The organism is Acetobacter sp. JWB (assembly GCF_003323795.1).
Classification (GTDB): Bacteria; Pseudomonadota; Alphaproteobacteria; order Acetobacterales; family Acetobacteraceae; genus Acetobacter; species Acetobacter oryzifermentans.
The window spans coordinates 2,302,515-2,475,000 of sequence record NZ_CP030871.1 but is presented as its reverse complement, the minus strand read 5'-3'; the positions used below and the strand labels follow the sequence as shown (position 1 = coordinate 2,475,000).

At 49.8% G+C, this 172,486-nt stretch carries 157 protein-coding genes, 3 tRNA genes, 2 rRNA genes, 2 pseudogenes, 2 riboswitches and 1 other annotated feature (2 of these 167 only partly in view); of the genes and pseudogenes, 87 read left to right on the top strand and 77 right to left on the bottom strand.

Translation table 11 applies throughout. From position 1 onward, the window contains the following. The 7 genes from DS739_RS11720 to DS739_RS14665 form a co-directional block, all read left to right on the top strand. Positions 1 to 2,692: ribosomal RNA gene (locus DS739_RS11720) — 23S ribosomal RNA — on the top strand (it extends 51 nt beyond the left edge of the window). 106 nt (positions 2,693 to 2,798) lie between these two features. Then, positions 2,799 to 2,914, top strand: a 5S ribosomal RNA gene (gene rrf, locus DS739_RS11715). Positions 2,915 to 2,971: 57 nt separating this feature from the next. Beyond that, a tRNA-Met gene (locus DS739_RS11710) sits at positions 2,972 to 3,048 on the top strand. 290 nt (positions 3,049 to 3,338) lie between these two features. Then, positions 3,339 to 3,875, top strand: a complete 537-nt coding sequence (locus tag DS739_RS11705) for a sigma-70 family RNA polymerase sigma factor (RefSeq protein ID WP_006117370.1) — start codon at positions 3,339 to 3,341, stop codon at positions 3,873 to 3,875. A 107-nt stretch (positions 3,876 to 3,982) separates the two neighbouring features. Continuing rightward, on the top strand, positions 3,983 to 4,987 hold the full coding sequence (locus DS739_RS11700; RefSeq protein ID WP_035352378.1) for a FecR family protein: 1,005 nt from the start codon (positions 3,983 to 3,985) through the stop codon (positions 4,985 to 4,987). A 150-nt stretch (positions 4,988 to 5,137) separates the two neighbouring features. Then, the gene (locus DS739_RS11695; protein WP_231621212.1) at positions 5,138 to 7,669 is read left to right on the top strand and encodes a TonB-dependent siderophore receptor; all 2,532 of its coding nucleotides are present in this window, start codon (positions 5,138 to 5,140) and stop codon (positions 7,667 to 7,669) included. A 192-nt stretch (positions 7,670 to 7,861) separates the two neighbouring features. Continuing rightward, complete coding sequence (locus DS739_RS14665; protein WP_369870714.1) at positions 7,862 to 8,119, top strand: transcriptional regulator domain-containing protein; 258 nt, start codon at positions 7,862 to 7,864, stop codon at positions 8,117 to 8,119. Between the two features lie 108 nt (positions 8,120 to 8,227). On the opposite strand, the gene DS739_RS11690 is transcribed toward DS739_RS14665, so the two are convergent. The 3 genes from DS739_RS11690 to DS739_RS11675 form a co-directional block, all read right to left on the bottom strand. Then, a protein-coding gene (locus tag DS739_RS11690) for an IS3 family transposase (protein ID WP_096884279.1) occupies positions 8,228 to 9,438 on the bottom strand; the annotation gives its coding sequence in 2 pieces (ribosomal slippage) (positions 8,228 to 9,153 and positions 9,153 to 9,438; 1,212 coding nt in all). Then, positions 9,044 to 9,160, bottom strand: a sequence feature (AL1L pseudoknot). Its footprint overlaps the gene before it by 117 nt. 137 nt (positions 9,439 to 9,575) lie before the next feature. Beyond that, positions 9,576 to 10,061, bottom strand: coding sequence for a DUF2840 domain-containing protein (locus DS739_RS11680; RefSeq protein ID WP_035350903.1), 486 nt, complete (start codon positions 10,059 to 10,061; stop codon positions 9,576 to 9,578). 5 nt (positions 10,062 to 10,066) lie between these two features. Beyond that, positions 10,067 to 10,393, bottom strand: coding sequence for a helix-turn-helix domain-containing protein (locus tag DS739_RS11675; RefSeq protein ID WP_081461420.1), 327 nt, complete (start codon positions 10,391 to 10,393; stop codon positions 10,067 to 10,069). An 888-nt stretch (positions 10,394 to 11,281) separates the two neighbouring features. Here DS739_RS11675 and DS739_RS11670 point away from each other — a divergent pair. Continuing rightward, entirely contained in the window at positions 11,282 to 12,481 is a 1,200-nt protein-coding gene (locus tag DS739_RS11670; RefSeq protein WP_006115753.1) for a reverse transcriptase domain-containing protein, read from the top strand. 37 nt (positions 12,482 to 12,518) lie between these two features. Here the strand turns inward: DS739_RS11670 and DS739_RS11665 are convergent, their stop codons facing one another. Next, the gene (locus DS739_RS11665; RefSeq protein ID WP_035350896.1) at positions 12,519 to 13,661 is read right to left on the bottom strand and encodes a site-specific integrase; all 1,143 of its coding nucleotides are present in this window, start codon (positions 13,659 to 13,661) and stop codon (positions 12,519 to 12,521) included. Positions 13,662 to 14,334: 673 nt separating this feature from the next. Here DS739_RS11665 and DS739_RS11655 point away from each other — a divergent pair. The 10 genes from DS739_RS11655 (at position 14,335) to DS739_RS11610 (ending at position 27,110) form a co-directional block, all read left to right on the top strand. Next, positions 14,335 to 14,787: a MarR family winged helix-turn-helix transcriptional regulator gene (locus DS739_RS11655; protein ID WP_006115756.1), complete on the top strand. Its 453-nt coding sequence runs from the start codon at positions 14,335 to 14,337 to the stop codon at positions 14,785 to 14,787. 306 nt (positions 14,788 to 15,093) lie between these two features. Next, positions 15,094 to 16,218: an FAD-dependent monooxygenase gene (locus DS739_RS11650; RefSeq protein WP_006115757.1), complete on the top strand. Its 1,125-nt coding sequence runs from the start codon at positions 15,094 to 15,096 to the stop codon at positions 16,216 to 16,218. 23 nt (positions 16,219 to 16,241) lie between these two features. Next, positions 16,242 to 16,724 (top strand): (2Fe-2S)-binding protein, encoded by a 483-nt coding sequence (locus DS739_RS11645; RefSeq protein WP_035352933.1) that lies wholly within the window; start codon positions 16,242 to 16,244, stop codon positions 16,722 to 16,724. Further along, positions 16,721 to 20,293 (top strand): molybdopterin cofactor-binding domain-containing protein, encoded by a 3,573-nt coding sequence (locus DS739_RS11640; protein WP_006115759.1) that lies wholly within the window; start codon positions 16,721 to 16,723, stop codon positions 20,291 to 20,293. The genes DS739_RS11645 and DS739_RS11640 overlap by 4 nt, the downstream gene beginning before the upstream one ends. A gap of 66 nt (positions 20,294 to 20,359) precedes the next feature. Next, the gene (locus DS739_RS11635) at positions 20,360 to 21,400 is read left to right on the top strand and encodes a hypothetical protein (RefSeq protein ID WP_035352884.1); all 1,041 of its coding nucleotides are present in this window, start codon (positions 20,360 to 20,362) and stop codon (positions 21,398 to 21,400) included. Beyond that, positions 21,397 to 22,029, top strand: a complete 633-nt coding sequence (locus DS739_RS11630; protein ID WP_006115760.1) for an isochorismatase family protein — start codon at positions 21,397 to 21,399, stop codon at positions 22,027 to 22,029. The genes DS739_RS11635 and DS739_RS11630 overlap by 4 nt, the downstream gene beginning before the upstream one ends. Positions 22,030 to 22,050: 21 nt before the next feature. Next, the gene (locus tag DS739_RS11625; protein ID WP_006115761.1) at positions 22,051 to 22,845 is read left to right on the top strand and encodes an alpha/beta fold hydrolase; all 795 of its coding nucleotides are present in this window, start codon (positions 22,051 to 22,053) and stop codon (positions 22,843 to 22,845) included. 93 nt (positions 22,846 to 22,938) lie between these two features. Then, positions 22,939 to 23,691, top strand: coding sequence for an Asp/Glu racemase (locus DS739_RS11620; protein WP_035352889.1), 753 nt, complete (start codon positions 22,939 to 22,941; stop codon positions 23,689 to 23,691). A gap of 402 nt (positions 23,692 to 24,093) precedes the next feature. Next, positions 24,094 to 25,407 (top strand): MFS transporter, encoded by a 1,314-nt coding sequence (locus tag DS739_RS11615; protein ID WP_050793108.1) that lies wholly within the window; start codon positions 24,094 to 24,096, stop codon positions 25,405 to 25,407. Between the two features lie 335 nt (positions 25,408 to 25,742). Beyond that, a complete protein-coding gene (locus tag DS739_RS11610) occupies positions 25,743 to 27,110 on the top strand; it encodes a carbohydrate porin (RefSeq protein ID WP_231621230.1) in 1,368 nt (455 codons plus the stop codon). A gap of 89 nt (positions 27,111 to 27,199) precedes the next feature. Here DS739_RS11610 and DS739_RS11605 read toward each other — a convergent pair. Then, positions 27,200 to 28,124: pseudogene (locus DS739_RS11605) on the bottom strand (LysR family transcriptional regulator). A gap of 120 nt (positions 28,125 to 28,244) precedes the next feature. Here DS739_RS11605 and DS739_RS11600 point away from each other — a divergent pair. The 4 genes from DS739_RS11600 to DS739_RS11585 are packed head-to-tail and all read left to right on the top strand — an operon-like array spanning position 28,245 to position 33,246. Further along, a complete protein-coding gene (locus DS739_RS11600; RefSeq protein ID WP_006115768.1) occupies positions 28,245 to 29,882 on the top strand; it encodes an MFS transporter in 1,638 nt (545 codons plus the stop codon). A 15-nt stretch (positions 29,883 to 29,897) separates the two neighbouring features. Continuing rightward, positions 29,898 to 30,974 carry an HlyD family secretion protein gene (locus tag DS739_RS11595; protein WP_006115769.1) on the top strand — a complete coding sequence of 359 codons (1,077 nt, stop codon included), beginning with the start codon at positions 29,898 to 29,900 and terminating at the stop codon, positions 30,972 to 30,974. Between the two features lie 4 nt (positions 30,975 to 30,978). After that, positions 30,979 to 32,502, top strand: a complete 1,524-nt coding sequence (locus tag DS739_RS11590) for an efflux transporter outer membrane subunit (RefSeq protein WP_035352894.1) — start codon at positions 30,979 to 30,981, stop codon at positions 32,500 to 32,502. 9 nt (positions 32,503 to 32,511) lie between these two features. Further along, positions 32,512 to 33,246, top strand: a complete 735-nt coding sequence (locus tag DS739_RS11585) for a hypothetical protein (protein ID WP_006115772.1) — start codon at positions 32,512 to 32,514, stop codon at positions 33,244 to 33,246. Between the two features lie 102 nt (positions 33,247 to 33,348). Here the strand turns inward: DS739_RS11585 and arsC are convergent, their stop codons facing one another. After that, entirely contained in the window at positions 33,349 to 33,696 is a 348-nt protein-coding gene (arsC, locus tag DS739_RS11580) for an arsenate reductase (glutaredoxin) (protein ID WP_006115773.1), read from the bottom strand. 80 nt (positions 33,697 to 33,776) lie between these two features. Between arsC and DS739_RS11575 the strand changes: the two genes are divergently transcribed. Then, complete coding sequence (locus DS739_RS11575; protein WP_006115775.1) at positions 33,777 to 35,459, top strand: SulP family inorganic anion transporter; 1,683 nt, start codon at positions 33,777 to 33,779, stop codon at positions 35,457 to 35,459. Positions 35,460 to 35,462: 3 nt separating this feature from the next. On the opposite strand, the gene DS739_RS11570 is transcribed toward DS739_RS11575, so the two are convergent. After that, positions 35,463 to 36,248, bottom strand: coding sequence for a sulfite exporter TauE/SafE family protein (locus DS739_RS11570; protein ID WP_006115776.1), 786 nt, complete (start codon positions 36,246 to 36,248; stop codon positions 35,463 to 35,465). Positions 36,249 to 36,276: 28 nt separating this feature from the next. Continuing rightward, complete coding sequence (locus DS739_RS11565; protein WP_035352896.1) at positions 36,277 to 37,203, bottom strand: MBL fold metallo-hydrolase; 927 nt, start codon at positions 37,201 to 37,203, stop codon at positions 36,277 to 36,279. Between the two features lie 88 nt (positions 37,204 to 37,291). Here DS739_RS11565 and DS739_RS11560 point away from each other — a divergent pair, with 88 nt between their 5' ends. The 5 genes from DS739_RS11560 (at position 37,292) to DS739_RS11540 (ending at position 39,892) form a co-directional block, all read left to right on the top strand. Next, positions 37,292 to 37,972 (top strand): peroxiredoxin, encoded by a 681-nt coding sequence (locus DS739_RS11560; protein WP_006115778.1) that lies wholly within the window; start codon positions 37,292 to 37,294, stop codon positions 37,970 to 37,972. A gap of 4 nt (positions 37,973 to 37,976) precedes the next feature. Next, entirely contained in the window at positions 37,977 to 38,408 is a 432-nt protein-coding gene (locus DS739_RS11555; protein WP_006115779.1) for a helix-turn-helix transcriptional regulator, read from the top strand. 14 nt (positions 38,409 to 38,422) lie between these two features. After that, entirely contained in the window at positions 38,423 to 38,986 is a 564-nt protein-coding gene (locus DS739_RS11550) for a DNA-3-methyladenine glycosylase I (protein ID WP_006115780.1), read from the top strand. Between the two features lie 70 nt (positions 38,987 to 39,056). Next, on the top strand, positions 39,057 to 39,503 hold the full coding sequence (locus DS739_RS11545) for an HIT family protein (protein ID WP_006115781.1): 447 nt from the start codon (positions 39,057 to 39,059) through the stop codon (positions 39,501 to 39,503). 29 nt (positions 39,504 to 39,532) lie between these two features. Next, positions 39,533 to 39,892 (top strand): ArsC family reductase, encoded by a 360-nt coding sequence (locus DS739_RS11540; protein ID WP_035352898.1) that lies wholly within the window; start codon positions 39,533 to 39,535, stop codon positions 39,890 to 39,892. 52 nt (positions 39,893 to 39,944) lie between these two features. Here the strand turns inward: DS739_RS11540 and bfr are convergent, their stop codons facing one another. From bfr to DS739_RS11525, 3 genes are all read right to left on the bottom strand, one after another. After that, entirely contained in the window at positions 39,945 to 40,430 is a 486-nt protein-coding gene (gene bfr, locus DS739_RS11535) for a bacterioferritin (RefSeq protein WP_035352900.1), read from the bottom strand. A 186-nt stretch (positions 40,431 to 40,616) separates the two neighbouring features. Further along, entirely contained in the window at positions 40,617 to 41,642 is a 1,026-nt protein-coding gene (locus tag DS739_RS11530; protein ID WP_006115785.1) for a DUF4105 domain-containing protein, read from the bottom strand. After that, positions 41,639 to 43,603, bottom strand: coding sequence for a triacylglycerol lipase (locus DS739_RS11525; RefSeq protein ID WP_035352902.1), 1,965 nt, complete (start codon positions 43,601 to 43,603; stop codon positions 41,639 to 41,641). Before DS739_RS11525 ends, DS739_RS11530 begins: the two co-directional genes overlap by 4 nt. Before the next feature lie 116 nt (positions 43,604 to 43,719). Between DS739_RS11525 and DS739_RS11520 the strand changes: the two genes are divergently transcribed. Then, positions 43,720 to 44,313 carry a histidine phosphatase family protein gene (locus DS739_RS11520; RefSeq protein WP_170315293.1) on the top strand — a complete coding sequence of 198 codons (594 nt, stop codon included), beginning with the start codon at positions 43,720 to 43,722 and terminating at the stop codon, positions 44,311 to 44,313. A 324-nt stretch (positions 44,314 to 44,637) separates the two neighbouring features. Continuing rightward, complete coding sequence (locus tag DS739_RS11515; RefSeq protein ID WP_006115789.1) at positions 44,638 to 46,314, top strand: alpha-keto acid decarboxylase family protein; 1,677 nt, start codon at positions 44,638 to 44,640, stop codon at positions 46,312 to 46,314. 66 nt (positions 46,315 to 46,380) lie between these two features. On the opposite strand, the gene DS739_RS11510 is transcribed toward DS739_RS11515, so the two are convergent. Next, complete coding sequence (locus DS739_RS11510; protein WP_006115790.1) at positions 46,381 to 47,415, bottom strand: HoxN/HupN/NixA family nickel/cobalt transporter; 1,035 nt, start codon at positions 47,413 to 47,415, stop codon at positions 46,381 to 46,383. 187 nt (positions 47,416 to 47,602) lie between these two features. On the opposite strand from DS739_RS11510, the gene DS739_RS11505 reads away from it, so the two are divergent. The 9 genes from DS739_RS11505 (at position 47,603) to DS739_RS11465 (ending at position 54,535) form a co-directional block, all read left to right on the top strand. Next, complete coding sequence (locus DS739_RS11505) at positions 47,603 to 48,424, top strand: urease accessory protein UreD (protein WP_006115791.1); 822 nt, start codon at positions 47,603 to 47,605, stop codon at positions 48,422 to 48,424. A 27-nt stretch (positions 48,425 to 48,451) separates the two neighbouring features. Beyond that, positions 48,452 to 48,754: an urease subunit gamma gene (locus tag DS739_RS11500; RefSeq protein WP_006115792.1), complete on the top strand. Its 303-nt coding sequence runs from the start codon at positions 48,452 to 48,454 to the stop codon at positions 48,752 to 48,754. Continuing rightward, complete coding sequence (locus DS739_RS11495; protein ID WP_006115793.1) at positions 48,738 to 49,082, top strand: urease subunit beta; 345 nt, start codon at positions 48,738 to 48,740, stop codon at positions 49,080 to 49,082. Before DS739_RS11500 ends, DS739_RS11495 begins: the two co-directional genes overlap by 17 nt. Continuing rightward, a complete protein-coding gene (gene ureC / locus DS739_RS11490) occupies positions 49,079 to 50,785 on the top strand; it encodes an urease subunit alpha (RefSeq protein WP_006115794.1) in 1,707 nt (568 codons plus the stop codon). Before DS739_RS11495 ends, ureC begins: the two co-directional genes overlap by 4 nt. After that, the gene (locus DS739_RS11485; RefSeq protein ID WP_035352905.1) at positions 50,785 to 51,270 is read left to right on the top strand and encodes an urease accessory protein UreE; all 486 of its coding nucleotides are present in this window, start codon (positions 50,785 to 50,787) and stop codon (positions 51,268 to 51,270) included. Before ureC ends, DS739_RS11485 begins: the two co-directional genes overlap by 1 nt. Before the next feature lie 10 nt (positions 51,271 to 51,280). Then, a complete protein-coding gene (locus tag DS739_RS11480) occupies positions 51,281 to 51,946 on the top strand; it encodes an urease accessory protein UreF (RefSeq protein WP_035352936.1) in 666 nt (221 codons plus the stop codon). After that, on the top strand, positions 51,943 to 52,557 hold the full coding sequence (gene ureG, locus DS739_RS11475; RefSeq protein ID WP_006115797.1) for an urease accessory protein UreG: 615 nt from the start codon (positions 51,943 to 51,945) through the stop codon (positions 52,555 to 52,557). The genes DS739_RS11480 and ureG overlap by 4 nt, the downstream gene beginning before the upstream one ends. A 527-nt stretch (positions 52,558 to 53,084) precedes the next feature. Then, a complete protein-coding gene (locus DS739_RS11470) occupies positions 53,085 to 54,035 on the top strand; it encodes a porin (protein ID WP_170315294.1) in 951 nt (316 codons plus the stop codon). 50 nt (positions 54,036 to 54,085) lie between these two features. Beyond that, a complete protein-coding gene (locus DS739_RS11465) occupies positions 54,086 to 54,535 on the top strand; it encodes a hypothetical protein (RefSeq protein WP_006115799.1) in 450 nt (149 codons plus the stop codon). A 31-nt stretch (positions 54,536 to 54,566) separates the two neighbouring features. On the opposite strand, the gene DS739_RS11460 is transcribed toward DS739_RS11465, so the two are convergent. Both DS739_RS11460 and DS739_RS11455 read right to left on the bottom strand, forming a co-directional pair. Beyond that, positions 54,567 to 55,454 carry a DNA-binding response regulator gene (locus DS739_RS11460; protein ID WP_006115800.1) on the bottom strand — a complete coding sequence of 296 codons (888 nt, stop codon included), beginning with the start codon at positions 55,452 to 55,454 and terminating at the stop codon, positions 54,567 to 54,569. Continuing rightward, positions 55,451 to 58,768 carry an ATP-binding protein gene (locus DS739_RS11455; protein ID WP_006115801.1) on the bottom strand — a complete coding sequence of 1,106 codons (3,318 nt, stop codon included), beginning with the start codon at positions 58,766 to 58,768 and terminating at the stop codon, positions 55,451 to 55,453. Before DS739_RS11455 ends, DS739_RS11460 begins: the two co-directional genes overlap by 4 nt. A gap of 139 nt (positions 58,769 to 58,907) precedes the next feature. Between DS739_RS11455 and urtA the strand changes: the two genes are divergently transcribed. Genes urtA through urtE form a run of 5 tightly spaced genes read left to right on the top strand, consistent with a single transcriptional unit; the run spans position 58,908 to position 64,452 of the window. Beyond that, positions 58,908 to 60,248, top strand: coding sequence for an urea ABC transporter substrate-binding protein (gene urtA / locus DS739_RS11450; protein WP_006115803.1), 1,341 nt, complete (start codon positions 58,908 to 58,910; stop codon positions 60,246 to 60,248). Continuing rightward, the gene (gene urtB, locus DS739_RS11445; protein WP_035352911.1) at positions 60,241 to 61,845 is read left to right on the top strand and encodes an urea ABC transporter permease subunit UrtB; all 1,605 of its coding nucleotides are present in this window, start codon (positions 60,241 to 60,243) and stop codon (positions 61,843 to 61,845) included. Before urtA ends, urtB begins: the two co-directional genes overlap by 8 nt. Then, a complete protein-coding gene (urtC, locus tag DS739_RS11440) occupies positions 61,842 to 62,981 on the top strand; it encodes an urea ABC transporter permease subunit UrtC (protein ID WP_006115806.1) in 1,140 nt (379 codons plus the stop codon). The genes urtB and urtC overlap by 4 nt, the downstream gene beginning before the upstream one ends. Then, positions 62,978 to 63,718 (top strand): urea ABC transporter ATP-binding protein UrtD, encoded by a 741-nt coding sequence (gene urtD / locus DS739_RS11435; RefSeq protein ID WP_006115807.1) that lies wholly within the window; start codon positions 62,978 to 62,980, stop codon positions 63,716 to 63,718. Before urtC ends, urtD begins: the two co-directional genes overlap by 4 nt. A gap of 38 nt (positions 63,719 to 63,756) precedes the next feature. Next, positions 63,757 to 64,452 carry an urea ABC transporter ATP-binding subunit UrtE gene (urtE, locus tag DS739_RS11430; RefSeq protein WP_006115808.1) on the top strand — a complete coding sequence of 232 codons (696 nt, stop codon included), beginning with the start codon at positions 63,757 to 63,759 and terminating at the stop codon, positions 64,450 to 64,452. A 223-nt stretch (positions 64,453 to 64,675) separates the two neighbouring features. On the opposite strand, the gene DS739_RS11425 is transcribed toward urtE, so the two are convergent. The 3 genes from DS739_RS11425 to DS739_RS11415 form a co-directional block, all read right to left on the bottom strand. After that, on the bottom strand, positions 64,676 to 65,701 hold the full coding sequence (locus tag DS739_RS11425; protein WP_006115809.1) for a PD-(D/E)XK nuclease family protein: 1,026 nt from the start codon (positions 65,699 to 65,701) through the stop codon (positions 64,676 to 64,678). A 408-nt stretch (positions 65,702 to 66,109) separates the two neighbouring features. Then, positions 66,110 to 66,331, bottom strand: coding sequence for a hypothetical protein (locus tag DS739_RS14550; protein WP_050793109.1), 222 nt, complete (start codon positions 66,329 to 66,331; stop codon positions 66,110 to 66,112). A 21-nt stretch (positions 66,332 to 66,352) separates the two neighbouring features. After that, a complete protein-coding gene (locus DS739_RS11415; protein ID WP_006115811.1) occupies positions 66,353 to 66,772 on the bottom strand; it encodes an MFS transporter in 420 nt (139 codons plus the stop codon). Between the two features lie 392 nt (positions 66,773 to 67,164). On the opposite strand from DS739_RS11415, the gene DS739_RS11410 reads away from it, so the two are divergent. Beyond that, on the top strand, positions 67,165 to 68,097 hold the full coding sequence (locus DS739_RS11410) for an arginase family protein (protein WP_006115812.1): 933 nt from the start codon (positions 67,165 to 67,167) through the stop codon (positions 68,095 to 68,097). Between the two features lie 42 nt (positions 68,098 to 68,139). Here the strand turns inward: DS739_RS11410 and DS739_RS11405 are convergent, their stop codons facing one another. The 3 genes from DS739_RS11405 to DS739_RS11395 form a co-directional block, all read right to left on the bottom strand. Next, entirely contained in the window at positions 68,140 to 69,057 is a 918-nt protein-coding gene (locus tag DS739_RS11405; protein WP_006115813.1) for a LysR family transcriptional regulator, read from the bottom strand. Positions 69,058 to 69,157: 100 nt separating this feature from the next. Next, complete coding sequence (locus DS739_RS14545) at positions 69,158 to 69,463, bottom strand: tyrosine-type recombinase/integrase (protein WP_231621237.1); 306 nt, start codon at positions 69,461 to 69,463, stop codon at positions 69,158 to 69,160. 352 nt (positions 69,464 to 69,815) lie between these two features. Then, a tRNA-Glu gene (locus DS739_RS11395) sits at positions 69,816 to 69,891 on the bottom strand. Positions 69,892 to 70,065: 174 nt separating this feature from the next. On the opposite strand from DS739_RS11395, the gene DS739_RS14335 reads away from it, so the two are divergent. Continuing rightward, positions 70,066 to 70,422: a hypothetical protein gene (locus tag DS739_RS14335; RefSeq protein ID WP_081461422.1), complete on the top strand. Its 357-nt coding sequence runs from the start codon at positions 70,066 to 70,068 to the stop codon at positions 70,420 to 70,422. 8 nt (positions 70,423 to 70,430) lie between these two features. Here DS739_RS14335 and DS739_RS11385 read toward each other — a convergent pair whose 3' ends face one another. The 7 genes from DS739_RS11385 to DS739_RS11355 all read right to left on the bottom strand — a co-directional run bounded on the left by DS739_RS11385 (position 70,431) and on the right by DS739_RS11355 (position 79,036). Then, positions 70,431 to 70,865: a DUF1489 family protein gene (locus tag DS739_RS11385; protein WP_035353660.1), complete on the bottom strand. Its 435-nt coding sequence runs from the start codon at positions 70,863 to 70,865 to the stop codon at positions 70,431 to 70,433. Between the two features lie 44 nt (positions 70,866 to 70,909). After that, positions 70,910 to 72,064: a radical SAM family heme chaperone HemW gene (gene hemW / locus DS739_RS11380; protein WP_006115819.1), complete on the bottom strand. Its 1,155-nt coding sequence runs from the start codon at positions 72,062 to 72,064 to the stop codon at positions 70,910 to 70,912. 4 nt (positions 72,065 to 72,068) lie between these two features. Further along, positions 72,069 to 74,051, bottom strand: coding sequence for a potassium transporter Kup (locus DS739_RS11375; protein WP_006115820.1), 1,983 nt, complete (start codon positions 74,049 to 74,051; stop codon positions 72,069 to 72,071). Between the two features lie 113 nt (positions 74,052 to 74,164). Then, positions 74,165 to 74,863, bottom strand: a complete 699-nt coding sequence (locus tag DS739_RS11370; protein WP_006115821.1) for a YggS family pyridoxal phosphate-dependent enzyme — start codon at positions 74,861 to 74,863, stop codon at positions 74,165 to 74,167. Between the two features lie 145 nt (positions 74,864 to 75,008). Further along, positions 75,009 to 76,040, bottom strand: a complete 1,032-nt coding sequence (locus DS739_RS11365) for an NAD(P)H-quinone oxidoreductase (protein ID WP_006115823.1) — start codon at positions 76,038 to 76,040, stop codon at positions 75,009 to 75,011. Positions 76,041 to 76,162: 122 nt separating this feature from the next. After that, a complete protein-coding gene (locus DS739_RS11360; protein ID WP_035353661.1) occupies positions 76,163 to 77,929 on the bottom strand; it encodes a chloride channel protein in 1,767 nt (588 codons plus the stop codon). A gap of 84 nt (positions 77,930 to 78,013) precedes the next feature. Further along, positions 78,014 to 79,036 carry an ABC transporter substrate-binding protein gene (locus DS739_RS11355; protein WP_050793111.1) on the bottom strand — a complete coding sequence of 341 codons (1,023 nt, stop codon included), beginning with the start codon at positions 79,034 to 79,036 and terminating at the stop codon, positions 78,014 to 78,016. 97 nt (positions 79,037 to 79,133) lie between these two features. On the opposite strand from DS739_RS11355, the gene DS739_RS11350 reads away from it, so the two are divergent. Further along, positions 79,134 to 79,346 carry a hypothetical protein gene (locus DS739_RS11350; protein ID WP_170315295.1) on the top strand — a complete coding sequence of 71 codons (213 nt, stop codon included), beginning with the start codon at positions 79,134 to 79,136 and terminating at the stop codon, positions 79,344 to 79,346. 21 nt (positions 79,347 to 79,367) lie between these two features. Here DS739_RS11350 and DS739_RS11345 read toward each other — a convergent pair whose 3' ends face one another. From DS739_RS11345 to tkt, 8 genes are all read right to left on the bottom strand, one after another. Beyond that, the gene (locus DS739_RS11345; RefSeq protein WP_006115827.1) at positions 79,368 to 79,595 is read right to left on the bottom strand and encodes a hypothetical protein; all 228 of its coding nucleotides are present in this window, start codon (positions 79,593 to 79,595) and stop codon (positions 79,368 to 79,370) included. Positions 79,596 to 79,613: 18 nt separating this feature from the next. Then, positions 79,614 to 80,198, bottom strand: a complete 585-nt coding sequence (locus tag DS739_RS11340; protein WP_006115828.1) for a gluconokinase — start codon at positions 80,196 to 80,198, stop codon at positions 79,614 to 79,616. A gap of 10 nt (positions 80,199 to 80,208) precedes the next feature. Further along, the gene (gene rpiA / locus DS739_RS11335; RefSeq protein WP_006115829.1) at positions 80,209 to 80,922 is read right to left on the bottom strand and encodes a ribose-5-phosphate isomerase RpiA; all 714 of its coding nucleotides are present in this window, start codon (positions 80,920 to 80,922) and stop codon (positions 80,209 to 80,211) included. A 16-nt stretch (positions 80,923 to 80,938) separates the two neighbouring features. Further along, complete coding sequence (gene pgl / locus DS739_RS11330) at positions 80,939 to 81,685, bottom strand: 6-phosphogluconolactonase (RefSeq protein ID WP_006115830.1); 747 nt, start codon at positions 81,683 to 81,685, stop codon at positions 80,939 to 80,941. After that, positions 81,682 to 82,569 (bottom strand): HAD family hydrolase, encoded by an 888-nt coding sequence (locus DS739_RS11325; protein WP_035353666.1) that lies wholly within the window; start codon positions 82,567 to 82,569, stop codon positions 81,682 to 81,684. Before DS739_RS11325 ends, pgl begins: the two co-directional genes overlap by 4 nt. A 36-nt stretch (positions 82,570 to 82,605) precedes the next feature. Next, entirely contained in the window at positions 82,606 to 83,604 is a 999-nt protein-coding gene (gnd, locus tag DS739_RS11320) for a phosphogluconate dehydrogenase (NAD(+)-dependent, decarboxylating) (RefSeq protein WP_006115832.1), read from the bottom strand. Between the two features lie 21 nt (positions 83,605 to 83,625). Further along, the gene (locus DS739_RS11315; protein ID WP_006115833.1) at positions 83,626 to 86,481 is read right to left on the bottom strand and encodes a bifunctional transaldolase/phosoglucose isomerase; all 2,856 of its coding nucleotides are present in this window, start codon (positions 86,479 to 86,481) and stop codon (positions 83,626 to 83,628) included. An 84-nt stretch (positions 86,482 to 86,565) separates the two neighbouring features. Continuing rightward, a complete protein-coding gene (gene tkt, locus DS739_RS11310; RefSeq protein ID WP_006115834.1) occupies positions 86,566 to 88,668 on the bottom strand; it encodes a transketolase in 2,103 nt (700 codons plus the stop codon). A gap of 338 nt (positions 88,669 to 89,006) precedes the next feature. Between tkt and DS739_RS11305 the strand changes: the two genes are divergently transcribed. From DS739_RS11305 to DS739_RS11290, 4 genes are all read left to right on the top strand, one after another. Beyond that, positions 89,007 to 89,579 (top strand): ankyrin repeat domain-containing protein, encoded by a 573-nt coding sequence (locus DS739_RS11305; protein ID WP_006115835.1) that lies wholly within the window; start codon positions 89,007 to 89,009, stop codon positions 89,577 to 89,579. A 101-nt stretch (positions 89,580 to 89,680) separates the two neighbouring features. Further along, positions 89,681 to 90,751, top strand: a complete 1,071-nt coding sequence (gene hisC / locus DS739_RS11300; protein ID WP_035353672.1) for a histidinol-phosphate transaminase — start codon at positions 89,681 to 89,683, stop codon at positions 90,749 to 90,751. Positions 90,752 to 90,928: 177 nt separating this feature from the next. Then, a complete protein-coding gene (locus DS739_RS11295; RefSeq protein WP_006115837.1) occupies positions 90,929 to 91,216 on the top strand; it encodes a hypothetical protein in 288 nt (95 codons plus the stop codon). A 146-nt stretch (positions 91,217 to 91,362) separates the two neighbouring features. Next, a complete protein-coding gene (locus DS739_RS11290; RefSeq protein WP_035353675.1) occupies positions 91,363 to 92,424 on the top strand; it encodes a transporter in 1,062 nt (353 codons plus the stop codon). 4 nt (positions 92,425 to 92,428) lie between these two features. Here the strand turns inward: DS739_RS11290 and DS739_RS11285 are convergent, their stop codons facing one another. From DS739_RS11285 to DS739_RS11275, 3 genes are read right to left on the bottom strand one after another with little or no spacing between them, the layout of a single operon-like run. Next, the gene (locus DS739_RS11285; protein WP_081461423.1) at positions 92,429 to 92,779 is read right to left on the bottom strand and encodes a YnfA family protein; all 351 of its coding nucleotides are present in this window, start codon (positions 92,777 to 92,779) and stop codon (positions 92,429 to 92,431) included. Next, on the bottom strand, positions 92,780 to 93,637 hold the full coding sequence (locus DS739_RS11280; RefSeq protein WP_006115841.1) for an ABC transporter ATP-binding protein: 858 nt from the start codon (positions 93,635 to 93,637) through the stop codon (positions 92,780 to 92,782). It abuts the gene before it with no gap. Then, positions 93,634 to 94,497 carry an ABC transporter permease gene (locus DS739_RS11275; RefSeq protein ID WP_006115842.1) on the bottom strand — a complete coding sequence of 288 codons (864 nt, stop codon included), beginning with the start codon at positions 94,495 to 94,497 and terminating at the stop codon, positions 93,634 to 93,636. The genes DS739_RS11280 and DS739_RS11275 overlap by 4 nt, the downstream gene beginning before the upstream one ends. Positions 94,498 to 94,686: 189 nt before the next feature. On the opposite strand from DS739_RS11275, the gene DS739_RS11270 reads away from it, so the two are divergent. Then, a complete protein-coding gene (locus DS739_RS11270) occupies positions 94,687 to 96,048 on the top strand; it encodes a transglycosylase SLT domain-containing protein (RefSeq protein ID WP_006115843.1) in 1,362 nt (453 codons plus the stop codon). Positions 96,049 to 96,096: 48 nt separating this feature from the next. Here DS739_RS11270 and DS739_RS11265 read toward each other — a convergent pair whose 3' ends face one another. The 5 genes from DS739_RS11265 to rfaD are packed head-to-tail and all read right to left on the bottom strand — an operon-like array spanning position 96,097 to position 100,794. Beyond that, complete coding sequence (locus DS739_RS11265; protein ID WP_039891670.1) at positions 96,097 to 97,134, bottom strand: hypothetical protein; 1,038 nt, start codon at positions 97,132 to 97,134, stop codon at positions 96,097 to 96,099. After that, positions 97,131 to 97,916 carry a peptidoglycan editing factor PgeF gene (gene pgeF / locus DS739_RS11260; RefSeq protein ID WP_006115844.1) on the bottom strand — a complete coding sequence of 262 codons (786 nt, stop codon included), beginning with the start codon at positions 97,914 to 97,916 and terminating at the stop codon, positions 97,131 to 97,133. The genes DS739_RS11265 and pgeF overlap by 4 nt, the downstream gene beginning before the upstream one ends. Further along, a complete protein-coding gene (locus tag DS739_RS11255) occupies positions 97,913 to 98,941 on the bottom strand; it encodes a class I SAM-dependent methyltransferase (RefSeq protein ID WP_035353681.1) in 1,029 nt (342 codons plus the stop codon). The genes pgeF and DS739_RS11255 overlap by 4 nt, the downstream gene beginning before the upstream one ends. 8 nt (positions 98,942 to 98,949) lie before the next feature. Beyond that, positions 98,950 to 99,789, bottom strand: coding sequence for a prolipoprotein diacylglyceryl transferase (lgt, locus tag DS739_RS11250; protein WP_006115845.1), 840 nt, complete (start codon positions 99,787 to 99,789; stop codon positions 98,950 to 98,952). Between the two features lie 24 nt (positions 99,790 to 99,813). Continuing rightward, positions 99,814 to 100,794 carry an ADP-glyceromanno-heptose 6-epimerase gene (rfaD, locus tag DS739_RS11245; RefSeq protein ID WP_035353684.1) on the bottom strand — a complete coding sequence of 327 codons (981 nt, stop codon included), beginning with the start codon at positions 100,792 to 100,794 and terminating at the stop codon, positions 99,814 to 99,816. A 149-nt stretch (positions 100,795 to 100,943) separates the two neighbouring features. Between rfaD and DS739_RS11240 the strand changes: the two genes are divergently transcribed. Further along, positions 100,944 to 101,246 carry a putative quinol monooxygenase gene (locus DS739_RS11240; protein ID WP_035353687.1) on the top strand — a complete coding sequence of 101 codons (303 nt, stop codon included), beginning with the start codon at positions 100,944 to 100,946 and terminating at the stop codon, positions 101,244 to 101,246. 86 nt (positions 101,247 to 101,332) lie between these two features. On the opposite strand, the gene DS739_RS11235 is transcribed toward DS739_RS11240, so the two are convergent. Next, complete coding sequence (locus DS739_RS11235; RefSeq protein WP_035353690.1) at positions 101,333 to 102,928, bottom strand: L-lactate permease; 1,596 nt, start codon at positions 102,926 to 102,928, stop codon at positions 101,333 to 101,335. A gap of 276 nt (positions 102,929 to 103,204) precedes the next feature. Between DS739_RS11235 and DS739_RS11230 the strand changes: the two genes are divergently transcribed. The 3 genes from DS739_RS11230 to DS739_RS11220 all read left to right on the top strand — a co-directional run bounded on the left by DS739_RS11230 (position 103,205) and on the right by DS739_RS11220 (position 107,837). Beyond that, complete coding sequence (locus tag DS739_RS11230) at positions 103,205 to 104,452, top strand: lytic transglycosylase domain-containing protein (RefSeq protein WP_035353693.1); 1,248 nt, start codon at positions 103,205 to 103,207, stop codon at positions 104,450 to 104,452. A gap of 79 nt (positions 104,453 to 104,531) precedes the next feature. Continuing rightward, complete coding sequence (locus tag DS739_RS11225; RefSeq protein ID WP_006115850.1) at positions 104,532 to 105,932, top strand: sugar porter family MFS transporter; 1,401 nt, start codon at positions 104,532 to 104,534, stop codon at positions 105,930 to 105,932. A 555-nt stretch (positions 105,933 to 106,487) separates the two neighbouring features. After that, entirely contained in the window at positions 106,488 to 107,837 is a 1,350-nt protein-coding gene (locus DS739_RS11220; protein ID WP_006115851.1) for a site-specific integrase, read from the top strand. A 75-nt stretch (positions 107,838 to 107,912) separates the two neighbouring features. Here the strand turns inward: DS739_RS11220 and DS739_RS11215 are convergent, their stop codons facing one another. Then, positions 107,913 to 108,377: a hypothetical protein gene (locus DS739_RS11215; protein ID WP_006115852.1), complete on the bottom strand. Its 465-nt coding sequence runs from the start codon at positions 108,375 to 108,377 to the stop codon at positions 107,913 to 107,915. Between the two features lie 16 nt (positions 108,378 to 108,393). On the opposite strand from DS739_RS11215, the gene DS739_RS11210 reads away from it, so the two are divergent. After that, entirely contained in the window at positions 108,394 to 109,485 is a 1,092-nt protein-coding gene (locus tag DS739_RS11210) for an IS5 family transposase (RefSeq protein WP_035352416.1), read from the top strand. A 223-nt stretch (positions 109,486 to 109,708) separates the two neighbouring features. On the opposite strand, the gene DS739_RS11205 is transcribed toward DS739_RS11210, so the two are convergent. Beyond that, positions 109,709 to 110,125, bottom strand: a complete 417-nt coding sequence (locus tag DS739_RS11205; RefSeq protein WP_035352364.1) for a hypothetical protein — start codon at positions 110,123 to 110,125, stop codon at positions 109,709 to 109,711. Position 110,126: 1 nt separating this feature from the next. Next, entirely contained in the window at positions 110,127 to 110,333 is a 207-nt protein-coding gene (locus DS739_RS11200; protein WP_035352374.1) for a helix-turn-helix transcriptional regulator, read from the bottom strand. Positions 110,334 to 110,494: 161 nt separating this feature from the next. Here DS739_RS11200 and DS739_RS11195 point away from each other — a divergent pair, with 161 nt between their 5' ends. The 9 genes from DS739_RS11195 (at position 110,495) to DS739_RS11155 (ending at position 117,218) form a co-directional block, all read left to right on the top strand. Further along, complete coding sequence (locus DS739_RS11195) at positions 110,495 to 110,758, top strand: hypothetical protein (protein ID WP_006115856.1); 264 nt, start codon at positions 110,495 to 110,497, stop codon at positions 110,756 to 110,758. Then, positions 110,755 to 111,201, top strand: a complete 447-nt coding sequence (locus tag DS739_RS11190) for a hypothetical protein (protein ID WP_006115857.1) — start codon at positions 110,755 to 110,757, stop codon at positions 111,199 to 111,201. Before DS739_RS11195 ends, DS739_RS11190 begins: the two co-directional genes overlap by 4 nt. 57 nt (positions 111,202 to 111,258) lie before the next feature. Next, positions 111,259 to 111,933 (top strand): hypothetical protein, encoded by a 675-nt coding sequence (locus tag DS739_RS11185; RefSeq protein ID WP_156100434.1) that lies wholly within the window; start codon positions 111,259 to 111,261, stop codon positions 111,931 to 111,933. 150 nt (positions 111,934 to 112,083) lie between these two features. Continuing rightward, positions 112,084 to 112,230, top strand: a complete 147-nt coding sequence (locus tag DS739_RS14540) for an AlpA family transcriptional regulator (protein ID WP_231621211.1) — start codon at positions 112,084 to 112,086, stop codon at positions 112,228 to 112,230. Next, positions 112,227 to 112,976 (top strand): phage antirepressor Ant, encoded by a 750-nt coding sequence (locus DS739_RS11175; RefSeq protein ID WP_006115860.1) that lies wholly within the window; start codon positions 112,227 to 112,229, stop codon positions 112,974 to 112,976. The genes DS739_RS14540 and DS739_RS11175 overlap by 4 nt, the downstream gene beginning before the upstream one ends. Then, on the top strand, positions 112,973 to 113,551 hold the full coding sequence (locus DS739_RS11170; RefSeq protein ID WP_035352362.1) for a hypothetical protein: 579 nt from the start codon (positions 112,973 to 112,975) through the stop codon (positions 113,549 to 113,551). The genes DS739_RS11175 and DS739_RS11170 overlap by 4 nt, the downstream gene beginning before the upstream one ends. Further along, positions 113,538 to 114,599, top strand: coding sequence for a toprim domain-containing protein (locus DS739_RS11165; RefSeq protein ID WP_035352360.1), 1,062 nt, complete (start codon positions 113,538 to 113,540; stop codon positions 114,597 to 114,599). Before DS739_RS11170 ends, DS739_RS11165 begins: the two co-directional genes overlap by 14 nt. Before the next feature lie 4 nt (positions 114,600 to 114,603). Then, the gene (locus DS739_RS11160) at positions 114,604 to 116,499 is read left to right on the top strand and encodes a DUF927 domain-containing protein (protein ID WP_081461424.1); all 1,896 of its coding nucleotides are present in this window, start codon (positions 114,604 to 114,606) and stop codon (positions 116,497 to 116,499) included. A gap of 149 nt (positions 116,500 to 116,648) precedes the next feature. After that, on the top strand, positions 116,649 to 117,218 hold the full coding sequence (locus DS739_RS11155) for a recombinase family protein (protein WP_006115864.1): 570 nt from the start codon (positions 116,649 to 116,651) through the stop codon (positions 117,216 to 117,218). 837 nt (positions 117,219 to 118,055) lie between these two features. Here the strand turns inward: DS739_RS11155 and DS739_RS11150 are convergent. Next, positions 118,056 to 118,132: transfer RNA gene (locus DS739_RS11150), tRNA-Arg, on the bottom strand. A gap of 73 nt (positions 118,133 to 118,205) precedes the next feature. Continuing rightward, entirely contained in the window at positions 118,206 to 118,658 is a 453-nt protein-coding gene (locus tag DS739_RS11145; protein ID WP_006115865.1) for a hypothetical protein, read from the bottom strand. Between the two features lie 219 nt (positions 118,659 to 118,877). On the opposite strand from DS739_RS11145, the gene guaA reads away from it, so the two are divergent. Further along, positions 118,878 to 120,479 (top strand): glutamine-hydrolyzing GMP synthase, encoded by a 1,602-nt coding sequence (gene guaA / locus DS739_RS11140; protein WP_006115866.1) that lies wholly within the window; start codon positions 118,878 to 118,880, stop codon positions 120,477 to 120,479. A gap of 72 nt (positions 120,480 to 120,551) precedes the next feature. Here the strand turns inward: guaA and DS739_RS11135 are convergent, their stop codons facing one another. The 4 genes from DS739_RS11135 to mtnA form a co-directional block, all read right to left on the bottom strand. Further along, complete coding sequence (locus tag DS739_RS11135; protein ID WP_006117299.1) at positions 120,552 to 121,592, bottom strand: cysteine synthase A; 1,041 nt, start codon at positions 121,590 to 121,592, stop codon at positions 120,552 to 120,554. 114 nt (positions 121,593 to 121,706) lie between these two features. After that, entirely contained in the window at positions 121,707 to 122,633 is a 927-nt protein-coding gene (locus tag DS739_RS11130; RefSeq protein ID WP_035352356.1) for a DUF2272 domain-containing protein, read from the bottom strand. Between the two features lie 145 nt (positions 122,634 to 122,778). Further along, positions 122,779 to 123,294, bottom strand: coding sequence for a Cys-tRNA(Pro) deacylase (gene ybaK, locus DS739_RS11125; RefSeq protein WP_035352354.1), 516 nt, complete (start codon positions 123,292 to 123,294; stop codon positions 122,779 to 122,781). A gap of 118 nt (positions 123,295 to 123,412) precedes the next feature. Then, positions 123,413 to 124,510: an S-methyl-5-thioribose-1-phosphate isomerase gene (gene mtnA / locus DS739_RS11120; protein ID WP_006117302.1), complete on the bottom strand. Its 1,098-nt coding sequence runs from the start codon at positions 124,508 to 124,510 to the stop codon at positions 123,413 to 123,415. A gap of 318 nt (positions 124,511 to 124,828) precedes the next feature. On the opposite strand from mtnA, the gene DS739_RS11115 reads away from it, so the two are divergent. Further along, a complete protein-coding gene (locus DS739_RS11115; protein ID WP_006117303.1) occupies positions 124,829 to 125,527 on the top strand; it encodes a hypothetical protein in 699 nt (232 codons plus the stop codon). 159 nt (positions 125,528 to 125,686) lie between these two features. Here the strand turns inward: DS739_RS11115 and DS739_RS14535 are convergent, their stop codons facing one another. Further along, complete coding sequence (locus DS739_RS14535) at positions 125,687 to 126,040, bottom strand: hypothetical protein (protein ID WP_035352372.1); 354 nt, start codon at positions 126,038 to 126,040, stop codon at positions 125,687 to 125,689. Positions 126,041 to 126,228: 188 nt separating this feature from the next. Further along, the gene (locus DS739_RS11105; RefSeq protein ID WP_035352352.1) at positions 126,229 to 126,792 is read right to left on the bottom strand and encodes a Fur family transcriptional regulator; all 564 of its coding nucleotides are present in this window, start codon (positions 126,790 to 126,792) and stop codon (positions 126,229 to 126,231) included. A 130-nt stretch (positions 126,793 to 126,922) separates the two neighbouring features. Here DS739_RS11105 and DS739_RS11100 point away from each other — a divergent pair, with 130 nt between their 5' ends. The 3 genes from DS739_RS11100 to DS739_RS11090 are packed head-to-tail and all read left to right on the top strand — an operon-like array spanning position 126,923 to position 129,428. After that, positions 126,923 to 127,828 (top strand): metal ABC transporter solute-binding protein, Zn/Mn family, encoded by a 906-nt coding sequence (locus tag DS739_RS11100; RefSeq protein WP_035352351.1) that lies wholly within the window; start codon positions 126,923 to 126,925, stop codon positions 127,826 to 127,828. Further along, positions 127,828 to 128,634 (top strand): metal ABC transporter ATP-binding protein, encoded by an 807-nt coding sequence (locus DS739_RS11095; RefSeq protein ID WP_035352350.1) that lies wholly within the window; start codon positions 127,828 to 127,830, stop codon positions 128,632 to 128,634. The genes DS739_RS11100 and DS739_RS11095 overlap by 1 nt, the downstream gene beginning before the upstream one ends. After that, positions 128,634 to 129,428: a metal ABC transporter permease gene (locus DS739_RS11090; RefSeq protein ID WP_035352349.1), complete on the top strand. Its 795-nt coding sequence runs from the start codon at positions 128,634 to 128,636 to the stop codon at positions 129,426 to 129,428. Before DS739_RS11095 ends, DS739_RS11090 begins: the two co-directional genes overlap by 1 nt. Before the next feature lie 19 nt (positions 129,429 to 129,447). Here DS739_RS11090 and DS739_RS14325 read toward each other — a convergent pair whose 3' ends face one another. Next, on the bottom strand, positions 129,448 to 129,597 hold the full coding sequence (locus DS739_RS14325; RefSeq protein ID WP_162853393.1) for a hypothetical protein: 150 nt from the start codon (positions 129,595 to 129,597) through the stop codon (positions 129,448 to 129,450). 32 nt (positions 129,598 to 129,629) lie between these two features. Continuing rightward, positions 129,630 to 130,133 (bottom strand): flavin reductase, encoded by a 504-nt coding sequence (locus DS739_RS11085; RefSeq protein ID WP_006117307.1) that lies wholly within the window; start codon positions 130,131 to 130,133, stop codon positions 129,630 to 129,632. Between the two features lie 65 nt (positions 130,134 to 130,198). Between DS739_RS11085 and DS739_RS11080 the strand changes: the two genes are divergently transcribed. Beyond that, positions 130,199 to 131,218 carry an enoyl-CoA hydratase/isomerase family protein gene (locus tag DS739_RS11080; protein WP_035352348.1) on the top strand — a complete coding sequence of 340 codons (1,020 nt, stop codon included), beginning with the start codon at positions 130,199 to 130,201 and terminating at the stop codon, positions 131,216 to 131,218. Positions 131,219 to 131,275: 57 nt separating this feature from the next. Here DS739_RS11080 and DS739_RS11075 read toward each other — a convergent pair whose 3' ends face one another. The 3 genes from DS739_RS11075 to DS739_RS11065 all read right to left on the bottom strand — a co-directional run bounded on the left by DS739_RS11075 (position 131,276) and on the right by DS739_RS11065 (position 134,799). Further along, positions 131,276 to 131,899: an acetate uptake transporter gene (locus DS739_RS11075; RefSeq protein ID WP_006117309.1), complete on the bottom strand. Its 624-nt coding sequence runs from the start codon at positions 131,897 to 131,899 to the stop codon at positions 131,276 to 131,278. Between the two features lie 136 nt (positions 131,900 to 132,035). After that, positions 132,036 to 134,291 (bottom strand): FUSC family protein, encoded by a 2,256-nt coding sequence (locus DS739_RS11070; protein WP_050793171.1) that lies wholly within the window; start codon positions 134,289 to 134,291, stop codon positions 132,036 to 132,038. Further along, positions 134,281 to 134,799, bottom strand: coding sequence for a MarR family winged helix-turn-helix transcriptional regulator (locus DS739_RS11065; RefSeq protein ID WP_006117311.1), 519 nt, complete (start codon positions 134,797 to 134,799; stop codon positions 134,281 to 134,283). Before DS739_RS11065 ends, DS739_RS11070 begins: the two co-directional genes overlap by 11 nt. Before the next feature lie 154 nt (positions 134,800 to 134,953). Beyond that, positions 134,954 to 135,188: riboswitch (cobalamin riboswitch) on the top strand. 182 nt (positions 135,189 to 135,370) lie between these two features. On the opposite strand from DS739_RS11065, the gene DS739_RS11060 reads away from it, so the two are divergent. The 7 genes from DS739_RS11060 to DS739_RS11030 all read left to right on the top strand — a co-directional run bounded on the left by DS739_RS11060 (position 135,371) and on the right by DS739_RS11030 (position 144,573). After that, positions 135,371 to 135,799, top strand: coding sequence for a DUF1636 domain-containing protein (locus DS739_RS11060; protein WP_035352343.1), 429 nt, complete (start codon positions 135,371 to 135,373; stop codon positions 135,797 to 135,799). Further along, complete coding sequence (gene cobW / locus DS739_RS11055) at positions 135,796 to 136,848, top strand: cobalamin biosynthesis protein CobW (protein WP_006117312.1); 1,053 nt, start codon at positions 135,796 to 135,798, stop codon at positions 136,846 to 136,848. The genes DS739_RS11060 and cobW overlap by 4 nt, the downstream gene beginning before the upstream one ends. Before the next feature lie 19 nt (positions 136,849 to 136,867). Then, positions 136,868 to 140,332: a cobaltochelatase subunit CobN gene (gene cobN, locus DS739_RS11050; RefSeq protein ID WP_006117313.1), complete on the top strand. Its 3,465-nt coding sequence runs from the start codon at positions 136,868 to 136,870 to the stop codon at positions 140,330 to 140,332. After that, complete coding sequence (locus DS739_RS11045; protein WP_006117314.1) at positions 140,329 to 141,690, top strand: cobyrinate a,c-diamide synthase; 1,362 nt, start codon at positions 140,329 to 140,331, stop codon at positions 141,688 to 141,690. Before cobN ends, DS739_RS11045 begins: the two co-directional genes overlap by 4 nt. Before the next feature lie 110 nt (positions 141,691 to 141,800). Continuing rightward, on the top strand, positions 141,801 to 142,415 hold the full coding sequence (locus DS739_RS11040; RefSeq protein WP_006117315.1) for a histidine phosphatase family protein: 615 nt from the start codon (positions 141,801 to 141,803) through the stop codon (positions 142,413 to 142,415). Continuing rightward, entirely contained in the window at positions 142,412 to 143,038 is a 627-nt protein-coding gene (gene cobO / locus DS739_RS11035) for a cob(I)yrinic acid a,c-diamide adenosyltransferase (RefSeq protein WP_035352341.1), read from the top strand. The genes DS739_RS11040 and cobO overlap by 4 nt, the downstream gene beginning before the upstream one ends. A 14-nt stretch (positions 143,039 to 143,052) precedes the next feature. Next, positions 143,053 to 144,573 carry a cobyric acid synthase gene (locus DS739_RS11030; RefSeq protein WP_035352368.1) on the top strand — a complete coding sequence of 507 codons (1,521 nt, stop codon included), beginning with the start codon at positions 143,053 to 143,055 and terminating at the stop codon, positions 144,571 to 144,573. A 15-nt stretch (positions 144,574 to 144,588) separates the two neighbouring features. Here the strand turns inward: DS739_RS11030 and bluB are convergent, their stop codons facing one another. Further along, the gene (gene bluB / locus DS739_RS11025) at positions 144,589 to 145,227 is read right to left on the bottom strand and encodes a 5,6-dimethylbenzimidazole synthase (protein WP_035352339.1); all 639 of its coding nucleotides are present in this window, start codon (positions 145,225 to 145,227) and stop codon (positions 144,589 to 144,591) included. Continuing rightward, positions 145,224 to 146,213 (bottom strand): adenosylcobinamide-phosphate synthase CbiB, encoded by a 990-nt coding sequence (gene cbiB / locus DS739_RS11020; protein WP_035352337.1) that lies wholly within the window; start codon positions 146,211 to 146,213, stop codon positions 145,224 to 145,226. The genes bluB and cbiB overlap by 4 nt, the downstream gene beginning before the upstream one ends. On the opposite strand from cbiB, the gene cobD reads away from it, so the two are divergent. Then, positions 146,212 to 147,330 (top strand): threonine-phosphate decarboxylase CobD, encoded by a 1,119-nt coding sequence (cobD, locus tag DS739_RS11015; RefSeq protein ID WP_006117320.1) that lies wholly within the window; start codon positions 146,212 to 146,214, stop codon positions 147,328 to 147,330. The two genes, cbiB and cobD, sit on opposite strands and share 2 nt — an antisense overlap. Here cobD and cobS read toward each other — a convergent pair. Both cobS and cobT read right to left on the bottom strand, forming a co-directional pair. Then, positions 147,327 to 148,160, bottom strand: coding sequence for an adenosylcobinamide-GDP ribazoletransferase (gene cobS / locus DS739_RS11010; RefSeq protein WP_006117321.1), 834 nt, complete (start codon positions 148,158 to 148,160; stop codon positions 147,327 to 147,329). The genes cobD and cobS overlap by 4 nt on opposite strands. Beyond that, entirely contained in the window at positions 148,157 to 149,206 is a 1,050-nt protein-coding gene (gene cobT / locus DS739_RS11005; RefSeq protein ID WP_006117322.1) for a nicotinate-nucleotide--dimethylbenzimidazole phosphoribosyltransferase, read from the bottom strand. Before cobT ends, cobS begins: the two co-directional genes overlap by 4 nt. Positions 149,207 to 149,267: 61 nt before the next feature. Between cobT and cobU the strand changes: the two genes are divergently transcribed. Beyond that, entirely contained in the window at positions 149,268 to 149,822 is a 555-nt protein-coding gene (cobU, locus tag DS739_RS11000) for a bifunctional adenosylcobinamide kinase/adenosylcobinamide-phosphate guanylyltransferase (RefSeq protein ID WP_006117323.1), read from the top strand. Positions 149,823 to 149,836: 14 nt separating this feature from the next. Here cobU and DS739_RS10995 read toward each other — a convergent pair whose 3' ends face one another. Further along, the gene (locus tag DS739_RS10995; RefSeq protein WP_035352335.1) at positions 149,837 to 151,033 is read right to left on the bottom strand and encodes an MFS transporter; all 1,197 of its coding nucleotides are present in this window, start codon (positions 151,031 to 151,033) and stop codon (positions 149,837 to 149,839) included. Between the two features lie 199 nt (positions 151,034 to 151,232). On the opposite strand from DS739_RS10995, the gene DS739_RS10990 reads away from it, so the two are divergent. Next, the gene (locus tag DS739_RS10990; protein WP_006117325.1) at positions 151,233 to 152,687 is read left to right on the top strand and encodes an NAD-dependent succinate-semialdehyde dehydrogenase; all 1,455 of its coding nucleotides are present in this window, start codon (positions 151,233 to 151,235) and stop codon (positions 152,685 to 152,687) included. A gap of 103 nt (positions 152,688 to 152,790) precedes the next feature. On the opposite strand, the gene DS739_RS10985 is transcribed toward DS739_RS10990, so the two are convergent. From DS739_RS10985 to DS739_RS10955, 8 genes are all read right to left on the bottom strand, one after another. Continuing rightward, positions 152,791 to 154,110 (bottom strand): cytochrome c, encoded by a 1,320-nt coding sequence (locus DS739_RS10985; protein ID WP_035352333.1) that lies wholly within the window; start codon positions 154,108 to 154,110, stop codon positions 152,791 to 152,793. Continuing rightward, positions 154,103 to 155,740: a GMC family oxidoreductase gene (locus tag DS739_RS10980; protein ID WP_006117327.1), complete on the bottom strand. Its 1,638-nt coding sequence runs from the start codon at positions 155,738 to 155,740 to the stop codon at positions 154,103 to 154,105. The genes DS739_RS10985 and DS739_RS10980 overlap by 8 nt, the downstream gene beginning before the upstream one ends. 21 nt (positions 155,741 to 155,761) lie before the next feature. Next, positions 155,762 to 156,433, bottom strand: a complete 672-nt coding sequence (locus DS739_RS10975) for a sorbitol dehydrogenase family protein (protein ID WP_006117328.1) — start codon at positions 156,431 to 156,433, stop codon at positions 155,762 to 155,764. A gap of 113 nt (positions 156,434 to 156,546) precedes the next feature. Continuing rightward, positions 156,547 to 157,011 carry a DUF2147 domain-containing protein gene (locus tag DS739_RS10970; RefSeq protein WP_006117329.1) on the bottom strand — a complete coding sequence of 155 codons (465 nt, stop codon included), beginning with the start codon at positions 157,009 to 157,011 and terminating at the stop codon, positions 156,547 to 156,549. A gap of 40 nt (positions 157,012 to 157,051) precedes the next feature. Next, positions 157,052 to 157,290, bottom strand: a riboswitch (cobalamin riboswitch). Positions 157,291 to 157,368: 78 nt separating this feature from the next. Next, positions 157,369 to 158,961 carry a carbohydrate porin gene (locus DS739_RS10965; protein ID WP_035352331.1) on the bottom strand — a complete coding sequence of 531 codons (1,593 nt, stop codon included), beginning with the start codon at positions 158,959 to 158,961 and terminating at the stop codon, positions 157,369 to 157,371. A gap of 364 nt (positions 158,962 to 159,325) precedes the next feature. Beyond that, the gene (gene dctA / locus DS739_RS10960; RefSeq protein WP_006117331.1) at positions 159,326 to 160,630 is read right to left on the bottom strand and encodes a C4-dicarboxylate transporter DctA; all 1,305 of its coding nucleotides are present in this window, start codon (positions 160,628 to 160,630) and stop codon (positions 159,326 to 159,328) included. Between the two features lie 273 nt (positions 160,631 to 160,903). After that, positions 160,904 to 161,026, bottom strand: coding sequence for a hypothetical protein (locus DS739_RS14585; RefSeq protein ID WP_255411708.1), 123 nt, complete (start codon positions 161,024 to 161,026; stop codon positions 160,904 to 160,906). 12 nt (positions 161,027 to 161,038) lie between these two features. Beyond that, a complete protein-coding gene (locus DS739_RS10955; RefSeq protein ID WP_006117332.1) occupies positions 161,039 to 162,094 on the bottom strand; it encodes an aromatic ring-hydroxylating dioxygenase subunit alpha in 1,056 nt (351 codons plus the stop codon). 120 nt (positions 162,095 to 162,214) lie between these two features. On the opposite strand from DS739_RS10955, the gene DS739_RS10950 reads away from it, so the two are divergent. Then, positions 162,215 to 163,129, top strand: a complete 915-nt coding sequence (locus DS739_RS10950) for a LysR family transcriptional regulator (RefSeq protein WP_006117333.1) — start codon at positions 162,215 to 162,217, stop codon at positions 163,127 to 163,129. Between the two features lie 61 nt (positions 163,130 to 163,190). Here DS739_RS10950 and DS739_RS10945 read toward each other — a convergent pair whose 3' ends face one another. Genes DS739_RS10945 through exbB form a run of 3 tightly spaced genes read right to left on the bottom strand, consistent with a single transcriptional unit; the run spans position 163,191 to position 165,219 of the window. Beyond that, positions 163,191 to 164,018: an energy transducer TonB gene (locus tag DS739_RS10945; protein WP_006117334.1), complete on the bottom strand. Its 828-nt coding sequence runs from the start codon at positions 164,016 to 164,018 to the stop codon at positions 163,191 to 163,193. Further along, positions 164,015 to 164,464, bottom strand: coding sequence for a TonB system transport protein ExbD (gene exbD, locus DS739_RS10940; protein WP_006117335.1), 450 nt, complete (start codon positions 164,462 to 164,464; stop codon positions 164,015 to 164,017). The genes DS739_RS10945 and exbD overlap by 4 nt, the downstream gene beginning before the upstream one ends. A 5-nt stretch (positions 164,465 to 164,469) precedes the next feature. Next, entirely contained in the window at positions 164,470 to 165,219 is a 750-nt protein-coding gene (gene exbB, locus DS739_RS10935) for a tonB-system energizer ExbB (protein ID WP_035352329.1), read from the bottom strand. Positions 165,220 to 165,683: 464 nt separating this feature from the next. Between exbB and DS739_RS14210 the strand changes: the two genes are divergently transcribed. Beyond that, complete coding sequence (locus DS739_RS14210) at positions 165,684 to 165,842, top strand: hypothetical protein (protein ID WP_156100433.1); 159 nt, start codon at positions 165,684 to 165,686, stop codon at positions 165,840 to 165,842. Beyond that, entirely contained in the window at positions 165,799 to 166,188 is a 390-nt protein-coding gene (locus tag DS739_RS10930) for a low temperature requirement protein A (protein WP_096884282.1), read from the top strand. Before DS739_RS14210 ends, DS739_RS10930 begins: the two co-directional genes overlap by 44 nt. 401 nt (positions 166,189 to 166,589) lie before the next feature. Here DS739_RS10930 and DS739_RS10925 read toward each other — a convergent pair whose 3' ends face one another. After that, entirely contained in the window at positions 166,590 to 167,222 is a 633-nt protein-coding gene (locus tag DS739_RS10925; RefSeq protein ID WP_035352327.1) for a recombinase family protein, read from the bottom strand. 204 nt (positions 167,223 to 167,426) lie between these two features. Between DS739_RS10925 and DS739_RS10920 the strand changes: the two genes are divergently transcribed. After that, a complete protein-coding gene (locus DS739_RS10920; RefSeq protein ID WP_006117338.1) occupies positions 167,427 to 170,513 on the top strand; it encodes a Hint domain-containing protein in 3,087 nt (1,028 codons plus the stop codon). A gap of 491 nt (positions 170,514 to 171,004) precedes the next feature. Then, positions 171,005 to 172,486, top strand: a pseudogene (locus DS739_RS14685) (Hint domain-containing protein) (it continues 1,771 nt past the right edge of the window).

The following is a 172,486-nucleotide window of genomic DNA, read 5'->3' as shown; positions in this document are numbered from 1 at the left end:
GAAGGACGTAGCACGCTGCGATAAGCTGTGGGGAGCCGCGAGCAGGCATTGATCCGCAGATTTCCGAATGGGGCAACCCACCCAGCGATGGGTATCGTGATCTGAATACATAGGGTTACGAGGCGAACCCGGGGAACTGAAACATCTCAGTACCTGGAGGAAAAGACATCAATTGAGATTCTGCTAGTAGTGGCGAGCGAACGCGGAACAGGCCAGTCATTTTTGAAGAAGAAGCAGAACAGTCTGGAAAGGCTGACCATAGTGGGTGACAGTCCCGTATGTGTAGTGTCTTTGAGAATGCTTGAGTAGGGCGGGGCACGTGAAACCCTGTCTGAACATGGGGGGACCACCCTCCAAGCCTAAATACTCCCTAGTGACCGATAGCGAACAAGTACCGTGAGGGAAAGGTGAAAAGCACCCCGACGAGGGGAGTGAAAGAGACCTGAAACCGGATGCCTACAAGCAGTCGGAGCCTCTTATGGGGTGACGGCGTACCTTTTGTATAATGGGTCAGCGAGTTTCTGTTTGCAGCGAGCTTAAGCCGATAGGTGTAGGCGTAGCGAAAGCGAGTCTGAATAGGGCGCATAGTTGCTGGCAGAAGACCCGAAACCGAGTGATCTAGCCATGGCCAGGCTGAAGGTGCGGTAACACGCACTGGAGGGCCGAACCCACGCCTGTTGAAAAAGTCGGGGATGAGCTGTGGCTAGGGGTGAAAGGCCAATCAAACTCGGAGATAGCTGGTTCTCCGCGAAATCTATTGAGGTAGACCGTCAGGTGGTTACCCCGGGGGGTAGAGCACTGGATGGGCTAGGGGGGCCCAAAGCCTTACCAAACCCAACCAAACTCCGAATACCCGGAAGTATAGCCTGGCAGACAGACAGTGGGTGCTAAGGTCCATTGTCGAGAGGGAAACAGCCCAGACCACCAGCTAAGGCCCCCAAATCGTGGCTAAGTGGGAAAGGATGTGGGGATTCCATAACAACCAGGAGGTTGGCTTAGAAGCAGCCATCCTTTAAAGAAAGCGTAATAGCTCACTGGTCTAATAGAAACCCTGCGCCGAAAATGTAACGGGGCTCAAGCCACGTGCCGAAGCTGTGGGTGCATATCTATGATATGCGCGGTAGCGGAGCGTTCCGTAAGTCAGTGAAGGAGACGGGGTGACCCTCTCTGGAGATATCGGAAGTGCGAATGCTGACATGAGTAGCGACAAACAGTGCGAGAAACACTGTCGCCGAAAGTCCAAGGGTTCCTGCGCAAGGTTAATCCACGCAGGGTTAGTCGGCCCCTAAGGCGAGGGCGAGAGCCGTAGTCGATGGGAAACAGGTGAATATTCCTGTACCTGCCAGAAGTGACGAATGCGATATGTTGTCAGGTCTTAACGGATTGACCTGGCTTTTGGAGCATTCCAGGAAATAGCTCTGGCGTATAGACCGTACCCGAAACCGACACAGGTGGACTGGTAGAGAATACCAAGGCGCTTGAGAGAACGATGCTGAAGGAACTAGGCAAATTGCTCGTGTAACTTCGGGATAAGCGAGACCCGTTGGTGGGCAACCATTGGCGGGTGGCACAGACCAGGGGGTAGCGACTGTTTATTAAAAACACAGGACTCTGCGAAGTCGAAAGACGACGTATAGGGTCTGACGCCTGCCCGGTGCCGGAAGGTTAAGAGGAGGTGTGAGAGCACTGAATTGAAGCCCCGGTAAACGGCGGCCGTAACTATAACGGTCCTAAGGTAGCGAAATTCCTTGTCGGGTAAGTTCCGACCTGCACGAATGGCGTAACGACTTCCCCGCTGTCTCCAGCATCGGCTCAGCGAAATTGAATTCCCCGTGAAGATGCGGGGTATCCGCGGTCAGACGGAAAGACCCTATGAACCTTTACTGCAGCTTTACAGTGGCATCAGAGACATTCTGTGTAGGATAGGTGGGAGGCTTTGAAGCAGGGGCGCCAGTTCCTGTGGAGCCATCCTTGAAATACCACCCTGAATTTTTCTGATGTCTAACCGTGGTCAGTTAGCCTGATCCGGGACCCTGTATGGTGGGCAGTTTGACTGGGGCGGTCGCCTCCCAAAGTGTAACGGAGGCGCGCGATGGTGGGCTCAGGCCGGTCGGAAACCGGCTGTTGAGTGCAATGGCATAAGCCCGCCTGACTGCGAGAGTGACAGCTCGAGCAGAGACGAAAGTCGGCCATAGTGATCCGGTGGTCCCGCGTGGAAGGGCCATCGCTCAACGGATAAAAGGTACTCTAGGGATAACAGGCTGATCTCCCCCAAGAGTCCACATCGACGGGGAGGTTTGGCACCTCGATGTCGGCTCATCACATCCTGGGGCTGGAGCAGGTCCCAAGGGTTCGGCTGTTCGCCGATTAAAGTGGTACGTGAGCTGGGTTTAGAACGTCGTGAGACAGTTCGGTCCCTATCTGCCGTGGATGTTGGAGACTTGAGAGGATTTGTCCCTAGTACGAGAGGACCGGGATGAACATACCTCTGGTGCACCGGTTGTCGCGCCAGCGGCACCGCCGGGTAGCTAAGTATGGAAGGGATAACCGCTGAAAGCATCTAAGCGGGAAACCCACCTCAAAACTAGGTCTCCCTGAGGGTCGTGGTAGACCACCACGTTAATAGGCCAGGTGTGAAAGCGTGGTAACACGTGCAGCTAACTGGTCCTAATCACCCAATAGGCTCACTCTCTTACTGTCCCCTTAAAAGGACAGCCCGTGCACAGAAATCATCCATATATACGCCTACTTCTTCTACCAACCGTCTTCCACACACCCTTACAGGGTGGACTGGATGACCTGGTGGCCATGGCGGGGAGAGATCCACCCGATCCCATCCCGAACTCGGCCGTGAAAACCCCCAGCGCCTATGATACTGTGGCTTAAGCCACGGGAAAGTCGGTCGCCGCCAGGTCTTCCAATCCACCCTGCCAAAACTTACTACCCCTACAAATTTCAACACAATCACAACCGCGGGGTGGAGCAGCCCGGTAGCTCGTCAGGCTCATAACCTGAAGGTCATAGGTTCAAATCCTATCCCCGCAACCAAAATTTCCAAATGAAATCAAGTTGTTAGCCCGCTCATAGAGCGGGCTTTCTGCGTTCCGGACCCACAACTGGAATCATATAGGAATCAAACGGCGGAGAAAAAACGCGTAGTTTTCGGCCGTGTGGGGTGTGACGGAGGAGGGCAGGGAAGGGTAAGAATCGGACCACGCCACACAGCACAGAGCCGATCCGCGAACCTTCTCCTTGCCTTCCCTGACGTCCTCACGTAGCTACCAAATAAGAATGGTTCTTAAATTTGGTGAAGCGGATTCGTATGACCGCGTGATGAAGTGGACAGCGCACCTTTGGACAGCGAGAAGGACAATCTGAGCCTGTTCGTGCAGAACCGTAAACGGCTGGTCGACTATGCGACCGCTGTCACGGGAACTACGACGCAAAGCGAGGATATCGTTCAGGAAGCGTGGGTTCGTTTCTCGACTGCCTCTCAGGCTGATCCGAATTTTGTTCGTGAACCGTTACGCTATCTCTTTCGCATTGTCCGAAATATTGCTCTTGATGGCAGACGGGCACATATCAGCCGTAGCCGTTATGTGATTTCTGACAATGGAAGCGAGACAACTCATCTTCAGCCAGATGAGCGGGCCGTTCCGGAAGTCGAGATTCTGCATCGCCAGCAACTGGCCATTGTGCGGGATGCTCTTGCAGAACTCCCAGAGCGCACAAGAATAGCCGTGGAATTGCACCGTCTTGAAGGATTGAAGACCAGGGAGGTGGCCGCACGGCTGGGAATCTCTGTAACACGTGCCCATACTCTGATCGCCGAAGGCGTTGCCCATTGCCGGAGACGCCTGAAGTCGTTCCCATAAATCATTATAGAAAAAAATCTACGCTGCTTCGTTTATGAAGTAGGGACTGACTTCGTCCATGTTCGGACATGTGACGGCCAACATGATGCTTGAGTATCGGGAGAGGGATGACGGCAGGGATAGAGAGCGAAGACGAACGGGCAATAAGGGAAGCAACTGACTGGCTTATCTTTTTGGAAGATGAGCCTGATGATCCCGATCTTCGCACCCGTTTCGCTGAATGGCTTTCCGCTCACCCAGCCAATAGAAAAGCCTGGACCGAGACCGCGCAAGCCTATGATCTGATTGGTCCCGCAGCGGCGAATGAAGGTGCTGCCATCCGTGTATTTGAAGCGCGAGATGTAGCCGACGAGGTAGCTCCTCTGCCATCGCAGCGCATCCTATCGAGGCGAATGGTTCCGGTAGTTGGTGCAGGGATGGCGCTCGCCGCCTGTCTCGTTCTACTGGTAGCTCCGAGCGCTCTTCTTTGGTGGCAAGCTGATTATACAACAGGCACGGCCCAACAACAGTCGATCCGGCTCGCAGATGGTACAGACGTAGAGCTAGCTCCTCAGAGTGCTATTGTCGTGGATTATAAAGGGTCACAACGGCATATTCGTCTTTTGAAAGGTCGTGCTTTTTTTGAAGTGACACATGACGCAACGTGCCCGTTTGCCGTGGATGCTCATAGTGTCCGCACGACAGATATTGGCACTGCGTTTGAAGTCGGTTTCGGGGTGGATAGTACGGATGTTGCGGTTGCGCAGGGAGCTGTGCAGGTAGATGCTTCTCCGTCTTTTGGGGTTTCAGAGCGTTTGCAGGCGGGACAGGCGATCCACGTAGGCTGGAAGGGCGGTTTCCATCGTACGAATGCTGACGGGACCGAAATCGCCTCATGGAGACATGGGCAGTTGATTGCTAATGATCAGCCGGTGGCTGATGTGGTGGAAAAACTTCGTCCCTACTTCAAAGGGATGATTGTGCTTGCCAGTTCAGACTTCGCTGCACGGCGGGTTACAGGGGTTTATGACCTGAATAACCCACTCGGAGCCCTGCACGCCTTGGCGCAGGCTCATGAGGGTGTAGCCGTAAGGCATGTGACGCCTTGGTTTGTCATTATCTCCGATTTCTAATTTTTTCGTATCCGATCATAAAAAAGAGGGAAAAAAATTTCTCGGCACCCGTCGCTCAAGTAGGGGATGAAACTGCAATGCAGTCGTATTAACGGCACGTCCCCTGCTACGTAAAGCACAGTAAGGGAAACAATACCGTTGCGACGGAACGTGAGTGTCGGTGCTGACCGAAAAATTATTGCAGCAATTCTGATGACAAGCTCGGCACTGGCTTCTGTTGCCGGAGCACCAGGCGCTTTTGCTCAAACGGTGGTTTCATCTGCGATGACTGCTGATCAATCAAAAAGCTTTTCTATTCCAACAGGATCTCTTGCAAAGGCGCTAACGTCTTTCGGAGCGCAGTCTGGAAAGCAGGTTTCGGTCGAGACATCTGTTATTCAGGGATTATCGTCTCCCGGTATAGCTGGACGTATGACTGCGCAGCAGGCACTGACCCGGTTGCTTGCAGGCACGGGCCTGACCTATCGTCTTTCAGGAAATGTTGTGACGCTCGTTCCGGCTTCCGCCAACATCACGCTAGGTCCTGTACGCGTCGGAGGAACCTTGGCGCATCAGGATCCCACTGGCCCCGGCGTCGGTTACGTTGCAGAAAACACGATGTCTGCGACTAAAACGAACACGTCTATTATGGAGATACCGAACTCCATTCACGTAGTTACTAAGCAGCTAATAATTGACCAACAGCCACAAACGATTGCCCAAGCTTTGCGTTACGTTCCTGGTATATATGCCGAAAGTCTGGGAACCGGGGATGTCGGAGCGGCATCTGACGGGTCAAATTCTATTAAGCAGCGTGGATTTAGCACGACGCAATTTGTGGATGGCCTGATGGGAACATCGGGAGCATCTGGAGAAACAGCATTTGTAGAACGAATTGAAGCGGTTAATGGGCCTGCGTCAGTTATGTACGGGCAGACAACACCAGGTGGGATGATTGGTATAACCCTGAAAAAGCCAACTACAACCCCACTTCACGAAGTTTCCGTCGGTTTCGGTAACTGGGGTCGCTATGAAGGGACTTTTGATTATAGTGATAAAGTGAATAAATCTGGGACACTGAGGTTTCGAGTGGCAGGGATAGGCGTCACCCAAGGCACTCAAACTGATCATGTTAAGTATCAGCGTGTGGGAATTCTTTCTTCCTTAACATGGGATATTGATAAAGATACATCATGGACTCTTTTGGGAATGTATAAATATACTCCAAATAATGGAGTGGATATTAGCCGGCCAGTTCGAGGAACATTAATTACAGATTCAGAAATCCCACGAATTTCACGCAGTACATTTCTTGGCTTACCAAACTTCAATTCGTACAGCAAGACAGATGCCATGCTGGAATCACAGTTCCATCATCGCTTCAATAAATTTGTTAATTTCGATCAAACGTTCCGTTGGGATAACGCACAGTCAAATACGAATTACGCCTTTTGGGATCATGCAATTGATGTTCAGAATATTTCTGTGGATGCAGAGCAATCCAAACTTAAAAATAATACAATACAATTTGATGCACGTTTAACAGGAAAATTCAAAATAGGTCACGTTCAAAATAAGTGGGTGGTAGGGAGTGATTTTAGAGATTATAGCTATAATTCCTCTAGTGCTTTTGATGCTTCTTATGATTATCCGATAAGTATGAACGTGTACAACCCACGTCCTAATTATACGCCATGTTTTGATATTGTATCTGGAAAATGTTATGGTCAAAAAACTATAGTGCCTTACTCCTTTTTTCAAGAAGGAATTTATTTTCAAGATCAGATTAAATGGAAAGGTTTGTCCGTACTTTTGGGAGGGCGTCAGGATTGGGTAAATTACGATCATAACACAACAACTTATACCAGTGACGGAAATGGAAACGTTACTCATACCTATAAAGATAACAAGCCCCAGCCCCAATCAGCATTTACATGGCGAGCTGGGCTGATTTACCAATTTAATTTTGGTCTTGCCCCATATTTTAGTTATTCTACATCGTTTGTTCCGCAACTTTCGACTAGTTATCTGGGTCAACCTTTTGCGCCACTTACAGGAAAACAACTTGAAGCAGGCTTGAAATATAAAGTTCCTAATCAGGATATATTGTTAACAGCAGCCGCCTTCCATATTGACGAAGATCATTATCTTATCAGTGATCTAGTACACGGCGGCAGTACGGATGCTGGACGTGTCAAATCCCAAGGGTTCGAAGTATCGGCTAATGCCAATATAACAAAAAACTTGAGGTTGGTGGCATCATATAGCTACACAGATACGCAGTTTTCCAAAAGCAACTTAACCAATAAAAAGTATAATCCTTATACAGATTCAAATTATGGGGACAAAATATCGCAACAGGGCATGTATGTGCCGCGCGTTCCTCGTAATATGTTTTCGGTATTTGCTGACTATACAGTGCCATCAACATTTATGGAGGGGATCGGCGTTAATTGGGGCATGAGATATATTGGTTCGACTTATGGCGATAATGTTGAATCATACAAAGTTCCATCCTACATCCTGTTTGATATCGGTGCCCATTACGATTTTGGACAAAAATTCCGGAGTTTAAAAGGTCTGAAAGTCCAGTTATCCATGTCCAATCTCACTAATAAATATTACGTAGCTGGATGTCAGACAGATGTGTGTTACTTGGGGGAAGGCCGAAAAGTCTACGGAAATATCTCGTATTCGTGGTGAAATTTCCCCACCCTGAACTACGGCATCTTTTCCCTATTAGTTTCGGCACCTTGCCCCTCGTCTCTATGCCAAACTCGTGAGGCAGGCATGCTGCAAGAAGCGTGGGGCGTCCCTGCAATTTTCATAAGGTCATGCCGCAAGGCGTGAGAACTCAATGTAACCAGAAACTTGGGGCTGCCTGACTGGCGCGGCATGTTTTGTCGCGTCCGCTCGGTGGCTCCTCAGCCGAGAGGACCGTCTCCCATGCCACTGGATATCTGGCATTCCGAGGCCGATCTGGCCATCCTCAGAACTCTGTCAGCCTCCGCCCTTGCCGGGGCCTTCATGCGGCGCTGGTCCCACTATGTCAGCGATTATCGCGACATTCTGCTGCGGGCCGGAGCCAGCGCCAGTCCCTCGCTCCTGTGGGCGGCGTTCCGGGACCGATGGAGGTTACGTTTTTGTCCATGATCCTGACATCCCCATAACCCGAAAACCTGTGATCTGGCGCAGGGAAGACACAACACGGATCATCAGTCTGAATTGCCCCGGGTTTTGTGGAGACATTTTTTATCTGAACTACGCAGCTAATGCATGTGATTTCTTCTGAGCATAAAAGCGAGCCTCAGCTTCTGCTGGGGGGATGTTTCCAATGGAGGACAGGAGCCGCCGATTGTTGAACCAGTCGACCCATTTAAGTGTGGCCAGTTCAACCGCTTCCCTGTTTTTCCATGGCCCCTGCCGATAGATGAGTTCGGTTTTGTAGAGCCCGTTAATGGTCTCCGCGAGGGCATTATCATAGGAATCTCCAACGCTTCCGACTGAGGCAACGAGCCCCGCTTCAGCCAGTCTTTGCGTGTAGCGAATGGACACATACTGACAGCCGCGATCTGAATGATGGGTCACTTTTCCCTCAGGTTGCCTCTGGCACAGAGCCTGCTCAAGGGCATCCAGCACGAAGTCGGTATGGGCCGTTGATGAGACACGCCAGCCCACAATGACCCGGGCAAACACATCAATGATGAAGGCTACATAAACAAAGCCCTGCCAAGTGGAAACATAAGTAAAATCCGAAACCCAGAGCCTGTTAGGGGCTGGTGCATGAAACTGGCGCTGCACCAGATCCTGTGGACAGGGCCGTGCCGGATCTGGCCGTGTGGTTCTGACCCCCTTGCCACGAATGACGCCTTTCAGTCCCATCCGGCGCATCAGCCGCTCTACCGTGCAGCGGGCGACATCCAGACCTTCACGTTTGAACTGATGCCAGACCTTGCGCGCTCCATAGACGCAGAAATTATCATTCCACACTCTACGGATGTCATCGCTCAGCTCTTTGTCTTTCTGGCTGCGCACACAAGGATTTTTCTGCCTGGCAACGGTTGCATAATAGACAGATGGCGCAATCGACAGAACCCTGCAGATTGACCCGACACCATATGTCTGCCGGTGCTCATCAATGAAGCGCGTCATGGCCTGAACAGGCGGTCGAGTTCCGCCTGGGCAAAATACGCAGAAGCCTTACGCAGGATTTCATTGGCCTGCCGCAATTCGCGGTTCTCTCGCTCCAGTTGCCTGATCTTCTCTCGATCAGGCAGGTCACTTACCGCAGGCGCATTGGCCCGCTCATGCAGACAGGTCCATTTTGACAGCGTGTCAGGGTGAATATCCAGCTTTGGGGCGATCACCATCACCGCAGACCACCGCGAAGGATGGTTCTTCTCTTCCTCCAGAACCATGCGGGCTGCACGTTCACGAAATTCAGGCGGAAAACGCTTCGATTTATTGCTCATGACTATCTCTTACCTCACGGGTCTTGCTGTCTCCACAAAACTCGGGGCAATTCAGGGCGCGACATGGATGACGGTGACGGTGGACACGCCAACCGCCAGCACGACAAAGTATGTGCCGAAGAACCAGGCGCTCCGGGTCATGACGTAAGCTTTCTACGCGCCAGCCATGCCTTGTGCATGGCGCGCGTATAGGGGCGGGAGGCCACGTTGGCGGCGATGCGACCGTTCAGGACGCGCCAGTGATCGGGGCAGATTTCGGCGGGGTGCAGCCCCAGTTCCTCGATGGCGTCGATTTCTTCCAGCACGCGGCGGACCCTCGGCCAGCCGGACACGTTCAGCAGTAGTTCACCGCCGGGGCTGACGAAAGGCACGGTCTGGAAGGCGGTACCCGGTTCCACGACGCGCACGATGTCGAAGCAGGAGACAACGGTCCCGTAATCGTTAGCGGTCCAGCGAATGAAGCCGAACACGCTGCCCGGCAGGAAGGCGAGCAGACGGCGGCGCTTGTCCAGCACCTTGTCTGAGACCGGCTGACCAAAACGCAGCCAGTGTTCGACGCGCTTTTGGATGAAGGTCAGTTCCACCGTGGTCAGGCCGAACAGGGCGTCGTCGGAGGCGTCCATGTCGGTCATGACCTGCTCCTCCATGACGCCCGGTTGCGGAGTGCGGCGACAAAATTTTCATCAGAAGTGCTGTTGCAGCGGTGACGTTGCAGCCAGTTCTCGACATCCTGCCGGGCGTAGAGGACACGGGTGCCGATTTTCAGGAATGGTGGCCCGTCGCCAATGCACCGGTATTTTTCCAGGGTGCGGATGGAGACGCCGATCAGATCAGCGGCTTCGCCACTGCGCAGATAGGGGCGCTGGATACGGGCCGGTGCGGTCAGGGCGCGCGGAGGTGTTTGTGTTGCCGGAGCCGCGGGCTGTTCCGGCTTTGGTTCGGGTCTCGTGGTCATGGAAACCTCCCTTGTCGATGCGGCTCGCTTCGGGGGTAAAGCGGTGCCGGTGAGGGGAGGCTGACGGGAAAAATGCTGTCTGGGAGTGGAGGATATGATGTGCGCGAATTTCTCCACCCCAAAAGCGTAGGTGGTCTTGGATAGGCGTATAGCAGCGTATAAGGAGGAGGCAGGGTCAGATGGAGCAACAGGGGGCGGCCTGTATATCTCCGGGTTAGGTATGTTGAAATTCCATTGTGACAATCCAAAGGGATTGTGGCATATAGATACAGTCGACTACGGGCTTCTTGTTCTGACGTCGGTGTGTGTGTTGCGCGACTCTCTCGATCATGATTGTTGAGCCGATTGGGCGTTCTCGCGTAAGCAAGGGCAGTCCGAGAGGTTCTCGACGGTCCACTGGCGAGGGGTCCGAGGTTTCCGCTGCTGGCAAAGCGTCAGCTTCGGGAAAGCGGATAGGTCGCAAGCTCTCAAAGCCCTCCGACAATTCTATTGTCGGTCAACAGGGAGCTAGTCTACACATGCACGAACACAGGGTCAGGGCAGGTCGAAGCCGTGGGGCGTCGGTCCGGCGTCATCGATTGGGGCTTGTACTTGCCGCCGTCCTAGGGTATATTAACTTGGGGCACGCTGGTCTTGCGCCATCCGCGTCGGGAGGCTTGGAAGCGAGTGTTCGCTTTGAGGTTTCTTGCGTGCAGGATTGTTCGGCAGAGATTGTTGAGCCGATTGGGCGTTCTCGCGTAAGCAAGGGCAGTCCGAGAGGGTCTCGACGGTCCACTGGCGAGGGGTCCGAGGTTTCCGCTGCTGGCAAAGCGTCAGCTTAGGTGTGGTATTGCTGCTTATCGGGGCAATGTGTGGTAAGCAGCAGCATGCCAACTAAGGATATATAAATTGGGTAGCTCGGCTCTGGTGGAGTTGGGGAAAATTTCAAATCTCGAAAAGGTTTGGGACGATTTCTGGCGTCGTACGAGAGGGAAAACCACTCCAGGGATTGATGACGTTTCGCCCATTTTGTTTCGAGAACAAAAGCGTTCCCGTCTTCAATCGATCCATCATGATTTGCGAGATGGTTATCAGTTTAGTGCGCTTCGCGGAGTGGCTGTTCCAAAAACTGATCCATCTAAGCTACGTTTGATTTGTGTTCCTACGGTTGCGGACCGTATTGTCCAGCGTGCTTTGTTGAAAGTCTTAGAAAAACAGTCGCGAAAATTGGGTATTCTCAATGAAGTGAGTTATGGCTTCGTGCGAGATACGAATGGGTCTGAGCGAGGGGTTCACGGGGCTCACAAAGCGGCATCTAAATTGCGTGATGAAAATCCATGGGTGTTTAAAGCAGATATCTCAAAGTTTTTTGACACGATCGACCGCAAAGATTTGTCTACCCGTTTCTGTAGGGCGTTTCACCAAAAGTCGTTAGCTCCTTTATTCTTAGGTGCGATTAACTGTGAGGTGTTGGCGCGGGGAGATCGGACAAAGATTGCAATATCTCAAAATAATATAACGCCGGGAGTTGGGTTGCGTCAGGGAATGCCCCTTTCACCTGTGCTAAGTAATTTTGTGCTTAGAGACTTTGATAAAAATATAAGTTCGAAATATCCAATGGTAAGATACGCCGATGACCTTATTGTTTTTACCAAAACAGAAGCATTATGTATTGAATCTAAAGTTCTGGTTGAAAGAGAATTGGAAAAACTAGGCTTAAAATTAAGTGCAGAAAAAAGTTATGTAAGAGGTCCAGAAGAGCCAGTTGAATTTCTTGGTATGCAATTGACGGTTAATAAATCGGGGAAATACGAATTAATTATATCTGAGGATCAAATGAAGGAAATTAGAGGAAATATTAGGAAATATCATGATTTATCATTTCTGAAGTCCCGAGAAATTAATGCGCAAAAATTATTCAAAAGATTGGAGTTAATGCGTAGTGGATACTTATCTGCTTATGCGTATGCCGCCAATAGGGATAAATTTGAGCATCGATTAGCACAATGGATTCGAAGGTGTTCTTATAAAGTATATGCTTCAATATTTGGACAAGAAGCGGTTGATAACCTCACGGATGAACAAAAAATATTTTTAATGCTCATTTAATTTTCCAATTATTGATAAATATATCAGTTCTATATACTTACCCTAAATATTCAGCTATAAAATTTGATATCTTATTGGCCGTTTCTCTGATGGGATCGGTTTTAAGATGGGCATACCGCGCGGTGGTCTGCACCTGCGTGTGCCCTAATAACCGTCCGATCATAGTCAGGTCTGCCCCAAGCTGGAGCGCGTCGGATGCGAAGGAATGACGCAGATCGTGGATACGTAGCGTATCCAGTCCAGCCCGTGCGCGCAGCCGCCGCCATGGTTTCTGGGTGTCGGTCAGATACTGGCCCTCCATCTTTCCGGTGATGACATAGGGATTGCCTTCGATCCGGGGAATGTCTGCCAGCACGTCCAGCGCAGCCTTGCCGATAGGTACGACCTTTGCCCCGGTCTTGGAATCCGGCAAGCGCAGGACGCCCGCTCGGGCGTCCACATACTCCCATTTCAGGGTCTGGATTTCCCCGAGACGGCAACCGGTCAGGAGCAGCAGGCGGATGCAGTATGCTGCTTCGGGCTCGCCCTCGGCCTCCCGGAGCACCTTGCCCAGCCGGGCCAGTTCATCGGGTGTTAGGTAACGCTCCCGCTTAACTTCCTTGTAGCGTTTGACCTTCCAGCATGGATTGCTCCCGTCCGATCGCACGCCCCAGGTGTCGGCCAGGGTGAACATGATCGACAGCACGCCCAACACACGGTTGGCTTGGTAGGGCGTCTCCTTCAATCCCTGGTGCAGTTCGACGACATCGGCGCGTGTGATGTCGATGACCTTGAGCGTCCCCAGCTTCGGGATGATGAACAGGTCCACACATCGGCGATATTCGTACTGGGTTGAGGGCTTGCAGTGTGAGGCGACATGCTCGTCGAGGAACCGCTTGCCAAATTCTTTCATGGTCGCTGCTGCCCGGAGACGGTCGCGCTGCGCGCCGGGATCGCTGCCCAGCCGGACATCGGACAGATGTTTCATCGCCTCGGTGCGGGCCTGATCCGGGGTGAGGGGACCATGAGGACCAATATTGACGCGGCGGATGCGTCCGCCCGCGCGGAACTGGGCGAGGTAGATTTTCCGGCCTGACGGATGGACCCTGAGGCCGAAGCCGCGAAGTTCGTCATCCCAGAGGAAATATTCCTTGCCGGTTTTGGTGGCGGCTTCGACGGACCGTTTGGTGATCTTGACCATGGGACATCCTTCCCCGGTTGGAATCACTGGAATCAAATAGGAATCATTTGGGAGTGAAATCAGGCGATTCCAGCCGTGGAGGAGTGTAGCAAGAATCGAGTAAAAATTTAAGAAAAACCGCCACTTATCGTGAAAAAATCGGTTCTGTGCGGTAATTGTGTAAGTATTAGACTGGAACTCATAACCTGAAGGTCATAGGTTCAAATCCTATCCCCGCAACCAAAATTACTAAATAAAATCAATGATTTAAAAGGCGGCGCAAGCCGCCTTTTGGCGTTCCAACACACCAACTTGTAATGCAAGCCCAGCTAGTTCCCTAGGCTTGGCGGGGTGCTGCGTATATGACCCGCCTCAATAGGCGTCTAAATCACTAGAATAATACATAATGGTGTCCGCGGCGGGATTCGAACCTTATTTTAAATGATTTGTCTAACATCTATAATTTCTATTCAGTCCCATTAAAGTCTCTGTTTCTTGCTTTGAATGACTCATACGGCTTTTATTAAACATTATTTTAGCCGATTAGGGAGAAAACATGCTAGTAGAAATAGGAACTCTCATAAGATTAGTTTTTTAAGCTGAGCTGAAGGCTAGATTATGTATAAAAGTGTATATCGAACAACAGAAATTTAAATGTTATTTTTTATCAAAATATACTTAAGGGAAATGCGATATGAAGAATAATAAAAAGAAATCTGAACAGAATTATGCCTTGGATGAACAAGTTGGTTTTCTGTTACGGCGTGCTTATCAGCGTCATACAGCTATTTTTCAGGAGCATATTCCAGACCAACATCTTACCTCTGCGCAATTTGCTGTTTTGGTTACCACCCATAAACTTGGTCAGGCTTCTTTGGTTCAGATTAGCCATGAAGCTGCGATTGATCATGCGACATTGCGTGACATTGTATCGCGTCTAAAAAAGCGTGGGTTGTTGAAGGTAGAACAGAGTAAGCAAGATCGTAGGCAGAAACTTGTTTCGCTTATGCCTGAAGGTGAACAACTTTTACATGAGACCACTCCTGTAGCACGGCAGGTGACTGATATAACGTTGTCTCCGTTAAATGAGTGTGAGCAGATTGCTGTGCTCCATATTTTACAGAAGTTATCTCATTTTGAAGCATAATGCTGTCATATTAGTATCTCATTGATGGCAGAGAAATACGTTACGGCTACATCTGTTGTTATAGAAAATCATAAAAATATAACTGGTTTTAGTGCTTTAAAATTCTGATGATTTTCGTAATTTGAAAGTCTCAGGCTATTTTGCACGAAGAGCAAAGAATAATAAAACTCTAAAAATCAATATGTTATAAAAAAACGTAACGATAATGAAATTATTATCTTGACGTTTCTCCGTTCCTCCCTGAACATTCATATATCGCGTATACGCTATTAAGTCTGTAATTTTACTGCTGGTCGGAGAGTTAATATGTCAGGTGGAGTTCGTATAGGCATTGCAGGGGCAGGGCTTGGTGGCGTTGCAGCAGCAGGGCTGCTGGAGAAAGCTGGTTTTGATGTTGTTCTGTTTGATCAGGCTCCCGCTTTTTCTCGGCTGGGTGCGGGCATCCAGTTTGGTCCCAACGTCCTTAAAATTCTCGCCACTTTAGATGGTCTCGATAAAAAGCTAGAAGAAATTTCATGTCTTCCTGATTATTGGCTCAGCCGTAAGTGGGACGACGGCACAGTTATGGCCAAGATTCCGCTTAATGCTGAACGGGGACGCTATGGTGCGCCTTATATTACCATTCACCGTGGTGATCTGCATCAGGCTATGCTGGATTGTGTAAGTTCGGAACGTGTGAAATGGGCTCACAAACTGGTCGATTTTACAGATGATGGTCACGGCGTTACACTGAATTTCGAAAACGGCGCTTCAGAAAAGGTTGATATCCTTATTGGTGCTGACGGTATAAACTCACGTGTACGCGAAAAAATCTTCGGTTTGGATGAGGCTGTTTATACCGGATGGATTGCACATCGTGCCATTATTCCGGGTGCAGCCGCTAAGAGCTTGGGAGCTGACCTGAACGCGAAGTGGTGGTCTGCTGATCGGCATATCGTGTGCTATTATCTTGATAAGAACGAGGATGAGTTCTACCTGGTAACAGGGGAGCCAGCAGAATGGACTTCTCGTGCTGGACAGTTGCCAAGCTCACGTGAAGCGTTGCGTGAAGCATTCAAGGGCTTCCATCCAATGGTTCAGGGCTATATCGACGCGACTGATGTTGTTACGAAATGGCCGCTTAAAACGCGTGCACCATTGCCTGTTTGGTATCAAGGTCGTTCTGTATTGCTGGGAGATGCTTGCCACCCAATGAAGCCGCATATGGCGCAAGGGGCGGCTATGGCAGTGGAAGATGCAGCTGTTTTGGCCCGGTGCCTTACTGAGTTAGGTACAAAGGATCTGGAACGTACATTCCGTTCTTATCATGAAGCACGAAAAGAGCGTGCGACCAAAGTTCAGAGCATTTCCAATGCCAATACATGGCTACGGCAGCCTGAAGATCCTTACTGGTGTTACGGTGACAATATCTACGATCTGACAATCGAATAAGCGTAGAAAAGAGGATGGGCGTTATGGCAGCCAGCGTCTTTCTAACAGTTAATGGCCGCCGTCATACCATTACGGCAGTCGGGAATACGCCACTTCTTACAGTTTTGCGCAATGATTTGGGGCTGAATGGCCCCAAATATGGCTGCGGTTTAGGGGCATGTGGTGCCTGCACGGTGCTAATGGACGGGAAAGCTGCACGGAGTTGTGTGGTCTCGTTAAACGCTGCAGCAAAGTGTAAAAACATTGTGACACTGGAAGGCCTTTCTCCAGATGGAAGTGATCCTGTGCAAAAGGCTGTGGTTGCAGCACAGGCAGCGCAGTGCGGCTATTGCCTGAACGGTATGGTCATGACGCTGCGGGCGTTTTTAGACGCGACCCCCGATCCCGATGAAGACGCACTAAAGGCTGCCCTGCGCTATAATCTTTGTCGTTGTGGCACTCATGTAGAAATTATGCGTGCTGCACGAATTGCAGCCGGATTGGAAAAGGAGGATAGCGGAAAATGACCGGTGTGCTCCAGATATTCCGGAAATCACTTCCTCCCCAAGGGCTTTCTGCACGAGGAGAATTTATCCCACGGGATGAGGTGCTGGTTCAGGTTGATGAAAACGGTCAGATTTTAGGGTTTTGTGGGCATGTAGATCTTGGGACAGGTATTGCAACTTCTCTGGCTCAGATTGTAGCAGAAGAACTGGATGCAGATCCTACATATGTCCGGATGGTGTTGGGGCATACAGATCGTACCCCTGATCAAGGGGCGACAATTGCAAGTGAGACCATTCAGGTTTCATCTCGTCCGTTACGTCGGGCAGCGGCGCAGGCACGCAAGTTGCTGCTACAACGTGCTGCGAAACTTACAAAATACCCTGTTGAATCCTTATCTTTCCGAAATGGGAAGCTAACAGGATATCTGCCCGGAATAACAAACTGGGGGATGGGAGATATTGTACGTGGTGTTCAAATCCGTGAGGAATTGGATGAAACTACGCCGGTGAAGCCTCCATCTGAATATCGTCTGGTGGGCCGCAGTCATCCGCGGGTCGATATTCCAGATAAAGTAACGGGCCGCATGGTTTATGTGCATGATGTGCGCGTAGAGGGCATGCTGCATGGTCGTGTTATTCGGCCTCCCTATGCGGGTTATGATCATGGTCCGTTTGTAGGGCGTTCGTTATTAAAGGTGGAGCGTGCATCTGTGGCTCATATTGAGGGCCTTGTGGATGTAGTGGTGATTGGTGATTTTGTCGGGGTGGTTGCTGAGCGTGAAGAACAGGCAATTGCAGCGGCAGAAGCGTTACAAGTTACGTGGGCACCAGTTGCTGTACCAGATCTTTCAGATCCGATAGAAGCGATACGGGCTAACCCGTACGAGCCTCGCGTTGTTTTGGATCGTGGAGATGTGGATGCGACGTTGGGTAAACTCTCCCATCGTCTAGATCGCGAATACCATTGGCCTTATCAGATGCATGGCTCTATTGGGCCTTCTTGCTCTGTGGCATCTTGGCATGAAGGTAGCCTGACAGTTTGGTCTGGCACGCAAAATCCGCATATGTTGCAAGCCGATATCGCGTTGTTGATGGATTTGCCTGTTACCAACGTAACAGTTATTCGTCACGAAGCAGCAGGGTGTTACGGGCGGAATTGTGCGGATGATGTGGGGGGGGATGCCGCTCTTCTTTCTCGCGCAGTTGGGCGGCCTGTTCGGGTTCAGCTTTCCCGTGCTCAGGAACATGTTTGGGAACCTAAAGGCGCGGCCCAGCTTGTGCGTATTGAAGGTGGACTGGATGCTAATGGTGCGCCTGTCGCTTATAATTTAGATACAAGTTACCCTTCCAATGTATCGCCATTGCTGGCGCTGGTGCTGACTGGGCAAGTGCCTGCGGAAGTACCTGCTGTAGCTCAGATGGGGGATAGAACGTCTATCCCTCCTTATGATTATGCGAATGCACGGGTTACAGTAAAAGATATGCCGCCTTTGGCGCGTGCTTCATGGTTTCGTGGTGTATCTGCACTGCCCAACAGCTTTGCGCATGATAGCTATATTGATGAACTGGCTGCAGAGGCAGGCGTAGATCCGCTGGAGTATCGCCTGCGTTATCTTCCAGATACACGTGCTGCAGAACTTCTTAAGGCAACAGCGGCAAAAGCTGGATGGGAACCGCGTACGCAACCGCCTCAGGTTGATCCAAAGGAACGTATCCTGCGCGGGCGTGGATTGGCCTATGCGCTATATGTTCATGGGCCTTTCCCTGGCAAGCCGGCTGCATGGTCTGCATGGGTAGCTGATGTTGCAGTTGATCGCCTTACAGGTGAAGTAAGCGTGACGCGTGCTGTGGTCGGGCAAGATGCTGGGTTGATGATCAATCCGGCCGGTATTCGTCACCAACTGCATGGCAATGTCGTGCAGTCTACAAGCCGTGTGCTGACAGAGCAGGTTAAGTTCGACCATGAAGGTGTAGAAAGCCGGGAATGGGGCGGATATCCGATTATTCAATTTCCAGATATTCCTGAAATCAACCCGGTGTTGATGGATCGTCCTGAGGAACCTCCTCTCGGAGCAGGAGAGTCTGCATCCGTGCCTAGTGCAGCAGCTATTGCAAACGCAATATATGCTGCTACTGGCGTGCGTTTTCGGGATGTTCCATTTACACCTGAAAAAGTCAAAACGCGTCTGGATGAGGTATTGGGGCCGTTAGAGCGCTCTTCTGTTGTACCTTTAGCGCCGTTGTCTTTTCATGGAGAAGGTGCCCGTCCGGCTATGGCAAGCCAGGGATGGAAAAGCTTGCTACGTAAGGTTGGGTTAGGGGCGGCTTTGGCCGTGGCAGGCAGTGCATTAGCAACAGTTTTGCCATGGCGTGCACCTATCGCTCCAGTTGCACCCCCAGTGCCTGGTATGTTTTCTGCGGAAATTATCGCTAAAGGCAAACAGGTTGCAGCAGCGGGAGATTGTGCTGTTTGCCATACAATCCCGGGCGGTAAGGAAAATGCTGGTGGTTTTGCGTTGGAAACACCATTCGGCACGATTTATTCTACTAACCTAACGCCAGATCCTAAAACAGGTATTGGCCAATGGTCTTATACAGCCTTTGAACGCGCCATGCGTGAAGGAATTAGCCGTGATGGAAGGCATTTGTATCCGGCCTTTCCTTATACGGCATTTGCAAAAACAAGTGATGCAGACATGCAGGTGCTTTACGCTTACCTGATGTCGCAGGAACCTGTAGAGCAGAAGCTTCCCAAAACGTCATTGAAATTTCCGTATAACTTACGTTTTTCCATGGCCGGGTGGAATATGCTGTTCCATAGCACAGCGCCGTTTGTGCCGGATCAGAACCGTTCAGAGCAGTGGAATAGGGGAGCATATCTGGCGGAAGGTTTGGGTCACTGTTCTGCATGCCATACGCCACGGAATGCTTTGGGGGCAGAGCGCTGGAAAACAGCTTATCTGGCTGGAGGAGAAGCCGAAGGTTGGGTTGCACCAGCATTATCTACACTGTCACGCTCTCCACTGCCCTGGAGCGAAGATGATCTTTACGCCTATTTGCGTACTGGCTTCAGTCCCAATCATGGCCCTGCTGGCGGCCCTATGGCACCTGTTGTGCACGCCATGGAAGACCTGCCAGATGTAGATGTGCGGGCTATAGCCCATTATATTGCCTCTTTTGATACAAGGCAAACGGCAGAGGGCGCACCAGCCTTACGACAACAGATACTGACCCGCACTGCAGATCTTCAATCCATGGAGAAAGGGGAAGGGGCACGTATCTACAATTCAGGTTGTGCAGTGTGTCATGAAGGGGAAGGGACGCATCTGTATGGAGCACGCCCTCAATTGGCGCTGAACAGTAATGTATGGGCCGATACACCAGATAATCTTATTCGTGTGGTGCTTGATGGTGCACCATCACCAGCACATCAGGCAGCCAACATGATGCCAGCTTACCGTAACCTGTTCTCTGATCGGCAGATTGCGGAAGTCGTGGCCTTCCTGCGTCGCACCATGGCTCCGGAAAAAGGGGAATGGAGCGATCTTGTTGCTCGGGTTGCGCGTATTCGTGCGGAAGGAGGGCACTAAGCCATGTGTTTTTTGCCTTTTGTCCAGCAGCGTCACACCGGACGCCTTTTCTAGGGGAACATTCCAATGCCCGTAAGTGATTTTGAACTCGTCCAATCATGGCGTCAGGTTCTGGATCTTTGTAATTTACAGAGCGGCCAGAGCGTTACAATCCTGACCTCAATAGGAACAAATGCACAGACCTTACGTTGCGCTCTTCTTGCGGTGCAGGAAAAAGGTGCCATTGCCAATCGGCTTGATTTGCAACCTACCAATGGTGGAACGTCTCTTTCACGAGATCCTTTAGCTTATGTTGGCACAACACCACTTACTGGTAACAGGGCCGCAGTGGAAATGTTAAAGGCCAGTGATCTTGTTCTGGATCTTATGACATTGCTTTTCTCTGCTGAACAACATGAGATTTTAGATGCTGGTGGGCGTATTCTACTGGTAGTAGAACCACCAGATGTGTTGGTGCGTATGACGCCTACAGCCGAGGATCGTACGCGCGTGCTGAAGAATTCAGCACGGCTCAAAGCTGCCAAAGTTATGAAAGTAACATCTGCAGCAGGCACGGATGCTACGTTTGCGTTGGGTGAATATCCTATTCTGGAAGAATACGGTTTTGTAGATAAACCGGGAAGATGGGATCATTGGCCAAGCGGTTTTTTGGCAACATGGGCAAATGAAGGCTCGGCTGAAGGCAAGATTGTGCTGGCGCCAGGGGATATTCTTCTGCCGCAGAAAAGTTACATTACGGCCCCTATTACGTGTCATCTGGAAAAAGGCTACGTGCGCGCTATTGAAGGTGGTTTTGAAGCTGATCACCTGCGTGATTACATGGAAAGTTTTCATGATCCCGAAGTTTTTGCGGTTTCGCACATAGGCTGGGGACTACAGAACCGCGCGCATTGGTCTGTGATGGGGTTCTATGATCGAGAGGCAAGTATTGGCATGGATCCGCGTGCTTGTGCCGGTAATTTCCTATGGTCCACTGGCCCTAATAATGAAGCTGGTGGTGACCGTGATACTGCCTGTCATATTGATATTCCTATGCGTGATTGCACAGTAATGCTGGATGATGAAGCCGTGGTGCAAAATGGTAAACTGGTTGGAGAATCCAAATGACAACAGAAGATATGCGTGATGAGGCACGATATCAGAAACAGGGTTTTGGTAACGAGATCGGCATTGTTGGAGGTGTCGGCCTGTTAATCATTGATTTTGTCAATGGTTTTGCTGATCCGGAAGCATTTGGCGGTGGGAATATTCCGCAGGCTATTGAACGTACGCAGGATCTACTTGCATTTGCACGCGAGAAAGGTTGGAAAGTTGCGCATTCACGCATCATTTTTGCGGATGATGGTGCTGATGCGAATATTTTTTCCCTAAAGGTTCCCTCCATGTTGGGGCTTACGGAAAATAATCCGGCTTCGGCTATTGTGCCTGAACTTGCACCGGTGCCGGGTGAATATGTTGTGCGTAAAACGGTGCCTTCTGCATTTGCAGGCACACCGCTTGCAGCTTGGTTTGTAAGCCACGGTGTGCAGACTGTGGTGGTGGCGGGTTGTGTAACATCGGGTTGTGTACGTGCAAGCGTGCTGGATGCCATGCAGGCTGGTTTTCGCCCTGTTGTTATCTCAGATTGCGTAGGAGATCGGGCAATCGGCCCGCATGAGGCCAATCTGTTCGATATGGCCCAGAAAGTTGCAGATGTTATGCCGTTGGACGCGCTGCTATCCCGTATTTCTAATTAATATTCAGGAGATTATTGAGTTATGAGTGAAGAAAAATTTCTTTATGGTGCCAACGTATATGCCAACGGTATTCGTCAGCATTATCTGCGGTATGGTGGCAAAGGTAAGCCGTTGGTGTTGGCTCCTGGCATTACCAGCCCTGCCATTACATGGGGGTTTGTAGGAGAACGGCTTGCTGCGGATCATGATGTTTACATTCTTGATATACGTGGGCGGGGCCTTTCTTCAACCGGGCCAGATCTAGATTATGATCTGGATAGCTATGCTGATGATGTTTTGGAATTCATTAAAGCGCTTGGTCTGAAGGATGTTACACTCATGGGGCATTCCATGGGGGCACGTATTGCTATTCGTGCTGCGCGCAAGAATTCAGTAGATCTTGCTCAGCTTATTTTGGTTGATCCTCCTGTTAGCGGCCCCGGACGGCGTGCTTATCCTGCAAAGCTAGACTGGTATACAGAATCTATTCGCCTTTCCCGTAAGGGGATGAGTGCTGAAGACATGCAGCGTTTTTGTCCGACATGGACAGAGGAGCAGCGTCAACTACGTGCTGAATGGCTGCATACTTGTGATGAACTGGCAACACGCATTTCGTTCGAAAAATTCCACACGGAAGACATTCATCAGGACCTTCCACATTTGAAGGTGCCAGCTCGTTTGGTTGTCGCAACACGCGGTGGGGTGATTCAGAAAGAAGATGAAGCTGAAATATCCAGTTTGAACAGTGCTATTGAGATCGTGCACGTTGAAAACGCGGGACATATGATCCCGTGGGATAATGAAGAAGTCTTTTATAGCGCTGTTACTGTAAAATAGCCCTAAATTTGAAACTGCTGAATAAAGCAGGAACTTTAAGGGGACACTCATTTTTATGGGTGATCCCATTTATTGTCTTCACAAGAGGTTCTGATGAAGAAAATTTATCGTATCGGGCAGATTGTTCCCAGTTCCAACATTACAATGGAAACGGAAATTCCTGCACTGTTAAAGCTGCGTGAAAATATTCGGCCAGAACGGTTTACGTTTCATTCTGCACGTATGCGCATGAAAACGGTGAGTAAGGATGAGCTGGCTGCCATGGACGGGCAATCAGACCGTTGCGCGTTTGAACTGAGTGATGCAGCTTTGGATGTGCTGGGTTATGCCTGCCTTGTTGCCACTATGTCCATGGGGCCGGGCTATCACCGTGTTTCCGAAAAGCGCCTACATGAACGAACAGTTGAAAACGGACATCCTGCGCCTGTTATCACCAGTGCAGGAGCGCTGATTGAGGGCTTAAAGGTTCTTGGCGCCAAGAAAATTGTGGTTGTAGCACCTTACATGCGGCCTTTGACGGAATTGGTAGTGGATTACATCAGCCGCGAAGGTATTGATGTTATTGATTATGTGGCGCTGGAAATTCCAGATAATCTGGATGTGGGGCGTCATGATTGCCAGCGTTTACCGGAGATTGTGAAGGGCTTACGTTATCAGGATGCCGATGCAGTTATTGTTTCGGCTTGTGTGCAGATGCCTTCGCTTCCTGTTGTATCTATGGTGGAAGCTATAACTGGCAAACCGACTTTGAGTGCTGCTGTAGCAACAACGTATGCCATGCTTAAAGCCATGAAGTTGGAAGCAGTAGCACCTGGGGGTGGTGCACTTCTTTCTGGCGCATATTAAACTTATTGATGGAGAGGTTACATGTATTTTCCTCTCCATCAAAAATTTTAAAAGTGAGTAGATGTGTTTTTATAAAATACGATGTGTACGCTAATTATATATATTATTATTTCTTTTATATCAAAAACATTTGTAATTTATTATATTTTTTGAACATAATAATTTTCTCAATTTATGTTGTCTGTAAAATATTTAGCGTGAGTGAAATCATCTAAAATTTCTGTGTTGGCGCGTTGCGCAAAGGACACATCGGAAAATAATGTTTCGAATAAGAAATATAATCTTTACAACTATGGTGTATACGCGACTATCTTATCATATCGGAATCGCAATAAATTTCTCGGGCGGTGTGGGGCTGTTTGTTGGAAGTTTCTTGCTGGTAATATGTGATCTGGAGTGCTCATGCGAAGTGTTGCTGTTTCCGGGCAGACAAGCCGTTCCGAGCAAAGCGGGAACAGGCTTTTTAGTACAATGGCGTGGCGTATTCTGCCGCTACTTTTTCTTGGTTTTTTGGCATCCTATCTAGATCGGGTGAATGTTGGATATGCCAAACTGCGTATGCTTTCTGATTTGGGGATGAGTGAAGCTGCGTATGGTTTGGGTACGGGGCTATTCTTTCTTGGTTACATTTTGTGCGAAGTCCCCAGTAACCTGATGCTGGTTAAATTTGGTGCGCGTAACTGGATTGCTCGTATCCTTGTAACGTGGGGATTGTGCTCTGGCCTGATGATGTTTGTGCATACACCCACACAGTTTTATATTCTGCGTATTCTATTGGGTGTTGCAGAAGCAGGTTTTATGCCTGGTGTGCTGTATTATTTGGCATTGTGGTTTCCTCCTCAGTATCGCTCCAAAGTCACTGCGGCTTTTATGGCGGGTATTCCTTTAGCCAGTGTGATTGGCGGCCCTGTATCTGGCCTGTTGATGGACAGGCTGAATGGTGTAGCTGGTTATGAAGGTTGGCGTTGGCTTTTTTTCTGGGAAGCATTGCCACCGGTCCTTATTGGGGTAGCTGTTTTTCTATTTCTGCCGACGTCACCAGATAAAGCTACATGGCTCACTGCATCAGAAAGTGAGTGGCTGCGTCGTGAAAATCCGCTGCCTTCTGATAAGGTTAGTCTTTCTGTTAGTATTGGTGCGGCATTTCGCAGCCCGTGGGTATGGCTTTTGGGCATTGTGGATGGAACGTTACTTCTGGGTTTGTATACAATTGCTTTTTGGACACCTTCATTGCTGCATGATGATGGTATTCGTTCTACCTTTCAAATCGGTTGCCTCAGCGCTATTCCGCAAATTGGTGCTGTAGCCAGTATGTTTCTGATCGGGCGGAGTTCCGATGAGCGAGGTGAGCGCCGGTGGCATATTGTTCTTCCTATTGTTGTGGGCAGTATTGCAATGGCGTGTATTCCGTTGTGCATGGGCAATCCATTTATTGTTATTGCTTGTATTACAGCGGCCAATATGGGTATTCTTGGTGCGCTCCCACCTTTTTGGGTATTGCCGTCCATTATGCTTAAGGGAAGTAGCGCTGCGGTTGGGCTGGCATTGGCGGGTTCTATTGCCAATATAGCAGGATTTTTTGCAACGGCTTTGGTTGGATATGCCCGTAGTGTTACGGGGGATATGTCCGGCGTGATCTGGCTTTTTGCAGGCTTAGTTCTTCTTGGTGGACTTTCGGTTCTGATGATTCCGAAAAACAGCATGAAGTCATTATAAATTCTTTTTCTATATATCATTTTCAGAACAAGTAATTCTTGTTCTGTTCTTGAAAACCACAGGTGATGGGACTGTCCGGAACAAAGTTTCCGTGACACAAATAGGAAAATAACGTGATGCAGAACACGGGTTTACACGCAGTCTCTTTTTCCTGTCGTGCTACAAAATTCATGGGCTGTTGTGGTGTTTTTGGTGGGTTATTGCCAAGTTTGGTATTTGCTGAACCACAACACACCGAAAAGATGGAGCAAGTTGGAAACTTTTACTTTGTTAAAGGTAACAGGCATTATTATGATGCTGCTCATGCACCTACGCAACCTGGTGTGCCCAGGTTTGTGCCGGCGCCTAATGGGGGAGATGGGCCTGTAGCACCTAATGGCAAAGGGGCGCATTCCATTTTGCCACAACCTTACTTCTTTTCCCTCCAATTTAAACCCGTAGCACAGGGAGGGAAATTTCTTGCTGATCACGGTGTTTATTTTAACGGCTGGAATATATCACAGCTAAATGCCAACGTCGGTGGTGGGTATAAAAACGGTTCTGCTTATACTAACTGGGCTTTGTTGGGGCTAAACCTTGATATGCAACGGATAGCCGGGATATCGGGTGGTCAGATGCATTTTATTATCGATGATGTGGCAGGGCAGGGGCGTAGTTGGGAGTATAATGCTTCGGATTGGTCATGGATCAACACATGGGGCAATCATGATGGGTTGCAGGTTCGTGAATTTACTTGGGATCAAGAACTTTTTAACAAACATCTTTTTATTCTAGCTGGCCGCTCAAACCCGAAAGGTGGTGAGTTTGAAGGCTCGGAACTGTATTGTCAGTTTGCAACCTTCCTGTGTTCATCGCCAACAACATTTACAATTGATGGCTCATCACCATCATTTACGGTTTCATCATGGAGTGCACGTGTGCTGATCAAGCCCACAGCTTCTACGTATATTAAAGGCGGTATCTGGGAAGTAGAGGCTTGGGTGCGCGCCAAAAACCATAATGGTTGGCCTGGGCCAGACTGGGGGTTTGATAAAGCCGAGGGTGAATTCATACCCGTTGAAGCCGGATATCATACAGACTTTACAACAGATAAGTATCCTCGTGCTTATAGCCTTGGTTTTACGTATGATACCTCTATTTATAGTGATCCACTTTATAACACCGAGCATCAGGTTTACGCATTAGCGGGCGGCAAGGCGCAACCACGCCGTGGGCGTACAACTGTATACGCGCAAGCCCAGCAGATGATCTGGAAGCCCGACCCGAATGATACACGGGGGCTTATTGTTTTTGGGTCTGCAAACTTTCTGACATCGGGAGATGGCACCGTAAGAAATGGCTTTGTGGCAGGTCTGTTTGATTGGGGGCCTTTCCGTTCACGACCGAGGGATTATATAGGCCTCGTGTTCCAGAGTTATTTGTGGAATCGTAAAGTCGTGCATTCCATGAATGCTTCTTTGCAAGCCGAAGGTTATCGCAATCAATGGAATAGTTCGGAAACCATGATGGAACTGAACTATGGTTTGAATGTTGCGCCGGGTGTTATGGCAACGCCTTATTTTGAATATATTTGGAATCCCGATCAGCTTGCATCTTCCAGAGTGCTGCCTAATGTTAAATATGCTGCGCAGGTTGGCTTAATGGTTAACTTTGAAATTAACCCCGGCCTTAATCTTCCTGAACTGCATAGATATAGAAAATAATATTCTATATCTATGAGAGTTTGCATGGGTATAGGGAATGTTCTGGAAAGCTGGGTATGCTTTCCAGAGTTTCTCATCCTCTTATTACATCAAGGGGGAAATTTTCCTAACACCTGTCGAGAAACACGAAAAAGGGTTTCTCTCAACCAGCGGTGTACGGGGTCCATGTCACGGCGTGGATGCCACGCTTGAAAAGCTTCCACGGATGGAAGTGAGAGAGGAAATTCAAAAGATGTCAGCCCGAGGGCTTCTTGAGAGATATGATTAATCACAATGCCTGGTAAAGGCAGAATGAGATCTGTATTTTTCATACTTTCTATCATTGCATGGTAATTGGGCACGACCATTGCAATTCTACGTGTCAGCCCATGTTGATTGCGCAGCATCCAATCAATCGGGCCTTGCGCGCGCCCTCTGCGTGAAACACTGATATAATCGTAACGTACCATGCTTTCCGGTGTGATGGGTTCTGCCAGAATTGGGTGCTCTTTACGCACAAGGCCCCGCATATAGTCTCGGAAAATGGTCTGGCGGCGTATTTCGGGCTTCATCATTTCCGTTGCGCCGATGTACAAATCTACACTGTCATCACGCAACGGGACAGATGCAGCCGCATCGAGTTCGGGTGCCCAGATCACTTCACACCGAGGGCAATCCTTTTTCAAGGCTTCCAAGAGTGGAAGAGCCAGCGCAGCTATAACCAGATCATTAGCCCGAAGGGTAAAGGTAGGCGCCATGTTTGCCAGATTGGCAAGTGCGCGTGTTTCTATAAGGCTATCTGCGGCGACAACAACATTCTGCACCCGGTTGAGTATGCCAGCGGCAAAGGTCGATGGGGTCATGCGTCGGCCAGATTGCACAAGAATGGGGTCAGCAAATGCTTTGCGTAATTTAGCAAGCTGACGGCTCATAGCCGGTTCGCTGATTTTTAGCCGACGTGCGGCAAGAGAGACGCTTTCTTCTTCGATAAGCACCTGAAGGTAGCGAAGGCAGGTCGAGATCATAACCTTTCATCCTTTCAGAAATAGATGTTGTTTTATGGAATGACTAGAGTTTTCTATTCCGAAAATCGAATTCGTCACTTATCAGAAATAGGGGTTGTCGAAGGCGCAACAGACCGTTTGAAGTGCGCTGATGACCAACGCTGCTCCTGCACAAGGGGTTGGTGCACCGGTTATTCATGCCGCGCCACCACGCCCTTCTTATATTCCCCCCTTTGGCCTACGCACTGTTGTTGGCTGTTTGGGTATGCTGCTGGCCGTGCATGTTGCAGGATTTAATGAGCATGTGACCGAGATCGGTCTTTCCGATATTCGGGGTGCCATGCACATTGGCCACGATGAGGGCACGTGGGTTATTGCGATTTATGAGGCGTTCAATATTGCAGCCATGGCGTTTACGCCGTGGTTTTACATGACGTTTTCGATCTATCGCTTTTCCATTTTCATGACAGCAGTTTTGGCACTGCTTTCCATTCCAGCGCCCTTTATGCCGGATGTCACTTCACTTTGCATTCTACGTGCATTTCAAGGATTAACGGCAGGTTGTTTACCGCCTGTGCTTATGACTGTAATGCTGAAATACCTCCCTCCAGAAATTCGGGTATTTGGCATTGGCGGATACGCCATGAGCGCTACTTTTGGGCCTAATCTGGGTTTGCCGCTGGAAGCATTCTGGTTCGAACGTATGGGCTGGCATTGGCTGTATTGGGAAATTATTCCAACAGCAACGTTGGCCATTGCGATGATGGCCTATGGCTTGCCGAAAGACCCAATGCATTTTGAGAGGTTTGAAAAGTTTAACTGGCTTGGATTGCTGGTAGGGCTGCCAGCAATTTGTTCCTTGGTGATCGTGTTGTATCAAGGAGATAGGCTGGATTGGTTCCGTTCCCCTGTGATTACGGATCTAACATTCTGGGGTGTGGCAGCATTTATTGTTTTTGTAATTAACGAGGCGTTTCATCCCAGCCCTTATTTTCGCATTCAGTACTGGCGATCCCGTAATATTCAGGCGTCTTTGCTCTCATTGGTGGGCATTCTCGCCATCTGTGCGATTATGGGGGATATTCCCGCAACCTATCTGTCTGCTGTGCGTGGGTATCGGCCTATTCAAACAGCCCCGGTATCGCTGGTGGTTGCGTTGCCGCAGCTTATCATGCTGCCGTTGATTGCCGCTTTTTGTAACAGTCGTAAGGTTGATTGCCGTTTTGTACTGGCGGGCGGCATGTTGTGTCTGGCCGCTTCTGCATGGTTGGGTACATGGCTGACGGTGGATTGGGTGCGGGATAATTTTTACCCGCTGCAAATTCTCCAGGTTTTTGGCCAGCCTATGACGGTTATTCCCACCCTCATGTTGGCGACCCTTGCTATGGGGCCTGCCGATGGTCCGTTTATTTCTGGCATGGTCAATATGCTGAAAGGGCTGGCCAATGCGGTTGCCTATGCGCTGTTTGCTGCCTTAACTCGTAGGCGAGAGCAATATCATTCCACCATGTTGCTCGATCATCATGGCACGCATGGTCTAGCCTTGCAGGGTATGGGTAACCCCATCATGCAGCAGCTTTCGGTTACATCGCCAGATAGTGTGCATGTTGCCCGTAATTCACTTCAGGTTTTCCATACCTATGTGCATGAGCAGGCGCTCGTTCTGGCGCTGAACGATATCTATTATGTGCTGATATGGGTCTGCCTTGGATACGCTTGCATGAATCTTATTCTGCCGCGCCGGGTGTATCCGCCGCGTGCGCCTTCTCCCAACACTCCAGCCCGCTAATCCGGAATACAGATTATGATCTACAAAAAACCGTTGCTTTATGCTGGCTGTGCCGCTGCTGTGCTTGCCCTTGTGGCATGGGGCGGTTCGCGGCTGATCAATGGTGATGGTGTGAACCAATATACCAATGATGCCTATGTAACAGCAGATTTTCCCACGGTTGCGCCCAAGGTTTCAGGCCGTATTGATCGGGTTATTGCGCAGGATAACCAACTTGTGCATGCAGGTGAGGAATTGGCGCATATTGAGGATGATGATTACCGTGCAGCCTTGGAGGTAGCAAAAGGCAATGTGCTAGCTGCCCAAGGCGATGTTGCCAATTTGGAAGCCGAGCTTGGTCGGCAGGATGCCGTTATTGCGCAAGCACGCGCAGCAGTTCTGGCAGATCAGGCCGCATTGATGTTTGCCCGGCAGAACGCAACCCGGTATCGCAATCTTTCCTCCGGTGGTGCTGGCACGATTGAACAAAAGCAATCGTCGGAAGCGCAGGAAAAAGAAGCAGCGGCAGCCATAGCACGAGACCAAGCAGGGGTGGATGCTGCCATTCGGCAGGTTGCAGTTTTAAAAGCCCAGCTTCAGCGTGCACGTGGTGTTTTACTGCGCATGCAGGGGGATGAAAAACAGGCAGAACTGAACCTGTCTTACTGCACCATTCCCGCTCCAATGGATGGTGTAGTGGGTGAGCGTGGTGTGCGTATCGGGAATTATGTGCACCCCGGCACGGGTATTTTGGCTGTTGTGCCTGTTCATGAAGCCTATGTTCTGGCTAACTTTCAGGAAACACAGCTTACAAAAGTGCAAACTGGCCAGAGTGCGACTGTTTGGGTAGATACATTTCCCGGTCATCCCCTCAAGGCGCATGTGGATTCATTGGCGCCTGCCACCGGTGTCGCTTTTGCACCTATTCAGCCAGATAATGCGACGGGTAATTTTACCAAGGTGGTGCAGCGTATTCCCGTTAAACTTACGTTTGATCCAGACCAGCCGCTTGCGGCAAGGGTGCGTGTTGGTATGTCTGTTGAAGTGAATATTGATACGGCTTCCAAGCCAGAAGGCCCGCACGCCAATAACTCACGTTATATCTGGCAGTAGTCCCATGAAGCGTCTTTTTCTTTCCGGCTTATCCGTGCTGGTGCTTTCTGGTTGCACTGTTGGGCCGAACTATCACAAGCCGCACGTTAAAGCGCCAGCAGATTGGCGCACAACCCAACCGCCAGCAGAAAGCCAGATTACGACGGCTTCAGCAGATCCGCAGTGGTGGACACTGTTTCATGATCCGGTGCTGACTAAGCTGGAAAATGAGGTTGCAGCTTCCAATCTGGATATTAAAGCGGCGAGCCTGCGTTTGATGCAAAGTCAGGCAGAGCGGCGCATTGCCAGTGCTGCACAGTTTCCTCATGCAGAAGCCAATGCATCTTATGGGCGTGAACGCGCCAGCATCAATGGTGTTCTGGGTTTGCTGGGCACTATGGAGCGTGAACAGGCGGGGTCTATTGCATCTGGCTCTCAAGGGTTTGGGCCTACAGCATTGCCCGGAAGTGTGGGGAATCCCTCATTCAACTTGCCCCAATACGGTATGAACGCATCGTGGGAAGTGGATTTTTGGGGGCACGTGCGGCGGCAGGTGGAAGCCGCTACAGCAGCCATGCACGAAACGGAGGAAATGCGACGAGATATTCTGGTATCTCTTATGGCAGAAACAGCGCAGGATTATATTGATTTACGCGCAACACAAACGCAGATTGGCATTTTGCAGCATAATATTCAGGTTGCAAAAGATAGTGTAAAACTCACCATATTACGGTTCGAGCAAGGGGCCGCAACACGTTTGGATGTGGCAGAAGCTACAGGCCAGCTTCATACATTTGATGCACGCTTACCACCTTTGCAGGCGCAAGCAACGCACATGCTAAATGCCTTGAGCTTTCTGGTTGCGCGTGAACCAGGGGCGTTGGATGCAGAACTTGGGGCGCCAGGCCCAATCCCTCTGGTACCTGCTTTGGTGCCGGTGGGCTTGCCATCTGAACTGGCAGAGCATCGGCCTGATATTCGTATGGCGGCAGATCATTTGCATGCTGCCACGGCCAGTATTGGTGTAGCCATTGCAGATTTCTTTCCGCGCGTCACACTATCTGGCAGTTTGGATGTGCAGGCCCTTCAGTTTAGTGGTTTGGGTTCATGGGCATCACGTCAGTATGGTTTTGGCCCTACTGCAACACTCCCTTTGTTTGAAGGTGGAAGGCTAACAGGCCAGTTGCATTTGCGTAAGGCGCAGCAGAAAGAAGCAGCAACTATGTTCCAGCGCACGGTTTTAAAAGCGTGGCAGGAAATTGATGATGCCATGGCCGATTTTACGGCGGCTCAGCGGCGGCGTGATGAATTGGCTGAAGCCGTGCATGAAAACGAAATTGCTGTGGATACAGCCAAGGCCCAATATGTGCAGGGTTCATCCGACTTTTTAAATGTGCTGACATTGCAGAATGCGCTTTTGTCTTCTCAAAGTGCATTGGCAGATGCCACGGCGCGCGTGGCAGGGTCTGTCACGCACCTTTACCGTGCAGTTGGTGGCGGCTGGGAAGGTATTTACCCAGACAAAACGAAAGCAAAAAAACATGTGTGAGATTGGCGTATGATAACAATCAGACGTGCGGCAACTCTGGGTAACGCACATTCGGATACGCTCATACTGCGCTGTCATTTTGCATTCGCTGATTATCAAGATCCAGCATACACGCATGATGGACGCTTACGTGTGCTTAATCTGGGTAAGCTTGCGCCGGCCCAAAGATATTATCTGGGGCCAGAAGCCAATGTGGATATTCTAACATGGCTCTCCGCAGGAAGTCTGACCAGCAATGCAGATGATTTTGAGCAGGAAGATATTGGGCCCGGAGGGCTGCATCTTTTAAGCACAGGCACAGGGTGCCAAAGGATAGAATGGAGTGCTGGTCTGGCGGGTGCTGCGTTTATTCAGTTCTGGTTTATGGTGGATGTAGAAGGTGTGCCGCCTGCGCAAGAAATTCGTGCAAGTTTTCCCCAATTGGAAGACGGTGGTTTTAGAATTCTTGCATCAGGCTTTCCAGAAGATGATCCGGAGGAAGAAGGTCAAATTACAGATGGTGCTCCTGTTGCTTTAACTGCGCGTGCACGCTTGTTACATGCGGTGATACCCGCGGCGGAGGGGGCAGCTTACAGCACCACGTTAGGGCGTGATCTTTATCTGCTGGTTGTATCAGGCATTGTAACTATAAACGGAAATGTTCTGCATTGTGGTGATGCTGCGGCAATAACGGATCAGCAGGATGTGGTTGTGATTGCGCAGGAAAAAGCAGAGCTTCTTTTAGCCGATGTATCGGATAAGTAAATATCAATGAACTCAAGTATCCGTGTTATGATATTTGAGTTCATTGATGTAACACCATACGCCCCCTTGGGTAAGAGATAGGGCGTATGGCTGTGGAAAAACTTATAACAGTTCCAGCACAATATCCGCCGGGCGACAGGCTTTTGCACCTTTGGGTGTGACTACAACAGGACGATTGAGAAGTTTGGGATATTCTGCAATGGCATCAAGAATCTGATCATCGCTGATATCGGGTGCGTCAAGCCCCAGTTCCTTACATAATGCTTCCTTGCTGCGCAAAATGTCGCGTGCGCTCAATTTTCCTTTGGCAAGAATGCTTTCCAATTCCGCACGAGTTGGGGGAGCTTTCAGATAAAGGATAATTTCCGGTTCAATTCCCGCATCTCGAATAAGGCCCAGAACTGTGCGTGAAGTGCCGCAGGAAGGATTGTGGTAGAGAGTAACTGACATAGGTGCATCCTAAAGAGTGAAGCCTCAATTATGATATTTGAGGGTATCATGGCACGCAAATAGAATGGGATGGAGAGAGTATGTCGCCCTTGTTAGGCATAAAAAATTGGCTCGGCCAACGGATAACCAAAAAGTCCGGGTCATGGTCGGATATGCTGGCAGGGCTTTCTTTAGCCTCCATAAACATTCCTCAGGTTCTGGGGTATGCCCGTATTGCTGAAATGCCTGCTGTGTGCGGGCTATATACAGTGTTGTTCCCGTTGGTGGCGTTTGCCCTGTTTGGATCCTCACGCCATCTGGTGGTAGCTGCAGATTCTGCTACGGCGGCCATCTTTTCCAGTGGCCTGTCAGAAATGGTTTCCCCCGGCAGTGCCAGATATATGGAGTTGGTTAGCGCAGTTGCTCTCCTTAATGCAGGATTTCTCTTAGTTGCCCGCTTATTTCGGTTAGGGTTTCTGGCAGATTTTTTGTCTCGCACTGTGCTGGTGGGTTTTTTGGCAGGCGTGGGTGTACAAGTGGGCTTAAGCATGTTGTATGACATGACAGGCCTAGTCTCGTCCTCTCACAATACACTGGCTCAGGCGATAGGGTTGTTCCAAGGTTTCGGGCAGATGCAAGGGTTAAGCATGGCCATTGCCAGCCTGAGCTGTGTTGTGTTGTTGGCAGGAGCAAGACAGAAGCCTCATTGGCCAGTAGGTTTGTGTGTTGTGGTTATCAGTATTTTTTGTAGTTGGAAGTTAGACTTACAACATTACGATGTTGCCATTCTGGGCAGCATACGTGGGGGTTTGCCAGCGTTTTCTGTACCTCTGCCCGGCTGGCATGATATACTAGCTCTGCTACCCATTTCGGCGTCCTGTGTTTTTGTTATTATTGCGCAAAGTGCGGCAACTTCACGTGCTTTTGCAAACATGTTTCATGAACATGTTGATGAAAATGCAGATATTGTGGGCCTGTGTGCTGCCAATGCTGCGGCTGCCTTAACAGGTACGTTTACGGTAAATGGTAGCCCCACGCAAACAGCTATGGCTGTGCAGGCAGGCGCAAGATCACAAAAAGCACAGCTTGTTTTTGCTGCTGTAACAGCCTGTGTAATTTTGTTTTTTCCTGCACCGTTGCAGTATCTCCCCCGTTGCGTGCTTGGTGCCATTGTGTTTTGTGTGGCCGTGCGAATGATAGATATTCAGGCGCTTAATGGCATTCGCAATGAAAGCCCCGGAGAATTTCGTTTAGCGCTGGTAACAGCTGCTACGGTTGTAAGTGTAGGGGTGGAACAGGGTATCTTTATTGCTATTGCGCTTTCTTTATTTCGGCACGTTCGGCATAGCTATATGCCGCATACGTTGGTAATGGCACCAGAAGCCACGACTGGAATGTTAGAGGCTGAAGCGGTGGCACCCGGAGAGCAAAGTATGCCGGGTATTATCATTTATCGGTTTTGTGCAGATTTATTTTATGCAAATTGTAATTTGTTTACTGATGATATCATGACGCTGATTTCATCCGCGCCGGACCCGGTAAAATGTGTTGTGGTAGATTGCAGTGCAATTACCGATATTGACTATTCAGCCGCGCAAGTGGTGCGGGATGTTTTGCAAAGGCTGCATGCACGTGGGATTACCGTGTTGTTTGGTCGTGTTGCTCCATTTTTTCTAAAAGATATGGAGCGTCACCATATTATAGCAGTGCTTGGAAAGGATAATATTTACATGCAGCTTCACACAGCGTTGGCGAGTGCTCGTAAGCTGTGTGGTAGCGCATAAGCTTTATAATTTTTGTACACTTTGCCAGATCATATAAACTGCTACGATAAAAATAATGCAGGCAAAAAGTGTTGTAAGATGACTAGAAGATTTTGCCATGCGGCGGGCTGTGTGGGTGCCAAAAAGGCAACCAATGGCTCCTCCTAAAATGAAAAGAGCCGCCAACTGCCAATCAATATAGCCGGACAGCATATAGCTTAAAGCAGTGCTAAACCCAAAAGCGGAAACGGCAACCAGAGACGTGCCAACTGCATTGAGAATAGGCATGCCGGTAGATGCAATAAGCCCGGGCACAATTAGAAAGCCGCCACCAATGCCAAAAAAGCCGGAAAGTAAGCCCGTGCCAAGGCCGTAGCCCATAACTTTGGGAGCGTTATGTCTATTACAGCTTGCACCCGGACAACCAATGTTGTGCCGCCCGCGGAGCATAAGAATACCCACCCCAATCATTAACAGAGCAAAAAACAAAAGTAGCTTTTTGCCATCAACTGTTTTGCCGATGGCGGCCCCAATAAATGCTCCCGCGACTCCACACGATGCAAAGATACCTGCACAGCGCCATTTGACCGTATGGTTGCGTGCATGCTGTGCTAGCCCCACCAATGCGTTGATAGCTACAGCCAATGCACTGGTGCCAATAGCCACGTGAGGGTTTTTTACACCTACCAGATACACCATAAGCGGTACCGCCAGAATGGACCCCCCGCCACCAATTAATCCCAAAGTAAAACCGACCAGTACGCCAGACATAAGTTCTAGCAGGAGATGGGGAACAGATAAGGTGAGCATATGTGGTATCCAGAAAGGTCAGTAAATTTTAGAGCTTGTTGATGGGGATCTTGATGTAACTTGTGCCGTTATCTTCTGGTTCTGGCATATGCCCCCCACGGATATTGATTTGTACGGAAGGCATAATCAGGTTGGGTAGGGCAAGTGTTGCATCTCGTGATGTGCGCATATTTACAAACTCATCCTCACTTACGCCCTCATGCACATGCACATTATGCGCGCGCTCTGCACCTACAGTGGTTTCCCACGCATAGGTATCACGGTGTGGAGCCTTGTAATCGTGGCAGAGGAAAAGGCGCGTTTCCGCTGGTAAGGTGAGAAGGCGACGGATAGAGCGATACAGCATCCGGGCATCCCCACCGGGGAAGTCTGCACGGGCAGTGCCATAATCTGGCATAAACAGTGTATCGCCAATAAAGGCTGCATCACCGATAATAAAAGCCATATCTGCGGGGGTATGGCCTGGAACGTGTAATGCTATGGCGTTCAGGTTGCCCAGCTTGAACTGTTCGCCATCTGTAAAAAGATGATCAAACTGAGATCCATCACGTGCAAATCTGGTATCGGCATTAAAGATTTTGCCAAAAACTTCCTGCACCTGCACAATGTTGGCACCAATACCCAGCTTGCCGCCCAGTTGTTCCTGCAACCATGGTGCGGCGGAAAGATGATCAGCATGCGCATGTGTTTCTAGTTGCCATGCAACCTGCAATTTTTCAGTGCGCACATAATCGACAATTTTTTGAGCAGAATCGTATTTAATACGGCCAGAAGCCTGATCATAATCCAGCACGCTATCAATAACGGCAGCCGTTAGAGTTTGTGGATCATGCACTACATGGCTGGCTGTGAAGGTTTTTTCATCAAAAAAGGTTTTTACAACAGGTTGTTGTTCGGGGTGCTGCACAGCCATTAAAATCTGCTGGGTGGCTGTGGCGATAGCTGGATCTGACATAAGGAAAACTCCCAACAGTTTATTATTTTAAGTAAACATGAATATACACTTTAATTAAGAATGAAAGCATCTTGCGTCAAGTGAAAGAATGCGCGTAAACACTGCTGCTATGAATGACCGCATCATAGATACCAGTCAGTTGGAGCCGGTAGTGGCCGCACCCAGAATTGGAGACATGGCTCCAGATTTTATGGCGCGGACAACCCAAGGCATGCTTACGTTAAGTGCTTTGCGTGGGCAGTGGGTGCTGCTGTTTTCGCATCCAGCAGATTTTACACCAGTTTGTACAAGTGAATTTATTGCGTTTGCTCAGGCTGCTGCGCAATTTGCAGCTATGAACTGTGCATTGGTAGGCCTTTCCGTAGATAGCCTGCCTGCCCATCTTGCATGGATTGAAGCTATACGAGAGAGGTTTGACGTTCGGATTCCTTTCCCGGTGGTAGAAGATCCATCCATGGCCATTGCACGTGCGTATGGTATGCTGGATGCAACAGCGCGGAATAGCGCAACCGTGCGCAGTGTGTACATGATTGACCCACAAGGTATTGTGCGGGCCACAACATGCTACCCCATGACTGTTGGCCGATCTGTGGCGGAATTACTACGTTTGCTTGCTGCCCTTCAACGGGTGGATGAGGGGGATGTTCTCACCCCCGAAGGTTGGGCACCCGGAGGGAATGTGGTGCTGCCTACGGCGCAAACTCAAGATGCTGTTATGCAGGCAGGGCCATCGTGGTTTATGTGTTTAAAGCCTGATCAGGGGCGGTAAGCTCATGGTGGAAATGTCTTTAGACGAAGCAAAACAGTTGGTGGAGCAACTCAAGCTGTTTGCTCAGCCGCAGCGCCTCATGATTCTGGATGCACTTTTGCAGCATGGGGCGCTGGCAGTGGGGGAGCTGGAAAGCAGAACCGGGATTGGCCAGCCGACTCTCAGCCAGCAGTTAGGCACGTTAAGGCGTTCTAACCTTATTGTGCCACGTCGCGAATCGCGCACGATTTACTACAGCTTGCAGAGTGAAGATGAAGCCTTGCGGGTAAGGATTTTGATTGGTCTTTTAAAAGGTGACAAAGGCCTGCTATCTGCCACGCACGAGATTGCGGATAAACTCGGAACAAAATCTACCAAAAGGAAAGATCAAATCCTTCGGGAAGAAGGCGCACAGTTTGCCTTTGTGCAGACAACGCAGCCTCAGCGCCGCTTCTAAAGCCGAAAAATTATATGGATTCTCATAAGCACCGTTGCAAATGGGCATGTGGGAACATGATTTTGCGCGCTTACCATGATGCTGAATGGGGTGTGCCCATTAAGGATGCGCGCATCTTATGGGAAATGCTGGTGCTAGAAAGTTTTCAGGCCGGGCTTTCATGGAATACGGTGCTGCAGAAGCGTGAAAATTTTCGGAGGGCTTTTGCTGGGTTTGATCCAGAAAAAGTAGCGCAGTTTACAGAGCAAGATGTGCAAAGATTGATGCAGGATGCCGGGATTATTCGCGCACGTTTAAAAATAGAAGCGACAGTTAAAAATGCTCATGCCTATTTGCAGATGCAGGCAAAAGGCGAGGATTTTGCAAGTTTTGCGTGGGATGTGGCGCAGCAAAATTCTATAAAGACGAAGCAGCCTCATGCGCTTGCGCAAACGCGCGCTTCACAGGTTCTTTCCAAGGAATTGAAGAAACGCGGCTTTTGCTTTGTTGGCCCGGTTATTGTTTATGCATGGATGCAAGCCGCAGGCATGGTAAACGGGCATGAACCAGACTGCTTTCGGTATTACGCCTGCGATTGATTCGATAAGCCACACAACATGGCTGTCCTCAGGCGTGTTGCAGAAAGCAAAATTATGACTGAGGCTGAGCATGGCAAAAAATGTAATTCAACAACGTGTTGAATGGGCGAGAGAAGGGAAGTTCCCTCAGGTTATTGGGCGCATGCCTTCAGGTTGGCTTATTGTTGCAGATACACAACCAGTACAAGGTTATTGCCAGCTTCTGTCAGACCCGATTGTACCGAGCCTGAATGATCTGCACGGGCAGGAGCGTATACGATATCTGGCAGATTGCGTAACGGTAGGTGATGCCCTGTTAAAGGCAACGAGTGCCGCCAGGATTAATTATGAAACATGGTGTAATCAGGAACCCTCTCTCCATACCCATATTGTGCCGCGTTACTTAACAGAAGCTGACGCCGTAAAAACCAAACCTGTTTGTGTGGGTTATGCGGGTGTTTTTGCACGCACGTTTGATTTGGAGCAGGATGCAGCTTTTATGGAAGAAATGCGGAAACTTTTGAATATCCAACCATAGGAAAAGTTGGTTTGCTCAAGGGAGAGGTTATGAGTGCAACAATAACGATATACGGAATTAAATCCTGCGATACGATGCGTAAAGCCATGAAGTGGCTAGAGGCGCATAGTGTGGCGTATAGTTTCCATGATTATAAAAAACAGGGAATAGATACAGCAACACTCAAACAGTGGGCGCAAAATGTTGGGTGGGGAAAGTTGCTGAATAAAGCTGGCACCACGTTTCGTAAATTGCCTGATTCTGAAAAAGAAAATATTGATGAATCGCGCGCATTAGCGCTTATGGTTGCTTACCCATCCCTTATAAAAAGGCCCGTTTTAGACCGGGAAGGGGAAATTACGGTTGGCTTTAAGCCAGAAGTTTATGCAGATTTATTTGCAGTAAATTAAATGGCAGGGTGACTATGGGGCACTTATACGCCCCATAGTCTTTGATCAGCAATTATTCCTGATCGGGAGCCGCTGCAGAGTTCAGCTGGATGTAGCGTTCGATGCCAATCTGCTTGATCAGATCAAACTGACGATCCAGGAAGTCTTCGTGTTCTTCTTCATTTTCAAGGATCTTCAGCAGCAGATCACGGGAAACAAAGTCACGCACGCTTTCGCAATAGGCAATGCCTTCGCGCAGATCACCCAGAGCTTTTTCTTCCAGCTTCAGGTCGCATTCCAGAATTTCCTTCACGTCCTGACCAATCAGGATGGTGTTCAGGCGCTGGACGTTAGGCAGCCCACCCAGATACAGAATGCGTTCAATCAGCCAGTCAGCATGACGCATTTCTTCAATGGATTCTTCGTACTCTTTCTTGCCCAGCAGGGTAACGCCCCAGTGGCGCAGTGTGCGTGCATGCAGGAAGTACTGGTTGATAGCTGTCAGCTCATTTGTAAGCTGGATGTTCAGATGTTCGATAACTTTAGGATCTTTTACCATGATACGATTTCCAGATTTTGGTGGAAGTTTGTGAAGTCTTTTTACGGATATTTTTGGCATAATGCAAACAGAAAATCGTTAAATATCAACGAGTTTTAATAAGTAATTCTTATTCGCAAGTCTTATTTATGTTTTTTGTTGTCGAAACAGCATCTTAAGCATGTAACAGCATTTATAACATTTCTGTTATTTGATTTGTGAAAGTGTAGGAGGCTTATCTAAAGGTAAATGAGCTCGGATTTCTTGCGAATAGTGTGCATCTGGCATCGCTCCGTCCGGCCGCTGAATACGGCTAAGGCGTTTGAGGGTGGGAAAATCATACTGTGTGTTCAGCAGCCCCAGATCATATGCCAAAGAGGCCGTGTAACCGCTTAGCAAGACGCGCCAATCCAACCGATAATGCAGTTGAGCGCCAGCGCGGGAGAGAATTTCTGTTGTGCAATTATCTGCGAGCGTATTGTACCAGCGCGGGTGAGTATGCAGAAAATGAATTTCTGAAAGATAGCTTTTAAATAGGCGTTCACGCGTTTGCGGTGCAATAAAGAGCCGATAAAGATAGACGCGTTCTTTGCGGATATCTGTCCGAACACCAATTAAATCCTGTTCATCTGCGGTAACATAAAACATTTCATAATGATGGAAGAAGCCAGCAATCGCCGAATACGGAAAGCGCTTTTGCCTGCGCGTTTCGATAGATATGGCTAGGTGATGCCCGTCTTTGAATCCAAAGGTAAGAAAAACATGTGCAATACTTTCCCCAGCCCAATAGGATGTAATCATATCTACAGATGAAAGGTCATCCAGATTATATGTGGCATCATAATAGTGTGGTGTATAATCTGTTTCTGTTTTGTATTTAAAATTCCGTATGTTTTGAATATGCACAGTCCGACCAGTCAAAACGGCATCTGCTGGCAAGGCATACTCTCCAGCCCAATCACGATGATTGCGCGGTGGATCCGTTAAATACCATATTATAAAAACAGCACATAAAACTGGAATAGTGGTGCGGCTAAGCCGGGCTGGGGCAAAAAAGAACATCCCCAAAATAAGCAACGGAAAAATGATACTCAGGCCTAAACGCAGCATATCTGGCGTTAAGGTGGAATAATAAAATGCAGCCGCAGAATAAAGGCTGAATAAGAAAGCACCAGCAGCTTTTACCCAGAAAACCCAGCCATGTGTGGAAGAATTATGTTGGAACTTGCTCATGGATGCACCGGGGGTGTTGTTGGCTGATATTCACCGCCAATACGTGTGATATTTTGTTTGCTCATATCCCCTGTTTCTGGAACTCCCGGTGTAAGGTGAGCGAGATGCTCCAGCAAAATACGGCGCACCTCTGCAATAGTGATAGGGTTGGATTGTGTGGAATGGTCAGAATGCCGCACAACCAGTTCAGAATCAGCATAAGGTATGTGCGCACTGCGGTATTTTACCACGCCATCATCTGCAGTTGCTAATGGGCCATCCCCTAGAACGGGAATAATGGAGTGCGTACGTACTTCTGGCACAACCGGTATGGATGCTAGAGAGCGGATAAAGGCACTATGGGGTGTCATGCCATACACACTGCCCATACGCCATGGGCTCATGTTGACACGTATTGCACCAGATTCTCCAATGACAACTTGCTGCATCACTTCAGTTAGGCTGACAGGAAATGTCACCATACGGCCAACAAGGTGCGCTAAAGAAAGTGCCGCCAGATAACTTCCATGTTGTGGTGTAGAGATAAACACAACTTGTTGCGCCTCAGGCAACGGTTTTGGAAACAGAGTTTCTTGCAAAAATCTATGAGCTTTTGGGGTAAGGTGTAAACTGTTGAAAGGGTGGTGTGTTAGCCCATTCCAGAGTTTATCTTTAGGGTCTATCACCTGCATTTTTGCCAAAAGCCCGCCTTGGCTATGGCCAATAAGTACCATATGCCCAAGTGCAGGATCTGCTTGCGTACCACCATTGTTTTGAATGGCGGATTCCAAGGCTTCGCGGAGTTGAAAAGCCGAGTATGGGATGGGATTTCCCGTAGCGTAAGAAAAAAACCAAAACTCAAAATGGGCACGAATTTGAGGATCTTCCAGAAGATCGTTTACCATATCTGCCCATCGCCCAGGGCTGGATGCTGTGCCGTGAACAAGCACAACGGGAATACACCCGTAGCGGTGTGGTTCTATGGCAATAAGCTGAGGTTTGCGGCCATTATCAAAAAAACGACCGTCCAGAAAACCTTTGTATTCGCTAGACCAATCTACAGCATTGCTGAGGCTAAGTGCGCGTGAGGCTGTTTGATCGTACTGTAGAGGTATAGGTGTATTGTTGGTTGTGAGAATATGCCCACGATTATCTAAAGCTGTAAGGGTTAGATGGCCGGTAATATGATCGGAGAGAACTTGTCTGCGTGGGTCAGGTATTTCCATAAACAGGCTGACAGGAATGCGTAGTTTATCCGTAACTGTAAAGGAGGATGGTGCACGACCACTTACATGTGGAATGGCTGCAAGGGGTTCGCCCAGCCCCATGTGGCTGTAAATGTTTTTAACGCCTTTTACAGTAAGGCGCGCAGTGGGGCGGAAATCAGTAAGCTCATAGCCATGCCATATACGTTCTGATGGCACAGATGAAAGATCCAGATCGCCAAATGGTAGTACCCAGTGTTGAGAGTTGATATTTGCAGGAGAACCTAAAGCCTCTGTCAGGCTGAGCATATAAATATCACATGCTTGCCGAAAATGTGGATCATATGGGTCTGGATGTTCAGTCGTTTTATCGGCAGGATTGAGATAGGCATATGCATACATGGCAGCCGCCATGAAATCTGTGCGGGATTTATGTTTTTTCCCCCGTAAATAGCTGAGTTCTGCCAACGCAAAAAGTTGGTCATTCAAATCTGGAGTGTAGAATTGGTCTTGCGTGCTTTTGCGCAGGATTTCAATGGCGGCAATTGGGTGTGCCTGCCATATGCCCAGCAAATTTTGGCGTTCCAGCACAATACGGGTGGTGTTACTAAGGATTGTTCCGTTAAGAGCGGTATGGGTGCGATCTTGATAAGCCTCTGTTAGGCTAAGCTGCTGAACAGAAACAGGAGGAGTGCATCCTGTAAGGGCCAGAAAAGCAGCAATGTAGCAGGTCTTGTGATTCAATTTATTGATAAATCTTATAGAAAAAACAGACATCATGCTTTCCGGAAGAACACACTCAAGCGTTAAAATATGCGGCGGAACTTACGATGTTCACGACAATGTGGCAAACAGTAATGAAAGAATGAGACTTACCTAAAATCTTGGAAGAAATGATGCCCAATCTACCAGTAGTACGCGTTGTCTTGGTAGGAAGTTTAATGCCTGATAATGTACGTAAAGGTTATATACCAGAGCAAAACAAAATAATAAAATTTCCATTTTCTAAAATAATCCAAGAAGATTTTTTAGAAAAACATAATATTTCGCGCATTTTTTGTGCATCTGATATTTTTGTAGTTTTAGATCGTCTTCTGTTAGAACAAAATATTGTTTTGGAGCAGAAGCTAAGGAATAGAAATTATGGAGCTTTGGCAGGGCGGAATTTGAAAAGTTTATCGGTAGAAGAGCAGGAGCAATTTATGAATCCTACGCACTCTCCAGTTGGTGGAGAAAGCATATATGCATTTCATGCTAGGTTAAAAGCATGGTTGGATAGCCTTTTTGATAACGCCAAAAACCAAGAAACATTCTTGATAATAGCTTCTCCTATCATCATACGTGCATTAAGCGCATGTATTATCGCTGATGGCATAAAAAATTCTTTTCATATTCTAAATAAATTAGATGTTTATCCAGAAAGTTGGAGTGTTTTTTCGGGAAGATCTGGGAATTGGCGCATTCTCACACTTTCCGCGCCTTTTTAAGGCATTAAAGTTAAAGTGTTGGAAAGAAGCGTAAAAATTTTGTTTGGTAAGAATAATCATTCACGATGTGGTGACATTTTGTGATCTATTATATAAATATATACTTGCGTAATCGACATAAAAACCCACGTATATCAAAAATAAATACTTAATATCAATAGGTTATGTTGATTTTATGGAAGGCGAAATAGGATATTTTCTTGGTTGTGAGATATGTTTTTTATATGACAACCACCAGTTTCATATATTGGACATTTGTCTGATTGAGGGTTTTAGCTAAAAGCCGTTTTTTTTTGAGGCTATTCCGATAGGAGTGATTAAACCATGACATATACAGTCGGCATGTATCTTGCTGAGCGTCTTTCTCAGATTGGATTAAAGCACCACTTTGCCGTAGCCGGAGATTTTAATCTGGTTCTTCTGGATCAGTTACTGGCAAATAAGGAAATGGAACAGGTCTACTGCTGTAATGAGCTGAATTGTGGTTTTAGTGCAGAAGGTTACGCACGTGCTCATGGCGCAGCGGCCGCTGTGGTTACCTTTAGTGTGGGGGCCATTTCTGCCATGAACGCTATTGCTGGTGCATATGCAGAAAACCTGCCTGTTATTTTGATTTCTGGTTCACCTAATAGCAATGATTATGGAACCGGCCATATTCTGCATCATACGCTGGGCACGAACGATTATACCTACCAGTTGGAAATGATGCGGCATGTAACATGCGCGGCAGAAAGCATTACAGATGCAGCATCTGCCCCAGCCAAAATTGATCATGTAATCCGCACAGCCCTGCGTGAACGCAAGCCGGCATATGTTGAAATTGCCTGTAACGTATCTGATGCAGAATGTGTTCGCCCTGGCCCGGTCTCGTCCTTGCTGGCAGAATTGCGGGTAGATGATGTCAGTCTAAAAGCGGCCGTTGAAGCCTCTGTTGCTCTGCTGGAAAAATCTCAGCGTGTTACCATGATTGTAGGTAGCAAAGTGCGCGCGGCACACGCACAAACACAAACAGAACATCTGGCTGATAAGCTAGGCTGTGCTGTTACGATTATGGCGGCAGCAAAAAGCTTTTTCCCCGAAGATCACAAAGGTTTTCGTGGTCTTTATTGGGGAGATGTTTCTTCTCCTGGCGCGCAGGAGCTGGTTGAAAAGTCTGACGCCCTTATTTGTGTGGCCCCCGTCTTTAATGACTATTCCACAGTAGGTTGGACCGCATGGCCCAAGGGTGACAATGTTTTGTTGGCAGAACCTAACCGCGTCACTGTGGGCGGCAAGACATACGAAGGCTTCACGTTGCGTGAATTCCTTGAAGAGCTGGCAAAAAAAGCTCCTAGCCGTCCGTTAACGGCGCAGGAAAGTAAAAAACATACGCCTGTTATTGAAGCATCTAAGGCAGATGCGCGTCTGACAAATGATGAAATGACCCGTCAGATCAACGCAATGCTGACATCAGATACTACCTTGGTTGCTGAAACAGGGGATTCTTGGTTCAACGCCACACGTATGGATTTACCACGCGGTGCACGTGTTGAGCTGGAAATGCAGTGGGGGCATATTGGTTGGTCTGTACCCTCTGCTTTCGGGAACGCCATGGGGTCTCAAGAGCGACAGCATATTCTTATGGTAGGTGATGGCTCGTTCCAGCTTACTGCGCAGGAAATGGCGCAGATGGTGCGTTATAAGCTGCCAGTTATTATCTTCCTCGTGAATAATCGTGGCTATGTTATTGAAATTGCCATCCACGATGGCCCTTACAACTACATCAAGAACTGGGATTACGCAGGCTTGATGGAAGTGTTCAATGCGGAAGATGGTCATGGTCTGGGCCTAAAAGCCACCACAGCAGGTGAACTAGCAGAGGCTATTAAAAAAGCTAAAGCAAACCATGAAGGTCCCACCATTATCGAATGCCAGATTGAACGTTCTGATTGCACCAAAACGTTGGTGGAATGGGGCAAAAAGGTTGCAGCAGCTAATTCCAGAAAACCACAGGTATCCTGAAAGTCTAATATTTAAAATCTAGTGTGTTGCAAAATACCTCCTTCCAAATTGTGGAAGGAGGTATTTTTATATTTCTTTACGATTGATCATAACAGCAGATACACCCCAGCACGTCATGAATATGGCAATAATCACGCAACCTAAAATGCCAAAGTTTTCGCTTAAAGTTTCACACCAGTTCCATAAAGCATATTCAGGGCCTAGATGATTCCGTATAAGTTCAAGTGCTTCAATGGCGCTTATGAGCAAAGCAATGACGATAGAAACGACAGTAAGCAGCATATTATAATAAAATTTGCGAACAGGTTCTACAAAAGCCCAACCATAAGCACGAAGCATTAAAACGCCATCTAGTGTATCTACAAGAGACATGCCCGCAGTAAAGAGCGCAGGAAAGACCAAGATAGAGCAGAGCGTCATGCCATGGGATGCTTGGCTTGCTGATAAGCTGAGTAACCCAACTTCTGTTGCGGTATCAAACCCCAAGCCAAATAGGAAACCTAGTGGGTACATATGCCAAGTTTTATGAATAAGACCGAATAATGGTTTAAGAAAACGAGTGAGTAGTCCCCCTTTATTAAGAAAAATCTGGATATCTTCTTGGTGAGATATGTTCCCAGATTTAGCATAACAAAAATTTTGATAAAGATTATAAAAAATCACGATATTCATGATGGCAACAAATATTAGAAAAACAATGGAAGTCATTGGTCCGATAATTTCACCAAATTTCTGAATAACATGAAGCTTTTGTGTAAAAGTTGTCGCTGTGGCAGCAACTAAGATGGATGCTATAACTACTACACTAGAATGACCTAGGGAAAAGAAAAGCCCTACAGAAAGTGGTTGTTTGCCTTCCTGCATTAATTTGCGAGTTATATTATCAATAGCAGCAATATGATCAGCATCTACGGCATGACGTAGGCCCAAGCTATATGCGACAAACGCCATACTTAATAAGCTGGGAGAATAGCGGAAAGCAATGGAGGCCCAAAGCCAAATTGCGATGTTAAAACCACCTAATATGGTAAACAACCCTATAGCTTTCCATGTTACATTTTCTGCAGTGGCATTGAAGTTATAACAAAGTATTCTTCTCATGTGTAACCTAAGGAGTCTAGGAAGTTTGATATTTCCTGAAAACAGATTTTTTCAATAATTACAGTATATTTTATAATTTATAACCTTATTTCTTATACGTAAATATGCGTATATCCCACCCTTATTGACGGAAGCATAATACCCTATCTATTTAAAAATAGTCCTTACAGGAATTGGATACAATTAAGTGCCTCTTCTGCAACGTGCTTACGGTCGTTTTGGGTTGGAAGTCCGAAATGATCGTTCTCAGACCCAATGCTACGGGTTGGAGCAGGAGGGATGCTGCCGCTTGTTATTTCCTCGTGTTGCAGGCCAACAGATGGAAGTTGTCACGGTAAATATTTCAGGTGGTATAGCGGCAGGAGACCGCATTGAGGGAGATTTGAGGTGTAACCCGCACACAAATCTTCTTGTCACATCTCAAGCGGCTGAACGTATTTATCGAGCGCGTTCGAATGATCCGGCAGCTCGAATAAATGTTTCCTGCCATATCGCGGAAGATGCATGTTTGGAATGGTTGCCGCACGGCACAATTTTTTTTGATGGTAGCCGTTTACAGCGCAAAATGACTGTAGAGATGGCGGATAATGCGCGATTTCTGTTTCTTGAAAGCCGTTTTTTTGGTCGTGTTGCTTCGGGTGAACGTGTTGAGCAATTGCATGTCAGAGATGGTCTCTCCGTTCGGCAGGGTGGGCGGCGCATTTTGGAAGATACGCTGAAACTTGAAAGCGATTCTGTAAATGTTCTTTTGAAGGATCCTGCGGTGGCAGGCGGGTATCGTGCCGTTACAACGCTTGTTTTAGTTGCATCCGATGTATCCAGTCGCCTTGAACCATTACGTAATGTGTTAGTAGCAGAAGAATGCAAAGGGTTCGCGGCCTCAGCATGGAATGGCATGCTGATTGTGCGTGGCATCGCGCAGGATAATTGGCAGTTAGAGGTTATATTGCAACGTATTTTACCAATTTTGCGGAATGGACAATCTATGCCAACCACCTGGCGTTCATGAAGCGGAAAAGTAGAGAAAACGTAAACTATGAAACTGACACCCCGAGAAAAAGATAAATTGCTTATTGCCATGGCAGCAATGGTGGCGCGGCGCAGATTGGAGCGTGGGGTGCGTTTAAATTACCCTGAAGCTGTCGCTCTTATAACAGATCATGTAGTGGAAGGTGCGCGGGATGGTCAGAGTGTTTCAGCGCTTATGGCAAGTGGTGGCCGTGTGTTAACGCGTGATCAGGTTATGGCTGGCGTGCCAGAAATGATTCATGACGTGCAAGTGGAAGCAACCTTTCCTGACGGAACAAAATTGGTGACGGTTCATGCCCCGATACGTTGATGCTTTGCCTGCAGATGCCTTGCCAGGGGAAATTCTAGTTGCAGAAGGTGATATTGTTCTGAATGAGGGGCAGCCCCAACGCAAGTTGATGGTTTCCAATACAGGAGATCGTCCCATACAGGTGGGAAGCCATTATCATTTTTATGAAGTAAATCCTGCTCTGCTGTTTGAGCGCGAACAAGCCAAAGGTTGGCGGCTAAACGTGCCTTCGGGCGGTGCCATTCGCTTTGAGCCGGGACAGATACGAGAAGTAACACTGGTTCCATTACGCGGCTTGCGCCAAGTATTTGGCTTTCGAGGGGAAGTGATGGGAGGTATAGATAAATGACGCATCTTTCCCGTTACGAATATGCAGGCCAGTTTGGCCCCACTACAGGGGATCGTGTTCGGCTGGCAGATACAGCTTTGCTTGTGGAAGTGGAAAAAGATTTTACAATTTATGGGGAAGAAGTGCGGTTTGGTGGTGGAAAAACTATTCGTGACGGCATGGGGCAATCACAATTGTCTCGCGCACAAGGTGCCGTAGATACGGTTATCACAAACGCGCTAATTGTTGATCATTGGGGTATTGTTAAGGCAGATGTTGCCTTGCGAGATGGACGTATTGCAGCAATTGGTAAGGCAGGAAATCCGGATATTCAGCCGGGCGTAGATATTATTATTGGTCCGGGCACAGAAATAATTGCAGCAGAGGGTAAAATACTGACTGCTGGTGGAATTGATAGTCATATTCACTATATTTGCCCACAACAAATAGAAGAGGCTTTATCTTCTGGCATAACGACTATGCTGGGAGGAGGCACCGGGCCAGCCACAGGTACAGCGGCTACAACATGCACACCGGGGCCTTGGCATCTGGCGCGTATGCTGCAGGCCGCAGATGCGTTTCCGGTTAATCTGGCTTTTGCAGGTAAGGGCAATGCATCATGCCCAGAAGCCTTGGAGGAAATGGTAAGGGCAGGGGCGTGTTGTCTGAAATTGCACGAGGATTGGGGATCAACGCCAGCGGCTATTGATTGTTGCTTGAGCGTGGCTGACCGCATGGACGTTCAGGTGATGATCCATACAGACACGCTGAATGAAAGCGGGTTTGTGGAAGATACAATTGCTGCATTTAAAGGGCGCACCATTCATGCTTTTCATACAGAAGGTGCGGGTGGGGGGCATGCACCAGATATTATACGTGTAGCTGGTTTGCCGAATGTTTTACCATCTTCTACCAATCCAACGCGCCCATACACAATCAACACGCTGGATGAGCATTTGGATATGCTGATGGTATGCCATCATCTTGATCCGCACATTCCAGAAGACATTGCTTTTGCGGAAAGTCGCATTCGGCGTGAGACCATTGCAGCTGAAGATATCTTTCAGGATATGGGCGTGCTTTCCATGATGTCGTCCGACAGTCAGGCCATGGGGCGTGTGGGGGAAGTGCCGTTAAGAACATGGCAAACAGCGCATAAAATGAAGCTACAGCGTGGTGCGCTGCCCGGAGATAGTTTGGCAGATAACAACCGGGTTAAACGTTATATTGCTAAATACACCATAAACCCGGCCATTGCGCATGGTTTGGCGCATGAGGTGGGATCTATCGCTGTTGGAAAATTGGCAGATCTTGTTTTGTGGGAACCTGCTTTTTTTGGTGTAAAGCCAGAAATGGTGATTAAAGGTGGTGCGATTGTTTATGCAATGATGGGCGACCCCAACGCTTCTATCCCCACGCCGCAACCCGTTCATGGCCGTATGATGTTTGGCGGATACGGTGGTGCGCTGACACATACAAGTCTTACATTTGTTTCTCAAGCCGCACTGGAAGATGATTTAGGACATAAACTTAAGCTACAACGTAAACTTTCCGCAGTGTCCAATACACGAGAAAGTATCGGTAAACGCAGCATGATTCATAATGATGCCATGCCACATATCGAAGTAGACCCCGAAACATATGAAGTGCGCGCCGATGGTGTGTTGCTGACATGCGAACCCGCAGAAGTTCTTCCTATGGCGCAAAGGTATTTTCTGTTCTGATGCAACGCATAATTGAAATTCTTCCAGCAGGAAGTTGGCCAGAAACAGCAGAAACCGAAATTTTTGCAGCCGACTATGAGGGCCGCCATCGCCGCCGTATGGTTATTTGCTTGCAATCTGGTGAAAAAATCCTTCTTGATCTGGAACATGCACGTTTGTTGCGGGCTGGTGATGGTCTGAAACTACAGGATGGACGCATTATTCTGGTAAAATCGCTTCCGGAAGAACTTATGGAAGTCACGGCAACAAATGGCTTACATTTGTTACGTTTGGCATGGCATATAGGAAACCGGCATCTTCCCGCCTCTATTGAGGAACACCGTGTTCTTATAAGGCAAGATCATGTCATTGCAGATATGATTCGCGGCCTTGGTGGCCATGTGCATATGGTCATGGCTGCATTTGATCCCGAAAGTGGTGCGTATGCAGGGCGTATAGGTGCACATCAGCATGAAAACGGACAAACCCACCACTCTCATGATTAATGAAGAAGGCATGGAAGGTAAGGATTTTTTGCGTCTTCTTTCGTGGGTCTCTCCAGCATTTCCAACAGGAGGCTATGCTTATAGTCATGGCTTGGAATGGGCTGTTGAGAATGGTGATGTGCATAATGTCGCATCATTATGCCAATGGATAGAAGCTCTTCTTTATTACGGAAGTTTGCAGAATGATCAGATAATTTTGCAGGCCGCTTGGGATGCCGCATATAATCAGGCACAGTTATATGAGGTTGCTGAGTTTGCCTGTGCCTGTGCTTCATCGCGTGAGCGTTATGAAGAAACTGTGTATCAAGGAGAGGCGTTTCAGAAAGCCGCTGCAGTCTGGAATGTTGTTCCACAGGATATTATTCCGTCTCATATCCGTTGGCCTTTGCCAGTCGCGCAAGGTGTCGTGTTTCGATATGGTAACGTATCACGCCAGCAAGCAGCTTTGGCGGGTGGGTATGCTGCTATTGCTGCGTTAGTTTCTGCCGCAGTGCGTTTGGTGCCTTTAGGGCAAACAGATGGACTGCGGGCATTGGCTGGTTTGGAAACAACGTTGCAGAAAGCTACTCAGAAAAGCCAGAACCTCACACTCGAAGATATTGGTGGAGCATGCTTTTGTGCAGATATTGCTGCCATGCACCATGAAACTCAGGTTACAAGGCTATTTAGAACATGACAGACATAAAATATGGCCCGCTACGTGTCGGTATTGGTGGCCCAGTAGGAACGGGTAAAACAGCATTAATGGATGCATTATGCCGCCGGTTTAGGGATGTATATAATATTGCGGCCATAACAAACGATATTTACACGCGTGAAGATGCTGAGTTTCTGACTAGAGCAGGTTCTTTGCCATCAGAACGTATTATGGGGATAGAAACAGGAGGGTGCCCGCACACAGCAATACGAGAAGATGCAAGTATTAATCTTGCTGGTATTGCTGAATTATCAGAACGCTTTGAAAAGCTTGATCTCATTTTGGTGGAAAGTGGTGGAGACAATCTGGCGGCAACTTTTAGCCCAGAATTGGCTGACTTAACTATTTATGTCATTGATGTTTCTGCTGGAGATAAAATTCCTCGCAAAGGTGGGCCAGGTATTACGCGTAGCGACCTATTGGTCATTAATAAAATTGATCTTGCACCATATGTAGGAGCGGATTTAGGCATTATGGATCGGGATAGCCGCAAGATGCGTGGTCAACGGCCCTTTGTTTTTACAAATATTCGAGCAGGCGAAGGTGTGGAAGATATTGCTCAATTTATTATTGAACGTGGAGCACTCTAGAAAAGAAAATAACATTCTTATTTAAAATACCTATGAGTTATCATTTTATATAAATTTTACATTATAGCTCATAGGTATTGTAATTTCATTACATAAAATATTAAATAAAAATGTATCTCATGTAACCAATATATATATCATTTCGTAGGTTCATATTTGGATTTTCTCTTTCTAATTCGATCTAGGTAATTTCACCCATACCCCCAAAAAGATTCGTTATCGTAATGTAACGACATGGCCATTTGGCAATTATGGCTACAGGGGAGAAGGTCATGGTCGCGTTGCTATCGCGGTTTTCATTAAGTCGTAAAACAAAATTGTTTCAGTGTGGGACAACAATTCTGTCTCTTTGTGCCGTGGTCAGCGCAGCATTGCCGCAGTCATCCCATGCGGCGGCAACCTTTAACTTTGGTAAGGATCAGTTTTTTACCTTAGGTGTTGGTGTGCGTGGACAGTACCTATCTAATGATCCCAACGCTACCCCAGCACATTCTGGAGCCGCCAGTGCTAATGACTTACGTATTTATATGGGTGCGCAGTTTCATAAATATGTGAAAAGCACGCTTAATCTTGAGCGTTTGCGTGATGGCAACTGGAATGTTTTGGACGGTATTCTTCAGGTTGAACCATGGAAGTTCTTTAATGTTTGGATGGGGCGGATGTTGACCCCAAGTGATCGATCCAACCTGGATGGCCCATATTTCCTGAGCACTTATGCTTTTCCCTTTGTTTCACAATATCCAGGGGCATGGTCTGGTCGTGATGATGGTATTACAGTGTGGGGCAAGCTGGTGAAAGACCATTTCCGGTATATGGCAGGTGTGTACCGAGGCCATAACTGGGTACAAGGAGGCTCAAATTATGGTGAGCATCCTTTGTTTGCTGCACGGTTGGAATATAACTTTCTAGATCCAGAACCATCACCAGCCTATTATACCGCCAGCACTTATTATGGCAAAGCTGATATTCTCGCTATTGGTTTGGCGGGTCAGTACGAAACTGATGGCGTTGGCACAGCGCAGGATAAAGGTGATTACAAGGCATGGAATATTGACGGTCTTTTTGAAAAAAAGATCGGGAAAAATGCAAAGCATGGTGTGTATACGCTAGAAGGTGCTTATTATCAGTATTATACTGATGGTGTGCAGGATATTGCTTCTGGTTATCGCCAAAGAGCGGCAGAGTACGGGAATGTTGGTGGAATTAGTGATGGCACGGCTTTTCTTGCCAGTACAGCTTACCTTATTCCGTACACATTGGGCTGGGGGCGTTTGCAGCCGCTCGTAAGGTATCAGGAATTCCGCTTCAAAAAAGATTTGTATGGATCAGGGCATCCTAAAACGACACAGTTTGATGCCGGTGCAAACTATGTATTAGATGGTCATAATCTACGGTTTACGTTGGATTATGTTAGGTATCACGAAGCCAAAACAAAAGCCTCAAATGCCTTTCTGTTAGGTATGCAGCTTCAATACTAAAATCATATTTTTAGAACTTATCATTTTCTGAAAAATTGGGTGTTTAAGGGATGCCGGGAGATAACAAAATGCAGATCATGATGTGCCGTGGGCTGAAGGGAGCATTCGTAGTGTTCTGTGGTCTTTTTGCCGGGGCAGCATATGCAGAGTCAGATATTCGAAACCTTGATTGCCGACATATTTTTGCGGAAGAGGTTAGGGTTTCAGACCAGGTATCTGCTCTAAAGAAGAAAAAGGTTGCTGCCGAAAAGAAAGGTAATGATACGGATAATAGCGGATTTTACGTAAAACTAGATCCTATTCCGGGTATTGGTGTGATGAACGGCATGACACTTACGCCAGAAGGTAAGCCTTTAAGGGAAGATATTTCTGATGAACGTATAAATAAGCTGGAATCACAGCTTGCAGATATCAGAAAGGCACAGGAACACAAAGTGTGCCCGGCGATGACGCTGCCAGATGCAGATGATGAACGCTTGTTGGATGAACAGGCACGATAGGCTTCTACATTAAAAAATCTAAGGGTCCTGCTTATTGTTGCTGCAGGATCCTGGATGCAGTTGCGGCCGCAGCAGAACGTGTGCTCAAACCTGTTTTATTATAAATCTGTTCAATATGTTTATCTATGGTTCTGGGGCTTACCAGCAAAATATCTGCAATATCACGGCTTGTTTTGCCACGAGAAATCCATAGCAGTACTTCTGCTTCCCGGGCGCTTATATTCAGTGCTTCCTGCAAGGTCTTTTCCGGCAAGAGCGTATGAGAAGAAATTCGGAACAAAAGTTCATCTGTAGATGAAACACCCACAAAGGTGATAAGAACTTCATTTTCACCTACCTGCTTCTGGTCAATCACTTGCCCAGGTGGTGGAAGCGTGGAAAAGCGCCTTAAGATGGCAGGTAAATCGAGTTCATCTTTATCTAAAAGATCTGCCGCTTGGGGTGTGCGCCATAATAGAGCGCCTGCTGAAGTTGCTGCGAACAGAAAGCGACCAGCACTATCCAGTGCAGTTTGAGCGGTTCGAATACGAGCTGCCGCTTCTATATGCACGCTGATACGCGCGAGAGTTTCTTCTAGTCTTAAAGGTTTTGTAACGTAATCAACCGCTCCAGCTTCAAAAGCCCGAAGCACGTGTTCTGTTTCTGTTAAACCCGTCATGAATATTAGTGGGATAGATGAAAGGTGATAGTCCTGATGCAGTGTTTCGCATACTTCCCACCCTGTCATGCCGGGCATAAGAGCATCCACAAGGATAAGATCGGGCACTGTGTGTGCCACAACTTCTAGGGCGGAAGTTCCAGACTGTGCCAAAAGTACAGAATACCCATTATCAGAGAGTGTTTCATCCATCATGCCCAGAACAGATGGGTCATCATCAACGATTAGAATGGTACGACGTTGGGGGGATGAGCTTTTCATGCCTCGTCCTGCTCCAGTTGGATGCGAAGTGCTTCCAGTTGATAGGTGGCAGCCATTTTTGCCAGTGGGGCAATCATATCCCGTAACATAGGCTTTTCTGATTGCAGAGAGGCTAATCTTTCTCGCACTTGTTTTAGGTTGCCTCTATTCAAAGCAGCTAGCAAATAAAGACGTTCTTTTTCTGGTAAATGGTCAGCAGGTTTCTGAAATTCAGTTTGTTTTGTTTGAGTTCTTATCTCAGAATCTGGAAAGATCCATGATAAAGAAAGAACCTTTCCGACTTCCTGAATGAGGATTGAAAGATTAACCGGTTTTCCAATAACAGGACAATCCTCCAAGGAAGTCACATGCCGGTTGGCACTTTCTACAAGGTTGCCAGTTAGAAACATGATGGGAATATGGGTTGCAGAAGTTTGTCGAATACGCAACGCAAGTTCGCGCCCATCCATTTCAGGCATAGTCAGGTCAAGTAACAATAAATCTGGGCATGCAAGATCAAGACAGTCCAGACATTCCCGTCCATTTTCAAAATCTCGTACATTGAAGCCGCAGCGCTCAAGGAGTTCCCGCATAATCTGGCGGTGGCTGGAGCTATCATCGACAATACCGATTGTACGTTTTGGCCCTTCATATCCGATGGGAAAAGCCGGCAGGATCGGTGAAAGTTGAATATCTTTATCTGGCAACATAAGGCGTAATTTAAAGCAAGACCCTTTGCCCATTGTGCTGGTAAAGGTCAATTCTCCCCCCATCACTTCTGTTAAAAGTTTAGTGATAGTAAGCCCAAGCCCAGTGCCGGGAATATTGGCTGTTGCGGTTGCCCGTTCAAAAGGATCAAAAATACGTTCTTGATCTTCTATGGCAATTCCGGAACCTGTATCTTCTACAGTAAATTCAGCAATTTGTGCATGCCAGCGGGCAGAAAAAGTAACAGAACCCTGTTGTGTATATTTAATTGCATTTGAAAGCAGGTTGAGCAGAACTTGCCTGAGGCGATGCTCATCGCATGTTACAACAGATGGTAAAAACTGGGGCTTCCAGTAGAATTTTAGCCCTTTTGCCTGTGCTTGTGGGCGCATCATCTGAGCGACAGATTCTAAAAAAGCTGCAAGTGGGATTGTGTCAGAATGTAATTCAATGCGTCCTGCTTCAATCCGCGAAATATCAAGCAGGCCGGAAAGAATGCTTGTGATATGATCTCCGCTTTCCCGCATGATACTGAGTGTTTTCTGCCGTTCTGGAGGCATGCGTGCATCATGCTGTAAAAGCTGGATATACCCCATGATTGCATTTAAAGGAGAGCGGATTTCGTGGCTGATACCGCTAATGTAGCGCGTTTTTGCCAAGCTGGCAGCTTCTGCTTTTTCACGTGCATTTTGTAATGCCTGATCCATACGCATACGTGCACGTATCTCGTTCATCAATAGGCGTGTTTGATGCAGTGTTTCCCGTGTCGCCGTTTTACGGCCTTCCTGCGCCATAACTAAAAGCCATGCGCCTATAACGCAGGCCAGAAACACAGTGAGCAATGTGCCATCAAACGGCAGCCCGGTTTTGTGTGCAAGAAACCCAAGCACAAAAATAATACAGATAAGAAGGCATACAAATCGCCCACCGGGAGAAACAAGAATGCGCCTAAGTTTAGAAGGTAAGGTACGCAATGGGGCAGTGAGTTGGTATGAAAGGTGAGTTGCAATAGGTTTGCAACGATCATGACATCGCCCGTCAAGCGAGCAACATAGGGAACAAATGGTACCCCCATATGCTGGGCAGGATGTCATGTCTTCGGCTTCAAACTCATGCTCACAGATCACGCAGCGCATAACCGGCTGGGTATTCCATTCTGCGGGCTGTTTGCGTGCCGTGTAAGTGCGTCCATGGGTAAGATAAGCCAGAAGAGGCGTTGTGCCACAGGCAACAAAGAGTGTTAGAAATGGTGCAAAAGCAGCGGCATACACCCCTAGTAAATCAGACATGGCAAGGGTGCCAATGCCTGCTCCTAAAGCCCAAGCGCCAATGCCAACAATATTGAGATCCGGCAGCAATGAGCGCTTAAATTCTATTTCTGATGGGCAAAGCTTTAAAGGTTTGCAAATGGTCACATCCCCAAGGATAACACCAATCCATGCGCATGCCAGAACGGCATAAAAGATGATACCTGTTTGGATTGTGTTTACCAATCCAGCTTCCATAAGAATCAGGGCAATGGTAATATTAAAAAGAACGTAAAAGACCCGCCCAGGATGAGAATGTGTAAGTCGGGAGAAAAAGTTCGACCAAGCGAGAGATCCTGCATACGCATTTGTAATATTGATTTTGATTTGAGACACAGCCACCAAAGCGATCGTAAGGGTTGTAGCAAGCGCTGGGGGCGTAAAACTGCTCCATGCTAAATGATACATCAAACCAGGTTGTGTGGCCTGCAAAGGTGCAAAACCTGCACGTAAAGCAACCCATCCAAGAAATGATCCGGCAAGAAGCTTGGCTGCATCCAGAACAATCCATGCTGGGCCACCTAAAATCAGAGCACTCCACCATTGCCGTTTGTTCTGTGCCGTAAGTGGAGGAAGAAAGCGCAAGAAATCAATCTGTTCTGCACTTTGGCAAACCAGAACGATCATAACAGAAGCTGCACTGCCAATAGCGAGAGTATCAATTCCTGATGTGTGTTGCACCAGCCCAGAAAAATGTGTCCACTCAGCTAACCAAAGTGGGTGTTGTATAATAAGTATGGATAACGGTAGAAGGTTAAGAAAAAACCATATAGGGAATGTAATAATCTGAAATTTTGCAATAAATGTTATACCTCGTGCAACCAGTGGGATGATAACTACCGCACATGCAAGATAGGCAAGCCATAATGGAATATTGAGAAGAATGTGTAAGGTGCCCGCCAGAATGGCAGCTTCTAAGCCGAAAAAGATAAATGTAAAACTGGCGTAAATTAACGATGTAACAGTTGATCCAATATAACCAAAGCCTGTTCCGCGCGTTAAAAGATCTACATCTAGGCCAGCTTTTGCAGCCGTTGCACATAACGGTAGAGTGATACAAAAAATAAGAACCGTTACAAATGTAATGGCAATAGCTGTGTTGGTGAAGCCAAAAGCAAGTGTAAGTGTACCCCCGATAGCTTCTAGTGCCAGAAACGAGATAGACCCCAAGGCAGTAAAAGCTGCGCGCATGGGGGTGGCAGTTCGGGCGCTTCGGGCTGTAAAGCGCAGTGCATAATCTTCAAAAGTCTGGTCTGCTGCCCAGCGATTATATGCCCTGCGAGTACGCACGATACGCAGGTGGCTGGTATCATGAGGCAAAAGCGGATTCCTGATCTTCTGGATATCTTGTTATAGTATCGTAACATAGAGCCGTATGGGGCTATACGCAATCATGCGTATAGGAAAATACACCATGATGCGCTGACGTAGGGTTTAGCAGCAACTGGAGTGCTTTCTTATGTCCGACATCTTGCCAAAATTTTCCCGTCGTGCGTTTGGGCGCCTAGCCCTGGCATCATCAGTTGCAGCCATAGGCGCAGCATATCGGCCAGGCCAGGCCTTGGCAGCAGCTCCCACCGGGCAACCCATTAAAGTGGGTATTTTGCATTCCCTTTCAGGGACAATGGCTATTAGTGAAACAACACTAAAAGATGTCATGCTCATGCTGATTGCGGAGCAAAACCGCAAAGGTGGTTTGCTGGGGCGTCCTTTGGAGCCAGTGATAGTAGATCCGGCATCAAACTGGCCGCTATTTGCTGAAAAGGCCCGTCAGCTTCTTTCTGTTGATAAAGTAGATGCTGTGTTTGGGTGCTGGACCAGTGTTTCCCGTAAATCTGTGTTGCCGGTGTTTGAAGAACTCAACGGTATTCTGTTCTATCCGGTGCAGTATGAAGGGCAGGAATGTAGCCGTAATATTTTCTACACAGGTGCTGCGCCTAATCAGCAAGCTATTCCGGCGGTAGATTATCTGTTGAGCGAAGAGGGCGGTAACGCCAAACGTTTTGCTTTAGTTGGCACAGATTATGTTTATCCTCGGACCACAAACCAGATTCTTGCCAATTACCTGAAGTCCAAAGGCATTAAGGACGAAGATATTATGGTGAATTATACACCATTCGGGCAATCTGATTGGCAGACCATTGTTTCGCAAATTAAGGCGTTTGGAGCGGCTGGCAAAAAAACTGCTGTTGTGTCCACTATTAATGGTGATGCCAACGTTCCTTTTTATAAGGAGCTGGGTAACCAAGGTGTGTCTGCAACAGATATTCCGGTAATGGCATTTAGCGTAGGTGAGGAAGAGCTGGCAGGTATGGACACAACCTCATTGGTTGGGCAACTTGCCGCATGGAACTATTTTGAAAGCATTGATACGCCAGAAAATAAGTTATTTATCAAGCAATGGCATGAATTTACAAAAAATCCAAAACGCACAACAAATGACCCAATGGAAGCCCATTATATTGGCTTTAATATGTGGGTACAGGCCGTAACCAAAGCAGGCACTACAGATCATGATAAAGTTATAGATACCATGATAGGTATTCGCCAACCTAATCTTACGGGTGGTGTAGCGCAAATGCTACCTAATCATCATCTCACAAAGCCTGTATATATTGGTGAAATTCAGGAAGATGGTCAGTTTAGTGTTGTTTGGAAAACACCCAGCACACTAGCTGGGCAGGCTTGGTCTCCGTGGGTGCCAGAAACTAAAAATCTGATCGGAGACTGGAGCAAGCCAATTTCGTGTGGGAATTATAATACAGCCACTAAAACGTGTATTGGTAAAAAGCATGCGTAGGTTCAGCCAGTTTCTGTGGGCTGGTGCTGTCTGTTTACTGCTTGCATTTTCAGGAATGCGAGTGGCAGCAGCAGACGAATTTTCAGGTTTGGAAAGTGGCCAGTTTAATACCATAGCTGATACGGTTTCGGCTATGGTGGCTTCTGGTAATCCGCAAGCTGGAGCGGTTATAGATGCCTTGGAAAAACGGCATCTAGTTTATTCTCCTGCGGGTGGGGTTTTTATTCGGGCTGGCACAACCTATGTTGATGCCCGAACCGGTCAGTCTGTACAAAATATACCAGCCGATCTTAAACCTGTGCGGATGAATAATCATGTTCGCCAGGTTTTGGCGAGCGCAACTGCAGAACTGGAATTGCTTTCTCCAGAAGATGCAGTGCGTTTAAAAGCCGCAACTCAAATGTATGCGCAGCATAATCCTGCCATGTTGCCGGTTATTTATCATGCTCTGGAGCGTGAAAAGAACAGTCATGTTCGGTTGAAACTTGAACAGGCAAATGCGGCGACAATGTTGGCACAACCTGTGCAACCAGGGCAGGAGGCTACACGTTTGGCTGCTGTAAAAACGCTTGGTTCAGCAGGAGATCTGGAAGCACGCGGCTTACTTGCTGTTGTAGCTGCATCTGATCATGAAACAGTGGAAGTGCGGAAGGCAGCGGCAAAAACTGTTTCCAGCATAGATTTGAAACAGCGTGTATGGAGCGTATTGCAAAATGCCTTTTACGGGCTGAGCTATGGGTCTGTATTGCTTTTGGCTGCAACTGGGCTTGCCATTACATTTGGCGTTATGGGTGTGATCAACATGGCTCATGGTGAGCTGATGATGATTGGCGCCTATACAACATGGCTGGTGCAGCAGGGTATTCGGGCAACCGTTCCGTGGCTAGAGCCTGTTTCCCTTTTAGTGGCAATTCCTGTTGCGTTCTGTGTGTGTGGTTTGCTGGGTATTCTTATCGAACGCGGTTTGATCCGCTTTTTGTATGGCAGACCGCTGGAAACTCTGTTGGCAACATGGGGGCTTTCTCTCATTCTTCAGCAGGCTATTCGGTCTATTTTCGGGCCTACCAATATCGCGGTTATAACACCTGCGTGGCTTTCTGGATCATGGATGCTTGGGAGTGTGGATATTACTTTAAACAGATTGGCAATTTTTGTTTTTGCCTTTTTGGTTCTGGGCGCGCTTATGCTGGTTATGCGCAAAACATCACTTGGCTTGGAAATGCGTGCCGTTACACAAAACCGCCGTATGGCAGCGTTGATGGGGATACGTACACCGCGTGTAGATGCGTTGGCTTTTGGGCTGGGGGCTGGCCTTGCTGGGTTGGCCGGGGTGGCTGTAAGCCAGATTGATAATGTAAGCCCTAACTTAGGCCAGTCTTACATTATTGATAGCTTTATGGTGGTGGTATTTGGTGGTGTTGGTAATCTGTGGGGCACATTAGCTGCGGCCATGACACTTGGTATGGGTGGAAAAATACTGGAACCCACTATTGGGGCTGTATCAGCTAAAATTGCCATTCTTGTTCTGGTTATTCTCTATATTCAGCGGCATCCGAGAGGTATGTTCCCTGTGCGTGGTCGGGGGGTAGAGTCATGAACGCGCTGTCACCTTCAACCACAAAGTCTTTCCCCGGCGCCATACGTATGGCTGCAGTGACATTTGCGGTTACGATTGTGTTGGCGGGTGCAAGTTTACTTCCAGAAGCAAATCCACTCCATGTTTCAGCCTTTGTTGTTTCATTGGCAGGCAAGTATTTGGCATATGCTATCCTTGCTTTATCTGTTGATCTTGTATGGGGTTTTGCAGGTATTCTTACATTGGGGCATGCAGCATTTTTTGCATTGGGTGGTTATGCCATGGGCATGTACCTCATGCGGGAAATTGGCACCCGTGGCGTTTATGGTAATCCCAATTTGCCAGATTTTATGATCTTTTTATCGTGGAAGTCACTTCCATGGTACTGGTGGGGGAGTGATCATTTTGCATGGGTGATGTTACTGGTACTGATAGTGCCGGGTATTCTGGCTGGTGTATTTGGCTGGTTAGCATTTCGCTCTCGTGTTTCGGGTGTTTATCTTTCCATTATCACGCAGGCTCTAACATATGCTTTGATGTTGGCATTTTTTCAGAATGGTTTAGGCTTTGGCGGCAATAATGGCCTAACAGATTTTAAGGATATTTTAGGGGCGGATTTGCATTCACCTCTTACACGCGCAGTACTTTTAGTGGTTACTGGGGCTGTGTTGGCAGGGTGTTTGCTGCTCTCTCGGTGGCTTGTATCGGGCAGATTTGGTTATCTGCTGGTGGCTGTAAGAGATGCAGAAAACCGCACGCGTTTTTTAGGATACCGTCCAGAACAGGCCAAGCTGCTGATATGGGTTTTTTCGGCCATGGTAGCGGGCATTGGCGGCGCTCTTTATGTAACACAGGTGGGTATTATCAACCCTGGTGAGTTTGCGCCTGCTAATTCTATTGAGTCTGTTATCTGGGTTGCCGTGGGTGGGCGTGGTACATTGTCAGGGTCTGTGCTTGGGGCTGTATTGGTAAATTGCGGTAAAACACTTTTTACCGCATGGTTGCCAGAGTTTTGGCTTTATGGGCTTGGTTTGCTCTTTCTTGTTACCACCCTTTTTCTCCCTCAGGGCCTTATGGGGTTGCGGCATCATCTTGTCAAAAAGCAGCCGGAGGAAGTTACGCCTGAAGTCTCTAACCCGGAAGGAGAAGAGGCGTGAGTCAAACAGCTTTGCTGGAAATGCGTGATGTTAGCGTAGCTTTTGATGGTTTCCGGGCTATTAATGGATTGAACCTTACGCTGCATCCAGGGGAAATGCGGGCAATTATTGGCCCAAATGGTGCAGGCAAAACGACGATGATGGATATCATCACGGGAAAGACGCGTCCAGATACAGGCACAGTTCGGTTTTGTGGAGGTGATTTGACCAAACTGGATGAACCAGCAATCGCTCGTTTAGGAATTGGCCGCAAATTTCAAAAACCAACAGTGTTCGAAGCGTTAACTGTGCAAGAAAACCTATTGCTTTCTTTAAGTGGTATTCGTGCACCGTTTTCTGTTTTGCTTGCGCGTTTTTCAGGTAAAGAACAGGAGCGCATAGACCAGATTCTGGAAACGACCCGTTTGAAAGATCATGCTGCCCGGCAGGCTGGTGGGATGAGCCACGGGCAGAAGCAGTGGCTGGAAATAGGCATGCTGTTAGGGCAGGAGCCAGACTTGCTTTTGGTAGATGAACCCGTAGCGGGCATGACAGATGCAGAAACCATGGCAACCGCAGAGTTGCTCCGAGAGATCAACCAAACACGTAGTGTGGTCGTTGTAGAACACGACATGGATTTTGTGCGTGCATTAGGGGTGACAGTAACGGTGTTGCATGAAGGATCTGTTCTGGCGGAAGGTAATTTGGAAGATGTTAGTCATGATCCAAGAGTTATTGAGGTTTATCTTGGACGCTAAAATGTTGAACCGTAAATGCAGAAAAGGAGAATGTCCTTATGCTTAGGGTTGAGGATGTGCATCTGCATTATGGGGCTGCCATTGCTTTGCGAGGTATTTCTTTAGAAGCATGCGCAGGCAAGGTTACATGTGTGCTGGGGCGTAATGGGGTTGGTAAAACCAGCCTTATGCGTGCCATTACAGGTATGCATGCTGTCAGTTCAGGTAAGATTGTATGGGAGGGAGAGGATATCACAAGCCTTTCCGCTTATGAACGTGCAAGGCGGGGCATTGCGACAGTGCCGCAGGGGCGCGATATTTTTCCTTTGCTGAGTGTGCGTGAAAATCTTGAAACCGGGTATGGTCTTCTAAAACGGCGAGACAGAAAAATACCAGACGAAGTTTTTGAACTGTTCCCTGTTTTGGGAAAAATGCTTAATCGACGTGGAGGTGACCTATCGGGCGGGCAGCAACAGCAGTTGGCTATTGCACGTGCCCTTATTATCCGCCCTCGGCTTTTGGTGTTGGATGAACCAACAGAAGGTATTCAACCCAATATTATCAAGGACATTGGCACTATTATCTCTATGTTGCGAGATCGTGGAGACATGGCCATTGTGTTGGTAGAACAATACTTTGATTTTGCATTTAATCTTGCTGATACCGTAGAGGTTATGGATAGAGGTAAAATTATACTTTCTGGGCAAGTTGCAGAAATGGATGCAGAAGAAGTGCGCGCCAACATTGCGATTTGAGGGAGTGGAACTTTAAGAAAATCCTCTGCAAGCGTTACGAAAAACGTGGTGTTCTGTACGGGCTTCAAACCCGTTTGCCTTAAGTGGCAGAGGGTTCACTTCGTGGGTAAACCCGTGGGGTAATCAAGATAATTCGTTAAATTATTATGAGATTTTACAGGAGGCAGAAAATAGCCCCCTGTAAATTTCTGATTTTTTACAAAAGATAAATGGAATACTTTTCTTACTTATTATCAGCAAAAGTTAAATCACTACGGGCCTTATCAATTACTGCCATTGCTTTACGTAGGAAAGTCACCGTGGCATCAAAATCAATGAGCTTATTTTTATCGAGTTGTATCCAGTTGCTTTCCGAACTGACAAGGGCTGCTGTCATAGAACGTCCATTTCCGCGCCTTACTGGAGGAGTTATTGTTATATCGCTCTCTTTGTTTGCGGCTTTAAGCGTTTTTAACCATCTGTTTCTAACAGACGATCGGGCGGCTGGTAGGTGTTTTTCTGTCCAGCAGCCTAATTTCATGACAAGAGATTTTTCTTCTATTTGCAAGTAGGTTTGCCAGCCAGACCAAGCCCCAAAATGCCACCAAGCTCCCATAAATCCGCCTTGTGCATTGGCAACATATCCCCAATTAAGATCCGGAAAAACTTCTTGAAGAGAGAGAAAAAAACCTTGCCAAGAATAACGGGACCAGTCGTTAGGATGAAGGTGGAGAAAACTTTGCGTTTCTTTTTCACGAAAATCAAGCAACGATAAAAAATCATTGAATATATTGTTTTCTAACCCACTTTCTTTAATTTTTATTAAAACATTCAAAAAATCCCTTCTCAAAAGAAGGTTGTATCCAGACTTTTTTGCTTTTTTATAATTCGATTGATTTCCTGTTTTGCAAAAAATCGGTAAGATTTTCCGGTTGGGGTAACGGGCTTGGATTGCAGTTTTATAGCGATCTAATTGGTTACCATGTTCGGCAGTATCAGTTTTATCTTCGATAAGAAGAATGAGATTTTTGCCAATTTCAGCAACAATGTCCGCTGAATCAAGTTGTTTTTTAACAACGATATTTTCACTTGAAATGGGGTTCTCTTTGCTTAATTCAAGTAAGTAATTAACAAATATTTTCCCTGCATTATGCATTTTAAGGTCTTTGCTTGCACATGAGCTATCAGCCCAACTTAACAGCCAGCAAATAAAAGCATCTTGTGATAACTCTGATGTTGCCCAGCGGAATAAATTAGTATTATCAAACATAGGGTATTAATCCTCATAAAGATGTTCATTTTGTGTAAATGCAATAAGTAATGCATGTTTACATTTTATGGTGTTCTATCGTTTTTGGTGAACATACGGTAGCAGAATGTTATTCTTTTCTTCTTTGTTTTTTTACTCTCCTAAATGAGATCATAAAAAGTGTTTAATGGTTCAATGCGCCAGAAATGGTCGTAGCTTTGTGATGTTGGAATGCTGCTTCTAGCATTTCGCAGAGTTTTTCCCGAAGAGAGTGGGGTTCAACAATTTCGACTGTGTTGCCCAAGTGAAAAGGTGATTTGCTATCTCAAGTGATCCGCTTGCTACAAATTGAATGATGACACTTCCATCAGAGTGCAACGTGGTTGTTTGATTGTGGTGAAACAGAAAACGGGAAGCATCATAAGCAGCTTAGGGTTTAAAACGGAGAATAATTTTTTGAGGTTTCTCTTGGAAAACCCCGAAAGATTGAGCTGCAAAAACGGTAGCGATCATAACGATACTTTTCCGTGCGTCGAGTATCCAGACGAATGCTTTGAAGTCAGTGAGCCGGACATGGCTTTTCGCTGGAACAGTTGGAAGTATTCTCCACTGCATGACTAAAGCGGCAATGGCGATGATTGCGGCGGCCACAAATGCACCACACCAGGATGATTATTCGGCTACAAGAGATCCCATTGGAACCTCAAGGATCATGGCTGCCCTGACCCTTGCAAAAACAGCCGCGGCTGCCTTATGCGTCTTTTCCTTGGCACCGAGTTCTACTGCGACAGAAAGGCCCATCGCCCAGAATGCACCAAGACTGATACCGACCAGTGCCCGGCTAAGCAGTATCACTGCAAATGTCGGTGCCATGATGGCAATCAGGCAACCTGCGAGCAGAATAAGGGAGAGCCATAAAACAATCCTGCGACAATCTATGAGCCCTGAAAAAAGCATGACCTCAGGAGCGGAACGTGCTGCCATCATTCCAGGAACTGTCATGGTAAGCCCCGCCGTTCCGGAACTTACAGGAAATGTTGTCGAAATATCAGGCAGGATACCTACAGGAAGAAATTCAGTGGTGACTGACACAAATTATCCCAACGCCAGAGACAGGATGGCCAGTTTCTGGCGACCAGAAGAAAGCTCCCGAGAAATCAAATGCTGCATGATGAGAGAATTTTTGTTGAAATTTCAGGTTGGAAAATAGATTCTATGATGTCGCATTAAACATACAAACAAAAAATAAATGAGTATTTACTAAACATGAAGTAATTATATTCATTTATAGTAACCATTTCTATATGAACTTAGATAGGGCCAATCCACACGACGTCGATACAGTTTTGGCCTTTTTTAGAGATTTTCCTGTCTTAAAATCGAAGGGGCTGCATGACTATAGCGTTTTTTATCAAAATGTTTGTGAGTAAATTTCAGTAATAAATATCTATTAATTCTATATTTCTCATGAAATACTTTATTGTATGAAGCGGTTTGGAAAATCTCGGATTTTTTACGAAAGAAGAAAGATAATCGCCCTCACATCTGGCGCGATGGCGAGTTGTCTGATCGGTGCCGAGGCATACCGCGTGCACTTACCTGACAGGAGGTCTTCCATGGCGGATCAGAATTCCCAAACTTTGAGACTTATTTTCCCTCAGTGGCAGGGCGGAGATAATCCTCCCTATTATCTGGGGTCAAAACTTCTAGCCTGGCTGGCTCCTCCTTCTGCTGGACCTGTTGAGGAAGTTCCGGTTGACGCTCCGACAGACGTCCCTCTGCCAGTCGAGAATGAAATGCGTGGACGCAGTGTTTTGCTGAAACAAATTGGAGAAGCCCGGACAATCATTGAACGTCATCAACCGAAGTCACTGGCGGTTCTCTGGATTGATACCCATCCAGACGTTCAGACCCCAAAGCAGTATATGAACGCACATGCACACGTTCTGGGGGCTCTGTTAGGCCATGGCGATCCCGACCTGACAAAGGCAGTGACAAAGCCGGTTCCTGCAAAGAATGTGATGATTGCGGGCATTCATGATCCACTTCCGTTCGAAGCCCAGTTCATTGCGGATCATGGATTGCGGACATGTTCACCTCAGCAGGTGCGTGATGGTGCACAGCCGGTTATGGAATGGCTAAAAGACAGTCAGATTGAAGTGCTTGCTATTCATCTGGATCTTGATGTGCTGGATCCGCATAACTTCCGTTCTCTGCTTTTTGCAAAACCGGGTCGTGGCAAGCATGATTTTGGAGACGTTGCTGAGGGAAAACTCAACATTCCTGATGTTCTGAAACTGATTCAGGAAGTGACGACTGAAAAAGAAGTGGTCGGTATGACAATTGCCGAGCACATGCCTTGGGATGCCCTAAATCTGCAGGAAATGCTTAAACAGCTTCCTCTTATCGGCAGTTAAACCTTCGCGCCAGAAAGCCTGTATTCTTAAGAGCAGGCTTTCTCATTTTAATTTCATTTCCTCGACGAACAGCGACAGAGGCATCGAATGGCGATGGTGTCGGGGGTAGAAGAGATGAAACCCCAGATGCGTCGGACAGAAGGGTTCCAGAACTGATATCAGTTTGCCATTCTGGATGTGTTCTTCTGTAACAATTTTAGGAATGTAGGCGAGACCAATACCGTCCAGACAGGCATCGCGCGCACCGAACACGTTGTTGCAGATAAATTGACCGACAGGCTGAAACTTCAGGTCTTTTCCTTTCTGTCTGAAACGCCACGGATAAATCTTTCCATGGGTGGGTAGACGAACACCGATACAGTTGTGCTCTTGCAGACGGACAGGGGTTTTGGGGATGGCATGGTTTTTGAAATAGGTCGGAGACCCAACAACCGCAAATGGGATGTCAGGGGATACAGGCACTGAAATCATCCCCTGTGTCACCAGTTCTCCAAGGCGCACGCCCGCATCGAAACCTTCATCCACAATATCAATCAGGCGCAAATCCGTTGAGATTTCAAGGGAGATTTCCGGGTAATTCTTTAGAAAATCTGCAATACGAGGTCGAAGAAAGAAGTCCAGAGATTCATCTGTCACGGTGATCCGAAGATTGCCTCTGGGACATTTGCGGAATTCGTCAAGGCTGCTCATTCGGTTCTCGATTTCGTCGAAAAGCGGCTGAATATTTTGTAGCAGATAGTCTCCCGCAGGCGTGGGAACGACACGACGTGTTGTTCTCGTCAGAAGAGTGACGCCTAGTCGTTCCTCCAGAAGACGCATGGTGTGGCTTATTGCAGAGGGCGTGACACCTCTGCGGGCCGCCGCCTTTGTAAAGCTCCGTTCTTGGGCAACTGCCAGAAAAGAAAGCAGTTCGCTAAAATTTTCTCGTGACACTTGCTGGCCTGAACTCTGTTTTATCACTTAATCATCAATGATGATCTTAACGATAAATGCTTTTGGAATCATAGTTTAGGCTTTTTTTAAACGTGCTCTGGTTACCTTTGATTATCCTGACAGGCAGCTAGCGTGTTTTGTTTGCGATATCTCCGGGCACGGGCTGGTAGTAGCGATTGAGTGACTTCAGATCGCGATGGCCCGTGAGCTGGGGCAGTACAATCGGGTTCAGATAGCGGGCCAACCGCGATGTGGCTTCATGACGTGAATCATGAAAGGTCAAATCCTGAATTCCGGCTTGCCGGGTCATGAGACCGAACAGGACAGAAAAGATTTTTCTCTCTCCCACCGAAAAGACAATGTCTTTTCGGTCAGGTAATTTTTCCATGGTGGCCCGCTTTTTCGTGAGAACGCGTTGTGCGCCCTTGGTCATAGGGCGGATTTCGGGATCAAGTTCTTCTTTGTGTCTGTCACTCTTCACGTGAGCGAGGGAAGGTCTGCCTGTGGAAGTCTATATCCTGCCAGCGCAAACTGAAGGATTCCCCTAAGCGGCTGCCTTGTTCAATCGACCACCTGATGAGCCACACCATATCTGGGTAATGCTTGAAAACCTCGTCTGGTCGAGAAGCAGCTTCGCAGGAGTTCATCATCCTGCGGGCCTGATATTGGTTGGGGCCACGATACCAGACGCCCTTGGGTAACAGCTTTCCTCTCCCAGTTTGGCAAGGGATTGGCTCAAAAATCAACGATTTTCAGATTAACCTGCTGCAAGTCCTTGAAAAACTTGGCGTCCCGTACGGGATTCGAACCCGTGTTGCCGCCGTGAAAGGGCGGTGTCCTAGGCCTCTAGACGAACGGGACAAGAGGCTGTGTTGAGGCGCTTTGTAGAGATATTGCTGAGGGGCGTCAAGGCAGGAAATAGACTTTTACGGAGGTTTTTGAAAAAATCATCATTCCATCATATGCCAGCATATTGCCAAAGGGTCATTCTAGTTCAATTGGCATGCATAAGTACCAATTGAGGATAGCAAACACATGCAAGCCAAGCATTTTATAAAAGGTCTTATGGTTTTCTGTCTTGGGTTCCCAACAGCCGTATTGGCGCAAAGCATCGCGCATAATATTGCGGCCTGTCAGCTTTCTGATGGTCATCCTGTATTTTGTGGCCTGCCCTTTACAGGGGACGCTGTGCTGCCTTTAACGTCGGAAAACGGCAGATATTATAGATGTTCAGTTACAGTAGGAAATGCCACATTCTGTAAGGCGCCCTATACAGGTAATGCCGTAGTTCAACAGCTCAATGGCCAGTATGCATCTTGCCTGATTGAATTGGGAGAGGTGAAATTTTGTAGTCTTCCCTACACTGGCCGTGCTGTTATTCGTGGTTGGTAGGGAATATTTTAGAGGCCAAGCTCTAACAGTTTTTTCTGCAGAGAAAGAGGCAGGCCTACGGCGTGCGTTGGAGTGCCCTGCAAATCAGTGGGTGCATCTTGGCTTTGCAGATAGCGCCATCCCTGAAAGGGCCGTATGGCTCGGGGTTGTACGGGAATAATCTTGGGAGAAAGCAAGATAAGTGTGCCTTGTGTGCCGTCCGCCCGTGTTGTGGTTTGAATATCCATAATGGGCTGTCGGCATAGAATAAGCCCGTTGATGACGCGGTACAGTGAACCACCATCCAGAAGGGCATCTTTTTGTTTGGGAAAAGAGCGTGTGTGCACTACCGGTAAAGGAACATCATAATCTGGATGAGCATAGGTATTGAAGGGCTGTTTCAGCCGTTCAGTCAGATCTTCGAGTGATTCAACACCCACAGCCAGCTTGATCAGATTAAGCATTTTTCCAATGTAGTGCGTCACTTACATCAGACAAGGCTCTATTTTTAAAGCACCAGCGCATGCAGCAGGGCTTCCAGCCGTAATCGGCCTTCTTCTGTGGCGTGTAAATGGGTGGGGGTTTGCACAAGGTAACCTTCTTCCACCGCAGCCGCCAGAATAACCGGGTCTAGGGTTTCAGACAGGTGTAGGCCTGTGCGTGCCTCAAAATGTTTGAGCGCAACGCCTTCCTGTAAACGCAGGCCCATTAAGAGCATTTCTCGTGCACGTTCCTGCGGTACAAGTGGTTCCTGAGATGTCTGGCCAGAACCTGTGCGTTCCACCAGTTCGGCCCATGGTTCAGGCGCACGGTGCCTGCGCGTAGCATACAGTTGGCCATCCAGTGTAATGCGCCCATGCGCGCCGGGGCCAAGGCCCAGATAATCACCGTAATGCCAGTAGGTCAGATTATGGCGGCTTTCACTACCCGGTTTGGCGTAGTTGGAAACTTCGTAAGCATTCAGCCCATGCGCATGGGTGATGGCTGTTGTTGTTTCATAAAGTTCAGCGGCTGTTTCTTCATCAGGCAGGCTGAAGCTGCCCTGCCGATAAAGAGCTTCAAATTTGGTGCCGGGTTCAATGGTCAACTGATAGAGCGAGACATGGTCTGCTACCAGTTGCAGCGCTGTCTCCAGCTCAGTTTTCCATGCGGCCACACTCTGGTTGGGGCGGGCGTAAATCAGGTCAAACGTAATGCGGGGGAACAATGAGCGGGCAAGTTCCAGTGCAGCCAGTGCTTGCGTAGCGGAATGCTGACGGCCCAGAAAATGCAATGCCTTATCATTAAGGGCCTGAATGCCGAGGGAGACACGGTTTATCCCGGACTGCCTAAAATCTTTCAGCCTTTCAGCTTCTACGCTGGTCGGGTTGGCTTCCAGCGTAATTTCAAGGTTGGGGGCTGCATCAAACAGAGATGTGGCATCATCTATCAAACTTGCGACTGTTTGTGGGGCCATAAGTGAAGGCGTGCCGCCGCCAAAAAAGATGGATGTCAGACGGCGGCGGCCCAAACGGTTTGCCTCGTGTGCAAGTTCTGTACGGAGCGCCTGGGCAAAGCGCGCCTGTGGAATTTCTGCCCGCACGTGTGAGTTAAAGTCACAGTACGGGCACTTGGCCAAACAGAATGGCCAATGAATATAAAGGGCGAGTGCGTCCTGTTCCACAGTATTAGATAGCCACTTTCACGCCTAGTTCCACAACACGATCCGGCGGAATACGGAAGAATTCCATGCTGGAGGTAGAGTTGCGGAGCATGAACAGGAAGATAGACATCCTCCAGCGTGACATACGTGGCACAGAAGACCGGGTAATCAGCTCGCGGGATGTGAAATAGGATGCCTGAAGGGCATCAAAATCCACACCGTTCGCTTTCAGTTCTTCCAGTGCGCGGGGAATGTTGGGCATTTCCATAAACCCGTAGCGCAGCACAATGCGGTAGATATCTGGGGCCAGTTCCTCCACAGCTACGCGGTGGCCGCGTTCTGCCTCTGGCTGATCAAGGTTCTGCACGGTTACGAAGAGCACGTGGTCATGCAAAATCTTGTTATGCCGCAGATTATGCAGCAGACACGGGGGCACAAAGTCTGGTGTACTGGTCATAAACACAGCCATGCCGGGCACGCGAATAATGCGGGACTGCGGAAGGCGCGCGATAAAGGACCCCATGGGCAGGCTATCCTGCCGCTGGCGCGCAATAATAAGGCTGCGACCCTTTTTCCATGTGGTCATCATCAGCGTTAACACACAGCCAAGTAACACAGGCACCCAACCGCCATCAGGAATTTTAAGGGCGTTGGCAGCAAAGAAGGTGCTGTCCAGCAGCAGGAAGCCACCAAACACAGCGCCTACTTTCCATGCTGGCCAGTCAAAATGGCGCCGGAAAACGACAATGGCCAGAACAGAGGTGCAGATAAATGTACCCGTAACCGCAATACCATAGGCGGACGCCAAGGCATCAGAACTGCGGAAGGCCACCACCAGCAGCACAGCGCCCACAGCCAGAAAGCGGTTGAAGTCTGGCAGATAAATCTGGCCTTCTTCTTCCGCATTGGTGTGGGTAATGCGCAGGCGGGGCATATAGCCAAGCTGGATCAACTGGCGGCAGATGGAAAAGCCGCCGGAAATGCCAGCCTGACTGGCAATAACGGTTGCAAAAGTAGAAAGCACCACCATTGGCCCCTGCATCCAGTGTGGGCATAGCAGGAAGAAGGGGTTTGCCAGAGCTTTGGGGTCAGCAATAACCAGAGCAGCCTGACCGAAATAGTTGAGCACTAGCATGGGCAGCACAAAAAAGAGCCATGCATAACGGATGGGTGCACGGCCAAAATGGCCCATATCGGCATACAGAGCCTCAGCCCCGGTTACGCACAACACAACAGAACCGAGGGCAAGGAAGGAAAGCTTGCCGTGGTAGAAGATGAACTCCAGCGCATAGGTAGGTGAAAGCGCCGTGAGAATAGCTGGGTGATGTAGAATTTCGATCAGCCCCAGCGCACCTAGTGTGCCAAACCACAGCAGCATGATTGGCCCAAATATGGTGCCAACTTTGCCTGTGCCAATCCACTGTACGCTAAACAGGCTGATAATCACCAATATGGCTACGGGTATCACAAAGTCATGCGCGGCGGGCACGCTTACTTCCACGCCTTCAATGGCGGAAAGCACGGAAATGGCAGGGGTAATAATACCATCACCAAAAAACAGACAGGCGCCTACAATACCAACTAACCCTAATATCCATCGGGTTTTCTGGTTAACCACCACACGTTGGGCAAGGGACATAATAGCAAGGATACCGCCCTCACCATTATGGTCAGCCCGCATGATCAGGATGACGTATTTGACCGTGACAATCAGGATCAGTGTCCAGAAAATCAGGCTGGCAACGCCCAGAATTTCCCACGGAGCAACCTGATGGTGGCCTGAAATAACTTCTACAGTAGAGCGGAAGGCGTAAAGTGGGCTGGTGCCGATATCACCATACACAACGCCCAACACACCCAGCAGAGCGGCAAAGCCAACAGGGGCGGCAGCGTGCTGCGGTTGGTCGGCGTCAAATTCCGTAATGCGCCGAGGTTCCGGCGCTGAAGCCACATGCGGCTGATCTCCTGTAGGAGGAGAACCAGCCGGTTTGTTGGCGGGGTCAGTCATGGTGTTTCTGGCTCCACGTCAGTCTTACAGGGGCACGTTGCCCCGTTCGCCCTGCATAAAGGGCGCAGATAGGTGGAAGCAAGGCATACTGGCTTCCACCCAGAAAATGAAAATCAAGGAGAAGGTGGCCGCGGCCCGAAAATTGCGGTGCCAACACGCACAAGAGTTGCCCCTTCGGCAATGGCTTGTGGGTAATCGGCAGACATCCCCATGGAAATAACAGGGAGCCCATGTTCCTGCGCCATGCTGCGCAGAAGCCTAAAATGCGGCACAGGGTCTTGCATGGCGGGAGGAATGCACATCAGCCCTTGCAACTTTGCCCCAAACTGCTGGCGACAGGTGCGGATAAAGCTATCTGCTTTTTCACGCGGGACACCAAATTTCTGGGGCTCATCGCCTGTGTTGACCTCAATGAGCAGCTCAGGCAGGAGACCTTCTTTATCTGCTGCTTTGGCTAGAGCTTCTGCCAGTTCCGGCCGATCCAAGCTTTCTATAACATCGGCAATGCGTACTGCATCACGCGCTTTGTTTGTTTGCAGGCCACCAATCAAATGCAGCCGAAGGTCAGGGTAAGTTGCCCGCAGGGTGGGAAACTTGCTGGCAGCTTCTTGCACACGGTTTTCTCCAAACACACGCTGGCCTGCGGCAAGGGCTTCCTGCACGCTGGAAAGCGGATGAAATTTGGAAACGGCAACCAGCGTGACAGAGGCGGGATTCCGGCCTGCTGTGTGTGCTGCTGCGTCAATATTCTGGCGAACGGCAGTAAGCCGGTCCGCTAGAACAGATGAGGGAAGGGTGGATGGTGTTTCCATGAGGCGTCAAAATTCTTGAAGATGCGCACTTGGTCAAGTGCCGCAAACGCCGCATACCTATGTTGGGAGAGGAAGATAACCTTTTCAGGCGCCTAGAAGGTCTTGGCTTAAAGCGCCTGAGGGGTACCCTAGTATAAAACCAAATTTATACTGCAAGAGAATCGACTGTTAGGATAATTTTACCCAAATGGTGTCCATCTTCCATTGCCTGATGCGCCGCAGCAGCTTGTGCCAATGGAAAAGTTTGATGGATAAAAGGGCGTATTGTGCGGTTTGTCAGCAAAGGCCAGACTTTTTCTTTCAGGTCTTGTGCAATGCGGGCTTTGCTGGCGCTATCGCGCGGGCGCAATGTGCTGCCTGTTACAATAAGCCGGTGTGTCATAATCCGCACCAGATTGGCCTGTTCGGCCTTTGCGCCACCTTGCAGTGCGATAATGATCAGCTTTCCATCAAAGGCGAGGCTTTTGAGATTTCGCTCAAAATAAGGGCCACCCACCATATCAAGAATAACGTTTACGCCCTCGCCTTTGGTGAGCTCAGCAATGCGTTCGGCAAAATCTTCCGTCTTGTAGTTAATGGCCTGTGCACCCAGTTGTTCGCACAGAGCGCATTTTTCATCCGTTCCGGCTGTTGCAAAGGGCGTGCCGCCAAAAGCCTTAACAAGCTGTATAGCCGTTGTGCCAATGCCGCTGCTACCACCATGAATCAATACCCGTGCATCTTTGGGCAGCATGGTGGGCATAAAAAGGTTGGACCACACGGTAAAAAAAGTTTCCGGTAGGGCGGCGGCTTCTATGGCATTAAAGCCTTCTGGCCAAGGTAAACATTGCCCGGCAGGTACAAGGCAATATTCTGCATAGCCGCCCCCATTTGCCAACGCGCATACGCGGCTCCCTATGGCAGGCATTGTGACACCATCTTGTGGCAGGCCGTGTGCGACAACTTCCCCGGCTATTTCCAACCCTAATCTTGGACAGGCTCCGGGCGGAGGTGGATAAAGCCCTTTGCGCTGCATAATATCAGGTCGGTTTACGCCAGCAGCCATCACGCGCACCAGCACTTCGCCTCGGCCTGGTTGCGGAACCTGAATGGTTTCCAGGTGCAGGACATCGGGTGCGCCTGCCTGCGTAAAGCAGATGGCTTTCATGGTGGAAGGCAGAAGGGTGGGAGTAGGCATAGAGAATTCCGCCGTCTGTAGTGGTTAACCAAAAGCATTTAACGTGGCTGCATACCGTATGGATAACGTATGCAACTTCACGTCCACGCTATAATTAACAGTTTTCTCTGGTTTGTGATGTGCTAGCGCCGGTGTTTTTCTCCGGCGAGTTCTCGGCGGGTGCGTTCCAGTTCTTCTGCATAGCGGCGCAAAACATAGCGTTCACTCAGTATGCCAAGCACATTGTGGTCTGTGTCTGTCACAGCCAAGGCAGGCAAGCCTGTGCGTTCAAATGCAGCTAAAGCGCGGGAGAGATTGTCTTCCGGAGCCAGAACCATGCTGTTCGGTGGCAGAAGGTTTTGTACGGGATGGTCGGAAGGCGTTATCATGGATTGGATTTGCGTATATTCCACCAACCCCATGCAGTGGTGCTGCTTATCCAGCACAACGATGTAACGAGGTGCACGGCCCGTAAATGCCGTGCGTGCTTGGGCTACAGACGTTTCAGCGGGTAGGGTATCAACCTGCGTGCGCATCATTTGCCCTACAGTCAGTGTACGCATCCAGCCTACATCCACACCAGAACGAATGTTTTCCCCACGGAGGTGAAAGCGCCAGGTGGTGAAGGAATAGCCAAAAATACGCCGTGTGGTGAGTGAGGATGTAATGGCAGCCAGTGCCACTGCTGCCGTCATGTTGGCGCTGTGCGTTGTTTCCAGTGCCAACAGAATCATGGTGAAGGGCCCCCCAATAATGGTTGTTGCCAGTGCGCACATACCGGCAACGGTGCAAAGTGTAATGGGCAGAGGCAGAAGAGGTGCTGTAAGCCCCGTAAAGGCTGCACCTGTTAGAACCCCCAAATAGAGAGATGCAAAAAAGAGCCCACCACGAAATCCACTTCCAATAGAGATAGTAGAGGCCAAGGCCTTAAGCAGGAGCAGCCCTATGGCCAGCCACAATGCCGGAGGCATCATCAACCCCTCCCGCATGGCCATATGCCCAGAAGACAGCACAGATGGGGAAACGAGGGCCAGTAACCCAACCAGTAACCCCCCTACTGCTGGGCGCAGCCAAAGAGCAGGCAGAATACGACGGAAAAGGGATTCCGTAAGCGTTACGCTTTTCATCAGCCCAACGCCGATAAAGGCTGTGGCAGTGCCAAGCAGTATGAGAAACGGATATGCCAGTGAAGGAATGGTTTGTGGCAGCGTAAGAGAAAGTTCTGGCAGATTGGCTCCTGCAAGATGAACAACAGCCAAAGCACAGAGAGATGCACAGGCCACAGGTGCCAGTAGGGGAAAGGCATAGGAACCAATAACCAGTTCAAATGCGTAAAAAGCTCCTGCCAGTGGGGCATCAAACGCAGCACCAATAGCGCCTGCCGCACCACACCCTACCAACAGGCGTATATCCGCACGGTGCATGCTGAGGTTGCGCCCAATGCGAGAGCCAAACGCGGCTCCAATTTGGCTGAAACCGGCTTCTAGCCCAATAGAAGCACCGCAACCGTTTGAAAGAACAGTTTGCCCTGCAACAATCAGGCTGTCTTTTAGGTTCATGCGGCCACCATGCAGGGCATTGGCTTCTATAGGGTCTACAGGCCGATGGCGCTGGCGGGTAAGGGCAAGGTTCCATAATCCCAGCAACAATCCCCCGCAGGTGGGAACCAGCAGGGCATGCAGGGGTGTAATATGTTGAAGGCCAGAAAGCCGAGAATGACCGGGAGCCAGAATCTGGTGAACCAGAAAGGTTGCTTTGGTCATAAGGCTGACCGCACCGCCAGCCAGCAGACCAATAAGAACTGCCAGAGCAACAAGCCACAGAGAATCCGTGCGCACCAAGGCACGTAAGGTTAGCAAAAGGCGTGCAGGTGTTTTGTGAGTGCGCAGGTGGTCTAGCAGTCCTGTCATGAATCGGACATAACAGGACGGCTGACCAACGTCCAACACATCACATAAGTGTCATGCACTTTTATGAAATATGATGCATGCTGGTTATGGAGCAGGTGGTTTTCCAGCCAGAATAAGGTCAGCTTCCTGATCCGTTAAAGGATAATGGAAGAACTTACGGTAAAAGGCCTGTGTGGCCTTGTGCATATTCGTATCTGCAAAAAGATCTGGGTGCAGTTTTTGCGCAACCCATTGAAGTTGAAGTAGCTCCTCCGCGCCGTATCTGTCCCATGCAAATACGCCTCGTGGGTTTATCCATGCCCGCCCGTTTTTGAAAGCAGCCAGAGACCTTAGAGGGGAGGCCGCGTCCGGCATACCTGCGGAGGCTCCGATAATAATGACATCCGGATTCCACACAGCAATTTGTTCAAAGGAAACAGGGCGATGGTTGCCGCTGACCGTCGCAGCATTGTGCCCGCCAGCAGTTTGTATCCAGGCATCTATCAGTGTGTCTGTACCATCAATCTGCAATGGGTTCAGGCGCGCAATATGCAAAACGCGAGGGCGTTCTGCGGCGGGCAGATTGGCCAACCGGGTGCTTAATTGCTTAAGCGTTGCTTCCATGTCCTCTTTGTAAGACTGAGCAACCCGAGTGGCTTCCGGTGTGTCCAGCGCTTGGGCTGTCATATCCATAGATTTCAGCATCTGTGGCAGAGTTATATATTCTGCGCACAAAGTGGGCACGCCCATTCTGCGTAGTTCTTCTGCCTTTGCAGATGTTGGCACAAAAGCCAGACCGATATTGAGGGCCAGCAAATTTTCTGCGCTGGCGGTATCAGGCCGCACGCCCGTATGGGCGTTTTTCATGATAGGCGCCACCTTGAACAGCCACGGGCTATCTACCGGATTTTCGGCAGAAACCCGGATACGGTCTGCGGCCCCCAGCATGACGGAAATTTCATTATGGGCAAACCAGAGGTCTGCAATGGCTGGGTGGTCGTCCTTGATCTCAACGGTATGGCCACTCATATCCGTAACGCTGCGTGCTATGGCGGAGGAAGCAACAAAAGAGCCCAATCCCGCAATCAGCAGGGAGGAACAACAAAGGCGTGTCAGCAATGAAGGCATGGAGCGTATCCTGTTTTTATATACGATAGGATACAGATAGATGCGCCACAAGCACCATGTTAGTGCGGATATGGTGAACTCTTGGAGGAAAATTATCGTGCGTAAGCACAAGGTTATGCTGGGGGACAAGCTGCTTTATCAGGCATCTCAACTTTCACATGCGCAACGCTTTGCAAAAGCACGGCAGGCTGAAGGTGTACCGTGTCACGTTGTGCCAGATGAAACGCCCAAGCGCCCCCGTAAGGTTAGAATAAATAGTCTAACCGGCAAACCCTACCGTAAGGTGACATCGGAAAAAGCAGGGCGGTAGCGGCCTAGCTTCATGCAAAAATTAGACAAGCACTGAACGATTGTTGCGCCATGCTTCTTCCAATGCATCTGCTGGATCAGCATAAGGTGCGCTCCAGCTTCCTTCTTTATCCGGGGCATGCGTAAGGGCACGCCATGTGGCCTCACCAGTCTGACGCTCCAACGCAATGTGCCAACCCGGTGGAATACGTGCCAGCAGGCGTTCCATTTTTTGCCCGGATGTAAGGGGTTTGGCGTAATTGTGTCCCACTAGCTTCTCCCGTAGCGTTTACATGTTTAAGGGAAGAGTTCTCAAGCGTGTCAGAATTTCTGCGATAATTTCTGCTGGTTCTGGGAGCACGGAAAAAGTAAGCGCTTTCTCATCCGCTTGTGGCGGTTCCAGCGTTTCCAACTGGCTAGGCAATAAAGAGGCAGGCATAAAGTGGTCGGCCCGGGTTTTTAACCTTTGTGCCAGCACAGATGTATCTGCGCTTAAATAGATAAATATAGGCTGTACGCCATCTTGCTGAAGTCGATCACGATAAACGCGGCGGAGGGCGGAACAGGCAAGGATACCGCCTGTTCCGGCTTTTTGTTTTTCTGCCAACCAGGCATGGCAACGGGCCAACCAGCCTTGGCGGTCTTCATCTGTCAGTGGAACGCCGTGGGCCATTTTTTCAATGCTGGAGGCAGAATGCAGGCTATCTGCATCCAGCCAGGGCCATCCTAATTCATTATGCAACCCTTCAGCCACAGTGCTTTTGCCAGACCCGCATACACCCATAATAACCAGTAGGTGTCGGGTAATACCCCGTGCTGCTGGTTGGGCAGGGAGTGTGCTGTCTGTGGGGTGGGCAGAAGCATTCTGTGGCATGGGTGATGTTTTAATCCTGCTGTGGGGTGAGGATGCGTATGCCTTCTGGCCCAGCAGTAATGGTTTGGCGCGCCATATGCAGGAACAACCCGTGTTCAACCACACCAACAATTTCCAGAATGGAGCGGCCCAGCTTTTCAGGTTCCATCATGGGGCCAAACACGCAATCCATGATCAGGTTCTTCTCATCTGTCAGATAGAAAGAGGCATCACGGTTACGGCGTGGTGTAACATGTGCGCCCAGTGCCCCCAGTTGGCGTGCAACATTTTCCCAGCCAAAAGGAATAACTTCTACTGGCAGAGGGCATTTTGCCCCCAGATGGTCTACATATTTGGTGGCATCGGCCACCACCACAAACTGCTTGGCGGCAGAGGCCACTATTTTTTCCCATAACAGAGCGCCACCCAAACCTTTGATGAGGTTGAGGGTGCGTGGTTCAATTTCATCCGCCCCGTCTATGGCGATATCAAGTTCTGGCTGTTCTCCAAAAGTGGTGAGGGGGATACCTTCTTCTCTGGCCTGTTTTTCTGTGACACTGGATGTAGGAATGGCGCGGATACGCAGCCCTTCTTCCCGCACACGGCGGCCAAGTTCAGCAACAACAAATTTGGCGGTAGAACCCGTGCCAAGGCCAACGGCCATGCCATCTTGCACAAGAGATGCAGCTTTAATGGCAGCCTGCTGTTTGAAGGCTGCAGCGGGATCGGGCGGTGTTGCGGTCATGCCTGTTTGTATCCTGTTAGTTCTGCGGTGCGGGAGCGGCGGGCTGATCTAAAAACCAGATCAGATTTCCTGCACTGGTAATGGCGCTGGCGGGGCAGGCAGGATCCTGCGCTCTTACGCGGGTAACAGCTTCTTTCTTGTCTGCCCCTTCTACCAGAAAAATAACGTGTCGGCTGGCATGAATAGCCGGGTATGTCAGTGTCAGTCGCGTGTGGGGGGCAACAGGCGGCACGCAAGGGGCAACCCACGCGGTGCGTTCCTGTAACACCGGCTGACCAGGGAAAAGCGAGGCCGTGTGCCCATCCGTGCCTAAGCCCAGTAGGTTTACGTCAAAAAGGGGTTTGCCTGCCTGAAGGGCATCTCCGTGATAGATCTGTTTCAGGGTGGCTTCATAGTCCTTGGCAGCTTGCTCCGCAGTACCTTTATCCGGCATGGGAAAGATGTTTTCTGCGGGCACAGGCACGCGGGAAAACAGCAGGCGGCGCATCATGCCATAATTGCTATCTGCATGATCGTGCGGCACAAACCTGTCATCTCCCAGAAAAAACTGCATGCGCTGCCACGGAAAGCGGCTGACATAGGGTTCTTCTGTCATCAAGCGGTAGAGATGTTGCGGCGTGCTGCCTCCACTTAGCGCAATGCGGAAGGGAGCTTCCGGGCGCTGGAGCGTCTGCTTAACAAGCCAGTCAGCCAGATCATGCATCAGGCTGTCTCGTGTTGCAGAAATGTGCAGGGCACCGGTGGCGGTATTCTGTTCTGTCACGATACTGTCTTTCCTGCCGTGTCTGAAAGAGGAGCCACGCGGGGCAATACAAACTGTTCTATAGCCTTGGCCCAGCCATCTTCTGAATTCGGGGCCGTTACAAAATGGGCTGTTTCCGCCACTTCGGGTTTTGACTGCCCCATCGCAATAGAAAGCCCACCGATGGAGAGCATGGGCACGTCGTTGTTCATATCCCCAATGCAGGCCACTTCTTCTATGGGTACGTTGTACAAATTGGCCAATTGGCGCAGGGCGTAGCCCTTGTTGGCATCTTTGGGGGTGATATCTAAAAAGCATTGGCAGGAGCGGGCTACACTGGCGCGGCCTTCTAGCAACTGCCCGATTTCCAGCTCCTGACGCATCAAGGCTTCATAATCGGCAGAAGATCCAGTCACTTTGCCAACATCCTGCTGGTAATCATCAAACGATGGCACCGCTGTAGGGGTCATGCGCACGGCTTTTGCTTCGGGTTCTACATATGCGCCGGTTGCATTAGTTACCAACCACTCATGCCCACGGAACAGCCAGGCATCAATGTCATGCACCTTCAGCATATCCAAGGTTTCCTGAACAGCTTCGGGGTCTAGTGAGAGGCGAGAGCGGATTGTGCGGTCTGCATTAAAAATGGTGCCACCATTCAGCGCGCCATAAGGCGTGTGCAGGCCCAGCACATCAAAATACATTTCCATCCCACCCGGAGGGCGGCTGCTAACAAGACAAACAGGCACACCGGCCTGCTGAAGAGCCTGGATAGCGGCAATACTATGCCGGGTAACCTGTTTTTCCGGCGTAAGCAGCGTGCCATCCATGTCAGACACAACAAGGCGGATGCGGGAAGCAGGCGGACGGCCCGGGTTGAGTCCGTTCTGTCCGTTATCTGTCATACTTCCCGACTCCTGCACTGCGTTTGAAATGTTATGTTAGTTCTTGTTTTCTACGTGGCCACCAAAGCCAAAACGCATGGCAGATAGCACTTTTTCTGCAAATGTATTGCCACTGCGTGAACGGAAGCGCGTGAACAGTGCGGCTGTCATAACCGGCACGGGCACAGATTCTTCAATAGCGGCTTCGATTGTCCAGCGGCCTTCACCCGAATCACTCACTTCACCGCTGAATTCAGAAAGTTCACCATTTTTGGCCAGAGCCTGAGCCGTAAGGTCTAGCAACCAAGAAGATACCACGCTGCCACGGCGCCAGACTTCGGCAATATCTGCCATGTTGAGAGAGAAACGTTCATCTGCTGCCAGAAGTGGTGAGTCCTTGCGGTACATCACGTCAAAGCCTTCGGCAAAGGCTTGCATCATGCCGTATTCAATACCGTTATGAACCATTTTAACAAAATGGCCTGATCCGGCAGGGCCGCAGTAAAGGTAGCCTTGTTCCGCACGGGGGTCGAGGTCTGCGTGATCACGACCTGGCGTGCGTGGGATATCTCCAATGCCCGGTGCCAGAGAGGCCAGAATAGGATCAATATGATCGGCGGCTTCACGCGGGCCGCCATACATCATGCAGTAGCCACGGTCTAAGCCCCACACACCGCCAGATGTGCCGACATCAATGTAATCAATGCCCTTCTCAGCCAGCATTTTGGCGCGGCGGATATCATCTTTGTAATAGGTGTTGCCACCATCAATAACGATATCGCCTTTTTGCATCAGGCCAGCCAAAGCCATTACGGTTTCTTCCGTAATGGTGCCAGCCGGAAGCATGGACCACACAATTCTTTTGGGTCCGTTCAGTTTTTCCACCACATCGGCAAGGTTGCTGGCGGCAACAGCACGACCGGCTTCTGCGCGGGCAACGGTTTTTTCCACCATTGCGGTATCGCGGTCATAAACAACAACGTCGTGCCCGTGCCGTGTCAGGCGGACGGCAATGTTGCCGCCCATTCTGCCCAGTCCAACAATGCCAATCTGCATAATGTTCTCCTGTCTGATATTTTACAGGGCGTCATGCAGGGCGGAAGCAAGCGCTGCAAGGCCTTCTTTTAGATTTCCTTTAATATGCACGCGCAGGGCACGGCGTTTGCGTTCGGCTAGCACGTCAAAATCTCCACGTGCCTGAGCGGCTTTGACAACACCAAAGGAATAACCTGTGCCCGGCACGGGGAGGTCTCGCGCATCATCCGCAGTAATTTGAAGGAAAACACCCGTGTTGGGTCCACCTTTGTAAGCCTGACCGGTGGAGTGTAGAAAGCGTGGGCCAAATTCTGCTGCCGTGGCAATGGTTTTGGCATCTCGCACATGCAAGCGCACATGCTGGATCCATTCCAGTGTTTCACGGTTGCGTTCGATGTAAGCCAGAAGCCCCACGTAATCTCCGGCTTTTACGCGGTCAAAGTGTGCTTTCAGGATAGCTGTTGCTGTATCTCCCTTAAGGGCGTTCGCATTTGCTTGATCTGCAAAAAATACCAGCGGGCCGTGCTGTGCAAAAGGTTCTTCTGCGGGCAGTTTGCCGGTTTTTTCGTACGCTTCCATCAGCTTGCGTGTTTCAATCTTGGTGGATTCAACATCTGGCTGATCAAACGGATCAATGTTCAGGAAAGCACCTGCAACAGCGGTTGCAATCTCCCAACGGAAGAACTCCTGCGCGATCTGGCGTCTGTTATGGAAGTTGATGGTGATGACAGGCTGCCCGGCATCAATCAGGGTTGAAATGGCTTCGTCCTGCTCATGCCGATGTTCGGTGGCGAGGCGCAGATAAACAAACAGCCTGTCTGTGCCGTAGCGCTTGGGCCCACCCAGTGTTTCATCGTCAATGGGGATGATGCCCTTGCCATGTTTGCCGGTGGATTCAGCAATAAGCTGTTCCATCCACGCGCCAAAATCCATGATTTGTGGCGTGGCGATAATCGTCAGCTTATCGCGGCCAAACTGTGTGGCGGCAACGCCCATAATGGTGCCAAGCAAAACGCCGGGGTTGGACACGGGTGGCACGCTGCCATCGCACATGCGTACACCCCGCAGTGCATCTTCAAGGAACAAGCGTAGAGGTACACCGGCTGCCGCAGCAGGCACCATGCCAAAATTAGAAAGAACAGAGTAACGACCACCAATCTGTGGGTCACCGGCAAAAATCTTCCAGAATCCCTCGGCCTTGGCAAAGGCTTCCAGCTTAGAGCCCGGGTCTGTAATGGCTACAAAATGTGACCCCGCTTTTTCTTTCAGTGCCCGTTTGGCCAGATCCTGAAAATAGGCCAGCATGATATTGGGCTCCAGCGTGCTGCCGGATTTGGAGGCCACAATAAACAGCGTGTGGTGCGGATCTATCTTCTTTTCAAAAGCGGCAACCTGCTGCGGGTCCGTGCTGTCCAGCACGTAAAGGTGGCCAAAGCCTTCGTGCTTGCCAAAGGTCATGGCCAGCACTTCTGGCCCAAGGCTGGACCCCCCCATGCCCATCAGCAGAACCTGATGGAAACCGCGGGCCTTCACTTCAGCCTGAAAAGCTTCCAGATCCGCAATATGGTGCAGGCGGTCGTCTACCGTATTCAGCCAGTTTAGCCATTTGGCTTCTGGCCCATTGGTCCATACCGCGGCATCTTTGGCCCAGATGTGGCGGATAGAGCCAGATTTGCGCCAGGCGGTGAGGCCTTTGTTAACTGCTTCCTGAAAATCGGCTGGCAGGCTTGTTTTCAGGGTGGTGAGTTTATCGCCCAAAAGGGTGGCCTGTTTGGCAGCAACAGAGCCCAGTAGCCCATCAAAGGCATCTGCAAAGGATAGCACGCCTTCATCTACAAGGGTTTTGGTAATTCCTTCCAGATCCAGACTAAGGCGCTGGGTATCTTCCATCACCTGTCGGGCATCGGCGATATCTGTGCCAAGTGTTTCAGCCACAGTGCCGTGGTCACGGAAGGCATCCATAGTCGCAGGCGGCAGAGTGTTAACGGTTTGCGGGCCGATCAGGCTATCAACATACAGCACATCGCTATAGGCTTTATCTTTGGTGCCGGTAGAGGCCCACAGAAGGCGCTGAGTTTGCGCACCTGCATCTTCCAGCGCTTTCCAGCGCGGCGTTTGCATAATTTCCTGCCAGTAAACATAGGCCATCTTGGCATTCGCAATGGCAACTTTGCCGCGTAGAGCTTTCAGGGCTGCGGCATCTTTATCCCCAGCAGCAACGCGCCGATCAATTTCTGCATCAATCTTGCTGTCAATCCGGCTGACAAAGAAGGAGGCAACGGAGGCAACGTGGGAGAGATCTCCGCCCTTGGCTTTCCGGTCTTCCAGACCACTTAACCACGCATCAACAACATCTTTGTAAGCATTCAGAGAGAAAATAAGCGTGACGTTAACGTTAATGCCCGCGGCAATGCTGGCCCGGATAGCCGGAATGCTTTCAGGCGTTGCGGGAATTTTGACCATCAGGTTGGGCTCAGCCACATCCGCCCACAAGCGGGCGGCTTCATGCGTTGTGCCTGCCAGATCTCGTGCCAGATACGGAGAAACCTCTAGGCTTACAAAGCCATCCTTGCCACGAGCCTGCTCATACACCGGGGCCAGAACACGGGCGGCTGCCTTAATGTCTGTAACGGCCAGTTTTTCGTAGAGCACTCCGGGGGAAACAATTTCATGCGCCAGAATGTCACGCATCTGGGCATCATATTCCGTGCCTTCTCCCATCGCTTTTTGGAAGATGGCAGGATTGGAGGTGACACCACGAATGTCATCATCCTGCACAAGGCGCGCCAGTGAACCATCCTCCACAAAGGAGCGACGGATGAAGTCCAGCCAGGGGGACTGATGGGCTTTTGCGAGTGCCCGTAATGGATTGGCGCTTGGCGTGGCGGAGGATGTCATTGGTGGTTATCCTTTCTCCATCCTGCCCGATTAAAAACCGGGCAGGCCGATGTAATATAACGCGCGGTGAAATATCTGGTTTGTTCAGCCTGCCTGCCGTTTGGCTGCTGCCAATACGGCTTCTGGCGTAAAACCAAATTTTTCAAGCAGTTTGCCCGCTGGAGCTGAGGCACCAAAGCCGCGCATGGCAATGATTTCACCCGTTGGCCCAGCATAGCGATCCCACCCGATGGGTGAGCCTGCTTCTATAACCACACGTCCTGTTACAGCGGCGGGTAGCACGCTCTCACGGTAAGATTGTGGCTGGGCTTCAAAAAGTTCCCAACTGGGCATGGAAACAACGCGGGCCGGAATACCTTCTGCGCTCAGGGCTTCATACGCGCCGACAGCCAAAGAAACTTCGCTGCCCGATGCAATTAGGATAACCTTTGGTGTCTGCTCACTGCTTGCAAGAACGTACGCACCTTTGCTGAGGCCAGAAGCCGGTGCATAGCGGGTGCGATCAAGCGTGGGTAGGTTCTGGCGGCTCAGGGCAAGGGCGCTGGGGCCGGTGCGGTGCTGGATCAGAAAACGCCATGCTTCTGCCACTTCGTTAGCATCAGCTGGGCGCAGCGTTATCAGGCCCGGCGTAGCGCGCAATTGCACAAGCTGTTCGATAGGCTGATGTGTTGGGCCATCTTCACCCACACCAATGGAGTCATGGGTGAAGATATAGGTAACAGGCACGCCCATAATAGAGGAAAGGCGGATAGGGGCCTTCATGTAATCCGAGAAAATCAGAAAGCCAGCCGCATAAGGGCGCAGGCCATACAGGGCCATACCATTTGCAATGGCCCCCATGGCATGTTCTCGCACCCCAAAGTGGAAATTGCGCCCAGCATAGCTTCCGCCCCATTGTGCGGGCTGAAAGCTTTTTTCGCCTTTTAGTAGCGTTTTGGTGGAAGGCGCCAGATCGGCAGAACCACCCAGCAGCCAAGGCAACCGGCCTGCTACAGCGTTTAACACCGCGCCAGAGCTGGAGCGGGAGGCCTCACCTTTGGTGCTGGCTTCGTACACTGGAATATCTGCATCCCAGCCTTCTGGTAGCGTGCCATTGAAAATGGCATCTAGCTCTGCGGCCAGGGCTGGGTGTGAGGAATGGTAATTGGCAAACAGTTTGTTCCATGCGGCGCTGGCAGCGGCCCCACGGGCACCCAAGCCATCCTGCATATGTTGTAGCGCTACTTCTGGCACAAAGAAGCTGCTATCTTCTGGCCAGTCGAAAAACTTTTTGGTTTCACGCACTTCCTCTGCGCCCAAAGGTTCCCCATGAGCGGAGGCCATACCAGCTTTATTGGGCGCACCCCATGCGATAACCGAATGTGCGATAATAATGCTTGGGCGGCTGGTTTCAGCCTTGGCTTTGGCAATTAGTTGGGTGAAAGCTGCGGTATCGTTTGCATCCTTCAGTTCCAGAACCTGCCAGCCATAGGCCGCAAAGCGTTCTGCCACATTTTCTGTAAACGCAATGTTGGTACCGCCTTCAATAGAAATACGGTTGGAATCGTAAATCCAGATCAGGTTGCCAAGCTGGAGATGACCAGCGAGGGAAGCCGCTTCACTGCTTACGCCTTCCATCATGTCACCATCACCACACAGGGTGTAAATATGGTGGTTAAACAGGTCAAAACCCGGTTTATTGAAGCGTGCGGCCAGCCACTTTTCTGCTATGGCCATGCCAACAGAGTTTCCACAGCCAGCGCCTAGCGGCCCGGTTGTGGTTTCCACGCCGGTTGTATGTCCGTGTTCCGGGTGGCCCGGTGTTTTGGAGCCAAGCTGGCGGAACTGCTCTAAATCAGCCGTTGTAAGAGCAGGAGCATTGGTGATCTTGCCGTTTGTAACCTGCCGGATGCCAGATAGATGGATCATGGAGTACAGCAGGGCAGAGGCATGCCCGATGGACAGTACAAACCGATCCCGATTAGGCCACAGCGGGTTGGTTGGATCATAGTTTAAAAGGTTTTGCCATAGAGTATAGGTCAGCGGTGCCATGGACATGGCCGCTCCCGGATGGCCAGAATTGGCCTTCTGCACAGTGTCCATGACAAGTGCGCGAATGGTGTTGATGCACAGCGTATCAAGGCTGGATGCGCCACTGCCCTGCGTTTGTGCAGGTGCGCGAACAGGGGTGGGAAGAGAAACGCGCATGCAGACCTATCCTCCAGACTGGGCCGTAATTACGAATTATGGCCGGAAAGTTATGAGCACCCTAAGCGGTGTGCCTTATAAGAGTTCCGCACAATTCCACGGTTAGGCGTTTTTCGGCAAGAGATGATGACGTGCAGGCAGCTTTTTATGTTGAACAGGTCTGCTGTCATAACTCTGTGATTTTGGGCCTGAAATGCTCTTTTTGCCAAGGTAGGGAGCAGGCGTGCCACTTGTGCGTTTGTGGTATGGACAAAGGGGCTGATATGGTTCTTTTTCTAAATAACGCGGCAGCGTAAGATAACCGTTGTTGCAAAACCATTCTTTTCCGGAGGTCAGTCATGACAGAAGTTTCTTCCCGGACTCCGTCCGAGCAGGGAACAGCCACCCCGGCAACCGGTGGTAGCGCACAGGGCTTTACGCGTGAGCAGATTGAAGCACTTTTTCTAAACGCTGCGCGGGAAGGGGATGCAGATATGCTGGCCCGCTTTTTGCAGGCCGGTATGGATCCGAATCTGCGGGCTGAAAAAGGATATACACCGCTTATTCTGGCTTCTTACAATGGGCATAAGGATGCCGTAAGCGTACTTTTAGCGCATGGTGCAAAGCCTGATTTGCGGGATGAAAAAGGAGCCACGGCGCTGGCAGGTGTGGCGTTTAAAGGCGATATGCCTATTGCTAACATGTTGCTGAAAGCTGGGGCTGCGGTGGATATTCCCAATGCTGTTGGGCGCACGCCACTGATCTTTGCCGTGATGTTTGGGCGGGATGATATGGCTCTGCTGTTGCTGAAAGCTGGGGCCAACCCGACATTGCGTGATGGCGAAGGCTTAAACGCTATTGATCTGGCCCACCGGCAAGGCAAACCCGTTCTTGAAGAAGCACTGAAAGCAGTGGCTGCCAGCCTTTCCTGAATAAAGGGATTGGCAGATTATTTTGGTTTTACACCTTCAGATAAGAAGGGATAAGGCGGCCTGAATATCAGGCTGCTTTTGTTTTTTTGGATATAGGTAGCATGAGTCGTTTCTGGAGCCCGCTTGTTCATAAGCTGACACCGTATGTTCCCGGTGAGCAGCCCAAAATGACCGATCTGATCAAGTTGAATACCAACGAATCGCCTTATGGCCCGTCTCCGCGCGTGTTGGAGGCCATTCAGGCAGCGGATAATGATACGTTGCGCCTGTATCCAGATCCTGAAGCTTTGGCTTTGCGCACAGCTTTAGGTGCTCGTGTTGGGTTGGGGCCGGAATATGTGTTTGTTGGCAATGGTTCGGACGAGGTTCTGGCACATGCTTTTCAGGCATTCTTTGCGCATGGCGCACCGTTGTTGTTTCCAGATGTAACCTACAGCTTTTATCATGTGTATTGCGGCCTTTATTCCCTACCTTTCCGTACGGTTCCACTTACGGATGATATGCAGGTAAATATTGCAGATTATGCAGGCCCATGCAGTGGTGTGGTGGTTGCCAACCCCAACGCACCAACGGGAATTGCCCTTAGTCTGGCGGAGGTGCGTAAACTTCTGGAGCTTCAGCCAGACCGTGTTGTGCTGATTGATGAAGCCTATGTGGATTTTGGCGCTGAAAGTGCTGTTTCCTTAATCAAGGAATACCCCAACCTCTTGGTGGTACAGACTTTTTCTAAATCCCGCGCACTTGCTGGCTTGCGGGTTGGTTTTGCGTTTGGGCAGCCTGAACTTATTGAAGGGCTGGTGCGGATTAAGGATAGTTTTAATTCCTACCCTCTGGATCGTCTGGCGCAGGTGGGTGCAACGGCTGCGGTGGAAGATGAGGCATGGTTTGCTTCCAGCGTGCAGAAGGTGATTGCCAGCAGAACGGCGTTGGCAAATGGGCTGCAAAAACTCGGCTTTGATGTCTTGCCGTCCAAAGCCAATTTTGTTTACACTCGACATCCGAGCCGGAACGCAGCAGAACTGGCCACCCAACTCAGAGAGCGTGCCATTATTGTTAGGCACTTAAGGGGTGAGCGCACCGCTGCGTGGTTGCGCATTACGGTCGGCACAGATCAGCAGTGTGAAAGCTTGCTTTCAACGCTGCGGGATATTCTGTGCAGCAATTCGCTATAATCAGACCTTAAAAGTCTGCTTTCTTTGCGCGTATAGGGGGCTTGCCTGCCGTTTTTTTGCGGTGGGTGACCGGCTATGTGCGTTTGGCGCAGGTTTCAATAGGTCACTTCTGCACTGTGCAGGCAGCGCGGCCATAATGCTGGCCGCGCCTTCTTTTGTTGTAATGAGGTTCAGCTCATGCGTGCTTATCGTGGCCAGATGTCTGACAACCAGCCTATTCGTCGTTCTCTGCCAGAAAAACAGAAGCAGCTGCGCGATCTGAAGGAAACGCTGGGGGCAATGAAGGCTCATACCTCTCCGGCGCTTAAGGAAAGCATACGTAAGCGTATTGCTCAGCTAGAAGCCGAGCTGACAGCGGCACCTGTTCTTAAAGCTGCACGCAAGCAGCAAGATGGTGCGCGCTCTGCTCGCCCTGCAGGGGATGGTGCTGGCCGTCGTTCCGGCAGTTTGCGGGTGCGATCATAAGTTTAAGTGTTGGCAAAAGGTGGTTTGCCTGCCTTTTGCCAATGTTTGGCCCATGCTATGCAACCTGACTGGCGCTGGCGCCAAAAACAGGTTTTATTACGCAGCCCGCTTAGGGATATGCCCGTAAGAAAGCAGGGAGACCAGTGATGCCCAACCTACCATCAGCCGGAGCCCTGCCTGATCTTCTTTCTGAAGGCGGTACCCTGCTGCGTGATGGCTTGGTGTGGGCCATTTTCTGCCGTCCGGGTAAGGAGCCGGTGGAACTGGGGCGGGATGTTGTAACGCAACGCCTAACAACTGGTAGCTTCCCCCCAGAACTCATGAAAGAGGATGGGTGGGCTTGGTTCCATTTTGATATTGTCCATACTCTTTCTCGCGCGCAGATTGAAAGTATACCTTCGTTACCAGAAGAGGTGCGTCAGGTTCTGACCAATTTGGAGCGCAGCACGCGGCTGGAAAGTGAGGGCGATATTGTTTTTGGTGCCCTGCCAGCGTTTGATGACACATCCACTGATGATGAAAGAAATGTTAGCACGTGGCGGTTTGCTCTGGAACCAGACCTGCTGCTCACCACGCGTAGGCACCCTATTCCTGCATTAGGCGTAGTGTATCACGAGTTACAGCGTGGGCTTGTTCCCCGTTCTCCTGCCAAGGTGGTAGATCGGGCGTTGCTGGAATTTGCAGATACATTGCGGCGTGATTTCGCACGGTTGGATGATCAGTTGGATCGTGCAGAAGATGTGCTGCTGATGCTGGATCGAGATACAGATCTGGGCCGCATGAGTGGCCTGCTGGGTGTTGCCCGGCGCCGCTCTACAGAATTGCGACGTGTTCTGGCACCGGTAGATCGTATTTTTCGTGATGAGGAACTGGAACTGCCTGAATGGGCTGAGGATGATTTGCGAGATCGCTCCCAACGGCAGGTTCATGCAGCGCTGGATGACCTTTTGGCCTTGCAGGACAGGGCGCGCTCTTTGCAGGATGAACTCACATCTAATCAGGCGGAAGAAACCAACCGTCGGCTGTATATCGTTTCTGTTGGCACAACATTGATGCTGCCAGCCACGTTTGTAACCGGGTTTTTCGGCATGAACACTGGCGGTATGTTTTTGTCCGGCGGTGCGTGGGATACGGTTATTGCCGGTATTCTGTGCTTTGGTATCATGCTTGGCACATGGTTTGTGCTGAAGCTGACAAAACTGCTTTAAGCTTTTATCCGTGCCGTGGGGCTAACAGAATAACGCCAGCACCCAGTAAGCAGATTAACGCGCCGGTCATTTCCCATTTATCCGGTGTCCGGCCTTCTACACAGCGCATCCATATAAGTGATGCCGTAATATAAACACCACCATAAGCAGCATAGGCCCGGCTTGCGCTTTCTTCATCTATACGCGTGAGCAGAAAGGCAAATATGCAGAGGCTGATCAGTCCGGGGACAGTCAGCCAACCTGAGCGACCTTCCTTTATCCAGAGCCAGACGGCAAAGCAGCCTGCAATTTCGGCAAAACCGGCAAGAAGATAGATACCGAAAGAACGCAGCAGAAAAACAAGTGCATTCATGATTCAGGAATGGTCTTTCTGGGTGCTTTGTTCAGACTCTGCACGGTATGCGTCCATGACAGATTTTACCGAGCCATCCATCCGTATCTGCCCATGTTCCATCCAGATAAGCCGGGTGCACCATTTTTCCAGCACACCCAGCGCATGTGAAGTAATGACCAGAATATCCGTAGAATCCACTACAGAGGCCAAGCGCTTTTCTGCGCGTTCCTGAAAGTGGAAATCTCCAGCCATAAACCATTCATCCATCAGCAGGATTTGTGGGGTAATGGAAGTTGCAAGGCCAAAACCCAGCCGAATGGTCATGCCAGTGGAATAAAGCCTTACGGGTAAATCCAAAAAGTCATCTAGCTGAGCAAAAGCTTCTACGTCTTTTTCAAGTTGGCTGATCTGTGCGGAATGAAAGCCTTTCTGGTGGCCAAACAGGCTGATGTTTTCTCGCCCCGTTAACTGTGGGTTCATGCCAGAAAGCAGATCCAGCAACGGGGCCACTTTGCCATGAATATGCACGTTTGGCGCTTCCGGCATGTAGATGCCCGCCATAACACGCAGCAGAGTGGATTTACCTGCACCGTTATGCCCAATAAGCCCCACGCGTTCCCCAGCCTTGATACTGAGAGAAACATCTCGGAGTGCTTCTACGTAAACTGTGCCTGTTTCACCTTGCCCAAGGGTAACAGCACCCCCAGTTTGAAGCCCGCGCGCACTGGCCAGCAGAGACTTACCACGCTTAAGGAGCATTTTTTTAAGTGAACGCGCCCCTCCATGGAAAATAGGAAAGCTAAGCGAAAGATCTTTAATGCTGATGGAGGCTGCTTCAGTGGTGGTTTTTGCTCTCGCAAGCGTAGAAGAATCTGTCATATCCAGAACGCCAGTCTGCTACGGGAGCGGGAGAAGGTGAATAACGCCAGAATCCATAAAGTGAGGCTGAAACCTCCGGCAATCATCCATAATGTGAGTTCCGGAGCCTGCCCCAGAAACGGGCGGCGGACAATTTCTAGCAGTGCATAAAATGGATTGAAATACAGCCAGAATGTTGTGTTTCCGAGCTGTTTGGGCTCCCAAATAACAGGGGTAATGTAAAACATAATCTGGAGAATACTGCCCACAATAGGCGGAATATCTCTAAAACGGGCGCAAGCACTGCCCAATAACAGGCAGAGTGCTACGTTGTTGGCTAACCACACTGCAATGGCCGGTATGGCTAAAAGCATGGTAAGGCCCGGCCATACGCCCAACACCAAAAATACCACAATAGGCACAATGATGTTGTAACCAAACATAATTCCACACCGAACCATGGTGCGGAACGCCTGCACGGAATACGGCATGTTAACCGAACGCAGGGTTTCTGCCGCCCGCGTAAAGGTAGAACAGCTTTCTTGAATAAGAGAGGAAAGCCCCGCCTGCCATAGAATAAGCGAAATTGCCAGGTATGGGAGGTAATCGTGCAGAACCAGATGGAAGAGCTGAGAATAGATCAGCCCCATGGAGCCAACCATGACACCGGTAGTAAGTGTAAGCCAGAAGGGGCCAATGCGTGATCCGTTGAATTGCAGCCGGATATCTAGCCAGCCCAACGAAAGGGCCAGTCGCCACAGGCGTAGCCCGCCCGCAATATCATTGCAGGCAGAAACAAGGCGGGAGCGCGAAGGTTGGCTAGGGTGTGTGGGTAACCCAGATCCAGAAAACTGCGCGGAAGAACCAGATGTGGCCGTCATGCTTTATGGCCTATCCGATCAATTCGGTCTCTGCAACAGGCAGTATAATGGGCAAAGAACAACAGCAGCGATTTCTTGCATGAGAAACCTCCGAGGTATAAATACCAGCATGAGTTTTATGCCAGATCGTCAGGAAAGCTTCCCGACAAGCCGGTGCCTTGCCTTCCATGAATGGGATGACCAGACAGCATGACATCCAAACAGGTCAGCCAGCATAAGCGGTGTTCTGTGGCATGGCGAGGCAAAAGATTGGCCCGCGCTACTAAAGGTTCAGTTATTCTGGGGCTTTTGGCGTTACTTTCTGCCTGTGCAAATCAGCCCAGTGGGGATGATATTACCATGCCTGTGGCGGAAGAAGCCGCACGGTATCGGGCGCATGCGCGTTCCTATTACGCACCACCTGGCACAGCGCAAGATCCTTGGGGGCCGTATATTCAGGAAGCATCAAAGCGGTTTGATGTGCCGGATGCATGGATACGCGCGGTTATTCAGCAAGAATCGGGCGGCAGGCTTTTTCATAATGGGCAGCTTGTCACATCCGGGCCGGGGGCTATGGGGCTGATGCAGCTCATGCCTCCCACATATGATGAAATGCGCCAAGCCTATAGCTTGGGTGATGATGCGTTTGACCCGCATGATAATATTATGGCGGGCACGGGTTATATTCGCCAGTTATATGATGTGTATGGTTCTCCAGGTTTTTTGGCGGCTTACAATGCAGGCCCCGGAAGGCTTGAAGATTTTCTGACGCGCAACCGTACGCTCCCGCGTGAAACCCGGAATTATGTAGCCTCTATCGGGCGCAGGATTGTCGGGATTTCTCCGACCAATCGCTCTCAGGCAGATTTGTTGGTTGCCAGCCATGATAGCATGGCCCAGTCCTACCAGCCTATTCAATCTGTAGGGGAAGTGAACTCCGTTAAATCTGCTTGGGCGCAGCGGAGCGGCAATAGTGGTGCACAACCGGTGCAACTGGCTGAAGTGGTGGGGAATGATGGAGATGCCGCAACCACATCCTATACACCAGAATGGCAGCCTGTTGCCCGTAAAGGCCGCATTAGCGGGCTGACAGAAAGCCCGGCAGATGTGCGTGCAGCTTGGGCGCAGCGGTTAGGATCTTCCGAAACAGCGGCCTCAACTGCGCCAGTGCAGGTGGCAGATGCGTCTGATCCTATTCCTAACCCGCCAGAACAACCTACAGCACCTTCCCGCCTTGTGTTGGGGAGCACGTCTCAACGGCGCATACAGATGTTTTCTACTGCACACGCAGAACCTGCGCCATTACTGACACATCGTACACGTGGCGATGAGTCCAAAACATGGGCTATTCAGGTGGGTGCGTTTGGCACGCAATCCATGGCGCAAAGTGCAACCGGGCAAGCGCGCAACCGGGCAGCCCTTTCTGGCGCACGTGCGCAAATAGCGAGTGTTCAGGCCAAAACGGGCAAATTGTATCGAGCTAGGCTGACCAATCTTTCGCACGAAGAAGCATTGGATGCTTGCCGCAAGCTAAGTGGCTGCGTGGTGATTTCCCCCGGTTCGCGTTCCTGATTTTTGTGCCTATTAAGTGATATAGGCACAAAAATATATCCATTTTTCTTATGGTAGAGCCGGGGCCACAGGTTGGTTTTGCTGTGTCGGGCCACTTGTATTGCCGTTTGTGGTAATAGCCGCTTGCGCTGCCTGTGCCTGTGCCTGTGCCTGTGCCTGTGCTGGCTGGGGTGCGCCGGGCGCACCTAATGGTGCATTATCTCGCCCAGAATAGCGACCGATAATTTGTTTAACGGCTGCGGCAGCTTCTTGCGCAGCAGCAACGGCAACATCCCCCCAATAATTATCTAGGGAGTGTGCATCAATATCATGGAGCTGTGTTGCCGCACCGGCTTCCTTGCCTTCCTTGTCCACAACGCTCCAGACAATTTCGATATGCTGTTGCGGATGCCCTAGCGTGCCTACCGGGCCGGGCGTCAGTTTAACGGTGGAATGAACCGTGAAATCAGCATTTTCTTTTGAGTTCTGGATTGTATCTTCACTGTCTCGGAAAGAGGCTGTGAAGGCACGGGCCAAAGACACATTGCCGTCACCCGGTGCGCCGGTTACACCTGTAAAATAAACCCGTGCAGCACGATGCTTGAGACTGTGTGGGTCTTTTTCCATATCATCCGCCTGAATACCCGTTAGCACAGATGAAATGCGTGGTGCGGCATCCTGCGCAACCAGTGTAAAGAAAGGTGCATCTCCGGCAGACCACTGGGCTGCGGGTACAGCTTGCCCTTCCTGTGTAGCGCGAATTTGGTTTTTAGGCGTCATGATTGTGTAAATTGGTACAACCTGATCGCCTCGCAGTTCTGCTCGCATTTTCAGCCACCAGTCTCCAGGCCTTGTGGGTTGGGCAATGGCTGGAATGGTTTGCTGTAGAAGTTCCGATGCAACATCTTTGGCCCATATCTGGGCAGAGGCATCAGACAGCAAAGAATCTGTAGGCGTGGGAATATCTAACCGGGAGGGCGGTGCATTGGCTGCAAGTTTTGACCCAGCTTTGCCGGGATTGGAAAACGGATGCGGCACATCCAAACACCCTGCCAAGAGCAGTAGAGAGGAAAGCGGCAAGGCAGCATGGCGTAAAAGGCGGTTCATCCGTTCTGAAGTCCCGTAGCAATCGCTGAAATCTGGTGTCCAATCTGTCCACCACCAGCCAGAGTGCGGCGGCGATGGCTAAAAAAGCGTTTTTCGTCAGAGAGTGTATCAACGCCTAATGCGGCAGCATTACGCACTCCAGCTTGTTGCAGCCGAAAAACGCACCAACCCGCCAGATCAAACTGATAATGGCCAGCGCGTGTGCCCGGAGCAAAAAAGCGAGCCGCCTGTTTATCTGCCGTAGTGATGGCCGTATGCATATCTTCGGCTGTTTCGTAGCTTTCCTGAGCAATGCAGGGCCCAACAACAGCGCTAATACTTTCCATGTTAGCGCCAAGGGCCTTCATGGCTTCCACTGTGGATTCCAAAATCCCAGCCAAAGCACCGCGCCAGCCTGCATGGGCGGCGCCAACAATGGTGCCTTCTGCATTGGCAAACAAAACGGGTGCGCAATCTGCGGTAATAACGCCAATGGCAATATCTGGCTGATTGGTTACAAGCGCATCAGCCGGTGCGCCTGTGCCGGGTGGCCAAGGGGCTGTGGCGGTTATCACAGCGCGGCCATGCACTTGTGTGACACCTAGCAAATGGCTTGCCTGCACACCCAGATGCGTTGCAACCCGTCTGCGATTTTCAGCCAGATTCTGTGGGGTGTCGCCAGATTTTGTAGAGCAGTTGAGGCTGGCGTAAGGGCCGGTGGAAACACCGCCTTCCCGCGTGAAAAATCCGTGGCGTGTATGCCCAAGTAAAGGGCTGGTGAGAGGTGAGAGCGTTGTAGTCATACGTCCGCTCCTTTCATGAAGCCGGGAGGTGAGGGCAAGCTGGGAGAGGCAAGAGCCATAACACGGAACAAATGCCCCATTTTCTCTGGGGCGGCCAGCCGATGTGCGGCGCTGCGCAGGATGGCGGCATCTTCTGCTGTTGCGCGCGTGGCCAGTTGTTCGGTGCGCTCCATAAGGCCTAATGCACGCAAAAATGCACCTTGCGTTTCTGCACCATAAACACAGGCCCCAGCCTGTTGGGCCGTAGCGCCAAAGGCTGTGAAATCAACATGCGCTGTCAGATCAGCTTCTCCGGCAGCTGCCAACGGATGTGTTGGGCGTGCATGGCGTAATGCCTGAAGAGAATCTCCCGTTAGGGTGGAATGGTGGCCGTAATCAATAAACAGCGCCACACCCGGTTGAGCTGCGAAACGTTGCCCTAGATGGCGTGCAACCTCCAGCGCGGGTTCGCAAAGTTCTACAATGGTGTTTGCTTCCAGTTTTCTGTCGTCTGGCAATGTTGGTGCGGCACATGGAACAAGATGAAATGTCTGATCCATTACGTAGCGTTCGTGCCAGCCAGAAGGCGTTTGCATAAACTGGCGAATGGGCAGGGCATCCAGAAATTCATTTCCCAGCAGGATAAGCGGGCCAGAGGGAAGGTCTTCTATCCGGTTATGCCATGTGGGCACCATGTAAGGTGCAAGGGCTTGCTTTTGCGCCTGCCGCATAAGGGGAGAGATTTCTATCAGATGCACATCAAGCGCACGCGCAAAATCTGGTGCACAGCGTGTAATTAGCCGTAGCGCGTCTGCCATAAGTGTGCCACGCCCCGGCCCGGCTTCTGCAAGGATAACGTGTGCAGGGCAACCCATACTCTGCCAGACCGTAGCGGCCCAAGCCCCTAGAAGTTCGCCAAAAACCTGAGAGATTTCGGGCGCGGTAATAAAGTCTGAAAGCAAAGGCGTGGTAGCATAATAGCGGGCATTGGCACGCGCCATAAATACATCCAGCCTTTCAGCTTGTGGAGGCAAAGAGGAAGGCATGCGCGTAATTATGGCTTGGCTTCTGTTTCTGGGGGAATGCCTTCGTAAACCGGGTGGCGGTTGGCATACACCATAAGCGCAATGCCTGCTGCCAGCATGGGGCAGCACAGCAGTTGCCCCATGGTAATGCCGCCGGGCAGAAACCCAAGGAATGAATCCGGTTCCCGGAAAAACTCGCAAAAACTGCGTGCGCAGGCATAACCAGCCAAAAACAGACCCGCAAGAAAACCGGGGCGTTCACGGATAGAGAGCTTGCGAGATGCTGCAAACATAACCAGAAAAAGCAGCAGCCCTTCTGTCAGTGCCTCATAAAGTTGTGAGGGATGCCGCGGGATTGGCCCGCCATCGGGAAAGATCATGGCCCACGGCAGAGAGGCTGGAGCTTCTCGTCCCCATAATTCCCCATTGATAAAGTTGGCTATGCGGCCCAGCCCTAAGCCAATAGGCACGGCAATGGTAACGCGGTCTGCAAAGGCCAGAAAGTTCAACTTATGGCGCCATGTAAACAGCATCATGGCGATAATGACGCCAAGCGCGCCGCCATGGAAGGACATACCCCCATGCCATACTTCCAGCATGGCCAGAGGGTGCGTGATGTAATAGCCGGGTTGGTAAAACAGCACGTATCCCAGCCGCCCACCCATTAGAATACCAAGGGTTACCCAAGCCAGAAAGTCATCCGCCAGTTCTGGAGTGCCAGCACGCGGAGGAAGATTAACCAAGCGCCGCAGTAGCGTAATACCCAGCACAATGCCGATGATATAGGAGAGCGCATACCACCGTATGGCAAATGGCCCGACATGCACCAGCACCGGGTTAAACTGAGGAAACATCAGAACAGGAAGCATGATGGGTGATCCGGTATGGCTGGGTCAGAGATAGGGATTATCCGTGGCAAGATAATCTTGCACGTAGCGTTTAACGCCCTCTTCCAGCGATGTGAACTGGCCAGTGTAACCAGCGGCCCGCAGGCGGGAAAGATCTGCTTGTGTGTAGGATTGATACTGCCCACGCAAGCTTTGGGGCATATCAATAAATTCTATCTGGCGCTCGCAGCCAATAGCATCGCACACGGCATGAGCCAGATCCAGATACGTGCGTGCTGTGCCGGTGCCGCAGTTAAACAGGTCTGATACCTCCGGGTTATCATACAGCCAGAGCATAACGTTTACGACATCACCCACCCATATGAAGTCACGGGCCTGCATGCCATCTGCAATGTCTGGCCTATCAGATCGGAACAAACGGGCGGGTTGGCCAGATTTAACCTCATCATACTTCACTTTCACCACAGAGATCATTTTGCCTTTGTGGTATTCGTTCGGCCCGTAAACGTTAAAGAACTTTAGCCCGGCCCATTGTGGCGGGCGCGGTGTGTGCTGATCCAGCGTGGTGGTAACGTGTTGATCAAACACGTGTTTGGACCAGCCGTACAAATTGAGTGGCCGCAGTTGTGAAAGATGCCCCGGATCATCATTAAAAAGTTCGGGTTTATCCGCCGCGCCATATGTGGCGGCGGAAGACGCATAAATAAATCTTGCGCGGTTGCGTGTGCACCAGTCCCAGAGTGTTTGCGAGAGTTCGACATTGGTGCGCCACACCAGATCACCATCTGTTGCGGTGGTCTCACTAATAGCGCCCATATGGAAGATGGTGTCTATTTTGGGGGTGGTCGCCAGAAAATCTTTTAGGTTTTCTGGGGCAATCAGGCGTGTTGGTGCATGTTGGGACACATTGCGCCATTTGCCTTCCTGCCCAAGCCAATCAACAATTATGGTTTCCAGCCCTCTGGCGGCCAATGCTGCCTGTAGGCATGAGCCGATAAAACCGGCTCCCCCTGTAATTACTATCATGGTGCGGGAGTATAATGGGCGGCTTCGCACACTCCAAGCTGTCAAATGCCTGATGTGTTCAGAGGTGGTGTTTCATCCCGTAGTCAGAGCGCAATATATTGCCTACTATTTACGCGTAATTGCAATTTATCAGGAAAGAGGCCCGTAGCATGAGCGAAGAAATTACAGTTGTTGCTTTTTTAAAAGTAAAGCCGGGCACCGAGGAAAAAGTGGCGCGGGCTATGGTGGCGTGCATCAAGCCATCTCGTGCAGAAAGCACCAACAGCCAGTACGTGCCGAACCGTGATCTGGATGATCCGCAGACATTTGTTTTTGTAGAACGCTGGGCAAGCCGTAAGGCATTGCAGGATCATATGGAAACACCGCATTTTAAAACACTTGCAGCAGAAATTAGCCCCCTGTTGGAAAAGCCAATTCAGCTTCATATTTTGCAGCCTTTGCCCGGTGCCTGAACGCATACGCTGAAATCTGCATAAAAAAAACGGCCCCACTTGCATGGAGCCGTTTTTGTTTTGGGTTACCGAGTAAAATAAGGCTGCTACCGCAGCACAAACTGCTGGAAAACAACCACCAGTCCGATACAGAAGGTTAAAAACAGGCTGTGCTTAAAGGTGCGCGCCAGCACAGTGCCTTCCTGACCTTTCAAGGACGTTACAGATACGCCGGTAGTGATGTTCTGAGGGGAGATCATTTTGCCCATGACACCGCCGGATGAGTTTGCAGAAGCAAACAGCACCGGGTCCAGCGAAAGCTGATGCGCTGCGGCCACCTGCAAGTTGCCGAAAAGCGCATTGCCAGAGGTATCACTTCCTGTCAGGAACACGGCAATCCAGCCTAGGAAAACAGAAACCAGCGGAAAGACCATACCAGCGGAGGAAACCGCATACCCTAAAGTATAGGTCATGCCGGAATAGTTCATCAAAAACGCCAGCCCAATTGTGAGTGCAACAGTTACGACAGCCAGCCAACCCTGCTTGAGTGTGGTGCGGGCAGCCGCGCCAAATTGTTGCAACGTTGTGCGGGTGAACAGGGCTGTTAGAATGGTAGCAACCAAAATGGCCGTGCCTGTGCCCAATGGTTCAAACTTCCACACAGCGGCATAAGGCGTTTTGTAAAGAGAGATAAACACCGCATTATCCAGCCCAGGCCAATGAATGGGCAGCGTGCCAATTTTAGCAATATGCAGGGCATCCCACGCAATCACCACAGCAATAACCGTGATCCAAGGAATCCATCCTTGCCAGCGGGGAACAGCAGAAGCCGCGCCAGCTTGCTGACTGTTCAAGTCGCTGAGATCAATAGCGTATTGTGGGTCTGATGCTGGTTTCCAAAAACGTAGGAAGCCAATGGTAGCAACAAGCGCCACGCTGGAAGAAAGCACGTTGCTGAGGCTGTAAAGCCCGGCACCAGAGATAACCAGTAGGGTCAGGGCAAAGCTGCCACCGGCTACCAGCAGCACAGGCCATGTCTGCCGGACGGAACGCCACCCGCCGTAAAGCGCCATAACGTAAAAGGGAATAAGCAGTGCAAAGGGGGTAAGCTGCCGCCCAATGGTGCCCCCCAGCACATCTGCTGGTAAGCCTGTAATAGAGCCCAGAACGGTAACAGGAATACCCAAGCCACCAAAGGCTACCGGTGCGGAGTTAAAGATCAGCACATAAGTAAGGGCATCCAGTGCCGGAAAACCCAGCATGATCAGTAAAGCGCTGGTAATGGCTACAGGTGTGCCAAATCCAGCCACGCCTTCCAATGCAGCACTAAAGCAGAAGCCCAGCACCACCAGCATGATGCGCCTATCATTGGGAACGTGTTGGATAATCCAGTCTCGGAAGGCATCAAACCGCCCATTTTGCACGGCCACATTGAACAGAAAGAGTGCAGAAAGTGCGATCCACATAACTGGCAGAAGAGAAAATACAACGCCGTTGCTGATGCTGGCGACTGCCAGTTTGGCTGGTAGCCCCCAGATGGTGGTGGCAACAAGCAACCCGACAATTAAGCCGCCCAGAGTGGCCTGCCATGCCGGACGGCGTAGAATACCCATAACAAAGAGTGTCACGATAATAGGTGAGGCCGCGAGCAGAAATGACAGCACAAGGCTGTGCCCCGCCGGAACAAGTGGCTGTATGAACATGGCAGTTCCTGAATAGGCGTTATTCCCCTTCTTATGTGGGGGATAAAGCAATCTTAAGCGGGCGGTTGCGGTGCGATGCAAGAAAAAATGTCGTTATAACAATATGTTGTGATGAGGGAACTTTTAGATAACTTTTAGATAAGGCCGCTTAACAGCCATCTTCCATGAAAATGACATATTGGTAATAGATGTGGGGGTGTCCCGTAATCCGTGCTTTTTGTCGCAAGTTTATGGGACAAGCCTTATGGCAGAAGTTCATACGGAAGGGGACAGCGGGTGTCTTTTCGGGTTCAGCAACGGCAAATAGTATATGCTGCGCTCATGCTGGGGTTGGCGGGGTGCGCGACACCTGCCGTCAGACCCGGGGGATATGCTTCCTCTCAGGCGTATTATCAGGCCGCATATGAAAGATCAGAAGCCAACCCAGCTGCCTATAGGCCTGTAGGTTCGGCAGAAGATCCTTGGGGGCCATACATAAAAGAAGCATCGCAGCGTTTTTCCATACCGGAAAGCTGGATACGCGCTGTGATGCAGCAGGAATCGGGCGGGCATCAGTATCTGGATGGTCAGCTTACAACGTCATCTGCTGGCGCAATGGGGCTAATGCAGCTTATGCCTGCTACTTATGCGGATATGCAAAGCCAGTTCAATCTGGGGGGAGATCCGTATAACCCGCATGATAATATCATGGCAGGCGCAGGTTATATCCGCCAGATGTATGATCATTATGGTGCGCCAGGATTTTTGGCAGCCTACAATGCAGGCCCGCAGCGCGTGGATGATTACTTAACATCCGGGCGGCCTTTGCCGGATGAAACGGTGAATTATGTTGCATCCATTACGCCACATTTAGGCACAATAACGGCCCCAACAGGCAGTTTTGCTCCGTCCTCTGCTTCTGTCATGGTAGCTAGCGTAGGTTCATCTGTGGCAGCTGCTCCTGTGGCAGAGTATGCACGAGCGGATCTTTCGCGCACAGCCGATGGCTGCTTGCGTGATCCTAATGCAGCGTATGATCCCTCAACCCCTTGTTTGATGGATAGAGATACGCCGCATCCTGATCCGCAACCGGTTGAAGAGGCAGCTCCTGTAGAAGTTGCACAGGCCCAACCGGTTAGCATTTCAGATCAGGCGGTAATAGCTACCCCGCTTGCGGTAGCGCCTCGTAGTACACCAGTGCAAACTGCGGCTTACAATTTACCTTCAGCACAAAGGCATTATGCTTCTTCCACCCCTGCGCATGTTCTCACACTGCCTTCATCACCTTTGCATGGAAGATCATCCGGCGCGGTACAGGTTGGGGCTTTTGCATCCTATGCCGAGGCCCAGCGCAGGCTAGACTCAGTAAGCCGTCTGTTAACAGCGCATGCTTTATCTGTGCGCCCTACTGTTACACAGGCTTCCGTGGCGGGGCGGTCTTATTATCGGGCGCAGTTTATTACGGCCCAAAATACTGGCCCGGCAGATGTTTGTCAGGTGCTACGGGCACGTTCTTTGCCGTGTATTGAGGTGCGTGGAGGGTAGGGAAGGAAAGTCTTTTCCCTTTTGATCCAATTACCTGTAAAGCCACTGCGTCTTCCAGAAAAACAAAGTGGAACAATAAATGGAAAACGCAGCAATGCCTGATAAGGGAACAGAAAGTACTTTTCCCATAAAGGTTGTGGTTGTTGGTGTTCTGGCTGCAACAGCTGGTTTAATGTCCGGTTTGGATATTGGTGTTATTTCCGGAGCGTTAGATTTTCTGGCGCAGGATTTTCATGCCTCTACCCTTGCGCAGGAATGGATTGTCAGCGCCATGATGGCAGGCGCTGCCGTAGGGGCTGTATGTGCCGGGTGGATTACCCGGCATACCGGGCGCAAATGGTCTCTGGTTTTTGGGGGCGGCGTTTTTATTGCCGGCTCCTTACTCTGCGCTTTGGCGTGGTCTGTGCCTGTGCTTATAGTCGGGCGTTTGCTTATGGGGCTGGCCATCGGCGTGGCGGCTTTTGCTGCGCCTCTTTATCTTTCGGAGGTATCAGACCAATCCAGCCGTGGCGCCATGATTTCCACCTATCAGCTTATGATTACGATAGGTATTTTTCTGGCGTTTTTAAGCGATACGTTTTTCAGTTACCACGGACAATGGCGGTGGATGTTTGGCGTTATTGCCATCCCCGGTGTTGTTTACGTTATTGGTGTTTTGTTTCTGCCTTATAGCCCGCGTTGGCTGATGATGCGTGGCCGTAAGGACGAAGCGCTGGAAGTGCTAACCAGCCTGCGCGCAACACCGCAGGAAGCACGAGCGGAAATAAAAGCCATTCATAACCAGTTACAGGCACAGCAAAATGGCTGGAGCTTATTGCGAGCAAACAGCAATTTTCGCCGTTCGGTTGGTTTGGGTATGTTGCTGCAAATTATGCAGCAGTTCGCGGGTATTAATGTGGTGATGTATTACGCCCCGCGTATTTTTCAGCTTGCAGGTTTTGTCGGCACTGCACAGATGTGGTGTACCGCCATGATCGGGCTGGTGAATGTGATGGCAACATTCCTGGCTATTAGTTTGGTTGATAAGTGGGGGCGCAGGCCAGTTCTGTATTGTGGTTTTGCCATTATGGTGCTGAGCATGGCGTGCTTATCTCTTCTGCTGCATGGCAGTATGGTGGATCAGGCATCCCGCATGGCATGTGTGTTTATGATTATGGTTTTTATTGTAGCGCATGCCATGTCCGCCGGGCCGATTGTGTGGGTGTTGTGTTCGGAAATTCAGCCGATGCAGGGTAGGGATCTGGGCATTATGCTTTCCACGCTTACAAACTGGATTGCCAACATGATTGTTGGTGCTTCTTTTCTAAGTGTGCTGGCATTGCTGGGTGGTTCTGCCACCTTTGGAATGATTGCCATATTGAATGCCTGCTTTTTAGGGCTGACATATTTGTTTGTGCCAGAAACCAAAGGCATCAGCTTGGAACAAATTGAGCAGAATCTGATGTCTGGCAAAAAACTGCGGAATATCGGGGTTTCTTGAACCAAAGCATAGGAATGGACGCAGACAAAATGTGTCCATTCTAAAAGGGCAAGAGCGCAAATTCGTATGCAAAATCTTGCACAGAAAGAAGTTTAGATTTTCTTGGAAAATTCTGGCGCACCCGAAAGGACTCGAACCTCTAACCCCCAGATTCGTAGTCATTGGCGCTTAAATGTCGTTAAGACGCAAGGAAGCGCAAAGAGGCGCAAAACTGCCAAAAATTAGACGGTCAGAAATTCCGTTCATGCAGCTAGATGCAACGAAACGCACGGTTTACTCTTTCCATTCACTCCGGAAACACTCCGGAGAATGGCATCTGGTGCTGACATGGGGACATGACCTGGGAATGGCTCCGGAGTGAGACACCAGTAGAAATAAGAGGGTGGGAAGTGCCAAAAAATCCGGTGGGGTTACACCAAAACACGGTGTACTGGTGTAACAGGTGTAACACATACATATATACTATTGATTTTGCTGGGTTTTATCCCCTCCATCCTGTTACACCTCACGCCTCCGTGATGTGTAACAGGTGTAACAGACCAGTTTGAGGGCGCCATGAAGCTTACAAAATCGGGAATAGACCTCCTCACCTGCCCGCCGGAAAAGCGCGATGTCATGTTTTCAGATGACGAGGTGAAGGGCTTTGCCGTCCGTGTGACGAGCAAGGGCAGCAAGGTATTCTTGTTCAATTATAGCAAAAATGGCCGTTCTAAGCGGGTGAAGCTAGGTGCGTATGGGGATTTAACCGTGGCGCAGGCCCGTAAGCTGGCCGAAACACTGCGGGGTAGGGTGATAGCTGGGGAAGACCCAGCGGAGGATAAAAAGGCACAGGCGCAGGCTGTTGAAGCCATGCTTGCAGCACAGGCAGAACAGGCGGCGGCGGATGCCTTAACGCTGGGTGTGCTGATTGACCGTTGGCAGGAGAACAGCCTGAAAGATGCCAGTGCTACTTATCGGAAGGAAGCTCCCCAGCGGTTACGTTCTAGCCTGTCAGCCTTACTTGCCCGACCAGCTCACGCACTGAAGGTGGCGGAAGTGCAAGCGCGGCTGGATGAAATAGCCCAAGATCACCCCACAAATGCCCGGCGCATTAAGGCGTATGGCCGCGCCATGTATGGATGGGCCGAAAAGCGCAATCTGGTAGAAGGCAATCCCTTTGTCCGTGTGATTGTTGAAGGCAGGGAGGTTTCGCGCGATCGGGTGCTGTCTGATAGGGAATTGGGTGAATACTGGCGGGCTGCTGCCCTTATACCGTATCCGTTTGGCCCATTTTTTCAGCTGCTGGCTCTAACATTACAGCGCAGAACAGAAGTTGCGGGCATGAGGTGGGATGAAATAGCGCCAGATTGGAGTGAGTGGACTATTCCGGCGGAACGTACCAAAAATGGCAAGGCCCATGTGGTGCATTTATCTGATGCTACCCGGCTATCTGATGCTACCCGGCGCGTGCTGGCCGGTATTCATCGTCAGGTAGATGCAAAGACCGGCCGTATCTCGCCTTTTGTGTTGAGCGGCACCGGCAAAACGCCTGTTTCTGGGTTCTCTGTAGCCACCAAGCGGCTTAAAGCCCTGATTATGCTGGAACGGGCAGGGAATGAGGCGGAGGGCCAAAAAATTGCGGGAAAAAATCCCTCCGCGCTGCCTGCGCTAGGGTGGCATTTGCATGATTTGAGAAGGACGGGCGTTACAGTAATGGCACGCCTAAAAATTGGGCCACATGTGGCCGATAGGGTGCTGAACCATATTGAGGGTACTATTAGCGGCGTGGCCGCCGTGTATCAGCGGCATGAGTTTTTGCGGGAACGTGCAGCAGCGCTGGATGCTTGGGCGGCGTATGTGTTGCGTATGGCCGAAAGTTCAGGTGCAGATGCTTTAGGGCATAACGTGGTGGCATTGCGGGGGTAAGAATGAAAAAAGGCGTCCCTCTGATTTAGAAGGACGCCTTTTTCTTGTATCAGCGCTGCGCACTCGTAATTTTCCTTAGAATGGCAGACTAATCTGTCGCGCTGCACTGCGATGTTCAAGCACTTTCAGAATTTTGGTTTCGCTCTTCAAACCCTGATCTGTCTGCCATTGCTGTACCAGCACTCTACAAAGAAGAATATCACCTTTGGCAAAAGATATTTCGTTCTTATCAACAGCTTCTAAAAATTCTTGATCTTCTATGGATGCCCATACGATATTCTGACCGTCATTCAGCTTCCACTTTCCGTCTTCGCTAAATGACAAATTCACAATGGAAAACGCTGCATCGCTTTCCTTTTCTATGATTTTATATTCATCCCCCTCCGGCGCAGAAAAAGCATGCAGTTCCAGCTTTGTCACACGAACCGGAGCAGTATCTTTCGCTGGATAATATTCTACCGGATTTCCGGTAGAAACCTGGAGACCTCCAAAAACCCCTTGGTTTGAGAGGACAGATATGATTCTCTTTAATTCTGTCATCTGATGGGGTTTGGCGATGAAACAGCCGGGATTTTTCGATATTGACGACCGCCTGAAGGCGCTTTCGGCCAAGGGAGATGCACTGGAGAAGCTCAGCCATGTTGTCGATTTCGAACGGTTCCGCCCCTTGTTGGTTCAGGCGATCCCGCGTGCGGATGGCAGCAAGGGAGGACGTCCTGCCTATGATCCGGTTTTCATGTTCAAGGTCCTGGTCCTGCAGGCAAGCCATTCCCTTTCTGACGAACGCACGGAATTTCTGATCCGGGACCGGCTGTCCTTCATGCGTTTTCTGGGTCTTTCCCTTGCGGATCCCGTGCCCGATGCGAACACGATCTGGACCTTCCGCGAGGCTCTGACACACGCCGTTCTTGACGGCGCGCCTGCTATTGAAGCCCTGTTTTCCCTGTATGAGACAACGTTACGTGAGGCCGGATTTCTGGCCATGAGTGGGCAGATCATTGATGCCACGGTCGTTGCGGCTCCCAGACAGCGCAACACGGATGCTGAAAAGGCCATTCTGAAGGCCGGCGAGATCCCTCAGGACTGGAAGGACAAGCCAATAAAACTTGCGCAGAAAGATCGGGATGCACGCTGGACGATCAAATACTCTAAAGCAAAACCGGCAGAAGACGGGGCAAAACGGGTTGATTTTGCTGTGCCCGCGTTCGGCTACAAGAACCATGTGGGCATTGATCGGCGCTATGGGTTAATCCGCAAATGGAAAGCAACCGATGCGTCCCGACATGATGGGGCGCAGCTTCCAGCACTCCTTGATCCGAACAATACAGCCAGCGATGTCTGGGCCGATACCGCCTATCGGTCACAGGCCAATGAAGCCCATCTGGAAGAAAAAGGTCTGCGCTCGCAGATCCATCGTAAACGAAAAGCCGGCAAAGCCCTGCCTCGACATATCGCCCGTGCCAACGGGCGCAAATCAAAGGTCCGCTCCCGTGTCGAGCACGTCTTTGCTTACGAGAAGGGACCGATGGCGCTCATCATACGCACGATCGGTCTGGCCCGGGCAACAGTGAAAATCGGCATGGCCAATCTTGTCTACAACATGAACCGTGCATTCTGGCTTCATAAAAAATACGGATCTATCGTCTGATCCAGCCCAGACGACCAGCGTTGTCAGTCCTCAACACGACACACTCCCGATAAAGCTCATCAGTGTCGTAACCAGCCAGCGCATGTTTTACATACTCAGGCTCATAAATAGGGAGTTTTTAGAGGTCTCCACCTGCATCGTCCCATTTCTCAGATGAGAGAAGTGGGAGAAAACAACCTGTTGGAATGTTCTCTCCCTGCTCAATTTTAGCTAAGCGTGTGGATCACTTACACTCGTAGTGGTCTAACGGTTGAGACATTCTTGAAATACTTGGCTGAGACGAATGATCAAAGAAATCAGCCATGCCAACTACGGCAAAGAGATTTGCAATCACAGAGATTATTAAAAATAGAGACGCGGTTACATAAGAAATTTTTGCGAATTTGTTTTTTTTCAAGATATCCTTATCTTCTGGTATGAAAACATAACTTATTGCGCCTGCTCCTGTAGCAACTATAGATGCTGTTATCACTTGCCATATAAAATGATGTGCTACTGATGATAGAAGACAAATATTTTTCGTACTATCGAATTCGATAGTATTATAATTCGGATAAATTCCACAAACCATAACCAAGAAAGCAAGCGCAAAAATTGTCGTAGATTTTGTCGCTTTTAAAAGTTGTTCTTTGAACTCCATATTATTCCTCTTTTTTTAACCTAACTCCCGCCCCTCCCCCATTTTCAGGGATAAACTCAACCCCTGCGACTTCTAGTGCGGAGCGAATGGTTTCTATCGTGCTGGCTTTTAGTTCCTCGCCTCTTTCAAGACGGGCAATGGTATTTGGGGACACATTGGCAGCAGCAGCCAGCTCACGCACACCCCATCCAATAGCTACACGCGCCATTTTACACTGAACTGCCAACAAAACAGTAACCTCGTTACAATTATTCTTGCAAACAAAGAGTAACCGTGTTTCGATTGTGGGGCAATGTAATTGCGGCCAGAAAGGGAAGGTGAGAGCTCCCAATCCGGCCTAACCACAACCGCTCGCACTAGGAGACGGTAATGGCTGAACACGCCTATACCATGCCCGGCAAACGCTGGGCAGTGCTTACACTTGCTCGCCTGCATGGTGATACTCTGGCCGCCATTGGTGCTGCTGGCCTTTCCATGCTGGCACTTGCTGGCTTTCTGCACCCTGAACACCTGCATAGCCCCTCCCGCGTGCAGGCACAGCACACACAGCCCCAGCATACCCGCATAATGCCACCACAGCACCGCGCTGGTGCGGTTCTGGCGCTTTCCTCTAGCCGGAGGGCCAGAGCATGACACAGCCTGCCAATACAGCCGTATCACGCCGCACAGCATTGGCCTCGGCTTTTGCTGCTTCTGCTGCCGCTATTCTGCCTGCTGTAGCCTGTGCTGCCACCTCCGTTGGAAATGATGCACACCTGTTGGCGCTATATCAGCAGTTTCAACGTGTGAGTGATGCCATTCACGCCATAGATACTGGGGTGGTATATAAATGCGGGACACCAGAAGCCACGCAGCAGGAATCCAAGCTAGAAACCCTGCTGAGGCGTGATGATCTGTTGTTGAAGCAGATAGCCAATACGCCAGCTCTTACGCCGCGCGGTAAGCAGATCAAAGCTTCTATCGTGCTGGCTAGGTTGCCTCGTGCCGTAGAAGATTTTGACCTCGATCTTAGTAGTGAAGAAATCCAGATGTGTCTGTCTCTGGCGCGTGATGTGGCCGGAGATAGTTCGTTATGAAAAACGGAGAAACACTTAGAAAGACAATTTTGGTGGACAAAGTGGATGGATGCGCTTATGAGTCCCTTTGAACAGAAAGGAGACTCCGTGGCTACCTATAAGAAAAGCCAAGCTCTTTATGCGCTCTGGCGCACTTTGAGCAATCCGGCGCTTTTAAGTGAGCGCGAGCGGCCTCCTGCCATTTTTAGCCGCCGTTTTGATAAGCTGGTTTCTGTCGATATTCCTTTGCTGCCAGAAGAACGGGCCGGACAATCCGGGAAAGATAACCAGTTTACAGCCGATCAGGTTTTTCTGATGGCTGTTGCTCTGGTTATTATGGATTCAGGGCTTGGTCTGGGTGCTACTGGTTTCTTTATCTGCACGGCACGGGAAAGCCTTAAGCAGCGTTACCGTGCGATTATGGAAATGCCTATGTCTTGGCTTCCTGAAAAAGAAAGTTCTCTTGAAAAAGACAAGAGGGTTTATTTGCTTTTTCAAAACAAGGATATTCAAGAATTTTATCCTAAGTATGACTGGTCAAAGGTAAAGGGCTGGTCAGGTACAGGAAGGCCTCCACTAATTATCAACCCTGTTTATGTGCAGGGTTTGGATGATTTGAAAACATATTTAGATACTTGCTTGCAAAATGGCACCAACAATCACGTTTTAGTAATAGAACTCGCAAAAATGGCTTCTGTTCTCACCCATTATCTTGAGCATGCGCCAATCATGACAAGGGGACGTCATAAATGACGTTCTTTTGTCAAATAGAGCGACAAAATTGAGGGACAAATGAAGGCTCATACACTTGTTAATATGCCTTCTGTGATGGATGAAACCTGTATCCATTCAGAAAAACAGGCGGCAAAATTTCTTAGTTTATCGTGCAGGACACTGCAAAACATGCGTAGGGACGGAGGCGGCCCTGCCTTTGTGAAAATTTCAGAACGGAGGGTAGGCTATACGCTATCGGCTCTTCGTGAATGGGTAGCTTCTCGCTCTGTTCGCTCCACAGCAGACGCCACCACACGTTTTGGGGGTACGGCATGAAAACCGCTGTAATGCCTGTGGCCTTTGATTTTGAAGGCCATACAGTTCGCACCATTAATCGTGATGGCGTTGTTTTGTGGGTGCTGACTGACGTGTGCTCTGTTCTTGATATTCGTAATTCGCGCGATGCCGCCAACCGACTGGATGACGATGAAAGGGGGGTCGCTATTACCGACACCCTTGGCGGATCACAAGAAATGACTGTCATCAATGAGAGCGGCCTATATTCTCTCGTCCTGACCAGCCGGAAAGCAGCAGCCAAGCGGTTCAAAAAATGGGTCACGGCGGAGGTGCTTCCTGCCCTCCGGCGCACAGGCACATACAGCATTTGCACACAGCCTGATATTGGGCACGTGCTGAGCGTTGCAGAAGCTGCGATTGTTGTCAGCCAGCAAGCTGTTCAAACACTTGCACCCCAAGCGGTGGCATATCAGCAGCTTACCTGTATGGATGGTCTGCATACTCTTACAGATACGGCCAAATTATGCGGGAAACCTCGCAACCATTTTCTGTCCATGCTTGAAGCAATGGGCTGGATATATCGCCCTGGTGGCAAAGGTTGCTGGAGTGCCAAGGCCGATAAAATCAAAGCCGGTTATCTAACTCACAAATATTGTGACATTCGCGATGCTGACGGCCAGCTTAAAACACGGTCTCAAGTCGTTGTCACAGATCGAGGCGTGGCAAAGCTCAAGATCATTCTTGCTCGCCTTGAAAACACCATGCTGGCAGGAGATGCAGCATGATACCGCACGCCAAAATGCGCGAACTCGCCAAGCGTTATGAAGGCCGCACCGATCTGGTGCAGCTATGGGCTGTAGGTGAGAATTATAAATTGCATGAAATCACGGTTTTTCAGGAGTTGGTGGCAGCGGCGTTTTATGTTCATACCTCGCCAGATTGTCTTTATCCGGCAAACCGTGAAAGCGGTGTGGCTTCCCTGTGTGAAGCGGCAAGGGATTTTACCCCAGCTCCTACATCGGATGAGCTTGCTGGTTTTTTGTTAGAAGCAACGCCAATTTTCGATCTGCATACAGCATTTTGCGCTTTTGATGATCTGGCGTGCCATGCACCAGCAGCCATGAACCGTTGCCTACCCATAGCTACAGCATTGACCCGTTTCCGGCTTTATCTTGAAGCAGATGCCCATGCACGAAAAACCTTAAAATGGCTTGATACATTGCCTTGGTCGCGTTTGTTCGATCAGGCCATGCAGATGGATGATGCAGCCGTAGCTCTTCTGGGAGAACGTGCATTTTTTGGGGATGATTGCGAGATCATCGCTATCCCATGGGAAGACGTATCTCATGCGGCGGCATAGCGCAGCCGAATTGGCCCGGCTTCTGGCGGACCACATCACGCGCCTTGCACCTGAACTGCTGCCACATGGCAAAAAGGACGGTGCAGAATGGCGCGTTGGTAGCCTTGCTGGAGAACCGGGCCAGTCCCTTGCTGTGCGTCTAATTGGCGCACGGCGGGGGCTATGGTGCGATTTTTCAAGCGGTGAGCGTGGCGATGCCCTAGACCTTGTGGCCGCGTGTCTCTTTGCCGGGAATCGCAAGGATGCAATGGCGTGGGCTAGCTCATGGTTGGGGCTGACAGACAACAGCACACAAGCAGCGATACAGCGGCGGCAAATCTTGGAAAAAGTGAAAACTTCTGAACTCGATAAAGAGGCGCAGCAAAGGCGGGCCAAGGCACGGCGGCTTTGGCAAGAAACGCCTGCGGGTATTTTTTGCACGCCAGTTGAGTCATATCTGCAAGGCCGGGGCATAGACTTGCGCCCCTTGAACCGTGCTCCGGGTGCATTGCGCTTTGCGCCTGCGGTCTGGTGTGCGGAGGTGCAGAAGCCTTTGCCAGCCATGCTGGCCGCAATCTGCGGGCCTAATGGTAAAATGGTGGCAGTGCATCGCACTTGGTTACAGCAATCTCCCTCCGGCACATGGATTAAGGCTGATCTTCAAAACCCAAAGAAAGTGCTGGGTAGCTTTGCGGGTGGGTGTATCCGACTTTGGCGCGGTGCTTCTGGTACAGCTCTTGGCGTAGCGCCAGAGGGTGACATAGCTATTTTGGCGGAGGGCATAGAAACAGCCTTATCTACCGCCATTGCTTGTCCGGAATACCGTGTGCTGGCCAGTGTTAGCCTATCAAACATGGCTGCCGTAAGACTGCCTGACACCATCAAAGAAATTATCGTTGCAGCAGATAACGATGCCGGAAATCCGGCGGCGCGTAAGGCGCTGGCTGCTGCCCTTCATCAATTCACACAGCAGGGGCGCACAGTCCGCCTTGCCGTGCCAGAAATCGAGCATGGAGACTGGAACGATGTCCTCCGAAATGAACCATACACAGGCCACAACGGGCCGTGAAAGCGTGCGGGCGGCTATAGAGTCCGCCAAAGTTGTTAATCTTGATATCGGTAAAGGCAAAAAAAGCAGCCAGCGTAAGCCCTCCGGTAAACGGGTAGAATCGCCTTGCGGCCAGTTTTTTTGCGATGCGTTTGGTCTTTTCAAGAAAGCAGCGGATAGCAGCAAAACAGATATGAAGCTGTCAGGGCCTATTGAGGTTTTGGCAGAAACACGCGGGCCTGACGGTACGGGATGGGGTTTGTTGCTGGCGTGGCAGGATAGAGACAATCAACGCCATGAGCAGGCTTTTCCACGTGCCATGTTTGCGGGTGACTGTGCAGAATTACGCAGCCAACTTGCAGACGGAGGGTTAACACTTGCATCTGGCCCAGCCGCTAAAGCTGCTTTTGCTGCATTTCTATCAAGTATTTCCAGCACAGAACGGGCGCGGTCTGTGCCGCGTATTGGTTGGCATACCCTTAAAGGTGGCATGACCTACGTTCTGCCAGATGCCACATATGGCAACACATCAGAAAGGGTTGTGCTGCAAACAACAGACCCGGAAACAGACCTCTTTGGCGTTGCTGGCGCATTGGAAGAATGGAAGCAGCACATAGGGTTCCTATGTCGTGGCAATTCGCGGCTAGTCTTGGCGGCATCTGCTGCGTTTTCTGCACCTTTGCTTGGCTTGTTAGGTTTGGACGGCGGCGGTGTTTCGTTCTTCGGGGCATCGCGCACCGGTAAATCTACCAGCCTGCTGGTTGCTGCCAGCGTATGTGGTGGCACGCCAGAAGCTGGCGCTAGAGGATATGCGCGGTCTTGGCGTTCTACTTCTAACGGTCTGGAAAGTGTTGCTCTTGCAAGCTGTGATGCCCTGTTGCCGATGGATGAAATCGGGCAGCTAGACCCAAAAGAAATTGGTGATGTGGCCTACATGATTGCCAACGGACAAGGCAAAGTAAGAGCCAGCCGCACAGGTGCAGCGCGTGCCGTGGCGCGGTGGCGTGTCCTGTTCTTGTCCACAGGTGAAAAGACGCTGGATGATGTGAACAGGGAAGCAGGCCGGGCAACCAAAGCAGGCATGGAAGTGCGCTATTGTGACGTGCCAGCGGATGCCGGTTCCGGAATGGGGCTATTTGAAAACACCCACCATCTGGACAGTCCAGGGGAATTTGCAGATCACTTGGCAGATGCTTGCGGCAAATTTTACGGCACACCATTCCGCGCATTCCTCACACACTTAACGGAACGCATGACGCAGGAAGGCATACGCCCGTTACGTGAACGCCTGCTGGAACGTCTGGAAACAATAGCAAGCGGATATCTGGCAAACTGGCCACAATCCTCCGGACAGGTGCGTTCCGTTGCACGGCGCTTTGCCATGATCGCCATAGGCGGTGAGCTGGCAACCTCTTTCGGTCTGACAGGATGGGATACAGACACAGCAGAAGTGCTAGTAGGGATGTGCTTTGGCGATTGGTTGCGGGCACGCGGTACCTCCGGCCGGAGGGAAGATGAACAAGCCGTGCAGCAGCTACGGGATTTTATTGCACGTAATGGTTCTGCCCGCTTTGCTGATTGGGTAGATAAAAACCCGGAGGAACTGCCAGACACATGGGATGAAGGCAAGCCACCACCAGAGAGATACCGCATACAGAATCAAGCGGGTTGGCGGCGTTGGCTTAAAACACAGGATGGCCGCTGGGGGTGGTGCTACATGCTCACATCGTCCGGTATGCGTGAAGCTATGGCAGGGCTGAATATGAAAGATGCGACCAAGGTTCTGGTAGATCGGGGTGTGCTGATACCAGACACACAAGGCAAAACCTCACGCCCGGAACGGCCACCGGGACAAGCTGGCCAGATTCGCCTTTATGTGGTGGCCGGTAATATTCTGGCTCTGTCTGCTGGCAATGAATGAACATGAGCCGGAGGGTATGCGCTCTCCGGCTCATTCGGGCTGGGTTCACCCTCCTATAGCCTTTTTTCTCTCGGTATGTGTTTCATGCATGGCTTTTGGGTGTTCCAATAGGGCAAGGTCTATTGGAACACATTTAGGAACACTCTCACATGAAAATCGGATACGCTCGCACCAGCACCACAGATCAGGTGGCCGGATTAGAAGCGCAGGCCCGTGACCTGTTAGCCAATGGGTGTGAGCGTATCTTTCGTGAGCAAATAAGCAGTAGCAGCACAGACCGGCCAGAATTAAGCGCGGCGCTCGATCACTTGCGGGCTGGTGATGTGCTTGTAGTGACCAAGCCAGACAGGCTGGCACGTTCTACGGCTGACCTATTGAGGTTGGTAGATGAGATCAAAGCCAAAGGTTGCGGCCTGATTGTGCTTTCTATGAACGGCATGACATTGGACACTACCAGCCCTACTAGCAAGATGATGCTCACCATGTTGGCTGCTGTGGCCGAATTTGAGCGGGACATTATGAAAGAGCGCCAACGTGAGGGCATTGCTAAAGCTAAAGCCGATGGACGCTATAAGGGGCGCAAGCCAACAGCTCGTAATCAGGCAGAGCAGGTGCAGGGTCTTGCGGCTAGTGGTATCAGCGCCACAGAGATAGCCAAGCGGTTAGGCATAGGCCGCACCTCCGTTTATCGCTGCCTTGCGGATGCGGTGGCATCGTAAGTGTGGCTGTGCCGTGGTGTGCGCGGGCAGCGCGCGGGTTTCTTTTCCGATTTTTGAGCATTTTTAGCCCAAAACGGCTCTAGCTATGCGCTCGCAACATAACAAAAACAGCCTATTTTGAGGGTGTCCAAAACAAGAACACCACGAAGAATATTCGTAGTATTGCGTGCATATTGGCAGAAAACCGCTAATGTTTTCTTGATGTTTGGTACACCTGTTACACCGTTTTTTAAAAGGTGTAACAGCAAGGTGTATCAGTTTTATTGTTATAAATCATATGCTTAACTTACTTGTTACACCTGTTACACCGCATTTTGGTAAGGGGTGGAGTAAGAGGCAGGTGTAGCAGATCCAGATGCATGCGAAAAACGCATACCTTCGGCAGCTGCCTGATAGGGGGGTAGATAAATCTTTGCAGCCTAATAGGTGGCATAACCGCACCAGTCTCACGCGCAGATTTTCAATACATTTTTTGAAAAAAATCAAAGAAATCAAAGAAAGAGCGGGCAATATGAGAAAAAACGGCCCCAAATGCACAAAAAACGGCGGAAAACTGCGAAAAACGCCAATAAGGGGTGGGGGGTCAAAAATCTCTAGCGCCCATGAGTGCCTGAACCGCGCCATAGGCACATTTTTGCATCCGCGAAATTGCAGCAAAAAGATACCATGTGGAGAGTGCGGGCATGGTTTTGAGAGCTGAGAAAAGTCAGCAGCGGGAAAAAGCCCCCTGCCATGCCAGCACAAAGCAACGGATGCTGGTCACTCCGCAAACACTCCGGAAGGCAAAAGATCTCTACCAGTCTGAAGCGCTAATTTTGAATTTCTTGAGGAAAATTCTGGCGCACCCGAAAGGACTCGAACCTCTAACCCCCAGATTCGTAGTCTGGTGCTCTATCCAGTTGAGCTACGGGTGCGCCGTGAGCGGGTATTTAGCCGAGGGCGGTGAGGTCGGCAACCCCTAAAATGTAAAAAAGTGAAATTTTTTTGTCAGTCATTCCCAAGAAAGTTTTTCCAGCTTCGGTCTGCCGGGCGGTGGAGCGTAACATGTGCCCGACATTCTGGTGTTCCGTATGTGCCTTCAAACGTCTCGCCAGCCGGATGGGCTTCAAACACCATGGGAAGCGGCTGGTTTTTGGCATCTTTTAGAATAAGCTGGGCATGATAGTGCTGTTTGTTCTTATCAGGCGTGCCTCGCAGGATAAGCGTGCCCATTTCTGGCACAAAAATCATGCGTTTAGGTTCAATCTGCATAAGTGATGTGCCGTTAACGGGGCAGTTTTCGCCTTGATCCTGCACCAGTGTGCCAATCCATTCCCCATATGGGTCATCTGCGGCAGAGGCAGGTTGTTTGGCTGCTTGTGCCGATGTGCAAAAAAAGCCAATGCCAGCCAAAGCCAGTGCGCCATATTTCATCCAACAGGAAAAACGTGTGTGCTTCATGCAAAAACTCCTGATTTCGTTGGCAATCTGTACCTTGTGTATGGCACAGGCAAGGCAGGTATCAGGCAGGATAGGTGCGCACCTTTCTGGTTTTTAGGGTGACGCCATGACAGCATGGCTTTATATCCGCCTGTAAGAGAGCCCGTGTAGCCCTATGTGTGGTTACACATCCTTAGGAAAAGCCAGTTCTGGCACTGAAATCAGAAAGACCTGCAGTTCATGTCTGTTGATGCCACCCCGCCTGTTTCGCCTTCCAAGCTGGATGAATCCTTGCACCATGACCGTATTCTGATTCTGGATTTCGGAAGTCAGGTTACGCAGCTTATTGCCCGCCGCGTGCGCGAAAGTGGTGTGTATTGTGAAATCTGGCCGTTTACGGCAGATGCCGAACGGATTCGTCAGTTTTCACCCCGTGGTATTATTCTTTCTGGTGGTCCTGCCAGTGTGAACAATCCGGATGCTCCGCGCGTGCCAGATGTGGTGTTTGAAATGGCCGTGCCTGTAATGGGTATTTGCTATGGCCAGCAGGCTATGTGCAAACGGCTTGGCGGACAGGTTGAAAGCGGAGACCACCGTGAATTCGGTCGTGCCTTTGTTGATATTGTAGAAGATTGTGCGCTTTTCCGTGGTGCATGGGCACGCGGTGGGCGTGAGCAGGTGTGGATGAGCCACGGTGACCGTGTCGTGGAACTTCCCCCCGGTTTCCGCACAGTTGCTGTAAGCGAAGGTGCACCGTTTGCAGTTATCGCAGATGAAGGACGCCGCTTATATGGTGTGCAGTTCCACCCGGAAGTGGTGCACACACCGCATGGCGCAGCATTGCTTAAGAACTTCACCCATAACGTAGCGGGCTGTTCCGGTACGTGGACGATGGCAGGTTTCCGTGAAATGGAAATTGCCCGGATTCGTGAGCAAGTGGGTGATGGCAAGGTTATCTGTGGTCTTTCTGGCGGCGTGGATTCTTCCGTGGCTGCAGTACTGATCCATGAAGCCATTGGCGATCAGTTGACTTGTATTTTTGTTGATCACGGTATGCTGCGTGCTGGGGAAGCGGATGATGTTATCAAGACATTCCGCGGCCAGTTCAACATTCAGCTTGTGCACCGTGATGCCTCAGACATCTTCCTGAAAGCGCTGGAGGGTGTCACAGATCCAGAAATCAAGCGGAAAACCATCGGCCGCCTGTTTGTGGAAGTGTTTGAAGAAGAAGCAACCAAGCTGGGTGGTGCGCAGTTCCTTGCTCAGGGCACGCTTTATCCGGATGTGATTGAAAGCGTCAGCTTTACGGGTGGTCCTTCTGTTACCATTAAGTCGCACCATAACGTGGGTGGCTTGCCAGACCGTATGAACATGAAGCTGGTTGAACCGCTGCGTGAACTGTTCAAGGATGAAGTGCGCGATCTGGGGCGTGAACTGGATATTCCTGAAATTATTGTTGGGCGTCATCCGTTTCCGGGGCCGGGTCTAGCTATTCGTATTCCAGGCAACATCACGCGGGAAAAACTGGATCTGCTGCGTAAGGTCGATTCCGTGTTTCTGGAAGAAATTCGTGCTGCCGGGTTGTATGATGCCATTTGGCAGGCTTTTGCTGTGTTGTTGCCTGTGCGCACTGTTGGTGTGATGGGCGATGGTCGCACGTATGATCAAGCCTGCGCCCTGCGTGCCGTAACCAGCACAGATGGCATGACAGCAGATGTTTATCCGTTTGACATGGGCTTCCTCACCCGTGTTGCTGGACGCATTGTAAACGAAGTGCGCGGGATCAACCGCGTTACGTATGATATCACATCCAAGCCGCCAGGCACGATTGAGTGGGAATAAGTTTCCCATCGTAAAAAAGGCCGGGTGGCTGTAAAGCCCCCGGCCTTTTTTATTGGTTTCTTGCCAAATATCTTACTTGTTCAACCAAGGTGCGATTGGCAAATTTTTTGCCCGCAAAAATTCAGGGTTGAACAGTTTGGATTCATAACGGGCACCACCATCGCAAAGAATGGTGACAATCCGATGCCCCGGGCCAAGTTTGCGTGCGGTGCGGATTGCAGAAGCCACGTTAATGCCAGAAGATCCACCAACGGAAAGGCCTTCTTCACCTAGCAGGCTATAAATAATGTCCAGGGCTTCCGGGTCTGGAATCCGCTCGGCATCATCAATAGGTGCGCCTTCCAGATTGCCCGTTACACGGGACTGGCCAATGCCTTCTGTAATGGAAGAACCAGAAACAGATAGGTCATTGCTTTTCACCCAGCCATACAGGCCAGAACCTTCTGGGTCTGCCAGCACAATACGGGGGGCAGCTACGCCATCGCGTTTGGCTGCATCGTGCAGGCCCAAGGCTACGCCAGCCAGCGTGCCGCCTGTGCCGCAAGCGCAGGTAAAGGCATCTACCTTGCCGCCCATCTGCTGCCAGATTTCTGGTGCGGTGGTGGCGCGGTGGCCTTCACGGTTGGCAATGTTGTCAAACTGGTTGGCCCACACCCATCCGTTTTCTTCGGAAAGACGGCGTGAAACGTGTACATAATTGCCCGGATCACGGTAAGGTTTGGCAGGTACAAGGCGAAGGTCTGCCCCAATCATGCGTAGGAAGCCGATTTTTTCCTGACTCTGAGTTTCGGGCATGACAATAACGCATTTATACCCGCGCGCATTGGCAACCAGTGTGAGGCCGATGCCTGTGTTGCCTGCCGTACCTTCAACAATGGTGCCTCCGGGTTTTAGCACGCCACGGCGTTCTGCATCTTCAATAATAGCCAGCGCTGCACGATCCTTGACGGAACCGCCCGGATTCATGAATTCGGCCTTGCCGTAAATATCACACCCCGTGGCTTCAGACGCTTTGCGCAGGCGTACCAGTGGGGTTCCGCCCACAGCACCCGGCATGTCGGCAGAAAGTGTGGTCCAGCCGGGATGAGGGGTGGAAATGGCATTTTCAGTCATTTGGTTACACCTTATGCTGTCACGTTATAATGCGTTGATCAGACTATCATGCCCCACCTGAAAATTCTGCCCCAAGGGCAAACAGATGGAACATGGCAGCTTGTGCAGTTTTTTTTATTGGCCAGCTGTTGGTTCCTGTTCAGCATCGTACAGCACTTCCAGCACCGCCGCCCACGGATAGCGTGAATCATAGCTCTGACCATCGGGGGAGGTGAGGCGCCCTTGGGTGTCTGTTGGTACATGTGTCAGGGCCACGGCATCATCAATATTGCCGCCGATAATGCTGATCTGCCGACCAAAAGGCTGCCCATTCTGGCCAACTGCTACAACAAAGCCGCAATGGGCAGGAAACCCGTAAGATGTTGGTAGGCTGGAAAATCGGATAGTGTCTTTGCTACGGCCCCGTGCAACGCAGATCAGATCACCGGGTTTTGGGGTGTAATTTGCAGGGTCTTGCGCCCGCAAAATGGGAGATTGCCCAGAAGCTGCTGCGTTGATGTAAGTAGAATGATTGGGAGAATAGGGGAAACGGCTGTTGGCCCCGGCTACGCGCATAACGTAGGAAATAAAAGCAGCGGACCACGCATAAGATCCATCATGCACAAAGTCGGTTAGTCGGCCGTTGGCATCGTGTTTACCGGTCCATGATGTTTCGGTCATGTCCGGATCCATACCAATCCACCAGTATTCTCCTACGCGTTCCCATAGGCCGGGGGCGCGTTCTGGCTTAACAGAGGCCACTTGTGGTTCTGGGCGCTGTTCCGGGTCATCATCATTCACCGGGCTTCCAAACAGGCGCCATTCACGCATGGCAATTCCAACAACATCCTGCCGGTTAAAGGGCTCAAAATTGCGGGTGGCAAAATCCGGCACATGGCCACCATAGCCGTAGCCACCACTGGCTGTGTTCCAAGCGTTGGTGCTGGAAGCAGCGCTTGGGGTGGGGCGTGCACCTGGCTGTGGTTGCTGAGTGGCACATGCTGCCAGACACAAAGGGGCCAGCAGGGCAACGGTAAGCTTGCGTGACAATCTCGTCTCCATACCAGAACAACTCTCCGGCAGATCCGGAGCGCGAGACAACCATTGGTCGGAAGTCTGAATGATATAGCAATAAGCGCCTGTTGTTCTGGGTGGAAGAGGGTTTGTGTTTTTGTGCGGCGTCTGTTTCTTTTTTGCGCCTGTGTTATCAGGCGTCAGGCACGGTTACATCTGCCATGCGGGCATTGACGCACTGGATGGCGTCTGCCGGTTTAAGTGCCACCACCAAACCTCTGCCGCCGCCATTAATATAAAGTGTATCCAGTTTGAGAACACTTTCGTCCAATACAACCGGTACTTGCGTGCGTGCGCCAAAGGGGCTGATGCCCCCCACCTTAAACCCAGTTAGGGCTTCGGCTTTTTCTGCACCCAGCATCCGCGCGTTGCGTCCCCCAAACAGGGTGGCTACTTTTTTCAGGTCCATTTTTTTATGAACAGGAATGGCCACGCAAACAATCTGCTTTTTATCAATTTCAACCATTAGGGTTTTAAAAACCTTGTTTTGGTCGATACCAATACCAGCAGCGGCATGTAGGCCAATTTTTCCGGGGTCTGATACATAATCATAATCATGCAGGGTAAAGGCAACGCCATGAGCAGTCAGAAACTGCGTTGTTGGTGTTTCAATGGTTTCTGACATGGTAGCCCTTTCTGGAAAATCCATGAAGCATTGTGCCTTTTGCAAGGCATGCACATGGTTCCGCTTATTCAATAGTTACTCTTAGCGTCAAGTCATGGAGGCTGCATACCGCCATGCAACATAGCGGTATGCAGAATGGTCTTTACGTATGGTTGGGGAACAGGCCGAGGAGACCGCTTTCTGTAGCAGGGCAGCAGCCTTTTTCTGTAATCAGCCCAGTTACAAGTCTGGAGGGGGTGACATCAAAGGCGGGGTTAGCTGCAGGGCTATGATCTGGAGTGATTTGCACGGAACCTATTTTTCCGTCTGTCATACGCCCCTGCACGTGCGTAACTTCGGATGCTGCACGTTCTTCAATAGGAATATCACGGATACCATCGGCAATACGCCAATCTATGGTTGTAGAAGGTAATGCAACCCAGAATGGTATTTTATTGTCCTGCGCGGCTAGAGCTTTCAGATAAGTGCCTATTTTGTTCGCAACATCTCCATTGCGTGTTACGCGGTCTGTTCCAACAATAACAATATCAACTTGGCCATGCTGCATCATATGGCCTCCTGCATTATCTGTAATAACAGTATGCGGAACACCGTGGCTGCCGAGTTCCCATGCAGTAAGGGCAGCGCCCTGGTTGCGTGGGCGTGTTTCATCTACCCACACATGCACGTTCAGGCCCAGATCATGCGCCATGTAAATAGGGGCCAAGGCTGTGCCCCAATCCACTGTGGCAATCCATCCAGCATTGCAGTGGGTTAAAATGTTCAGGCGCTGGCCTTTTTCTTTTTTGGCGGCAAGATCCTGCAAAAGTTTAAGGCCATGCTTGCCAATAGCTTCATTTTGGGCCGCATCTTCATTGCAAATACGCAGGGCTTCTGCATAAGCAGCGGAAACCCGGTTTTCTGGTGGGATAGGCCGGAGAGTATTTAGCATTCTTTCAAGCGCCCAACGCAAATTTATGGCGGTAGGGCGTGTTGCTGCAAGCATGGTTGCGTTTTGTTCAAGACTGGTATCGCTGCTGTCTGTGCGTAATGCCAATGCTAGGCCATATGCGGCAACAGCACCAATAAGCGGAGCACCACGTACCTGCATACTGGTAATGGCATGGGCTACATCCTGAACAGTTGTAAGCCGCAGGATATCCAGTGAAAAGGGAAGGCGTGTCTGATCGAAAATATGAATAGACCACAGGTCTTTTTCATCAACCCATACACTGCGGAAAGAGGTGCCATTGATTTTCATGAAGCATGTTCCGTGAGAAGGAGAGGTCTGCGTTTAGGATATAAGGATGATTACCTGTTTTGGGCAACAGGGTACAAGCACATGAAATTTTTGAGAACGTATTTAGAACATCTTTAAGGTAAATAGATCAGAAGAATGAAATATATCTTTAAATCTGAAAGTATTTTTTTGCATTTTCTATAGCATTTGTTATGTAGAATGAAAATCTAAGGCTATACCTGTTCTTGTAGGTATGTGCTTCAGTTAGAGAAGTTTTGAAGTTTAAAAATTTTGTTTGTATATCTCCTTATTTTTAAAGGAGGTTGAGAGGGAGTTAAAATGAGTGAGACAAGAACCCGCCGAAAACCTGCTGCGGGTAAAACGGTTTCTAAGCGTAAGGTTGCCGCTGCGACCCCCAAAAAGCGCACATCTCGCGCAAAAGTTGTCGAAGTAGAAGAACTTTTTGATTTTGAAGCAGAGCCAGAAGCTCCTAAGCCACGCCGTTCTTATGTGCGTAAAGCTGCTGCCCGTAAGCCTGCTGAAGAAAAAACAGTAGCGCCTAAAACAACGGCACGTAAAAAAACAGTAGCAGCTAAGGCCGAGAGCAAGGTTGCCCCCAAGCCAACGCGGCGCACTAAAGCCAAAGCGGAAGACGTTGTGGAAAAGCCAGTGCGTGCAACCAAAGCAACACGTGCTGCTAAAGCTCCGGTCACTGCATCAACGCGTAAAACTGCAAAGTCAGCTACTAAGGTTGAGGCAGCCAAACCTGTGCGTGCTACACGTACCCCAAAAGCAACAGCAGCCAGCAAGGTTGCAAAACCAGCAGTTCCAGCAACCCGTAAGCGGACTGTGCGTGTTGTAGAACCCGCAGCTAAAAAGAAGCTTTCTGCCGTGGAAAAGCTGCGTATTGTGCAGGAAGAACGTCGCCGTAAACGGTATGAACGTTTGGCAGCAGCAGAGGCTGAAAAAACTTCGGCAAAGGCACCCGCAACACGGAAGACAAAGGCTAAAACAACCCGTCGCACCCGGGCATCCTAAATATAACGGTATTTTATCTGGTTTAGAGATTTATCAGTAAAATAATGTTGTTTTAAAAAGAGCCCATTCCGGTAAAAACGGGGTGGGCTTTTTTTAATTAAATATTCTGGATCTATCTGTGAATATATGCAGATGGCATGCGAAAATAGAGTTCCCTTTTTAGCTAATCGTACGATTAAAGTTGCCGCTTAGCAGATAGCAGTTGCTTGCAAATTCTGCCGTATGGTCAAGATCAGGTTCAAGTGCATCTTCTACCATAACACGGCGCAACCGTAGGATAACGGCTTTTTCGGAAGCATTGCCGTGTAGATATTCCGATATCTTTGCCAACCACGCACTAATGCCGTTCTGCTCTGTTAGCATAAGAGGGTGCCGCTTATTTAGGGGAAGCCCGTTTTGTAACAACAGAGATGCTACGGGGGCATCAGTAATATGATACAGAAAATTGCCTGCTTCCTTGGCGTGCGTGGCTGCCAAGGAAGGTATGCGTGTCAGACGGATCTCATCTGGCAAAAAATGTGTGCGTAAGGGTGGAAGAAGCGGAAGTGAGAATAAGTCCGTTTGCGTTTCTTTCGCGTCGGTTCGGTGCTTCTGTTGAACATGATGTGGTTTTGAGTTGGTTGTACGTTGTCTTTCTTTCGCAAAAGGCAGAGGCAGCCCCGGTAATGTATTCTGTAATGACAACAGGTGATGATTACCCATTATGCACCTTGATGAGGGATCTCTTTTGTGGGCCGTTTTGATGCACACTCTGCACATAGCCCTTCCACTTCAACCGAGGTGCTCTGAATTACAAAGTCTTCGTTTTTACAAATGTGTTTCAGGGTTTCCAGAACAGTTGTATCCGCTATTTCTGTTACGGCTTTGCAGTTGCGGCAGATGAGAAACTGGGCCGTATGTAAGCAGGCTTCCGAGTGCTCATGCGTATGAGAACAATGGCGCAGATTGGTGCAGGGAATAAAAGCAGACAAGCGTTCAATACGATGGATCAGGCCGTGTTCAAGTAGAAAATCGAGTGCCCGATATACTGTAGGAGGGGCGGGGCGCCGTTCTGCTGTTTTTAGTTCTTCCAGCAGATCATATGCCCCAACTGGACGCGCATGCATAAGAATAAGCCCGAGCACATCACGGCGCTGGGCCGTCATTCGCGCACCTTGTTGGGTGCATAGAGCAGTAGCTTTATCGAGTTGATGCTCAATATGCGCAGGAAAGGCATGAGCTGAGGTTGCTGTGGAAGAAGACGTAGGGTGGGGCATGTTCATCATCCGTTCTCTGTATTTCTTAGCGTAACTGATCTGAGAGGTGAAGACCAAATTTGCGCGGGTGAGGAGGTGACGTGCAGCTGATAAAATGTAATAATATTACATTGCATTCAAGCATGGTAGGATAACGCGTATGGAATTGATGAAAACAAAAGGCACTTCACGCCGGATGTTGTTGGGCATGGTGACTGTGCTTGGTTTTGCAACCATGGGCACAGCAGGTAGTGCGACCGCGCGCCCTTTGTCTGTTGTGGCGGCAGAAAATACATGGGGGGACTTGGCTGCGCAGATTGCTGAGCCAGACATGCACGTGACATCTATACTTGTATCACCTGCTGTTGATCCGCATTTATATGCTCCTACACCGGATGATGCGCGGCGTGTGGCGGATGCTACGTTGGTTGTAGCCAATGGTGCGGGATACGATGCATGGATGGATCACTTGGTGCAGGCTTCTGCTTTACCGCAGGCGCGGTATGTGCGTGCAGATACATGGTCTGGGTGGCACGAGGGCGGGAATGCCCATTTATGGTATGATTTGAACGCTGTGGCAGATTTTGCTCAAAGATTTGGAAAAGCGTGCGAGCAAGCAGATCCAGCACACGCAAAAGCATATGCTGAGCGGGCTCGGAAGTTGGGGGCTGATATTGCCAGCGTACAGGCCCAGGCCGCAGCATTACGCCCGCATGTGCAAGGTATGGCTGTGGCCGCAACAGAACCTCTATTTACCCCGCTGGCCAGTTACCTTGGTTTGGACATGAAGGAAAATGCCTTTCAGATTGCAATCATGAATGATGTTGAACCTCCACCTGTTGCTGTTGCTGCATTTGAGCAAGATCTTGCTCAAAAAAAACTACGGCTACTTGCCTATAATGTGCAGGTGGAAGAGCCAGCCAGCAAACGTTTGATAGATCTGGCCCATAAAGCAGATGTGCCTATTCTGCCGCTAGCGGAAATTATGCCGCAGGATACGCATTGGCAAATATGGATCAGTTCAACTCTTACGCAAGTTGCGCATTTGCTTGGTGTTGCGCCGTAATGTCATCTTCTGCTGTGCAAGTGGCTGGCGTAACTCTGTTACGCCAGAAAAAAACAGTGCTGGATAATATCAGTTTTACAATTCCTACAGGCAGTTTTGTAGCTGTTTTGGGTGGAAATGGGGCTGGAAAGACAACCCTGTTTAGAACTCTTCTGGGGTTGGAAAAACTTTCGGCTGGCCAAATATGGATAGAAGGCCAGCCGGTGCAAAAGGGCCGTATGCCTATAGGGTATATGCCGCAGGTGCGCGCTATGGTGGCTGCACAACTTAGCGGCTGGAGCACAGTTGCCGCAGCGCAGCAGGGCTGGAAATGGGGCCTGCCATTTTACGGCAAACAGGCTAGAGCGGATATTGATGCAGCTTTGGCCGCAGTAGATGCGCAGGATCTGGCGCGGCGACCGGTAGGCTCCCTTTCCGGGGGAGAAAGGCAGCGGCTCATGTTGGCGCAGGCATTGCTGGATAATCCACATATCTTGTTGCTTGATGAGCCTTTGGCCAGCCTAGATCCTGCTCGTATGCGTGAAACAGCAGAACGTATTCATACACTGGCACGAGACAGGAATATAACGGTGCTCATGTCTACCCATGATATCAACCCTCTTATGGGGTTGATGGATCATGTTCTTTACATGGCGCATGGCAAGGCAGTGCTGGGGCGCGTGGAAGATGTGATGACAACCCAAACACTCAGTGCACTTTACGGCGCACCGGTTGAGGTGATTAAGGCGGGAAACAGATTATTTGTTGTGGCAGAAGGTGGTGGGGCATCACTTCAGTCCTGTATGTGCGTGGGGCATAGTGCTTGATGCTTGAGTATGAATTTATGCGCACCGCTTTTCTGGCGGCGTTTTTGGCGGCGCTGGTGTGTGGGCCTGTGGGGTGGTTTCTTGTCTTGCGTGGGCAAAGCTTTGCCAGTCATGCGCTTTCGCACGTAGGATTTGCCGGAGCCGCTGCAGCCCTTCTGTTAGGTCAGCCCGCTTTGCTTGGACTTGGGCTTGGTGCTGTTGGTGGCGGTGTTGCCATAGGGTTGGCGGGAGATAGGCTGGTAGGCCGAGACGTAACAATCGGACTAGTGCTTTCTGTCGCCATGGGTTTTGGGGCGCTGTGCCTGCATTTTCTAACCCATTCTGCCAGTTCAGCCACAGCATTGCTTTTTGGTGATATTCTGGGTATCGGGTCTTCTATGTTAGGCTGGCTGGGTGTTCTTTCCGTAGCTTGTTTGATAGCGCTGGCATTTGTGGCAAGGCCGCTTCTTTTTGCATCGCTTCAGCCAGAGCAGGCAGAGGCGCGGGGTGTGAATATGCGCCTGCTTGATATTCTTTTTCTCATGATTGTTGCTGTAGCTACAGCGCAATGTGCCCAGATCACAGGTGTTTTGCTGGTATTTACGCTTATGATTGCGCCTGCTGCAGCAAGTTTGCGTATGGGTTTTTCACCCTTATTGGGAATGGGCATTGCAACGTTACTTGCGTTGCTGGAAGCTTGGTTGGGTTTGGTGTTGGCTTGGTACACCAATTGCCCTACAGCATTTTGGATTGCAGCGTTAGGTGGCGGTGTATTTATAACCGCCAGTCTGTTTTGCCGCTTGCGGGGCGGCTAAAAAATCTGGCTAGCCCTTGTTACTGCGGCAAGGACCAATCCAGCCAAGACCATAAAGCTACGACTGCTAGCAGCACAACATGCATGATAATCAGGGCTTTGACAGTAATAAACGGGATATAATCATCATCCCCTTTTACTGGATAATCATCATGATAATCCTGTGACATGTTTCAACACCTTGATTGTATGCCTAAAGCCCTTAGGGCTTTAGGGCTGGAGTATGGGGCAGAGCGTGATACATTCTATTAAAATAAACAAGCCCATGTGCGGTTGCATGGGTGCGTAACGCTTGCACAATACCAAACATTACGCTGTGTGTGCCAACTTCTACAATCTGGCTGATCTTGCAGTCAAACGAGGCCACAGCTTCTTCCAGTACAGGTGCGCCTGTTGCCAAGGCGCTCCAATGCCCAGTGGCAAATCGCTCCTGCATGGAGTTGGGGCTGGCAAAAAGGTTAGAGAGATGCTGCTGGGTAGATGCCAGCACGTTTACGCATAATGCGCTACCTTCATGAAAAGCCTGTCTGGCACGGCTTCCACGGTTCAGGCAGACCAAGAGCGTAGGTGGGGTATCTGTTACGGAACACACTGCGGAGGCTGTAAAACCAACGGGGTTTTCTAGCGTTCCTGTTGTAACAATGTTCACAGCTGCGCCAAGTCGGGCCATGGCATCGCGGTAGGCGCTGGTCTCCGGAGCCAACATCTGCTCTCCTTAAATCAATCAAAGATGGTTCGTACGTGTTTGTGCACGAAATAAAGAGGAAAGCAATGACAGAGCAAATTCTTTCCGCCGTATCTGGCGTAACAATGCAGCAGGAAGGGCATCTGGGACGTATTATTTTAGACCGTCCCAAACGGTTGAATGCCGTTGATATCAGTATAGCCAACGGCGTAAAAGCCGCTTTGGAAATGTGGCGGCATGATCCTTCCGTCCATACCATTCTTCTGGAAAGCAGCAGCCCGCGTGCCTTTTGTGCGGGGGGAGACCTACGCGCCATTTATGATCGTCTGAAAGCCCAAGGGGCATTGGCGGCATATGAACTGATGAAGCGCGTATATGATGTGATGCTGTTGTTGGCAGATTACAAAAAACCCATTGTTTCCTTTTTAGATGGCGTAGCTATGGGGGGTGGTATCGGCTTGGGTGGCCATGTGCGGTATCGGGTGGTTACGGAAGCATCTGTGTTGGCTATGCCGGAAACGGCTATTGGTTTGGCTCCCGATGCAGGAGGAAGCTGGTTATTAGCACGTGCGCCTGGTTTTTCTGGTTTACGGCGTGCCGTTACCGGTGGGCGCCTGAACGGAGCAGAGGCCATAGCCATGGGGTTTGCAGATGTTCTGGTTTCATCGGCTTCTCTTATAGATTTAAGAGAAACATTGAGCGTTGAAAGTGCAGAGCATGTATTCAGCCGCTTTCATTCCCAGCCTGAAAGTCTGGACGTGCAAAATTTGGATTCCTGTTATGATGCGCCAGATATCTTGCAGGTTATTGAAAAATTGAAAGCGGACGGATCAGAAGAGGCGCAAGAGGATCTTGAAGCTTTATCACGTGCTTGTCCGTTTTCTGTGCAGGTAGCATGGTATGGATGGCACCAGGCACGTGCTGCTTCCTCGTTACATGCAGCTTTTGTGCTGGAGGAAAATATGGTGCGCCATATGGTGGCCCGGCCAGATTTTGTAGAGGGAATTCGGGCACGTTTGATTGATAAAGATAACCAGCCTGTGTGGATGCCGCCAACTTTGGCGGAAGTGAATAAGCAGGAAGCTCAAAATTGTTTTGAGAAGTAATGCAAACATGTCGCCCCGGAGCATTTTGTGCTGCGGGGCATAATGTTTTTGGGGTGTTTAGGCGGCTGCAGTTCGGAAAGCTATGGAAGCCGGTGCAGGTTTGCCAATCGGCAGTACTGCATATCCAAAGGCTTCCTCCAGAATTTCAGCAGCAGCGAGATAGATGGCGGAAAAACCGCAGAACAATCCTTCATACCCAGCAAACTGTGTAACAACTGGCATAGCCAGCATATCACCCGCGGCAAGGAGAGCGAATAGAACTGTCAGGCTTAGAAAAATAATCTGATGCGCCCGTGAGGCACGCAGCGTGGCAATAAACATGATAAATGTGAACAATCCCCACGCGAGTAGGTAGCTTCCTACAAGGTTAGGGCTACTGGCATCCACAATGCCAGTATGAGGTAGGCCAATAAGTGCCACGAACGAAAGCCAGAAAGCACCGTAGGCGCTAAAAGCTGTCATGCCAAAGGTATTGCCATTGCCATATTCCAGCATTCCCGCCAGAATTTGGGCAACACCCCCAAATGTTAGCCCCATGGCCAGAATGGCAGAACCCATAGGTACCAGATCTGCATTATGTAAATTGAGAAGAACGGTTGTTAACCCAAAGCCCATTAAGCCTAATGGGGCTGGGTTGGCTCTTCGGTATGTCACCGGAGGCGAGGTGTCGGAATATGCCATGCCAGATACTTCTTGTTATGAGTGATGACTTAAGCATTAAGTAAATGGCAGAGCAGAAGTTCTCTATAAAAAGAAAATTTAGATAAAATTAAATTCATCATCATGACTTTTATTTTAGGAAACTTTTTTCTTTATTTCATCCCACAGAAGTAGACTCCATAAGTGTAGAAACAGAGGCATTTGCCCCAACCTCATCTACAGAGCGATGGATGGGGCCGTATTTGCCATAAAACCCGGGAATGGCGCGGATAATGCCCGCTGCTTGCACGAGGCAGGAGATGGTTCTATCCCGCATAAGGGAGGCGCCATTCTGATCTGTGGCGGTGGTATGGAGAATTGCAGCAGCCTGCTCCAGAGCATCTGCCGTAGCCAGTGGGGTATGCCGCAATAGGGCAAAGGCTTTTAATGCATTTTCAAGAGTAGCGTGAGCTTGCGCATCAAGTTTGGTATGTTCTGCATTCCAGCGCAGGCGTAAAATTAGCCGACCTAGAGAAAGTGTTGCAAAGGCTGCATCTGTATAGCCCTGTCGGTCTATTCCGGAAGGAATAAAGGAAAGACGCATCATCAGCCGCGTGATTTTTTGAAGTTGGAGACCTTCCCATGCAATCCATTGCACGGGCTTGTTACTGTGGGAAAGAGCAAGTTGTTGCAGGCTGCGTGTAAGGGAAGAAACCAGCCGCGCAGCATCCAACCGATGGTCTGGCGGCAGAATAACCCGGAAAACCAGCACCAGAAGTATGCAGGCTGCTACCATGGTTATCCAGTTATTGGTGAGTGCGAGATCATTATAAATAATAGGGTTGTTAATAGAGAGCAGCATGGTGAAAAACACTGCATATCCAAATGCACCAATGCTGTAGCGCGGGTGAAATTGCAGCCATACACCAGGTAGTAGAAACAGGCAGAGAGTTAGCCATAAAAGCGGGTAGCCATCTATACGAGGCAGAAACAGGGAATGGCATAAAAAACCCATAGGCACAGCCAACATGGTGCCTGTTGCCATCATGGGGCTTGCTTTACCGGCGGAGGGAGCTGTTGAAAGCAGGCTTGATGCGGCAACTACATACAAAATCAGCATAGGGCCTGCGCTCCAGTGGAACACATACCACAGCATGCCAGCCAGAAGTGCAATGAACATGCCGCGCACACCATTGCGCAAGGCTACAGGCCATTCCAGATATTGGCGTGTGTGGAAAGATTCACGATCGCGGCGCAGGCTTGTAAGATCGTATAGGGCAAGATCTATCTGTACCAAAATATCACGCGTATTATCCAATGTGGCCAGCAAACTGGGTGCCGGATTGTTGCGTGAAAGTTGTTCCAGATTTTTCAGGCATTCATGCAGGCAGGCAGAAACCGGGGCGGGGTTTTCCAGCCAGCCGGGTTGTTCTGTAAGGTGCAGAATCTGCTCTAATGTTTCGGCAACATACTGATGCACAGGGCGTGATTGCGCATCTACCAAAGAGAGATTGAGCCAATAAGGATGATAGCTGACAATAAGCCCGGTTAAACGGTTAAGTGCCAAGCGCAGGTTGGAAATACGGGCCTGCATGTCGGGGTCATCTGCTGCGGCAAATTCTATGGCTGGTGTTAATCCTGCCATACCCGCCAGAAGGCGGCTGCGGCTATCATAAAGAGGTTGCGGCAGGCTACGGAATGCTGTGCCTGTGGTTGTAGTATCTGTTATTTCGGAAGGATTGTTTTCTTTTTCCGTATTTTCTTCTGGGTGAGAAGAAATACCTTCCTGTGCATGAAAGTTTTTTGCGTGGAGAATGGTGTCACGAAAGGCGTTGCCCAGTTTTTCCATGACAGCACTGGGTTTACGGGGGCTTGTTACCATAAATACACAAGCCGTTACCACCACGCCGGTTACTACGGCAGAAAGTCGCCCCATTGCAGAAAGAAAAATATTGTCTGGGTCCGCAAAAGCAGGTGCGGCAATAATAACAATTGTATAACCGGTTAATACAGCAGCATAGGCGCGAAAAAAGCGCAGGAATGTGGCGACCATGCAGGCTATTCCGACAAAAACAGAAAGAGCCGCAAAATACAGAACAGGGGACTGTACAAATATAGCCATAATGCCAATGCTGATAACGGCACCAATAACTGTGCCGATAACACGCCATACGCTTTTGGAAACCATAGCCCCTACAGTTGGATTTGCCACAATAAGAACAGTTGTGGCTGCACTGAGGGGAGAGTGAAGCTGGAACATGAACGCCAGAAAAACGGCAATGCCAATGCATAAAAAGACGCGGGCAGAATAGCCTGCGGTAGCCTTAAAGGCATTCCACTGGGCTTCATCAGAAAAAAGGGCAGGTAAGCAGCGGGAGAACACAGCGTTAAAGGAAGATAGTGTGTTACTGCTTTGCTCGGATCTAGCGTTCATGATGTGTTTCCAGCATGCAGGAAAGATCATGAATTAAGCTACGCACTTGGTCTTCCGTGAGGTTCTGGCGGACATTCTGTTCAAGCTGTGCAGAAATAGTGTGAAACAGCACACATCTTTCTTGCCCTGCAGGTGTGAGCACAAGCTTTTTGGCGCGCCGGTCCGGCATATCCTGTTGGCGTGTGATCAGCTTTTGTTTTTCCAGCAAATCCAGAATACGCACCAGTGCAGAACAATCCACGTTCATGGCGGCTGCAAGATCACTTTGCGTGGCTCCATCGGGCATCATCATCAAATAAGCCATCGGGCGCATACTGGCTAATGTCATGCCATGGGGGCGCAAGGCCCTGTCCAGTTGCGTGCGCCAGACTGTGGCTAACCGCATAATACGGAAGGTAAGCGCCATGTCTGAAAAACGCGTTTCATCCAGTGTGGGCAGAACGCGTGGAGAAGTCATGGAATCCTCATTTGTTAGCAAAAGAATATTTGATATATAAAGTATATTCATACGAATATAACATAGCTGTTTTGCGCGTCAATAATGGAAATAAAGCTACAAAGCACAGGAACATTAGCGTGAAGCCTCAATCTTGTTTCGGATGGTAGAGCTTAAAGTTGTGAGGTCATAAAACTGCGGGTTGAAAGCAAAGGCCGCTTATGCGCATTGTGCACCGGCTAATGGTGTCCTTTACGGGATGAAAAGGGAAGAACGGTGCAAGGCCGTCGCTGCCCCCGCAACTGTAAGTTACCCATGGTGTTCCGTAAGGGCTTTCGGGCCTCAACCACTGGTCTGCATGCAGGCTGGGAAGGTAGGGAGCGCCGTTTTATGTTCTGGCCTATAGGCTGGGGTATATGTGGGTACAAGCCAGGAAACCTGCCATTGGTGCCAGTATGCGTAAGCATGTTGGTGGGCCTTAGTTATTATTAAGTTCTGGCGTTGCTGCTGGCGGGGTGCCCGGCAGGCATAGATGTACCATAGGGTATATTTCCTCTGCTTATCTCTGAGGTAGAGGCGCCGGGTGTCTGCACCCCGTCAAGCGGCTGTTCTTTGAGAATGGCGGTTATTTCAGGGATACAGCATGGCCGAAGCTCCCGATTCTTCTCAAAAATCACCTCAGAATCGTCCTGTTTTGCATGTGTGTGTCACGTGTCGGCGCGGTGGGCCTGCTATGGATCAACCGCCGGGTGCCCAGCTATATGCACGTTTACAGGCCTTGGTGCAGGAAGCAGAAGCTACTGGGCAGGAAGCTCCCGTTCTGCTGCGTCAGGTTCAGTGTTTGGCAGCCTGCGATCGCGGATGCACTGCAGCCATTGCTATGCCAGAGCGTTGGACATGGTTATTAGGACATTTGGGGACAGAAAAAGCAGAAGATCTGCTGGCTTATGCCCAACTCTATGCAAAGTCTGCGCGGGGAACAGTCATGCCTTCGCGCCGTCCGGCATCTCTTTCCAATATGGTGTTGGGGCGTGTTCCCGCACAACTTTATGATGAACAGGAGCCTTCATGACAATCGCATCTCGCGTGGCTGTAACCATTATCACTGGTTTTTTAGGGGCAGGTAAAACAACCCTTTTGCGTAATCTGCTTCAGCGTGCTGCAGGGCACCGTATTGCCGTGGTGGTGAACGAATTTGGTTCCCTTGGCATTGATGGGGAAATCCTGCGCGGATGCGGAGTGGAAGGCTGCAAGGAAGATGACATTGTAGAGCTGACCAACGGTTGCTTGTGCTGCACGGTAGCAGATGATTTTCTGCCAACCATGGAAGCTCTGCTAGATCGGGCTGATCCACCGGAACATGTGGTTATTGAAACATCTGGTTTGGCACTGCCTAAACCATTGCTCAAGGCTTTTGGTTGGCCAACAGTGCGTAACCGCATGACAGTTGATGGCGTGATAACGGTAGTAGATGCACCAGCAGTGGCAGCAGGCCGTTTTGCAGATGATCCTGAAGCTATTGCCCAGCAGCGTGCCGCAGATCCTTCCTTGGATCATGACAACCCATTAGCAGAAGTTTTTGAAGATCAGATTAATGCCGCAGATCTTGTGGTGTTAAACAAGACAGATCTGCTGGATGCAGATGCGCTGACACGTGTTGAAGATGAAATCCGCTACACGGCACCACGCCCAGTTCAGATTGTGCGTGCCACAGAAGGCAAGGTGGATCCAGCCATATTGCTTGGGATTGGGGCAGCGGCAGAAGCAGACTTGGCTGCGCGTCCTTCTCATCATGATGCAGAGGATGGCGAACACGAACATGATGACTTTGAAAGTTTTGTCGTGCGCGTGCCTGAGCAGCACAGCGTCGAGCAGTTTTTAACGCTCTTGCAGGATACGGCGCGCCGTTATGATGTACTGCGCATGAAAGGTTTTGCAGCGGTAGCAGGCAAGGCTATGCGTTTGGCTGTGCAGGGGGTGGGGGTGCGTTTCCGGCACGAATTTGATCGTCCTCTTTCCGCTAACGAAAAACGAGAAGGCCGCATTGTCGTGATCGGGCAAAAGGGGCTGGATGCTGCATCCATAGCCAAGGCTCTTGGCGGCACCTTGGTAACGGCCTGATTAAGGATGGAGTAGGCTTATGCATCTTTTGGTGCGGGAAAACCGGACGCTCGATGAACAGGAAATGGCAGAGGATCTTAATCTTCCCTCTGCTGATCTTGTTGTACTTTCTTTTACAGAAAGTGATCTTCTGGCCCTGCGCCATGCAGAAACCTTGCTACGTGCTCAAACTGAAGAAGGCATAGTGCTTCCCACCTTGCAGGTCACAAGCCTGGCAAGATTACGCCATCCTATGTCGATCGATTTGTACATTGAAACCACATTGCAAAAAGCGCGCTGTGTTGTGGTGCGGCTGTTGGGTGGTTTGGATTACTGGCGTTATGGGGCAGAAGAACTGGCGGCATGGAGCCGTGAAACAGGCGTGCCGCTGGCTTTGTTACCCGGTGATACATCACAAAGTTCTGTTTCTGATGTACGGGAACAGGCAGTACATACCGGAGATGATGGACGGCTGGCAGAACTTTCCACTATTTCCGCAGAACATTACGCGCGGTTAAACGGTTTTTTCCAACAAGGAGGGCCGGATAACATCTGCGCAGCATTGGAAGTTATGTCTGCACTGGCAGGGATGCAGGAAGATAAAGGGACACATCCTAAAGCATTGCCTGCATGGGGCGTATATCGTTCTTATCCTTCTACCGTCATGCCAGTTCAGGTGCAGATAAAAGCAGTGATACTTCTTTATCGCGCGCATTTGCTGGTAGGAGACGTGGCAGGGCCGGAATGTTTGGCAGAAGAACTGGCTCAACGTGGCTGTGCTGTAGATATTGTATATGTTACATCTTTGAAAGATCCTAATGTTTCTGATGATGTAAGTTATTATCTACAACGTGTAAAACCTGATGTTGTTCTGGATGCAACGTGTTTTTCTGCACGAAGCCAGAATGGTTTTTCACCATTGGATGTGGCCGATGCGCCTATTTTGCAGCTTCTGCAGCCGGGGTGCACACAGGCTTTGTGGCAAGAAAGCCCACGGGGTCTGGCGCGGGCGGATATGGCCATGCAAGTGGTATTGCCAGAACTGGACGGCACAATTGCAACATTTCCAATTTCTTTCAGAAAAGATGCACAGCCCGGACAGCCTGCATTTAGAGAACCTTATAAACCGGGTATAAAGTTGGTGGCAGGCCGTGCAATTGCATGGGCTAAATTGCGGAAAATGGCGCAGTCAGACAAAAAAATATCTATTATTCTATCTGACTACCCAGGTGCAGGGCTCGAAAAATCTGGGGCCCATATAGCGCATGCTGTGGGGTTAGATGGTTTTGCATCTACATCTTCCATTCTCACGCTCTTGCATAAGGCAGGTTATTATACAGGATCAGAAAATGTTCCTGATGCAAAAGCCCTTGCCGCAGCACTTGTTGGTGGCAGTTCAAAGCCTGTTCTTGATACAGAGCTGTATCGTCAGTTTTTGGCATATTTAGATCCGGATTTTGTAAAATCTGTTTTTGCAGCATGGGGTGATCCCGAACACGATGCCAATGTAAAAGATGGCGTGTTTTGTCAGCGTTACATCCAGTTGGGCAATATTTCTCTGGCAGTGCAGCCAGATAGAGGGGCAGTAGCGGATCGTAAAGCGCTGTATCATGATCCAGACACACCTCCATGCCATGCATACGTTGCATTTTACTTGTGGTTGCAACATGTAAAAAAGCTGGATGCCATGGTGCATTTGGGCACGCACGGCACGCTGGAATGGTTGCCTGGTAAGGCTGTGGCGTTGTCTCCATCCTGTGGGCCAGTTGTGCTGACGGGTGATGTGCCGGTTATTTATCCGTTTATTGTCAATAATCCGGGTGAGGCCGCAGCTGCGCGTCGGCGTTTGGGTGCTGTTATTATCGGCCATATGACGCCTCCTGTCATGCAGGCGGAACTTTCAGTAGATGCGCAGGAACTCGAACGGCTGATTGATGAATACGCTGAAGCGGACGGTCTAGACCCCCGCCGAGGCGCCTTGCTACGTGCTGATATTTTAGAAAAAGCTGTGCGCACGGGTGTGTTGGCTGAAAGCGGCGTGCGCCCCGGAGAAATGGATGAGGCAGAAGCGCTTGCGCGGCTTGATGCCTATTTGTGCGATGTAAAAGATCTGCAAATTCGTGATGGTTTGCATGTTTTTGGCAAACCAGCCGTACAATCCAAAAAACTGGTGCAAATTATTGCACAGGCATGCGGGCGGCAGGCGGATACTGTTTTCATGTCTGAAGTGGCGCATAAAATCATGCAAAGCGGGCAAGCAGAGGCACACGCCCTGCTTGCCGCATTAGATGGACGTTTTATAGCACCCGGCCCAGCCGGTGCGCCAACCCGTGGGCGGGTGGATGTGCTGCCTACAGGGCGCAATCTGTTTACCGTAGACCCTCGCGCATTGCCCACACCTTCTGCCATGGTGTTGGCCGAGAAAATGGAAAAGCTTTTGCTGACAAGGTATTTGCAGGAACAGGGTGAACATCTAACACATATGATTATGGATATGTGGGGTTCTGCCAGTTTGCGCACCGGCGGAGAGGATATGGCCCTTGCCTTGCGTCTTATGGGAGTAGAGGTGCAGCGCACCGCTGGCACAGGGCATGTTTGTGGGTTTGAGATTATTCCTTTGCCAGTGCTGGACCGGCCAAGAGTAGATGTAACGTTGCGTGTTTCTGGCCTATTTCGTGATGCTTTTGCAGATCAGATTGCCCTGTTTGATCAGGCTGTAGCGGCTGTTGTGGAACGGAATGAACCTGCCGAATGGAATCCTTTGGCGGCATCTGCCAAAGGGCTGAAAGGAGAGGCCCGAAAGCGGGCTACGGCTCGTATTTTTGGTGCTGCGGTTGGTAATTACGGCACAGGCATTGAGGAACGCCTGAATGCGGGATCTTGGGCTCATACGCAGGAACTTGGAACAGCTTGGCTGGAAGGTTCATCATGGACATATGGTGGTGGGCGAGATGGACAGCAGGATATGCAGGCTCTTTCCAATTTGGTGGGGCAAGCAGAAGCTGTGCTGCATGTGCAGGACAATGCTGAAACCGATATTTTGGAAAGCCCGGATATAGCTGCGCATGAAGGCGGCCTTTCTGCTGCGGCCGCTACATTGGGCGCAACACCAACCATATTACATGGTGATACATCTCGGCCAGATATGCCTCGGTTGCGAACAGCAGCGCAGGAAGTGGCGCGTATTGTGCGCGGACGGTTGGCTAACCCGCAATGGATTGAAGGTATGCAGCAGCACGGATACGCGGGTGCGGCAGAAATGGCGCGCGGATTAGATGCATTACACGGATTTGCAGCCACATTGCCCCAACGGTTTGATAGGCAATTCGATCTGGTTTTTGCCCAAACATTGGGAAATGCCGCGTGTGATGCATTTTTAAAACAGGAAAACCCAGCAGCGCGGGAAGCTATGCGTGCACGGTTTGCCGATGTATGGCGGCGAGGTTTGTGGCACCCACAGGGGAATAGTGTGGCCTGTGTTCTGGATGAGGAAAATGAGGCATGACAGCCCCTCGTATTATTATGGTTGCCGCTCCTCGTTCTGGCGGTGGCAAAACAACGGTTACACTCGCATTGCTGGCGGCTTTTCAACGCCGAGGATTACGGGTAGGGGCCGTTAAAACTGGCCCAGATTATATAGATCCCGCTTTTCATGCAGCTATCACACATCGGCCACCTCTTAATTTGGATAGCTGGTGCATGCCTGCAAATTTGCTGGCTGGTATCATGAATGCCGCTGCTAAAGAGGTTGACGTGGTTGTGGTGGAATCTGCAATGGGGTTGTTTGATGGATTAATGGCCCCAAAAAATGCACGTGGTGCACCTTCTGATATTGCAGCTCTATTTGGGATTCCTGTTTTGCTGGTTCTGGATGTTTCTGGGCAAGGTCAATCTGTTGGGCCGATTGCACAGGGCTTTGCGAGATGGTCTGATGCTGTGCAGGTGCATGGTGTTGTACTCAACCGTGTTGCATCCGAACGGCATGAGCGTTTGGCGCGCTCTGCTGTGGCCATGGCAGACCTGCCTGTTTGTGGGGCGCTTATGCGCCAAAAGGGTGAGGTACTGCCAGAGCGGCATTTAGGATTAGTGCAAGCACGTGAGCATGGCAATCTGGCAGGGTGGTTATCAGACCTTGCAGATAAGGCAGAACGTGAACTGGATCTGGATGCTATTCTGGAAGCAGCAGCTCCTCTGGCGGAACAGAAGGTTGATCCAGTATCTCTGGCAGAAGCATGTATTCCGCCTCCGGGCCAACGTATTGCCGTGGCGGATGATGCTGCTTTTTCGTTTTTATATGGGCATCTTTCTTTGTTTTGGAGAAAAGTGGGAGCGGAGTTGGTTCCGTTTTCTCCACTGGCCGATCAGGCGCCAGATACCTCTTGCGATGCCTGTTGGTTACCTGGGGGGTATCCAGAACTTTATGCAGGCCAGATTGCGCAAGCAGAGCATTTTAAAAAAGGCTTGCAGGATTTTGCGCTTAAGAACCCTGTACATGGGGAGTGCGGAGGCTACATGGTTTTGGGCCGTGCATTGGAAGATGCGCAGGGGCAGACACATGCTATGGCAGGTTTGCTAGGACATGTAACGTCCTTCGCGCGTCGAAAATTGCATTTAGGCTATCGTGAGGCCACGTTGCTGGCAGATAATGTTTTGGGCCACACAGGCACACGTTTACGCGGGCACGAATTCCATTATGCAACGGTTATGGATAAAGGTGAGGACGCGCCATTGGCAGATCTGGCCGCAGGGGATGGTACGCCCCTTGGTGCATGTGGTGGCCAGCGTGGCTTAGTTTCTGGGTCATTCTTTCATGTTCTGGCACGGTGTTCCAATCAGAATATTTTGAACTCTTCCTCTTTATGAAAAGAGCATATGCAAAAACGAACGCGGAAAGTTGTGTGATAACAAGGTATGCACAAAGTGTTCTGCCGTCCTGATAAAGCCGGGGCAGGCGGTGAGAAGGAGATATTGAAATGCGATCTTTTCCCGTGTTGCTGGTAAGGCATGCTCCTGTTCAGGTTGCGCAGGGCATTTGTTACGGCAGGCAGGATGTTGCCCTTAGCCCAGGGTGGGAGAGTATTGTTTCTGGGCTTTCTGTTCTGGCTAAAGGTGCTGTTTGCCAGGTGTTATATAGCTCTCCTGCGCAAAGGTGCTGGCAGATGGCGCAGCGTTTGGCGCAAAGTGCAGGCATGGAACTACGCGTGGATCACCGATTGGCGGAATTGAATTTTGGCCGGTGGGAAGGTGTGCGTTGGCAGGACATAGATCGCACATTGCTGGATGAATGGGCCCAAAATCCAGAAGGTTTTGCACCGCCAGAAGGTGAAAGCGGGCAAGACCTGTACCAGAGGATTCAGAGTTTCTGGCGCGAAGTGCGCCAACGTGAAGAAAATGTGTGTGTATTATCGCATGGAGGGCCATTACGGCTTTTGAGCGCTTTTGCCGGTGGGTATAAACCGCACCTTCTCGCACCTTCCATGCCGCAAGGTTTTGCGCGCCTGTTTATGGTGGGAGAAAAGAACGAACTTGCTTCAACTCAAAGAGATTTTTTGACACATCATAAAAAGGAAGAGCCGTGCCAGGTATGACAGATCCGCAAAAGCCAGCATTATTACAGGATGCAGAGCATCATCGTACCAAAATGCAAAAACGCAAAGCTGTGCAGGATAAAGAAGTTGCCAGCAAAACAGTGGAAAAAGGCCTGTTGATTGTAAATACAGGTTCCGGAAAAGGAAAATCTACTGCGGCGTTTGGTCTGGCTTTGCGGATGTTGGGGTATGGCCAGCGTGTTGTTGTTGTGCAGTTTATCAAAGGGGCGTGGCATACGGGAGAACGCAAGGCGCTGGAACGCTTTGAGGATTTGGTAGAATGGCACGCGTTGGGTGAAGGTTTTACGTGGGAAACGCAGGATAAGGCGCGGGATATTGCTGCATGCCAACGTGCATGGCATGTTGCTCAACAAGCGTTGGCAAACCCAGATGTTGGGTTGGTGATCTTGGATGAACTGAACATTGCATTAAGGTATGATTACCTACCTATGGAGCAAGTTCTTGCAGATATTGCAGCACGCCCGGCAAGCTTGCACGTTGCCGTAACAGGCCGCAATGCCAAGGAAGCCATGCTGGAAGCGGCTGATTTGGTAACTGAAATGACAGTGGTGAAACATCATTTCAAAGCGGGTGTAAAAGCGCAGGAAGGCATAGAGTTTTGAGCACCCGTGTTCTGATGGTGCAGGGCACAGGGTCTAGTGTCGGAAAATCAACACTCGTTGCAGGCCTTGCGCGTGCCTTTACCCGGCGAGGGCTGCGGGTTTTGCCGTTTAAACCGCAGAATATGTCCAATAATGCCGCTGTAACATGGGATGGTGGTGAAATTGGGCGTGCTCAAGCTTTGCAGGCGCGTGCCTGTGGGGTACCTGCAAGCGTTGATATGAACCCAGTTTTGCTCAAACCACAGGGTGAGACAGGCGCACAGCTTGTTGTGCGGGGGCGGATTGAGGAAACAGTGAAAGCGCGGGATTATCAGAGCCGAAAAGCACTTCTGATGCCAGCCGTTTTGCAAAGCTTTGTAAAACTTGCCGCAAAGGCAGACTTGGTTTTGGTAGAAGGTGCTGGGTCTGCTTCTGAAGTAAATTTACGAGCGCATGATATTGCCAATATGGGGTTTGCAGAAGCTGTAAATGCTCCGGTTGTGCTTGTGGGAGATATAGATAGAGGCGGAGTGATTGCCAGCCTTGTGGGTACACAAGTTGTTATAAGTCAGAAAGATGCCCAACGGATCAAAGGGTTTATTGTAAACCGTATGCGGGGTGATCCAACACTGTTTGCTGATGGCATGCAGTTTATTGCCGAACGTACAGGGTGGCAGCCGTTAGGGCTTGTGCCGGATTTGCCAGAGGTGAGAACCCTGCCAGCAGAAGATGCCGCAGATCTGGATGAAAAACTTGCGCATGCAGTAAGGCACTCAAAAGCAAACTTAGATCAGAATGCGCCGCTACGTGTTGTTGTGCCTCATTTGCCGATGATCGCCAATTTTGATGATCTGGATCCACTGTATGCAGAACCCGGTGTGCACCTTATCTTGTCTAAACGTGGCGAGCCTTTGCCAGAATGCGATCTGATTATATTGCCCGGATCGAAAGCGACATTATCTGACCTTGCTTGTTTGAAAGAACAGAAATGGGACAAGCAGATTGCAGAACATGCTGCCAATGGCGGCTATGTGATGGGTATTTGTGGTGGCTATCAGATGTTGGGTGCTACGGTGGCTGATCCTTATGGAACAGAAGGCGCTGTAGGACAGACGGCAGGGTTGGGGCTGTTAAAAATTGATACAGTTTTAAGCCGAGATAAAAGTCTAGAACACAAGGAAGGAAAACTGGCGGCAGAAGGCAGTAAAGTTGCTGGATACGAAATGCATGTGGGCCAAACAACAGGGGCTGATTGCCACAGCCCCTTGATATACATGGATAACCATCCGGAAGGTGCCGTTTCTGCAAATGGGCGTGTATGGGGCACTTATCTGCATGGCATTTTTAACCACCGGGCTGCGCGTATGGCTTTGCTTGCGCGCGTAGGTGGGGCTGCATTTCAACCAGATGGCATATGGTATGCTGCCGGGGCAGATTTACCAGCGCAGCATGATCAGAGTGTAGAACAAGCGCTGGATGCGTTGGCAAACCATCTGGAACAGCACATTGATCTAGATGTTTTGTTGCAGTTGGCTACTGTACCGGCTGGTATTTAAAAAACGACAACTACTTTAACGCTGAATCCACTGTCTTCTTGCAGGGTTACGTTTTTCCCACCCTCGGCGTTCAAGCTCTGGTGTGTTGGCATGTTGTTCCGGAAAGCCAACACATAGATAAGCCAGAAACTGCCAGTTGGGCTCTACGCTTAAAGCTGCATGTGCTTCCTGTGGATTAAGGATGGAAACCCATCCTACCCCAACGCCGTGGGCCGTAGCAGCCAACCAAAAAGTGTGAATGGCCATAACGGCAGACCATGTGGTGGTTTGTGGCATAGTAGCCCGTCCAAGCCCACGTCCCTGTTGAGGATTGGTCTCACAAAATACGGCTATATGGTGAGGGGCATCATCCAGCCCGGCAAGTTTTAGCCGCGCATAACGCTGGGCGTCTTTTCCTTCTCGCCCTTCCAGTTCTTGCGTATTGCTGCGCATAAAGTTCTTGCGGATGGCATCGCGGCGGTTGGAATCATTTACCAGCACAAAGCGCCATGGCTCGCTTAGCCCGACTGAGGGTGCCAAGCAGGCTGTTTCCAGTAGTTCATCCAATACAGGTGTTGGCACAGGTGTTGTACGAAAATGCCGCACATCCCGCCGCCATATAAGCAGTTGCTCTAATTGGTTCTGAAAAGAAGGTGAGAAAAAAGGTGCTGTCATGCCTTTATCATGCAGCCAATAGCGGCCAGCAGCAACCCACCTATCAGAATACCACAAGCCCTGCGGTAAAGGATAAGGCCGCGCTCCAGATCATGTAGGGTGGCCGTTGTGGTGCCTTCTCCAATCCACCCATCATCAACCACAGTTCCTGCATAATTGCGGGGGCCCCCAAACTTTACGCCAAGGGCAGTGGCCAGAGCTGTTTCAGGCCATCCAGCATTAGGGGAGCGATGGCGGCTGGCATCTCGCCACACGGTGGAGCAAATCGTGCGCCACTGTGTGGGGCGTGTGGATAACAGGATACACAAAGCGGCCAAGCGGGAAGCTGGCAGGTTAATGAGATCATCCATTTTGGCAGCAGCCATGCCAAATGCAGCATAACGTGGGTTAAGATGGCCGATCATGCTGTCTGCCGTGTTAATGGCTTTGTAAAATACAGTTCCGGGCAAGCCGAGCAGTGCAGTCCAAAATAAGGGCGCGACAATGCCGTCGGAGAAGTTTTCTGCCAGACTTTCCAGCGCGGCACGCACAACGCCAGTTTCATCCAGTACGGATGTATCTCGCCCCACAATTTGGCTTACAGCTGTGCGGCTACCTTCTAATCCGGCCTGTTGAAGTGCTGTGGCAACTGCTTTGACATGCACCCACAAAGATTTCTGGGCCACCAGTGTGCAGGCCGCTACGGCTTGTACACCAAGCATGAAAAGCGGCGGCAGAAACATATAACCGATATGGAGTATAAATATCGTAAGCCCGACGGGAATACCGACAAGCAGCAACAGCGCGAAAAAACCGGATATCCGGCGTGCTGTATCTGACCACTCTGGCCTGTTGAACGTCCGCTCCAGCCTGTTTATCAAGAAGCCAATCCACACAACGGGGTGGCTTATTGCAGCAAACAGCGGTGCAGGATATCCGCACAAGGCTTCCAGCCCTGCAGCCATGGCGGCAACGGGCAGGGTTATAGAAAAAGGATAAAGCAGCATGGCAGATGCAGGCGTGCGGGAAAAGCGGCAAGAAGGCAAGGGGTATCCGCCGCAACAGGCACCTGCGGTTTCTGTGTTGCCTTCAAAATCTTCATCAGCATCAAGCCATATTCCTGCACATGGAGGGCAGGTGCAAAAAGTTATGCAGATGTTTGCAAACGCACCGCAACCATTTGTAGACCTTTCTACAGGCATCAGCCCTTTTGCTTATCCGGCAAAACTGCCTGATCTATCTGCTTTGCATACATTACCGGAGGAGGCAGAAGAAGCTGCGCTACAGATGGCGGCTGCGACAGCATATGGTGTTTCTGACCCCAGCATGGTGGTTGCAGGTGGAGGAAGCCAGAGCTTGATTGCTTTGTTGCCACGGGTGCTGAAGGCAGAACGCGCGTGCATATTAGGCTCCACTTATTCTGGACATATGCAAGCATGGAAAAAGAACGGTATTCCGGTATCCGAGGTGCCTGATTTCGCTCAGCTACAGTTGGCGGCACAGCAAAAAAATACGGTATGTATTATCTGTAATCCCAATAATCCTGATGGGCGTTTGATAGGGGCCTTGCACTTGCTGGATCTGGCCAATATCTGTCAGGCAGCGGGAAGCTGGTTGGTGGTGGACGAGGCTTTTGCAGATATTACTGGCCAGAGCGTTGCATCTGCCCTGCCGCATCCAGCTTTACTGGTTTTACGCTCTTTTGGAAAAACTTATGGATTGCCCGGGGTACGGCTTGGGTTTTTGTTGGCTCAACCCAGTATGGCTGCATATGCGCGAGATTTATTAGGGTCATGGCCCGTTAGTACCATTGCGCTGGCAGTTGGGTGCCAAGCCTTGCAGGATAAGGAATGGTTAAAACAGACATCAACCAAACTGTATGCTGCCAGTTTACGCCTAAAAAAATTGCTGACTAAAGCGGGCTTAAGCCATAAAGGCCAAGCTGTTTTGTTTGAGTTGGTAGAATGTGAACGTGCAGCAGAGTTATGGCAGCATCTTTGTCAGCAAGGCATCGTAACCCGGATTTTTCCTTATAATGCGCACTGGCTGCGTATGGGGCTACCAGCTTCCGAGGTGCAATGGCACAGGTTAGAAGCAGCTTTGCAGGCTTGGCATACGCTTTAATAAAAAAGCGCAGATAATGCCGTCATGATCGTGCATTCGGTTATAACGGCACAGGCACCCAGAATATCACCTGTGTAGCCACCAAGTTTGCGTTGTGCATATCGGGCTATCAACAAAGCTACCGCCAAAGCCAGTAGAATAGGAAAAACTATAAATGTTAGTAAACATGCTACCGTAAGTGGTGCTGGCATTAAAAATACTGTCAGTAAAATGCAAAGACAGATTATTACAGCCAAAGCAATTGTGAGATTGCGCTGTGCCAAAGGGTAAAGTGATCGTGCCAGACCATCAGGCCGGGCCGGTGGAATTGTTTTTGTAACAACCAAAAATGCGCCACGTGCCAGACAGCCAGCAATGCCACATATTAGGCAAGCCAGTGCGATGGAATGTATAGATGAAAGCACGCCCGCGCGTATTAAGATTGCCAAGCATAAAGCCAGAACACCGTAACTTCCAATACGGCTGTCACGCATAATTTCCAGCTTGCGTTCAGGTGTCATGCCGCCAGAACTATCCGCGGTATCGGCCAAGCCATCTTCATGAAGACCGCCTGTTACAAGAATTTGCATCCCTAAAGCTATGCCTGCGGCTGCCAGAGGCGGAATATGGCGACATTGTAATACTGCGGACAGGCCACCGGTACATATTCCAATGCCTGCACCAATAAGAGGCCAGCACCAGATGGATTGTGCCAAGGGCCAAGAAGCGGAACTGTTTTTGTAAGCAGATGGCAACAGCCAGCCAACAGGTATGCGCGTAAGAAGCCCAACACCACAGGCCAGATGTAAACGTAATGTATCTGGTATAGAAAGGCGGCCAGAAGAGGTCATGTTTTCTGGCTTACAGCGGCTTCTGCAAAAGTAGCCATACCTGTGTGGCAGGCAAGCGCTGCCCGTATGATAGAAACTGCAAGCGCTGCGCCAGAACCTTCTCCTAACCTGAGGCCCAATCCCAAAAGAGGTTCTAGATTCACATAAGAGGCAAGGCGATGTGTTTGTCCTGTTATGGTCGCGCAATGTGAAAGGCAGGTATGGGCCAGCCCATCAGCGTGCAAGCGTGCAAGAGGTGCGGCCGCAGCCGTGCAAACAAAGCCATCTAACAGAACAGGTACGCTTTTATGCCTGGCAGCCAATGTGGCGCCCAATGTGGCCGCCAGTTCGTATCCGCCAACACAGCGTGCAGCTTCTAATGGATCAGAACATGCTTGCCGATGCAGGCTAAGTGCTGCGTCAATAACTGCGGCTTTACGTTTCAATCCGGCATCATCCGCACCGGTGCCGCGTCCGGCCCAGATGATGCCGCTTTCCTCAAACAAGGCTGCTGCCAAAGTGGCTGCGGCAGTGGTGTTTCCAATACCCATTTCGCCCAAGCACAAGAGATCGCAGTGAGATGAAACGGCGTTGTAACCAAGTGTGACAGCTTGCAAAAAATTCTGCTCTGTCATGGCGGCCGCATGCGTAAAATCGGCCGTAGGTTGCAGATCATGCACAGGAATAACGTGTAAGGATGCGCCAACTGTTTTGGCTATCTGGTTGATGGCAGCTCCTCCGTTACGGAAATTACTGACCATTTGAGCTGTAACATCAGAAGGCCAGAGGGAGATTCCTTGCTGCGTTACGCCGTGGTTTCCTGCAAAAACCAAAACCTGCACATTTTCCAGCTTTGGTGAGGCACGTTTCTGCCATCCCCCTAGCCAGCTTGTAAGTTCTTCAAGGCGGCCGAGGCTACCTTCTGGCTTGGTAAGTTGTTGTTCGCGCTGGGCAATGGCGTTTTGGGCCATCTTATCTGTCTGCGGCAAGTCGCTACACAGGCTTCTGAGCTCCTGCATGGAACCAAGGCAGAGTGGCGCGTTAGAAAAAGAAGGAGATGATGGCATGCCGTTGATTTTGTGCTGTTATAAGGATGTAAGCAAACAAAAATAGTGAGGCGCATATACCATGAGTGTCCTATCTCTCAATCCAACAGAAACAGGGGCGCAGGGCACTGTTCTGATTTTGGGGGGCGCACGTTCAGGAAAAAGTGGTTTAGCCGAAGCAATGCTGACAGCCTTGCCTTCTCCTTGGATCTATCTGGCGACTGGTCGGGCATTTGATGCAGAAATGCAGGAGCGTATTGAACACCACAAGGCCAGCCGAACAGAGCAGGGTTGGCAAACGGTTGAGGAACCGCTGGATATTGCATGGGTGTTAAAAACCTATGCACATCTGCCTGTGTTGGTAGATTGCCTGACCTTGTGGGTGACCAATATGTTGCTGGATGATCAAAATATTGAGGAGGCAACACACTATCTGATGGAGGTGTTGCCGGAGCGCTTGGCCCCCACCATTCTTGTAGGCAATGAAGTTGGGTTGGGGATTGTGCCGGAAAACGCTTTGGCCCGCCGTTTTAGGGATGAGGCAGGGCGCCTGCACCAGCGGATAGCGGCACAGGCAGGGCAAGTTGTTTTTGTGGCAGCCGGGCTGCCACTGGTGCTTAAAGGGAAAGATTTATAACCGTCAGCTATGTGTCAGCTTTCAGATTCTGAATGATCATGCAACACGCGGGGGAAGGCAACGGGGCTGCATAGCCCTAATGCTGTAGCCATTATAACAATACCAACAGCCATGGGCGGTAAAACAGAAAGTCCAGCTGTGTTCAGAATCATTCCGCCTGCGGCAGAGCCAAACAAAATACCCACATTGCTGCTGGCGTTTACGGCCGCACCGGCAATATCAGCCGTTGTGGCGCGGCTACGGATAGCGCCAGACATAATAACCGGGATAAGGGCGGCATAACCGGCACACCATAGGCCAACAGCCGCAACCGCGCTCCATCCGCTAAGGAGAGAACCGCAGAGTGCACCCATGCCACATGCGGTAATCAGGCCAGCTACCAGCAGCCCAAGTGCCGGTTTGGAATCCACCATCTGTCCGGCAGCCCATAGCCCAAGAATACTCACGCCACCTGTAACCAGCAGGGCAATGCTGAGCGCGCTTTCAGGCAACCCATGAGACATGAGCAGAGGTGAAACATAGGTGTACAGAAGGTTATGCCCCAGAAAGAACAATGTATTTACGGTAATCACCACCGCAAAAACCCGAGCAACGCCGGGGGTGCGAAATGAAGGGAGATGCACGGAACTGGAGGAAGCATTCACCTTGGGCAGAAAAAACGCGATGCATACGGTTAGAATGGCGGCTAAACCCGTAACCACCATCATGGAAACCCGCCAGCCTGCCAATTGCCCAATAGCAGCAGTGCCGGGAACCCCCAGAACAGACCCCAACGATGTGCCACCAAACACAAACGAAATGGCGCGTCCTGTCATGCGAGGGGGTACTAGGTGCGCAGCATAGGCAGAAACAATGGACATCATAAGCGCATGGGCAGCCCCGCCCACGGCACGGCCCAAGCATAAAATGGCAAAGGTAGGAGCCAAAGCGGCAATCAGATTAGAGGCGATATAGCCAATCAGAGCCCAAAGCATGAGTGTCTTGCGGTTGATTCTGGCTGTAAGAATGGTAAGCGGCACCGCCGCCAGTGCCACAACCAGCGCATATGCGCTTACGGCCAGACCAGCTTTACCTTCCGTAATATGGAAGGAATTCGCCATATCTATCAGCAACCCTACAGGGGCAACTTCGCTGGTAATGGCCGTAAAAGTGGCGGCAAATAAGGCGCACAGCCCGATTATTGTCTGACCGGACAGGGTTTTGAAAAGCATGGGCTTTCTACTGATACAACTGAGGGTTTGAAGGATAATAGCCCTGCCGGTATGGAACTGAACCGGGTAGGAGGCCATTATGCGCTGGGGTGTATAGACCTCTTTTTTCTTGCATGGCAGTACATAAAATGGTGTCAGCAAAAAAATCCGGACAAAGGCTCCATGGTGGATGTCTGCCCGTTCTGCTTGAGAGATGTAGATGTCAGAAAAAGAAATACGCACGCAGCTGTTGGTGGCCGGGAAATGGCAAGATGCGGCAGATGGTCGCACCATTCCGGTAACCAATCCGGCTACGGGCCAGATTATTGGGCAGGTTGCTCATGCCTCCAAAACTGATCTGGAAAAAGTGGTTGCGGGTGCGCAGGCGGGTTACGAAGCATGGCGTAACCTTACTGCGTGGGATCGCTTTGTGATTATGCGCAAGGCGGCAGATCTGCTGCGTGAACGGGCAGAGCAGATTGGCCGTATTATGAGCGAAGAGCAGGGCAAGCCCCTTGCTCAAGCGATTATTGAAATTCAGGGTGCGGCTGGTGTTATTGAATATTTTGGTGAAGAAGGCCGTCGCCTAAATGATGAATTGGTGCCCCCGCGCGCCCCTTATGTAGAACAGCGTGTACTGCACCGCCCTGTAGGTGTTGTGGCTGCCTTTACGCCGTGGAACTTCCCCATCAACCAGATTGCACGCAAGTTGGGTGCTGCCTTGGGTGCCGGGTGTGGGGTTATTGTAAAGGCTCCGGAAGATACGCCAGCTTCTCCGGCAGAACTGATCCGGTGTTTTTGTGATGCCGGTATTCCGGCAGGTGCGGTTTCTCTGGTGTATGGTGTGCCAGCGGAAATTTCTGAGTATCTGATTGCGCATCCGGTTGTGCGCAAGATTTCCTTTACGGGGTCTACGCCTGTCGGTAAGCATCTGGCCGCATTGGCTGGCGCGCAGATGAAGCCGGTCACTATGGAACTGGGTGGCCATGGCCCGGTTATTGTGTGCCCGGATGCAGATCTGGATGCCGCAGCCGAACGTTTGGCAGCCGCCAAGTTCCGTAATGCCGGGCAAGTGTGCATTGCTCCCACACGTTTCCTTTTACACAAGGAAATTGCAGCGCCCTTTATTGAAAAATTCAAAGCCCAGATGAGCGCGCTTAAGATTGGCAATGGTCTGGATGAAGGCGTTACCATGGGGCCATTGGTGAATGAGCGCCGCGTAAAAGCATTGACCGAACTGGTGGATGATGCCCGCCAGAAAGGCGCTGAACTTTGGCAGCCTGATATTTCCATGCCGAATGATGGGTGCTTCTTCCCACCCACATTGGTGCTGAAGCCAACGCTGGAAATGCGGGTTATGCAGGAAGAGCCCTTTGGCCCGATTGCCATTATGGATGAGTATTCTGATCTGGCGGACGCCGTAAAGGAAGCCAACCGCCTACCATATGGCTTAGCGGCTTATGTTTACACGCGTTGTGAACGCACGGAGCGCCTGCTGGGTGAAAAGCTGGAAGCCGGGATGGTTGCTGTCAATCACCATGGTATTGGCGTGCCAGAAGTGCCGTTTGGTGGCATGAAAGATTCTGGTTATGGCACGGAAGGTGGGCCAGAAGCTTTGAAGGCACATACCATTACACGTCTGGTATCCGCTCTTCACGAAAAGCCTTCTTTCTAACGCTTCAGTTTTTTTCTGAAGATCATGTAAAAAAGGGCGGAGGGGTTTAAACCTCTCCGCCCTTTTTGGTGTGTGTCTCATCAGCCTATGTGTGGTGTGGCTGTTATTTGTCTTTATGGAACTGTGCAACCTGATCTGCTGTTACGTGCTGGTCTCCGCTGCCAAAGGTTGCCATCACATAATTCACGATCTTTGCAATTTCAGCATCGCTCAGACGCTGCACGTCTGAATGACCGCTAAAGTCTGGCATAGATACATTGCCTGCTTCGGTTTTGCGTTGCACCCCGTGCAGAATGGTCATGATCAGGTTATCTGGCCGTGCGCTGCCCACGGTTGAGTTATGGAACAATGAAGGTGCGTATTGATCCTTCGTGCCCGTACCAGTCTGGCCATGGCAGGCCGCGCAGTTGGCATCGTATGCGTGCTGTCCGTCCATTTCGGTCAGATCATCAATTCGGGTTGGGGCACTCTGGCGGATATCCAGTGCTTCTATAGCTTGGCCAAAGCTATCTCGTGCCTGATGTTCCATATCATCGTCCATAGCTGGAACTTGGTGAATATAAGTAGCTATGGCGTGCAGATCCTGATCTGTCAGGTGGCTGGTGCTGTGTTCCACAGCTTCTGCCATGGGGCCTGCGGCTTGAGCATGACCATTGGCATGGCCTGTTTTCAGGTAGGCGACAATATCCTCTTCGCTCCAGTTGCCTATACCGCCGGTTTTGCTGGTGGTGATGTTGGGGGCGTACCATCCATCAAGCGACGTGCCAGCCAGATATCTGTCCTGCTTTTCACTAAGCATGAAGTTACGCGGCGTATGGCAGGTGCCGCAATGTTCCAGCGCATTAGTAAGATACTTGCCGCGGCGTAGCGGATCATATGTGCTGGAATCTCCGCTTTCTGGCTCTTCCTTGGTGGTTACAAAGTTCCAGGCCGCCATTGCGCTGCGCATATTGGCAGGAAACACCAGCGTTGTTTCTGCCGGGGTGCTGGCAACTGGTTTTACGCTGTGCATGAACCACATATAAAGCGCATGCACATCCTGATCTGTCATGCCTGCGTAAGAAACATAAGGCATAACAGGGTACAGGTAAGCGCCATCTTTGCGTACGCCATGGCGTACGGCTTGTTCAAAGTCTTGCTCTGTGTATTTGCCAATGCCGTGCTCTGGATCTGGCGTAATGTTGGTGGAAATTACATCACCCATAGGTGTTGCAATTTTTAGGCCACCAGCAAATGGCTGCGAACCGGGCTTGGTGTGACAGGCAATACAATCTGATGCAGTGGCAATATAAGCACCACGGTCCAGAACAGCCTGATCCGAGGCTGCATCTTCTGCATGGACAGGTGGCTGGGTAAGAGCGCAAACACCAAGCACCGTGCCTGCCGAAAGAAGGGTGCGCAAGGTTTTGGAAAAATCAGGCATGAGCAAGTTCTTTTTTCAGCGTATCGGCAACGCGTAGCGCCAAGGCAGCTACAGTCAGGGTGATGTTGCCGGTGCCAACGGTTGAGAAAACCGAGGAACTGGCAATAAACAGATTGTCATGATCATGCGTTCGGCAATGGCCATCCACCACGGAATCCTTGGGATCTGTGCCCATAATGGTGCTGCCTGCGGGATGATCCTGCGGGAAGTAGCCCGGTGTCCACTGTTCATCCGTACCGTGCATCAGTTTGATTAGGTCGCGGAAAACATAGCGTGTGTGTTCACAACTGCGCACAGTGTATTCGGGCAGCTTATAGTACACTTCTGGGTGCGGAATCCCCAGAATGTCCTTATGATCTTTGCTGAGTGTCAGACGGTTGTTGGGATCTGGCAGGGCTTCGTTATGGCTGAACAGCCGCACAGTGTGTGAAGCTAGGTAACGGATCTGTTCTTCCAGTTCCCGGCCAACGTACCCTTTGGAAATAGCTAACTGGGTAGCCAGATCCACTTGGTTATCATCCACCATGTGCACAAGGTAGGCCCCACGGTCTGAGCGCCAGTTTCCATCACGGAAATTGTCGATCACGTTGGTTTCCAGCGGCCCACGGCCCGGCCACAAGGCTTGATCGCCACTGATGAAGGTAACCTGTACACCGGTATGATCCATCATGTTGCGGCCTACATGGCCGGAACTGTTGGCAACACCATCCGGGCTTTGTTCATCAGCAGAAAGCAGCAGCAGTTTAGCTGTTTCAATGCAGTGCGCAGCAATAACAAAATATTTGCCCGTAACGCGGTGTGACCCTTTGTCGGGGTCAAAGTAATGCACGGCGGTTACGCGCTTGTTCGCGCTGTCTCGCTCAATCTTATACACCACAGCGTTGGGGATAAACTTAGCCCCGGCAGCTTCTGCATGGTAAACGGAATAGCTACCGTTATACATGGCCCCAATAGGGCAGATGGGCATGCAGTTATTATGCCCTTCACACGTTGGGCGGCTATCATACGGGCGGGTGTTACGTGCTTGTGGTTCGTGCACCACGCGCCACGGCGTTTTTTCCTGAATCAGTTTGCGGAATTGTTGTGCAGCGTAAGAAATGGGCAGTGCATCCATAGGATATGGCTGTCTGCGGGGAGACCCAAGATCTTCCACCGCAGGATCTGGCCCGCAAACCCCCATCATGACTTCTGCCTGATAGTAAAAGGGTTCCAGATCATCGTAAGTCAAGGCCCAATCGCGGCCCTGACCGTAACGTGTTTTGAGTTCAAAGTCTGATGGTAGGTAACGCCATGCGCACCCAGCCCAGTGCCATGTGGTGCCGCCCATCATACGTAAGTAAACCTGCTGATAGGCTTCGGCATTTGGGCCGGAGGTATGCAGATACTCGTTAGGGGTTTGCTGATCAGGCGGATGCCGTGCCCAAGGCACAGCCGGGAATGGCCCCTGATAAGAGGGTTTGTTTTCCAGATTGCGGAAGTTTTCTACAAAATGCTGGCGGTCAACACGTGGGCCAGCTTCCAGCACAATGACGGAAATACCGGCGCGCGCCAGTTCGTTGGCAATAGAACTACCTGCAACGCCTGATCCTACGATCACAACGTCGGCTGAAAGATTTTCTTCGGAGGGCATAAAGCGGGGTATCCCGTAAGATCAGGTCGGTTCGATAACAAGGGCGGAAGCAGAAAGTGCAGGGTGCCCTTTTGGGCGTGCAACTTCTGGTGGCTTGCTTGTCCAGTAGAATGGGCCGCCTGTTGCATAGGTTTTGGGGTAAACGGCATCCTTGGTGATGTCGAACATCAGGGCGGAGCGGTAAACCACCACTTTGCCATCCGCAATACCTCGGTACCAGCCGGTTAGAATTTCGTGGATGACATCTTTAAGTTTGGGATCAGATTTTTCTGCTGCATGAGCAAAGGCAGATGCCGTCGTAAATTTTTCTCGCTCTAGTAGAGTATGCAGGGCGTTAAGTTTATCCTGTCGATCGGCATTGGCATGCACGATATTGGCATATAGGGCCGCACCAATCTGGGGGTTTAGCGTATCTCTATCTGTCAGTCGCTGGGATATCTGCATAAAGCGAGAGAGGTCTTCAGTGTTTGGTGTAGTAGGCGCGGTATTAGCAAGCGCCGCACCTGTTGTGCCTGCAACAGAAAGACCAATACCACCTAAAAGCACATCCCGACGGGACATGCGCAACAGTTTATTCAGGCGCATGGCGTTAGGAGATGAACACCACTCCGCCACAGGCTGCCCCTCGTGCGTTTGTCTCATTCTTCGGATTCTCCCTACAAAACCGGGCTCCGCATTGTCAGAATGAAACATTGCGGAGAAATATCGAGTTCAAAATTACGGGTAGTTTTATAGGGACGGCCTGAGCTTGCAAGCTGTTGTAATGGAATAATAGGTTATTTCATGCTTCGTTGAAGCAGGTATGCTTAGGGGTTAATGTGGCAGTTGTTGCCTATACGGCCATGAAACGGCTGCCAGGTATCGGTTCTACCAAAGAGCTCCAAACCTAAAAAACCATGCAGTTTCAGGGCACCATCGTCCGCTATCCATATAATGGCATCGTAAGTATTTTTGCTCTGAGGATCAAAGATATGACCTTTCCAGTGGTCATGCCGGTCTTCCATGGGATGGAAGCCTTTGAGCATCTGAAGGTTACATTCTGTTTTTCTACGGCCAGAAGCTTCTTCATCTTGTGTTAGGTTTAACCCTACAAGGTTCCCACACATTTTATCGCCACAGGTGTGGATATTGAATACGCCTTTACCGTCTTCCGTAATCCATCGTCCGGTTATGGCTGGTGTAGGGGTGCTTTCTGCATGAGCGTTGGAGGGGATATTGCTCCATGCAAGAAGCAGTGCTGTTAAAAATGAGCTAAAGGCATGTTTATGCATGTTACTGCCTGTTTTGCCGCTGCCGGTTCATCCCGCCCGGTATGATGTGCCTGATGGAGGCAGGTCTCCTGGCTTGGGGATATGGTATGTTAGACCTTTTACCTTCCCAGCCGTGTTTATCGGCCAGTGGCTAGCCGTGACCGGCAGCAGGTCAAACCTCCCCTTACAGTTGCGGGAGCAGCTGCCGACTATAAGATTCTGCTTCAATTTAAGGCAGAAATCCGTACACGGCATTCCCTTTCAAGCCGCTTGCGCAGCACCATCCATCTGTTTGAATATATATTCTAGCAATAAGCAGGTTTGGTGCCAGTATGAGAAAAGCAGGGCAGGTGAGATGTTTTTGCGCCTCGCTTTGCCTTACAGGGCAGCAATAACCTTAAGCCCTGCCAGAATAGCATTGGGAATAACCGAGGTTTCTCCGGGGCGCATCATGTACTCAAACTCGGATGTAATAACCAAGCCCGGTGTGACAGGAATGCCGTAATATGCTTCCAGAATTGCAGAATGTGTTTGTGGCCCATTGATATAGGGGCCAAGGGGAACGCCCGCAGCTTCCTGCATATGTTGCCCATAGGCCAAGCGTGGGCTGAGTTGGTAATAGGAATACATGACGCCCAGACGATCCAAAGGCCGGTGGGGGATAATACCCAAAAGGGAAGCCCCTGCGTAGAACTCATTTGAGAATGTGGAGTTACTTGGCGTGTTATGAATGAAGCCAGCTAGCACATATCCGCCAGCCATCTGATGTTCGCCATGGCTGCGATACACCATCTGGTCTGCCTCTATATAAAATGTATCACGCGGTTTGAGTTTGTGCGGATGCACAGAGCCCGCAAAAGCAGCGGGAATGGTGCCAACCATATCGGGGTAAGGAGACGTGTCATGCCCAAAACCGATTTTGTAATGGCCCGGAAGCTTGCGCGTGCCAAAAAATGGTTCCCACGTTAACTCAATGGGAGTTTGAATACCTGTATAAGGCTCATCGCCCCATGCCCAACCTGTATTGTCACGTGCTTTGGGGCCTATGCGATAAATACCAGTGCGCAGGATAAGATCATGTGTTGGCCGAAAGCGCACTGTGCCTCCCCATGATGTTTTGGGGTAAACGCTCCAACCTGCCGGTTCTCGTATAGCCATGGGTGCAGAGCACATGGTCATGAATGTGCACAGTAAAATAGAAGTAGAATAGGTATGTGTAAGTGAAATGCGTCCGACATTGATATTGATACGGTTGTGGAGAAAAGATTTTTCTAGATACAGATCGGCAAGGCGGGCCGCTGCGGGGCCGTGAATACTCCATACTTCTGTAAGAAGTACATTTCTTTCCCCAACATGATCCCAGCCGACTTGTCGGCCTTCACGGTTCATAACAATACCATGCAGGTACCACCCTTGTAGCGGATTCCAACCGGTAAGCTTGCCGAGATCAAACAACATGCTGGCACGAATTTCATGCGTGTAATCCATACCTTTTGAAAGACCACCAGCAAGATTGGCTATACCTTCACCTTTATATGTTAACTCAAAGGTAAAGCCGCGTTCGCTTAATCTGTCGCGCCAAGGTTTAAGGCCCGGAGCCAGATTGCCAAAGGCCTGTTCAGCAACAAAATACCCCGCACTGATATCCTGCCTGCGTAACGCTGTATTATTATGGTTTAACAGATAGGAAAGGCTTTCAGTATCAAACAGGGCGTCCAGACGTTCTTCAGCTATCGGGCGTTTGTGTTTTTTTGGTATCTCGGCGTTAACGATAGGTTTTGAAGAAAATTCAGGTTTCTCAAAAGACTTGGTGGTTTCATTCTGTTGAGCGCGCGCAGAGGTAGCGTGAAAAGCAATATCAAATGTGAAAAGAACTGTCCCGATATAAAGCAAGCGAAGAACGGATAAACATTCTTGCTGGTAGCGTGATGTTTTTTGTTCTGAATTTGAAATGATATAAGTTGAGGGCATTGCCCGATCCTCATGGCGCAAGAACGACCATTGCGTACAAGTGGCATGCAGCAACGGCGCATCTCTGAAACAAGGGGAAAGAAATACAAAGATTCAAAGGGAAAGGCGGCTGGGTGCTTTCTCTTTAAAAAATAGATTTTGTAATTTTAGCAAACATTTTTTAGATCTCACGTTTCTTTTTGTTTTTATTATCGCGTATTATGGAAATTAAATTACAATCAAAAAGATTCAAGGATTTTTTTCTGTTATAACGAATACTCAAGAAAAAGTTTACAAAATTACACTGTTACAACAAGGTTTATTCTCAATTACAAATACAAGAAATCCGTAGGCGGCCAGAGGAGCTACCTACGGAAAAGAGGTATCAGACTGAAGGTGTTTTTGTAATTTGTGGTTGCGTGTGCAAGGCCTCATGAAGTTGCGTATCATCCAACGCATTTTCCCAGCGTGAGACAACAATAGCAGCAACAGCATTACCAACCAGATTGGTAAGGGAACGACATTCAGACATAAAACGATCAATACCCAGAATAAGCGCCATGCCACCCACAGGCACGCTGGGTACAACAGAAAGTGTGGCAGCCAGAGTAATAAAACCAGCGCCTGTTACACCAGCAGCACCTTTGGAACTCACCATAGCAACTAGCAGCAGGGCAAGTTGTTCCTGAAAGCTTAGGTGCACATCAGTTGCCTGCGCAATAAACAGCGCAGCAAGAGTCATGTAAATATTGGTGCCATCCAGATTAAAAGAATAGCCCATGGGTACAACTAACCCTACAATCCCTTGGGAGCAGCCAGCCCTTTCCAATTTGGCAATCAAACCGGGTAGGGCGGATTCAGAAGAACTGGTGCCCAACACAATCAGCAGCTCTTCTTTTAGAAAGACCAAGAGCCGCAGAATGCTAAAACCAGCCAATCGTGCCACAACACCCAGAACAACGCCTACAAACAGAATGGCCGTAAGATAGAATGTTAGCACCAAGGCAAGTAGGTGCAGAATGGAATGCAGGCCAAACTTACCTACGGTAAAAGCCATGGCACCAAAAGCCCCAACAGGTGCCAGATACATCACCAAACGTACAACCCCAAAAACAAGTTCTGTCAGGCTGTAAAACAGGTTAAGGACGGCTTCCCCCGCTTTACCCATTTTGGCCAGACTGATGCCAAACAGGATGGCAACCAGCAGCACCTGCAGAATTTCACCCGATGTAAATGCTCCGGCGGTTGTGGAAGGAATGATCTGCAACAAAAAATCTGCAAAGGAATGATGCTGCGCGGCAGCACTTACAAACTGTGTAACAGAACTTGTATCAAGGCTTTCGGGGCGAATGTGCAGCCCAGCACCGGGTTGCAGAACGTTAGCTACAAGCATGCCAATGGCGAGTGCCAAAGTAGAAAAACACAAAAAATACAGCATGGCTTTGCCAGCTACGCGGCCAGTTTGCTTAAGGTCCGCCATGCCAGCAATGCCTGTGCACACTGTTAGAAAAATAACAGGTGCAATGACCATTTTGATAAGTTTAACAAATCCATCTCCCAGCGGTTTAAGTGCGGTGGCAACAGAGGGGAACATTGCACCCACGGCAATGCCTGCACCCACAGCCACCAGAACCTGAAGGTAAAGGAAGCGTTGGTGTGAACTGGAAAGGGGAGCAGATGATGGAAGCACGCCTAAAAATCTTTCTGTTCTTGTTTTTGTGCCTGTGGTGCATCCTGATGGAATATATAGTGTTATATCAAGAATATACGCGCAGACTCACGTAGGGTAACGCGTGTTTATATCGTTTGGGAAGAGAGGGTATATCTCTTTTTCTTGAGTTTTCTAGGCGTAAACAATGTGGAAGGTGAATATTCAGGCATAAAGTCCTAGATTATAGAGGTATAATTACATGGATGTAATGATGCGGGGGTTGACCATATTTTTATTGTGAATGTTAGACATTCAGTGTGGGTAAGGGGCTGCGCGTGCTGAGGCTGCATTGGGCAATCTGGCTCCTGTGTTCACATGAAAATGGTAGGTCAATACCAGAATAACCTTCATCTTCACGGAGGAAGAAGGAGCCATGATCTTATCCTTTCATGCGGTAAAGAACTGGCTTAAGCCAATGGTGCGTAAGGCGCGCCGGTAAGCAATGGAACTGCGATCTGCCACCACATGTACTTCCAAAGAAGGGTCAAGCGGTAGGTTTTCGGGTTTCTGGGCTTCTACCAAGGCGCGGTCTTCCTCAAAAACTTTCAGGTTGAAATCATAAACATCCTGCAAAGGTAGGTCGGTATCAAAGTTACGACACATAGGTGCAAACATGCGCGTTTTCTTGGCGGAAACAGGGGACGCTGCATTCATGATGACCAGCCTGCCGTTATCGGGAAAATGAATTTCCAGCGTGGCCGTAAAAGGAACATGCACCCGAAAATGGCGCAGCCATTCAAAATCTGGTCGGCCACGTTCTGATTGTCCAATAGGGTAGTTGCCGACATTGCTGCGGTATTCTGCCTCAAATCCATAGGGCGTCATTTTGGGCATGTATGCTGGCACTATAGGGTTGTCTGGGTCAGCAAAAGTTTCTGTATGCACAAATGCAAAATGAGCAACGTCTATAAAGCCCTCAACCTGCCGCCCTGCAAAACCGGCAATGTCTATCCAAGGGCAGTTGATGTGTTGGAAACCTGCTTCATCCCAATGTGGCATGGATGGAAGAGATATTTCTGCATTTTCCTGGGGACGTAGGCACGTCCAGATCAAGCCATATCTTTCTACCACAGGATAAGTCCGCAGGTTCAGGCGGGAAGGAATGGCGTTATTCGGGTGGGCGGGAACACGTACACATCGGCCTTGATGGCCAAATTGGAAGCCATGATAGGCGCAAGCAACTGTTTGGCCGTTACCCTTACCCATGCTGAGTGGCACGCCACGATGCGGGCACAGGTCATCTGCCACAACAATTTCTTCTCCAGCCCGATAAACAACCAAAGGTGCATCAAGTAGCGTTACGCCTAAGGGCTTGTCTTCCAGTTCACGCACAAGGGCAATGGGATGCCAGTATGAGGCCAGAATAAGCCAGTCATCAGCATCAAAACTGAGATCGCGGGGGAGTTTGGTGTCGGCGGGGCGGGCGCAGGCTGGGGATGTCACAGCTTAATCTCCTGAATAGGGAATGTTTCCCGTTCCTTTAGGAGACAGTGTTTCATTAAGCATATATTATCGGATATATCTATTTCATGCAGTATCCATTCTCAAACTGAGAACAGGTCAATGAATCCCTTTTCGCGCTTTCTGATCTATTTTTTGGCTGTGGCACGGCATGGCTCCATACGTAAAGCATCGGAAGATCTGCATATTGCAGCCTCTGCAATTGATAGACATATCCTTTTGGGAGAGCAGGCCCTTCAAACACCGTTATTTGAGCGCCTTTCTTCCGGTATGCGTTTAACTGCGGTGGGAGAGTTATTTTATGCACATGCCAGCCGGTGGACGAAAGATTTTGAAAGCCTGAACCGCCAGATTGATGATTTAAAGGGTATGCGCCGTGGACGTATAGATATTTTGGCCCCAGAGGCTTTGGCGCGCGTATTTTTGCCCAGCATTGCTGCGCGCCTAAAAGAACAATATCCCGGAATTGTTCTGAACATCCATATCCATGATAATGCAGAATTGGGGGAACGTCTTTTTGCAGGAGAAGGAGATCTAGCATTTTTGTTAGACCCCGCAGATTTGCGAGACTTGCAGGTGCGTTCAATGCTTTCTTTTCCACTTGGAGTGGTAAGCCTGCCGCAGCATCCAGTCACTCAGCACTCTTCAACTCGGTTTTCAGTTTGTGCAGAATATCCAGTGATTGTGCCAGAAGAACCATTGGCCCTTTCGTCTGTTTTTAGAAAACTGGAGGCAGATACTTTGGTGAACCCGAATGTGATTTCCGGGGCAAATAATGTGCAGATGATAAAGTCTTTGGTTAAGGCTGGACTGGGGATTACTATTCTCAGTTATCTGGATGTGATGGATGAGGTTCAAAATGGAGACATGGCCTTTACCCCGCTGGCAGGGGCGCATGTTTCTCCTTTGCGGTTGGCGCTTGCGCATGATCGTGCGCGCCCTTTATCTGCCGTGGCACGGCGCGTTGCAGACAGCGTAGAGGCAGAATGGGCGCTCTTGCGCCAGAAAATAGGATAAGGATCGTATTTTCTTAACACACTGAACAGGTATTGAAAGATGATTATTAAGGAAATAATTTTTAATCCTGTATGTGTTCCATATAAAATTCTATTGGCACGGTGAGGGTAATGGAATCGCCTGCCACGCTTTCGGGTGGGCTAGGTAACGGCTCTGCACGATGCACTAATGCCAAGGCTTCGCTATCCAATAATGAATGGCCAGAGCTTTTTTCAATATGTGCCGAAAGTACATGTCCTTTTCGGTCCATGGTAAAATGTAGCCTGGGCGCACCTTCCTGATGAGCAGACATAGCTTCTGCAGGGTAACGTTTATATTTCTCTAGCCGCGCCAGCAAAGACCCTTGCCATGTGGCTGGACTTTGGGAAACGTGAGAAGAAGATGACCCATCAATAGATGCTGCCTGTGTTTGGTTTGGTGACACTTTGGAGGATAGGGGAGCTGTTGTTTTTTCCGCCGGTAGTGTTTTGTCAGGATTTGGTTTTTTGAGACTTACAGTAGATTTGTGTTTTTTTATAATTTTACGCAGTTTTTCAGGTTTGGGAACTGGAAGGGGTAGTTGTGGAGCAGGCGCAGGAGGAGCCTCCAGTTTGGCGGGATCAACAGGAGAAGGGACTGATTCCGAAATTGTTTGGTGAGGGGTAGGTGGTGTATATGTGGGTGGAGAAGGGATTGCAACAGGTTCTGGCGCCATATCAATAGCAATAGCCGCTGGCGGGGTCTCCGGTATAGGCGGAATTGTATGAGGCATGTGCAGGAAAGATAAAGTGGCAATTCCTGCTGATGATATAACAATCAAAAAAGACATACCCCAACGGAAAGTATCTTCTTTTCTGGTTCTGCGTGTTTGGTGAATTTTCCAATCGGAAAAAGATGTTGTTGCGCTCATTGTTCGGTCTTTGCGGCTGGAGCAGAGCCATCTGCCTGACCTTGCAAATTAACAAGAGCAACCTTGAGATAACCAGCAGAACGAAGCTTATCCATCACACTCATCAGTGTGCCGTAATCTATCGTTTTGTCTGCACGCAGGAAAATGCGTTCATCCTTGTTGCCCTTGGTTGCTATTTCTAACGCTTTTGGCAGGTTGTCGGTTGAGATACTCTCTTCACCAAGTGCCAGTGCATGATCTGCATTTACAGTTAAAAAAACTGGATTCTCTGGGTGTGGAGCTGGTTTTTCCGTTGATGAAGGAAGATCTACAGGCACGTTTACTGTGGTGAGGGGGGCTGTTACCATGAAAATTACCAAAAGCACCAACATGACATCAATGAAAGGCGTTACATTGATCTCGCTTGCTTCATGCGGGTTTTCATCAGCATGCTGGATACGGCGCATATGGTTTATTCTCCAACCATACGGTTGATATCAAAGGGAGTAATCTGGGCGCTTGTTGCAAGTTTGTGCGTGCGACCAAGATCACGAGAAACCAAGCGCATTACAAGGGATGTCAGATCTGCCACTTGTGCCCTGCAGGATGCAGATTGGCGTGCAAGATGGTTGTAGATCACCACAGCAGGAATGGCGGCCACAAGCCCAAGTGCAGTGGCCAATAGGGCTTCTGCAATACCTGGGGCGACCACAGCAAGGCTAGTGGCTTTACTGGCGGCAATGCCTGTAAAAGATGTCATAATGCCCCACACAGTGCCAAATAGTCCAATAAAGGGTGATGTTGCACCAATGGTGGCCAATAAGCCTGTGCCGCGCATCAGGCGGCGCCCTTCAGCAGCTTCCAGACGCTCTAAATGTAAAACAATACGTTCCTTAAGTCCTTCGTTATCATTGGGAATATCGTAAGAAACAGCTTTTTCAGTTTCCGCAGCCATAACCAGTGTGTGGGCAATACTGTTTGGGCGTGTGCTTCTTTCTCCCAAAGCCAATGTGCCAGCTTCTTCCAGCGTTTTTTCTGCTGTTTTTAGCTTTCTGCGAACACTTAAAAACTCAACAGATTTGGCGATAAAAATGGTCCATGTCAGAAGCGAGGCAAGAGCCAGAAGTATCATGACACATTGCACGACAGAGCCTGCGTTCAGGAACATCTCCCATGGAGAGAAAGAAAGCGGAATCTGATTAGATGATTCTGATAAGGGCATAAGAGACCAAGTGCTTTCGCAAATACAGATAATGAAGCGACGCGCGGAAGAACCTATAGGGAACAACCAATGGTGTAATTAGAAAAAGGTGCCCTATGCTTTCTCACGCGCGGCATATCTCAAACAGCAAATAACAAAGCGCCCACCAATACGCAAGTGAGAATCACTATCATCTGAGCGTGAATGTCCTAATATTTTGCAAAGTGTCTGTATGATGCAGATGGTTAAATGTCTTTATGTAAACAGTGATATCTGGCTAACAGATTGAAAAAATAAAATTTATTTTACAAATTTTAGTTCATAGATATTTTTGGTCACTGTAACAGTCTGTTGCAGCAAACACACACCCATACGATTTGATAATCATTTGCTTCTGAATATAAGCATTATTATCAATTATACGTTTCGTCCCTATTATCTCATTAAGGTAGAGCAGAAGCTAGAGGTCACCAAGAGTGCGGCAAATGAGTCGGTCAGATTTGTCTCACCCGAGTTCACAAGGTAAGGGCCTGCGCGTGGCTGTTGCTTTGGGTGTATCTGTGGGATTGGGTGTTACAGAAAGCAAAGCGTTGGCAGAAGATGCAGCGCAACCGCCTCAGCCTGTCCGATCTGCTATGCAGTGATGCAGATGGGGCGACCAGTCTTTGTGGTTGCCAAATTACCTGCAAATCATGCCTGCTCCTCAGTTATAAACGCATTCTGGGGCGGTCATATACGTCAGGCTGGACAATTTCAGGCAGTCACTTGGTTGAACGATGTCAGCTTTTTGTCATGGTGGCGTTAGGTGAAACAAGTATGGCATCCGCGCTCTACATAGCGCGTGCGGCACAATGGACAATGCCAATATTACTGGGCTTCTTTATTTTTCTTGGCTTGGGGCAGACACTGCCATCACTTGTATTATGTTGTGTTGGTACGCTTCTGTTGCTGAGTGTCGCTTGGAGTGTGGGAAGAAGCAATAGGGCCTAAATGTAAAGACTTATGAGAGTTTTTTCCAGTAAGATGTACTCATGCTGAGCCAGATTTTCTTTTATTGCATCAATGCTTCTGGAAGAGCGTGTTGCGTTTTTTGGAGGCATTGACGGATCGCAGCATGGAAGCAACGATTATGGGCTGCTGGCATCATCGGCGCAAAGCATGTTTTGCACACGTTCTGCTTTTTCGATCTGCCGATTAATTTCCTCAGAAATGGGCTGATAGTAGAATATCCAGTGATTTCAGATCACGGTGACCAGTTGCGCGTTTAAGATCCAACGGGTTTGGCAGCAATTGGGCAAGATGATTGTTCGTTGGGTTCAAATAGTCTACAGGCATCGCAGCGCGTTATGGCAGGCTAACATCAGTATTCCTTGCCAGCCGACCAACTCGTTTCAACCATCACTGAAATTAACTGATGACATGTTCTGGAGATTTCGATGATGATTATTTTTTTTAGCGTGAGATATGATACGAGAAACAGTTCCTGAATTTATGCCAAAAGTTTTTGCAATTTTTTCTAGCGTTTCGCCATTTTTGCGTTTTTGGATAATTTCTATGCGTTGGATATCTGTAATGCGCCGAGGGCGCCCCATTTTCTTTCCCTGAGCTATAGCTCTTGCACGACCTTCCGAGGTGCGAGTGCGGATGAGATCTCTTTCTACATCAGCTAAACCGCCGAGAACAGCTAGCATAAGCCGTCCGGTGCTGGTACTTGTGTCGGTCCAAGGCTCAGCCAAAGAGTAAAACTGAGCTTTTTTATCGGTAATACTTTTAACTATAGCGAATAGATCAAATGTGCTGCGAGCCAGCCGATCAATGCGTGTGACCACAATGGACTGTCCTTCCCTCAGATTTTCAATGAGCTTGCGTAGTTCTAGCCGATTGGTGTCGGCTCCACTTGCCTTTTCGCAATAAATCCGGTGGCATCCGTATTCCTTTAAGGTTTTAACTTGATGTTCTAGAGTCTGGCCTATCGTGCTAACGCGGGCATATCCGATTTTACGGTGCGATTTAGATATATTCATTAAAGCGTAAACTCCTGAAAAAACAAAAGAGTTCCTTGCTTTAATCTTAATTTTGGCAAGCTCAAATGTGTGGACTTGCCTAACGGGTACTACGCAACAATTACTACACGAGACAAATTGTTGGCACAACATAAAACTTTATATTGATAGTATTATACTAACATAATTTATTGCTAAAATTAAGATTTAGGAAAGTTTAAAGTAATGGCAGATTCACCCATAGATTTTAAAACAATCAATGATGATGCAATCGCTACTGGAAGCGGTACATCATCTGACAGCACCGCAACCAGTTTCCATCATCATGATATGTCTTGGCGCTGGGTTGGCGGCGCCACAGGTGATTGGAACGATCCCGCTAACTGGACACTTTACGATGGTGCCAATAATCCAGTTACCACAGAAGGTTCCGTACCTCAGGCAGAACAAAATGCAGATGTTAGCCTGTCTCCGGCAAGTGGCGAAGATTCCGTTACAGTTGTTGTGAATGCGCCCGATTACAATCAGATTCGCAGCCTGAGCGTTTGGCAGAATGCAACACTAAAAGTGACGGCTCAGGCTGGTTCCAGTATTGATGGCAATGTTTTTGCTACTGCCGGTTTCGAAAACGACGGTACAATTATTATCGATACCCCATCGAAGGTAGATTTCGGTGGTGTTACCATGAATCGCGATGATGGCACCATCACCATCATGAATAACCATGGCAACGTAATTTTTGATGACAGCAATCTGAATAGTGGCGGCACGGTTAACCTTATCAACGCGTCCTTGGGGTCTGCTGGACAGCCTGTGTGGGTGAGCGGTGGAACCGTTAATCTGCAACAGAATAGCAGCATCTTTATGAATTCGGCTGAATCTATTGCAACCATCAATGTTGATCCGGCAACAGTAAATACGCTTTACGTGCAGGATAATGGTTTTCTGCATGGCGGGGCTGGCGCGACCAATGCTCAGAATGTTGTTATCAACGGCATTTCTGAAAACACACGCTTCGGTATTTCTGGTCTGGCGTCTGCGCCTACATCTGCAACGTATGCAGAGAATAAGGATGGTTCTTATACGTTGACTGTTGATATGGCAGATGGCAGCAATCTGACATACAGCAACCTGCATATGGCAGATGGTTATACACCGCCTGCTACAGCCACTATTGTGCAGGATACAGCAGCTTCTGGCTGGGATATTGAAGATACATCATCTGCTTCTGCTACAGGTGCTTATACAGACAATACCTTGCACCAACAGCTAAGCGCCATTGCGACAAGCTCAACAAACGCTGGGGGAGATACCTCTCAGTATTCCAGTACGCCAACCAGCTATCACCAGCATGATATGTCTTGGCATTGGACGGGGACTACCAGTAGTGATTGGAATGATTCTTCCAACTGGGAGTTGCTTGATTCTACCGGCAATAAGGTTGATACATCCGATGCAAGTGTCTGGACGAGCAACCCTGTTCCGCAGAGCCAACAGAATGCGGATGTGAATATCAGTTGGGAGGGTAATACCACTACGCCGCAAACTGTGGTGGACAATGCTCCGGATTACAACCAGATCCGTAGCCTGAGTGTTTGGCAAAACGGCACACTTAAAATTACGGCGCAAGGTGATTCTCAATATGTTGGGAATGTTTTTGCAACGGCTGGTTTTGAAAATGACGGAACGATTATCATTGATACCCCATCCAATGTAGAACTGGGTGGTGTTACCGCCAATCGCAGTGATGGCACCATCACCATCATGAATAATCAAGGGCATGTAACCCTTGATAACGGTGTTTTGAATAATGGTGGCACGTTTAATCTGATCAATGCCTCTCTGGGTACGACAGATCAACCTGTATGGGTGCAGGGCGGCACTGTAAACATGCAGCAGAATAGCACATTGTTTGCAGAACCGGGCATTAGCTACTCGGACAAAACCACCATTAACGTTGATCCAAAGACTGTAAACACCATTTATATTGATGATAGTGGTGATAAAGGTGTTAATGGCAACGTTCTGGTTAATGGTATTTCCAAAAACACGCATTTTGGTATTTCCGGTTTAACAGCAGAACCAACTTCCGCAATTTACACGAATAATGGCGATGGCTCCTATACGCTCAATGTTCAGTTGGCAGATGGGAATGTCGTTCAGTATGCAGATGTTGTGCCTGCCAATGGCTACGAACCCCCAGCGACAGCATCTATTGTGCAAGATGGAACAACCGGCTGGTTGGTTGAAGATGAGACCGTCTGTTTTCTGTCTGGCAGCATGATTCGCACAGCAAAAGGTGATGTTGCCGTAGAAGACGTTCAGATTGGTGATGAAGTTGTTGTCTTTGACTGGCAAAACAACCGTGAAATCAGCAGCCCAGTTGTTTGGGTTGGCAAATCCCACGCCACGGTGCGTGCTGGCCTAGCAGATGATGAAGCGGGTTATCCCGTGCGTATCCTCAAGGATGCCATTGCCGATGGCGTTCCGTATAAGGATATGCTGATCACGCCAGAACATTGCTTGTTCTTTGAGGACAAGTTTGTGCCGGTTCGTATGCTGGTAAATGGTGTTTCGATTTTCTTTGATAAATCCATCATATCTTACGATTACTACCACGTAGAAACGGCACAGCACTCTGTCATTACCGCTGATGGCATGTTGACGGAAAGCTATCTGGATACCGGAAACCGTCGTTCCTTCCATCAGGTCGGCAAGGTTGCAACCCTGAATGGCATGACACGCACATGGGTAGACAATGCAGCAGCTCCGCTATGTGTTGATCGGGCTTTTGTTGAACCTTTGTTCCGCCAGTTGGAATTACGGGAAAATAGCGTGAGTGGTACCCATGTGAGGGAAGTTATTGTAGCACAAACTACAGATCCTGATCTGCACCTTGTCACCCAAACGGGCGCAAGCATTCGGCCGATGCGTGTGCAAGATGACAAATACAGCTTCATGCTGCCACCGGGCACAAAGTGCGTGCGGATTGTTTCTCGCGCCAGCCGCCCGGCTGATGTCATTGGTCCGTTTGTAGATGATCGCCGCTATCTGGGTGTTGCTGTAACCGATGTGTGCGTACAGACAGCTCGTAAGTTACAGATGATTACGGCTCATCTTCAAGCATCCAAGCCTGCTGGTTGGCATGATACGGATTGGCAAGATTGTGCATGGACAAATGGTGATGCCGTTCTACCGTTGGACGGAAATATCACGCACAATGCAATGGCTATTCTCTCTATAAATATTCGTGCAGCAGGCCCTTATCTGGTTGGTAAAGAGATGGAAAAGGCAGTGGCTCAGGCCATGTAAAATCCGTGAAGTATTTTAATAAACATCTTTAATAAGTTTTATTGGTGCTGCTGAGTATTTCTCTACACTCAGCAGCACATACCGCATTGTTGGCATGTTAAAAATTAAATATTATATAAATAATTATATACGTTTTTGATGAAACTATAGAAAAATAATCATGATTTATTTTTATTAACAATAATATTTGACAATAAATGGGAAAAAATTTCTGCAAAAATCTCAGAATGTAGAAATAACTTTAAGGGATCGTAAATATGACTGACACGACTATTCCTGCTGGAATATCCTCACATGGTATCATTCTAAATGATGGTGATACACTGGATGTTTTCGGAACAGCAATATCTACTACCGCAAACGGTGGCAACATTACTGTTGAAAGTGGCGGCCTTGTTACATCTACATCGTTGCCAGAAAATGATGATAGCTTTGCTGGTGCCATGTTGACCATTTCTGCTGGCGGCAGCGCGGTTGATACATCTGCCAGTATGGGCCAAATTGGAGTTATTGGAGGCACTGCTGATAATACCAACATTTCCGATGGTGCGGAGCTTTATGCTGCTAGCGGTGCAACACTTTCTGGCACGACCATTACCGATACAGCATCCGCCACAATCAATGCGGGTGCCAATGTTATAGATACCCTTGTTTCCACTACATCAACTGGGGGTAATCCTACGGCTTTACTTGTAGAGAATGGCGCATCCGTTACCAGTACCACAGTAAGTGGTGAGGGTGAAATGATCGTGCACTCCGGTGCCATTGCGGTTGATACAACTGTGACAAGTGGAGTGATTCTGAACTCTGGCGTTCAGGAATCTGTGCGTGCAGAAAGTGGTGCTATACTCAGCAACACAGTTCTAAAAGCAGGAAGTTTAGATATTAGCGGTGGTGTTTCTGCAATATCCAATACGGTTACTGCTGGCGCTCATCTTAATGTTACAGGTGATAGTTCCGCTAAAGCTTTTGCGACGGATATTAAGATTACTGGGGACAAGGAAGGTACGCTTGTTGTTGGCAGTAAAGGGTATGTTTCTGGTGTAAATGTTTCTGGTGCGGCGGATAACAGCGCGCAGGCTGCGACAGGTGGTGAAGTTCACGATGTTATTGTCAATTCCGGCGGCGTTGCGGATGATGTGACGGTTTATCACGATCATCTGGTGGTGAATGATGGTGGCCTGGCATCTGGCGTAACCTTGAATGATGCTGGTATTACCGTGCAGAGCAACGGCGTGGTGTCTGCCATGACTGTGAATGCCCAAGGTATTTATGCCGCGTATATTGATGGCGGCGTATCTCATGATGCGGTCGTGAATAACGCTGGCGCCATTGTAGAATATACAAACGGTTCAGCATACAACAACACTGTGAATAGTGGTGGTGAAGACGCTGTTCTGAATGGGCTGAGTGAAGCTGCAACCATTTCTGCTGGTGGTCTTCAGTTGGTAGCAACAAAAGGCGTGACCTCTGGAACCATCCTGGATGGCGGTCAGCTTCAGGCGGCATCTGGTGGCATTGCATCTGCAACAACCGTGAACGCCGGTGGCCTTGAAACTGTAGGAGCTGGTGGAACAGCGCTTAATCAGACTGTTCATTCCCAAGGCACTGTTGTTGTTGATGCGTCTGGGATCATAGGCGGTCAAACTCATCCTGAGTGGTGGCAGCCTGAGTGGCGGCATACTTAGCGCGGGCGCAACGGTATCCGTGCTCTCTGGCGGGTATGAAAGCGGTGTCACCATTGCAAGTGGCGGCAGCGCGGATCTCCAGTCTGGCGGTAGTGGCTCCAATATTCTGATTGAGCGCTCTGGCGTAGAAAACGTGGCTCAGGGCGGTGTTGTCAGCAATTTCACCATTGAGACGGGTCGGCAGAATAATGCCGGGAGTGCCGTATCGGGCACCATTACCAATTTGGGTGAAGAACGTGTGATGTCCGGCGGCCAGGACAGTGACATGATTGTTGCAAGCCACGG

What these genes read in the sequence shown, in the direction of transcription:
- DS739_RS11530 (WP_006115785.1), bottom strand. Translation starts at nt 41,642, where the DNA reads ATGAGCAAGTTCCAACATAATTCTTCCACACATGGCTGGGTTTTCTGG.
- DS739_RS11135 (WP_006117299.1), bottom strand. Translation starts at nt 121,592, where the DNA reads ATGACTGAAAATGCCATTTCCACCCCTCATCCCGGCTGGACCACACTT.
- DS739_RS11470 (WP_170315294.1), top strand. Translation starts at nt 53,085, where the DNA reads ATGGGTGCGCAGTTTCATAAATATGTGAAAAGCACGCTTAATCTTGAG.
- DS739_RS11255 (WP_035353681.1), bottom strand. Translation starts at nt 98,941, where the DNA reads ATGCCTTCCTCTTTGCCTCCACAAGCTGAAAGGCTGGATGTATTTATG.
- DS739_RS11045 (WP_006117314.1), top strand. Translation starts at nt 140,329, where the DNA reads ATGACAGCCCCTCGTATTATTATGGTTGCCGCTCCTCGTTCTGGCGGT.
- DS739_RS11030 (WP_035352368.1), top strand. Translation starts at nt 143,053, where the DNA reads ATGGTGCAGGGCACAGGGTCTAGTGTCGGAAAATCAACACTCGTTGCA.
- DS739_RS14335 (WP_081461422.1), top strand. Translation starts at nt 70,066, where the DNA reads ATGCAAGCCAAGCATTTTATAAAAGGTCTTATGGTTTTCTGTCTTGGG.
- DS739_RS11620 (WP_035352889.1), top strand. Translation starts at nt 22,939, where the DNA reads ATGAAGAAAATTTATCGTATCGGGCAGATTGTTCCCAGTTCCAACATT.
- DS739_RS10995 (WP_035352335.1), bottom strand. Translation starts at nt 151,033, where the DNA reads ATGCTTTTCAAAACCCTGTCCGGTCAGACAATAATCGGGCTGTGCGCC.
- hisC (WP_035353672.1), top strand. Translation starts at nt 89,681, where the DNA reads ATGAGTCGTTTCTGGAGCCCGCTTGTTCATAAGCTGACACCGTATGTT.
- DS739_RS11570 (WP_006115776.1), bottom strand. Translation starts at nt 36,248, where the DNA reads ATGCTCACCTTATCTGTTCCCCATCTCCTGCTAGAACTTATGTCTGGC.
- DS739_RS11115 (WP_006117303.1), top strand. Translation starts at nt 124,829, where the DNA reads ATGAGTGAGACAAGAACCCGCCGAAAACCTGCTGCGGGTAAAACGGTT.
- DS739_RS11270 (WP_006115843.1), top strand. Translation starts at nt 94,687, where the DNA reads ATGACATCCAAACAGGTCAGCCAGCATAAGCGGTGTTCTGTGGCATGG.
- DS739_RS10980 (WP_006117327.1), bottom strand. Translation starts at nt 155,740, where the DNA reads ATGCCCTCCGAAGAAAATCTTTCAGCCGACGTTGTGATCGTAGGATCA.
- bluB (WP_035352339.1), bottom strand. Translation starts at nt 145,227, where the DNA reads ATGACAGCACCTTTTTTCTCACCTTCTTTTCAGAACCAATTAGAGCAA.
- DS739_RS11510 (WP_006115790.1), bottom strand. Translation starts at nt 47,415, where the DNA reads ATGAGAAGAATACTTTGTTATAACTTCAATGCCACTGCAGAAAATGTA.
- urtC (WP_006115806.1), top strand. Translation starts at nt 61,842, where the DNA reads ATGAACGCGCTGTCACCTTCAACCACAAAGTCTTTCCCCGGCGCCATA.
- DS739_RS11225 (WP_006115850.1), top strand. Translation starts at nt 104,532, where the DNA reads ATGGAAAACGCAGCAATGCCTGATAAGGGAACAGAAAGTACTTTTCCC.
- DS739_RS11290 (WP_035353675.1), top strand. Translation starts at nt 91,363, where the DNA reads ATGCCCAACCTACCATCAGCCGGAGCCCTGCCTGATCTTCTTTCTGAA.
- DS739_RS11280 (WP_006115841.1), bottom strand. Translation starts at nt 93,637, where the DNA reads ATGACAGATTCTTCTACGCTTGCGAGAGCAAAAACCACCACTGAAGCA.
- DS739_RS10975 (WP_006117328.1), bottom strand. Translation starts at nt 156,433, where the DNA reads ATGTTTCATTCTGACAATGCGGAGCCCGGTTTTGTAGGGAGAATCCGA.
- DS739_RS11080 (WP_035352348.1), top strand. Translation starts at nt 130,199, where the DNA reads ATGACAGAGCAAATTCTTTCCGCCGTATCTGGCGTAACAATGCAGCAG.
- cobW (WP_006117312.1), top strand. Translation starts at nt 135,796, where the DNA reads ATGACAATCGCATCTCGCGTGGCTGTAACCATTATCACTGGTTTTTTA.
- DS739_RS11515 (WP_006115789.1), top strand. Translation starts at nt 44,638, where the DNA reads ATGACATATACAGTCGGCATGTATCTTGCTGAGCGTCTTTCTCAGATT.
- DS739_RS11200 (WP_035352374.1), bottom strand. Translation starts at nt 110,333, where the DNA reads ATGGCGCGTGTAGCTATTGGATGGGGTGTGCGTGAGCTGGCTGCTGCT.
- DS739_RS11600 (WP_006115768.1), top strand. Translation starts at nt 28,245, where the DNA reads ATGACCAACGCTGCTCCTGCACAAGGGGTTGGTGCACCGGTTATTCAT.
- DS739_RS14585 (WP_255411708.1), bottom strand. Translation starts at nt 161,026, where the DNA reads ATGGCTCCTTCTTCCTCCGTGAAGATGAAGGTTATTCTGGTATTGACC.
- DS739_RS11565 (WP_035352896.1), bottom strand. Translation starts at nt 37,203, where the DNA reads ATGTCAGATCCAGCTATCGCCACAGCCACCCAGCAGATTTTAATGGCT.
- DS739_RS11550 (WP_006115780.1), top strand. Translation starts at nt 38,423, where the DNA reads ATGGATTCTCATAAGCACCGTTGCAAATGGGCATGTGGGAACATGATT.
- DS739_RS11645 (WP_035352933.1), top strand. Translation starts at nt 16,242, where the DNA reads ATGGCAGCCAGCGTCTTTCTAACAGTTAATGGCCGCCGTCATACCATT.
- DS739_RS14545 (WP_231621237.1), bottom strand. Translation starts at nt 69,463, where the DNA reads ATGACCAAGGGCGCACAACGCGTTCTCACGAAAAAGCGGGCCACCATG.
- cbiB (WP_035352337.1), bottom strand. Translation starts at nt 146,213, where the DNA reads ATGCTGCTTTATCCTTTTTCTATAACCCTGCCCGTTGCCGCCATGGCT.
- DS739_RS11480 (WP_035352936.1), top strand. Translation starts at nt 51,281, where the DNA reads ATGGAAGGTAAGGATTTTTTGCGTCTTCTTTCGTGGGTCTCTCCAGCA.
- DS739_RS11315 (WP_006115833.1), bottom strand. Translation starts at nt 86,481, where the DNA reads ATGACATCCTCCGCCACGCCAAGCGCCAATCCATTACGGGCACTCGCA.
- DS739_RS11500 (WP_006115792.1), top strand. Translation starts at nt 48,452, where the DNA reads ATGAAACTGACACCCCGAGAAAAAGATAAATTGCTTATTGCCATGGCA.
- rpiA (WP_006115829.1), bottom strand. Translation starts at nt 80,922, where the DNA reads ATGACCGCAACACCGCCCGATCCCGCTGCAGCCTTCAAACAGCAGGCT.
- DS739_RS11130 (WP_035352356.1), bottom strand. Translation starts at nt 122,633, where the DNA reads ATGGAGACGAGATTGTCACGCAAGCTTACCGTTGCCCTGCTGGCCCCT.
- DS739_RS11070 (WP_050793171.1), bottom strand. Translation starts at nt 134,291, where the DNA reads ATGAACGCTAGATCCGAGCAAAGCAGTAACACACTATCTTCCTTTAAC.
- DS739_RS11700 (WP_035352378.1), top strand. Translation starts at nt 3,983, where the DNA reads ATGACGGCAGGGATAGAGAGCGAAGACGAACGGGCAATAAGGGAAGCA.
- bfr (WP_035352900.1), bottom strand. Translation starts at nt 40,430, where the DNA reads ATGGTAAAAGATCCTAAAGTTATCGAACATCTGAACATCCAGCTTACA.
- DS739_RS11555 (WP_006115779.1), top strand. Translation starts at nt 37,977, where the DNA reads ATGGTGGAAATGTCTTTAGACGAAGCAAAACAGTTGGTGGAGCAACTC.
- DS739_RS14325 (WP_162853393.1), bottom strand. Translation starts at nt 129,597, where the DNA reads ATGTCACAGGATTATCATGATGATTATCCAGTAAAAGGGGATGATGAT.
- DS739_RS11210 (WP_035352416.1), top strand. Translation starts at nt 108,394, where the DNA reads ATGAAACAGCCGGGATTTTTCGATATTGACGACCGCCTGAAGGCGCTT.
- DS739_RS11085 (WP_006117307.1), bottom strand. Translation starts at nt 130,133, where the DNA reads ATGTTGGCTCCGGAGACCAGCGCCTACCGCGATGCCATGGCCCGACTT.
- DS739_RS11175 (WP_006115860.1), top strand. Translation starts at nt 112,227, where the DNA reads ATGAAAACCGCTGTAATGCCTGTGGCCTTTGATTTTGAAGGCCATACA.
- DS739_RS14665 (WP_369870714.1), top strand. Translation starts at nt 7,862, where the DNA reads ATGTTTTGTCGCGTCCGCTCGGTGGCTCCTCAGCCGAGAGGACCGTCT.
- DS739_RS10985 (WP_035352333.1), bottom strand. Translation starts at nt 154,110, where the DNA reads ATGCCTGATTTTTCCAAAACCTTGCGCACCCTTCTTTCGGCAGGCACG.
- DS739_RS11625 (WP_006115761.1), top strand. Translation starts at nt 22,051, where the DNA reads ATGAGTGAAGAAAAATTTCTTTATGGTGCCAACGTATATGCCAACGGT.
- lgt (WP_006115845.1), bottom strand. Translation starts at nt 99,789, where the DNA reads ATGCTTCCTGTTCTGATGTTTCCTCAGTTTAACCCGGTGCTGGTGCAT.
- cobU (WP_006117323.1), top strand. Translation starts at nt 149,268, where the DNA reads ATGAGTGTCCTATCTCTCAATCCAACAGAAACAGGGGCGCAGGGCACT.
- DS739_RS11265 (WP_039891670.1), bottom strand. Translation starts at nt 97,134, where the DNA reads ATGAACCGCCTTTTACGCCATGCTGCCTTGCCGCTTTCCTCTCTACTG.
- DS739_RS11325 (WP_035353666.1), bottom strand. Translation starts at nt 82,569, where the DNA reads ATGACAGATAACGGACAGAACGGACTCAACCCGGGCCGTCCGCCTGCT.
- cobO (WP_035352341.1), top strand. Translation starts at nt 142,412, where the DNA reads ATGACAGATCCGCAAAAGCCAGCATTATTACAGGATGCAGAGCATCAT.
- rfaD (WP_035353684.1), bottom strand. Translation starts at nt 100,794, where the DNA reads ATGATAGTAATTACAGGGGGAGCCGGTTTTATCGGCTCATGCCTACAG.
- DS739_RS11385 (WP_035353660.1), bottom strand. Translation starts at nt 70,865, where the DNA reads ATGCTTAATCTGATCAAGCTGGCTGTGGGTGTTGAATCACTCGAAGAT.
- DS739_RS11165 (WP_035352360.1), top strand. Translation starts at nt 113,538, where the DNA reads ATGCGGCGGCATAGCGCAGCCGAATTGGCCCGGCTTCTGGCGGACCAC.
- DS739_RS11240 (WP_035353687.1), top strand. Translation starts at nt 100,944, where the DNA reads ATGAGCGAAGAAATTACAGTTGTTGCTTTTTTAAAAGTAAAGCCGGGC.
- DS739_RS11595 (WP_006115769.1), top strand. Translation starts at nt 29,898, where the DNA reads ATGATCTACAAAAAACCGTTGCTTTATGCTGGCTGTGCCGCTGCTGTG.
- DS739_RS11100 (WP_035352351.1), top strand. Translation starts at nt 126,923, where the DNA reads ATGGAATTGATGAAAACAAAAGGCACTTCACGCCGGATGTTGTTGGGC.
- DS739_RS14210 (WP_156100433.1), top strand. Translation starts at nt 165,684, where the DNA reads ATGAGTCGGTCAGATTTGTCTCACCCGAGTTCACAAGGTAAGGGCCTG.
- DS739_RS11040 (WP_006117315.1), top strand. Translation starts at nt 141,801, where the DNA reads ATGCGATCTTTTCCCGTGTTGCTGGTAAGGCATGCTCCTGTTCAGGTT.
- urtB (WP_035352911.1), top strand. Translation starts at nt 60,241, where the DNA reads ATGCGTAGGTTCAGCCAGTTTCTGTGGGCTGGTGCTGTCTGTTTACTG.
- DS739_RS11485 (WP_035352905.1), top strand. Translation starts at nt 50,785, where the DNA reads ATGCAACGCATAATTGAAATTCTTCCAGCAGGAAGTTGGCCAGAAACA.
- DS739_RS11520 (WP_170315293.1), top strand. Translation starts at nt 43,720, where the DNA reads ATGATGCCCAATCTACCAGTAGTACGCGTTGTCTTGGTAGGAAGTTTA.
- DS739_RS10965 (WP_035352331.1), bottom strand. Translation starts at nt 158,961, where the DNA reads ATGCCCTCAACTTATATCATTTCAAATTCAGAACAAAAAACATCACGC.
- DS739_RS14540 (WP_231621211.1), top strand. Translation starts at nt 112,084, where the DNA reads ATGCGTAGGGACGGAGGCGGCCCTGCCTTTGTGAAAATTTCAGAACGG.
- cobD (WP_006117320.1), top strand. Translation starts at nt 146,212, where the DNA reads ATGGCAGATGCAGGCGTGCGGGAAAAGCGGCAAGAAGGCAAGGGGTAT.
- DS739_RS10990 (WP_006117325.1), top strand. Translation starts at nt 151,233, where the DNA reads ATGTCAGAAAAAGAAATACGCACGCAGCTGTTGGTGGCCGGGAAATGG.
- mtnA (WP_006117302.1), bottom strand. Translation starts at nt 124,510, where the DNA reads ATGAAAATCAATGGCACCTCTTTCCGCAGTGTATGGGTTGATGAAAAA.
- guaA (WP_006115866.1), top strand. Translation starts at nt 118,878, where the DNA reads ATGTCTGTTGATGCCACCCCGCCTGTTTCGCCTTCCAAGCTGGATGAA.
- DS739_RS11235 (WP_035353690.1), bottom strand. Translation starts at nt 102,928, where the DNA reads ATGTTCATACAGCCACTTGTTCCGGCGGGGCACAGCCTTGTGCTGTCA.
- DS739_RS10920 (WP_006117338.1), top strand. Translation starts at nt 167,427, where the DNA reads ATGGCAGATTCACCCATAGATTTTAAAACAATCAATGATGATGCAATC.
- DS739_RS11655 (WP_006115756.1), top strand. Translation starts at nt 14,335, where the DNA reads ATGAAGAATAATAAAAAGAAATCTGAACAGAATTATGCCTTGGATGAA.
- DS739_RS11665 (WP_035350896.1), bottom strand. Translation starts at nt 13,661, where the DNA reads ATGGTCAAGATCACCAAACGGTCCGTCGAAGCCGCCACCAAAACCGGC.
- DS739_RS11650 (WP_006115757.1), top strand. Translation starts at nt 15,094, where the DNA reads ATGTCAGGTGGAGTTCGTATAGGCATTGCAGGGGCAGGGCTTGGTGGC.
- DS739_RS11575 (WP_006115775.1), top strand. Translation starts at nt 33,777, where the DNA reads ATGTCGCCCTTGTTAGGCATAAAAAATTGGCTCGGCCAACGGATAACC.
- exbD (WP_006117335.1), bottom strand. Translation starts at nt 164,464, where the DNA reads ATGCGCCGTATCCAGCATGCTGATGAAAACCCGCATGAAGCAAGCGAG.
- DS739_RS11560 (WP_006115778.1), top strand. Translation starts at nt 37,292, where the DNA reads ATGCGCGTAAACACTGCTGCTATGAATGACCGCATCATAGATACCAGT.
- DS739_RS11170 (WP_035352362.1), top strand. Translation starts at nt 112,973, where the DNA reads ATGATACCGCACGCCAAAATGCGCGAACTCGCCAAGCGTTATGAAGGC.
- exbB (WP_035352329.1), bottom strand. Translation starts at nt 165,219, where the DNA reads ATGCCCTTATCAGAATCATCTAATCAGATTCCGCTTTCTTTCTCTCCA.
- DS739_RS10925 (WP_035352327.1), bottom strand. Translation starts at nt 167,222, where the DNA reads ATGAATATATCTAAATCGCACCGTAAAATCGGATATGCCCGCGTTAGC.
- DS739_RS11205 (WP_035352364.1), bottom strand. Translation starts at nt 110,125, where the DNA reads ATGGAGTTCAAAGAACAACTTTTAAAAGCGACAAAATCTACGACAATT.
- DS739_RS11215 (WP_006115852.1), bottom strand. Translation starts at nt 108,377, where the DNA reads ATGACAGAATTAAAGAGAATCATATCTGTCCTCTCAAACCAAGGGGTT.
- DS739_RS11155 (WP_006115864.1), top strand. Translation starts at nt 116,649, where the DNA reads ATGAAAATCGGATACGCTCGCACCAGCACCACAGATCAGGTGGCCGGA.
- DS739_RS11680 (WP_035350903.1), bottom strand. Translation starts at nt 10,061, where the DNA reads ATGGACGCCTCCGACGACGCCCTGTTCGGCCTGACCACGGTGGAACTG.
- DS739_RS11590 (WP_035352894.1), top strand. Translation starts at nt 30,979, where the DNA reads ATGAAGCGTCTTTTTCTTTCCGGCTTATCCGTGCTGGTGCTTTCTGGT.
- cobS (WP_006117321.1), bottom strand. Translation starts at nt 148,160, where the DNA reads ATGACCTCTTCTGGCCGCCTTTCTATACCAGATACATTACGTTTACAT.
- arsC (WP_006115773.1), bottom strand. Translation starts at nt 33,696, where the DNA reads ATGTCAGTTACTCTCTACCACAATCCTTCCTGCGGCACTTCACGCACA.
- DS739_RS11375 (WP_006115820.1), bottom strand. Translation starts at nt 74,051, where the DNA reads ATGACTGACCCCGCCAACAAACCGGCTGGTTCTCCTCCTACAGGAGAT.
- DS739_RS11525 (WP_035352902.1), bottom strand. Translation starts at nt 43,603, where the DNA reads ATGTCTGTTTTTTCTATAAGATTTATCAATAAATTGAATCACAAGACC.
- DS739_RS11460 (WP_006115800.1), bottom strand. Translation starts at nt 55,454, where the DNA reads ATGAAAAGCTCATCCCCCCAACGTCGTACCATTCTAATCGTTGATGAT.
- DS739_RS10970 (WP_006117329.1), bottom strand. Translation starts at nt 157,011, where the DNA reads ATGCATAAACATGCCTTTAGCTCATTTTTAACAGCACTGCTTCTTGCA.
- ureC (WP_006115794.1), top strand. Translation starts at nt 49,079, where the DNA reads ATGACGCATCTTTCCCGTTACGAATATGCAGGCCAGTTTGGCCCCACT.
- DS739_RS11585 (WP_006115772.1), top strand. Translation starts at nt 32,512, where the DNA reads ATGATAACAATCAGACGTGCGGCAACTCTGGGTAACGCACATTCGGAT.
- DS739_RS10930 (WP_096884282.1), top strand. Translation starts at nt 165,799, where the DNA reads ATGCAGCGCAACCGCCTCAGCCTGTCCGATCTGCTATGCAGTGATGCA.
- DS739_RS11410 (WP_006115812.1), top strand. Translation starts at nt 67,165, where the DNA reads ATGAAGCGGTTTGGAAAATCTCGGATTTTTTACGAAAGAAGAAAGATA.
- DS739_RS11630 (WP_006115760.1), top strand. Translation starts at nt 21,397, where the DNA reads ATGACAACAGAAGATATGCGTGATGAGGCACGATATCAGAAACAGGGT.
- DS739_RS11190 (WP_006115857.1), top strand. Translation starts at nt 110,755, where the DNA reads ATGACACAGCCTGCCAATACAGCCGTATCACGCCGCACAGCATTGGCC.
- DS739_RS10945 (WP_006117334.1), bottom strand. Translation starts at nt 164,018, where the DNA reads ATGAGCGCAACAACATCTTTTTCCGATTGGAAAATTCACCAAACACGC.
- cobN (WP_006117313.1), top strand. Translation starts at nt 136,868, where the DNA reads ATGCATCTTTTGGTGCGGGAAAACCGGACGCTCGATGAACAGGAAATG.
- DS739_RS11065 (WP_006117311.1), bottom strand. Translation starts at nt 134,799, where the DNA reads ATGAATATACTTTATATATCAAATATTCTTTTGCTAACAAATGAGGAT.
- ureG (WP_006115797.1), top strand. Translation starts at nt 51,943, where the DNA reads ATGACAGACATAAAATATGGCCCGCTACGTGTCGGTATTGGTGGCCCA.
- DS739_RS11640 (WP_006115759.1), top strand. Translation starts at nt 16,721, where the DNA reads ATGACCGGTGTGCTCCAGATATTCCGGAAATCACTTCCTCCCCAAGGG.
- DS739_RS11075 (WP_006117309.1), bottom strand. Translation starts at nt 131,899, where the DNA reads ATGGCATATTCCGACACCTCGCCTCCGGTGACATACCGAAGAGCCAAC.
- DS739_RS11275 (WP_006115842.1), bottom strand. Translation starts at nt 94,497, where the DNA reads ATGACGGCCACATCTGGTTCTTCCGCGCAGTTTTCTGGATCTGGGTTA.
- DS739_RS11145 (WP_006115865.1), bottom strand. Translation starts at nt 118,658, where the DNA reads ATGAAGCACACACGTTTTTCCTGTTGGATGAAATATGGCGCACTGGCT.
- DS739_RS11060 (WP_035352343.1), top strand. Translation starts at nt 135,371, where the DNA reads ATGGCCGAAGCTCCCGATTCTTCTCAAAAATCACCTCAGAATCGTCCT.
- DS739_RS11425 (WP_006115809.1), bottom strand. Translation starts at nt 65,701, where the DNA reads ATGTTTGATAATACTAATTTATTCCGCTGGGCAACATCAGAGTTATCA.
- DS739_RS11305 (WP_006115835.1), top strand. Translation starts at nt 89,007, where the DNA reads ATGACAGAAGTTTCTTCCCGGACTCCGTCCGAGCAGGGAACAGCCACC.
- DS739_RS11545 (WP_006115781.1), top strand. Translation starts at nt 39,057, where the DNA reads ATGGCAAAAAATGTAATTCAACAACGTGTTGAATGGGCGAGAGAAGGG.
- DS739_RS11220 (WP_006115851.1), top strand. Translation starts at nt 106,488, where the DNA reads ATGAAGCTTACAAAATCGGGAATAGACCTCCTCACCTGCCCGCCGGAA.
- ybaK (WP_035352354.1), bottom strand. Translation starts at nt 123,294, where the DNA reads ATGGATTTTCCAGAAAGGGCTACCATGTCAGAAACCATTGAAACACCA.
- DS739_RS11365 (WP_006115823.1), bottom strand. Translation starts at nt 76,040, where the DNA reads ATGCCTACTCCCACCCTTCTGCCTTCCACCATGAAAGCCATCTGCTTT.
- DS739_RS11615 (WP_050793108.1), top strand. Translation starts at nt 24,094, where the DNA reads ATGCGAAGTGTTGCTGTTTCCGGGCAGACAAGCCGTTCCGAGCAAAGC.
- DS739_RS11340 (WP_006115828.1), bottom strand. Translation starts at nt 80,198, where the DNA reads ATGCCACAGAATGCTTCTGCCCACCCCACAGACAGCACACTCCCTGCC.
- DS739_RS11195 (WP_006115856.1), top strand. Translation starts at nt 110,495, where the DNA reads ATGGCTGAACACGCCTATACCATGCCCGGCAAACGCTGGGCAGTGCTT.
- DS739_RS11185 (WP_156100434.1), top strand. Translation starts at nt 111,259, where the DNA reads ATGAGTCCCTTTGAACAGAAAGGAGACTCCGTGGCTACCTATAAGAAA.
- DS739_RS11465 (WP_006115799.1), top strand. Translation starts at nt 54,086, where the DNA reads ATGCCGGGAGATAACAAAATGCAGATCATGATGTGCCGTGGGCTGAAG.
- DS739_RS11675 (WP_081461420.1), bottom strand. Translation starts at nt 10,393, where the DNA reads ATGACCACGAGACCCGAACCAAAGCCGGAACAGCCCGCGGCTCCGGCA.
- DS739_RS11360 (WP_035353661.1), bottom strand. Translation starts at nt 77,929, where the DNA reads ATGACAGGACTGCTAGACCACCTGCGCACTCACAAAACACCTGCACGC.
- DS739_RS11540 (WP_035352898.1), top strand. Translation starts at nt 39,533, where the DNA reads ATGAGTGCAACAATAACGATATACGGAATTAAATCCTGCGATACGATG.
- DS739_RS11105 (WP_035352352.1), bottom strand. Translation starts at nt 126,792, where the DNA reads ATGATGAACATGCCCCACCCTACGTCTTCTTCCACAGCAACCTCAGCT.
- cobT (WP_006117322.1), bottom strand. Translation starts at nt 149,206, where the DNA reads ATGCCATCATCTCCTTCTTTTTCTAACGCGCCACTCTGCCTTGGTTCC.
- DS739_RS11370 (WP_006115821.1), bottom strand. Translation starts at nt 74,863, where the DNA reads ATGGAAACACCATCCACCCTTCCCTCATCTGTTCTAGCGGACCGGCTT.
- DS739_RS11095 (WP_035352350.1), top strand. Translation starts at nt 127,828, where the DNA reads ATGTCATCTTCTGCTGTGCAAGTGGCTGGCGTAACTCTGTTACGCCAG.
- urtA (WP_006115803.1), top strand. Translation starts at nt 58,908, where the DNA reads ATGTCCGACATCTTGCCAAAATTTTCCCGTCGTGCGTTTGGGCGCCTA.
- DS739_RS11635 (WP_035352884.1), top strand. Translation starts at nt 20,360, where the DNA reads ATGCCCGTAAGTGATTTTGAACTCGTCCAATCATGGCGTCAGGTTCTG.
- DS739_RS11355 (WP_050793111.1), bottom strand. Translation starts at nt 79,036, where the DNA reads ATGCCTTCATTGCTGACACGCCTTTGTTGTTCCTCCCTGCTGATTGCG.
- DS739_RS11495 (WP_006115793.1), top strand. Translation starts at nt 48,738, where the DNA reads ATGCCCCGATACGTTGATGCTTTGCCTGCAGATGCCTTGCCAGGGGAA.
- gnd (WP_006115832.1), bottom strand. Translation starts at nt 83,604, where the DNA reads ATGCAGATTGGCATTGTTGGACTGGGCAGAATGGGCGGCAACATTGCC.
- DS739_RS10950 (WP_006117333.1), top strand. Translation starts at nt 162,215, where the DNA reads ATGAATCCCTTTTCGCGCTTTCTGATCTATTTTTTGGCTGTGGCACGG.
- urtE (WP_006115808.1), top strand. Translation starts at nt 63,757, where the DNA reads ATGCTTAGGGTTGAGGATGTGCATCTGCATTATGGGGCTGCCATTGCT.
- tkt (WP_006115834.1), bottom strand. Translation starts at nt 88,668, where the DNA reads ATGCGCGTTTCTCTTCCCACCCCTGTTCGCGCACCTGCACAAACGCAG.
- DS739_RS11090 (WP_035352349.1), top strand. Translation starts at nt 128,634, where the DNA reads ATGCTTGAGTATGAATTTATGCGCACCGCTTTTCTGGCGGCGTTTTTG.
- pgeF (WP_006115844.1), bottom strand. Translation starts at nt 97,916, where the DNA reads ATGACTACAACGCTCTCACCTCTCACCAGCCCTTTACTTGGGCATACA.
- DS739_RS11295 (WP_006115837.1), top strand. Translation starts at nt 90,929, where the DNA reads ATGCGTGCTTATCGTGGCCAGATGTCTGACAACCAGCCTATTCGTCGT.